158 protein-coding genes, 2 tRNA genes and 1 other RNA gene (1 of these 161 cut by a window edge) are annotated in these 166,077 nt (G+C 34.2%); 102 read left to right on the forward strand and 59 right to left on the reverse strand.

Features of this window, described 5'->3' with window-relative positions; translation table 11 throughout:
• The 14 genes from DRF65_RS07135 to DRF65_RS07200 all read left to right on the forward strand — a co-directional run.
• Positions 1-1,526, forward strand: the 3' portion of a protein-coding gene (locus tag DRF65_RS07135; protein WP_115970078.1) for an LTA synthase family protein. The gene continues 403 nt to the left of window position 1, outside the view; 1,526 of the gene's 1,929 nt are visible here — the last part of the coding sequence; its start codon lies off the left edge, out of view; it ends in the stop codon at positions 1,524-1,526.
• Positions 1,527-1,650: 124 nt separating this feature from the next.
• Positions 1,651-2,070 carry a DUF2147 domain-containing protein gene (locus DRF65_RS07140; RefSeq protein WP_115970079.1) on the forward strand — a complete coding sequence of 140 codons (420 nt, stop codon included), beginning with the start codon at positions 1,651-1,653 and terminating at the stop codon, positions 2,068-2,070.
• 294 nt (positions 2,071-2,364) lie between these two features.
• Positions 2,365-3,345 (forward strand): pyruvate dehydrogenase complex E1 component subunit beta, encoded by a 981-nt coding sequence (locus DRF65_RS07145; RefSeq protein WP_115970080.1) that lies wholly within the window; start codon positions 2,365-2,367, stop codon positions 3,343-3,345.
• A 124-nt stretch (positions 3,346-3,469) separates the two neighbouring features.
• Positions 3,470-5,461, forward strand: a complete 1,992-nt coding sequence (locus DRF65_RS07150) for a KUP/HAK/KT family potassium transporter (protein WP_115970081.1) — start codon at positions 3,470-3,472, stop codon at positions 5,459-5,461.
• Between the two features lie 67 nt (positions 5,462-5,528).
• Positions 5,529-6,002, forward strand: a complete 474-nt coding sequence (locus DRF65_RS07155; RefSeq protein ID WP_027374694.1) for a Fur family transcriptional regulator — start codon at positions 5,529-5,531, stop codon at positions 6,000-6,002.
• A 3-nt stretch (positions 6,003-6,005) separates the two neighbouring features.
• The gene (locus tag DRF65_RS07160; RefSeq protein WP_115970082.1) at positions 6,006-7,748 is read left to right on the forward strand and encodes an OstA-like protein; all 1,743 of its coding nucleotides are present in this window, start codon (positions 6,006-6,008) and stop codon (positions 7,746-7,748) included.
• Between the two features lie 722 nt (positions 7,749-8,470).
• Positions 8,471-9,271 carry a hypothetical protein gene (locus DRF65_RS07165; RefSeq protein ID WP_115970083.1) on the forward strand — a complete coding sequence of 267 codons (801 nt, stop codon included), beginning with the start codon at positions 8,471-8,473 and terminating at the stop codon, positions 9,269-9,271.
• A 1-nt stretch (position 9,272) separates the two neighbouring features.
• Positions 9,273-10,100 (forward strand): hypothetical protein, encoded by an 828-nt coding sequence (locus tag DRF65_RS07170; protein ID WP_115970084.1) that lies wholly within the window; start codon positions 9,273-9,275, stop codon positions 10,098-10,100.
• A 1-nt stretch (position 10,101) separates the two neighbouring features.
• Entirely contained in the window at positions 10,102-10,878 is a 777-nt protein-coding gene (locus tag DRF65_RS07175; RefSeq protein WP_115970085.1) for a hypothetical protein, read from the forward strand.
• A 134-nt stretch (positions 10,879-11,012) separates the two neighbouring features.
• Positions 11,013-12,188 carry an aspartate aminotransferase family protein gene (locus tag DRF65_RS07180; RefSeq protein WP_115970228.1) on the forward strand — a complete coding sequence of 392 codons (1,176 nt, stop codon included), beginning with the start codon at positions 11,013-11,015 and terminating at the stop codon, positions 12,186-12,188.
• 66 nt (positions 12,189-12,254) lie between these two features.
• Positions 12,255-13,328: a hypothetical protein gene (locus DRF65_RS07185; protein WP_115970086.1), complete on the forward strand. Its 1,074-nt coding sequence runs from the start codon at positions 12,255-12,257 to the stop codon at positions 13,326-13,328.
• 57 nt (positions 13,329-13,385) lie between these two features.
• The gene (locus DRF65_RS07190) at positions 13,386-13,952 is read left to right on the forward strand and encodes a hypothetical protein (RefSeq protein ID WP_115970087.1); all 567 of its coding nucleotides are present in this window, start codon (positions 13,386-13,388) and stop codon (positions 13,950-13,952) included.
• Positions 13,953-14,168: 216 nt separating this feature from the next.
• Positions 14,169-14,555, forward strand: coding sequence for an START-like domain-containing protein (locus DRF65_RS07195; RefSeq protein ID WP_034696870.1), 387 nt, complete (start codon positions 14,169-14,171; stop codon positions 14,553-14,555).
• Between the two features lie 78 nt (positions 14,556-14,633).
• A complete protein-coding gene (locus DRF65_RS07200) occupies positions 14,634-15,449 on the forward strand; it encodes an aminotransferase class IV (protein ID WP_115970088.1) in 816 nt (271 codons plus the stop codon).
• An 83-nt stretch (positions 15,450-15,532) separates the two neighbouring features.
• Here the strand turns inward: DRF65_RS07200 and DRF65_RS07205 are convergent, their stop codons facing one another.
• On the reverse strand, positions 15,533-16,114 hold the full coding sequence (locus tag DRF65_RS07205; protein ID WP_115970089.1) for an N-acetylmuramoyl-L-alanine amidase family protein: 582 nt from the start codon (positions 16,112-16,114) through the stop codon (positions 15,533-15,535).
• Between the two features lie 103 nt (positions 16,115-16,217).
• Positions 16,218-16,769, reverse strand: coding sequence for a YqgE/AlgH family protein (locus DRF65_RS07210; protein WP_115970090.1), 552 nt, complete (start codon positions 16,767-16,769; stop codon positions 16,218-16,220).
• Positions 16,770-16,793: 24 nt separating this feature from the next.
• On the opposite strand from DRF65_RS07210, the gene pdxH reads away from it, so the two are divergent.
• Positions 16,794-17,435: a pyridoxamine 5'-phosphate oxidase gene (gene pdxH / locus DRF65_RS07215; protein WP_115970091.1), complete on the forward strand. Its 642-nt coding sequence runs from the start codon at positions 16,794-16,796 to the stop codon at positions 17,433-17,435.
• A gap of 327 nt (positions 17,436-17,762) precedes the next feature.
• On the opposite strand, the gene DRF65_RS07220 is transcribed toward pdxH, so the two are convergent.
• Positions 17,763-18,053, reverse strand: a complete 291-nt coding sequence (locus DRF65_RS07220) for an HU family DNA-binding protein (protein ID WP_027379880.1) — start codon at positions 18,051-18,053, stop codon at positions 17,763-17,765.
• 399 nt (positions 18,054-18,452) lie between these two features.
• On the opposite strand from DRF65_RS07220, the gene panD reads away from it, so the two are divergent.
• From panD to DRF65_RS07260, 8 genes are all read left to right on the forward strand, one after another.
• Positions 18,453-18,803 carry an aspartate 1-decarboxylase gene (gene panD / locus DRF65_RS07225; protein WP_047386679.1) on the forward strand — a complete coding sequence of 117 codons (351 nt, stop codon included), beginning with the start codon at positions 18,453-18,455 and terminating at the stop codon, positions 18,801-18,803.
• Positions 18,804-18,806: 3 nt separating this feature from the next.
• Positions 18,807-19,829, forward strand: coding sequence for a lysylphosphatidylglycerol synthase transmembrane domain-containing protein (locus DRF65_RS07230; RefSeq protein ID WP_115970092.1), 1,023 nt, complete (start codon positions 18,807-18,809; stop codon positions 19,827-19,829).
• Between the two features lie 186 nt (positions 19,830-20,015).
• Complete coding sequence (locus DRF65_RS07235; protein WP_115970093.1) at positions 20,016-20,591, forward strand: TerD family protein; 576 nt, start codon at positions 20,016-20,018, stop codon at positions 20,589-20,591.
• Positions 20,592-20,616: 25 nt separating this feature from the next.
• Positions 20,617-21,291 (forward strand): TerD family protein, encoded by a 675-nt coding sequence (locus DRF65_RS07240; protein WP_115970094.1) that lies wholly within the window; start codon positions 20,617-20,619, stop codon positions 21,289-21,291.
• A gap of 81 nt (positions 21,292-21,372) precedes the next feature.
• Positions 21,373-22,011: a vWA domain-containing protein gene (locus DRF65_RS07245; RefSeq protein WP_115970095.1), complete on the forward strand. Its 639-nt coding sequence runs from the start codon at positions 21,373-21,375 to the stop codon at positions 22,009-22,011.
• A gap of 18 nt (positions 22,012-22,029) precedes the next feature.
• The gene (locus tag DRF65_RS07250; RefSeq protein WP_115970096.1) at positions 22,030-23,073 is read left to right on the forward strand and encodes a TerY-C metal binding domain-containing protein; all 1,044 of its coding nucleotides are present in this window, start codon (positions 22,030-22,032) and stop codon (positions 23,071-23,073) included.
• Positions 23,074-23,085: 12 nt separating this feature from the next.
• Positions 23,086-24,354, forward strand: coding sequence for a PP2C family serine/threonine-protein phosphatase (locus DRF65_RS07255; RefSeq protein ID WP_115970097.1), 1,269 nt, complete (start codon positions 23,086-23,088; stop codon positions 24,352-24,354).
• 7 nt (positions 24,355-24,361) lie between these two features.
• A complete protein-coding gene (locus tag DRF65_RS07260) occupies positions 24,362-25,873 on the forward strand; it encodes a helix-hairpin-helix domain-containing protein (protein WP_115970098.1) in 1,512 nt (503 codons plus the stop codon).
• A gap of 270 nt (positions 25,874-26,143) precedes the next feature.
• On the opposite strand, the gene DRF65_RS07265 is transcribed toward DRF65_RS07260, so the two are convergent.
• The 6 genes from DRF65_RS07265 to DRF65_RS07290 all read right to left on the reverse strand — a co-directional run bounded on the left by DRF65_RS07265 (position 26,144) and on the right by DRF65_RS07290 (position 31,288).
• Entirely contained in the window at positions 26,144-26,584 is a 441-nt protein-coding gene (locus DRF65_RS07265; RefSeq protein ID WP_115970099.1) for a GNAT family N-acetyltransferase, read from the reverse strand.
• A gap of 53 nt (positions 26,585-26,637) precedes the next feature.
• Positions 26,638-27,396, reverse strand: a complete 759-nt coding sequence (locus DRF65_RS07270; protein ID WP_115970100.1) for a hypothetical protein — start codon at positions 27,394-27,396, stop codon at positions 26,638-26,640.
• Between the two features lie 71 nt (positions 27,397-27,467).
• Positions 27,468-28,016 carry a hypothetical protein gene (locus DRF65_RS07275; RefSeq protein ID WP_115970101.1) on the reverse strand — a complete coding sequence of 183 codons (549 nt, stop codon included), beginning with the start codon at positions 28,014-28,016 and terminating at the stop codon, positions 27,468-27,470.
• 118 nt (positions 28,017-28,134) lie between these two features.
• Entirely contained in the window at positions 28,135-29,334 is a 1,200-nt protein-coding gene (gene tyrS, locus DRF65_RS07280) for a tyrosine--tRNA ligase (protein WP_115970102.1), read from the reverse strand.
• Between the two features lie 203 nt (positions 29,335-29,537).
• Positions 29,538-30,248: a LytR/AlgR family response regulator transcription factor gene (locus tag DRF65_RS07285; RefSeq protein WP_115970229.1), complete on the reverse strand. Its 711-nt coding sequence runs from the start codon at positions 30,246-30,248 to the stop codon at positions 29,538-29,540.
• Between the two features lie 5 nt (positions 30,249-30,253).
• Entirely contained in the window at positions 30,254-31,288 is a 1,035-nt protein-coding gene (locus DRF65_RS07290; protein WP_115970103.1) for a sensor histidine kinase, read from the reverse strand.
• Between the two features lie 146 nt (positions 31,289-31,434).
• Here DRF65_RS07290 and DRF65_RS07295 point away from each other — a divergent pair, with 146 nt between their 5' ends.
• The 3 genes from DRF65_RS07295 (at position 31,435) to DRF65_RS07305 (ending at position 36,179) form a co-directional block, all read left to right on the forward strand.
• Entirely contained in the window at positions 31,435-34,239 is a 2,805-nt protein-coding gene (locus DRF65_RS07295) for an outer membrane beta-barrel family protein (RefSeq protein ID WP_165852188.1), read from the forward strand.
• 11 nt (positions 34,240-34,250) lie between these two features.
• Positions 34,251-35,027 (forward strand): GLPGLI family protein, encoded by a 777-nt coding sequence (locus DRF65_RS07300; RefSeq protein ID WP_115970105.1) that lies wholly within the window; start codon positions 34,251-34,253, stop codon positions 35,025-35,027.
• Positions 35,028-35,144: 117 nt separating this feature from the next.
• Complete coding sequence (locus DRF65_RS07305; RefSeq protein ID WP_185148457.1) at positions 35,145-36,179, forward strand: serine hydrolase domain-containing protein; 1,035 nt, start codon at positions 35,145-35,147, stop codon at positions 36,177-36,179.
• A 262-nt stretch (positions 36,180-36,441) separates the two neighbouring features.
• Here DRF65_RS07305 and DRF65_RS07310 read toward each other — a convergent pair whose 3' ends face one another.
• A complete protein-coding gene (locus DRF65_RS07310; protein WP_115970107.1) occupies positions 36,442-36,933 on the reverse strand; it encodes a GNAT family N-acetyltransferase in 492 nt (163 codons plus the stop codon).
• A complete protein-coding gene (locus DRF65_RS07315) occupies positions 36,911-37,531 on the reverse strand; it encodes a TetR/AcrR family transcriptional regulator (RefSeq protein ID WP_115970108.1) in 621 nt (206 codons plus the stop codon). The genes DRF65_RS07310 and DRF65_RS07315 overlap by 23 nt, the downstream gene beginning before the upstream one ends.
• Positions 37,532-37,631: 100 nt before the next feature.
• On the opposite strand from DRF65_RS07315, the gene DRF65_RS29090 reads away from it, so the two are divergent.
• Together DRF65_RS29090 and DRF65_RS07320 are read left to right on the forward strand one after the other, a co-directional pair.
• A complete protein-coding gene (locus DRF65_RS29090) occupies positions 37,632-37,766 on the forward strand; it encodes a hypothetical protein (RefSeq protein WP_259080637.1) in 135 nt (44 codons plus the stop codon).
• A complete protein-coding gene (locus tag DRF65_RS07320) occupies positions 37,766-38,119 on the forward strand; it encodes a hypothetical protein (RefSeq protein ID WP_115970109.1) in 354 nt (117 codons plus the stop codon). Before DRF65_RS29090 ends, DRF65_RS07320 begins: the two co-directional genes overlap by 1 nt.
• 321 nt (positions 38,120-38,440) lie before the next feature.
• Here the strand turns inward: DRF65_RS07320 and DRF65_RS07325 are convergent, their stop codons facing one another.
• Complete coding sequence (locus DRF65_RS07325; protein ID WP_115970110.1) at positions 38,441-40,813, reverse strand: outer membrane beta-barrel family protein; 2,373 nt, start codon at positions 40,811-40,813, stop codon at positions 38,441-38,443.
• A gap of 128 nt (positions 40,814-40,941) precedes the next feature.
• Between DRF65_RS07325 and DRF65_RS07330 the strand changes: the two genes are divergently transcribed.
• Positions 40,942-41,517 carry a Crp/Fnr family transcriptional regulator gene (locus DRF65_RS07330; protein ID WP_115970111.1) on the forward strand — a complete coding sequence of 192 codons (576 nt, stop codon included), beginning with the start codon at positions 40,942-40,944 and terminating at the stop codon, positions 41,515-41,517.
• 59 nt (positions 41,518-41,576) lie between these two features.
• Complete coding sequence (locus tag DRF65_RS07335) at positions 41,577-42,596, forward strand: NAD-dependent epimerase/dehydratase family protein (protein WP_115970112.1); 1,020 nt, start codon at positions 41,577-41,579, stop codon at positions 42,594-42,596.
• A 19-nt stretch (positions 42,597-42,615) separates the two neighbouring features.
• On the opposite strand, the gene DRF65_RS07340 is transcribed toward DRF65_RS07335, so the two are convergent.
• The 3 genes from DRF65_RS07340 to DRF65_RS07350 all read right to left on the reverse strand — a co-directional run bounded on the left by DRF65_RS07340 (position 42,616) and on the right by DRF65_RS07350 (position 44,558).
• Positions 42,616-43,230: a hypothetical protein gene (locus tag DRF65_RS07340; RefSeq protein ID WP_115970113.1), complete on the reverse strand. Its 615-nt coding sequence runs from the start codon at positions 43,228-43,230 to the stop codon at positions 42,616-42,618.
• 267 nt (positions 43,231-43,497) lie between these two features.
• Positions 43,498-43,878 carry a VOC family protein gene (locus DRF65_RS07345; RefSeq protein ID WP_115970114.1) on the reverse strand — a complete coding sequence of 127 codons (381 nt, stop codon included), beginning with the start codon at positions 43,876-43,878 and terminating at the stop codon, positions 43,498-43,500.
• Between the two features lie 11 nt (positions 43,879-43,889).
• Positions 43,890-44,558, reverse strand: coding sequence for a hypothetical protein (locus DRF65_RS07350; protein WP_115970115.1), 669 nt, complete (start codon positions 44,556-44,558; stop codon positions 43,890-43,892).
• 149 nt (positions 44,559-44,707) lie between these two features.
• Between DRF65_RS07350 and DRF65_RS07355 the strand changes: the two genes are divergently transcribed.
• Complete coding sequence (locus tag DRF65_RS07355; RefSeq protein WP_115970116.1) at positions 44,708-45,271, forward strand: TetR/AcrR family transcriptional regulator; 564 nt, start codon at positions 44,708-44,710, stop codon at positions 45,269-45,271.
• Between the two features lie 39 nt (positions 45,272-45,310).
• The gene (locus tag DRF65_RS07360; RefSeq protein WP_115970117.1) at positions 45,311-46,717 is read left to right on the forward strand and encodes an MFS transporter; all 1,407 of its coding nucleotides are present in this window, start codon (positions 45,311-45,313) and stop codon (positions 46,715-46,717) included.
• A 56-nt stretch (positions 46,718-46,773) separates the two neighbouring features.
• On the opposite strand, the gene DRF65_RS07365 is transcribed toward DRF65_RS07360, so the two are convergent.
• The 12 genes from DRF65_RS07365 to DRF65_RS07420 form a co-directional block, all read right to left on the reverse strand.
• On the reverse strand, positions 46,774-47,874 hold the full coding sequence (locus DRF65_RS07365) for a serine hydrolase domain-containing protein (RefSeq protein ID WP_115970118.1): 1,101 nt from the start codon (positions 47,872-47,874) through the stop codon (positions 46,774-46,776).
• Between the two features lie 302 nt (positions 47,875-48,176).
• On the reverse strand, positions 48,177-48,908 hold the full coding sequence (locus DRF65_RS07370) for a class I SAM-dependent methyltransferase (RefSeq protein ID WP_115970230.1): 732 nt from the start codon (positions 48,906-48,908) through the stop codon (positions 48,177-48,179).
• 148 nt (positions 48,909-49,056) lie between these two features.
• A complete protein-coding gene (locus DRF65_RS07375) occupies positions 49,057-49,257 on the reverse strand; it encodes a YqaE/Pmp3 family membrane protein (protein ID WP_228438571.1) in 201 nt (66 codons plus the stop codon).
• Positions 49,258-49,336: 79 nt separating this feature from the next.
• Positions 49,337-50,032, reverse strand: coding sequence for a M949_RS01915 family surface polysaccharide biosynthesis protein (locus DRF65_RS07380; protein WP_115970120.1), 696 nt, complete (start codon positions 50,030-50,032; stop codon positions 49,337-49,339).
• 9 nt (positions 50,033-50,041) lie between these two features.
• Positions 50,042-50,117: transfer RNA gene (locus DRF65_RS07385), tRNA-Lys, on the reverse strand.
• 4 nt (positions 50,118-50,121) lie between these two features.
• Positions 50,122-50,196 (reverse strand) — tRNA-Lys (locus DRF65_RS07390).
• A 15-nt stretch (positions 50,197-50,211) separates the two neighbouring features.
• Positions 50,212-51,522, reverse strand: a complete 1,311-nt coding sequence (locus DRF65_RS07395; protein ID WP_115970121.1) for a hypothetical protein — start codon at positions 51,520-51,522, stop codon at positions 50,212-50,214.
• A 121-nt stretch (positions 51,523-51,643) separates the two neighbouring features.
• Positions 51,644-52,231 (reverse strand): hypothetical protein, encoded by a 588-nt coding sequence (locus tag DRF65_RS07400; protein ID WP_115970122.1) that lies wholly within the window; start codon positions 52,229-52,231, stop codon positions 51,644-51,646.
• 1 nt (position 52,232) lies between these two features.
• A complete protein-coding gene (locus tag DRF65_RS07405; RefSeq protein ID WP_115970123.1) occupies positions 52,233-53,492 on the reverse strand; it encodes an AAA family ATPase in 1,260 nt (419 codons plus the stop codon).
• Positions 53,493-53,619: 127 nt separating this feature from the next.
• Positions 53,620-54,033 carry a hypothetical protein gene (locus DRF65_RS07410; RefSeq protein ID WP_115970124.1) on the reverse strand — a complete coding sequence of 138 codons (414 nt, stop codon included), beginning with the start codon at positions 54,031-54,033 and terminating at the stop codon, positions 53,620-53,622.
• A 29-nt stretch (positions 54,034-54,062) separates the two neighbouring features.
• On the reverse strand, positions 54,063-54,446 hold the full coding sequence (locus tag DRF65_RS07415) for a tetratricopeptide repeat protein (RefSeq protein ID WP_115970125.1): 384 nt from the start codon (positions 54,444-54,446) through the stop codon (positions 54,063-54,065).
• Positions 54,447-54,476: 30 nt separating this feature from the next.
• Complete coding sequence (locus DRF65_RS07420) at positions 54,477-56,495, reverse strand: M3 family metallopeptidase (protein ID WP_115970126.1); 2,019 nt, start codon at positions 56,493-56,495, stop codon at positions 54,477-54,479.
• A 212-nt stretch (positions 56,496-56,707) separates the two neighbouring features.
• Here DRF65_RS07420 and DRF65_RS07425 point away from each other — a divergent pair, with 212 nt between their 5' ends.
• Positions 56,708-57,232: an SRPBCC family protein gene (locus DRF65_RS07425; protein ID WP_115970127.1), complete on the forward strand. Its 525-nt coding sequence runs from the start codon at positions 56,708-56,710 to the stop codon at positions 57,230-57,232.
• Positions 57,233-57,266: 34 nt separating this feature from the next.
• On the opposite strand, the gene DRF65_RS07430 is transcribed toward DRF65_RS07425, so the two are convergent.
• Complete coding sequence (locus DRF65_RS07430; RefSeq protein ID WP_115970128.1) at positions 57,267-57,575, reverse strand: DUF805 domain-containing protein; 309 nt, start codon at positions 57,573-57,575, stop codon at positions 57,267-57,269.
• An 80-nt stretch (positions 57,576-57,655) separates the two neighbouring features.
• On the opposite strand from DRF65_RS07430, the gene DRF65_RS07435 reads away from it, so the two are divergent.
• The 5 genes from DRF65_RS07435 to rimM all read left to right on the forward strand — a co-directional run bounded on the left by DRF65_RS07435 (position 57,656) and on the right by rimM (position 60,874).
• Complete coding sequence (locus DRF65_RS07435; RefSeq protein WP_115970129.1) at positions 57,656-58,105, forward strand: hypothetical protein; 450 nt, start codon at positions 57,656-57,658, stop codon at positions 58,103-58,105.
• Between the two features lie 219 nt (positions 58,106-58,324).
• Positions 58,325-58,837, forward strand: coding sequence for a nitroreductase family protein (locus DRF65_RS07440; RefSeq protein WP_115970130.1), 513 nt, complete (start codon positions 58,325-58,327; stop codon positions 58,835-58,837).
• Positions 58,838-58,848: 11 nt separating this feature from the next.
• The gene (locus DRF65_RS07445) at positions 58,849-59,655 is read left to right on the forward strand and encodes a WG repeat-containing protein (RefSeq protein WP_165852189.1); all 807 of its coding nucleotides are present in this window, start codon (positions 58,849-58,851) and stop codon (positions 59,653-59,655) included.
• 107 nt (positions 59,656-59,762) lie between these two features.
• Positions 59,763-60,317 carry a 30S ribosomal protein S16 gene (locus tag DRF65_RS07450; RefSeq protein WP_115970132.1) on the forward strand — a complete coding sequence of 185 codons (555 nt, stop codon included), beginning with the start codon at positions 59,763-59,765 and terminating at the stop codon, positions 60,315-60,317.
• 14 nt (positions 60,318-60,331) lie between these two features.
• A complete protein-coding gene (rimM, locus tag DRF65_RS07455) occupies positions 60,332-60,874 on the forward strand; it encodes a ribosome maturation factor RimM (RefSeq protein WP_115970133.1) in 543 nt (180 codons plus the stop codon).
• 69 nt (positions 60,875-60,943) lie between these two features.
• Here rimM and DRF65_RS07460 read toward each other — a convergent pair whose 3' ends face one another.
• The 7 genes from DRF65_RS07460 to DRF65_RS07490 all read right to left on the reverse strand — a co-directional run bounded on the left by DRF65_RS07460 (position 60,944) and on the right by DRF65_RS07490 (position 70,318).
• Positions 60,944-62,596 carry a serine hydrolase domain-containing protein gene (locus DRF65_RS07460; RefSeq protein ID WP_115970134.1) on the reverse strand — a complete coding sequence of 551 codons (1,653 nt, stop codon included), beginning with the start codon at positions 62,594-62,596 and terminating at the stop codon, positions 60,944-60,946.
• Positions 62,597-62,681: 85 nt separating this feature from the next.
• Positions 62,682-63,596, reverse strand: coding sequence for a helix-turn-helix domain-containing protein (locus DRF65_RS07465; RefSeq protein ID WP_115970231.1), 915 nt, complete (start codon positions 63,594-63,596; stop codon positions 62,682-62,684).
• A 100-nt stretch (positions 63,597-63,696) separates the two neighbouring features.
• Entirely contained in the window at positions 63,697-64,536 is an 840-nt protein-coding gene (locus DRF65_RS07470) for an SDR family NAD(P)-dependent oxidoreductase (RefSeq protein ID WP_115970135.1), read from the reverse strand.
• A 120-nt stretch (positions 64,537-64,656) separates the two neighbouring features.
• Positions 64,657-65,463 carry a helix-turn-helix domain-containing protein gene (locus DRF65_RS07475; protein WP_115970136.1) on the reverse strand — a complete coding sequence of 269 codons (807 nt, stop codon included), beginning with the start codon at positions 65,461-65,463 and terminating at the stop codon, positions 64,657-64,659.
• Positions 65,460-66,389: a helix-turn-helix domain-containing protein gene (locus DRF65_RS07480; protein ID WP_115970137.1), complete on the reverse strand. Its 930-nt coding sequence runs from the start codon at positions 66,387-66,389 to the stop codon at positions 65,460-65,462. Before DRF65_RS07480 ends, DRF65_RS07475 begins: the two co-directional genes overlap by 4 nt.
• 91 nt (positions 66,390-66,480) lie before the next feature.
• Positions 66,481-67,476 carry a hypothetical protein gene (locus tag DRF65_RS07485; protein ID WP_115970138.1) on the reverse strand — a complete coding sequence of 332 codons (996 nt, stop codon included), beginning with the start codon at positions 67,474-67,476 and terminating at the stop codon, positions 66,481-66,483.
• A gap of 7 nt (positions 67,477-67,483) precedes the next feature.
• Complete coding sequence (locus tag DRF65_RS07490) at positions 67,484-70,318, reverse strand: hypothetical protein (RefSeq protein WP_115970139.1); 2,835 nt, start codon at positions 70,316-70,318, stop codon at positions 67,484-67,486.
• Positions 70,319-70,683: 365 nt separating this feature from the next.
• On the opposite strand from DRF65_RS07490, the gene DRF65_RS07495 reads away from it, so the two are divergent.
• The 7 genes from DRF65_RS07495 to rpoN all read left to right on the forward strand — a co-directional run bounded on the left by DRF65_RS07495 (position 70,684) and on the right by rpoN (position 78,216).
• Positions 70,684-71,334 carry an LA_2272 family surface repeat-containing protein gene (locus DRF65_RS07495; protein ID WP_115970140.1) on the forward strand — a complete coding sequence of 217 codons (651 nt, stop codon included), beginning with the start codon at positions 70,684-70,686 and terminating at the stop codon, positions 71,332-71,334.
• Positions 71,331-71,993: an LA_2272 family surface repeat-containing protein gene (locus DRF65_RS07500; RefSeq protein WP_115970141.1), complete on the forward strand. Its 663-nt coding sequence runs from the start codon at positions 71,331-71,333 to the stop codon at positions 71,991-71,993. Before DRF65_RS07495 ends, DRF65_RS07500 begins: the two co-directional genes overlap by 4 nt.
• 11 nt (positions 71,994-72,004) lie before the next feature.
• Positions 72,005-72,604, forward strand: coding sequence for a CDP-alcohol phosphatidyltransferase family protein (locus DRF65_RS07505; RefSeq protein ID WP_115970142.1), 600 nt, complete (start codon positions 72,005-72,007; stop codon positions 72,602-72,604).
• 360 nt (positions 72,605-72,964) lie between these two features.
• Positions 72,965-73,954: a terpene synthase family protein gene (locus tag DRF65_RS07510; protein ID WP_115970143.1), complete on the forward strand. Its 990-nt coding sequence runs from the start codon at positions 72,965-72,967 to the stop codon at positions 73,952-73,954.
• A 58-nt stretch (positions 73,955-74,012) separates the two neighbouring features.
• Positions 74,013-75,008 (forward strand): terpene synthase family protein, encoded by a 996-nt coding sequence (locus tag DRF65_RS07515; protein ID WP_115970144.1) that lies wholly within the window; start codon positions 74,013-74,015, stop codon positions 75,006-75,008.
• 136 nt (positions 75,009-75,144) lie between these two features.
• Positions 75,145-76,593: an asparagine--tRNA ligase gene (gene asnS / locus DRF65_RS07520; RefSeq protein WP_115970145.1), complete on the forward strand. Its 1,449-nt coding sequence runs from the start codon at positions 75,145-75,147 to the stop codon at positions 76,591-76,593.
• Between the two features lie 159 nt (positions 76,594-76,752).
• Complete coding sequence (gene rpoN / locus DRF65_RS07525; RefSeq protein WP_115970146.1) at positions 76,753-78,216, forward strand: RNA polymerase factor sigma-54; 1,464 nt, start codon at positions 76,753-76,755, stop codon at positions 78,214-78,216.
• A gap of 83 nt (positions 78,217-78,299) precedes the next feature.
• Here rpoN and DRF65_RS07530 read toward each other — a convergent pair whose 3' ends face one another.
• The 10 genes from DRF65_RS07530 to DRF65_RS07575 form a co-directional block, all read right to left on the reverse strand.
• The gene (locus DRF65_RS07530) at positions 78,300-78,668 is read right to left on the reverse strand and encodes a cysteine peptidase family C39 domain-containing protein (protein WP_115970147.1); all 369 of its coding nucleotides are present in this window, start codon (positions 78,666-78,668) and stop codon (positions 78,300-78,302) included.
• Positions 78,669-78,683: 15 nt separating this feature from the next.
• Positions 78,684-79,919 carry a DUF6625 family protein gene (locus DRF65_RS07535; RefSeq protein ID WP_115970148.1) on the reverse strand — a complete coding sequence of 412 codons (1,236 nt, stop codon included), beginning with the start codon at positions 79,917-79,919 and terminating at the stop codon, positions 78,684-78,686.
• A 1-nt stretch (position 79,920) separates the two neighbouring features.
• A complete protein-coding gene (locus DRF65_RS07540; protein WP_115970149.1) occupies positions 79,921-82,971 on the reverse strand; it encodes a lantibiotic dehydratase in 3,051 nt (1,016 codons plus the stop codon).
• Positions 82,968-84,122 (reverse strand): lanthionine synthetase LanC family protein, encoded by a 1,155-nt coding sequence (locus tag DRF65_RS07545; protein ID WP_115970150.1) that lies wholly within the window; start codon positions 84,120-84,122, stop codon positions 82,968-82,970. Before DRF65_RS07545 ends, DRF65_RS07540 begins: the two co-directional genes overlap by 4 nt.
• Positions 84,115-85,032 (reverse strand): LLM class flavin-dependent oxidoreductase, encoded by a 918-nt coding sequence (locus DRF65_RS07550; protein WP_115970151.1) that lies wholly within the window; start codon positions 85,030-85,032, stop codon positions 84,115-84,117. Before DRF65_RS07550 ends, DRF65_RS07545 begins: the two co-directional genes overlap by 8 nt.
• A 61-nt stretch (positions 85,033-85,093) precedes the next feature.
• Positions 85,094-85,279, reverse strand: coding sequence for a class I lanthipeptide (locus tag DRF65_RS07555; RefSeq protein WP_115970152.1), 186 nt, complete (start codon positions 85,277-85,279; stop codon positions 85,094-85,096).
• Positions 85,280-85,451: 172 nt separating this feature from the next.
• Positions 85,452-86,291: a carboxypeptidase-like regulatory domain-containing protein gene (locus tag DRF65_RS07560; protein WP_115970153.1), complete on the reverse strand. Its 840-nt coding sequence runs from the start codon at positions 86,289-86,291 to the stop codon at positions 85,452-85,454.
• A 394-nt stretch (positions 86,292-86,685) separates the two neighbouring features.
• Positions 86,686-88,311 (reverse strand): AMP-binding protein, encoded by a 1,626-nt coding sequence (locus DRF65_RS07565; RefSeq protein ID WP_115970154.1) that lies wholly within the window; start codon positions 88,309-88,311, stop codon positions 86,686-86,688.
• A gap of 60 nt (positions 88,312-88,371) precedes the next feature.
• Entirely contained in the window at positions 88,372-89,046 is a 675-nt protein-coding gene (locus tag DRF65_RS07570) for an MFS transporter (protein ID WP_115970155.1), read from the reverse strand.
• Positions 89,039-89,530 (reverse strand): RNA polymerase sigma factor, encoded by a 492-nt coding sequence (locus tag DRF65_RS07575; protein ID WP_115970156.1) that lies wholly within the window; start codon positions 89,528-89,530, stop codon positions 89,039-89,041. Before DRF65_RS07575 ends, DRF65_RS07570 begins: the two co-directional genes overlap by 8 nt.
• Before the next feature lie 209 nt (positions 89,531-89,739).
• On the opposite strand from DRF65_RS07575, the gene rnpB reads away from it, so the two are divergent.
• The 3 genes from rnpB to DRF65_RS07590 all read left to right on the forward strand — a co-directional run bounded on the left by rnpB (position 89,740) and on the right by DRF65_RS07590 (position 91,402).
• An RNA gene (gene rnpB / locus DRF65_RS07580) (RNase P RNA component class A) lies at positions 89,740-90,063 on the forward strand.
• A gap of 176 nt (positions 90,064-90,239) precedes the next feature.
• Positions 90,240-90,770, forward strand: a complete 531-nt coding sequence (locus tag DRF65_RS07585) for a hypothetical protein (RefSeq protein WP_115970157.1) — start codon at positions 90,240-90,242, stop codon at positions 90,768-90,770.
• 47 nt (positions 90,771-90,817) lie between these two features.
• A complete protein-coding gene (locus DRF65_RS07590; RefSeq protein WP_115970158.1) occupies positions 90,818-91,402 on the forward strand; it encodes a glycine-rich domain-containing protein in 585 nt (194 codons plus the stop codon).
• 18 nt (positions 91,403-91,420) lie between these two features.
• Here DRF65_RS07590 and DRF65_RS07595 read toward each other — a convergent pair whose 3' ends face one another.
• Together DRF65_RS07595 and DRF65_RS07600 are read right to left on the reverse strand one after the other, a co-directional pair.
• Positions 91,421-92,290: a polyphosphate kinase 2 family protein gene (locus DRF65_RS07595; RefSeq protein WP_115970159.1), complete on the reverse strand. Its 870-nt coding sequence runs from the start codon at positions 92,288-92,290 to the stop codon at positions 91,421-91,423.
• A gap of 221 nt (positions 92,291-92,511) precedes the next feature.
• The gene (locus DRF65_RS07600) at positions 92,512-92,976 is read right to left on the reverse strand and encodes a DUF1573 domain-containing protein (RefSeq protein WP_115970160.1); all 465 of its coding nucleotides are present in this window, start codon (positions 92,974-92,976) and stop codon (positions 92,512-92,514) included.
• Between the two features lie 128 nt (positions 92,977-93,104).
• On the opposite strand from DRF65_RS07600, the gene DRF65_RS07605 reads away from it, so the two are divergent.
• From DRF65_RS07605 to DRF65_RS07630, 6 genes are all read left to right on the forward strand, one after another.
• Positions 93,105-95,720 (forward strand): valine--tRNA ligase, encoded by a 2,616-nt coding sequence (locus tag DRF65_RS07605; RefSeq protein ID WP_115970161.1) that lies wholly within the window; start codon positions 93,105-93,107, stop codon positions 95,718-95,720.
• A gap of 93 nt (positions 95,721-95,813) precedes the next feature.
• Positions 95,814-96,449 (forward strand): DUF4241 domain-containing protein, encoded by a 636-nt coding sequence (locus DRF65_RS07610; RefSeq protein ID WP_115970232.1) that lies wholly within the window; start codon positions 95,814-95,816, stop codon positions 96,447-96,449.
• 65 nt (positions 96,450-96,514) lie between these two features.
• On the forward strand, positions 96,515-97,405 hold the full coding sequence (locus DRF65_RS07615) for a ribokinase (protein WP_115970162.1): 891 nt from the start codon (positions 96,515-96,517) through the stop codon (positions 97,403-97,405).
• Between the two features lie 90 nt (positions 97,406-97,495).
• Entirely contained in the window at positions 97,496-98,338 is an 843-nt protein-coding gene (locus DRF65_RS07620; protein WP_115970163.1) for an alpha/beta hydrolase family protein, read from the forward strand.
• A complete protein-coding gene (locus tag DRF65_RS07625; protein ID WP_115970164.1) occupies positions 98,338-98,982 on the forward strand; it encodes an HD domain-containing protein in 645 nt (214 codons plus the stop codon). The genes DRF65_RS07620 and DRF65_RS07625 overlap by 1 nt, the downstream gene beginning before the upstream one ends.
• A 113-nt stretch (positions 98,983-99,095) precedes the next feature.
• On the forward strand, positions 99,096-99,614 hold the full coding sequence (locus DRF65_RS07630; RefSeq protein ID WP_165852190.1) for a hypothetical protein: 519 nt from the start codon (positions 99,096-99,098) through the stop codon (positions 99,612-99,614).
• A 63-nt stretch (positions 99,615-99,677) separates the two neighbouring features.
• On the opposite strand, the gene DRF65_RS07635 is transcribed toward DRF65_RS07630, so the two are convergent.
• Complete coding sequence (locus DRF65_RS07635) at positions 99,678-99,908, reverse strand: hypothetical protein (RefSeq protein WP_115970166.1); 231 nt, start codon at positions 99,906-99,908, stop codon at positions 99,678-99,680.
• A 132-nt stretch (positions 99,909-100,040) separates the two neighbouring features.
• The gene (locus DRF65_RS07640) at positions 100,041-100,931 is read right to left on the reverse strand and encodes a DUF72 domain-containing protein (RefSeq protein WP_115970167.1); all 891 of its coding nucleotides are present in this window, start codon (positions 100,929-100,931) and stop codon (positions 100,041-100,043) included.
• Between the two features lie 207 nt (positions 100,932-101,138).
• Here DRF65_RS07640 and DRF65_RS07645 point away from each other — a divergent pair, with 207 nt between their 5' ends.
• Positions 101,139-104,342: a TonB-dependent receptor gene (locus DRF65_RS07645; protein WP_115970233.1), complete on the forward strand. Its 3,204-nt coding sequence runs from the start codon at positions 101,139-101,141 to the stop codon at positions 104,340-104,342.
• Positions 104,343-104,574: 232 nt separating this feature from the next.
• On the opposite strand, the gene DRF65_RS07650 is transcribed toward DRF65_RS07645, so the two are convergent.
• The 3 genes from DRF65_RS07650 to DRF65_RS07660 all read right to left on the reverse strand — a co-directional run bounded on the left by DRF65_RS07650 (position 104,575) and on the right by DRF65_RS07660 (position 107,663).
• Positions 104,575-106,233: a ribonucleoside-diphosphate reductase subunit alpha gene (locus DRF65_RS07650; RefSeq protein ID WP_115970168.1), complete on the reverse strand. Its 1,659-nt coding sequence runs from the start codon at positions 106,231-106,233 to the stop codon at positions 104,575-104,577.
• A gap of 56 nt (positions 106,234-106,289) precedes the next feature.
• Positions 106,290-106,580, reverse strand: coding sequence for a DUF1398 family protein (locus DRF65_RS07655; RefSeq protein WP_115970169.1), 291 nt, complete (start codon positions 106,578-106,580; stop codon positions 106,290-106,292).
• A 108-nt stretch (positions 106,581-106,688) separates the two neighbouring features.
• Entirely contained in the window at positions 106,689-107,663 is a 975-nt protein-coding gene (locus DRF65_RS07660; RefSeq protein ID WP_115970234.1) for a ribonucleotide-diphosphate reductase subunit beta, read from the reverse strand.
• A gap of 423 nt (positions 107,664-108,086) precedes the next feature.
• Here DRF65_RS07660 and DRF65_RS07665 point away from each other — a divergent pair, with 423 nt between their 5' ends.
• From DRF65_RS07665 to DRF65_RS07855, 39 genes are all read left to right on the forward strand, one after another.
• Positions 108,087-108,776, forward strand: a complete 690-nt coding sequence (locus DRF65_RS07665; RefSeq protein ID WP_115970170.1) for an ABC transporter ATP-binding protein — start codon at positions 108,087-108,089, stop codon at positions 108,774-108,776.
• 85 nt (positions 108,777-108,861) lie between these two features.
• Entirely contained in the window at positions 108,862-110,094 is a 1,233-nt protein-coding gene (locus DRF65_RS07670; protein WP_115970171.1) for an ABC transporter permease, read from the forward strand.
• Positions 110,095-110,186: 92 nt separating this feature from the next.
• Positions 110,187-111,458, forward strand: a complete 1,272-nt coding sequence (locus DRF65_RS07675) for an ABC transporter permease (protein ID WP_115970172.1) — start codon at positions 110,187-110,189, stop codon at positions 111,456-111,458.
• A 99-nt stretch (positions 111,459-111,557) separates the two neighbouring features.
• Positions 111,558-112,769, forward strand: a complete 1,212-nt coding sequence (locus DRF65_RS07680) for an efflux RND transporter periplasmic adaptor subunit (RefSeq protein ID WP_185148458.1) — start codon at positions 111,558-111,560, stop codon at positions 112,767-112,769.
• Positions 112,770-112,944: 175 nt separating this feature from the next.
• Complete coding sequence (locus DRF65_RS07685) at positions 112,945-114,462, forward strand: glycosyltransferase family 39 protein (protein WP_115970174.1); 1,518 nt, start codon at positions 112,945-112,947, stop codon at positions 114,460-114,462.
• A 227-nt stretch (positions 114,463-114,689) separates the two neighbouring features.
• On the forward strand, positions 114,690-115,727 hold the full coding sequence (locus DRF65_RS07690) for a cytochrome-c peroxidase (protein WP_115970175.1): 1,038 nt from the start codon (positions 114,690-114,692) through the stop codon (positions 115,725-115,727).
• Between the two features lie 151 nt (positions 115,728-115,878).
• Positions 115,879-116,781, forward strand: a complete 903-nt coding sequence (locus DRF65_RS07695) for an NAD(P)/FAD-dependent oxidoreductase (RefSeq protein WP_115970176.1) — start codon at positions 115,879-115,881, stop codon at positions 116,779-116,781.
• 92 nt (positions 116,782-116,873) lie between these two features.
• A complete protein-coding gene (locus tag DRF65_RS07700) occupies positions 116,874-117,200 on the forward strand; it encodes an ArsR/SmtB family transcription factor (protein WP_115970177.1) in 327 nt (108 codons plus the stop codon).
• Positions 117,201-117,259: 59 nt separating this feature from the next.
• Complete coding sequence (locus tag DRF65_RS07705; RefSeq protein ID WP_115970178.1) at positions 117,260-117,733, forward strand: DUF6428 family protein; 474 nt, start codon at positions 117,260-117,262, stop codon at positions 117,731-117,733.
• 11 nt (positions 117,734-117,744) lie between these two features.
• Positions 117,745-118,161 (forward strand): arsenate reductase ArsC, encoded by a 417-nt coding sequence (locus DRF65_RS07710; protein ID WP_115970179.1) that lies wholly within the window; start codon positions 117,745-117,747, stop codon positions 118,159-118,161.
• 119 nt (positions 118,162-118,280) lie between these two features.
• Complete coding sequence (gene glyA / locus DRF65_RS07715) at positions 118,281-119,546, forward strand: serine hydroxymethyltransferase (protein ID WP_115970180.1); 1,266 nt, start codon at positions 118,281-118,283, stop codon at positions 119,544-119,546.
• A gap of 50 nt (positions 119,547-119,596) precedes the next feature.
• A complete protein-coding gene (locus tag DRF65_RS07720) occupies positions 119,597-120,061 on the forward strand; it encodes a regulatory protein RecX (protein WP_394337814.1) in 465 nt (154 codons plus the stop codon).
• A gap of 33 nt (positions 120,062-120,094) precedes the next feature.
• Positions 120,095-121,231, forward strand: coding sequence for an aminotransferase class I/II-fold pyridoxal phosphate-dependent enzyme (locus DRF65_RS07725; RefSeq protein WP_115970181.1), 1,137 nt, complete (start codon positions 120,095-120,097; stop codon positions 121,229-121,231).
• A 126-nt stretch (positions 121,232-121,357) separates the two neighbouring features.
• Positions 121,358-123,286: a polysaccharide biosynthesis protein gene (locus tag DRF65_RS07730; protein WP_115970182.1), complete on the forward strand. Its 1,929-nt coding sequence runs from the start codon at positions 121,358-121,360 to the stop codon at positions 123,284-123,286.
• 38 nt (positions 123,287-123,324) lie between these two features.
• Entirely contained in the window at positions 123,325-124,143 is an 819-nt protein-coding gene (locus tag DRF65_RS07735; RefSeq protein ID WP_115970183.1) for a polysaccharide biosynthesis/export family protein, read from the forward strand.
• Positions 124,144-124,150: 7 nt separating this feature from the next.
• Positions 124,151-126,544, forward strand: coding sequence for a GumC family protein (locus DRF65_RS07740; RefSeq protein WP_115970184.1), 2,394 nt, complete (start codon positions 124,151-124,153; stop codon positions 126,542-126,544).
• Positions 126,541-127,833: a nucleotide sugar dehydrogenase gene (locus DRF65_RS07745; RefSeq protein ID WP_115970185.1), complete on the forward strand. Its 1,293-nt coding sequence runs from the start codon at positions 126,541-126,543 to the stop codon at positions 127,831-127,833. The genes DRF65_RS07740 and DRF65_RS07745 overlap by 4 nt, the downstream gene beginning before the upstream one ends.
• Positions 127,834-127,875: 42 nt before the next feature.
• A complete protein-coding gene (locus DRF65_RS07750) occupies positions 127,876-129,240 on the forward strand; it encodes an oligosaccharide flippase family protein (protein WP_115970186.1) in 1,365 nt (454 codons plus the stop codon).
• Positions 129,241-129,245: 5 nt separating this feature from the next.
• Positions 129,246-130,475, forward strand: coding sequence for a hypothetical protein (locus DRF65_RS07755; protein ID WP_115970187.1), 1,230 nt, complete (start codon positions 129,246-129,248; stop codon positions 130,473-130,475).
• Positions 130,476-131,741 carry a glycosyltransferase family 4 protein gene (locus tag DRF65_RS07760; RefSeq protein WP_115970188.1) on the forward strand — a complete coding sequence of 422 codons (1,266 nt, stop codon included), beginning with the start codon at positions 130,476-130,478 and terminating at the stop codon, positions 131,739-131,741.
• Between the two features lie 19 nt (positions 131,742-131,760).
• Positions 131,761-133,050 (forward strand): glycosyltransferase family protein, encoded by a 1,290-nt coding sequence (locus DRF65_RS07765; protein ID WP_115970189.1) that lies wholly within the window; start codon positions 131,761-131,763, stop codon positions 133,048-133,050.
• Between the two features lie 5 nt (positions 133,051-133,055).
• Positions 133,056-134,309, forward strand: coding sequence for a glycosyltransferase family protein (locus tag DRF65_RS07770; RefSeq protein WP_115970190.1), 1,254 nt, complete (start codon positions 133,056-133,058; stop codon positions 134,307-134,309).
• A complete protein-coding gene (locus tag DRF65_RS07775) occupies positions 134,299-135,513 on the forward strand; it encodes a glycosyltransferase (protein ID WP_115970191.1) in 1,215 nt (404 codons plus the stop codon). The genes DRF65_RS07770 and DRF65_RS07775 overlap by 11 nt, the downstream gene beginning before the upstream one ends.
• Positions 135,510-136,397: a hypothetical protein gene (locus tag DRF65_RS07780; RefSeq protein WP_115970192.1), complete on the forward strand. Its 888-nt coding sequence runs from the start codon at positions 135,510-135,512 to the stop codon at positions 136,395-136,397. The genes DRF65_RS07775 and DRF65_RS07780 overlap by 4 nt, the downstream gene beginning before the upstream one ends.
• Positions 136,398-136,400: 3 nt before the next feature.
• The gene (locus DRF65_RS07785) at positions 136,401-137,438 is read left to right on the forward strand and encodes a polysaccharide biosynthesis protein (RefSeq protein ID WP_115970193.1); all 1,038 of its coding nucleotides are present in this window, start codon (positions 136,401-136,403) and stop codon (positions 137,436-137,438) included.
• Positions 137,439-137,481: 43 nt separating this feature from the next.
• Positions 137,482-137,895, forward strand: coding sequence for a WxcM-like domain-containing protein (locus tag DRF65_RS07790; RefSeq protein WP_115970194.1), 414 nt, complete (start codon positions 137,482-137,484; stop codon positions 137,893-137,895).
• The gene (locus tag DRF65_RS07795; protein ID WP_115970195.1) at positions 137,892-139,010 is read left to right on the forward strand and encodes a polysaccharide biosynthesis C-terminal domain-containing protein; all 1,119 of its coding nucleotides are present in this window, start codon (positions 137,892-137,894) and stop codon (positions 139,008-139,010) included. Before DRF65_RS07790 ends, DRF65_RS07795 begins: the two co-directional genes overlap by 4 nt.
• 22 nt (positions 139,011-139,032) lie before the next feature.
• Positions 139,033-140,166: a non-hydrolyzing UDP-N-acetylglucosamine 2-epimerase gene (gene wecB / locus DRF65_RS07800; protein ID WP_115970196.1), complete on the forward strand. Its 1,134-nt coding sequence runs from the start codon at positions 139,033-139,035 to the stop codon at positions 140,164-140,166.
• Positions 140,167-140,169: 3 nt separating this feature from the next.
• Complete coding sequence (locus tag DRF65_RS07805) at positions 140,170-141,417, forward strand: glycosyltransferase family 4 protein (protein WP_115970197.1); 1,248 nt, start codon at positions 140,170-140,172, stop codon at positions 141,415-141,417.
• An 11-nt stretch (positions 141,418-141,428) separates the two neighbouring features.
• A complete protein-coding gene (locus DRF65_RS07810) occupies positions 141,429-142,211 on the forward strand; it encodes a methionyl-tRNA formyltransferase (RefSeq protein ID WP_115970198.1) in 783 nt (260 codons plus the stop codon).
• Complete coding sequence (locus tag DRF65_RS07815; RefSeq protein ID WP_115970199.1) at positions 142,208-143,053, forward strand: polysaccharide deacetylase family protein; 846 nt, start codon at positions 142,208-142,210, stop codon at positions 143,051-143,053. Before DRF65_RS07810 ends, DRF65_RS07815 begins: the two co-directional genes overlap by 4 nt.
• Complete coding sequence (locus DRF65_RS07820) at positions 143,043-143,882, forward strand: NAD-dependent epimerase/dehydratase family protein (RefSeq protein WP_115970200.1); 840 nt, start codon at positions 143,043-143,045, stop codon at positions 143,880-143,882. The genes DRF65_RS07815 and DRF65_RS07820 overlap by 11 nt, the downstream gene beginning before the upstream one ends.
• Before the next feature lie 11 nt (positions 143,883-143,893).
• Positions 143,894-144,868 (forward strand): MraY family glycosyltransferase, encoded by a 975-nt coding sequence (locus tag DRF65_RS07825; protein ID WP_228438573.1) that lies wholly within the window; start codon positions 143,894-143,896, stop codon positions 144,866-144,868.
• Positions 144,869-144,870: 2 nt separating this feature from the next.
• Entirely contained in the window at positions 144,871-145,416 is a 546-nt protein-coding gene (gene rfbC / locus DRF65_RS07830; protein WP_115970201.1) for a dTDP-4-dehydrorhamnose 3,5-epimerase, read from the forward strand.
• 96 nt (positions 145,417-145,512) lie between these two features.
• Entirely contained in the window at positions 145,513-146,814 is a 1,302-nt protein-coding gene (rimO, locus tag DRF65_RS07835) for a 30S ribosomal protein S12 methylthiotransferase RimO (RefSeq protein ID WP_115970202.1), read from the forward strand.
• Positions 146,815-147,201: 387 nt separating this feature from the next.
• Positions 147,202-147,597, forward strand: a complete 396-nt coding sequence (locus DRF65_RS07840) for a hypothetical protein (RefSeq protein ID WP_115970203.1) — start codon at positions 147,202-147,204, stop codon at positions 147,595-147,597.
• On the forward strand, positions 147,546-147,875 hold the full coding sequence (locus DRF65_RS28260) for a hypothetical protein (protein ID WP_123947292.1): 330 nt from the start codon (positions 147,546-147,548) through the stop codon (positions 147,873-147,875). Before DRF65_RS07840 ends, DRF65_RS28260 begins: the two co-directional genes overlap by 52 nt.
• A gap of 19 nt (positions 147,876-147,894) precedes the next feature.
• A complete protein-coding gene (locus DRF65_RS07850) occupies positions 147,895-148,647 on the forward strand; it encodes a hypothetical protein (protein WP_115970205.1) in 753 nt (250 codons plus the stop codon).
• Between the two features lie 1,058 nt (positions 148,648-149,705).
• Entirely contained in the window at positions 149,706-150,077 is a 372-nt protein-coding gene (locus tag DRF65_RS07855) for a septal ring lytic transglycosylase RlpA family protein (RefSeq protein WP_115970206.1), read from the forward strand.
• Positions 150,078-150,147: 70 nt separating this feature from the next.
• Here DRF65_RS07855 and DRF65_RS07860 read toward each other — a convergent pair whose 3' ends face one another.
• From DRF65_RS07860 to DRF65_RS07885, 5 genes are all read right to left on the reverse strand, one after another.
• Positions 150,148-150,912 (reverse strand): exodeoxyribonuclease III, encoded by a 765-nt coding sequence (locus DRF65_RS07860; RefSeq protein WP_115970207.1) that lies wholly within the window; start codon positions 150,910-150,912, stop codon positions 150,148-150,150.
• Entirely contained in the window at positions 150,912-151,202 is a 291-nt protein-coding gene (locus DRF65_RS07865) for a YciI family protein (protein WP_115970208.1), read from the reverse strand. Before DRF65_RS07865 ends, DRF65_RS07860 begins: the two co-directional genes overlap by 1 nt.
• A 143-nt stretch (positions 151,203-151,345) precedes the next feature.
• On the reverse strand, positions 151,346-151,726 hold the full coding sequence (locus DRF65_RS07870; RefSeq protein ID WP_115970209.1) for an MliC family protein: 381 nt from the start codon (positions 151,724-151,726) through the stop codon (positions 151,346-151,348).
• A 234-nt stretch (positions 151,727-151,960) separates the two neighbouring features.
• A complete protein-coding gene (gene porX / locus DRF65_RS07880; protein WP_115970211.1) occupies positions 151,961-153,505 on the reverse strand; it encodes a T9SS response regulator signal transducer PorX in 1,545 nt (514 codons plus the stop codon).
• Positions 153,506-153,636: 131 nt separating this feature from the next.
• Complete coding sequence (locus DRF65_RS07885) at positions 153,637-155,277, reverse strand: S41 family peptidase (protein WP_115970212.1); 1,641 nt, start codon at positions 155,275-155,277, stop codon at positions 153,637-153,639.
• 296 nt (positions 155,278-155,573) lie between these two features.
• Here DRF65_RS07885 and DRF65_RS07890 point away from each other — a divergent pair, with 296 nt between their 5' ends.
• From DRF65_RS07890 to DRF65_RS07925, 8 genes are all read left to right on the forward strand, one after another.
• Positions 155,574-156,800, forward strand: a complete 1,227-nt coding sequence (locus DRF65_RS07890) for an HD domain-containing protein (protein WP_115970213.1) — start codon at positions 155,574-155,576, stop codon at positions 156,798-156,800.
• A gap of 71 nt (positions 156,801-156,871) precedes the next feature.
• On the forward strand, positions 156,872-157,903 hold the full coding sequence (gene lpxD, locus DRF65_RS07895) for a UDP-3-O-(3-hydroxymyristoyl)glucosamine N-acyltransferase (RefSeq protein WP_115970214.1): 1,032 nt from the start codon (positions 156,872-156,874) through the stop codon (positions 157,901-157,903).
• Positions 157,896-159,293 carry a bifunctional UDP-3-O-[3-hydroxymyristoyl] N-acetylglucosamine deacetylase/3-hydroxyacyl-ACP dehydratase gene (locus tag DRF65_RS07900; protein WP_115970215.1) on the forward strand — a complete coding sequence of 466 codons (1,398 nt, stop codon included), beginning with the start codon at positions 157,896-157,898 and terminating at the stop codon, positions 159,291-159,293. The genes lpxD and DRF65_RS07900 overlap by 8 nt, the downstream gene beginning before the upstream one ends.
• Positions 159,294-160,088 (forward strand): acyl-ACP--UDP-N-acetylglucosamine O-acyltransferase, encoded by a 795-nt coding sequence (gene lpxA / locus DRF65_RS07905; protein ID WP_115970216.1) that lies wholly within the window; start codon positions 159,294-159,296, stop codon positions 160,086-160,088.
• A 29-nt stretch (positions 160,089-160,117) separates the two neighbouring features.
• The gene (efp, locus tag DRF65_RS07910; protein WP_115970217.1) at positions 160,118-160,681 is read left to right on the forward strand and encodes an elongation factor P; all 564 of its coding nucleotides are present in this window, start codon (positions 160,118-160,120) and stop codon (positions 160,679-160,681) included.
• A gap of 70 nt (positions 160,682-160,751) precedes the next feature.
• Positions 160,752-161,654 (forward strand): UDP-3-O-(3-hydroxymyristoyl)glucosamine N-acyltransferase, encoded by a 903-nt coding sequence (locus DRF65_RS07915; RefSeq protein ID WP_115970218.1) that lies wholly within the window; start codon positions 160,752-160,754, stop codon positions 161,652-161,654.
• Between the two features lie 90 nt (positions 161,655-161,744).
• Positions 161,745-162,617, forward strand: a complete 873-nt coding sequence (sucD, locus tag DRF65_RS07920; RefSeq protein ID WP_002977143.1) for a succinate--CoA ligase subunit alpha — start codon at positions 161,745-161,747, stop codon at positions 162,615-162,617.
• A gap of 16 nt (positions 162,618-162,633) precedes the next feature.
• Positions 162,634-163,305 (forward strand): porin family protein, encoded by a 672-nt coding sequence (locus DRF65_RS07925; RefSeq protein WP_115970219.1) that lies wholly within the window; start codon positions 162,634-162,636, stop codon positions 163,303-163,305.
• A gap of 355 nt (positions 163,306-163,660) precedes the next feature.
• Here DRF65_RS07925 and DRF65_RS07930 read toward each other — a convergent pair whose 3' ends face one another.
• Positions 163,661-164,971, reverse strand: coding sequence for an ABC transporter permease (locus DRF65_RS07930; RefSeq protein ID WP_115970220.1), 1,311 nt, complete (start codon positions 164,969-164,971; stop codon positions 163,661-163,663).
• Positions 164,972-164,975: 4 nt separating this feature from the next.
• Positions 164,976-165,887 carry an ABC transporter ATP-binding protein gene (locus tag DRF65_RS07935; protein ID WP_115970221.1) on the reverse strand — a complete coding sequence of 304 codons (912 nt, stop codon included), beginning with the start codon at positions 165,885-165,887 and terminating at the stop codon, positions 164,976-164,978.
• Positions 165,888-166,077: the final 190 nt, after the last annotated feature.

Genomic DNA, 166,077 nt, shown 5'->3' on the forward strand with positions numbered 1-166,077 from the left:
CTCAGACCCTGATGATTTCTGTTCAGCAACATCCTTTTGTACTGATCTGGTTTATTGTTTTAATGGGACTTTGGGTTTTCCTTTATAAAAAAGTAAAAGTTGATGAAGTAAAACCTGTTAAGTTACTACCTTATTTTTTATCCTCCATTGTTACTCTGTGTATTACTGCAGTTTTGGTGGTAGGCGGAATCAGAGGAGATTTCAAACACAGTACAAGACCGATCAATATGGTGGATGCTACCCGTTTTGTAACCAATCCATTGCAGGGAAATCTGGTTCTTAACAGTACATTCTCTTTCTTCAGGACTTTAAATACTAATAATTTCAAGGAAGTTCACTTTGTGGATGAGAAGTATATTGAAGAAAATGTTCAGCCTTATAAACAATACGACAGAAAAGTAGAGAACCGTCCCAATATTGTTATTTTCATTGTAGAATCTTTCGGTAGAGAGTACTCCGGAGCTTTTAATAAAGATAAAAATATTAAAGATTACGTTTCATATACTCCGTTTATGGACAGTCTGGCTACACAAAGCCTTATTTTCCCAAATACCTTTGCGAACGGAAGGCAATCCATCCATGGAATGAGCAGTGTGCTGGCCGGAATTCCGAGTCTTACGGATGCTTTTACAGGTTCTCCATATTCTAACCAGAAAATTCAGTCTATTGTTTCTGTCTGCAATGATCTGGGATACGATACTTCATTTTATCATGGGGCACCTAATGGTTCTATGGGATTCCTGGGATTTGGAAATATCTTAGGTTTTAAGCATTATTTTGGGAAAACAGAATATAATCATGATGAAGATTTTGATGGAATGTGGGCGATTTGGGATGAACCATTTCTTCAGTATTTTGCTAAAAATGTAGGAAAGAAACAACCTTTTATGACTACGGTATTTACGGCATCTTCTCACCATCCATTCAAAATTCCGGAGAAGTATCAGGGAAAATTCAAAAAAGGTAAAATAGAAATGCATGAACCTATACAGTATACGGATTATGCGATTAAAAAATATTTTGAAACGGCTAAAAAAGAACCTTGGTTCCACAATACAATCTTTGTATTCACGGGAGATCATACCAATCAGATTTATTATCCGGAATATGAAAAAGCGATGAACCGTTTTGCTGTTCCGCTGGTTTTATATTCTCCAAATCCGGAATATCAACTGAAAGGAGAAAATCCGGAAATGGCGCAGCAAATAGACATTTATCCGACACTTGCAGATTTAATAGGCTATAATAAACCCATCAGAAGCTGGGGAAGAAGTCTGGTAAGTGATAAAAAATATCCAGGTATTGTGGTGAATTCAGATGGAAATAATGAACAATTTATGATTGGAAATTATATCTATCGTTTTGATGGCAAGGATATTGTGGGAGTATATGATAAAACAGACCTTGCTCTTGAAAAGAATCTGATTGGCCAGCTAAAAACACCTGAAGTAGAACAAGGAAAACAAACAGCAAAAGCGTGGTATCAGGATTATATGGACAGAGTGATTAATAGAAAGCTGAATTAGATAAATTCATTTACCAGGTCTTTTATGCTTTGTATAATAAAAGTTTTTGTTCGTTAAGAATTAATTTATATTTTTATCAATACATAGAAAAGTATATTGTATTAAAATTAAAACTATAAGAAATATGAAAAAAATAATGTTAACATTCGCGCTTTCTTTATTTGGAGTGATGACATTCGCACAGATAGAAGGAAAGTGGAAGACGATAGACGATGAAACAAAACAGGCTAAATCTATTGTAGAGATTTTCAAGAAGTCAGACGGAAAGTATTACGGGAAAGTTTCTCAATTATTAATAAAACCTGCTGAGCCTAACTGTACCGCTTGTAAAGATGACAGAAAAGGAAAACCAATTGTAGGACTGGAAATCATCAGAGGATTGAAAAAAGAAGGTGATGAATTTACAGGAGGTAATATCACAGACCCTAAAACGGGAAAAACTTACAAATGTACCATTACAAAGAGCGGAGATAAGCTTAATGTAAGAGGGTATTTAGGATTATCATTATTAGGAAGAACCCAGGTTTGGGAGAAAGCTAATTAATATAAGTTTAAATAGAATTTTAAAATGGCATTTCAGAAATGGAATGTCATTTTTTAGTATACCCGGAAAAATCTCTTATCCCTGGAACGTTTTGAGATGAAGGTGTCGGGAATTATTAAAAATTAATTTCTAATTGTTCTCTCAGGCTTCAATAGCTTTCAGCGTCCTTCTTTTCAGAAATCTCTGAGTTTAAATTATTATTAATATTAAGAAACTTCCTTCAAATGAGATGCCTTTTTATTATGTGTATAATAAAAAAACACTATTTTTGTAGTCTAAATTTTTCGAATAAATATGGCAGAATATACTTTTCGTGAGGTAATTGCACAGGCAATGAGCGAGGAAATGCGTAAAGACGAATCCATCTTTTTAATGGGGGAGGAAGTTGCAGAATACAATGGTGCATATAAAGCTTCAAAAGGAATGCTGGATGAGTTTGGTCCTAAAAGAGTAATCGATACCCCAATTGCAGAACTTGGTTTTACAGGAATTGCTGTTGGTGCTGCGATGAATGGTAACAGACCAATTGTAGAGTATATGACATTCAATTTCTCATTGGTAGGAATTGATCAGATTATTAATAATGCTGCAAAAATCCGTCAGATGAGCGGTGGACAGTGGAACTGCCCAATTGTTTTCCGTGGACCTACAGCTTCTGCAGGGCAATTAGGAGCTACGCACTCTCAGGCTTTTGAAAACTGGTTTGCAAACATTCCTGGCCTTAAAGTAGTGGTTCCTTCAAATCCTTATGATGCGAAAGGATTGTTGAAAACTGCAATTCAGGATAATGATCCGGTTATTTTCATGGAATCTGAGCAGATGTATGGAGATAAAATGGAAATTCCTGAAGAAGAATACTACTTACCATTAGGAAAAGCAGATATAAAGAGAGAAGGTAAGGATGTTACTTTAGTTTCTTTCGGTAAGATCATGAAATTAGCGATGCAGGCAGCTGAAGATATGGAGAAAGAAGGAATCTCTGTTGAGGTTATCGATCTTAGAACTGTTCGTCCTCTTGATTTTGACACTATTTTAGAATCTGTAAAGAAAACAAACAGATTGGTGATTTTAGAAGAAGCCTGGCCATTTGCGTCTATATCTTCTGAAATTACTTATATGGTACAGCAAAAAGCATTTGATTATTTAGATGCTCCAATCAAGAGAATTACTACTCCTGATGCACCTGCGCCTTATTCTGCTGCATTATTTGCAGAATGGTTCCCTAAACTTGAAAAAGTAAAAGAGGAAATCAAAAAAGCGATGTACGTAAAATAATGATAGATTATAGAGAAAAACTTCCGAAAGGAAGTTTTTTCATTTATTATATTCATGAAGAAAAGTTCTTGGGGTCATAAAATTGATATAAATTTGCGCTTTTAAAAAAAATAAATTGGCTGATATGGCAGAAGTTACAGAAGGCGGTCATCACTTTGACTTAAAGAAGCTTTCATTTGTAGGCGTTATCGTTTCTCTCGGGATCGTTTTCGGAGATATAGGTACGTCACCGCTTTACGTAATGAAAGCGATTGTGAACGCAAGAAAAGACGGCGCTACCATGCCATTTGATGAATACATTGAAGGAGCATTATCCTGTATCATCTGGACATTGACGCTTCAGACTACCCTGAAATATGTGATTATTGCTTTAAGAGCAGATAACAAGGGTGAAGGTGGAATTCTTGCATTGTATTCACTAGTAAAAAAACTCAAGAAAAAATGGCTGTACGTAGTCGCCATTATTGGAGCATCCACGCTCGTCGCAGATAGTGTAATCACCCCTTCCTTAACGGTGATGTCTGCAATTGAGGGATTAAAAATCTACAATCCAGAAACTCCGGTAGTCCTCATTACTTTAGTCATCTTATTCATAATTTTTGTTGTACAGCAGTTTGGAACCGCATCTATTGGTAAATTCTTTGGACCCGTCATGGTGACGTGGTTCCTGGTATTAGGAATTTCAGGATCAATGCATATTTTTGACCACATTGAAATCTTAAGAGCTTTCAATCCGATCTATGCCTATAATCTGATTACACATTCATCCAGTGCCATTGTCATTATGGGAGCTGTATTCCTGTGTACAACAGGAGCGGAAGCTTTATATTCAGACTTAGGACACTGTGGGGCAAAGAATATCAGAATCAGTTGGATTTTCGTTAAGCTTATGCTTATCCTGAACTATTTAGGACAGGGGTCCTGGTTATTGGATAATTATCATCAGGTACACAACGGAGTAAATCCTTTCTTTGGAATCATGCCGGAATGGGCTGTTTTACCAAGTGTAATTCTGGCAACTGCAGCGGCAATTATTGCCAGTCAGGCGGTAATTACCGGTTCATTTACCATGTTCTCAGAAGCAATGTCTATTTCTTTCTGGCCTAATCAGCATATTGAATACCCTTCAGGGGTTAAAGGACAGATGTATATCCCAAGAATTAACTGGGGGTTGATGGCTTTCTGTTTTGTAGTGGTTATATTCTTCCAGAAATCAGAAAGTATGGAAGCAGCCTATGGGCTTACAATCACCATTACGATGCTGATGACAACAATCCTTCTTTTATTCTGGCTGAGCCGTACAAGGGTCAATAAAGTTTTTATTGCCGGTTTTGCAGTTGTATATCTTTTCCTGGAATCGGGATTCTTCTATGCCAATGTAATCAAGTTTGTAGACGGAGGTTGGCTAACAATGGTATTAGGTGGGTTTATCGCTGTATGTATGTACGCATGGTATAACGGAAGATTAATTAAAGCTAATTTTATCCAATATGTGAAAATAGAAAAATACGTTTCTATTCTTAAGGATATGAAACTGGATGAAACCATTCCGAAATATGCCACCAATTTAGCTTATCTGAGCCGCGCTAAAAGAAATGATGAAGTGGAATCCAAAATTATCTATTCCATCATCAAAAAACAGCCGAAAAGAGCAGATCATTACTTTATTTTAAGTATTGTTAACCAGGAAGATCCATATACATTCAAATACACAGTAGATGAAATTCTGCCTGGAACCGTTTATAAGATCAATTTCCTTTTAGGATTTAAAGTAGACCGAAGAATTAATGATTATTTCAATATGGTGCTTAAAGATTTAATGGCTGAAGGAACCATCCCTTCAAGAAGCAGTCATCCGTCTTTAAGAGCTCATAATATACCGCCGGATCTGAAGTATGTTATCATTGATAACACCTATATCAACGATATACTTTTAACTGTTAAACAGAAGATTACCCTTAATATTTACAACTTTGTGAAGTATATAGGAAGTGATGACTTTAAGGCCTGGGGAGTATCTTCACACAACGTAGAAGTGGAGTCTGCCCCTATTACAGAACTTACTGTTTATGATAATAAAATTGAACAGTCTGGGTACTTCCGTCACAACTCTTAATACCCGGAGTATTTAACCATACTATCTATTTAAATAAAATTCAATAAATTTGTAGATAATTTTTTTAATGGATACAGTACAAAAAGAAAAAAATATAGCTTTGATCAAGGATGTTTTAAGAAACTACTTATTAGAAAAAGGGTTCAGAAACACGCCTGAAAGATATACGATATTAGAAGAAATTTATAATATGGATCATCACTTTAATGTTGATGATCTGTATCTTCTGATGATGCAGAAGAAATACCATGTTTCTAAAGCTACCATCTACAATACTATTGAGATTTTCCTTGATGCAGGTTTAATCCGTAAGCATCAGTTTGGAGAAAAAACCCTTACCTCTTCATCTTATGAAAAGTCTTATTTTGACAAGCAGCATGACCATCTGGTAATCTACAAAAAAGACTCTGATAAAGAAATTGAAGAAATTATTGAGTTCTGTGACCCAAGAATTCAAGGAATCAAAGAAGCCATTGAAGAAGCATTTGGCGTAAAAATTGATTCTCATTCGCTATATTTCTATGGCACTAAGAATGACTAATTAATGAGAATAATCCTTTTTCTGTTTATCTTTATTTCTACGTTCAGTTTGGCGCAGGACAAGACGCCTGTGAAGCGAGATCCCTATTTACAGACTCCTTCACCTGCAAAGCCACAGCCCCTGAAACCTGAAGATAAAATAAAACTTATCAACGCAGATAAAATTATTAAAGATCCCACGAAATATGATGGTAATCAATATTTTGTAGGAAATGTTCAAATAGAACAAAAGGGGTCTATACTTACCGCAGATGAAGTTGTTCTTTATAGTGAAGAAAACTTTGCCAAAGCAATTGGAAATACAAAACTTCAGAATGCAGACGGCTCTGTGATTACAGCAGGAGAAATGGAATATGATGGGAATACCCAAAAAGGTGTTGCCCGGAAAAATGTTGTCTTAACAGATCCCAAGCAGACTATTAAAACTGATATTCTGTATTATGATAAACTTTCTAGTCAGGCTTATTTTAATACGGGAGGTACTATTTCTGATAGTCAGGGGAATATAATGTATACTAAGTCTGCAACCTATTTTCTCGATACCAAAATGATTGATTTTGTTGGAAACGTGAAAATAGACAATGCCCAATACATTATTGAAGGAGTTAATATCAAGCAGAATCAGAATACCAAAGTTGCCGAATTTTTCGGACCTACTACCATCACCAACAGAGCTAATCCTAAAAACAGGGTTTATACAGAAAGAGGAACCTATAGGATGGAAACCAAAGAAGCTTTCCTGAATAAGAATTCCAAGATCTTTTATAATGACAAAATCCTTACCGGTGATGATATGTATTTTAACCAGATCACAGGTTTTGGAAAAGCGACTGGAAATGTAAAGCTTGATGATCCGAAAGAAAGGAGATATATGAAAGGAGGATATGGTGAAATCTTTGAGAAAAAAGATTCTTCCATGATGACTAAAAATCCTTATGCTGTCAAAATCATGGAAAAAGACACCGCGTATTTTGCAGCAGAGAAGATTATATCTTACCAGAAACAGGATTCTTTAGATATCAGGATAAAGAAGAGCTTTTTAAGAGCTTACAAAAAGGCTAGAATATACAAATCCAATGCACAGGGAAGGGCTGATTCCATTGCGTTTAATGAGACGGATGGTATCTTGCACATGTATACAAAACCTATTTTATGGAGTGGGGAGAAACAGGTAACAGGAGATAAGGTTGAAGCCTATTTCAATACCCAGAATGAAAATATAGACTCTTTAAAAGTAACTGGAAATGCTTTAGCGATCAGCAAAGTAGATTCCTTAACCCTGAAAGATGAATTCAACCAGGTGAAAGGTAAATTTATGACGGTTTACTATCAGGGGAATGATATTAAAGAGGCAAGGGTAGTAGGAAATGCCCAGTCTATTGCTTATGTAGATGATGTAAACAAAGAAACTCAAAAGCCTGAAAGAATTGGAATCACACTTTCTGCCTGTGGTATTATTGGTGCTTTATTTGAGGAAAGAACTTTGCAGATTATTTCCTGCAGTATTGGGGCTACAGCAGATACCTATCCGATGAGTAAATTAGAACCTGTAAGAAGGAAGTTCCCCGATTTTAACTGGAATACAAAAGACAGGATCAGGAAATGGCAGGATATACTGGTAGACAGCCCGAATTATGAAGAAATCAAGTATTCTTCAGATAATGAGCTGTACGATCAGGCACAGGATGCTATAGAGAAAGAACGGGCCAAAGAAGAGGCTAAGAAACCGAAAAGAGTAAGAAAATAACATAAAATGAACCCGCTTTATTTGTAAAGCGGTTTTTTTATTTATAATGGTTAATTTGATATTTTTTTGAAGAAAAAAAATTATAAATAAAGGTTTTGAAATTTTGTTCAGCTAGGTTTTGGTTAAACAAAGATTCAATTTTTTGATGATTATGAATATTTAAATAAAATAAGTATAATTTTATATTTTATATCATTTAATGGTGAAAAAATAATATGTTAAATAAAATTTATTAATCAGATTGGCAACAATAGAGAATAAATTGTATAAACATCTTATTGTTATTAATAAATTTATTTAATTTTTATTTATGATATTGTAAATCAGTATTTTGCGGGGTATTTTTTATTGTTGGTAATTGGATTTTAATCTGGGTAAAAGCCATATTTAAATATTATTTTGTGATACAAAATGTTAAAAAATCATTCTTCATATCAATAAATGGTGAATTTTTAACGAGTAAAATCATAAAAAAGAGCCTGAAAAAGTTCGAATTTTACTCTTAAATTTCAGAATTTAAAAATATTTTTTTTCTGTCATAAACATAGAATTTTCTGTTGTGTACAGCTGTTTTTATGGGTTATGTTTATTCTAGTATATTGGAATTATTATTTTTTTTATAATGACATAATTATATAATTATAATATTTTATACATTTAATAGGTCAAGCCAATCTAAAAATTCCAAAACCGCGGGCTTCCAGCCAGACGTTCGAGCTCAATTGCACGTAAAGCAAGATGATTACGCCGCCAGATTACCAAGAGCCAATACCACTTCAGTATTGCCTGCTTCATTAGCTGGTACAACGGGAGATGGAACTCAAAGTTCTATCATCTTTAACCGTGAAACAGGAAGTGTTGTTCAGAATGACGGAACAAGTTGGAAGATTTCAGATCCTATTGTAACCACCATGAAGAATAACAAAATGGCCCGTTTTATAAGGAATGGTACTGTAACTACTACTTGTGATCCCTGTGTGCTGTTACCATTCCCCAATTGTATTATAGGATCTAATCAGCAATGCGCAGCAGTAGATGTACCATTTACTACAGGAATACCTGCTCTGAATGAAATATCAACTGATGTAGATTTACTAAGTACCACAAGTAATGTGATTAATTTTAAAACAAGAGGTTTATATAAAATATCATTTAAAAGTGGTACACTTAACGTGGGAACACCTACATGTATAGGTGCATCAACCAACCTGTATTCCAGATTGAACTTAGAAATCAGTTCTGATAATGGTACATCTTGGAAGCCTGTTAATAATACAGTAAGTAATACCACAGGCGGATTACTTTCATTGGGTTCAATACCTATTGGATCTATAGACGTAGGTCAGTCGCTTGCATTTACCTATGTAGGTGTTTTTAATGCTAATGACAGAGCTAGATTAAGATTTTATGGTAACCAGGCAATGCTGGTAGGTGGTTGTCTGGGAAGTAATATGTTTTTTTCGATGAACACTACAGGAAACTCTATATCGGATATTATTGTTGAAAAAATAAATATGCAATAAGATGAAAAAGGTTACACTTATTATAGCGCTTTTTAGCCAATACTTTCTACAGGCGCAGGTAGGTATTGGTGGTGATATTTATAGCACAAAAAATATAGTAAAAGTTCTGGACGGAACTAAAGGAGTAATACTTCCTTATTCTAATAGCTTTACTTCATTTCCACAATATAATGCTGGAGTGACAGATGTATTTAATGACTATCCTAACCTTATAGGAGGACTTATCTACAATAAGACAGATGATCAATATTACAAATATGACGGCTATGCCTGGAATCCTGCAAGACAGATCCAGGGGATATACCAGCCTAAAGGATCAAGACTGGGAATCTCTTCAGGGATTTCAATTCCTTGTATTGCTTTCGGTTTAGGAATATGTCTTTCAACAGGGTCTGCCGTTTATTTAGCTCCGGATAATAAAAGCGAAGTTCTTGTTGATAATCTTACATTAAAGAATGCAAGTAATGTAACAATAAAACAGGCTGGAGTCTATGATGTAGGAGCTGCTTTAGGGTTTACTGGTGGATCGCTTGGAGCCCAGATTGGAGTTACAGAGTTTAAACTGACATTACAGGTTAGGTATGTACCTACAGGAAATTGGGAAACTATCGTTACCAAGTCAAACTATTCACTCATATTTGTTATTGATACTAATGGAAATAAAACATGCAGTTTTGCCCAGACGCTTTCATTGCCGGTAGGTGCAGAATTAAGGGTTATTCCTACAATCAGAACTATTGGTGGATCAGGAGGGTCTCTATCTGCTTATGGTACAGATGCCAGCTCAATCAACTCTTACCTTGCAGCACGTTTAATTAAAGCTTATTAAGATGAAAAAATATTTATTCGGACTGTCTTTATTGGCGATCAATATTTACAGTGCACAGGTGAATTTCACCAATATCTCTAATCCCGATTCTAACGCGAATGGGAACGACAGGGTAATGATGTATGTTACCAATACCAGTGAAGCAACTGGTGTAAAAGGTCTTGGACTTCCAGCTGTAAATGCAGAAACAGATCTTCCATATACAGGAGCAAGTGCTCCGGCAACCAGGATAGAGGAATTAAGAGGAATGCTCTTGTTTGTTAAAGCTACAGGACAGGTAATGGTTTTTGACGGTCTCGTATGGAGCAAGGCTTTTGAAATAGAATCTGATAATATCTCAAGATTCCGGTTAAATTCTGTATCAACGACCAATGGTACAGCTTTACTACCAATAAATAATACCATCGATAAACCCAATTTTCTTGCTGATCCTTTAAAGCTTAAAACAAACGTTCCTACAACAGGAGCAAACCTGAATAGACTGTACATTAGGCAAACAGGATTATATCGAGTTAATCTCAATCTTAATTTTACAGGTCCTGCCGGATCATTTAGTAACAGATTAGGAGCCAGTTTATACCTGAATGATGTCAAAAGATTTCAATTGCTTGAAGATACAGTTAATTTTGATGGTACCAACCGGAAGATTAGTTTGGATATTTCAGTGTATGCGGTTCAGGGACAGTATATTACACTAGAGTCCATTACGGAAGTAAGTGGTGCAACCAATTATACAGTTACCAATGACAGTTATGTAACAGTAGAGAAGGTGTTATAAGATAAAACAAATCTTAATATTTCAATGAAAAGTCACATTTACATTAGTAAGTGTGGCTTTTTTATTCCCTATCAATAATTTCGGCGTTTGCTGAATCTTTTATAGCTTTGCTGAAATTTTTTGAGACAATGGAAATGCACAAAGATTTTTTTATATATCAGGCGCAAACCACAAAATTTGCAGCAGGTTTTGAAGTTGAAAAAGCGGTAGGAAACTATATTTATGGTACAGATGGGAAAAAATATCTTGATTTTGTAGCGGGAGTATCGGCCAATACACTGGGACATTCGCATCCGAAAGTTGTGAATGCCATCAAAGAACAGGCAGATAAATACCTTCACGTAATGGTATACGGAGAATATGCGCAGGAAAAACCAATTGCATTATGTAAGTTACTGGCGGAGGCTACTCCTGAGCCTTTGGAGGTGACATATCTTGTAAATAGTGGTGCTGAAGCCATTGATGGAAGTTTGAAGCTTGCTAAAAGATATACCGGGAGAGAAGAAATTGTTTCCTTTAAAAATTCTTACCATGGAAATACTCATGGAGCACTAAGTGTTTCAGGAAATGAAAATCATAAAAGGGAATTCCGCCCATTGTTGCCAATGGTGTCTTTTATCGAATTCAATAATGAAAGCGAATTTGAAAAGATCACAGAAAAAACGGCTTGTGTTATTCTGGAAACCATTCAAGGAGCTGCCGGATTCCTGGTTCCTGATAATAACTATCTGATCAGACTGAAAAAAAGATGTGAAGAAGTAGGTGCACTTTTGATTCTGGATGAAATTCAACCTGGATTTGGAAGAACAGGAAAACTGTTTTCATTTGAGCATTTCGGAATCGTTCCTGATATTTTGGTCATGGGGAAAGGAATGGGGGGCGGAGTTCCTGTAGGAGCTTTTATGAGTTCCAGAAAAATTATGGAAACCCTGTCTCATTCTCCAAAACTGGGACACGTGACGACTTTTGGAGGAAATCCACTGATTGCAGCAGCCAGCTATGCCACCTTGAAAGAAGTTCTGGAAAGTGGTCTGATGGAAGAAGTAGAAGAAAAAGAAAATCTCTTCAGGGAGCTTTTGGTACATCCGAAGATTAAAAATATTAATGGTAAAGGATTGATGCTTGCCGTTAACCTTGGGGAACCTGAATATACTTTAAATGTTGCTAAAAAATGTATGGAAAACGGGCTTATTGTTTTCTGGCAGTTGTACAGAAATGAATATTTGAGAATATCTCCACCGTTAACCATTTCAAAAGAAGAGATCAGAAAAGGCTGTGAAATTATTTTACAGATTCTGGATGAAGAATAAGACTCTTTTTATAAAACTTTGAATACATAAAAAAAATCTTTACTTTCGCAGCGTAAAAAAATAACCATGAAAAAAATTATTTTATTCACTGGGATAGGACTTGCTACTATCTTGGGAATTCAGGCCTGCGGGAGCTCAGACGATTCTATTACTGAAAATCGTACCACAACAGTAGCACAGGACAAAGAAAATATCAAGAAAACAATTAATGGTTTTTATGATAAGCTGAATGTATTGGATGATGGTGATCTGTCCAAATATATATTGTACACCATGTTCAATAATACTGCACAAGAGTACGATGATAGCCACTTAAATAATGTTATCGAAAGTTTCGAAAACCAATATGGAGAAGTTCTGATCAATAACAAGCTGCAGTTTGCTACAAAACTGGGTGAATATACTTTTAATAATGCTACAGGGCAATGGGCTAAGACAGGAAATTCTACAGGAGTTGTTCTTAAATTTCCATCAGTTAAGAATCAGGCAGCTGTTGACGGTGAATTAACACTTACTTCTTATACTGATGTTCAGACAAGCTACAATTCTGAAACAATCTGGCTTCCGAAAACTTTTGATCTTACATTAAAGAAAAGTAATAATACAGTTTTTAGCATGAACTTATCAAATGTAACTTTTGATAACAGTACTAACTTCAGTATGCCGATCAGTGCCAATATCAAGATCTTTGCTTCCCCTTGGACACAGACGATTACATGGCAGAGAAATTCAAGTAAAGAATTCCAGTTCAAATATAATGCTACTACACCTCAGGGAGCAAACAGTGAAGTTATTGCCAATGTTACGTTAAAACATGCGGACTATGCTAATATATCTTCTAAAGATGATTTTAAAGCAATCACAGCATCTGTAACAGAAGGGAATCTTAAAATTAACTGCAGCATGAATGTAGAAGCATTAGCGGCAATTAATGATCCGACAGATAGCCAGATTAATGCAAACTCTAAAGCTGTAGTATCCTATTCCGGACAAAAGGTTGGGGAGATCATTTATAAAACAGTAAATGGAAAAGGAGAATTCTTTATTGTATATGCTGATGGAACTACCGAAAATACAGATGTGTATATTGGTGATTTTGAGCAGAAGATCAAAGCTATATTCGCAAATTATATAAAATAACATAACTAAAAAAGATACACATCTCAAAGGCTTATAAGTCTTTGAGATGTTTTTATTATGAAACGTATTATTACAGCATTTTTCTTTCTTTTCTTTTCATGCCTGTGCCTGGCCCAGACTCAGAAAGATACTTTATTTACGATCCCGAAACATCAGATAGGTATTGGGATTAATAAGTTTATTAAATCCATTTTTGCATCCGATGATAATGCAATGGTGATCAATTACCGGTATTCTCCGAAAGGGAAATGGTCTTATAGAACAGGATTTGATTATAAGAAGGATGATAGTGAAGGAGGGTTTACACAGTTTGCCATGAAGCTTGGGGTTGACAGAAACCTTAAAAGATACCGTAACTGGAACTTTTATTATGGGGCAGATGCTTTTATGAGATATTCTAATTACAAGAATATTAATAAACCCCAGTATGATAACGGAATAGGGGCCTTTATAGGCGTTCAGTACTTCATTTCTCCGCATTTTTCCATTTCTACAGAACCTATGTTTTATTATAAATACATTTATATTGTAGACCGCGATACTTTCCAAAAGGATAAGAAGACCGGGTGGAGTGAAACAGGATTCGGAAAAGTAGGCTTTGTAGAATTAAATTTTCACTTTTAAACAAACTAAAAATAACTCGAAACAGTTGATATAAATCTCTCAGAATTGAGAGATTTTTTTTATGCTTAACATGGTAATTTTAACGGTTTATATGCAATAGAATAGGTATTTATAATCTCTGATAAATATCATGCAGATTCTTTAAAAAAGTAACTGCAATTTTGTGTAATAAAAAAATTAATTTATATATTGCGGGACGATAAAAACAAAGATTATATGGCGAAACATAAAGTCCATTACGAATTTCCAATGCACTGTTTATCAGAGATTTTATACGAGTATCTGGCTACTGCGGAGGGATTGTCTGAATGGTTTGCGGATGAGGTAACAGAGAAAGGCGATGATTTCTTTTTTAGCTGGGGTGGAGGACCTGCAGAGAAGGCCACTTTGATCAGATATAAGCCTGAAGGTTTCGTACGTTTCAGATGGGAAGAAGATGAGGGAACTAAAAACTTCTTTGAAATGACTATCACAATAGATGATATTACAGAAGATCTTGCACTGAATATTACAGATTTTTGTGAAGAAGGTGACGAAGAGGAAAACGCAATGTATTGGGAAAATCTTATTGAGAATCTCAGAATAAAATTAGGTGCTGCGTAATGCAGAGCTTTATTAAATGATAAAACTGATGAACGATTTATCGTTCATTATTTTTTTGTAAATAAATCACATCAAAAATTGGAAAATCAATATTTTACATCAGACGCATTAAATGTAAAGAACAGAGCCTTTCTTTGGGGCGACGCAGTGAAGGTTTCTTTCTTTGTAAGAAACGGCGGATTGATCATGGATGAAGAATGTTACTTCTTCCTGATGGCTTCCATGAGAAAGATGAGAATGAATATTCCCTTAACCTATACACTGGAGTTTTTCCAGTTACTATTCCAAAAGGATATCATAGACGGTAAAGGAATAAAAAACGGAATTATCAATTTTCAGGTATTCAGAAATCAGGATGCTGTGACATTGGCAAAATCTTCAATTTCTTACTTTTATGAAGTTGAAGAAATGGATGATGTACTGGCTGTTCACCAAAGACCTTTGGACCTGGATCTGATCAAGGAAATTAATGTAAATAATAATCTCTTAAGTAACATTAGAGTACATTGTCCGGAAAATATCTATGGTGAAATTTATGCTCAGGAAAATGACCTTGATGACGTAATCCTTTTGAACCCTAATAAAAGAATTGCCCGTACCACGTCCGGAAACCTTTTATTCATGGAAGGTAATATTATTAAAGTTCCAAAGCAGACAGAAGGTGCTTACATTTCTCCTTTGATGGAAAATTTTGTTACTTTCTTACATAAAAATAATCTGGCTGATATTCAGGAACACGAAATTATTGCTTTTGAATCTCAGAAAGCAGAAGAGATTTTGATGATTTCTGATGAGAAAGGCATATTTTCTGTAGGTAAAATAAGAAATAAGACCTTTGAAATTTCCCGATTCACAGAATTGGTAGAAAGCTGGAAAAAGAGTTTTAATTCATAAAAATTGACAAACCCGGTAAACAACAAGTTATAAAGTCCTTTACCGGGTTTTATTCTGAGTAAATCAGAAATTGTTTTTTTTATTTAGTTTCCGTTGATAATGTCAACGAATTTCTGTGCAATTTCCTTTTGTCCTTTTTCACTGGTGACATAATTCCTGTCTGTGGAATTATTGATGAATCCAAGTTCTACCAATACCGTGGGAGCTTTGGTTTCTCTCAAAATATGAAGATTACGTTCTTCAATTTTACGGACATCAAATTTTTTATAAATTTTTCCCGCCAGTTTCTTTGAGTCTTCAGCATTCTGAACATATATTTCAGTACCATGCTTTGAGGTTTCTTTCTGAGAAGAGGTATTGACATGGAGTGAAAATACCATTTCAGGATTCAGTTTATTGATCTGATCAGTTCTTTCGGAAAGGCTGGGGTAAGTGTCTTCGTTTCTCACTAAAATGACCTCGTATAGCTCTTGCTTTCCGCTAAGTTTTTGAATTTCTTTCGCAATACTTAGTGTGATGTCTTTTTCATTGAAGCTGCCATACACCGCGCCATAATCATCTCCGCCATGACCGGCATCTATGACAATGTATTTCTTGCTGAGAGGAGTGAATGATAAAAAGACAGTCGAAAAGATTGATAAAGCAAGTAATGGAATACCTTTCATTTCAGTAATTTTGGTTTTTCAAAGAACGGGAAAACTTTCTTTAAAATTGGTTAACAAAATCCTAAAATTTGTTAATTATTTTATTGATCTGAAAAGGATATAGTTAATTTAATGAGATATCTTCAGGAGAGTTGGCCCAAAGTAAAAATTCACCCCCAAGATTCTGCATGATTGATTTCCATAATGTCTGGTCATTTGGAAGGGTATAGTCAAGGTTATAAACATCTACCACAGTCCACATCTTTCTCTGAACTTCACTATCCAGCTGGTTAGGAGCCCATCCGGAATATCCGGAAAAGATTTTTATATTGTGAATATCCAGTTCATTGGCTAATACAGCATTGATGATGCGCTCGATATCTTCGGTAAGGTAGTATTCATCGTTGATATCAGTATAGATTTCAGTTACTTTTTCATCACTCTTTACAATAAAGAATACCTTGTCATTTTCCACAGGGCCACCATCGTATACCTCGATCTTAAAATCAAAGAAATCTTTGAATTTACTGCTCATCTGACTATTCTTTTTATTCAGTATCAAACCAAAAGCTCCGCTTTCGTTATGTTCAATAACCAATACTACCGATCTGGAAAAAATATCGCCGGAAATGTCAGGTGTCGAGATTAATATTTTACCTTTGTATGAGTGATTCATACTCAAATTTAATAAAAAATATTTATGGAAAACCTGCACGACAAAAGAAAAGTGTATGACAAATCCCAACTTATTGAAAGTGAGATAAAACAAAATCCAATTGAGCAGTTTAGAGACTGGTTTTTGGAGGCAACTGAAAGTCCTGAGATCTCAGAAGTCAATGCTATGGCGGTTTCTACGGTAGAGGAAGACGGTTGTCCAAGAACAAGAATGGTATTGCTGAAGGCTTATACTCACGAAGGATTTGTTTTCTATACCAATTATAACAGTAAAAAAGGGAAAGCAATAGAGCATAATCATAAAGCCTGTCTGCATTTTTTCTGGCCTAATCTGGAGAGACAGATCATCATCAAAGCCAATCTTGAGAAAGTGGCAGAAAATCTAAGTGAGGGTTATTTTCATTCAAGGCCCAAAGGAAGCCAGTTGGGTGCTGTGGTTTCTCCTCAAAGTCAGGAAATTCCGAACAGAGAGTTTTTAGAAGAAAAATTAAAGGATCTGGAAAAAGAATACGAAAACACTGAAGTTCCAAGACCCGCTCATTGGGGGGGGTATCTTGCAAAGCCTTACGAAATTGAATTCTGGCAGGGAAGACCTAATCGCCTTCACGATAGAATTGTATATCAGCTGGACGGGCTGGACTGGAAGGTTTCTCGATTGGCTCCATAGGTAAGTATGAAAAGCGAAAAAGAGTAGGTAGAGGGTTTGTTACACCTATTTTCAGTAAATTATAAAAAGGATTTAAAACCATCCATAGAAGCGGGCTTTAGTCCGCTTATTTATTATATATATTCTAAAGGCTTTGGCCAAGACTAAATAATCTTAATACCTTCATTCTTCTTTATGGTTCCTTCTATCTTAATCACTCAATTTTTGAATATAATTCTCAGTTTAGGAATTCGAAGCCATAATTAATAATCCATCCAATGTCAGTAATATTGAGTATAAAAAAGACCGCTTCGGAGAAGCGGTCTTGAATTTTCGTAATCTGAATGATTATTTTTTCTTAGCACCAGAAACTGCATTTGATAAATCAGCTCCAGCCTTGAACTTAGCAACTTTTTTAGCAGCAATTTTGATTGGTTTTTTAGTTGCAGGGTTGATCCCTTGTCTAGCTGCTCTCTCAGCTACTGAGAAAGTACCGAAACCTACTAAAGAAACTTTTCCGTCTTTTTTCTTTAAAGTAGAAGTTACGTTACCAATGAAAGATTCTAAAGCAGCCTTTGCTGCAACTTTAGTGATACCTGCATCTTTTGCGATTGCGTCGATTAATTCAGACTTGTTCATAATTTTTAATATTAAAGTTAGTTCGTAATTATAGCAAATATAATACTATTTTCTAATTGTGCAATTTTTTTATAAAAACTTACATAATTTTTTTACTTTTCAGTGAAAACAGTTAAAATATGATAATTCGTGTTTTAACGAAAAATCTACGTTACGGGTTACTAAAATCATGCCAAATGCTTATGTTTATTGACTTTAGCAAAAAGTTAATATTATTTCCTGTATTTATTAAATCCTAAATTGTGTATAAAGTATTGATGTTTTTAAGAATATAATTGACAATAATATAAGTAATGGTCTCTTTTTTTGTGTTTTATAAAATTAAACCCCGTTGTTTATGGGAGTTTTTTAATGGTAGTGTACGTCTGTTTTATTAATTTTTATTAATAAATTTGCAGCATGTTAATAGAAGTTTTTAAGTCCAAGATCCATAGGGTAAGAGTGACAGCCTCAGACCTTAATTATATAGGAAGTATAACGATAGACGAAGATCTTATAGAAGCTGCCGGCCTGGTAGTGGGAGAAAGGGTCTATATCGTTAATGTGAACAACGGTGAGCGTTTTGATACATATGTTATCAAAGGGAAAAGAAAATCCGGAGAAGTATGTCTGAATGGGCCTGCTGCAAGAAAAGTACAGAAGGATGATATCATCATCGTTATTGCTTATGCACAGATGACTCCTGAAGAAGCAAAAGATTTCCAGCCGAAGATCGTTTTCCCGGATGAAAAAACAAACCTTCTTACATAATTCATGGAGAAAACATCAAAAAATCCTTTAAAATCAGTACTTACAATAGTAATATCGCTTGCTTTTGCAGGCTTTTTTTTATGGCTTGCTTTAAAAGGTCTTGATTTTAAAGTGATTCAGCAATCATTAGCTAAGGCCAATTATCTTTGGGTATTGTTTGCCTCTGTATTTGGTCTTCTGGCTTATTGGTTCAGGGCAATCCGTTGGAATCTGATGCTGGAGCCGATGGGGCATAGTATTTCTAATTCCAATTCGCTTTGGTCTATTTCATTTGGATATTTAATGAACCTTACTATTCCCAGAAGTGGAGAACTGGCAAGAGCTACCGCACTATATGGAGTAGAAAAAGTTCCTGTGGACAAATCCTTTGGAACGATCATCCTGGAAAGGGTAGTGGATCTTATATGTATGCTTGGTTTTTTAGGGCTGACATTATTATTTAAATATGACGCAATTCTGTCATTTTATGAAAACTCAGGAGTACATATTAATCCAAATAAGATACTGCTTGTTCTTTCTGTATTAATCGGAGGTACAGTTGTGTTTTTTGCCTTTAAAAAGAGACTGGCGAATGTTCCGTTTCTGGGTAAGATCGTTAATTTTATTGACGGTATTTTTCAGGGACTGATGACCATTTTTAAATTAAAACAAAAAGGAAAGTTTGTTTTATATACTCTGGGAATCTGGATCTCCTATTATTTCGCCGCTTACCTGGTATGTTTTGCATTGCCCGAAACTTCAGCGTTTACCTTTGCAGACGGTTTCTTTATTATTGTTGTGGGAACAATGGGAATGATTATTCCTGCCAGTGGTGGGATCGGAGCCTATAATCTGGCTATGAAATATGGTTTTATGGCTCTTTTTATCTCAGTAGGGAAGAGTGCAGATCTTGGAGGTGAAATGGGACTTACCTATTCTTTTATTTCTTTGCCGCTTCAGATTGTGATTATGCTTGTAATGGGACTTATTTCTATTCCTATGCTGGCAAAAGCCAGAAATAAAGCAGCTTCAGAGAAGGAGTTTTAAAAAATAATTCAATAATTATACGATATAAAGGTTCAGTTTTTTAATTGAACCTTTTTTGTTGCCGTTAATTTAAACGGGAAAATTAGACTTAATTGCTTTATATCCATTATTTTTAGTAAATAAATTTGGTCAATTCGTAAATCAAATCTATCTTAATGGAAAAAATAATTCATAATATAAAATACTATGGCAATTAATCTACAGAAAGGACAAAAGATCGAGATCGGGCTGACAAAAATGACGATAGGACTTGGTTGGGATCCTAATGAAGGGACAGGCTATGACTTCGATCTTGATGCATCCGCAATCATGATTGATTCTGACAGAAAATTAGTAAGCGAGGAATATTTTGTTTTTTATAATAATCTGACTTCGCCGGATGGAGCTCTTACCCACACCGGAGATGATCCAAGCGGAAAAAACAGTGATGGGGATGATGATGAGGCTATTGTTATTGACCTTGATAAAGTAGATTCAAGAGTAGAAGAGATCCTCTTTGTTGTTACTATTGAAGATTTTGAAAGAAGAAAACAGAACTTCGGACAGGTAAGAAATTCATACATCAGAGTGGTAGACAACAGCTCCAATCAGGAGATTGCAAAATATGAGCTGGATGAAGACTTCTCTATTGAAACGGGTGTTGAATTCGGAAGACTGTATAAGAGAAACGGAAGCTGGAAATTCGAAGCTTCAGGAATAGGATACAGAGCAGATCTTGGATTCTTCCTTGAAAAATATTATAAGGGACAGATCATCAAATAAACATTAAATACACAAAACGATAGCTATGGCAATTAATTTACAGAAAGGTCAAACGATTGATTTAAGAAAAAACGACCGTGGAGAAAGTGTTTATGACCTTTCAAAGGTAACGATCGGTTTAGGATGGGATGTAAGGAAGCAAGGAGGATTCTTTGGAAAACTTTTTAATAAAGAAGCGGAATATGATCTTGATGCAGTAGCATTTCTTTTAGATGGTAACGGAAAGGTTGCTAATCTGGGGAGAACGGTTCAGACGAATGACGGAAGACAAATGGGAATGTATCAGGGAGACGTGATTTTCTTTAATTCTATGCAGCATCCAAGCGGAAATGTATGGTTGACAGGAGATAACAGAACCGGTGCCGGAGATGGGGATGATGAGCAGATCATTGTGAAATTGGACCAGCTGGATCAAAGTTACCAAAAAATTGTATTTCTGGTTACCATTTATCAGGGAAGAACCAATAACCAGCATTTCGGAATGATTGAAAATGCATTTATCCGTGCTGTGGATGCTACAGGTAAAGAAATTACGAAATACAGCCTTTCCGGAGATTCGAGTATGAACGGAATGTGTGCGATGGTTTTTGCTGAAGCATACCGTCATAATGGAGACTGGAAGTTCCGTGCCGTGGGAGAACCTCACAATACGGATAACTTTATTGATATTCTGAGACAGCAGTATTCGTATTCAAACTAGATTGTAAATTTCTATTCAACATAAAAGCCGGCTGGGAAGTCTTCGACTTCCTCCGCCGGCTTCAGAATTAATAACCGCCTTATGAACAGAAGATTATTAGCCTATTTTTTACTGGATACTTCCGGTTCCATGAATGGAGAGCCTATCCAGGCACTGAATAACGGTTTCAACGGCCTTATCAGTATGCTCCGCACAGATCCACAAGCGATGGACAGCCTTCATTTAAGCGTTATTACCTTTGATAGAGAGGTTAAAAATATCATTCCCTTAACTGCTTTATCCAATTTTTATCCCATGGAGATTACCTGTCCGGATAGTGGGCCAACGCATACAGGAGCGGCTTTAGAAATGGTTGCAGAACTTGTTCAGAAGGATCTGGTAAAAGGATCTGGTGATGAAAAAGGAGACTGGCAGCCGTTACTTTTTATATTTACGGATGGTAAACCTTCTGATATTCAGAAATACAGACAGATGATTCCTGTACTTAGAGGGCTGGAATTTGGAGCCATTGTAGGATGTGCAGCTGGTCCTAAAGCGGATGAACAGTATCTTAAGGAGCTCACAGATCATGTTGTAAAGCTGGATACTACAGATGCCATAACGCTCTCTTCCTTTTTCAGATGGGTGAGTTCTTCTATTACTCAGAGCGGACATTCGCAGAATACAACAGATCACATAACATTGCCTCCGCCACCATCGGAGCTTACTATTATTATTTAAAAAATTGTCTTTACAGGTATGAGAAGGCTACCCATTTATTTTTTGATCGATGTCTCCGAATCTATGGTAGGAGACCCGATTGAACAGGTGCAGGAAGGAATTTCCAATATCGTCAGGGAACTGAAGAAGGATCCGTATTCATTGGAAACGGTTTATATTTCAGTGGTAGGCTTTGCCGGAGAGGCTGAAGTGATTACACCGCTTCAGGATATAATCAGTTTTTATCCACCCAAAATTCCGATTGGAAGCGGAACTTCATTATCCCAGGGTTTAATAAAAATCATGGATTGTATTGATAAGGAGGTTATAAAAACGACGTATGACCGTAAAGGAGACTGGAAACCTATTGTTTTTCTGTTTACAGACGGTGTTCCTACGGATGATGCTACTAAGGCCATCGAAAGATGGAAGAGTAAGTATAACGGAAAGGCTAATACCATTGCGGTTTCCATAGGAGAGAATACCAATTATAAACTTCTGGGCTCGCTGGCAGATAATGTTTTACTGTTCAATAATACAGATGAAAATTCCTATAAAGAATTTTTCAAATGGGTAACTGATTCTATTAAAACTACAAGCCAAAGTGTTACTGAGGCAAAGAAAGAGGGAATTAACCTGTCTAAAATAGACTCTGTCATCCTTGAAAAGGTAGATCCACAGATGGAACAGCGTTTTCCGGATAATAATTTTGTGGTTCTGAATGGCAAATGTTCAGAGACGGATAAACTCTATCTGATGAAATTTAAAAAAACATTCGGTGAATCAAGTATTCCAGGGATGTCAACCAGATATTATAAACTGGAAGGAGCCTACAAAATTGATGAAAAATCTTATTACAGGCTGTCTTCTGCCCAAAGGAGTAATCTGAAAATTTCAATAGAAGAACTTCAGGGGGGAACTTCCTGTCCTCAATGTGCTAATCCTATTGCTCTGGCAACCTGCTCATGTGGTGGAATTCATTGCCTGCAGGGAGAAGGATATAATAAATGCCCTTGGTGCGGTACTTCCGATTATTACGGATATTCCGGAGGAGGATTTGATATCAACAGAACTTTAGGTTAAATTATTTAGGCCATGAAAATACCTTCATTTTATTTTGGGATTGGGGAAAAACCTATGGAAAAAGGAATTATCTATAAAGAAAAAGAAGAATTTAAAGAAATTCACTGGGTATTAAAAAATGCTAATGCAGGAAAGTTTTATGAATTCAGTTTTGAAATAGAAGATTTTCCGAATATAAAGATTAAAACCATCACGAATTTAGAAGTAACCGGGCTTATGTTTGAAAATAACAGAATTTCAGGAACTCCGATGTCCAATAATCTTTATCATCTGGATATTGAATTTTTCCATATTGAGGATAAGGAGAATACTGAGATTAAAAGAGTTCAGCTACTGGTTAATATTGATCCCAAAGACTTATGGAAAAATGTTCCTGCTGACAAGGAAGCTGATTTTTATAAAGAAGATGAGGCTTCATTTCAGGGAAGATTTTCAGATAAAAAAATTGTTGTGGTTTCTAAAAGAGGCCGTTCTCATGCCCATGAAGGAAAATTCAGAGAGGATGATTTTGCTGTGAATGAGCTTCCTTCAGACTGGAATATTGTTTCCGTTTCTGATGGTGCAGGCTCTGCTACCATGGCAAGAGAAGGTTCAAGGCTGGCAACAATTTCTGTCAATGAGTTTTTCAGTTCTCCGGAAGTTTTAAATGAAATTGAAAATAATATCGAGATCATTTATACCTCAGATAATTCAGAAAAAGAGCAGGATGGAGCCAAAGAACATGTAATAAGACGTCTTTATGAAGGTGTTTTATATGTACATCATGCTTTGGAGAAAACAGCTTCTGAAAATAATCTTTCCATGAATGATCTGCATACCACTCTTATTTTTGCTTTGGTTAAGAAGTTCAGTTTTGGATATGTTATTTTGAATTTTGGAGTAGGAGACTGTCCCATCAGTCTTGTCAATACTGATTTTTCAGAGATAAAGCTTTTAAATACCATGGATGTCGGTGAGTTCAGTGGGGGTACCCGTTTTATGACCATGAAGGAAATTTTCAACGATCATATTGTTTCCCGTTTCAGGATAAGCTGTGTGGAGGATTTTTCATATCTGGTACTTATGACAGATGGGATTTATGATCCTAAATTCCTTACCGAAAACAAGCTGGAAGATACAGAAAGCTGGAAAACATTTTTTAACGATCTTAATGGTGTTAACGACGATCTTGCTAAAGTAAACTTTATCAATGATACCGAAATTGCACAACAACTTCTCCACTGGACTGATTTCTGGAGCCGCGGAAACCATGACGACCGTACACTGGCCATAATTTATTAAATTCAATATGAAAAAGACCATCAGGGTTGTCTCCATTCTGGATGCAGCCAAATCCTATGAATATGTAGATGAAAAACCGATTCAGGGAGGAGTAAAAGATGTTTACTTTTCGCCGGACAGAGAATATGTAGTTGCATTTTACAGAAATCCACTGGATGAAGGGCAGAAAGAAAGAATTATGAGAATTGTTTCCACCTATCTGCAAAACATTCAGAACGGTAATTCTGCAGAATACTTTTTAAACGAAATATTCAGATGGCCATATGATATTGTGGAAAAAGACAGGCTGACAGGAATTATTGTTCCTGTTTATCATCAAAAATTCTTTTTTGCTAAAGGGTATGTAGGTTCTGATACTATTCAGAGTGAAGATAAAGTCGGAAAGTGGTTTACGGCTCCGATGTTCAGAAACCCACAGTATCCATTAAGGCTTGATCAGTCTGAATTAGGGGATTGGCTGAGTTATTTTCAGATTGCTATTAACATCAGTAGGGGAGTGAAAAAACTTCATCAGATGGGATTAGCACATTCAGACCTTTCCTATAATAATATCCTGGTAGATCCGGTGACGAAATCTGCATGTATTATTGATATTGATGGCCTTGTTGTTCCCAAATTATTTCCACCGGAAGTCATTGGAACAGCTGATTTTATAGCGCCTGAAGTTTTAAAAACCCAACATCTTAGCCTTAAGGATCCCAATAGGTACCTGCCCGATCAAAAAACTGATCTTCATGCTCTTGCAGTGCTGATCTATATGTACCTGTTGAGAAGACACCCTCTCCGTGGTGGGAAGATCTGGGATCTGGATTCTGAAAAGGATGAAATGATATCTATGGGTGAAAAAGCCCTGTTTGTGGAACATCCTAATGATCCTTCCAATCATGTAAGAACTGAACATCTTAGAAAATGGGATGCCTTTTGGGGTGATCCGCAAAAAATTCCCTATACTATAACAGGTCCGTACCTTGCGGATTTATTCAGAAAAACTTTTATTGAGGGATTACATGATCCAATCAGACGTCCCACTGCTAATGAATGGGAAACTGCTTTACTGAAAACTGTAGACCTGATACAGCCTTGCCGGAATTCCGACTGTACAGAGAAATGGTATGTCTTTGATAATACCAGCAATCCGAAATGCCCTTTCTGTGGAACTCCACACCAGGGAACGCTTCCGGTTCTGGATCTGTATTTTAAGTTTGATGATGAGGTTTGGAAACCTGAAAACCACAGATTGATGGTATATCATAACCAATATTTATTTAAATGGCATGTGTCCAGAAAGGTGATCAGAAATGAAAACCTCACCATGCAGGACAAAATGCCTGTAGGATATTTTACCTTTCATCAGGGAAAATGGGTATTGGTAAATCAAAGTTTACCAGGAATGAAGGATATTACAGAACAGAAAGAAATTCTGCCTGGATCTATGGTAGAACTCACTGATGGGAAAAAAATACTGTTGTCTGCAGAAGAGGGAGGAAGACTGATTTATGTGACAATGGCGAATCATTAGATAGAGATAGGCTGGAAGCTGGAAGAGTGAAGTTGGAAGTATAGCAGTAAAAAAAATAGAATGAAAGTATTTAAATTCAATAGAAATGTACTTTAGCCTGATTTTTTATATTCTATCCAAATCCAATGGCTTTGACCAAAACTTATATTTTTTATACTCTCGCAGATTTTTTGATCATCGTTCATGTGATCAAAAAAACTGCTCAATCTGCCTAATCAGTGAGAGGCTATTTTTGTGATTATTCGTGTAAAGTATTTGTGTTATTCGTGTTTAATCCGGTGTAAACTCCATGAAGAAAGAATATTCATCTTCACTTACTGTTTTGAATCCCATGCTTAAATAAAGGTTTTGAGCCTTATTGGTTTTTAAAACACTTAAAGAAGCTGTTTTTCCAGTTGCAGAAGCTTCCTCCAGAATATCATTCAGGATCATTCTTCCTAGTCCTTTGCCTTGTTGGCTGGGATCAATCTGAAGCTGTAGGATATCGATATTTGTATTTTTTCGGTCTATTTTTAAAAGCCCAATGGGTTGATGATCCAGAAAAATAATATTTGCTTTATCAAACTGATCAAGAATCCGGTTGAGAGTCGTTTCGCGGTCTGTAGGAAGATTGGATTCTGCATAATGCGGAACCATGGTTTTCGTCCTTAGATCAAGAAGATAATCAATATCGTTTTCTGTTGCTTTTTGGTAGGTAAGTGGAGTTTTCATAGGTTTTTTGAATTCGAATTTCAGGCCATATTTCCCCTGTTGAGAGAAAAGAATTAATAAATATCTACAATAATAACCCTTGGATTTTTTTGTAGATCAATCATTGATCTTATTCTGATGGCTTGTTTTAAGAAGGTGTAGGCATGATAAACGGCCTGGATGAAATCCTGTCTGTCATCAGGAAAAAATACATTTATAAGAAATTTCATCTGATCTTCAATTGCTTCAGATAAAAGTAAGTTTTGCTGGTTTTCTAATCGTATTGTTTCAATGATGCTTTCTTCCTCTTCTGTTAACACATCATCATAATCATATAATTTACTTTCAATAATTCTTTTGGTCATCAGAATCAGAAAATCATTGAAGTGTAAAAAATCTTCGGATTGTATATTGGCACTGAAATACTTTCCCCTTATTCTGGCAATAGGAAAATAATCAACATAATTTTCATAGAGATAAGCATAAGCTTTGCCCGCATTAAGTGTATCAAGCTCATAGAGTCGAGTGATTCCTAAATAATCGTACAGGGTTTTAAGATATGCTTCTCTTGTTTCTAAAGAATCATGGGCAAATAACGGATATATTTGACTTCTAAAGAAATGGATGATTTCATAAAAGTCATTGGGAGGCATCATATTAATATCATTTCTGATATATTCCAGAATCCTGTTGAAGGTTATGCTACCATTTTCTTTCTCTTCAATATAATTTTTAAATGTAATGGTGTGATAGATTCTATGCTGGAGGTCCTCATAAAGATTCCTTGCAGCTTTTATACCGTCAAACATATAGATCGAAATATTTCTTTTCATATACAAGTTTGTTGTACTATTAATTCCTGACTTTAATGATAAATAAACCTGTTTGCTGACAGTTGTTTTATTTAATCAAATGTAATCTTTCTTTGCTGAAGATAGGCTTCATTAATATTTTCTTTTTCAAGATGATCCGGATACATTGTGATTTTTATAAACTCTTCATCCTGGTAAAGACCTCCTAAAAATAACTCATTTCCTATTATTTTAACCTGAATGGTAAGGGCATTGATAAGAATTTCTTCATCCTTTAAGGTTCGGATGTTAAAAATAAAAAGCCTTTGGTAATGAGTGTCCTTATACTTAATGATCAGATAGTTTTCATAAAAATACAAAATACCATCCCGAAATGTTGGTTGTCCCAGAGTATTGATGGGTGGTTTCCAGGTAATGACTTTCTTTTCTCTTAGTCTGATATGAACCTTTTCTTTTCCTGCTTCATTACATTGCCACCATGCAATAATTCCTTCATTATTGATAGCTGTCTGATGTGGGGATACCGAATTTTCCGTACCTGAAGGATCTGTCCATACAATTTTGTGCTCACTGAGCTCCGTTTTAATGTTGTCAGTGAACAATTCTTCATCAATCAGGGTAAGGATTTCAGCCTGCGTCATTGCTTTTTGTTTCTAGGGACGAAGATATTGATTTAATTGGATTTGGAAATAAAAGTTGACCTTAAGCAGGAAAGGAATACCGGAAATTGTATAGTATTCCGGCTTCCAATCCATATTTTTAAGCCAGTTCAAAAAAACATCTTCTGCCGATCTTTATTTTAGTTTCTTTTACAAGTTCAATTTCTTCATCTGGTTCTATCATTTTAACTGTGTTGATCTGAACTCCGCCACTTTGTATCAGTCTTCGGACGGCAGATTTGCTGAGGTCATTTTTTAACTGATGACAAAGCTCAAGGACAGTCGTTTTATGCTGAATATGAGTTAACGTATTGATAGGAACAGGTTCAAAACTTTTCTCTTCAAAATTCTTATTCTGAAACTGGTTATTGAAGAACAATTCAGCGTTTTCAGCAGATTCATCATCATGGTATTGACTGATAATATTTTTGGCAACCCGTTTTTTGATGTTCATTGGGTTTTCCCCATTTTCCATTTTTAATTTCAAGTTGGTCTTCTCTTCCATTGAAAAATCGGTGGTAAGATCAAGAAATTCTTCAATGAGAGCATCCGGAATAGACATGGTTTTTCCAAACATTTCATTCGGTTCATCAGTCAGGCCGATGATGTTGTTTAAAGACTTGCTCATTTTTTCCTTTCCGTCAAGACCTTTCAATAAAGGCATGCACATTACGATTTGGGCTGGCATCTGATGAACTTCCTGCAGTTGTCTTCCCATTGTACAGTTGAAAAGCTGATCTGTTCCACCCATTTCAATGTCACATTCAATTTTTACAGAATCAAACCCCTGTAGAATGGGGTATACCAGTTCATGCATGGCAATGGGTGTATTTTCTGTAAACCTTTTGTTAAAGTCATTTCTGTGCATCAGCTGTGCAACTGTTACTTTTGATAACAGCTGAATAACCTCTGAAAAATTTAATGCATCAAGCCAGTCAGAATTGAAAACAATCTTTGTTTTTTCAACAGCAATAATTTTAGATAACTGGTTGATATAAGTTTGTGCATTATGCTGAACATCTTCAGCGCTTAAAGGTTTTCTTGCCTTATTTTTTCCGGTTGGATCACCAATTCTAGCTGTAAAACTACCAACCACAATAATAATCTGGTGACCCATGTCCTGGAACTGCTTCAGTTTTTTAAGAACAACGGCATGCCCGAGATGCAAATCAGGAGCAGTAGGATCAAAGCCCAGTTTAATGGAAAGTTTTCTGTTTTCTTCTTTTGCCTGTTTTAATTTCTCTTCCAATCCGTTTTCCGGGAGGATGATAGAGACATTTTCTTGTAATGTATTGATCATGTTGAAATATTTTAAATGAAAAAAGCCCGGACAGTACTGTCCGGGCTCTATATGTTAATTAGATTATTTAATTTAGATTACAGATATAGAAAGTCTTCCCGAACGATAGCTCGGAGTGTAATATTCACTGAAGAATGGAAGACGTAATATGCTGTTTAAGTGTTTCACTTTACAAATATAATATTTTTTACCGGAATAATTATTTAGTTTAGCCGTTCTAAAAGTTGTTTGCGATAAGTTGTGCCGATAGGAATAACAGTGTCATTCATTAAATAAAGCCTGTTCCCGGTAATTTTTTTTATTTGATCTAATGCTACTATATAAGATTTATGGATACGGATGAATTTTAAAATATCCAGCTTTTGCTCAATCTCATTGGTTGTTATTGGAGATAAAAGAAAATGTCCATCGGTAAATACTTTTACATAATTTCCCCAGCTTTGTATATATTCAATCTTATCAGTAGTAATCCGTATATAATCTCCATCAACTTTTAAAGTTAACCATTCAATGGGAGAAAGTGGTTGCTCTTGGGTAGGAAGGAAACCAATTGGTTTGAATCTGGAAATAGCTTTGTCTATCGCGGATAAAAAATTGGATAGAGAGATTGGTTTGATCAGATAGTCTACCACTTGATATTTATAGCTTTCAAGGGCAAATTCACTATATGCAGTTGTAAGGATTACTAATGGCGGATGATTCATGGCAGCCAGCATTTCCATCCCTGTAAGACCCGGCATATTGATATCCAAAAATATCAGATCTATAGGATTTTTGTATAAGTAATCCATGGCGTCTTTTGCATTAAAAAAACTACCACAAAGGTTCAGACTTTGTAATCCGTTCAGGTGATGTTCAATAACAAGATGGGCTCCGTCTTCATCATCTACAATAATACAGTTTAGAGGATTCATGAGATTCATAAGGCATTTAATTGAATAGTTAAAATGGTTCTGTATTCTGAATCTAGCTGATAGATTTCAAAAGTATAATGTTCAGAGTATAAAAGGTCCAGACGTTTACGGATATTGCTGAGCCCCATTCCCAGTGATTCTTTTTTTATAGGTGTTTCCGGGAGAGAATTTGAAATATCAACCTTGAACTCATTGGCGTTAACTTCAAAATGAAGTTTGACAAACCATTCGTTAAGGGAGCCTGCACTATGTTTAAAGGCATTTTCAACCAGTGTTATTAATAGCAAAGGTGCTATTTGATAATGGGAAATAGATTCTTTATCATTGGGGAGATTCAGTGTTATTTTACAGCGCTTACCACTTCTTTCTTTTTCTATATTAACGTAAGTTTTAATGTATTCCAGTTCTTCTTTTATGCTTACAGCAGCATTGTTTCCCTTTTCAAGAGGATAACGCATGAGATTGGAAAGTTGAAGAATTAATTCCGGAATTCTTTCTGGATGAGTTAAACTAACCCCATACAGATTGTTAAACATATTAAAAAAGAAATGGGGATTTAATTGATAGTGAAGAAGCTTAGTATTCATTTCATTAAGAAGTAGCTGATCTCGGGTTCTTTTTTCCAATGCTTGATAATATTGCCTGATCAAAGCCAGAAAAATGATGAAAATACTGCTGATAACACAGGTTGATACATAGTATATAATGAACTTGATTGTTTTCCGTTCGCCATGATGATAAGTTTGATTAGGCCAATATCTGTTCAGGCCTGAGAATACCAATACTACAAGCAATAGATAAGCAATAGTTATGGACCCAAACTGAACATATTTTTTATTGATAAGTGACGGTAACGCGATATATTGATATAGCTGGGCCTGCAAATAAACGACGATAAAAAATAGGACAGGACTAAAGAAATATCCGAAAGTATTTGAAGCAATCCATTGATGAAGAACTGTCAGGAATAATACTGTCACAAAGAAAACGACCTCGAAGGATATTTTTTCTATGGGCCAGTTTGCATTTTTTTTCATCATTTTTTATTTACAAAGCTCTTCATTTTACTCATGATTGTCAAAAATAGATGACAAACTAAGTTGATCATGGAAATAGAAATGTTGATCATTTATATTTTACCTGCAAAAGGTAAGCCGCTATGTTTGTGTTATTAAAATATAAACTGATGAATTACCAGCCAAAATATAATGCAGCTTTTCTGTTCATATTCACATTTATTTTTTCAGGGTATTGTATGGCGCAATCAAACTGGAGTGTTAAAGGAACTGTAACGGATGGTATTTCCGGTTCGGCACTATACCGTTCCACTATTACAGCTTTGAAAGCAAAAGATTCTACTTTAGTCAAATTTACCAGAGCTTCCGAAAACGGAAATTTTAATATGTCCGGAAATCAAAGTGAAAAAATATTTTTTTTGATCACCTATCATGATTATGCTGACCATGTGTTGTCATTTAGCCCGGATCAGACAAAAAATGATATTGATTTTGGTGCAATAAAACTGTTCCGGAAAGAAAAGTTGCTTGAAGAGGTTATTTTAAAAGGAAAGACAGCAGCAGTAAGGATAAAAAAAGATACCACAGAATTTAATGCATCATCCTATATCATTAAACCTAATGCTAAGGTAGAAGATTTACTGAAGCAGCTGCCGGGAATACAGGTTGACCAGGAGGGTAAGATTACGGCACAGGGGAAAAGAGTAAATAAAGTACTGGTGGATGGTGAAGAATTCTTTGGAGATGATCCTACGCTGGTTACTAAAAATATTAGGGGAGATATGGTCTCTAAAGTTCAGCTATACGACAAAAAAAGTGATCAGGCTGCCTTTACGGGAATTGATGATGGAGTGAAAGAGAAAACCATTAATATAAAATTGAAGGAAGATGCTAAAAACGGATATTTCGGGCAAGCCGATGTGGGTGGAGGTACAAGAAACTTTTACAATATTAAAGGAATGATCAATTATTTTAAAAGAAAGCAAAAACTTTCTGCCTATGGAATTTTTGGGAATACCGGAAAAATAAGTCTCGGATGGGAAGATAATCAAAAGTATGGATCAGCAGATGATATTCAATTCGATGAAGCAGGACGGGGATCTATGACTACAGATGATGAAAACGGACTTGATGCACAATCCGGACAATATAATGGGGAAGGGATTCCTATAGTGAAATCGGGAGGAATACATTATGATACCAAGTGGAATAATAATAAAGAAGCAGTTAATGTTAATTATAAGAATGGATCTATTTCAGTTGACGGTTCTAAAAATACATTAAATCAAAATAACCTGTTAGCAGGAATTATTTCCTCAAATTCGGACCAGTCTTTTTCCAACAGTACATCCAGACAAAAGTTGGATATCAGTTATCAGATAAAGCCGGATTCCACTTCTAGTGTAAAGGTATCTGTCGCCGGAAATCATAAAAGAATCAGTAATGAGCAATTCTTCAGCGGGAAAAGTTTTTCTCAGGAGCGATTGCTAAATACAAGTTTGAGGACAATAACAAACAAAGGCTATGATCAGTCTTTGAATGCAAATGTATTTCTGACAAAAAAACTAAAAAAAGCAGGAAGAACATTATCTGCCAATCTTAAACAAAATTTGGGAGATTCTAAAACAGACGGATATTTACGAACTCATAACGAATTTTTAGGAATTAATGGTAGTCCAGATAACGTACAGGTCATTGATCAATTTAAAACCAATTCAATTAAAAGTTCTGAATTTATAGGTAACCTAGCCTATACGGAACCTTTAACGGGTTCATTAAGTCTTGTATTGAGCTATGCTTATGGAATAAATAAGAACAGGGCAGACAGAAAGACGTTTAATCTTTCTGCCGATGGTAATTATACTATTCCCGATGAGAAGTATAGCAATAATTATACGCTGACTCAGCGTATGAACGTTGGAGGTGCAATTTTTAATCTAAAGAAAGATAAAGCAACGATTAATTTCGGAACAAAAATAATCAGTATGGATCTTGACCAGTCTGACTGGGTTCAGCAATCTTCCTTTAAAAGAAATTTTACCAACTGGAATCCACAAGCTAATCTGTCATATGAGGTTGGACCTCAGAAACAGCTTGAAGTGGGTTACTCAGGAAACACTATAAGACCAACTTTTGATCAGCTTCAACCTGTAAGGGTTAATAATGATCCGTTGAATATTATAACCGGCAACCCATTATTGAAACCTTCTTTCAATCAAGAAATAAAAGCAAGCTATAATGCTTACCGAACATTGAACGAACAAAGCATTTATCTGGGAGCAAATTTTGGGATAACTTCAAGTCCTGTCATCAACAGTATTGAAATAGATGATGTAGGGAAAAGTATCTACAGGTGGGTAAATCTGGAGGACAATAAAACACATAGTTATAGTTTGAGAGCCAGTTATCAGCAAAAATTAAAATTTATTGGAATGACAGGAGGACTGTATTTTAATTCCAGCGGAAATACTTATTACAGTTACGTCAATAATGTACTTAATAAAATGCAGTCTAATACCTATTTAGGAAACTTTATGCTATCAAGCTATGATCATACCTCTTATCAGGGTTCTATAAGTTTCGGACCTACTTATACAACGAATGAATCTTCTCTGCAGAAAGAGGCGAATAATAATGGTTGGGGGTTAAACGGAAATACTAATATAGTTGTGCAGCTACCTGGGAAAATTGAGCTGAGTTCAGATGCCCGTTATGAGTATAAAGCAAAAACAGCATCATTTAATACCAGTTTCAGCATGTTGATCTTAAATGCTCAGATCAGTAGAAAATTTCTGAAGTCAGAGAGTTTAAAACTTAGCTTATCAGCGAATGATCTTTTGAATCAAAATACCGGTTTTACCAGAAATATCAATGGGAATATGTTAAGCCAAACCAGCTTTACCACAATAAAAAGGTACTTTATGCTTTCGCTTATCTGGGATTTTAATAAAATGGGTGGAGATCAAAACCTTTAAAAACTGTTTTTATGAAAAAAAATAATATTACAAAGATTTGTATTCTGTTAATAATCAGTATACAATCATATTATGCACAGGAAACAAAATTTATAACCGAAGGAATAATAGAATATGAACGGAGCAATAATATGTACGCATTAATTCAAAGAGGAATCACGAATGATGATGTTGTTTCAAACATGCGTTTTGAAGAGTATAAAAAGACTTTTCCTCAATTTAAACGCACGAAAAGTACATTGCAGTTTTCAGAAAAAAAGAGTCTGTTCACTCCGATAAAAAATGATTCGGCTTCAGATATTTTTTTTGAAAATAATCCAGCTGTTAATCAAATAAATACAACCTACACAGATTATGATAATCACAAGCAAATTACAGAAAAACAAGTGTTTGAAGACAGATTTCTTGTACAGGACTCTATTCAGCCTGTAAAATGGAAAATAACAGATGAATTCAGAGAAATTGCGGGATTCAACTGCCGGAGAGCTAACGGATTGATCATGGATTCTATCTATGTAGTCGCTTTTTATACAGATCAGATACCGGTATCTGGTGGCCCCGAATCTTTCAACGGTTTACCGGGAATGATTCTCGGAGTAGCTTTGCCGCACGAAAACGTTACATGGTTTGCAAAGAAGATTAATGATATTAGAATTGAACCCCGGAAGCTCACGCCTCCAAATAAAGGGAAAATTATAAACAGGAAAGAGCTGAAGCAAACTGTTACTGATATTTTTAAAAGTTTTGGAAGCAGTTTTCAATCATCTTCCTGGCCATTCGAATTATGATGATAGGGTTTGATCAATTACGTTCGTCATTAAAATCCATAAGTTGATCATTCATATTTTTATTGCAAAATCCGGGTATCTATGTTTGTATCATAAATTATGATCAAAAAAACACAAATGAAAAATAATATAAAAATACAATTAGGGTTCCTATTCTTATTTCTTATTGCTCTGTTTTCTTTTTCTGGTAAAAGCAAGACCGGAAAACTGACACAACAGCTGGATGCAGTTTGTGAAAGAAATAATTTTAACGGTAGTGTTGCTGTTTTTGATGGCACTGTTCAAGTGTATAGAAAAAATAAAGGTTTTTCTGATTTCAGTAATAAAACCAAAATTAATAAAAACACCATGTTTGCGATTGGTTCCATAAGCAAGCAGTTTACAGCTGTTCTTATTTTACTTCAGATGGAGCAGAACAGGTTGAATTTAGATGATAAAGTTTCAGAATATGTAAAGGAATTTCAAACAAAAGAATATGAAAGTATTACAATCCGGCAGCTTTTAAATCATACTTCAGGGCTTAACACTTTGGGAGGGAAACTTATGTTTAAAAGTGGTACAGGGTTTTATTATTCTAATGATGGGTATAACACTTTAGGGAGGATTATCGAAAAAACTTCAGGAAAATCATATAATGAAAATCTGTTGAAGGTATTCAAAAAAGCAGGTATGACTAATTCTTCAACCGGAAGCTCATTCAATGGAGGGGATTTTGGATTAGTATATGTAGGCAGCTTGAATCGTTATGAAAAAGTACGGAATATGCCTGAGAGACTGAATAGCTCTAAAGTTGGGATTCCTGCCGGAGGAATCCTCTCAACTGTTGATGATTTATTGAATTGGAACCAGGCTCTTTATGGAGGGAGAATTATAAAGCCTAAGACTCTTGAACTTCTCACTACACAAAGTTCTGTAAGAGAACATTCTGTTTTTGGTAAAACAGGATATGGCCTTGGAATCATGCGGAATACGCAGGCTCCTGTTGCTTATTTCCATAGTGGTTATGTAAAGGGGGCTCCATCTTTGCTTGTTTATTATCCCAAAACAAAAATATCAGTTATCATCTTATCTAATATTGCAGACGAATCAAAACAACAGGAAGTTATTTTCAGGCCACATATTGAAATAAAGGAAATTACTGATGGAGGATAAGTAAGGTATTTATCTTTAAAAGATTTCTCTTATCGGGATCTTGTTATTTAAGTAATGTAAAGAATTGTTGCAGTTGTCCAATATTTAAACCATTAAGATGTAGTGTAAGTGATTATAACAAGATTTGTTTTTTTAGAAAAAACTTAACCATTTACGTATCTTAATGGTCTAAAATAATGGTTCAAAACAATTTTACTTGCAATTTCTTAAGCTAATTCTGTGCCAGAAACTGTTAAAATGAATTTATATGTTTTTTATCATGCTATAAGCTCTTTTCCATCTTATAATTGACGAGATCAACTCCTTTTACACTCACAATTTGTTCCTGAATAATCTTAAAATTCATCCTTTCAAAAAAAGGTTTTGCTGTTTTGCTGACATCGGCAGTCAGGAACTTTTGATTTTGCTGTAAGGCTTCTTTTTCAATCAGTCTGTAAAGCTTCGAAGCAATTCCCTGATGTTGATAATCTTTATGAACAAACAGAAGGTCAATATAATTTCCCTGGTCAAGAGTACAAAAGCCTGCCATTTTATTTTCAGACTCCGCAATTAAAATATATTGCTTACTGATCACCTTTTCCCATCTTTCCTGATTGTCAGCACCGGATTTCCAGGCCTCAAGCTGATCTGTATTGTAATCTTTATTACATACTGTTGTAATGGTGTCTTTAAAAAGCTGAAGCATTTCCGGAAGATCATACTGATTTCCTTCCCTGAGGATGATCTTCAGGTTATCGGATGTATTGTTGTTCATAGAGTGTTTGCTGTTCCTTATTGAGTAAAGGGTAGAAGAGATTCATCAGTAAGAGTGTGTACGACTGAATAGCTGCTTTTTTATTAAGCTTTGAAATCAGTCTGTTGTGGGTAAGCCAGTTATCTGCAATAATGAAGATCTGCTCTGTAAGACTGTTCATGATAAAGTCCGGAATATCTTTTTTAAAAATATTATTCTTTTGAAGATCAGAAAAAATCAATTGAAATTCTTCTCTTCTGCTGAAATTGATCCCTTCATATTTTGCCTCAACCTCCGGTATTTTTTTTAATACATCTACAAGGTTGATAAAGATAAACCGGTAATGATAAAATATTTCGCAGGTAGAAAAAGTCAGTAGGTAAAGATCTTCCAGAGTTTTGTTCTCTTTTTTCTTTATTTTATTCAGTAATTCATCCATTTTAAGGATAAGTTCTGTAAAAAGGATCTTAATAATATCTTCCGAATGTTTGAAATGATAATGCAAATTTCCAGGGCTTATGGAAAGATCAGCCGCAATATGCCTTGTGGTAATATTGTTGTAACCCTTTTCATTAAAGAGTTCCAGTGCTTTGGCCAAAATTTTTTCCTTGGTACTCATCTTTCAAATATAAGAATAATCAGAATGTGAAAAATCATATTTTCAAAATTAGAACATTTGTTCTAATTTGAATATATTTGCAATATCAAATCTTATTACAATGGAAGGAAAACAAAAGTTTGATTATGAGACTGCCGGAAACCGTGAAAAGAAAAATGAAACCGATATTCAGGATATTATGGCAAAAGTCCTGCAGGTGATCATTGGATTCATTATGGCAGTGCTTCACATGTAATGAAAACACAGATTTCATATTGGTTTTTGTTGGGACTGGCAGCCTGGGCAGTCATGATCCTGCTAAGAAAGAATGGTATTTTTATTCCTGTTATCAATAATCATTTCACTGATTTTATTACCGTTCCTATGTACTGCTATCTGATAGAATATATCATGAATTCTCTGTTGGGTTTTCACTGGAAACCGGATTTTAAGTTTATTCTCACTTCAATTCTATACCTGTCTTTTTTATTTGAACTCCTTTGTCCGAAAATATCACCTTTATTTACCGGAGATATTTTGGATGTGCTGGCTTATTTTCTTGGAGGAATGGTGTATTACTTTTTCAAGATCAGATCATTTTCTGCTTAAAAAAAGAGGCCGACTAAATTGGATCAATAAATTTGACGCAAAGTTTATTTAAAATACGCCTTATTTTTAAGTGAGCTAAGATGGAATCGATTTACAATCGATTTGGATGAAGCGGATGGATACACTTCCTTTATCTTAAAAGTATGAAGGAAGAAAATAAAAACATTTGCGTTAAGGAAAATCAGAATATATTTCAAAAAAGAATAATGGGAAAATGATTTTTAATCATCATAAAAAGACCGGCAGAACCTTATTGAAAAGGGGCTGCCGGTCGGGGTTATTGTTTTTATCCTGTTTTTGTGCTAAAGTGAGGGCGGGTTTTTAATTGTTACCGCTGTTTGCCCTGTTGGAGTCTTCAAATTTTACCTGTTTTGTAGCTCCTTTTACATTATTATTCCCGAATTTATAAGTAAGGGAAAGGTGAACATTTCTTGTGATTCCCTTGTATTGATAATCAATATTATAGTCCGGATAATATTCTATTCCTTTTTCACGGTTGGTATTCAAAACATCATTCAAATACAGGTTAACTAGAAGTTTTTTATCCATGAATGCTAATTTTAGCCCTGTATATAATGAGGCATTGGTATAGTAATAGGTATTTCCATCCCTGTTCGGAAGACTTCCCCATAATCCCAGTAAGAAAGTCACTGTTTTATCTTTATTGAGGAAGAAACTATTGTCTATGTTTACATTGGCACTGTATCCCGGAGGAACAGGAAGAATGGAAGGATCATAAGATTTTGCTTTGGTATAATATCCATTCAGAAAAATAGTAGATTCCAGCCATTTCAGTTTGTTGTAGTTATAACTGATATTGACTCCGGTCTGATTTTCATTATAGAAATTCTTGGCGATGGTATATCTGTAATTTTCATCAATCATCTGAATTCTGTCCCAGCTGTCTTTGTTGTAACTGTGATATAATGTAATGTTGAGATTGTTATTCAAAACATACCCGAATTCAAAATTATCTGAAAATGATGGCAATAAATAAGGGTTTCCGGTAGTGTATTCAAAGTTGGAAGTGAAATATTTAAACGGATTCAGGTTTCCAAAATAGGGACGTGAAATTCTTCTGGAATAGCTTAATGAAAATGAATTATTCTCATTAGGCTTGTAGCTTAAATATGCGGTTGGGAAGAATTTACCATATTTTATTTGTGTTGAAATATTATCATTCATAGAAACACCTTCCAATGTTGTGTATTCATAGCGAAGACCAGCTTTTGCATCCCATTGATCATTGATCTTAAAGTTGGTGGACACATAAGCTGCATAGTTTTCTTCGTTATAAAGGAATGTATTGGTTCTACCTGCGTTAAGCTGATTTTGTCCGTTGATAATATCAAAAAAATTAAACTCAGAATCATTTTTGATCTTCGTATACTTAAGCCCGGATTCTGTTTTTATTTTCCCAAATGTTTTTTCCAGATCAGCCTGTCCTGAGTAAATTCTGTATTTACTGATAGGATTAGCCATGGTATAGATCTCTTGTGGAGTATAGGTATTGGAGAAATTTCTTGCGTTGGAATTATTAAGCATTAAATTGGCTGTGATATTCAGTTTCCCTCCAGCACTGTCTATTTTTGTCTCATAAAATGCTGTTGCATTATGAACATCTCTGTTATTTCTGTTTCTAAAGTCGGAAGAAATATTGATCAGATCTTTTCCATTGAACCTTACAGATTCACTTTTACCTATTTCCAAAGGGTTGCTGTGTGAATAGTTATAATTGATTCCGATAAGATTTTTATCATTGATCTTATATTCTGCTTTTATATTTCCACTTTTGTATTTGTAATTATTAAGATTGTCACCATCCTTGTTCCAGAAATTGTTATTGCTGATGGCTGACATATTATTGTAAGTATTATACTGCCAGTAATTATCACCAGCAGATAAATTGGTACTTAGTGAAAGTTTTTCACCCTGATAATTAAAAGTAGCACCCCCTCTTGAAGAAACAGTTGGTTTGCCCCAAAAATAATTTCCCGAAGTCTGAATAGATCCGTTCCAGCCCAGATTGGTATTTTTCTTAAGAATAATATTAATCAATCCACTTTTTCCTTCTGCATCATATTTTGCCGGAGGTGTGGTAATCACTTCTATTTTAAGAATATCATCAGAACGGATTGTCTTCAGATAATTGATAAGTTCCTGCCCGTTCAGGTTCAGCAGTCGGTCATTAATCATCACCGCTACATTACTTTTTCCGGCAATACTTATTGCTTCATCACTGGTTTTTACCATCGGTGTTTTAGCCAGAGCTTCTATAGCATCAATACCCTGGGAAGCTACAGAATTCTCCACATTGAAGACCAGTCGGTCTACTTTTCTCTCGAATAATTTTTTCTTTGCGGTAATGGTTACGCCTTCTACTTTCTGTACCACAGGTTCCTCCTTGATCTGAATATCCCTTTTGGTATTTCCTTTTACCGCAATTTTCTCATTGTTGGTTTTTACCCCGTCTTTTATAATCTCAAGTATATAATTTCCATCCTCTTTTAAAGGAATTCTGAACAATCCTTTGTCATCTGTAATAGCAGAAAATTTAGCCTCATTTTTTGTGATAAGCACTTCAGTTTCTGCTACTGGTTTATTTTCTTTATCTGTAACAACCCCTTCTACACTTTGTGCCCATGCGAAAGAAGATGAAATAAGACTTAAAAGAAGAATAATTTTCCGGTTCATATTTAGCTTTTAGTATAAGACAATTATTTTAATGAGAATATTACATCGGTTTGTGAAAAATGTTTTTTATTTAAAAAATATTCGCTATTCTTTTGGTTATTTTTGTACCGGACATAAATTTGACTTTGATGCACGACAAGCTTTTACAATACCTCCGTTCCAATCATGATTTTTCTCAAAAAGAGATTGAAAGAGTTCAGCAGTATTTTGAGCCTGTATCTTTTTCAAAAAATACTGTGATAGAAGAAGTTGGTAAGATCCCCAATTATCTTTATTATATTGTTTCAGGATACCTCAGATTGTTTTATGTGGATGAAAACGGAAATGAAGTGACGACACATATCAACTGCCCACCAGGTTTTTTTACTTCTTATTCTCATTTTATCAGCGGAACAGTCTCGGATCATAATGTGGAATGTATTACCGCATGTGAACTTCTAAGGATTACAAAGGCAAATCTTGATTATTTGGTCAATGAAAGTCAGACGATGAAAGACTTCAGTATTTCCGTATTTCAACACTCCATTGCTTATAATGAAAATCGTTCCAGAGAATTGTCTGCACTCAATGCGGAACAACGATATCTTAAACTTCTGAAGGACTACCCTGAAATTATTAAGCATGTGCCTGTTCAATATATCGCTTCATTTTTGGGAATGAAACCGGAGAGTTTGAGCAGAATCAGAAGAAAAATAATTAACTAACAAAAGTCAAGCAGTTCCGGAAGCAAGAGACTGAACTTTGCTGCATTAAAATTAATGTAATGACAAAGAACAATCTAAGCCTCGTTTCAGGAGCTAATGGACATCTGGGAAATAATTTAGTCAGATTTTTATTAAAACAAGGCATTCCGGTGCGCGCAACAGTGCGGAATATCCATAATACAAAACCTTTTGAAGGACTGAACTGTGAATTGGTACAAGCCGATATTACTGATAAGGCATCTTTTGTAAAAGCACTTCAGGGAGTAGAAACGTTTTATGCAGTAGGAGCATCCTTTAAGTTATGGGCTAAAGATCCAAAGAAAGAAATCTACGATGTCAATATCCAAGGAACTCAAAATACCATTGAAGCAGCGGCTGAAGCCGGAGTGAAAAGAATCGTTTACGTAAGCTCTATCGCAGCTCTTGATTATACCCAATTGCCAACAAAGGAAAGCAACGGGTACAATCCGGATCGGAGAGATATGTATTATAACTCCAAGAATGATGGTGAAAAGCTTGCTTTTGAATGGGCTGCAAAATTGGGGATAGAGCTTGTTTCTGTCATGCCATCAGCAATGATTGGCAGTGAAGCCTTTTTGCCTTTAAATGTTTCCTATGGTATTCTGAAGCTTATTCTGAACAAAAAAATTCCTGTAGATACAAAAATTACCCTGAATTGGATCGATGTAAAAGATGTTGCAGAAGGATGCTATCTGGCAGCCCAAAAAGGACGGCCAGGCGAGCGTTATATTCTGGCGAATGAAAAATGTATGTCCATTACAGATACAACGATTCTGGCCAATACTTTTTACCCTGATTTAAAATTGAAAGTTCCAAATTCTGTTCCAAGAAGCATTCTTTTTACCATTGCAGCAATGATGGAGTTCTCTGCAAAGCTGAGCAGAAAAGCTCCGGTACTGACGAGAAAAGATATTTCAATGTTTTCCGGATTGCAGCAGGATTTTGATATTTCAAAAGCCAGAAATGAACTGGGCTTTAATCCCAAAAGCCCTGAAAAAGCTGTACAGGAAGCTCTTGATTATTTAATACAACACCCTGAACTTTTGAAAGAGACATAAAAATCTCTTTTTTATTGGATTACAACTGAATAATAGATCCTTTATAAAATTTAGTAAGGTCATAAAGGTCATTAAAGTAACGTTGAAGATGTATACTGCTTTTTTCATCAATATTGTTAAGCCCTGAATGACTTTCTGCCAAAGCATATAAAGATTTGTAATCCGGTTTCAGATAATCCGAAAGAATATTTTCTTTGCCCTGTTCCCGGTTGATCATTTCAGTAAGGAATATTCCATAGATCATGAATTGGTTGAAATTCTGAGCATTGACGATATAATTCAGATTTTCCTGAGAAAGTTTTTCATAATCAGAAAGTAGTTGCAGATAGCTTTCAGTATGTACAGGTGACTGAATTTCATAAAAAAGATCAATCCCATGAATGAACAGCTGAGTTCTTATTTCTTCATGATCTGAAGGATAAGCTTTACTGAACCATAAGAATATATTTAAAAGTTCTTCCCGGGTAAGTTCTTCCACAGAATCTTTTACCTTATCCTTGATGATCTCAAGACTTGCTTTTCCATCAGGCTGCAGGAAGCTCAGAAAATTTTCTTCTTCACGGCAAAGTTTATTGTACAAATTGATTTTGGCAATATTTGGATTGGTTTTGATGAAATAAAGTTCTTCTGTCATAACGAATTACCAAATATTTTTAGAGAAATGGTAATTAAAGATACAAAATAAGCAGAAACATACTCTAAAAAATGTTATGCGATGAATGGAATGCGCTTTGAGGCTGGAAGTTTTAAACCACATAGAAATCTATATGGTTCATATTTAAGACAGAAGCAATAATTATTTGGGGAAATACTTAGAAAATAATTCGTTTAGTATAACTCAATAGTGGAAAGTTTTGCTTTTACATACTTAGTAACTTCCATCTCCCAGTCTCCATCTTCCTTACTTAATTGTTTCATGCAGCGCAATCCTGTTTCCCTCTGAATCTTCAAACTCAGCCACTGCAAAACCATATTTTTCATCTGTTCTTTTGGGATAAAGAATTTTTCCTGCATGTTGAAGAACTTTTTCCAATGTAGCCTCTATATTTTCTGTTTTGAAATAAATGATAACCCCGTCTTTTGTGGGTTTATAAACATTACCTTTAGCCAGCGCACCGGTAATACCACTATTCTTTTCTTCAAAAGGGAAAAGAGCCATTTCGTACTGATCAATGATTTCCTTTTCAAAGCTGAAATTGAAGACCGCAGAATAGAATCTTTCTGCACGTTCAAGATCATGAACAGGAATTTCAAAATAAACAACAGGGTTGGATGAATTCATGGGAATTGGTTTTATTTTTTAAATGAAGGAAGCTGTTTTATTTCAGACTTAAAAATGAGGGTTGCAATTATTGATCTGAGCAGCGATCTGGCAATGGAAAGCGGGTGTTCCGGGAATTCATGGTCATACTTTTCCAGTTCAGACTTATTCATTAAAGTTCCCTGTCTGAAATCAGGATCATAAGGATCTTCAAACCAGTTTTTCATGCTTTCTTCATCAATCTCTACCTCTCCGGATTGGTGTAATCTGTCAAGAATAAGCGCATCTCTCATCCCGGTAATGCCAATTTCATCAGTCTGAATTTTTATTACATAGCTGCAGTCTTCAAAAGGAATAGTGATGGAGGCAATATAAGCCATTCCGGTTTCCTGCTGAGGAGTCTTAATAATTGTTTTTACGCAAGGGATATTGTGAATATGAATAATATCTGTTTCAATGCTGCCACCATTGGAAGAAGCTGCAATATTTCTGTAAAATCTTTTCAGATAATCAAGATCTTTTGCTGTAGGGAGGTCAGGTTCTCTATCAAAATAGTGAAGGACAATCAGGGCAGACTGTTGGGGATTTACCCATCTGATAGCATCATGGTCCTCAGATACTTTTTCCCATCCCTGGTCGGGAATGGTTACAGAATGGAGATTGACCTTAATTTTTTTCTTCTTTCTGAAAAACTTGAACATGGCTGATCTTTTAATTTAAAGATCGTATTATTTTGACAATTAAAAGAATTTCAGGAACAGAATTTTAATGAAATAGATAGAATTTCTCTATAATAAAAAAAATAGAGTGACTTCTCTATTTTTTATGTAGCTTTGTTAAAATTTTCAGGTTGAAAAAAGAAAAAGTACGTGACAGAATTATCAGAGTGGCTTCAGATCTATTCTATAAACAAGGGTATAATTCTACCGGGATTAATCAGATTATTGCTGAAGCCGATATTGCCATTGGATCATTGTATAATCATTTTGCATCCAAAAATGACCTTCTTCAGGCTTATTTAATCAAAGAAGAACAGAATTGGTTTGAAGGGTTGGAAAAGAGCATAACGTCTATTTCAGATCCGAAAGAAAAAATAGAAGCAATCATTGATTACCGTAAAAAGCTGCAACAATCTTCAAAATTTTCAGGCTGTCATTTCATCAAAATAGTTTCAGAAACAGGAGATGGGAATGCTGCAGTATCCGGTTTTGCAAAAAATCATAAAGAAAAACAGAAAATAGTAATCAATGATATTGTGAAGGAATATAATGAATTGTATCAGTTGTCAGACCCCGATTTAATCACTGAGAATATATTTTTACTGATAGAAGGAGCAGTAGTAACCTCCACAATCACCAGAAAAAATGATTCGTTTGATCAGATCAAAAAAATCATTCAGGGTTTATTACCCTAATTTTTTTATGAATTTAAAAATAGATATATCTATATAAAAATGAAAAGTAAGTATTTGAAATTGTTTGTTATATTGTTTGGTCAATTGCTGACTATTATGGATATTTTTATCATAAATGTGTCCATACCATCCATTCAGCGCGATATCAATGCTTCCAACGGAGAAATGCAGTTGATGATCGCAGCCTACCTTATCGGTTTTGCCTCTTTTCTCATTACAGGTGGCCGGTTAGGTGATGTATACGGAAGAAAAAAGATTTTCATTATAGGATTAACCTTTTTCATGATCAGTTCCATAACCTGTGGAATTTCACAAGGTGTGATCCAGCTGATGATTTCAAGACTTGTTCAGGGAGTAAGTGCCGCATTGATGGCTCCGCAGGTCCTTTCCATGATCCAGATTTTATTTCCAGCTCATGAAGAACGTACAAAGGCAATGGGCATGTATGGAATTACCATTGGCATCGGGACAATTCTCGGCCAGTTTCTGGGCGGCTATTTTTCATCATTAATGGCTTTTGATGAACCATGGCGGCTTATTTTTCTGATTAATATTCCTATATGTATTGTCGCTATTTTCTTCAGTGTAAGACATTTGGACGAGTCCAGAACCAGTATAAAAGAATCCTTTGATTATTGGGGAGTGTTTCTATTGTCGATAGGGCTTTTCAGTATGACATACACACTTACCGTTTCTGAAAAGGAAATTTTTAGTGTTCAGAATGTATTGCTCATGACTACTGCTGTGGGAATTTTAATCTACTTTATCAAAAATCAGAAAGATAAGCTGAAAAACAAGAAACCTTACCTGATTGATTTTGAACTGTTGCGTTACAAAAATTTCAAGCTGGGTATTATAGCTGTTTCTTTCTTTTTTATTATGCTGGATTCTTATTTCTATATCTTGTCCTTATTCTTTCAGGATGGATTAATGATTAGTCCGATGAGAGCAGGAGAAGTTATCGTTTTTCAGGGGCTGGGGTTTATCCTGGCTGCAGCTTTTTCAGTGAAACTGATCCTTAAATATGGGAAAAAAGCCTTGATGACAGGACTTGGTTTTATCATTCTGATTTTGATTTTTCAGATTGTTTTTTTCAAAGGTTCTACTGGATTTTATCAACTATACCTGTTATTATTTCTGCATGGAGTAGGAGTGGGCTCTGTAATTCCCTCTCTGGCAAATATCGCTCTTTCTGGAATGCCTGAAAAACTGACAGGAAACGCGTCCGGAGTTTACAATACCTTTCAGCAGATTGCAGCCATCATAGGAATTGTGGCAGTAGGAAGCGTTTTCTATTATTTTTTAGGAGAAAAACCTTTAATAGAACACTATCATAAAGCTTTTACAATAGCCATTTTGATTAATATCCTTTGCCTGATTATTGTATTGGTCAGTATTTTTAAAGTTCCTGATGATGTTTTACCCAAAAGCAAAAATAACTATTGAACTGTTCATCCAACAAAATGGTGAATCACTTTTTCTTAATGTGGTTTGATTTAAGTTTAATGTTTCTTTGCTGAGGCCTTTATTTCAGCTAATGTTATTTTGGCAATATCCCGGGTAATCTCGGTTGGAGAATGGCAGTCACAATTGCTGAGTCCTATTATATACATATCTTCTTCAGGAATATAAACACCCATGCTTTTGAACCCAAATACACTTCCACCGTGCTCACGGTCCGGAGTTCCGTTGATTTCCTTCAAATGCCATCCATATCCGTATGTAAATTCTTCTCCATTGTTAAGCTTATATTTTTGAAAAGCTTTTTGAGTTTCCTGAGAATTTAATAGGGTATTTTGGTTTAAAGCCTGCTGCCATTTCAATAGATCATCAGCCGTAGACATGAGCGAACCTGAAGAAAAAGGAACACTGAAACTGATAATGGTTTTATTTACAAACCCATGTTCTTTTTTATGATAGCCATAGGCTCTTTGAGGAATTATTTTCCGGTCCGACGCATAATAGGAATGAGTCATCCCTATTTTGTCGAAGATATTTTTCCTGATGAAATTTTCATAGGTATCACCTGAAACGAGTTCTATGATATAGCCAAGAACAACATATCCTGAATTATTATAATCAAATTTTTCGCCGGGTGCAAAATCAACAGGTTCATTTTTGAAAAAATCAACCATGGCTTTAGGTTCCATTTCTTTTTGGGCAATGGAAGATAAAGATTTCATTTTTGTAAAATCTTTGATTCCTGAAGTATGGGTAAGAAGATGGTGAACCGTAATTTTATCACCGTTCGGATAGTCTTTGATATATTTTGATATGGGATCATCTACTTTAAGTTTCCCCTGTTGCTCAAGTATTAAAATGGATACTGAAGTAAACTGTTTGGTCATAGAACCGATTTGGAAAACATTTTCAGGAGTCATATTGACATCAAGTTCCAGATTGGCTTTTCCGAAGGATTTGCGGTAAAGAGTCTTCCCTTTCTGAGTGACCGTAAATACACCGCCAGGTTCATTTTGATTTCCAAATCCGGTAAGAATGAGACTGTCTATTTTCTTTTCGTATTTTTTTGTAGGCAATTGTGCACTTATAGTACCACAGATCAGCAGAGAGATCAAAAAGGTTATTGTTTTTTGAGTAATCATATTATGTAATTTGTTATACAAAGATATAAAATATTTTAATTACTATGTTATACAATATACTTAATGGTGTTTAATATAATCTGAGTTCGGGGTAAGAAGATTAAGATGGAAAAGGCTGGAAGCTGGAAGAGAGAGGCAGGAAGTTAACAGATGGACTGAATATTTCTTCGGATTACCGTAAAACCTGACAGATTCGTCCCAGAAAATAAATAAAATCCTGTTATAGTTGTTTTCCTAGGCATCAATAGCTTCCTTTATTCAGGTTAAATGATGTTTTTATTTTATAACCAGATAACGATATTTTATTTCTCTACAGAGATCAGTAACATCATAGGTCTTCGGAGCTCATCTTTCATTTCCGGAATTTCTTTCAGCATTTCCGGACTTGGTCCCGGTTCAATAATTTCTCTTATTTTGAAACCGTGTTTCAGTAAAGTATTCAGATAAGAAGTTAAAGTTCTGTGATATTTGGTAACGTTTTCTCCTAAGAATGTAGTATTTCTTTTTCCTTCCATAAAATATCTGTCAACCGGCCAGCAGGTTTTTTCTCCGTCTTTATCGTAAACCCAGTCCTGTCCTCCTTCAGCAGTAAAAACAGGATGTTCCACGGAGAATACAAAATGTCCACCTAAAGTCAGCCATTGATAAATATTTTGAGCGATGATGTCAAAAGATTTTACATAATGCAGTGTTAATGAGCTTAGGATAATATCAAACTGTTCTGCAGGATAATCAATATCTTCCAGGGCTTTTCTTTCATATAGAATTCCTTCCAGATTATTGATTTCCTGTGCTCTGGCCAGCATTTTTTCAGAAAGATCAATACCAATTACAGATTTTGCTCCATTTTCTATGGCATACCGGCAATGCCATCCGAATCCACAGCCAAGATCAAGTATGTTTTTTCCTTTAAAATCAGGTAACATATTTTTCAGGGCATGCCATTCTCCGGCTCCTTCCAGTCCCAATTGGGAACGGAGCATTTTTTCATACTGGTCAAAAAAAGACGGGTTGTCGTATTTATTTTCTTTCATGACAGGAACATTTAAAGTTTTAAAACCGGAATTAATGAACAATAAATTTACGAATATTAGCTGGAAAAGTTTAAAGCGCTGATTCAAAATTTGTCAAAGAAAAATCCTTTACAAAATAAAGGATTGAATGTTATAGATGTAAATGATTTTATCTTCTGCCCTCACGAACTGCTCGGATTAAATCTTCATTTCGTTGATTAGCTCTTTCATTATTTAAAGACATCACTGCCCAAATAGCTGCAGGAAGCCATCCAATTAAGGTAATCTGTAAAATAAAACAGATAATTCCGGTAATAACTTTTCCTCTAACAATAAAAGATAGAAAGGGAAGCACGATAGCTAAGAACATAATTGAAATTTTAAGGTTATTATATAGTTTTATTTGTCAAATGTATTGAATTTGAGTTTAATGGAGAAAATAGAGTCCGTTAATCTTCCATATGCTCATTCCATAATTTTTCAGCGTAGTCCCTGAAAACTTTTGGTCCCTGTTGAAAAGCTTTATCAAAAGTATAAGATCCCCCTTCATATACAGGTTTCCCATGATCTTCCATTCCTGTTCGAATTTTTGTTTCTCCGCGCATGGCAAACTTTTGTTTTCCTTCATACATGATGACCTTTAAATCTGAAGGACTTACATCTCCTTTACAGGCAATTTCATACATCATCCAGATTTCAGCAATACCGTTTTTATCAAGATCTGTTACACTTAAAGAATTTTTCTTAAATGCTGCATCAATATCTACCATACAGTCTTTGATAAAATCATTAACCTTCCAGATTTGTTGGTTATTTTCCAAAGAATAGCACTGGGCGAATACTTCAGCATCACCACCATCATTTTCATGTTGAAAATTTTCATTGATGTAAACTCCTGTTTCAGACGTAACAACAATATATTCTCCAGTTGTATCCTTCCAACGGAACCCTTCTTTGAAATTTCCTTTATATTGTAATGATTGAGGTACCTGAGCAGAATCAATTTTTGTAGTGATCAAAGAATCTGTTTTTTCTATCTGATTAACTTCCGGTGATTGAGCTTCTGATAGAGTGTCTTTCTTTTCTTCTTTACAGTTTAAAAAGAATAGAAACGGAAGGCAATAGAGCAGATGCGTTTTTTTCATAGATTATTTTGGATCTGATAACAGGGCTCGAACCTGTGTCCTCCCGGATGAAGAGCCGGGTGTTCTGCCACTGAACTATATCAGAAATCAGGATAGGTGCAGGGCTCGAACCTGCGTCAACCCGGTTAAAGAGCCAGGTGTTCTGCCACTGAACTAACCTATCCTTTTTATTTTTGTTTTCAGAGTTTTCCTGAAAAATACTTGTTCTGTCTTAAGACTTTAGCCAGGAAAGGATTGGAAACGGTTACTCCATGTACCAGTTCCGGGGTGGGCTTAAATTCGCTTACCCCATGAATTCTAGGAGCCATCCAACCTGATTTTTCAGGATCAATACCTGCTTCCTGACAGGCCTTGATGATCATTTCCTTGTTACAGAAAGCTCTTTCCTGAAAAACTTCCCAAGGCAAAGGTACTACATTCCAAACTTCTGTATTGGGATCTATTTTTCCTCCGCTGGATAAATGCCATGCAATAACATCTGCAGCCATCAGACGCATCACCTTCCCAAAACAGATATCTTCAAGAATAGATTCTAATCCCAGTGCATAGATGAGGTTCATCCAGTTATCTCTGGCTTTATTCCAGGCTCCTGCAGTATTGTTCCAGGTAGTGGAATCATTGCCTTTCTTTACTGCCATTGTTTTCCTGTAAATATCGTTTTCATTCCAGAGTTCTTCAAGAAAATCTGAAATTTCTTCAAGAATCTTTGTCCATTTGCCTAAGAGGTTCCCCTTTTGTTCATCATTTAGATGTTCTAAAACTTTAGCATCAGAATAAATATAGGAAATCGCTTCCCAATGGGTATTGTCTGACGCTTCCAAACATCTGTTGAACAGCATTTCACATATTTCATCAAATGGTCTTTCCTGACTTTGATTGGTAAAAGTACTTCTTAGGTTACTTCTGGCATTGAAGTAAGCGATAAAGCAGGCTGTATTCAGATTTTTACTGAAATGATCAAAACTGATGGTGTGGGAAAGTCCGTGCTTGGCTATTTTCTGAAGTTCAATTTTCTTTGATTCATGAATGAATTTCTGAAGTCTTATTTCAATTCGCTTTAAAAGCCTCCACTTCTTATTGTAATTCCTTTTGGAAATATCCAGTCCGGCCAGTTTTCTCAAATCCTTATTAAGCCTGTCGCTTTTGAAATTATTTTGTCCAAAATCTTTGTGGATCAATGGGGAAACCTCATTTAGAAAAGTTTCAATCCCGGTTACACTGTGATAACCTGTGTTTTCTTTTTCATTAATCTTAAAGATTTCGATGGCCTTTTTGATCTGTTTTTCTGCACCAATGGCTGTACCAAAAGTTTCAAGCATTGAAGTATATCCATAGATGCTGTTTTTCAGAGAACGGTTGGCTGCTTTACTCAAAGTAGCAAGCTCATGAATCTTCAGATGATTTCTCATTAGCTCAACGATCATTTCCGCTACATCTTCGGGACGGCGGCGCTGATCTAATGATAGATAAAGTTGTTCAATGGTACTCACAATTATTAAGGGGAAAAAATATTTATTATCAAATTATTTTTACACTACGAATCATATTGGTTGATCGTTTATTTCCTTTCTATATTTCTTTTAAGTAGTTAATTATTGGTTGACTTTAGAATTAAATAATTATTATTGATTCATCAATAACTTCAATAGAATTTTTTTGTCTTAAAATAATATTATGTTTATTTTTTAAATTTAAAACATAAGTAGGGGATAAACTAAAATTTGCAAAAGGTTCTCTTTGCTCAGGAAGAGAAGCTAATAAATAAGAAGTGTTTTCTTTTTTGTTAAAAACTCCAGATTGAATATAGTGATATCTAGTTCTAAATAGTTGTTTAATTGCTTTTTCTAAATTCTTTTGATTATTAAGGGGGTTAGAGCTATATTTTAATTCTGTAAATAAAATCCAACTTTTGCGATTACTAATATTAGGAAAGCTTGATGATTCACATTGAGATTTAGAATTACCATTAGTATGGGTGAAACTATTGTTATCAAAGACTATTGTACTTATCATAAGATTGCTATTATTTAAAATAGTAAAATATGAAATATCAGTTGGTGGAGTAGGAGAAAATATTTCAACCGATCTTTTTATTGGAAGGTGGTTTGTCTGGTTAGTGTAATCCGCAACATAAATGTTTTTATCATTATCAATTATGGTGTGGTGAGTATATTTAGTTAGGATATTAGTTTTTATCATATTAGTCTAAAAAATTTAACAAAAAGTAGAAATCATCCATTACTTCTTTCATTTGTGAATCAAAATAATTTTCACCAATCAATCCATTTTCTTGTTGAATGTTATTAATCGTTCCATTTTTGATCTCAAAAATATTTATATTGTCAGGTGATATTGCTGAATTATAACAATTTATTCTGTCAATTAAATTGGAAGGAATTTTATTCTTAACTAAATATGTTAACATACAGTTATTTATTGCGTATAATATATAAGGACTGTGTGTCGTTAGAGTTAAAGAGTGGTCATACTCATTATTTAAATAGTTTAATAATTTATAACAAAGCTGTTTTTGTGTAGAAGGAAATAAATTTTGCTCAGGCTCTTCAATAATTAGATTTGTTTTATGTGTATTAAATAAATTTTTACTTACTTCTCTATACTTTTCTATAAGTGGTAAGACACTATTATCATTGTCCATTGTCAATTTATTTAATTTTGCCCACTTCTCTTCTCTATTTTCATTATTATCATGATCCTTAAAATAGGGATCAACAATGAATTTTTTTACAATTAGTTGAGTCACTTTAATTTTTGCTTCATCTAATTCGTATGAAGAAGAACTTTCTCCTTTATAGAGATTTATAATTAAATTATCAACCATGGTTAATAATGGAATTACAGATTGTAAACCACTAGATGCTTGTGAAAGAAGTATGTCATAGTCATCGCTAACTATATGACTTTCTTTATTATCTTCAGAATAATAATAATTAGCACCAATATCTAATACTGAGAATTTTTTTTCAGAATTATAATTTTTTCTTGTATCAAACCAATCGTAAAGATAACTTTTTAAATAATTATTGGGTAATTCTATTTTTTCCATTTCAGGTAGAATTACCATACTTCTTTCTGAAGGTATGTAGGAAATTTTTGTTCTCTTATAATCAAATCTAGTGTGTAACCAATTTATTTCTAGTTCATAATTAGAGTATTTAATTTCAATGGCCTCGCCTTTATAAATTATTTCACTATTTGGATAAAAATAACCTTTCATTTTGTGAAAAGTTTCTAATTTCTCAATAAAATATTGAGTAGTAAATTTATCAAGAGATTGATGAAATGAAATTTCTTTTTCAACCCAGCTACAAAAACTGAGAATTTTAGCAATAGTACTTTTACCACTACTTTGTCTCCCCATAAAAATATTTATTTTTTTTATAGTTATAGAAACTTCTTTAATGGGACCAATATTTTTAATAGTCAGTTTTTTTGACATAATTTTATCGTTTTTTATAATGCAAAACTAATGAAATTTGATATATAATATTATCTTATTTCTAGAGCTGTGATTGCATCGTTTTTATCAGTTTTAATTTAATTATTATTACTTGTACTTGTTCTGTTTATGAGATTAAATTTTTCATGACCTTATCCGTTGTCAACAACTCACCCTGAGGAATCTGATGATTAAGATAAGTAAACAGCAAATGGGTTACCCAGCTGTTTTCAATATCATGAATATAATAAGAAGAAATTAGTCCAAAATCATCGGAAATATAAGCAGGCAGTTCAGATGAACCGGTAGCTTTGAAAACAGAGATAAACATTTCCTTTCGGATATGGGTAATGGCATCTTCGGTTTCTTCATCAGTTACTTTTTCTTCTACAGCATGATAAGCCTTCATCCATGCATCTGAAAATTTCGGAAGATCTCTGTTGTCCAGTATTTCATCAATGTTTTCAGGATCAATATTTTGGAGAGCAGCTTTTAATGATTTATTAAAAGCTGCTTCCAGTTTATGTATTTTTTTTGTCATTATTTAAAAAAGATATTATCCAAAAGCTCTTAATGAGATTGTGGGTCAAAATAGGCTTTAAAAGTAAGAGGGTTCTCCACTTTATCTTCAGCTTCTTCCAGATATTCTAAATATTCTGACTGATGTTTTTCCATATAAACCATAACAATAGCAAGGTTTACAAAAAGATTTTTATCCTCAGAGCCTAAGTTTAAAGCCATTTTTAAATAATCTAAAGCCTTCTCATTTTCTCCCATATCAGAATAAATTGCACCAATGTTGATGAGCGCAGAAGTGTTCTCAGGTTCAATAAGCAGAATTTCATCTAATTCTTTGACTAAAAGATCGTTTAAAGTATCCCAATGATCTTCATTTTCCCATCTTTTTGCCTGGAGTTTTTTAACGTTTTCGAGTCTTTGTGGTATACTATTCATTTGTTTTTGAGATATATCTGAATGTTTTTCCTATCCAAAAGCTCTTTTCAACAAACTCTCCACTTTTGGCTCGCTTCCTCTGAATGCTTTATACAGTTCCATAGGATCTTTTGTTCCCCCGGAAGAAAGAAGTACTTTGTATTTTGCTGCAATCTCCGGGTTGAAGATTCCATTTTCTTTAAAATACTGGAACGCATCAGCATCCAATACTTCAGCCCATTTGTAAGAGTAATATCCTGCGGAATATCCACCCTGGAAAATATGGGAAAAACTTGGACTCATCGCGGTTTCGGGATTGGTAGGATAAAGCGCTGTCGCTTTTGTATATTGATCTTCAAACTCTTTTACACTTTCATTCTCAAGCTCTGCAACTTTTGTATGATAGTTCATATCCAGTAAACCAAAACCTAATTGTCTTAAGGTCTGGTAGCCTTCCATAAAGTTTTTAGACTGTTCAATTTTTTCAATTTTTTCGTCAGGAAGAACTTCTCCGGTTTTATAATGCTTTGCAAAGGTTTTCAGGAACTCAGGCTCATAACAGAAGTTTTCTAAAAACTGAGACGGAAGTTCCACAAAGTCCCATTTTACTGAAGTTCCTGATAGAGTTGGATATTGAGTATCTGCCATTATTCCGTGAAGAGCGTGACCAAATTCGTGGAATAAAGTCGTTACTTCCTGGAAGGTTAATAAGCTAGGAGTATCTTTCGTTGGTTTGCTGAAATTACAAACAACAGAGATATGTGGACGTGAGTTTTCTCCGTTCTGCTTGTACTGATTTTTATAGCTGGTCATCCATGCTCCGGCTCTTTTCCCTTTTCTTGGGAAATAATCTACATATAATAAAGATTTATATGTTCCGTTTTCCTTTACTTCATATACTTTTACATCTTCATGGTATTTCGGAATATCATTTCTTTCTTCGAAAGTTAACCCGAACAGTTTTCCAGCTAGCCCGAAAACAGCATCCTGAACCTGGTTTAACGGGAAATAAGGCTTCAGTTCTTCATCATTAAGATCATATTTTGCTTTACGAAGTTTTTCAGCATAAAAAGCGTGATCGTAGCTTTGCATATCTTCAATTCCATCATTCTTTGCCAGAGATTTTAATTCTTCAATTTCTTTATCAGCATAGGGTTTAGCCTTCGTTAAAAGTTCATTTAAAAAGTCAATAACTTTTACCGGAGATTTTGCCATTCTTTCTTCCAATACAAAATCTGCATAATCTTTATAGCCTAAAAGCTCAGCTTTCTGTTGTTTTAGCTGAAGAAGTTCTTTGATAAGGTTTTGGTTGTCATATTCTCCGCCATCAAAAGATTTTTTACCATTAGCCAATGCCAGTTCTTTTCTAAGTTCGCGGTTTTCTGCGTAGGTCATGAACGGGATATAGCTTGGATATTGTAGGGTAACCACCCATCCTTCAAGATTTCTTTCTTTAGCTTCCTCTGCAAATTGCTCAACAATCGCTTCAGGAATTCCTGCTAATTGTTCTTTATCTGTAATATGTTTGAAATAAGCATTCGTAGAAGCGAGTACATTTTGTCCGAATTGCAGGGATTTTATAGATAGATCCATGCTGATCTTCTTTAATTTTTCTTTGTCTTCCTCATTCAGTAGGGCGCCACTTCTTACAAAACCTTTGTAGGTTTCATTCAGAAGCATTTTCTGCTCCTCATTTAGGTTATATTTTTCCTTTTCATCATAAACCTTTCTGATTTTGTTGAAAAGGGCTTCATTTTGAGATATTTTGGAAGAATATTCCGTTAAAATCGGAGAAACTTCCTGAGCGATCTGTTGGATCTCATCACTGGTTTCAGCAGAATTTAAATTGAAAAAGATATTAGAAACCACATCCAGTTGCTCACCGGAATAAGCCAGTGCCTCAATGACATTTTCGAAAGTAGGTACTTCAGGATTGTCAACAATAGCATTGATCTCTTCTTCAGATTTTTGAATTAATTCCTTAAAAGCAGGAAGATAATTTTCATTTTTAATGTCACCAAACGGTGCTGAGTGATATGGTGTGTTAAATTTTTCTGTTAAAATATTCATTTTTCGATTTTTAGTTAAACGTAAATGTAAGGATTCATCGGAGAATCCCGGTTGAAAGGCTCAAAAATAATGCCTGAAAGCCAAGGTATGACAAAAATGCCTTATCTTTAAATAATCTTGTCCTATGCAAAGAGGGGATGGTGTCAGAATATTTAATTTTGAAAACAGATGAGAGATTCATTTTGAAATAAATAACCTTAAATATATAGACTATGAAAACACTCTTAAAATTGATCGGAATTATCATTTTGCTTGTTATTGTATATGCTGTCGTTGCCATGTTGGCTTTCAGTAAAGATTATCATTATGAAAAATCTATTGTCATTAATGCTCCCAAAGAGAAAGTTTGGCAATATGCAGGTTCTTTAAAAGGATATAACATGTGGGATCCTTTCTCGAAAGAAATAAAAAATGTAAAGATCACTTATTCCGGAGAGGGTAATAAAATGGGAGATTCTTATCACTGGAAAGGAGATGACAGTGAAGGGGAACAATCTATTATAGAAACAGTACCCAATGAAAAATTGGCGACTCAGCTTCATTTCATAAAACCTTTTGAAGGAAATGCTAAAAGTAATATTGTATTGGCTCCTGAAGGGAATGGGACAAAAGTAACCTGGATGATAGATAATGAACTGAATGCGATGATGAAAATCATGAAACCTATGATGGATGGCAATATGGATAAAATGTTCGGACAGGGCCTGGATGACCTGAAGAAATTATCAGAAAAATAAATAAGAAGCCTTGTAAATATTTTACAGGGCTTTTTTATTGAACAGGAGCTTCTCCATATTTGTTTTTTCCCGTATCTCCTTCGTTGATAAGCATCAGAAAACCATAAAAAGGAATTAACTGATACCAGCCGCTTTCACCCATATCGTGACATCTTTTGGTTCCCTGAGCCAACAGAAAAAGCAGTCCTGGAATAAGTACAAAGATTGAAACAGTTAATAATAAAGGAGGAACGATTCCCTTACAAAATTTAAGTGTTGTGGTAATTCCAAAATCAATCAATAAAGTGAGTGCATATTCTTTATTTGAAATTCTTCCTTCAAAAGCGAAAGGATTTTTAAACATGATTCTATTTTAGTTTTTATACTTTCAAAAGTATAAATTATTTTTAAAAAATATTATCTTTATATAAAGAAACGATTTCTATGGAGAAGATTGTATTTGAAAAAAGCGATATCAGAGATTTTGTCAAAAACACGATAACAGAAAAAATTGAAAAGCTTAAAAAATTCATCGAATTTACTCTGGAGGCCAGCCGTGACATCAAAAAAACACCGAAGTATGACAGTATGCGGGAAGAAATGCAGGAGGAGATCTACCAGATGCAGCGACAGCTAGGTGCTTTAAATGATCTCAGACTAAACATGGGAAAGGTTTTAAACAGTGCAACGGAACGTGTTCAGTTGGGCTCTTTAGTAATCACGAATAAAGCCCGTTTTTATATTTCAGTTTCATTAGGCGAGTTTTTCTTTGAAGGCGACAGGTTTTATGCCATTTCTCCTGAAAGTCCCATGGCCAAAAAAATAATGGGAATGAAAGCCGGAGATGAGTTTACATTAAACAAAATTCACCAGAAGATAGTGGAAGTGTTGTAGGCTTTTATGGTCCATAGTGAATTTTGCTTCGCGAGTGAATAGTAAATCACGGCTGTACATAAAAATTGACAGGCGCTGTGAATTGACTATTCAGCATTGACTTTTACAATTTCCCAGCCAACAATAAAACTCTCTCTCAAAACCTCATACCCTGAATCCCAAATCAAAAACTCATTCTATTCTCCCGGAAATTAACTTACATGTTGTATTTTTGCTTCTATGAACAAAGCAGAAGTTTTAAAAGAAATCATAGAGCAAAGAAGAAGTATTTTTCCGAAAGATTATACTGATGCAGAAATTTCTCAGGAGGTTATTGATGAAATTTTACATTCAGCAACTTTGGCTCCCAATCATAAGCGTACTAAGCCTTGGCGTTTCAAAATATTCAAAGGAGAGGAAAAGGCAAAACTGGCTTCAGAGATGCAGGCTATCTATAAAACCACTCAACCTGAGCAGCTATTCCTTGAGAAAAAATATAATGATATAGGGTTTAAAATCAATAAAGCCAATGTAGTTGTTTCTATTGTAGTGAACTTTAGCGGAATGGTTCCCGAATGGGAAGAAATTGCTGCTACCTCTATGGCAGTACAAAATATGTATCTGAGTTGTACGGCTAATAACATCGGCTGTTACTGGAGTTCTCCTAAAATTGTTGACCATTTGAAAGAATCTTTGACGATAGAGGAAAATCAGAAATGTCTGGGACTTTTCTATATGGGAAGATTAGATTAACTGAATTTTTTATGGTTAAAAAATTATTTCTTGTCTTGTTTGGAGCAATGATATGTAAACCTGTTTCTGCCCAGATTCCTATATCTGTGCCTAATTTCAATACCTACCAATTTTCAGAAGGAAGCAAGCTAGGAATCAGGAATAGGGAAGGGGTATTGTTGAAAGCTGAATATGACCAGGTTTGGGAACAAGGTAAAGACCGTTACAGCCTTACAATATCTGGAAAGACTAACGTTTTTTATTTGGATAAAGTTATTTTGCCAACTGCGGTGGATGAAGTGAACTTTATATCAGATGATACCTTCGTATCGGTTGATAAGGGAGAAAAATCCATTTACGTTCTTGATACTGATAACCAATATAAACTTGCCTTAAAAACAAAAAACAATCTTGTTGTGAACAATGGTTTTACGCTTGTTTTAAGTGACAGCTCAGGAAAGAAGACTTTTTATTTTAAGAATGGAGCATCTTTAACAGATAAATATTCTTATCCCAATATTTATAATAATGTGATAATGGCATCCATAGACCGTAAATGGGGATTGATAAAGGATGGAAGAGAAATAACACCGTTTATGTATGATTCTATAGACACTATCGGACGCTTTTATAAACAGAGAAGTGGTCAAGGATATCTGTTGCGTTATAAAACAGCAAAATATTTTATTGTAGGACTCAATCAAAAGTTTGGAATCATAAATGTTGAAGGTAAGACTGTACTTCCTATTCAGTATGATGAGATTGTTCTGGATGAGGAAACCAATATCTATACCCTTCGTTTGAACAACAGGGAAGAGACCTTTGACGGAAACAAATAAGAAAAGGTAGAAAAACTTACATTTTTAGATTGTTAGATTAGAATTTTTATTTATCTTTGCACTCTTAAATATTTAACTGGGACGAGTTCCCATAAAATTCAAACATTATGTCAGTAAAAATCAGATTACAAAGACACGGTAAAAAAGGAAAACCTTTTTTCCACATCGTGGTTGCAGATTCTAGAGCTAGAAGAGATGGTAGATTCATCGAAAAACTAGGAACTTATAACCCAATTACTAACCCAGCAACTATCGAGTTGAACGTTGATTCTGCTGTACAGTGGTTAAACAACGGTGCTCAGCCTACTGATACTGCTAGAGCTATTTTATCTTACAAAGGTGCTCTTTACAAAAAACACTTACAAGGTGGTGTTGCTAAAGGAGCTTTTGATCAAGCTGAAGCTGAAAAAAGATTTAATACTTGGTTAGAAACTAAAGAATCTAAAGTGCAAGGTAAAGTTGACGGTTTAGCAACTGCTAAATCTGATGCTAAAAAAGCTGCTTTAGAAGCTGAAGTAAAAGTAAATGAAGCTAGAATCGCTGCTGCTGCACAAGCTGATGCTGATGCTAAAGCTGCTTTAGAAGCTGCAAATGCACCTGCTGAAGAAGTTGCTACAGAAGGAGAAGCTGCTGCTGAAACTGAAGAAAACACTGAAGCTTAAGAACATTTCCGGTTATGCGTAAAGAAGATTGCTATTTGTTGGGGAAAATAACACGCAGACATGGACTTGCGGGCAACGTTATTCTTAAATTGGATACCGACCAGCCTGAGCTTTACAATAAATTGGAATCAATATTCGTTGAAATCAACGGATTATTGGTTCCATTTTTTATTGAAAAATCATCATGGAGCAAATTAGATGCTCTGAATCTTGCATTCAAAAACTCTTCTGAAGCAATGGTAGACCAGGTTTTAGGCAAAAGTGTTTATCTTCCTCTGGCTTCATTACCTAAACTTTCAGGAAAACAATTCTATTACCACGAAATCATCGGATTTGAAATTTTTGATGAAAATGATAACAACTGTGGGGTGATCAGATCTGTAAATGATCAGACGGCTCAGGTGTATTTCGTTACCAATCTGGACGGAAAAGAAGTGGTAATTCCTATGATCAAAGACTGGATTCTTGAAGTTGACAGAGACGAAAGAACAATCAAAATGGAACTTCCTGAAGGTCTTATTGATGTTTTTCTGGTTCCTTCTAAGAAAGACGAATAACTCTGTTTGTTGCTGTAGCAGTCATTCCGTCTCATTTATTATTTTCTTTCTATCATTATTTTTTTGAAATTATTCATTACCCATCATTAAGGCAGGTAAAAGATATTCTTCTACTATTTTGTCAGCCTGTGAATGAGCGTAAGGCTTATTATATGCTGTAGCTGTAATAACCATCACAACTGGTATATCTACAAATACAATAATCTTGTTTCCGCCATTCCCGCTACACTGGTAAGCTTCCAGATTTTTGTTTCCTATTTTATAAATTTTCCTCCAGAACAAATATCCATAACCTTCAAAATCTTTGTTATCTGTGAAGTAATTCGTGAAAGATTTCTTTATCCAATTCATATTTAAGATCGTTTTTCCATTCCAGATCCCATTATTTTTATATAATTGTCCGAATTTTGCAAAATCTAGGGCTCTCATCCGCAGACCACCTGCTAAAGAAGGCTTTTGCTGAGGAGTAAACTGCCATTTGTAGTTTTTGATTCCAAGAGGCTGAAATAATTTTTGATCAGCATACTCTTTCAGTCCTTTGGGAAGTGACTTATCTAAAATATCACCTGTTACTACAACTCCAGAGGTAAAATAATTCCAGTTTTTCCCGATTTTATTTTCAGTCATAGGTAAGTTCAGGGTAAATTTTACCCAATTATCGGTAGGGTACATATTTTCTTCGTTTCCTGGAGATTCAGAGTCCTGATCATTCCCCTCAAAACCGGAGCTCATCGTTAACAGGCTTTTGATGGTAACACTATCTTTTCGGGATGAGTAATTTTCAAATGATTTTAAATCATAGAATTCCTTCAGATTTTGATATTCGTTTTTAATAAATCCTTCTTGGATAGCGATTCCCATCAATGCAGAAGCAAATGTTTTTCCAACCGAACGTGTATCCTGCAAAGAGTCTCTTCCGGACCCATTGAAATATTCTTCCAGAAGAAGCTTTCCGTTTTTAATAACAACAATGCTGGTGATATTTTTGAATCTTTCTTCTGCAATTTTTTTATTCAGATTTCTGATCGTTTCAGTATTCAATTTTTCCTTAGAGATTTTCCATTCGTGGTTAGGTTGAATAAGTTGAACAGCTGTCTGTTGCTCTGAAATATTTTTTTGAGGAACATTAAGATTGATTTGCCCTTCTGCAATAATAGGTCCTGTAATTATATTTCCTGTATGCAGATAAGGACGAATTTCAATTTTTAAAGCGTGATTTCCGTCTGTCAGTGCATCAATTCCATCGTGACCTCTATAAAAACGCATCCATAAATATCTGCCCCACGAATCTTCATTCTTGCTGCTGAGAAGAGGAATTCTTAATGTGGTTTTCATCTTTTTATTTTCTGGAGTTCCGGCACCTGCATTGAGATTTTCTGTGTAGATCGGTTTTCCATCAACATAGAATGAAAATTGAAAATTTCCTTTTTTAAGAAGTTCTTCTACGGTCCAATTGGGTTCAAGCTGATGAAGATAGTTGATCAGTGAATTGTCAAAAAAAGCATGAATCCCAAGGTCACCATTTTCCTGAAACGTTGAAGAAGTAATAAAATCTGAATCTTTCAGATTTTCAAGGGCAACAGTTTTATTAAGGAAAACAATTTTTCCGGAATATTTTTTCAGAATCGGATTCTCAATTTTTTCAGGATTGACTATATTTTTATTTTGTCCCTGGTAAAGATAGAAGATGAAAATAAAGATCAATAATAGAGCTGGTCTCATAGCAAGAAGTATTTGAACAAAAATAATAAACTTCTTTACAGTAAAATAGAATGAAATTAACATTGCTATTTTATCATCATGTATTCTAATTGAACAGCTTTCTAAATTCTCCCGGTGACTGATTTGTTTTTTGTTTAAACAGCTTACTGAAAGACTGTGGATGCTCAAAACCGAGTTCATATGCAATTTCACTCACGGATAAACTTGTGGTGCTTAAACGTTCTTTGGCAGAATCAATTAATTTATTCTGAATGTGCTGCTGTGTATTTTGCTGCGTATGAAGACGAAGTAAGGTTCCCAGGTAATTGGGTGAAATATTCATCTGCTCAGCTATACATTTTACAGAGGGAATTCCATTTTCTATAAGGTTTCCGCTTTCAAAATATCCGGAGAGAATTTCTTCAAATTTATGGAGCAATTCATGGCTTGATTTTTTTCGGGTAAAAAACTGACGCTCATAAAAACGGTCAGAATAAATCAGCAGTAATTCAAGCTGTGCAATAATCAGTTCCTGTGTAAATTTATCAATGTTCGACTGATATTCACGTTCAATATTTTTAAAAATTTCAACAATTATTTTTTCTTCTTTATCTGAAAGAAAAAGGGCTTCTTTTACCTGGTAGCTGAAGAAATCGTAAGATTTTATTTTTTTTGTTAATGATGTATTCCAAAGAAAATCAGGGTGAATAAGCAATAAAAATCCAGTGGGTTCTACCTGGATATCCTGCCTGATTTCCAGACTTAAAAACTGCTGTGGCGAAACAAAACACAATACTCCCGAATCAAAATCATATTGTTGCTGCCCATAATTGAATTTAGGATTGACATTTTTCTTCAACCCAATTGAATAAAAATTCTGAATCCATTTCAATTCTTCATCTTCCACAATATAATGTACTTTACTGTAATCTATCAGACTGATCAGAGGATGCTCAGGACTGGGGAGACTACAGAAAGCATGAAAATCTGTAATAGAATTAAAACGGACAGGTTGTTTCATCATAGCTAATTTAATTGTTTTTGTAAAAGTATAACGTATTGTTTCAGAAAGATATCAACCCCGCTCAGAACGAACGGAGTTTATCGATATCCTGATGTTACTAAATTGCTGTTGAAACAGTCAGGTTTTCCCATTTTTCAGCATCTTTCTTTAAGATATCAATTTTGTTATTGAGAAGTTCCATCGTTCCTACACCCAATAATAAATGAACAGGGGGATTTTTCTCTTTACTGATCTGGATGAGCACATCAGCTGCTTTTCTGGGGTCATTGGGCTGGTTTCCATTAATTTCATTAAGATGAGCCTGCTCGGAAAGCCTTGCAGCTTCATAAGCCTGAATAGGATTAGCCGGAGTTTTCACAGAGTCTTTCGTTAAAAAATCTGTACGGAAATAACCAGGATAAACAACTGTAGCATGAATTCCAAAATCTTTTACTTCTTCAGCCAGAGCCTCTGTAAATCCCGCAACAGCAAATTTTGTTGAGCAGTAAATTCCCCATCCTGGAAAATTAGCAGAATATCCACCAACAGAAGAAATATTGAAGATGTTTCCTGATCTTTGCTCACGGAGATAGGGCATGGCATTTCTGATCACATTTAAGGTTCCGAAAACATTCACAGCATAATTTTTTCTTGCTTCTTCATCAGTAAGTTCCTCCAAAGTTCCGATTTGTCCGTAGCCGGCATTGTTGACAACTACATCAATTCTGCCGAAATGTTCCACGGTTTTGGCAATCGCGGATTTTATATCATCGTTATCTGTAATGTTGACGCTGAGCGGAAGAAAGTTTTCTGAAGTTTCTCCAATGGTAGAAATGAGGGATTCAACGGTACGGCTGGTAGCAGCAACCTGAAATCCTTCGGATAATAATTTTTTTACCAATTCGAATCCTAAGCCTTTTGAAGCCCCTGTCACGAACCATACTTTTTTTGTTTCCATTTTTAAATAATTTTTTGTTTAAATGATGGTACAAAGATGAAAACTTACCCAAATGAAAATGTAGCCGAATCGGAGAATGATGTATCCAAATCGTGAATGGTAATTTTATTTGGAAAGATTTCAGCGGATTTTCAGGAGATTCCTGTATTTCAATGGTGTGATCCCCATATTTTCTTTGAAACACCGGATGAAATGACTTTGATCTGCAAAACCGCAGTTTAGAGCAATATCCGTCAAAGAAGATGGCGAATTGAGAAGTTTTATCGATTTTTCAATCTTTAGTTTCCGGAGGTATTCTCCCAGATTACAATGGAAATATTTATGAAAATCTCTGCTTAAATGAACAGGATGGATGTTCAACGTTTTAGAAAGCTCAGCCAGATTTAGGGTTTCCGCAACGTTTTCATGTAAGATCTCATTAATCTGACCTACCCACAATGGTTTTCTGTCTTTGATTTCCCTCTCATGGGTTAATTGACTGAAAAGATGCAGCAGTAACTGATTTACAGCCAGTTCGAAAGATGTAGTATTGGTTTTTGTTTCTTTAAAGATCTGATGTATCAATAATTTGAAGGCAGGATTTTTTATATTGAAACTTCCTTCAACTTTGTTTTTCTGAATGTCAAACCGTTCCAACCAATTTTGAGTGATTTCGATGTGGAAGCCTCTGGTAAAAATATCCGGTTTAATATTATAGTGTGGATCTTCCCAGTGATGATACAATAATGTTCCGGCTGAGCATCCGTATGTTTCTTTTTTGTTTCCCTCTGTCATACTGCCCTGAAGGAGAAAAGTAAAGTAAGCATTTTCATGATAATGCCAGTCTACATAAGGATGGGTATATTCCGTATCAGTGATAATTAATCCTTCTAAATTGATCATTTGATTGGTTTCCCCAAAATATTCGCCGTTACAAAGACTGTTCATGATAGATTTTGTTTTAACCGGTCAATTTGTTCATACATTTTATTAAAGAACATTTTCCTTTCTCTGTTTCCGGATTCATTCAAAGATTTTGAGTTTTTAATCTGATGCTCAAAATAGCTCAGTGAATCTTCACAGGTTATTTTATCATTGGTCATCATATATCCAAACATACTGAATGGGATAAAAAAGGAACATTGCTGTTCATTCTTAAATAAAATACTATTATTCAAAATTACTAAATCATTGACATATATCTGGAAATTAGTTTTTTCCAAAGTTTTATTTTCCAATCGTTCGAGTAATCTTCTTAAATCATCAAGGATCAGGTCAGCATCATTTTTTTTCAACAATCCCATTTCATAATAAAACGAAATTTGCCTCAAAGCGCTCATAATCGTAGTGTCATTCCATATTTCAGTTACATTTTGTTTGCCGTAAAGGTCTTTCAGCATTTCATTTTTTACAGAATGATATTCCATATTAAACTCGTGAAAAGGACTTAAAAACTTATCCTGATTCAGTAAATTCATCCATACATAAAACTTAAAACGGGACAAAACAGAATCTGAAATGGTATAGAAAAACGGAATATCCTTAGCTGAATAATAGACTTTGGAGTTGGTAATATCCTGAAAAACGTTTAGAATTTTAAGAGAGTTTTCAAAGTAATTCAAAAGATCATCAGTAGTTCTTACCGGCTGTGTTCTCTGAACGACCAATTGATTTTCCGTTCCCAGAAACTGATCCAATGATATTTGATAATATCTGGCAAGCTCAAGCGCTTCCTCAAAGCTGAATTTGGCCTTCAGTGAAGTCCTTCTATGGGCTGCATCATAGCTTATATTAAGAATATTGGCAATCTCATCATTCAAAGATTTATTACCAATTTTTCTCCGGATTTCTTTTAGTAAAGCTTCCTGATGCATGGCCTTGTGATTTTCACAAATGTAATATTTTTTATTTTCTTATACCTACTATTGAGGGGAATGTGTAGATAATTTCAAATAAACTAAACTTTCATAAACCTTTGGTTAATCCCGGATGCCTGGAAAGGCACTTTGAGTACCATGGAGTATTTAATAATGCCGTAGCTGTTTTTTCTTCAGTAATTTTATACAAAACATTTTTGCTGTAATGGTAATCGGCATATTCGTTAACCGGTTTACCATTTACTTTTGCTGGGATACCTGCTATTTTCGCCATTATGCCTGTTGTATTTTTTAAAACGTTGAAATAGTTGTTGATTTGGTTAACCCACAGATCTATTATCATTTGTCTGAGATTTCCGTATTTATCGAGCAAATTAAATTCGCACGCCGAGCTTCTTTCAAATGCAGCAGTTTCAATATACCACAAGTTTACCGAATGGTCAAACCCGATAGCCCATGACCTTCTTCCTGCTAAAAAATGACGTTGGTTAACATCAATGATATTGTTTATGATCTCAAAGGCCTTTGCCTTATCTATTATACCCAGAGAAGATGCTATTTTGGTTAAATTTGAAAACAAATCAAATTCCTGTTTTTCAATCCATTCCCGTTTTAAAGTAGTAGCGAAAAGACTCAGGGAATCTGATGCTTTTTCTATGGCCACCCAGTCTGTATGGATTACTGCTGTTAAAAAATCCAATTGGGGAAGATCAGGGAATACCTTAATGGTTCCCCCCATTTGAAATGCAATGGTTTCTTTTGAGTTAAATTTATATTTTCCTGTGGTTGCTTTTGCAACATTTGATACCGAAAATATGGCACAAAAATTTTCCAACAAATGCTTATTCATCTTTATAATCTGATCCTGGGAAGGATTGGAAATATAGCTGAAGTATCCCCTGAAATGATTCCCGTGAAATTTGCCCACTCCTTCATACACGTTTTTTTCCGTAAATTCTCCTAGCTTCCCTTTTGGTGGAGGAACCATAGAAAGTGGTTTGGGAGTGGTCTGGTACGTGGGAGCTGCATTGGTAGCAGCTCCTGAATACCCTCCTTTCGGATTTGCGAATGTATTGTAGCCCATAATCTGTTTATTCTGAACAATTTTTTAATGGATAACTTGGCAAGCATTTAGACTTATCCCGTAAGAAAGTTAAAGTGGTTGGCGTAATAAATTCCCAGGGAGCACCTATAAAAACAGCTCCCGTAGACCACTTAAGGCCAGATGCTGTAGTTCTTTCGTAGTTTCGATCGATCGTGATCAACCAGGAAGTGTGTGCAGATACCGATGTATCTTCTGTAATGCTTACGATTCTGTACACTTTGCAGTCTATTACTATCTCCCTGTCAATATCGGCATTGATTCTTAATGCACTTACTCCCGGACCGTAATAATCCCAATAATGATCAGTATTGCTCAGCACTACAATATTTGAGGCATTGGTTACACTCAGCGCTCCCTCTCTGTCTGAATAAAAGTTTTCTTTTTGTTCCTTTATTTCCTGGGCAATGGAAACATAATGTGGATCATTAGGTAATGGAAGAATACCTGTACCACCCCAAATTTCCCCGTAAGCTATAAAATGAGAAACATAATCGAAATATCCGTCTCTTATAGGAACCATAACCCTACAGCTTCCGGCTTCTAAAAACTTTTTAAAGATCAGATCATTGGATTCTTCTTTCAGTTTTTCGGACCAGCTGCATTTCTTTCCCCAAAAGTAAGGGTAGAAAATATAAGTAATCAGATTCCAATTAAAAGCTTGCTCAAAAAACTGGATAAATCTCCCTTGCTGTTCTGCTTCCTTAATATTCATTTCGGGATATCCACATGGCTCAACTCTGTTTTTCATGGCATCAAACCTGTCAAAAAACTGGCATGAAATATAACTGATGACCATTCTTTTCAATTCAGCCTTTTCCGTTTCTCTGTTAATGAATGGATTTTTGTTGTAGCGCTCTTTTTTCAGTTCTTCTTCTTTCAGTTCAAATTCTTCTTTGGCTTTTTGATAGTCAGCAAATTCTTTATTGTACTTTTCCATTGCTTTATTATAAACTTCGGTAATTTTGGAGAAAACTGCCGTTTGCCATTGTTCCTTGACATCGTCTTTTAATTTGCATCTTACGATCAGATCCCATTTAAAATTTGTGACGTCCCAGGCATGCACATTTACCATTTGCGTACCTTCTATGGACGGTAATGGTACCGTATTTCCGAGATTATTCAGTCCTCTGTCCTGATGCCACATGCTGTCGCCGTTAGGTCCTAAGCTCGCGTTAATAGAAACCCCGCCGCCTTCATTATAATTCAGGCGAATATTAACCACACGCATGCTGATTCCTGCATAACCGGAAGGAATGTTGCAGGGAAATGCTGAGGTCCATGACCCGGATTTATTGTTTTTGCCTTTCGGATCACCCGGTTCGCCTTCCAGGGGGACTATAGTTTCTATGAAAAAATCCGGAGGAGCAGGTACATCTTTAAGTCCGTACTTGGAAATCAGGGATTTGTAATTTTCCGGGGTAATCATTTCCTGCTTAATATCGGGAGCGACAGGCTTTACAGGTATTGTTCCCTGGAATTTAGTTTCGAAAAGCCTTTTGTATAAAGAAGCAGGTTCAGGTAAAACCAGATCAATCACGGCCTTTCTTCCATAGTTATAAACCTGTGCTCTTGATAATTTATTTACATAGAGATACTGTCCTGAAATATTGCCTCCGCTGACATTATTGAAAGAGTGCTCATTGATTTCCTCTGTCTCGAAAAGTCTTTTAGTGGAAATCAGTTTTCTTACTTTTTCTTCAACCTGTTTGGTAGCACGGTCAATAACCTCTTTGGAAGAGTTGACGATCTCTTTATTCGTTAATGATTTGGCTTGGTTATTACTGTACTTGGAATCTGCCTGTAATTTATAGGTTCCCCAGTCTGCATTGGCAGTAACTCCCGCCTCAAAAGCTGAATCTTGTTTTACGATATTTTCGGTCTCTTTCTGTAGAGAGGCTTTATCTTCGGTTTGCAGATATTTTTCTTCAAACTGTCTTATTTCTTCTTCGGTTTCCACAAGTTCTTCCGTTCTTTCCAGGCGTCTGTGTTTAGTGGTTAGCTCTTCTCCTTCCAACACATTTTTTATATAAGATAAATCTCCTGCCTGATAAGATTTTGTATAGTCTTTAACAATCATCAAATCAATAATGTCAATTCTGGGTTTGGCACAGCATTTACTTTGTGGTACACAGTCATCATTTACTTTACATGTGCATTTTTCATTGATGCAGCCCGGAATCTTGGTTTCAGCGAGAGAGTCCTTCACATTCAAAAAAGGAAATTCGGCAGAGCGTATTTCGGTATTGCACGGATCAAGTTTTAAAAAACAGGAAGGAAGCAAAACCCGTTTGTCAAAATACTTCAAAATATTATAATCCGGCAGCTTCATGTTGAAATCATAGCATCTTTCTACAAAGGTCATCAGGGTAAAAACTGAAAGATAATCCATATTGGAAGGATGGCTTAAATTTTTAAGCTGTGACAAGCACAAAATTGTATCGGAAATTGCCGTTCTTTGTGTAAAATAGAGACTTTTATCTTTTTTATCTTTTGCAAAAACCGTGTCTAACCCGGCTTCCTTAATAGTGCTGTAGATCTTACTTTTATCAGGTGTATTTCGTACCGAACTAAGGCCTTCAATTGCCTTCTTCCATTCTTTACCGAGATCATCTGCTTTTTTTATGGAATCTTTGCTTTGTAAAAACTGTTTCATTTCCATATTGAGTGTGCTTACATTATTTTCCCTGCATAACATCTGCCAGTTTTTAAATCTGTCTGACTGATAGTTTTCGGGATGAGACTGGATGCCAAAGGATTGAGTGTTATTAGGACTTAGCATCTCAACAGCTCTTGTTGTAAAAATTCGTAATAATTCTGACATAATATTTATTTTTTAATATGAAATTAAAATTGGCAAAATGCCTTTTTACTAATTCTATCTGATTGCGCTCACAAAATTTAATTGACAATTGTTTGAATTAAAAATGATATTTGCGACATCTATTGATAGCTATATCAAATATCACAATACCCAAGGGAAGACAAAAGAGAAAAACCCCATAAATTGATTAGGGATTTCCCTGTTTTTTAATGGGGGTTTCCCTGTATGCTTTTACACTGTTGAGCTTTTAAAAGGATTTTTGTTTTGTGATTTTCACAAATTACCTGTTTTTTTTAATTTTTTTTCACATTGAGATTCGCATTTTCTGCTGATAATTTTGAAACATAATTTTAAAATCATGAGCTATGAAAGCACAATTTTTTTTAATACCGATCCTTTTATTCAGTAGTCTTTTCTATGCATCAGATACCATAAAAGTAGATTCTTTAAAACCCAGAGTTTTTGGATTTTCACCTTCAAAAAAGGTGAAAAATATTAATGGAGTTTTATTTAAATATTTTGAAGAAGATGGAAATTTTGCTCCTAAAAAAGTAAACGGATTGGGGATGGGCTTTAATATGATTGGCATTTTTTATCCCTTTTTATTGTTTTTTAATTTGCCCGACGCTTTGAGTAAAGGAAGCCTGAACAATGACTATGAAATTGCCCCTGAAAATAAAATGAATAAGATTAATGGGGTTCAGTTATCATTGGTTAATATGGAACCAACAGTTACGAATGGATTGGAAATTAATGTTTCGAGTAATATGAATACATATGCCGTAACGAATGGACTGGCTGTTTCACCGCTGTATAATCTGCATCATGAAATAATAGGTGTTTCTGTGGCGCCGTTTGCTAATGTTGGGCAAAAATGTAGGGGTCTTCAGATCGGGCTTTACAACAGCTGCAAAGACTTCCGCGGGATTCAGATCGGGGTATGGAACGAAAATGGAAAGCGGAAACTAGCTTTTATCAACTGGAATTTTAAGAAACAAGAAAATAAAGACTTATGAAAACAAAGATTTTAGTTATCTGCTTCTTTTTATTACAGGAAGCAATATACGCACAGGATTCACTTACAGCAGTAAAAAGTAAAATAGTTTCACTGACCCCTTTGAGTACAAAAGTAAAAGAAGTAAATGGAGTTGCCATAGGATTAGGGGGAAGTTTAATAGAAAATCATGCGGGACAAACTCAGAAAATTAATGGGTTAAATCTAGAACCTAACCCTTTAGGATTTCTCATGTGGATGTTTGCTGATCCAGCCAAACAAAGAGAGGATGGGACTTTTCTCATTGTAAACGGACTTACAGTTTCTACTTCAGGATATGGGAAAAAAGTAATTCATCACGGGGTATCCGTTTCTCTTTATAATTATGGGAAAAAAGTAAGCGGTATTTCGGCAGCTGGATGGGCGAACTCTTCAGATCGAGGGAATGGCGTTTTAATTTCCGTAATGGGAAATGACATAGCTGGAATGGAAGGTTTAAGCGTCTCAGCTTTTAATACTTCAGAGAAAATGCAGGGAATGCAGATAGGGATTTATAATTATTCAAATGAAATGAATGGAGTTCAGATAGGTATTATTAACAGATCTAAAAAAATGAAAGGGCTTCAGATTGGAATATGGAACAGAAATGATAAAAGAAGTTTACCCTTAATTAATTTTTAAAAATAATAATCATGAAAAATATACCTTATTTATTGATCTTGTCCCGTTTTATGACAGCATTGGTGATTCTGTATCTGGGATATTTTGTAGGAGAATCAGTTCGCCATTATATTCTGATTCTCATGTATTTTGGTTTGCTGACTGATATTTTTGATGGGATTATTGCCCGTAAAGCTGGTATTTCCTCAGAAAAACTGCGAAGGATGGATAGCCAGACCGATCTTGTTTTCTGGCTCTCATTAGGATTTGCTTCTTATTTTCTGAATCCGGATCTGATTATCAATGAATGGAAAAGCATTCTGCTGATCTTCGTCATGGAAGCATTATGTTATATCGTAAGCATCTGGAAGTTTGGAAAAGAAACCTGTACTCATGCTTTTGTAGCCAAAATGTGGGGATTGAGTCTGTTGCTGACATTTACTTACCTCATAGGTTTTCAGGAAGCAGGCTGGACATTTGATCTTGCTGTCATCTTAGGATTGATTTCGCATATTGATGTCATCCTGATTATTGTATTTCTTCGAAAATGGCAGTATGATGTTCCGAGTTGTTATCATGCTTTGAAAATCAGGAATGGAAAACAGAGAGCAAAGACTGTTTTTTTTAATTAGTAAACTTAGTTTATTATAAAAAAGTAATAGACTTTCTAAGTTCAGGATAAAGCTTTTAAAATTAAAAATGATTACTGATGATCATTTTGGGTAATTGGTTTGGAAGAATTAGTTACAATAAACAATAATGTAAATGGTTAATTCCTCAAATTTTAAGTCTGTGTTGTTGTTTAAAATATGCTATTTTACTGTGTTTTTAAATAGTTTTTTTAATCTATAACATATTGTGTGTTAAAATATTGCATGTATTACAGGAAATAGTATATCTTTTCACTATTATTTGAATTAATATATATGCCTATTGAAAAATAAAAAACTCAATAAAAATAAAAGAACCCAAAACATTAAAAATTTATTACCATGAACACACAGATGCTTTCAAGATTTCAGTATCCGTTTCCCATGCTCAAGAATCCCTATGCTGAGCAATTGCAGGATATTACCGACAACCAATGGATAGATGATGAATACCTTTATTTATATAAGGATGATCCTGATACCAGATATAAGTACAAAAAAACAAAAACAGCACATATTGCCTCACAATGGTTTCCTACTGCAAGCCTGGAACGACTTCGGCCTGTTTGTCGATTTATGCTTTGGACACTTTATAATGATGATATGTATGAAGAAGGAACTCCTCTGGAAATAAAACATGTACACAGACAATCGATTGCAGTATTGAAGGGTGAACTGATTGCAGAAAAAGCAGACATTCCTTTAGCCCCATTGCTTGCTTCATTACGTGAGGAATTGCTTCAGTTTATACCTGATGAATCATTACAACGCTTTATCTCTGCTCTTGATAAATATTTTAAAGGCCTGGAGCAAGAACTTGCCTATAAAGAGAAAAAAGCATTTCCCACTGTTGAGGAATGTATTGCGATCCGAGAAGATTCACTTTGTCTTTTCCCTTTTCTGGAGCTTATGGATCTGGAAACAAAATTACCGCTTCCTGCAGATATTTATAATCATCCTGTAATACAGCGGCTGAAAGCTTTAGCTAGCCGAATGATGGTTTATTATAATGAAGTACAGTCGGTAAGGAAAGATGAAGCAACGGGAAGTATTTATTATAATGTAGTAAAAACAATTCAGCATAACCGCAATATCTCATTGGAAGAAGCTTGCCTGGAAGATTTACGCATTCATGACGAAGACTTGAAGGAATTTATTCATTTGCAAAGGTCTCTTCCTGATTTTGGTGAATGGCATGATGCTGTTGTGAACAGGATACACTATATCAGCATGACATTAAGCGGCTGGAAAAATATTTCCGCCAGAATGGAAAGATACAATACTTTGGAAGGGTTTCCTTCTGTAGAAACAGTAAAAAAGGCAGGTCATTAATTTGCTTAAAATATGTGTGTGAGAAAAATAATAAAATGCTAACCAAAATAGTACAATAATGAATCCATTAGATTATAAATCAAAAGACTATCTTCCTCTCAATTATTATCCATGGCCCAACCTTATGAATCCTCATGTAGAACAAATGGGAAAAGATATGGATGCTTGGATTGATAATGATTATACATTTTTAACCGAATTGCAAAAAATAAGGTATAAGAAAATGAGGCTGCATGCCTGTACAGCTTGTATGTGGCCACATTTAACCTATGAACAAGCTGTTCCCTGTAACAGGTTTATGCTCCAGTACGTTGTGCTTGATGACCAGGTTGAAGACTCACTTCCGGAAGAAGTTGAGTACTTGCGGACTCGATGTACAGCAATACTTAGAGGAGATCAGCCAACTTCTGAAGAAAATGCACTGTATCAGCATATGGCATTAATTAGAGATGAGTTTAAGGCTTTCATGCCTGAAGTCTGGGTGGAACGCTTCATTGAATCCTTCTATATTACTATCAGATATGGTATAGAGCTTGAACACCCTTACAAAACAGCTAATCGACCTCCTTCACTTGCTCTTTTCCAGGTTCTTCGTGAGTATTCGGTTTTAATGTTTCCTTATTTAACATTCGGGGAGATAGAATCCGGCCTTATCTTACCTCCACACATTCTAGAGCATCCTGTAGTAAAGAGAATGATTACCTTGCTGGTTAGAATTATTGCATGGCAAAATGATATTCACTCTTTACCAAAAGAACTGGCAAAAGGAACTGAGATTTTTAATTTAATCTTTGTCCTGCAGCAGGAAAATCAACTTTCATTGCAAGAAGCCAGTGCAGAAGCTCTTCGTATTCACAATAAAGATTTGGAAGAATTACTTGCTTTACAGAATGAATATCGTGAATTTGGTGAATATCAGGAGCACGTGGATCAATTTATATATTATTCTGGAATTGGAATTCAAGGAGTAAATACTTTTTACTTACAAGAAACTGAACGATATAGACATGGTGGAGCAGGGTTTGCCTGGCCAGAAGCAGCAAATGAAAAGTAGGTCTATTAAGTATTAGTTGTTACTTAGTAATTCATAGTTGATAAATGATATTTAAGAATGGTGCAATCATTAAGTTGCGCCATTTTTTTGTAACTTTGCAACCATTAATTTTTATACGAAAATTTATTATCAACAAATGAAAAAGCAAACGATCAAAGAAATCCTGAAGGATTACAAGAAAGTATTACATCATGACATTACAGTTTACGGATGGGTAAGATCATTCCGTGCAAATCGCTTTATAGCTCTTAATGATGGTTCTACGATTAATAATTTGCAGATAGTTGTTGATTTCGAAAATTTTGATGAAGAGATCATCAAAAATATTAGCACAGCTTCTTCTCTTAAAGTAGTTGGTGAAGTAGTGGAAAGTCAGGGAGCAGGACAATCTGTAGAAATTGTTGCTAAAAAGATTATTGTTTTAGGAGATAACTTCACAGAAGAACTTCAGAGTACGATCCTTCAGCCTAAAAAACATAGCCTGGAGAAGCTTCGTGAGCAGGCACATTTGAGATTCAGAACAAACTTATTTGGGGCTGTTTTCAGAGTACGTCATGCAGTAAGTTTTGCAGTTCACTCATTCTTCAACCAAAACCAGTTCTTCTATATCAATACACCGGTAATTACTGGAGCTGATGCAGAAGGTGCAGGAGAGATGTTCGGAGTAACGAATTTTGATCTGAACAATATGCCAAGAACTGAAGAGGGGGAAATTGATTTTGCACAGGATTTCTTTGGTAAGAAAACCAACCTTACGGTTTCCGGACAGCTTGAAGGAGAAACTGCAGCTATGGGATTAGGAAGAATCTATACTTTCGGACCTACTTTCCGTGCAGAGAATTCAAACACAACAAGACACCTTGCAGAATTCTGGATGATTGAACCGGAAGTTGCTTTCAACAACCTTGAAGATAACATTGATCTTGCAGAAGATTTCTTAAAATATGTAATCCAGTATGTATTGGATCACTGTAAAGATGATCTGGAGTTCTTAGACAACCGTTTTGCTGAAGAACAAAAGACAAAACCGGAAAAAGAAAGAGCAAAAGAAGGACTTATCGAGAAACTTGAAAATGTAATTGCTAAACGTTTTAAGCGTGTGAGCTATACAGAGGCTATCGAGATTTTAATGAACTCAAAGGAGAACAAAAAAGGAAAATTTGCTTATCCTGTTGAAAGCTGGGGGACAGATCTTCAGTCTGAGCATGAAAGATTTTTGGTTGAAAAACATTTTGAATGCCCGGTTGTATTGTTTGATTATCCGAAAGAAATCAAAGCTTTCTATATGAAGCTGAATGAAGACAATAAAACGGTTGCTGCAATGGATGTTCTTTTCCCGGGTATCGGTGAAATCATCGGTGGATCTGAAAGAGAAGCAAGATTAGACGTTTTAAAACAGAAAATGGCAGATATGCATGTAGATGAGCACGAACTTTGGTGGTATTTAGACACTAGAAAATTCGGTTCTGTACCGCATGCAGGTTTCGGTTTAGGATTAGAAAGACTAGTTCTTTTTGTAACAGGAATGACAAACATCAGAGATGTAATTCCTTTCCCTAGAACCCCGAAAAGCGCTGAATTCTAGAATTATAAAAAAAAGCCTTAACAATTGTTTAAGGCTTTTTTATTTTTCAATAGTTTATATATGTAAAAAGTATAAAGCAAAAATCATGCTAAATGTATTTTTTGTCAAATAAATTTATTAAATTCGTAGAATATGTTATGTTAAAACGCCAATATTAATATGCTTAAACAACACTTACAACTCAAATTAGGACAGAAGCTGGCCCCTCAGCAGATCCAGTTGATGAAGCTTATTCAGCTTCATACTCTTGAATTTGAAGAGGAGTTGGAGAGAGAGTTAGAAGAAAACCCTGCTTTGGAAATTGTAAAGGAGGATTCTAAGGAAGATGAGTATTCTTCCCTGGAAGATGCTTATCAGGATGAGGGTACAGAAAGCATTGAAACAGATTTCGACGTTAACGAATATCTTTACGACGACGAACCAAGCTATAAAACTGCATCCAGTAACTACTCTCCGGATGATGAAGAATTTGACAATGAAAGCCTTCTGACTGAAGGACAGTCATTATATGATTATCTGACTGAACAGATTCACCTTGTCAATATCAGTGAAGAAGACCTTAAAATTGCGGAATACCTGATCGGTAACCTGGATACAGACGGATATCTGAGAAGAGAGATCAAATCTATTGTGGATGATCTTGCTTTCTCACAGGGAATCTATACCACAAAAGAAAAGGTAGATGATATCCTGGAAAATTATGTTCAGAAATTAGATCCTTCAGGAGTAGGAGCAAGAGGCCTTCAGGAATGTCTATTATTACAGATCGAGAAGAAAGTAAGTTCAGATAAAGCTGTTTCTTTAGCTGCCAATATTCTGAGATATCAGTTTGATGCCTTAACCAATAAGCATTATAACAAAATTATCCAGAAATATGATATTGAAGAAGAAGATCTGAAAGATGCTTTGGACGAAATCTCAAAACTCTCCCCGAAGGTTGGAGGAAATTTTGATACCCAAACCATTACCATCAATCAGGAAATTATCCCGGATTTTGTCATTCAGGTGAAAGATGGGCTGGTCATTCCTATGCTTAACAGTAAAAATGCACCTACATTAAGGGTTTCTGAAGAATACAAAGATATTCTTACTACCTACTCACACGATAAAAATTCTTCTGAGCATAAACAGGCAGCTTTGTTTATTAAACAGAAACTGGATGCTGCCAAATGGTATATTGATGCGATTAATCAGCGTCAGAATACTTTATTACAGACGATTACAGCTATTGTGAAGTTCCAGAAAGATTATTTTATCACAGGTGATGAAAAATCTTTGAAACCGATGATTTTAAAAGATGTGGCAGATATTACCGGATTTGATATCTCTACAATTTCAAGGGTAGTAAAAAGTAAATATGCAGATACTCCCAATGGTATTGTTTATCTTAAGGATCTGTTCTCAGACAGCTTAACGAATGATGATGGGGAAGAGGTTTCCACTAAGGAGATTAAAACCCACCTTCAGGAAGTAATCAGCAAAGAGAATAAGAGAAAACCATTGACAGATGATGCTTTGGTTGTCATTTTAAAAGAACAGGGATATAATATTGCCAGAAGAACGATTGCAAAATATCGTGAACAGCTCAATATTCCGGTTGCAAGGTTAAGAAAAGAATTATAATAACTTGTAATATATCCAACAATATAAAAAGGTGAACATTATTTGTTCACCTTTTGTTTTATACGATTTGATAAGTATACCTATTAAGAAATAAGAAATACAGTATCACTTATTCTTTTGAAGAGGCTGAATGTATTGATCTGTTTTCCAAATTCTTTATTTTCCCAATACACTTTTCCGTCTTTATAATCATTAACCAGAGCAAAACTGCCACCATTGATTTTTAGGAATGCGATAGCAGGAAAGGGCAGTTCCTCCAGCTCTTCATGCTCCAGTTTTACTACCATAGCTTCGATGTCAAAATCATCTTTTAATATATTATAAAAACTGAAAAAGTTGTAATCTTCTACTGGAATATGGTAGTCTTTTATTTTCCTGATTTTTATATTTTGTTGTATAAACTTTTTCAGCAAAAAATTAAAAGAGATTAAGTGGTTATTTTTTTCAATCATAAATGCGGATAGTTTTTAATAGATATAGTATGCATTTTCGCTGATACGGTTTCTGGTATTATTTATACTTATTTTATAAGGAATACTTTCTTCATTTTTAAAATGAAAATCAATCGTACTAATTACCTTTTTACTTTTTCCTATCCACTGATTATCTTTAAGCTTATAAAGAGAAAATTGATTGTAATGAAGAGTTTTTTCTAGTACATTGATAATGATAAGTTTGTTCTGATCTTGCGGATAAAATGTAATATGGGATTTTCCAATTTTATATGATTGTTCTTCAAGAAAATTAATGTGTTGCTTCTGTGGGTAAGAAACAAGCTTCGATTTGAACAATAAAAAACTGTAGTAGATCTGTCTCTTGTTTTCCTTTATTTTTTCTTTTATTTTCTTTAAAGAATAAGTAAACTTATTGAATGAATAATGAATGCCCTGTGGAGAAATTGAAAAATTGCCTTTAAATTTAATCTGATCAATAAAGAAATACGGATTGTCTTTAACATTGATAAGATGAATCAATAGGTATTGCTTTTCAGTTATACTATTAATAATATTTCCTTCTATCCAATGATGAACTACTTCTGAATAGGTGAATTCCTGTACTATATCTTTATGGTAATACTTAATTTCCTTTTGAAGTTCAAGCCTTCTTAAAACAAGAGTAAAGCTTTCAATTTCAGTAGCAATATCTGTAATGTCTTTGGTATGAATAAGGATAAATTCAAAGTTACATTCATCAAAACAAAAATGTCGTCTATTTTCTAAAATATGAGCGTAATCTTTACTCTGTTTAAAAAGATTAATGCATTGCTCATTGTTTCTGAATAAAGTAAAGAATCCCGCAGGATAATTTTTAAGAGGCGATATCACATCATATTTTTTCAGCATTTTCTCGGTAATAAAATATCGGATATTACCAAAAACAATATCAATATCACAATATCCCCAAAAGTCATAATTTTTCAAATACTCCTGAAAAATAAGACCATAAGTAGGTTTAAAATCACATAATTTATAGCCATCTAAAATATTGATGGAAAGGTTCAGTTTTTCACTGGCAATTTTACTGAATTCACTTAGATCTTTGATTTTTATAAAATGAACATTGGCTATATGAAAAGGGGCTTCCAGATTGGTAAATATTAAAAAGTCTACATCCGAATTGTATTGGCAACTGAACAAGAAATGGTCGAAATAGGAGGGCCATCTTTTCCCGAAATAACAGTTTATTAAAGCAATTCTAGTCATTCTATGTCAGTTTTTTCATATTTAATAATGAATCATAACTTTTGTGTAAAAAATAATACAAAATAGACTCATAGAGATTAGGTTTTGAGGCAAACATTCTGTTGATAAACATATGAATGTAGCTTATTACTAACGATTTAACCATTTGTTCAGACTGTAGCTTTCTAATGTCAACAATATAGCTGGCAGTTTTTTTTGTCCTGATGTTTACTATTTTATTAAAGTCATTATTTTCCGTCAAAAGATTGAGTAGATCGCTTCTGTTGTTTCTATATTTATCTTTTAGGGCTGTTTTAGAATCTTCATCCACCATATTGCTGTATCCATGGGCTAGCTGGTTCATGATATCTCTCTTTTCAGTTGGGTTATAGCCAAAATCATCCAGGATTCTATCAACTCCTACAATGGCGAATTTCCAGGTAACTGTTTCTGTTAATTCTGCTTCTTTTAATAAACTGCAAACACATTCACTGTCAAAATGGAAAATACTTTCCATGTGATCAATAGTAGATTCTCCATATCGTTCGATCTCTCTGTTGTAGGTATCCATAACGATTTTATGGATGATCATTTCCTGAGTCAAATATTTATCAAGCAGCTGATAAACCTGATTTGAAATGTTATGATTCTCAGATGAAGTTAAAAAACGAAGTCTGATATGGTGATCCGGATCGCTATATCGCATGAAAAACCATTTTTTGATAATCCCTTTTTTAATAAGGTTATTGGCAAATTTACAAATGACATTTTTGATAATCTGATCGGTAGCCTTTGGGCTGCAATAGATCTTATAGAAAAGCCATTCGCTTCCTGGAACGAAATTTCTAATTACCATATTTTTAACAGTAGGAAGTGGCAGTATTTTATTTTTTTTACTGCTTATATTATTCCATGGAATGAGAAATTCATTACTGTGTTTATTTCCATCAATATCTTTTACAATGCTTTCATACTGATGAGATAGGCTTTCAAAAACACGTATGTTTTTTTCCTTGTTAAGATGATCAAGTAATATTTCCAGAGACACATCCTCATTCATAAATACAGGAAGCTCCATATCTCTTTCTGCAAATGTAAAGATCTCAGGAATTTTCCTTTCCTTTAAATAATCTCTGAAAATATTTATAGATGCTTGTTTTCCATTAAAAATTTTGTCATAAGACAGTTGCCATGATGTTCTTGATAAAATAACATTATTGACCATGACCCTTGGAAGATAGTCATAATTGGTAAACATGCCCCAATTCCAGGAGTAAGAAGGACTAACATTTTGATACTGGAGATCACAAAGAAAATGATAAAGAGGTACTTTATGTAAATTATAATTGTGAGCAGACGAAAGACTTGGAATAACTTCTTTATTGTATTTTTTAGAACGAAGGATAATTCTATCATTTTTGATAGAAATCATCAGATCATTCAGATAAATTGGTTCACTACCAGTGCTATGAGGAGTAAGAATTGGGATTTCGTATTTTCTTAAACAAGGTCTAAGAAGAATATTTCCAACTCTTGGTTGTGGAGTATGAGCAATTTCGGCAATGATTTGATTTTCAAAGAAATTTTCTTCCTGCAATAAAGCTGCTTTTACAGATTCTTCCAACTGGTCGTCCAGATGACAAAAACGTCCGATAAACGTTGATGATGACGGTCCATCTGTGAATTTATTGAAAATGATAGGTTGTTTTTCCTGATCCTCATAAATTTGTACGAGCGAAGACATTGAAAACGGAACATTTTTATTTTCATGTAAAAATGGTGCCAAATCATCCTGTGTAAGCTGTATTGAATGATGATTGTTTTGGACAGCATCAATTAATTTTTTACCTAAAAATTCATTCCATTTTAGAGATCCTCGAACTACATTGGAAGTGTTTTCAGATTTAAACTGAATTCCCTCAATCAAATCAGGAGTGTCGTGATCCGAATGTAATGGATAATTGATACCTGATAAGGGGTCAAGTGCTAATAATAAAGGAATTTCCTGCTGATCGTATCTTGCTGTAAATGCTTTTTTGAAATTTTCCAGGTCCTCAATAGTGTCTTCTGTTCCAATTTGAAAAGCTAAGAAAATTACCTTTTTAAAATCTTTAAAGATATTTTTATGAAGTGAATTAGAAGTATTGCCTTTTAATAAATCAGTTTGAAGAATGTTTTTCTTGTTGCTTATAATTCCTATAGTATTTAAGATTTGATAAATCTTATCAATAGCATTACCTATTTCGTGGGTTTTATTTACTTCCTGTACAATTTCAAATATGGAAATGAGCTTAGTTATAAGCTGTACATCATCATTATTATTTTTTGAAGCAGGGATCTTTATTTCTTTTAAAAACTGATAGATGGAATCCTGAAAATGTTTGTCAGTCACTTTTGGAGAAAGTTCACTGACAAGAATTTTTGAATCGATAAGTTCATTGATGTAGTCAAAGCTGTCTTCATAAGAAATATCCTGATTAACCAATATCTCTATGATGGATGAAAGTTTTAGTCCACTTTGACAGGCTTTTATAATTGAGTTTAGGTATTTATTTTTTTCTGTAGAAATAACTTCATAATTCAGCATTGCAACCTTTGATGAAGGCTCAATATAGCGATATTTGTTTTTAGTGCTGTATATCGTATTGTTGGTATAGAATTTACAGAATTGTCTTATAAATATTTTTTGCTCTAATCGTTCAACAATATCATGAATAACCTGCATGTCTAATCTGGCATGCACTTTATCCTGTTTTTTATCCAATGTTACTTGAGTATGATCACCCCATTGTCCCATGCTTACTCCGGCATTGGTTCCAAATGGAATCGTTCTGAAATGTATTCTTAGCCAATACTTAAGTAATGATTTTTTCATTTTATCAACTTTCTCCTTTGGAAGTTTTTTTTCATCCCAAAGAATAAGCTGGTCATATAAGTCTGGTGAAGATAGATAAATGGCTTTTCGGAAACTCTCTGTATTGATATCTTTTTCCCACTCTTCAATATTTGTTTGTGGAAACGAAGGAGTTCTCAGTACATAAAAGTTTAATCTTTCTATATCGTTGTATTTCATCCTATGTTCATTAAATAAATTTTATCCCAATCCTTAGCTTTGTCAGGATATTGATAATCCAATAATACCATTCCTACTCCGGAAATACCTTCCAGAAGCCCGGTATGTTCCACCCATACATCATTTTTAGGATCATAGGGGAACTTTATTCCTTTTTCCAGTTGTTGTAATGTAATAGACATCCAGTAATCGTGAGCTTCTTTGAGTTCCTCTCGTTGAAAAATTTTGAAAAATTTATTGAAAATATGTGATATTCCCGATGTACCATGACAGATTCCTGTGTCGATACAATCATGTGTTGTACTAGAAAATACGCCTGATTTATCCAACCTGATTTTTGCAGAATTTAAAACCATATAAAGGCAGACGTCTTTAAGATTTTCATCTTGCAAAACGATATAAGCCTTCCATATACTGAGTGCTACACCTAAATCGCCATAGCACCATGCCAGCCTGTTTGCTAGTTGTTTTTCACCGGTAACCACATTTATCTTGGAAGGAAATATATGGGTTGCATTTTTATTTTCTTCATAGAGGTTTATAAGAAAATTAACAGTTCCTCTGATTAATTTCTCACAGGTTTCTTTCTCACAGTTTTTATGATAACATTCTGCTAAAAAAGAAATGATGGATGGCAAACCATGTGCCAGGCCAAGATCGCAGATATTATCCTCTTTTACTATATGATCAATCCAAAAAAATGAATTGTTTTGTTCATGTCTTAAATGGTCAACATATGACACTATTTTTGCTACTGTGTCAAATCTTTGAATTTCAATGAAATAAAGACCTAATCCAATAAGACCTGTGAATAAATCATATTCTTTTTTGTCTACACAGGTAGCTAGTAATTCTAAGAAAAATTCGATAGAATCTTCTTCTATTGCATCAATATCTTCATCAGTAATAATGTTGGCAGTATGTAAAAGCCTCATAAAATAGGTTACCGCCAGACTGCCACTGGCAAATGAATAATGAGGAGCTTCAGAAGCCAGGTCGATGAGATTTTCAACTCTTTCAATCTCTACATCCTCATGGTAAAATAATGAATAATAACTACTGCCCAGGCTGAAGGTAATGTTTTCAGCTTTGTCCTCATTGCATTTTTTTGAAATTTCGTTTAGAAAAAAATCAATTTTATCTTTATACATATTGGCTTAATATTTCGATAGCGGTTAAAGAATCTTTGTGTGTTCTGGAGATATTATTAAAGATAAATTCATTGTATCCATAAAGTTCTTTGAACTCCAGAAGTTTTTCATGAAAAAAGTTTCCGTCTCCGATAAGATTTATACTATTTAAATCATTATTGGTACTGCTTTTGGCAACTTTTATTGCTTTTTGTTTTGTTTTATGACAGCAGCCAGAAAAGGTCAATACCATTGAAGGTTCTTTTCCATGTTTTGCTTTGTATTCTGCTTTAAAGTTTTGTAACTCTTCTTTTAAATAGTCTTTGTTGGATCCTACATGAAATATAGATCTTGCAAAGTTAAGATCATGCTGTAAAGACACATTCAATCCGGAATGTGAAGAGCCCATATACCATACATCAGGAATATTACCTTTATAAGGCGGAATAATTAAATCTTTTTTAAGAAATTCACTTTCTTCCCTTAAGAAACTTAAGGTAGATTCCAGTTTTGGAAGGAAAGATGAATAGTAGGTATCCTTATCAACACCTGCATTAAAGTATTGAAAATCATATTCACCAACCAAACCTTTTACAAATCCAAGATCTATTCTTTTTGGGTATAAGCTGGACAACAGTTTGTAATTATGAGCTACTCTGAATGGACTTTGCAGAGGCAGAATAATTCCTGCAATTCCTATTTTTATTTTATCTGTTAATCCTAATAAGATGGGAAGTAGCATTTCAGGAGTAGACCAGGCCATATCATGTGCTTTTGAAAAATAATTTTCAGTAACCCAGAATCTTGAGAAACCAATTTCGTCTGCTCTTGTAGCATAATCGATGATGTCGTATAATGACTTTTTAGAATTGTTGAGTGAATTTTCTCTGATTCCAAACTCTAAAAGACCTATTTTTAATTTTTTTGCCATGATAAGCTTTTAAAAGCAGCTACTCCCTGGGGAGTAGCTTTCTTTTGTAAAATGTTCTGATTTAGAATGATCCGCAGATACATGCATTAGAAGATCTAGTACTTCCAGCTGTACATGTCCAGTGTGTACAGTCAGCAATAGATGTGAATGCTAATTTTCCTGCCTTTACAGACTTCATTTCGTCAGAGTTCAATTGTGATAACTTCTCTTTTTTAAGAGTTAACTTTTTTGTAAGCTTTTTGCTCATGGTTAAAAAATTTAAAATTTACCTACTCGTTAGCTTTTCGGTTTCCGCTTTATATGTATTAATTGTAATACCTTATTGATTGTTAATGCTATTTGTAATACCTTGTTTTGGAGAATAATTGGAGGTGTTAAAAATCTTCAAAACAAAATTTATTCTTGTTTTATCCAACGAATTACTTGCGTTTATCTTTATTGTAATTAACATCTATATTGGAGATAAAACTTCCCATGCTGGTCTCCCAATCTCCCTGACTCTGATAATGATATAACAGATCATTTGACAATGTCTTCTTGGCTGATATTCCAAATATGAAAGCTGTATCCTCCTGAGGAATACTTTCTACGAGTTGTAAGGTAATAGCCAGTTTATCCAGATGAGTATAGATGAGTTTATATTCTTGAAGATCAATTGTTTGCCAGCCTGTTGTGGTGGTTTTGAATATTATATTTTCATTAAGAAGAGATTCATAAGGCAATCCATCCTTAACGCTATATATATTTAGCTTTAAAGTAATTTCTTTAAATCTTGAACTGGGAATAATATGAAAGCTATAGCTGTTAAGCTTAGTCCAGTTGTAAATATTGAATATTTGACCTTGTTCAATGGTAGGAACGTTTTGATCAAACATTTTAGAGAAGGTAAACATAGGTCTTTTTTTTGCCCCTATTATTTCTCTTTTAGTTTTTTGTCCTGTCAGATTAATTTCCTGAATGGCATTCACCTTTTTGCCTAATTTGATATCAGCATTCTTGATGATTTCATTTACTGTAAGCTTTTTACTTTCATATCCGTTAGCTTCAATAATGACATAATCATTTTTATTCGTGTTATTAGGAATCTCCAAAGAATAGTTACCATTGATATCGGTAATCGTACTTACTTTTTCTTTCCCTATACTTATTGAACTATATGAAACAGCTTCTCTATCTTCATTCGTGACAGTACCTGAAATTTTTTGTGAAAAAACAGGCATAGTAAGTAATAAGGCACAGATGGCCATTACAATCCTCATCGTAGTTATTAGATTTTAATTATTAATTTTTTCTTGAGCCAATATAGGAATTAATTTGTATTAATCACCATCGTAGGAATAAAATGGTGGTGTTTTTTTTATTGTATATGTATTATTTGATCATAATATGTGTGTTATTTTTATAATATATCAAAAAATAATATTGAATTTGTAAACGGGTGAAATCTGTTTGTTGTTATTTATTGAAGGGGTGATTAGCCTGTATATATTCATAATAATTCTAATTTTAATGATATATATAAATTGCAATTTCATTTTTTATTAAAAAAATAAAATTCACCTTGAATTAGGTGAATTTTTTGTCTTTTTTATCTTATTTTTTCAGTGGAAATATGATTTTTTTACACTGCTAATGTTTAACCGGTGTTTTTAGTTATAGATTTTTTACATTTTCCAGTCCCATTTCTTTCATAGAAATCTCCCGCATTTCCACTTTTCTGATCTTTCCTGAAATGGTCATTGGAAATTCATCCACGAATTTCCAGTATTTCGGAACTTTATAATGGGCAATTTTTCCTTTACAATATTCTAAAAGTTCTTCTTCAGTGATTGTAAATCCTTGTCTTACTTTTACCCATGCCATTACTTCTTCGCCGAATTTTTCACTCGGAATGCCAATGATCTGAACATCCAGAATATGGGTATAGGTATATAAAAAGTCCTCAATTTCTTTAGGTGAAATATTTTCTCCACCACGGATGATAAGGTCTTTAATTCTTCCGGAAATGGTAATATAACCGTCTTTATCCATTACTGCCATATCTCCGGTGTGCATCCATCGGGAGTCATCCAGCACTTTTTTTGTATTTTCCGGATCATTCCAGTATTTCAGCATAACAGAGTAGCCTCTTGTACAAAGTTCTCCATGTTCACCACGTTTCAGGATTCTTCCGTTTTCATCAATAATCTTGATCTCAAGGTGATCCTGAACGGTTCCTACTGTACTGACCTGTTTCTCCAATGGAGTGCCAATTAAAGTTTGAGTAGATACCGGAGATGTTTCAGTCATTCCGTAGCAGATGCTCATTTCTTTAATATTCATAAGGCTTTCCACTTTCTTCATTATTTCCGGAGGACATACTGACCCAGCCATTACACCGGTTCTTAAGCTTGAAAAATCATACGTGTCAAAATCTTTTACCGCAAGTTCAGCAATAAACATAGTAGGGACTCCATATAATGATGTACATTTCTCATCCGAAACAGCTTTTAATGTAATGTCCGGATCAAAACTATCATTTGGTATGACCATGCAGGCTCCATGGGTTGTACAACAGATATTTCCGATAACCATTCCGAAGCAGTGATAAAAGGGAACAGGAATGCATACCCGGTCTTTTTCTGTATACTTTAAGCGGATGCCGATAAAATATCCGTTGTTTAAGATGTTGTGATGGGAGAGGGTAACTCCTTTTGGAAATCCTGTGGTTCCTGATGTATATTGAATATTGACAGGATCATCGAACTGTACATGTTCCTCGAAACTATGAAGAACCTCATCAGAAATCTCCTGTCCGTTATTCACAAATGCTTCCCAGGTATCATCAAAGAAAATTTCGTGCTCCAAAGTAGGACAAACCTCCTTGGCGTATTCCACCATTTCTTTATAATTGCTGGTCTTAAAGCTTAAAGAAGAAAAAATAAAACGGATTTCAGACTGATTGAGTACATACGTAAGCTCATGGGTTCTGTAAGCCGGATTGATATTCACTAAAATGGTACCGATTCTGGCAGTAGCATACTGTAAAAGAACCCATTCATAACGGTTGGAAGACCATATTCCTATTCTGTCTCCTGCTTTGGCTCCTAAAAATATCAGGGCCTTAGCAATGGCAGTTGTTTGATTATAAAACTCCTGATAAGTTGCTCTGTAATCCTGATGAACACTGATAAGTGCTTCTTGGTTGGGGAATTTTTCTACAGTACTTTTAAGATTTCCTCCAATAGTCTGTCCTAATAATGGAATTTCAGATGCTCCATAAACATATGATAAAGGCATAGTAAAAAGATTTGGTGAAATAAAATTAACAATAATATCTTGAACTATAGCCTATGAATGCTAATTTTCCTGTGAATCGATCTCCTTTAGCTGTTTCAGGTTTTTATCCAGTTTTTTGATGATACTTCCATATACCAGTTTGTAGTAAAACCAGATCATAGATACAGCAAGAAGCGTACTGACTGTAATTCCAACAATAATGATGGTGAGATTAGAGTTGGTAGGCTGTATATTTTGAGTGTTTAAAGTATAAAAGATAAAGGCAATTAATACAAATGTAAACATAAGCAGCAATACAATGCTGATAAGAATAAATGCATTGACGGTCTTCTTGAATTTAATAATCCGGGTAATAAGCCCTTTAAGATTTTCTTCAATTTTGATTTTTCGGTAGTTCTGATAAAATTTCAGTACAAAATACGCCGTAATCAGTAAGCTTAGAATTTTAATAGCAAGATAAAAATGTCCGAAGTTGTTTTCTACTTCTGTGGCTTCCTGGGCTCCCAACCTTTCAAGCACATTACGGAAGCTATCCGATTCTTCCTCCTGAAAGAAGTAAAATAACCCCAAAACTGAAAAAAACATAAACTCTACAACACTGATCCAGAAAATATACTTTACATAATTGCGTGATTTTCTGTTCAACATCCGAAGAATCTCACTGTTGTCATATTTTGGCTCTACAGGTTGTTCCTGCCAAGTCTTCTTAAAGCTATCTAAATCAAATTCAGGCATATTTTTCCATCTGTTCTTTAAGGGTTTTCTTTAATCTGTTCATTTTCACACGTGCATTGACTTCAGTGATTCCGAGGTTTTCTGCAATATCCTTGTAAGGCAGATCGTCAAGATACATCATGACAATGGCTCTTTCTATATTAGGAAGAGTCTTGATGACAGTGTACAAAAGCGAAATCTGTTGTTGTTTTTCATCATCATCTTCCACAAAATCTCTGTGGTTGATATCCAGTTCATTGGTAGGAAGGCTTTTGCTTTTTTTTCTAAAGAGGGTAATGGCTGTATTAAGCGCTACACGGTACATCCATGTTGAAATCTTGGAGTTTCCTTTGAAAGAGTCATAACTTCTCCAGAGTTGCAATACAATTTCCTGGAAAAGATCCTCTTCATCTTCCAGCGAATTGGTATATAAGCGCGATACTTTAATAATCAGGCCCTGATTATCTTTGATGAGCTGCGCAAATTCTTTTTCTCTGGAATTCATAGATGTATAATGGCACGAAGATAATAATAATGTGGTAATTGGAGAAGAATAATTATTGTGAACGGGAAGAAAGGTAAAAAGCAAAGAAAAAGAAATGGCAAAAAAACTTGAAAAAAGGATAAAGAAATAACCTGATTTGTAAAATTACCTTCTTAGCTTTCTTCGTGCGTGCGCTCATTTCCTGTGAAATTTACGTATCTTTGCGCCCACGAGAAAATCGGCTTGTTGATTTCCCGTTTACGGGAGGTAGGAAAGTCCGGACACCACAGAGCAGCAAAACGGATAACATCCGTCACCCGTGAGGGTAGGACAAGTGCAACAGAAAGCAAGTACAGTTCGGCTGTAGTGAAACCAGGTAAACTCTTTGCGGTGCAATGGTAAGTATATCGGTTCTTTTCAGTAATGGAAATAGGGGCGGCTCGTCCTGAAAACCGAGGGGTAATCAGCTCAAGTTTTGCAGCAATGTAAGACGTAGATAAATAACAGGCACTTCTTCGGAAGTACAAAATCCGGCTTATAGATTTTCTCGTTTTTTTACAATACAATTTTCTAAAGTACTTTTTCCTGAAATTATCATTGCTGTATGTATTTGTAATATAGTATTTTATGTTTTTATAATTCCAATATAAGACCTTTAGCAGGCTAAATAAGACCTATCAACGACTTTTATATTTTTCTGTTATCTCAAATTTGTCTTAAAGAGACCGAGATGAAAACAGAAATAACTTTACAATCAGTTCCGGAAGAAAAACCTGGCTTTATTGCTATCATACTCTATCTGGCTTTTATATACGGATTATTTTGGGTAATTAATCAAGGCCTGATCTATCTTTTCCGTGATATAACAAACGAACTATTAGTAAAAATATTCAATAATATTATATGGATAGGATATATGTTTTTACATTATAAAGTTGTAAAATATTTTCTTTATCTGATACAGAAACAAAGAAGAAGTCCTGTTATTCTTCCTGTTTTGAGTATTTCAGAAATGGGAATAAATTATTATACAGAAAGCAAGAAAACAGAATGGAAAGATATTTCAGAAATACAGATTATAGATGCGGTACTTTCTGTAACTGTGGATCTTAATTCAGAAAAAGATTTTAAACTGAACCTATTCAAGACAGATCTTCAAAAACAAATGACGCAGGACAATTTTGAAAAATTACTGGAATATCATTATAAAAAAGACGTATATATTTACAATACTCCATCATCCTGCGGATGTGGATGCTGATTGAATACTTGTTTTAAAAAAGCATTAATCAATTAAGATTTTAACCTATGAAACCTGAATTTACCTCCGTTTTATTAGACAATACCCAGCTTGATTATCTCCAAAACCCTTTATGGAAAAGGATTTCAGATTATCAGATTGACCAGGCAGAAGTAGTTATTCCTTTTTCCAGAAAATTGGCTCAAACTGAAGGTTGGGCAAGAAGATTTTGTATGCTAGCCATTGAAGAATATAAAAAATTTGTTTATTTATGCTGTATCTCCAAAAATGGAGCATCTCCTTCTATAACAGTAGATAAAGTATGGCATCTGCATCTACTGTATACCACCGAATACTGGAAAGAATTCTGCCCGAAAATCCTCGAAAAAGAATTGCATCATTTCCCGAATGTAGGCGGAATTAATGATTATCATAAGCATCAGGACTGGTATCTGGAAACCTTAAAACTTTACATCCATATTTTTAGACAGAACCCACCCGAAATTTTTTGGAGGATTCCCAATGAAATTATACCTTTCCTGTTACCGGAAAATGAAAGTAAAATAAAAACTACCAAACAGTTTACATGGAAAAAGACCTTTGAAAATTTGCATTCAAAAGTCTTTAAATATATTCACGGTACATCGGTCTAAAAACAAATTAATTCCAAATTACTCTTCCAGTAACTGTTTTTTAGACTGTTGAAGAGCTTCTTTTTCTTTTTCCGAAAGTTGAGGATACTTAAGGTCTATTTTTTCCAGAGTATCTATAATGATCTGAATTGCTGCCGTTCTGGCAAACCACTTATTGTCCGCAGGAAGCACGTACCATGGAGCATGATCCTTTGATGTTTCGTTGATTGCTGTTTCATAAGCTACCATATATTGATCAAATAATGCTCTTTCCGGAAGATCTCCTGTAGAAAATTTCCAGTTTTTTTCCGGTTCATTAATTCTGTCCAATAGTCTTTTCTTTTGTTCATCCTTAGAAACATTCAGGAAAATTTTGATAATGGTAGTACCGTTTTGGGCAAGATGCTTCTCAAAATTACGGATGCTTTCATAGCGGTTTTCCCAAAATTTATTGTCAAAATCCTTTACAGAAGACCATGTTTTTTCACTTAAATTATATTCAGGATGAACCTTACAGACCAGAACACTTTCGTAATGTGAACGGTTAAAAATGCCGATCATTCCTTTCTGAGGTAAGGCCAGATAATGTCTCCACAAAAAATCGTGTGAATATTCCCTTGAGCTTGGCGTTTTAAAGCTGGTTACATTACAGCCCTGAGGATTCACCCCTCCAAAAACATGTTCTATCAGGCTGTCTTTTCCAGCAGCATCCATGGCCTGAAGAACGACCAGAAGAGACTGGCTTCCGTCAGCATAAAGCCTTTCCTGTAATTCACGAAGTTTCTCTTTTTCCTGAATTAATAATTGTGTTCCTTCTTCTTTGGTAAGCTTTCCTTTGTAAGAAGTAGAAGCTTTTTTAATTGAGAATTTTCCATTTACCCTAAAGTCATCTGAGAAATTGGTGTTCATATAATATTTTTTTATTTAAAGATAAAAGATAAAAGATAAAAGATAAAAGATAAAAGATAAAAGATAAAAGATAAAAGATCTTGTCGTTAAACAACAATTCCCATATGTATATCCACACTGATATCAACATCAATAGAGGCGGGCTTTAGCCAAAACTTAAATATAAATATAATAAAAAAACCGCCTCAATAGAGACGGTTTTTTTATTTTTTAGTAGAGAACTATTTCGCAGCAGCCTTTTTAGCAACTTTTGCAGCTTTTTTCTCAGCTTTAGCAGCTTCTTTCTGCTCAGCAGGAGTTAACACTTTTGCTTCAGGAGCATTAGCATCTACGTTTCCTTTGATGTAGATTACACTTCTGCTGTTGGCAGGGTCATTAGAGAAAACCTCAATCATTTTGTTGAAGCCTCCTGTAAGAGCCGTGTTATATCCTACTTTGATCTTAGCAGTTTTTCCTGGCATGATCGGATCCTGGCTGAATTCAGGAGTAGTACACCCACAAGATGGTTTTACATTTGAAATGATCAAAGGCTTATCACCAGTATTTGTTACTGTAAAGAATCTTGTACCATCTGAACTAGGCTTAATATTACCGTAGTCAAAAGTAGTTTTATCAAAGGTAATAGTTTGTGCAGATGCAAGGGCAAATGTTCCGAATAATGCAATTCCTGCGATTAATTTCTTCATATTCTTGAATGTTAATATGTTTGTTAGATAAATTTTGTGAAACAAAGTTAAAAATTATTTTAATTCATGCTTAAAAATTTTTTTCTTTAGACTATTTTTGCAAATTGCAAGCCAAAGAAATAGAATTTATGCAGATTTCAGAAAAGTACAATCCACAGGAAACAGAACAGAAATGGTACAATTACTGGCTGGAAAACAAGTATTTCCACTCAGAGCCTAATGACAAACCACCATATACCGTGGTCATTCCTCCGCCAAACGTGACGGGAATCTTACACATGGGACATATGTTGAACAATACCATTCAGGATGTTCTGGTCCGTCGTGCAAGAATGCGTGGGTTTAATGCTTGTTGGATTCCGGGAACAGATCACGCTTCCATTGCTACCGAAGCTAAAGTTGTTGCTAAACTGAAGTCTGAAGGAATCAATAAGTCGGATATTACCCGTGAACAATTCCTTGAACATGCCTGGGAATGGACGAATAAGTACGGAGGAACAATCCTTGAACAGCTTAAAAAACTAGGATGTTCATGTGATTGGGACAGAACCCGTTTTACATTGGAGGATAAGCTTTCTCAGCAAGTTATCAAAAGTTTTGTAGACCTATATAACAAAGGTTTGATCTACAGAGGATACAGAATGGTAAACTGGGATCCGGAAGCGAAAACCAATATTTCAGATGAAGAGGTAATCTTTAAAGAGCAGAACGGAAAATTATATTTCCTTAAATATAAAATTGAAGGTTCAGAAGAATTCCTTTCAGTTGCCACTACACGTCCTGAAACTATTTTCGGGGATACTGCGGTATGTATCAATCCGAATGATGAGAGATATGCTCATTTAAAAGGTAAAAATGTAATCGTACCTATCGTTAACAGAGTAATCCCTATTATTGAGGATGAATATGTTGACATCGAGTTCGGAACGGGAGCTTTAAAAATTACCCCTGCACACGATACCAATGACTATGAGATCGGGCAGAAACATCAGCTGAAAATGATTGATGCGCTGGATGATGACGGTAACCTTAACGAACATGGTTTACATTATGCAGGACAAAACAGATTTGAGGTAAGAAAGCAGATCGCAAAAGAATTAGAAGAAAAAGATCTTTTACTAAAAGCAGAAGATTATGTAAATAAAGTAGGAACATCTGAAAGAACTGGGGCAGTGATTGAACCTAAAATTTCAGTACAGTGGTTCCTTAAAATGTCTGAAATTGCTAAACCTGCACTGGATGTCGTAATGGATGACGAAGTGAAATTCTATCCTGAGAAGTTTAAAAATACGTACAAATACTGGATGGAAAACATCCGTGACTGGAATATTTCCCGTCAGCTTTGGTGGGGTCAACAAATCCCTGCGTATTATTATGGGGCAGGAGATGAAGATTTTGTAGTAGCTGAAACCAAAGAAGAAGCTTTAGAATTGGCAAAACAAAAAACAGGAAATCAGGAGTTCACTGTAGAAGATCTTAGACAGGACGATGATGCATTGGATACCTGGTTCTCTTCATGGCTATGGCCAATGTCTGTATTTGACGGATTACTTGATCCTGAAAATAAAGATATCAACTATTACTATCCAACTTCTGACCTGGTAACAGGACCGGATATTATCTTCTTCTGGGTAGCAAGAATGATCATGGCAGGATTGGAGTACAGAAAAGAAGTGCCATTTAAGAATGTTTACTTTACAGGAATTGTGAGAGACAAGCAGAGAAGAAAGATGTCTAAATCTTTAGGGAACTCTCCGGATCCGCTTGAGCTAATGGATAAATATGGAGCTGATGGAGTTCGTGTAGGAATTTTATTAAGTTCTGCAGCAGGAAATGACCTTCTTTTTGATGAGGACCTGATGCTTCAGGGAAGAAACTTCATGACGAAGATCTGGAATGCTTTCCGTCTGATCAACATGTGGAATCATGAAGATAAGCCAGCAATCGCTACAGATAACCAGGCAATCGAATGGTTCGAAAATAAATTAAATAAAACCATTGTTGAAATCAACGATCAGTTTGAAAAATTCAGAATTTCTGATGCCCTTCATTTGATTTATAAACTAATCTGGGATGATTTTTGTGGTTGGTACCTTGAAGCTATCAAGCCTAACTATGGAGAAGGTATTTCTAAGGAAGTGTATAACAAAACAATATATTTCTTTGAAGAACTGATGAAGCTACTTCATCCGTTCATGCCTTTCTTAACAGAAGAATTATGGCAGACGATTTCAGGCAGAAATATTGAGGAAGCTTTAGTCGTTGCCCAGCAGAAAGAGGCTGGTGTATTTGATGAAGCTGTTATTAAAAACTTTGAAACCGCAGCAGAATTGATCTCAGGAGTTAGAAATTACCGTCAGACCAAAGGAATTTCACCAAGGGAAGCCGCTGAAATTTATACCAATGCTGCTGAATTCGCTAACGAAGCAGTAGTAAGAAAATTGGCCAATGTTTCTGAAATCCATTTCGGACAGAAAACAGATAAGCCAAGCTTTACATTCCTTGTTGGAGCAACAGAAGTTTCTATTCCTTTAAGTGAAAACTTAGATTTAGGAGAAGAAAAGGCTAAAACTGAAGAAGAATTAAAGTATCTGAAAGGATTTTTAATCTCAGTAGATAAAAAGCTTTCCAACGAAAAGTTTGTGGCTAATGCTAAACCTGAAATTGTAGAGGTAGAGCGTAAGAAACAAAAAGATGCTCTTGACAAGATTGCGATCCTGGAAGAGAAGCTGAAGACTTTGTAAATTTAAAATATAGGCAATGCGTTGCTTAATAATCAGGCTGGGTACAGATGGATAACTTGTATCCAGCCTGATGGTTTAAAGAAAAGAAATAAAATGACACATATAGAAAACATAAAAAAACTATTTTCGAAGGACTTTGTAGAAAGTCCCTTGTTAGAAAGTTTTGAAGTAGGGAAGATCTATCTTTCCAGTGGGAAACTGGTGGCTTGCGATCCTTTGATCACAAATGATATGCTTCCTTTTTCTATAGAATTTCCAAAAGGAGAATTCTCTGTAATGTTGCATAAAGAAAGAGAAAGCAATTGTGTAGCCTATGCCGAAATTGTTTTCAATACTGCCGAAATTACAGATTGGAAGTTGGCTACCACTGCGGGGCAGAACATAAAAGAACTGGCAGAAGAAGAGGTTTTTGGATATCCGGTAGAAAGTGGTATGGGCTGTTTGATGGATGTGGATACCCAGAGCAGTCTTAATGAGCTGGAACAGAAACTTTATCATAACAAAGGTGCCGATTTCATGGGAATCTACGAAGAGTTTTTCCATGAGTATTTCTTCGATGAAAACGGAGCAATAGATCAATATGCATTTTTAAAACCTTCGGAAGATCATCCCGGAACTATATTCGCATTTGAGACCGGATATGGGGAAGGTTTTTATGCCAGCTACATTGCTTATGATAAAAATCAAACACCAGTGAAAATTATTACAGAATTTATTGAAATAAGTTAGGTAAAATTAATTATTTTTGGCACGGAATTTAGTCTGTTATAATTTTTAAACTAATATCAAACACAATGAATTTCTCATCAGAACAACCAAAAATTATCGTTGTAGGAAGCTCTTCAATAGATCTTGTTTTGGAAACCGATAAACTTCCTTTACCTAATGAAACAGTACTGGCTGTAAACTCAGAGAGTTATTTCGGAGGAAAAGGAGCCAATCAGGCAGTAGGAACCGCAAGATTGGGGGCAAGCGTTTATTTTATAGGTTGTGTAGGAATGGATCCTCTTGGGCAGCAAATCATGAGAAATCTGGTGGGCGAAAATGTGAATGTAGGCTTTGTACATGAAACCGATAAAGAATCAACGGGAACAGCTTATGTAACAACCTCTGAGGGAAATGCTGCTATTGTAGTAGTCCCTGCAGCCAATAAATATCTTAATAAATCTCATATTGATGAGGCTGACCGTTATTTCCATACTTCGGACCTTGTCCTTGTACAGCTTGAGGTTTCGATGGATGTTGTGGAATATACAGTGAAAAAAGCCAAAAAATATGGCAAAAAAGTAGGCTTGTACGCTTCTCCCGCTATGAGAGTAAGTGATGAAGTTCTGGAAGATGTAGATTTTATTGTAGCTAAAAGCAATGAACTGTTCATTATTTTTGGAGAAGAAAAAAGAGAAGAAGTTCTAAAAAAATACTTTAATAAGGTGTTTGTAAGGGATGATACCAATTCTACCATTTATTTTGACGGGACAGAAATGAAGTATTACAGGAAGAATAAAGAAAAGACTGTTTATAAGATGGGGATGGGAGATGCATTTACTTCAGGATTTGCAATTGCACTTTGCCATGGGAACTCTGTGGAAGATTGTGTGAAGTTTGGAAATGAGGTTTCATCGCGCGTTTCTGGAGGTAAAGGTTCACAGACAGGCTTGCCGAGAATGTCAGATTTCTTTTCTTAACGTTATTTACGGCATATCGAAAGTTTAAAACTAAGCATTAAAATATATCGAAAATGTCCACTTTTATAGTGGATTTTTTCTTTTTATCCTATGGAAAAACTAATATTTACCACAGAGGACCAAGCTTCCGTGACCGCTCATCTTTTTCAGCCTGAGAAGAATAATGGAAAGTTATTGCTGATCAACTCGGCAACCGGTGTGAAGCAGCAGGTATATTTTTCATTTGCCCAATATTTTTCAGATCAGGGGTTTACTGTAATTACTTATGATTACAGAGGAATAGGGTTGTCTAAACCTGATAATATGAAAGGGTTCCATGGATCTATGAGAATTTGGGGCTCAAAGGATTATAAAAGATTAACGACATATATTAATGATCAGTTTCCGGAATATAGGAAATTTTGCCTGGGACATTCTGTAGGGGCTTTAATTCTGGGTATGAATAAAGATTCTGAAATGTTTGAAGAATTTGTATTTGTAGGAACCCAAAACGCTTTTGTAGGAAATTTAAAGCTGAAAACGAAGATTGAGGCCTATTTGGGATTCGGTATTGTACAACCATTAACTACTTCATTATTAGGGTATTTTCCTGCAAATTGGTTCGGGCTTGGAGAAAGTCTTCCGAAAAATTGTGCATATGACTGGAGAACCTTAATTTTAAACAAAAAATCAACCAACAGGCTGTTGGAGAAAATTGATGATTATTCTAAAAATTTAACGCAGAAAGTATTTGTAATTCGTGCTGAGGATGATGTCTGGTTGACAGAGAAGGGGGTTATGAGTCTTTTAAACAATACCTATCCTAATCTTAAACCTACATACAGGCTGGTAAAAACTGCAGAGTCTGAGAAAAAAGAAATCGGACACATTAATTTTTTTAGAAGCTATAATCACAAGCTCTGGAATATTATTTTAAATGAACTGATAGATTAATGAAAAGTACAATTGACAACACGGTAGAATTTGTAAAGGAAAAACTAGAGGGAGCCGAAGCAGGACATGATTGGTTCCATATTGAAAGAGTATGGAAGCTTTCCAGAAAAATAGCCGAAACAGAAGACTGTGATCCTGATGTGGTAGAACTGTCTGCATTATTACATGATATTGCAGATCCTAAATTTCATAACGGAGATGAAACGATAGCTCCTAAAATATCCAGAGAATTTTTAGAAAAACAAAATGTTCCTGATGAAACAATTGAAAAGGTTTTATTTGTAATAGAAAATATTTCTTTTAAAAACAGAAGTCAGGCACCGGAAAATCCACCTATCGAACTGAAAATTGTACAGGATGCTGACCGTATTGATGCCATTGGAGCCATTGGTATTGCCAGAACATTCAATTTTGGAGGCTTTAAAAATAATCCGATGTATGATCCCAATGTTCAGCCCGATTTAAATATGTCTAAGGAACAGTATAAAAAATCGAATGGAACAACCATTAATCATTTTTATGAAAAATTGTTGCTGCTAAAGGATCTGATGAATACTGAACATGGTAAAAAAATGGCTCAGGAAAGGCATGATTATATGCTGAATTTCCTTGATGAGTTCTATAAAGAGTGGAATGTAGATTAACATTCTCTCAAAAATTCTGAAATGAGTATCTTTGCATTATGGTATTTTTCATTCTTGTTATCTTTTGGGCGTGTATCTTTTCTTTGATTTTGTATAAAGTAAAATCAGGAAGAATGGCAAAATGGGCAAGACTGTTCCGTATTGTGACAGTAGTTTCTTCAATCTCTATTTTTACGTACTGGTTTATTAAGAAGAGTGCTGTGGCATTTGTTGATAATTCTGTAGGATTACAGGTCATCAACAAACTTCCGCAAGCTCTGGATTTCTATCTGATCAACGTCAATAAAATTGACAAGAATACTAAGCTTGAGCCGAAGCATATCGGAAAAATACGTCCGGAATATTACAGGGTAGAATACCTGAAGATGGATAAGTCTGATGAATACTGGATTGTAGGTTATCTTGGAAAGAAGAATCTGGTTTATTTTTCACAACATTCGGTTCCTAATAAAAATATTGACCAGATTGTAGAAGTACAGAATTATATCAACCAAAGCATGAAGCTGTCCGAAGCTGCCAAAAAGCAGGTGGATTCCTATAATTATGAAAATACAAAGCTTGGAATCTGGATTGCATTGGATTTTCTGCTTTTATTTCTCAACCTTGTTCTCCTTCTGAAAAAGAATAAATAAATTATATATTCTCTCACAGATTTTGCTGATCCGTTATTTGCAAAATCTGTGAGAGTTTTATTTTTAAGGATAATCCAGAATGTGCATAATTTCTTCTTTACATTCCTCAGGACATGCTTTTATTAATTTATCCATATTTTGTTTACTGATCTGGTGAGGTTCTAACCATTCCGTTTTATTGGAGTTCAGACTGTGATTGTCATATACTCTTTTTATAGTATGGTCTTCATAAAAGATATATTCATCTCCAAGCCAGTTGCTGGAGACACTGATTTTACAGATTTCCTTTTTCATGTCATTTATTTTTTAAGTATACCTTATCCATACTGAATAGGGTATTACTCTAATGTATAAATTTTTCTGTTATGAAAAGGTATTTACTGTAATTTGAGCAGTAAATTAAAATTAGTCTATTTAAAATTTTGACTAAAACAGGGTTCCTGTGCTTTCAGTAGCCATTTGCGGAATATGAATGTCTGTTTTCCATTCTTCATTCATTTGTTTGATGAAGTAAGCGGAAAGGAGGGGAGATGCTTTTTCAATATTCTGGTGAACAAAGAAATATAGATTTTGAAGACCTTCTTTCTTCCATTGGGAAAGATGTTTTAACCAATCATTCAGTCTTTCATAGTCACTTTCTGCATTGGCACCCACATAACGGATGAAGGCATTGGGGGTTGTAAGGCGCATATGAAGCATATCTCTTCTTCCTGCAGTATCTACAATGATATTTGTAATGTTATGGGCTTCAAAGAGCTCGCAGGTTGTATTCAGAATCTCCTCATCAGTAAACCATTCCGTATTTCTGAGTTCTATGGCAAGTGGAACTTCTTTAGGCCATTCCTTTACAAATTTTTCCAGTCTGTCATAATCTTTAGGTTTAAAGTTATCATGAAGCTGAAGGAAAGCCATTCCCAGTTTTTCATCAAAATTAATTATAGCTGATGCAAAATGAGTAACGGGATCTGTAACATCAATGAGTCTTCTGAAGTGAGAAACGGTATTGATGATTTTTGGAAAGAATTTGAAATTTTCAGGTGTTTTTTCTTTCCAGGTTTTCACCTGATCCGGAGTAGGCATTCCGTAAAAGGTTGCATTTAATTCAATGGAATTAAATTGAGTGGCATAATAGGTCAGTTCATCCTTGGTTCCTTTAGGATAGAATCCTTTAAGATCTGTTTTGTTCCATTTGGCACATCCGATAGAAATATTTTCCAGACCTTTTTTATTAAGGCTTAAAATTTCTTTGGTTCTGGAGTGATCTTTGGGAAGGGTGAAGTCTATTTTTGACGGGTCTTCTACTTGTCCGAATTTCATATTAAGCGATTTTAAACTTTAAAATTAAGCATTTTTTTGCTGTAATCTTCATGGAAAGACCGAAAAAAGATATCATAAATCCCTTGTGTGTATTAAGTTTTTTTTAAGGAAATGTTAAACTTTGTGTCACGCTATGTTAATTGTATGTTACCATACTTCATGTTTTATCAATCTAATTTTACGACAAGTTTTGTAGCATTAAAAATTATGAAGAAAAAATTGATTTGTGCTTTTGCTTTATTATCTTTTGGATTTGCATTTTCACAGGAAACCAGCTCTAGAATTTTTGGAAGATTAAAAGGAATTTCTTCTGAAGTTACGATAAAGGTAGTGCATGTCCCTACCAATAGTACCTTTGAAACTAAAAGTAATAGTAAAGGACAGTTTAGTTTAGATAATCTTCAACCGGGAGGGCCTTATAGAATTGAGATATATGATGGTTCACAGGTTATATATGAAAATCCTAATTTACAACTTTCTTTAGGAAGCAATGACTTGCCAATAGTAGAGATTGGCAGTAAAGAGAAGTCTATTGATGAGGTAAAGATTACTTCAAAAAAAGCTAACGTAAAATATGGAGTTGGGATCAGCCAGACGCAAATTTCAGGACTTCCAAATATTAACAGAGGAATTCAGGATGTTACCAAATTGGTTCCTCAAAGTGCCAATAACTCTTTTAATGGAACCAATTTTCGTTATAATAATGTGACAATTGATGGTTCTATCAATAATGATGCAATTGGTTTCAGTCCCTCATTAGGAGGTCAGACCAGTACTTCAGGGATGCCTGGAAGCAGTACTCGTTCTAATTCTATTAGCTTGGATGCTATTCAGGATGTGCAAGTGTATATTGCTCCTTATGATGTAAAGCTGGGAAATTTTCTTGGAGGAAGTATCAATGCGGTGACCCGAAGCGGAAGTAATGACGTAACAGGTTCCCTGTATGTGTATGGTAGAAATGCAGCAATCACAGGTAGAAACAGAGTAGGTGATAACTCCAAAATGCCAAGTGGTTTTTCCGATTTTATATATGGTGGTAGAGTGGGCCTGCCTATAGTAAAAGATAAGGTTTTCTTATTTACTAACCTGGAATATACCAAAAGGGTAGATCCGATATTTTATAATGCCAATGATCCTAATACACTGATAGATGAATCCGTTGCCCGGAAACTTTCAGATTTTGTACAGCAGAAATATGGATTCAATGTAGGAGGTTTTAATGGATATAATAATTTTTCTGAAAGTGCTAAGCTTTTTAATAAGTTAGATTGGAAAATCAATGATAAACATACTTTATCCATCAAAAATAATACAGTCTTTTCCCAGGCATCCAATCTTGAAAGGGATGGTGCTAATTTCAGATTTTCCAGTATGGATTTTGTGCAGAAAAATACAGCATCTACAACTACTCTTGAATTGAAAAGCCGTTTTAATGATCAATGGAACAACAATTTGGTGGTTGGGTATTCTTCTATTCATGATTATAGAGATCCCACTTCTGGTAATGCAATGTTTCCACAGGTTGAAATTACCCATAACGGTGGAACTATTTTGTTAGGAAATGACAGGGAGGCAACTGTCTTCAATATGAAACAGAAGACCTTCGAAATTACGAATAACCTAACTTATAAAACAGGGAATCATACCTTCTTGCTGGGAACTCACAATGAGTTATACAATATCAATTATGGTTTTGTAAATGCTTTAAATGGAAGGATATCTTATAAATCACTAAATGATTTTTATAATGGCACTCCTGCAAGAGTAAGAGGGACATATCCTTTTGGCGGAAACAGCAGACAGGATCTTTTTGACAATCCTTATGCTCAATATAAAGTAAACCTGCTTTCATTATATCTGCAGGATGAAATTAATTGGGGAAGAGTGAGACTTTCACCAGGGGTAAGAGTAGATTATACAGATTTACCTAACAAACCACAGCTTAGTCCGCTTGTAAACCAATCTCCTCAGGATTCTTATTTCGGAAATACTTACAACTATACTCCGTTGAGCCAGCTAACCAATAGTTATCTTAACAAGCCGACACTATCCCCAAGACTTGGATTTACCATTGATGTTACAGAAGACAGATCTATGGTATTAAGAGGAGGTTCCGGTATTTTTGTAGGAAGAATTCCGTTTGCATGGTTAGGATATGCTTATTATAATGATGGAGTTGGTTTTGGAAGTTACGATATCAATGGACCAACAACAGCACAGATTGCTCAGTACGGAGATCCATTGGTAGGAACTAATCTTCCGAATTGGCAGAATCCAAACAAAGATCCAAAATCCTCTAAAGTACAGGTTGACCTTATTGATAATAATTTTAAAATGCCAAGAGTCTGGAGAAGTTCCCTGGCATTCGATTATACTCTTGCAGGATATAAGTTGACATTGGAAGGTATTTATACGAAAGTATTGTATGATCTGAAATTTCAGCAGGTGAATAAAACAGATAATGTAACGTATTACAGCTATGATGTGAATCATGAAATGCCAATTTACACAACCAATATCAATAGCAAGTTTTCTAACGCCTACCTTTTATCCAATACAAAAGAGGGATATCGTTACAACCTGACGGCTCAGATTTCAAAATCATATAATTTTGGATTTAATTTCTTTGCAGCCTATACGTATGGTGATGCGAAAGATATTACGAATGGTATCAGAAACTCAATGGAAAGTAACTGGCAGATGAATCAATCGTTGACACCAAATGACCCTAAGTTGACAACTTCCAATTTTGCAATCAAGAACAGAATTGTAGCTAACCTTGGATATGCGTTTAATATTTCCAAATCCAACAGATTATCTACCAACGTATATTTTAATGCACAGTCAGGAAACCCTTTCTCATGGGGATTTATAAACAGTACAATTGCCAATACGGGACAGGCTGCGGGTCTTGCTTATATCTTTAAGGATGCTGCCGAAGCTGCAAAATATATTGTTCCTATAAAAGATGGATCAGGAAACGTAGTGGTAAGTACCCAGCAGCAGGTTGCTGATTATGAGAACTTCGTTAATAATAATGACTATCTGAAATCAAGAAGAGGGAAATTTACGGAAAGAAATGGAGATACAACGCCTTGGAATATTCAGGCAGATATCAGAATTATGGATGAGATCAGATTGAGCGAGAAATCTAAAAATAATATCCAGATCTCTCTAAGTATCATCAACTTTACTAACCTCTTGAATAAAGATTGGGGGAAAGTATACTTTGTACCTAATACGTTTAATTCTACAGCAAGTGTAGGACTTACTAAAACTGGAAATATAGCGGCAGGCCAACCTTCAGCCGGAGATCCTACTTATAACTTCAAAACGCCGGGATCAGCTTATACCATTGATCAGTTTGCATCAAGATTTCAGGCACAGGTGGGGGTGAGATATAATTTCTAAATGCTATTTTATTTTACTTCAATATAATTCTTTTTTATAGGCTCGGAATTTTTTCCGGGCCTTTTGTTTAAAAAATAGATACATTGCTTTGATTGGGAATGTAATCAATTTAAAATGACCCGAAACTTTCGGAGTGAATGTCTCTCAAGAGTTTTTTATATTTTGAGTTGCAAATAAAAAAGCACGCCTTACGACGTGCCTTTGCTAATATAGCGTGTTTATTATTTGTAGTCTATGCTTCGCAAGCTGAACATGTTACAAAGTTCACCATCATTTCTTTTGAAACGGAAGAACTTCTTTGGTAGTAAAGAGTTTTTACTCCTTTTTTCCAAGCTTCGATATAGAGATAGTTTACATCTTTTACAGGCATTGTAGAAGGAATCTGAAGGTTCAGAGACTGTGCCTGGTCAATATATTGCTGTCTTTGTGCAGCCTGGGAGATAACCTCCATCGGAGAGATTTCCTTGAACGTTTTGAATACAGCTTTTTCTTCTTCAGTTAATTCAGTTAGGTGTTGTACAGAACCATGATTTAACATGATCGTTCTCCAGGTTTCCTCATTATCCAATCCTTTTTCTTCTAATAATTTAGCCAGATATTTATTCTTACGCATAAAGTTTCCTTTTGCTAAACCTGCTTTATAATAATTAGATGCGAAAGGCTCAATTCCTGGAGAGGTCTGTCCTAAAATTGCAGAACTTGAAGTGGTAGGAGCAATGGCCATTGTAGTGGTATTTCTCAATCCATAACCTTTCAGTAATTCAGGTTCGCCATAAATATTGGCTAGCTCTCTTGAAGCCTGTTCTGCCTGTTCTTTAATATGTTTAAAAGCTCTTGCGTTAAACTGAGTTGCCTCAAAGCTTTCAAAAGGAATCATATTTTTCTGTAAATAGGAGTGGTATCCTAAAACACCTAACCCAAGAGCTCTGTGGCGCATAGCGAAGTTTCTAGCTCCTTGTAAATAATAATTCCCTTCAGTTTTTTCGATAAATTCTGATAAAACAGCATCTAAGAAATAAATAGCCAGTTTTACTGCATCCGTATCTTTCCACTCATCATATAATTCTAGGTTCATTGATGATAAACAGCAGATGAAAGATTCTTCTCTTGTAGATGGAAGCATAATTTCAGAACAAAGGTTACTTGCGTTAACAGGTAATCCTAAGTCTTTGTAAACCTGTGGTTTATTTCTATTTACGTTATCTGTAAAGAAAATATAAGGAAGACCTTTTTGCTGACGGCTTTCTAAAACTCTTGCCCAGATCTTACGTTTATCCATATCCCCATCAATCATATCCTGCATCCAGTAATCCGGAACACAAATTCCTGTGAATAGGTTTTGGATAGGGCTTCCAATATCTTTAATGGATAAAAATTCTTCAATATCACCATGGTCGATGTCCAGATAAGCAGCAAAAGCACCTCTTCTCACTCCTCCCTGAGAAACCACATCCATTGCTGTATCAAACAATTTCATGAAAGAAACCGCTCCTGAAGACTTACCATTATCTGTCACAGCAGTACCTCTGTTACGAAGTTCTCCGAAATATCCTGAAGTTCCGCCTCCGATCTTAGTCTGCATGATTACTTCACCCATTTTGTGAGTAATTCCTTCAATACTATCGGGAATGTGAACATTGAAACATGAGATAGGAAGACCTCTCTGTGTTCCCATATTAGCCCATACCGGTGAAGAGAAACTGATCCATCCTTTGGTGATCATTTCCTTGAATGCAGCTTGTAATTCAGGCTTATATAATTTTTTTGCGGCAGCGGTGGTGATTCTGTCAATGGCTCCGTCTACTGTTTCTCCTTTCAACAGATATCCTCTGTTTAGCATCTGTTCAGACTCTTCATTGAGCCACCATATATTTGAATTTTGCTCTTCCATAGATGTTATATTTTCGAATTCCAAAATGAGATAATCACTCAGGAATTTTGTATTTTTTATATTATTGATTGTAAAAATTCTACTTTGCGGGAACCGTTTAGTCCACTTTCATCTCTTAATTTTTGAAACTCTTTAAAAGATGGTATATTCAAAACCTCATGCTGAATTTCTTCATTGATGTAGTTAGAATAATGCACAAAGGTAACACCATCTTCCTTTACATACACCTTATATTCAAATATTGATTGATCCAGATTTTTAAAATCCTCTAAAAACTTTTGAATATTGGCTTTATTTGTAGGAACAAATTCAGGGTTTACGGTGTAGCTTACAATTACATTAATCATCTTTTATATTTGTGCTTATTAAGTCAACTGTGATTCTGTTTTTAATTGTATTATGGATGACATGATAATACAGTCTGTTTTGACGCTCGCTTCGCTCGCGCCCTTAAACTAAAACAAATCGTTTGCTGTAATACTCTTATCGTGTTTTGTATAATCTACTGGTCTTTTTGCGAAGAAATCATCCATAGAGTTGGCAAAAACCTCTTCTTCAAACCATTTCATAGGGCGGTATTCCTCAGGAGAAACATTATAGCGGGTTTCCATATTGATCTTCTTTAAACTGTCATCAACACGGTATTTCATAAAGTTCAATAGATCTTCTCTTGAGAAAACATTTAATTCTCCAAGCTCAAAGATCCAGTCTAAGATTTCTCCTTCCAATTCTATAGATTGGTCTACCAATGTGTAGATGTCTTCAATATCTGAATCTGTCAATAGGTCGGGTTGCTCCTCACGGATTTTATTGATTAGATAAATTCCTGCATTAGCGTGGATCTGCTCATCAATAGAAGTCCATGCAATAATATTGGAAACATTCTTCATATATCCTTTGAATCTTGTGAAAGAAAGGATGATGGCAAATTGTGAGAAAAGCGATACATTTTCAATAAGGATACTGAATAATAAAAGAGAAGAAACGTATTCTTTTGGTGTTGTAGAATTGGCGTGTTTAAGAACATTTGATAAGAAATCAATTCTCTTTTTTACGGCAGGAATTTCTATTACATTTGAAAATTCTTCATTATATCCCAACACTTCCAATAAACGGGAATAAGCTTCAGAATGTCGGAATTCACATTCTGCAAAAGTAGCTCCCAGTCCATTCAATTCAGGTTTTGGCATGTGGTTGTATAGGTTTCCCCAGAATGTCTTTACAGACACCTCGATCTGTGCAATGGCTAAAAGCGCATTTTTCACAGCATGCTTTTCATGTGGTTCCAACTGCGAATGAAAATCTTGTACATCTGCAGTAAAGTCCACTTCTGAATGTACCCAGAATGATTTGTTGATAGCTTCTACAAATTGCAGAACTTCCGGGTATTCAAATGGCTTATAGCTTACTCTCTTATCAAAAATTCCCATATTAAATATCTTTATAATTAAATAATTCAGATCTCTGTGGATAATGTTCAGAATAAGTGTAACTTTTTGTTTTTGTGATGGTTGTGAATTTAAGTTATTCACACTGTAAGTTTTCTTTTCTGAGCAAAATCTAATGACAAAGTTCGAAAAAAAGAACTGATTTTGAAAGAGGTAAATACTAATAGGCTGACTTTTAGCTGTAAAAGTTTTCCACATTTACATGAAACTGGCACAGATAATAGGCTAGAAGGCAATATAGGGGATAAATACATGGAAAACTTAAGTTACAGTTAAACAAAATTTATTAACCTGCTTTAAATAAAGGATTAAAGGGTTAAACAAAAAAATATTTGAATAAATTTTCAATCTTGTAACAATTTGAAATTATCATCTACTTATTGGGTATAAAACATACATCACTTAATGTTAGTAATTCAGGATTTACATAAGTCATACGATACAGGGAAAAGTAAACTTCATGTTTTGAAGGGGATCAATCTGAATATTTCAGAAGGAGAGTTTGTTTCCATTATGGGAAGTTCGGGTTCCGGAAAGTCTACCCTTCTTAATATCATTGGGATTCTTGATGAAAAAGATTCAGGAACCTATGAATTGGATGGTGTTCCTATTGAGCATTTATCAGAAGTGAAAGCGGCAGAATACAGAAGTAAGTTTTTAGGGTTTATTTTTCAATCCTTTAATCTTATCAGCTATAAGACAGCTCTGGAAAATGTAGCACTTCCTCTATACTATCAGAACGTACCGAGAAAAGAAAGAAATCAGAAAGCCATGGAATATCTGGAGAAAGTAGGTCTTGCACAATGGGCCAATCACCTTCCCAATGAACTTTCAGGAGGACAGAAACAAAGGGTAGCCATTGCAAGGGCTCTTATCACAGATCCGAAAGTGGTATTGGCAGATGAACCTACCGGAGCATTGGATTCCAAAACGACCCATGATATTATGAAGCTTCTTCAGGATATTAACAATGAAGGAAAAACTATCATTGTGGTAACCCACGAACCGGATGTAGCCGCACAGACAAAAAGAAACGTAGTCCTGAAGGACGGTATCATTGAAAGTGATGAGTTTATTAAGCAGATTGTACTTTAGACAATTTGAAAATTTGGAAATGAGATAATTTGAAAATTGAATGACTTTATTCTTTTAATTTTTCAATCTTTTAATATTAATAAAAATGTTTGACCTAGATCGTTGGCAGGAAATATTCAGTTCTATCCGTAGTAATGTACTTCGGACGGTACTTTCGGGATTTACGGTAGCCTTGGGACTGTTTATTTTTATTGTTCTTTTTGGAATAGGAAAAGGGCTTCAGAATGCTTTCTCGGAAGGATTTGCAGGAGATGCCAAAAACCTGATTACCATTTATACAGGAAAAACTACCTTAGCTTATAAAGGATTACAATCCGATAGAAATGTTAGTATGAACAATGATGACTACGATTTTCTTGTCAATGCAGATAAAGAAAATGTAGGAGCATCCAGTCCAAGATATGCGACCAATTTAATGGTCAAATATGGCAAAGAAAGTGGACTTTATCAGGTACATGGTGCAGAGCCGGGAGAACAGGTTATTGAAAACAGAAAGCTAGTTGATGGACGTTACATTAATTCTTTCGACTTAGCCAGAAAACAGAATGTAGCGGTTATCGGAAGAATGGTTCAGAGAGACCTTATTAAAAATGGAGGTTCTATCGGGAAAGAGCTGGATATTAACGGAACAATGTTTAAAGTTGTTGGGGTATTTTCAGATGATGGCGGGGACAGAGATGAAAGACACATTACCGTACCCATTACCACTTTACAGCAGATGAAAAAAGGGTCTGATACCGTGAATACGGTTTATATAGCCTATAATGATAAACTGCTCAACCCTCAGGATGCAATCAAGTATGGAGACGAGCTGAGAGATAAACTGAAAGCAAGGAAAAATGTTTCTCCTGATGACGAAAATGGAGTTCGTGTATGGAATAATGCCAAGAATATGAATGATACATTCACCTTTATGGCGGTTCTTACTGCAATCGTAGGGTTTATTGGACTGGGAACATTATTAGCGGGAATTATCGGGATCAGTAATATCATGGTTTATATTGTAAAAGAAAGAACCAAGGAAATCGGAGTACGAAAAGCTATTGGAGCGAAACCGGCAGGAATTGTTGCCCTGATTGTTCAAGAAAGTGTCGTGATTACTGTAGTCTCCGGATTTGTGGGGATAGGAGTGGGTGTTTTAACATTAAGCCTGATTGGTGACAGCCTTGAAGAATTCTTCATTAAAAGTCCGAGTGTAGGTTGGGGATCCATCTTTATGGCATTTATAGCATTAGTTTTCTCCGGATTGATCGCAGGGTTTGTTCCGGCATACAGAGCTTCAAGAATTAAACCGATTGAAGCATTGAGAACAGAATAGTAATTGAAAATAAGATAATCTGTAAATGTAGTAATGACAGCTATTTGCTTATTTACTCTTTTACAACTATTAATAATTTATAATTCAGAAAGGTGAATATCATATTTAAAAAAGATACTTGGCAGGAGATCTATTATTCATTGAGAAATAATAAGCTCCGAACATTTCTTACCATGATTGGGGTAGGATGGGGCATGTTTTTATATGTGAGCCTTCTTGGGGCAGCAAAAGGGATGGAGAATGGTTTTGATAAGTTGTTTTCCGGGTTTGCTACCAATTCCATTTTCCTGTGGGCACAGAAAACATCTATTCCGTATGAAGGGTTTCCGAAGGGAAGAGATGTTCATTTGAACTTACCGGATATGGAAATGCTGAAAAGAAAAGTAATCGATATTGATTATATATCACCTCAGAATGCAAGAGGAAGTTTTACAGGAACACCTGGGGAATCTATGTCAAGAAACGGGAAAAGTGCTACTTATTCTTTGACGGGAGATTATTCTGTAGGAAACAAGATTTCAGAAAAGAAGCTGATTTTCGGACGTTATATCAACGATGCAGATGTTTCCGGTAACAAAAATGTGGTAGTGATCGGAGAAGAGATTTATAAAAACTTTTTTGATTCCAAGAAAAAAGAAGATCCTATAGGGCAGTCTATCAATATAAAAGGAATATTCTTCAATGTAATTGGTGTTTTCAGAGTAAAAAAAGGAGGTGGTTTTGAAAATGATCAAACAGCATTTATTCCACTATCCACTTATACTAAGATGTACAATGCGGGAGAGCAGATTGATATGTTTGCTATTGTCAGTAAACCTAATGCCAACGTTAATGGAGTAGAAGAAGAAGTAAAGCAGGTTTTGAAGGTGAAAAATAAAATTTCCCCTGAAGATACCAATGCTTTTGGAAGTTTCAACTTAGGAAAAGAGTTTAAAAAACTGACAGGTTTCCTTACAGGGATGCAGCTTTTAACCATTATTGTTGGAACATTAACGATCCTGGCAGGAGTTATTGCCATTTCAAACATTCTTTTGATTACTGTAAAAGAAAGGACAAAAGAAATAGGCATCAGAAGAGCATTGGGAGCCAAGCCTGCTGAGGTAAGAAATCAGATCCTGCTGGAAAGTGTTGTGATTACACTCTCTTCCGGGTTGCTGGGATTTATGTTTGGAATCTTTGTGCTGATGATCTTAAATATGGCCACGCAGGGGCAGGACTCGTTTCCTTTCTATAATCCAACGGTAAACTACGGAAATGTATTTGCTGCCATGGCTGTAATGGTTATATTAGGATTGATTATTGGGATGATCCCTGCGCAGAGAGCAGTGAAAATCAGGCCGATTGAAGCATTAAGAACAGAATAATAATTTGAAAATCAAATAATTTGAGTATTTAAAAATATAAAAGTATCATCTTGTAATTTTTAAATCATTCAATCTTTTAATAAAAAATAAACTATACATATGAAAAAGAAATTCACTTGGAAAAAAGCCATTTATATTGTATTGGGGCTTTTATTTGCAGTGGCATTGTTCTCAGGGATCGGTTATCTGGTAAAATCGAATTCCCAAGAAGGCGAGGCTTTCCTTACCCGTAAACCCAGTATTCAGAATATGGATGATAAGGTAATGGCCACCGGAAAAATTGTTCCAAAGGAAGAAATTGAAATTAAGCCCAATATTACAGGGATTATCGATAAAATTTTAGTAAAAGAAGGAGATAAAGTAGAAGTAGGCCAACTCATTGCTACTGTGAAAATTGTACCAAGTATTTCCGAAGTAAACGCTGCTCAGCAGGAAGTTCAGAATGCACAGATTCAGATCAGCAATGCGCAGATGAATGTAGGCAATATGCAGAAGCAGTTTGAAATGCAGGATAAACTGTATAAGCAGGGAGTAGCTTCTAAACAGGAGTTTCTTAATGCCCAGCAGCAGCTTTTCTCTCAGCAGCAAACTCTTAAAAATTCTCAGCAACAGCTGAATACAGCCCAGAAAAGATTACAGATTGCGAAAACCGGTGCTACTCCTGAACTTCAGGGTCAAGGTCTGGCTACCACGCAAATCCGTTCCAAAGCTTCAGGAACAGTTCTTGAGGTTCCTGTAAAATTAGGAAGCCAGGTAATTGAAGCGAATAACTTTAATGCCGGAACAACAATCTGTTCCGTAGCAGATCTGAATTCTCTGATCTTTAAAGGAGAGATTGATGAAGCTCAGGCTGGAAAATTAAAGCAGGGTATGGATATGAACATTGTAATTGGTGCTTTACAAAACAAAACTTTCCCTGGAAAACTGACCATGATTGCTCCAAAAGGAAAAGATAATGTAGGAACAATCAAGTTCCCAGTTGAAGGTAACGTAGAAAACCCTAACAATGAATATATCAGAGCAGGATTCTCTGCTAACGGAGAAATTGTATTAAGCTCTCAGAAAAATGCATTATTACTGGACGAATCTTTAGTTCAGTATGAAAAAAAGCAAGGGAAAGATGTTCCTTTTGTAGAAGTAAAGCAGAAAGACGGAAAGTTTAAAAAAGTATATTTAAAACTTGGAGCTAGTGACGGAATTAATGTTCAGGTTCTTCCGGGATCTAATATTACCAAAGATTCTGAAATAAAAGTTTGGAACCCGTCAGATAAAGACAAAGAAGAATTGAAAGAAAAATCAAAAGCAAAATAATAAACTACACTATACATTTTAAACTGTTAGATCCCGGAGATATATTCTTCGGGATTTTTTATAGAATAGTAAAGGTATCATATCTCCCAGCATATAGTTTCTAATATTTTTTCATCTTCAAAATGTAATAGATCAGAAGTTTAAAATGTCTTATTTTTAGTTTTAAAATATAGCCATGAAGAAAAGCAGCCTTATTCTTATTATTTTTATCATCGTCAAATTTATTCTTCAATATTCGCTGATAAGTCCTGAATACGACCTGCAACGAGATGAATATTTACATTTGGACCAGGGGAATCATCTTGCCTGGGGCTATATTTCCGTTCCTCCTGTAAGTTCATGGATATCATGGCTGATAAAGGCATTCGGTGATTCTGTATTTTGGATTAAATTTTTTCCGGCTTTATTCGGAGCATTGACAATGGTTGTTGTCTGGAAAGCTATTGAAGAATTAAAAGGTGGCCTTTTTGCTTGTCTTCTTGCATCATTGGGAATGTTGTTTTCCTCATTACTTCGTTTGAACATGTTGTATCAACCCAATTCATTAGATGTTCTTTTGTGGACTTCCTTTTTCTATATTCTGATAAAATATGTCAATACTGAAAAAATAAGTTGGCTCTATTGGGGTGGTTTCATTTTCGCGATTGGAATTTTGAATAAATACAATATCGTTTTTCTTGCATTAGGATTTATTCCAGCTCTTTTAATGACTAAGCAAAGAAAGATTTTTGCAAATCCTCATACATATGGTGCTTCACTTTTAGCCCTAGTGATTATTTTTCCCAATCTCATCTGGCAGTATAATAATAATTTTCCGGTAGTTCATCACATGAAAGAGCTTTCCGAATATCAGTTAGTAAATGTCAATAGGTTTGACTTTTTGAAATCTCAGTTTTTATTCTTTATCGGGGTAACTTTTGTTATTCTGTTTGGTTTTTATGCTTTGTTGTTTTATAAATCTTTCGAAAAAATTAGGTTTTTCTTTTGGGGATATATGATCACCATATCTGTATTTATGTTTTTTAGAGCAAAAGACTATTATGCTGTAGGTATTTACCCTATTTATATAGGTTTCGGGGCTGTTTACCTTGAGGAAATTTTAAAAAGCGGATGGAAGAGGTTTCTCAAACCTATTTGTATTTTACATCCTATCCTTTTGTTTTTGCCAATATACAATCTAGCATTTCCTAATAAACCTCCGGAATCTATAGTTCAGAATCCAGATTCTTATAAGAAATTTGGACTCTTGCGTTGGGAAGATGGTAAAGATCATTCTTTACCTCAGGATTTTGCAGACATGCTGGGCTGGAAAGAATTAGCTCAAAAAGTAGATAAAGAATATTCTAGACTGTCAAAATCCGGAAATACCTTAGTGCTTTGTGATAATTATGGGCAGGCAGGAGCTATTAATTTTTATTCAAAAAAAGGAGTGAAGGCCGTTTCATTCAACGCAGATTATATCAATTGGATGGATTTAAGTAAGAAGTATAAAAATCTGATTAGAGTTAAAGATACTCCAGAAAATGAACTCCAAAAAACCGGAGCTTTTTTCAATTATTCGATACTGGCGGATTCTGTCACTAATCCATATGCAAGAGAAAAAGGAACTGTTATTTTTAGTTTTGAAGATGCAAAAATTGACATACGCAGAAGACTTCAGAATGAAATAGATGAAGTGAAAAGTAGAAATTAACGAACATATAGCTGTAGTTGAGTCTAATAGGTTTAAGAGATTTGAAAAAAAAATGCTCAAGTCAGGTTAATTTTTAGAATAGTTTATTCTTGAGGTTTATGATTAATGAATGTTGTTGAGAATAGTATGTTTTATATATTATTTATTTCTGATTTGTTATATCCTTTAGTTTTGATTTAATATTGTGAATAGGTTTTATTATTTTTAATTTCCCCTAAAAACATAATATGAAAAATTTAATTTTAATATTGGGCCTTCTGATATTATTTTCATGCCAGGGAAATAAAGAGAAGACAGAAACCGATATTCCTTTAATTCCAATGTTTACCGAGTTGCAAAATAAAGCAAAAGCTATATTTGGTGCTTTACCTGGCTTCGTAGATAATCCAATCAGTCCTATAAGTGACGAAAAAGTACTATTGGGAAAAGCATTGTATTTTGATCCTATCCTTTCGAAGAATGGAACCCAAAGTTGTAATACATGCCATAATCTAAACACCTATGGAGTGGATAATAAAGCTTTTTCTCCTGGAGACGCTAAAGGATCTGTAGGAGTAAGGAATTCACCTTCTACTTTGAATGCAGCGCTTCATACAGCACAATTTTGGGACGGAAGAGCAAAGTCTCTTGAGGAACAAGCTGGCAAGCCTATCCTAAATCCTATAGAAATGGGAATTCCTGATGAAAATTTTGTAATTGAAAGACTTAAGAAAAACGAAAAGTACCAAAAAATGTTTGCTACTGCTTTTCCAAAGGATAAGAGTCCTATCAATTGGGATAATCTTACCAACGCAATTGGAGCATTTGAAAGAAAGTTAATAACTCCTTCCCGTTTTGATAAATACATTGAGGGAGATAATAATGCTTTAACAGATAAAGAAAAACTTGGACTTCAAAACTTTATTGATGTTGGATGTATTACTTGTCATACTGGTCCGGCTTTAGGAGGTAATTCTTTTCAGAAATTCGGAGTATATAAAGAATATTGGAAGGAAACTAAAAGTACTAAAATTGATGAAGGTAAGTCGGCTATTAGTAAAAATGAAGCCGAAAAATATATGTTTAAAGTTCCTTCTTTGAGAAATGTTACTAAAACCTCACCTTATTTTCATGATGGAAGCGTGACAGATTTGAAGGAAGTCATCAGAATAATGGGAAAAATACAATTAGATAAAGAATTAACATCAGAGCAAGTCGATAATATATATGCTTTTTTTGAATCATTAACAGGTGAAGTTAATCCTGAATTAGCAAAAGCACCCTAATCTTTTGAATAGATATTTTGTTAAAAAATGATTCCTGAATTCAGATGTTCAGGAATCATTTTTATTTATTAATTATTTAATGCAATAAAGTTGCGTTAAGTAATTTTTATTGTAATTTTGTATATCAATAAATTATATCTCAACAGAAAGTATGCAAAATAAAAAAATGGATGTTATTATCATAGGAGGAAGCTACTCCGGATTATCTGCAGCAATGGCATTGGGTAGATCTTTGAGAAACGTGTTGATTATAGATCACGGAAAGCCATGTAACAGACAGACTCCGCATTCCCATAATTTTATTACCCATGATGGAAAAACTCCAAAAGAAATCAGAGAACTAGCGAAAAAGGATGTAGAACAATATAAGACGGTACAGGTTTATGAAGGTGAAGCTAAGAAAATAGAAAAAAATGGAGATGTCTTTTGTGTTGAGTTGTTTTCCGGTGATGAGTTTTATGCTAAAAAGATTATTCTGGCTTCCGGAGTAAAAGATATGATGCCGGATATTCCAGGATTTTCAGAATGTTGGGGGATTTCAGTAATCCATTGTCCCTACTGTCATGGTTATGAAGTAAGAAATGAGATAACAGGCATTTTAGCAGACGGTGACTTAGCTTTTGAATTTTCAAAGTTGGTCTTTAATTTGACAAAAGAGCTCACCTTATTCACTAATGGGAAAACAAAGCTTACTCATGAGCAGGTTGAAAAGTTAAAACAGAATAAGATCAATCTTAATGAAGAAGAAATAGAGAAGATTGAACATGAAAATGGGTATATTCAAAAAATAATTTTCAAGGATGGTAGCGTTGCACCTTTAAAAGCCTTGTATGCAAAAATCCCTTTTGAGCAGAATGTTGATGTGTCAGAATTAGGCTGTGAGCTAACAGAATATGGGTTTATCAAAGCCGATTTTATGCAGAAAACGTCTGTTCCCGGAGTTTTCGCTTGTGGAGATAATGTAATGATGATGAGGTCTGTAGCCAATGCCGTTGCACAGGGTAATTTAACAGGAGCTGTTATGAATAAAGAGCTTTCTGAAGAAGAATTCTAAATAGATAAAAATCACTTATTTCTCTTTGTAAAATATGATAAAAAATTTGGTAATAAAATTTATTATTGTAATATTGCGATATGGTTTGAATTATGGGAGCTACAAAAACAGATTTTTTTACAGAAGAACAAAATAGAATAGCCCTGATAGCAAAAGCACTGGGACATCCTGCAAGAATTGCTATTATAGAGTATTTGCTTAAAGTAAACGAATGCATCTGCGGAGATATTGTTAATGAACTGCCTCTTGCTCAGCCTACTGTTTCCCAGCACCTGAAAGAATTAAAAAATGCTGGTCTTATCAAAGGGAATATTGAAGGCAATTCAATATGTTATTGTATTGACGAAAAAGTTTTTGAAGATCTGAATGACTATTTCTCAAATATTATTTCAACCGTAAAAAAAAGAAAATGTTGTTAGACATTTTTTTATATAAGTATATCGCAATATTGCATTATAACAATTTAAAATATTTAATTATGAAACTGTCTAAAATCAAAAGCATCTTGCCAAATCTGGAAAATGTAGCATTTCAATTAGAAAACGGAACATGGGTTCCCGAACATTTTCACGTAACAGAAGTAGGAGTGGTTACCAAGAATTTCATCGATTGTGGCGGAGTCGTCAGAAAAGAAGAAAAAGTAAATTTTCAGCTTTGGAATGCCGATGATTATGAGCATCGCCTGAAGTCCGGAAAACTTTTACACATCATTCACCTTTCCGAAGAAAAGTTAGGCATTGGCGATTTTGAAATTGAAGTGGAGTATCAGGATAATACCATAGGAAAATATAATCTGGAATTCAATGGAGAAAATTTTGTGTTGAAAAATAAATTAACAGCCTGTTTAGCTACAGATGCATGCGGAATTCCGCCTCAGAAACAAAAATTAAGCTTAAGTGAATTAACAATGAATCAAAATTCAGGTTGTACACCAGGTTCAGGTTGTTGTTAATATTGGAAGTAATGAAAACTAAAATATTAGTTCTTTGCACCGGAAATAGCTGTAGAAGCCAGATAGCAGAAGGATATCTGAAATACTTTGCTAAAAATAAAGCAGAAATCTATAGTGCAGGTATTGAAACACATGGATTAAATCCAGGAGCCGTTAAAACCATGTCAGAGGATGGTATTGATATTTCCGGACACACTTCAAACGCGATTGATGAGTATCAGGATATCAACTTTGATTATGTAATCACGGTCTGTGATCATGCTAAAGAAAATTGTCCTTACTTTCCTTCAAAAGCACAGCCATTTCATCATAATTTTCAGGACCCAGCTAAAGCATCAGGAACACCAGAAGAAATCAGTCAGGAATTCAGAAGAGTACGTGATCAGATAAAAAATTACTGTAGACAGTTTATTGAAGAAAATTTATAAATAGGCAATCCTTTACCGCTTTTATGAACAATCAGGTCTAAAATCATATTTTTTGATGCCAAAATCTCAACGAAAAATCCGTACATTTGGGGTGAAAAATTTCAAAAACTAAAAGTAAAATGGATATTATTTTTGACCTGATTGAAAAGGAAAGACAAAGACAAGCCCATGGATTAGAGCTTATCGCATCGGAAAATTTTGTTTCTGAAAATGTGATGAAAGCAATGGGAAGTGTACTTACAAATAAATATGCTGAAGGGTATCCCGGAAAAAGATATTACGGAGGATGTGAAGTTGTGGATGAGGTTGAAACTTTAGCCATCAATAGAGCAAAAGAACTTTTTGGAGTAGATTATGTAAACGTTCAGCCGCATTCCGGATCTCAGGCAAATGCAGCCATATATCTTGCCGTTTTGAAACCAGGAGATAAAATCATGGGAATGGATCTTTCAATGGGAGGACACCTTACCCACGGTTCTGCAGTAAACTTCTCAGGAATTCAGTATGAAGTAGTTTCTTACGGAGTAGAAAGAGAAACGGGGCTTATCGACTACAACCAAATGAGAGAAGTTGCTCTAAGAGAAAGACCAAAAATGTTGATCGCTGGATTCTCTGCTTATTCAAGAGATCTTGATTATGCTAAATACAGAGAGATTGCAGATGAAATCGGAGCAACGCTTTGGGCTGATATTGCTCACCCTGCAGGATTGGTTGCAAAAGGATTATTAAATTCACCATTTGAACACTGTCACGTAGTAACCACGACTACTCATAAGACTTTAAGAGGTCCAAGAGGAGGAATGATCATGATGGGTAAAGACTTTGAAAATACCTATGGTCATAAAACTCCAAAAGGAGAAACAAAAATGATGAGCCAGGTATTGGATGGAGCTGTATTCCCTGGAATTCAGGGAGGTCCGCTAGAGCATGTAATTGCCGGTAAGGCTGTAGCTTTCGGAGAAGCTTTGGATGGCCAGTTTGAAACTTATGCAAAACAGGTTAGAGCTAATGCTCAGGCATTATCAAAAGCAATGATCGACAAAGGATTTGATATCGTGAGCGGAGGTACAGATAACCACTTAATGTTGGTAGACCTTAGAAATAAAGGCGTAAACGGTAAGGAAACAGAAAAAGCATTAGTACTTGCTGATATTACATGTAACAAAAACATGGTTCCTTTTGATGATAAGTCTCCATTTACAACATCTGGTATCAGATTAGGAACAGCTGCTATTACAACAAGAGGGCTTAAAGAAAATGATATGGAAACTATTGCAGGATTAATCTCTGAAGTAGTAGATAATATCAAAAATGAAGAAGTTCTTGCATCGGTAAGAAAGAAAGTAAATGAATTAATGGAAGGAAAAGCATTGTTCAACTACTAATATAAAATATAATATAGTATAAAGAATGGGCGGAAGCTCATTCTTTTTTTATTCATATGGAAAAGAAATCTTTTACTTTTGTTGAAATCAAGCAGAAACTGGTCAGCTATTGTGTGTATCAGGATCGTTGTCATGCTGAAGTGGAACAGAAAATGAGGGAATTTCTGCTGATTGAAGAGGCTAAAGAAGAAATTATTCTCTATCTGATGAAAGAAAATTATCTCAATGAGGAAAGGTTTACCAGAAGCTATATCCGAGGTAAATTTTATATCAAACATTGGGGAAGAAATAAGATCAGAATGAATCTGAAGCAAAAGCAAATCTCTGAAAAACTGATCAATATGTGTTTTGATGAAATCTATGAAGATGACTATACCAAAACGATCACAAGAATCTACGATGATTACTCTTCTAAACAAAAAGGACTGCAGGAATATCAGAAAAAAGCGAAGACCATAAAATATTTGATGAGCAGAGGTTTTGAATATGAGAAAATAAATGATATTTTTGACTGAAAAATTTGACCAAAACACCAAAACGCAAAAAGCTTGGAAGAAAAGAAGATTTGGCTGTCACCTCCCCACTTAGGAGGAAATGAATTGAAATATATACAAGATGCCTTTGATACCAATTGGGTATCTCAATATGGTTCAAATATAGATAGTTTTGAGAGAACACTTGAAAACTATCTTGGAAATAATTCATTTGTAACGGCTTTGTCTTCAGGAACAGCTGCAATACATTTAGCCTTGCGATTATTGAATGTTCAGGAAGGTGATTTTGTTTTGTGCCAGTCATTTACATTTGTTGCTTCTGCTAATCCCATTCTTTATCAAAAAGCCATTCCTGTTTTTGTAGATAGTGAATCCACTACCTGGAATATTTGTCCAAACGCATTGGAGGATGCCATTAAATATTGCTTGAAGCAAGGAAAAAAGCCCAAAGCAATTATTACTGTTTCTCTATATGGGATGCCATTTATGGTAGATGAAATTTTAGAAATATCACAAAAATATGAGATTCCGATTATTGAGGATAGTGCCGAAGCATTAGGAAGTAAATACAAAAATAAACCTTGCGGAAATTTCGGAGACTTATCAATTATTAGTTTTAACGGAAATAAGATTATTACAACCTCTGGTGGCGGAATTCTTATATCAAGAGATCAGGAATCTAAAAACCAAATACTTTACTTTGCTACGCAGGCAAAAGAAAACCAAGATTATTATAGTCATTCAGAAGTTGGATACAATTATAGAATGAGTAATATTTCTGCAGGAATAGGAAGGGGGCAGCTGGAAGTTTTAGAAGACAGGATAATAAAAAGAAGAGAGAACCATCGATTCTATCGTGATATTTTTGAAAAATATGAAGAAATTAATCTCTTCGAAGAACCTAATGAAGATTTCTTTTCAAATTATTGGCTGAATACGATCACTTTTGAAAAAAAGGATTCGAAAATTACAAAAGAAAAGTTGAAACAAGTATTTTCTGAAAGTAATATAGAGACCAGATACTTGTGGAAGCCGATGCATCTTCAGGTATTATTTGAAAAGTATAAATTTTTTGGCAGTAATGTTTGTGGTATACTTTTTGACAAGGGTTTATGTCTACCATCCGGGACTAATCTGACTGATGGGGATAAAGATAAAATAAAGAATATCCTGATTAATCTCAAGGATTAGATTTATTTTTTTCAGATTTAGGGAATTGATGAGATTTTATTTTAATTTTGCATGATCCCTAGAAATTGATATTAATTTAATAAAGGGGTTTTGTACCGAATAATAATATGAACACAAATAAAGACAATGTATAATTCTTTCAGAAAAAAAATATTTGGAGGAGATAATGTTGTCAATCTCTCAGATGTAAGATATCTTCCCAGATGGATAATACTCATAATAGATATTATTATTCTGGTTATATCCTTATTTCTTTCAACGTATATTATAGAAAAAATCACTCAAAAAGAGTTTATTTACCATGAAGATAAAAGTGTAGTTTTTGCTTTTATTATACTGGTGAATACAATCTTTATGTATCTTTTTAAGACTTATGCAGGGATTATTAGGCATTCTACTTTTATAGATTTATTTAAGCTCCTTATTTCATGCTTTTGTACCATGTTTGTTGTAGCTACAATCAATATGACGTATTTCTGGGTGACGGGAGGTAAATTTATTCTAACTCCCTATCTGGTTTTATATTTTGTAATCTCTTTTATGGGATTATTTCTCTTTAGGCTTTATGTCAAAGAGTTTTTTCACATTGTAAGAGAATATAGAAGAAGTGCTTTGAAAAAAAGGATTTTAGTACTGGGTATTGATGAACAGTCTATTGCTATTGCCCGAGCTATTTTGGATAATCCAAATCTACCTTACCAAGTTGTGGGTTTTTTGACTCAGAGGACAGATTCAAAGAGAGCTTCACTTCTTGGAAAACCAATCTATGCAAAAGAAAAGATTGAAACCAGTACAAAAGATGATCTCGTTATAGATGGGATTATTATTGTCAAAGAAATGATGGCAAAGGATGAAATGAATTCCTGGGTCAATTTATTTCTGGAAAAAGATCTGAATGTATTTAAGGCTCCTTCTGTTCAAAAATTAAGAGATAGTGATTTAGGAGGATCAATAAGAAACCTTCAGATTGAAGATTTACTTAACAGAAAACCTATAAAAATAGAAAACGAAGAAGTTAAGAGCAGACATTATGGCAAAACTGTTTTAGTTACAGGTGGAGCTGGGTCTATTGGGAGTGAAATTGTCCGACAGGTAGCCCAATTTACTCCCTCATTAATTGTTGTACTTGATCAGGCCGAAACACCATTGTATGATATTGAACTTGAAATGAAGGAGAAATTTCCTCATATCAGATTTAAATTTGTTCTGGCTGATGTTTCTAATATGAATAGGGTGGAAACATTATTTCAAACCTATAATTTTTCGATGGTATACCATGCAGCGGCATATAAGCATGTACCTTTGGTTGAAGAAAATCCACATGAAGCAATTTCTGTGAATATTCTGGGTTCAAAGAATATTGCAATGCTATCCAGTAAATACCATGTAAATAGATTTGTTATGGTGTCTACTGATAAGGCTGTAAATCCGACAAATGTAATGGGGGCTTCGAAAAGAGCAGCAGAATTGTTTGTACAGTCATTACAAAATGTAGAAGGTAACAGAACAAAATTTATTACTACAAGGTTTGGTAATGTTTTAGGATCTAATGGATCTGTAATTCCTCATTTCAAAAAACAAATTGAAGCCGGTGGTCCTGTAACAATTACACATCCGGATATTGTAAGATATTTTATGACTATTCCAGAAGCTTGTGAACTTGTGTTACAGGCTGGAACTATGGGACATGGAGGAGAGATATTTGTTTTTGATATGGGAGAACCTGTCAAAATATTAGATCTTGCAAGAAGGATGATTAAATTATCGGGTTTTGAACCGGAAATAGATATTAAAATTATTTATACTGGATTAAGACCAGGAGAAAAACTTTATGAAGAGCTTTTAAGTGATAATGCTAAGACTCTCCCTACTCATAATGATAAGATTATGATATCTAAGGATCCAATAATGGAATTTAATGAAATTGATGGGTTGATTAATCTAATTGGGGAAGCTTCTGTTGTCAGAGATAAAGTTGATGTTGTTAAAATTCTGAAAAATATTGTGCCTGAATTTAGGAGTAATAATTCTATCTACGAGGCGTTAGATAAATAGAAAAATATAAATGTATATTTGTACAATTTTAAAATAAGATGAAAGGTAAAATATTGACCATATTATCAGTATTTATATTGGTTTCCTGTAAGGTTAAAGATAAAGCAAATAATGAATTGAATTACATGCAGAATATAGAGAACGTTGCTATTGAAGCTTCTGCAAAAAATTCGAATTCAACAATACAGTCTGGTGATCAACTTGTTATTCTGATCACAGCAAAAGATATGGATGTTGTTAAACCATTTAATCAAAATTATTCGTCATCTGAATTAATTCAATCTAATAGTTTTGCAGGAGGAAATACGCCTAATCAAGGAGGTGTGACGATTGCTGGCCCAACATATCAGGTAGACACGAATGGAAATATAGACTTTCCTATTCTGGGTAAATTAAACACATCTGGGAAGTCTTTGATTGATTTTAAGAATGAAGTAAGAGATAGAATGACAAAATATGTTATTGACCCAACAGTAAATGTCAGACTTGCAAATTTCAAAGTTACAGTATTAGGAGAAGTAAACAGACAAGGGGATTATACAATCTCTAATGGACAAGGAACAGTTTTAACAGCTTTAGGTTTGGCAGGAGACTTAACAATGTATGGAAAAAGAGATGATTTGTTGGTAATACGCAATGAAGATGGAAAAGTTATTCATGGGAAAATAAATCTTCATGATGCTAACCTCATTAATTCTCCTTTCTATTACTTAAAGCAAGGTGATGCAATAATAGTTTCTTCTAATGGTACAAAAGAATTGACATCCAGACAAAATCCAAATACTGCACTTTATTTAACAGCTGCTTCTATTGCAGTTACAGCCATAGCGGTAGTAGTAGGTTTATTTAAGAAATAATAAATTAATGAGTAATCAGCAATCTATACACTTTTCTGAAGTGGAAACTAGCCAAACTAATATTGATATTAATGAAATCGTAAAACCATACATAAGAAAATGGCCATGGTTTATCTCTTCAGCTCTTTTATTCTTATTTCTAAGCTATTTCTTAATGAAATTGATAACACCAGTTTATGAGATTAGGAGTAGTATTCTTATTAAAGATTCTAAAAATGCAGCCTCTAATAGTGAATTCGGTGTTCTTGAAGACCTATCCGGATTTGGAGGAATGAAGACCAATAGTATTGATAATGAAATAGAGATTCTGAAATCTAAAAAACTAATGAGGGATGTTGTTACATCATTAGATTTGCAGACAAGTGTCTATGTTGAAAATAGATTTAATAGTTTGGAACTTTATAAAAGTTCATCTCCAATATTAGTAAAAGTAATTAATGAAAAACCATTGAGCGTTTTTCCAAGTAAACCTTTACACCTTACTATTAATGGTAATAGCCTGACATTATCATCAAAAGAACTTAGTAAAAAAATTGTTTCCGGCTTTGGTCAAACCATAAGCTTACCATACGCTAATATTATTATTGTTAAAAATCCTAATTTTAATCCGTTGACAATTAACGGGATAAGTGTTAATGAACTTGATTTGGTTATTTCATCACTGGAGTCTAAAGTAACAAGTCTTCAAGGTATTTCAAGTGTGGGAGTGGATAGTAAAAAATCAACAGTAGTGGGATTAGGATTACTTTACCCACAGGTTGAAAAAGCTAAAGATATAATAAATTCGCTTGTTATTGCTTACAATAATGATGCGATCACTGATAAGAATCTCGAGTCTAAAAAAACATTAGATTTTATAGAAGATCGAATTAAAAAGCTTTCTGTTGAACTGGGGGAAGTCGAAGATCAAAAAGAAAACTTTAAAACAAAGAATAATCTTACTGATCTAGAAACCGAGGCCAGAATAGGCCTGGAAAGTTCAGCCTCAGCTAGAACGAAACAGCTAGAATTTGATTCTCAATTAGAACTAACAAATACATTAATAGGGTTTGTTAATAAACAAGGACTTTATCAGGTCTTACCATCTAATGTAGGTTTAAGTAATGCTGATGCAACATCTGGGATTTCTCTTTATAATCAGTTAATATTACAGAGAGCCAGGTTGTTAGAGTCAGCTACACCTGAAAACCCTGCAGTAATAGATGTGACCAAACAAATAAATTCAATGCGCACGTCTATTGTACAAAGTTTACAAAAGAATAGGGATGGATTGGAATTAGCAAGAAATGAATATCTGGGAGAACAAAATAAAGTTGCAGGTAAGATCTCGAAACTGCCGTCTATTGAAAAGATTTTCAGAAGTATTGAGAGACAGCAGCAGATCAAAGAAAACTTGTATTTGTTACTCCTTAAGAAAAGAGAAGAAACGGCAATAGCACAATCTATTACAGCACCAAAGGCAAGGGTAATAGATGTAGCTTACGCATCAAGTGGTCCTGTATCTCCTAAAAGGATGGTCATTTATGTTGGAGCATTATTTATTGGATTATTAATTCCGTTCTTATTAATATACCTGATCGAGCTATTTAACAATAAGATTATTACTAAACATGATTTAGATAAACTAGTACACGCTCCTGTAATTGCAGAATTACCTAGTCTTGAAAAAGGAGATTCAGATGTTGTACAGGTAAATGATATAACACCTATGGCAGAGGCATTCAGAATTCTTATTACCAATATGAATTTTATGCTTCCTAAAGATAAAAAAGGTAAAGTTGTGTTTGTAACTTCTACTGTAAAAGGAGAAGGAAAGACATTTACTTCGGTTAATTTAGCTTTAACATTAGCAAATCCTAAGAAAAAAGCAATTATCATTGGATCAGACATCAGAAATCCTCAATTACAAAGATATAACCCTTCTAGAAGGGGACTGGCAGGCCTTACAGAATATCTGTACTCAGATCAAATCCAATTGAAAGATATTGTACATGTATCATCTTTTAACCCTGATTTGGATGTAATTTATTCAGGTATGATCCCTCCTAACCCTACGGAATTACTATCGAATGGTAGATACGAAAACTTATTAGAGGAATTAAAAAGTAAGTATGATTATATTATTCTAGATACGGCACCGTTACTGTTAGTAACAGATACATTCTTAATTGCTGAGTTGGCTGATGTGACTATCTACGTTTCTAGATCAAGATATACAGAGAAAGCATTGACAGAGTTTGCTAATACTAATATTGATCTTGGTAAAATTAAGAATGTTGGTTTTGTCTTAAATGATGTTAGTAGAGAAAGTTTAGGATATAGTAATAAATATGGATACGGATATAATAATGTAGAACATACGACTTGGTTTAGCAAGATTACAAAAATATTCAAACGATGAAAACTTATAAAATAGCCGTCATAGGACAAGGTTATGTGGGACTACCTCTAGCATTAGAATTTTCGATGCACTATAGTGTCTTTGGATTTGATATTAATGTACAGAGAGTAGAACAGCTTAATAATGGAGAGGATATAACACTTGAAGCCGAGATAACCAAGCTTACTGATGGATTAGAAAGGTACAAAAATTCAAACGGAGAAATTGGTTATAAAGGAACAAGCGAATTATCAGATATTAAAGAAGCTAACATCTATATCGTAACGGTTCCTACTCCAATTGATAAGTTTAATGCACCTGATTTAGCTCCTTTAATTTCAGCTTCTAAAATGCTGGGTGAAATAATAAAAAAAGGAGATATAATAATCTATGAATCTACTGTTTTTCCAGGATGTACAGAAGAAGAATGTGTACCTGTACTTGAAAAGTTTTCAGGACTAGTTTATAATGAAGACTTTTATGTAGGTTATTCTCCAGAGAGAATTAATCCCGGAGATAAAGTACATACCCTTACGAGTGTTATGAAGGTAACTTCAGGATCTACAGAAGATATTGCAATAGAAGTAGATAATCTTTATAAACAAATTATCACTGCGGGTACTCATAAAGCATCTAGTATTAAAGTAGCTGAAGCATCAAAGGCCATTGAAAATGCACAAAGAGATGTTAATATCTCTTTTGTAAATGAATTAGCTTTAATTTTTGATAGAATTGGAATTGATACCAATGATGTTTTAGAAGCAGCCGGTACTAAATATAATTTTTTAAAATATAAACCAGGATTAGTAGGAGGTCACTGTATTTCTGTTGATCCTTACTATTTAGCCCATAAAGCAGAACAACTGGGATATCATCCGGATGTTATACTTTCCGGAAGACGGGTAAATGATTCTATTGCCAAATTTATAGCTTCTAAAGTTGTTAAATTACTTATTACTAAAGGTGGTATCATTAAAGGGTCAAAAGCACTTATACTTGGAGTTACATTCAAGGAAAACTGTCCAGATGTAAGGAATACAAAAGTTGTAGATATATACAGAGAGCTTGAAGACTATGGTATTAATGTAGATATTTATGATCCTTGGGCCAGCAAAGAAGAGGTTAAACATGAATATGGTATTGATATGTTAGATGTACTTGATGAAAACATCAAGTATGATTCCTTAATTATTGCTGTTTCTCATAACGAATTCCTTGCAATGGATTTAAATAAATTAAAGAAAGACAATGCCATAATATTTGATACCAAGGCTTGTCTGGATAGAAAACTAGTTGACGCAAGATTGTAATTTCATTATTTTAAATAATGGATTTAATCTTTAATTATTCGAATGTTTACGCAATTAAAAAATACAGCACTAGGATATATCACCACTTTTTTTAAAAGTGGTGATAATAGGTCTATTAAAGCAAAGAAAAATATATTTTTTCTATTTATTACCAGAATTTTATCTCTACCTATCTCTTTTCTGATTCTACCGCTTACTATTAAATACGTAGATGCTGAATCATATGGAGTATGGTTAACTCTAAGTTCTATCGTTGGCTGGATGAGTTTTTTTGATATAGGTTTAAATAATGGACTGAGAAATAAACTAGCAGAAAGTTTAGCTACTGGTGATATTGCTAGAGCAAAACAATATGTAAGTACAACCTATGCTATTTTAACATTAATTTCTATAGGTCTGTTTTCTGTATTTTTTTTTGCAAACCTATTTATCAACTGGTCAGACTTACTTAAGGTCTCGGCTGGGCTATCTGGAGAACTAACTAAAGTGGCTATAATATCAGTAGGATATTTCTGTGCAAGATTTGTACTGTCTACTATTCATATTATTTTATTAGCATATCAGTCCCCTGCTAAAGCTTCTTTACAAACATTAGTAGAGCAGGCTGTTTCTTTAATTGTTATCTTTCTTCTTACAAAATATACTACAGGGTCACTTACAAATCTTGCTTATGGTCTTTGTATTGCTCCGGTATTAATTTTATTATTCTTTAACTTATCTAGTTTTTATACAAAACTTAAAGAGATAAGACCTTCTTTATCCTCTGTGAAATTTTCTTTGACAAGAGATTTAATGGGTGTGGGATTTAAGTTCTTTATTATTCAAATAGCAGGTATCATACAATATCAGACTGCTAATTTTATAATCATAAGAAATTATGGAGCAGACGATGTTACAGTTTACAATATTGTTTTTAAATATTTTAGTATTTTAACAATGTTAATGGCAATTTTCATGACTCCACTTTGGTCAGCGGTAACAGATGCTTATGCTAAAAAAGACTATCAATGGATAAAAGATGCAGAAAAGAAGTATCGTAATATTGCATTAGGGCTTGCCGTCTTGGGATTAATAATGCTGATGGGAGCAAGTTTAGTTTATGATCTTTGGTTAGGAAAAGATCATATAACAATTCCATTTTCAATATCATTATGTATGTTCTTGTTTACAGCTCTATCATTTTTTGGAAGTGTTTATTGTATTATATTGAATGGTATCAGTGCATTGGATGTACAATTTAAAGCATCATTAGTATCTCCTTTCTTATTCGTTGGGCTTACAATGTTGTTCATAAAGGTATTTAATTGGGGAGTGGAGTCAGTCATTATTGCTGCAACAATTTCTAATTTTAATGCAATAATTTTAGCTCCAATACAGTATGTGAAAATTTTTAAAAGTAAAAGCTAAAGTAGATGATAGTTATAAAGAAGATTTCACTAATAAAACAGCAGTTCTTTTTCTTAACATTATTGTCTGTACTTAATGTTTTAGCTCTTTTGTACGATAATGCTAAGATAATGCTTTACTATGGTTCATTATTATCATCAATCTTATTAATAGGAGTTAGTGCTTTTGAAATGTTTCGATATAGAAATAATAATTCCGCACTTAGAAAGAATATTTTATATATTTTTTTAGCAATCTGGACTTTATATATGAGCTTAAAAGGATTTGAGTTTAGCTATGATTATATAAGAAGCATAACCTTGTCTCCTTATGTATTATTCCCATACCTTTTAATGTTTTTTACTCGTTTTTTTCGAATTGAAGATTTTCAGGATGTATTAAAATGTATTCATGTTGTAAATATATTCTATTTGGCAACAATGATATTAACGCTTATTGTAGATAGCCATATGCTAGTTATGACGGGGTATATTGAAGATAGTATAAAATATTTATGCTTTCCTAACTTCTTTTTGTTTCTGAGTTTTAGTAAATTAACAAAAAAGCAAAAAATTGTTTCTGTTATAGTTTTTGTTGTTGGCTTCTTAATTGCAGTGATGGCAGCAAGAAGAAGTTTAGTTTGGATATTTAGCTGGACATTCATGCTGTTTATATTTATAAACTATCTTAATAAAAGTGCTAGTAAACTTAAGAAGCTTATGCTTATAATAATGACCTTAGTAATGGGGTTTGGTGCTATTATTGTTTATAATCTTTTCTTTGAAACGCTATTTGGTGAATTAGCAGAAAGACTAGATGCTGATAGTAGGGGAGCTGTTTTGAGAGATTTTAATAAAGATATGGACACTATGAGCTGGATTATAGGAAGGGGAATTAGTGGTGAATATAATTTATATGAAACAGATTATATTTTTGGAATTGATGATGAATTGTCAGATACCAGAAATATTGTTGAAGCAGGTTATCTTAATTTAATCCTTAAAGGAGGTTACGTATATATTATCCCTTTTGGACTCATTATTTTAATCGCTTTAAGAAATGGGATTTTTAAATCTAAAAATTATTATTTGAAGGTCTGCAGTGGTTTTTTAATCTTGTATGTGGTTGAAACAATACCTGCCGGGGTATTGATGTTTAATATAAGATTTTTTTTGGTATGGTATTGTATTGCTATGTGCTGGAATAAAAAAATTGTAAACGCTACAGATCAGGAAATTGAAAGACACTTAGTATAGATGAATGATAAAATTAAAGTTCTTTGGATTACAAATATTCTGTTGCCAGATATTTGTGAAAAAATAAGTTTGCCCAAACCTTTTGTTGGTGGTTGGATGTTTGCCCTTTCGAAGTACCTTGCATCTCAGCAGGATGTTGCATTAGCTGTGGCATCAGTATATGAAGGAACAGAACTTCAGGAAATAATAGTGAATAATATTACTTATTTTCTAATACCAACAAAGGATATACTGGAAGATAGTCAAACATCAAAAAAAGTATGGAAAACAATTAATGATTCTTTTAGTCCGGATATTGTTCATATACATGGAACAGAATTTCCTTACGGACTATCTTATATAAAAGCTTATGGCGCTGAAAAATGTGTAGTTTCTATACAAGGCCTTACCGATGTTTACACAAGGTATTTTCTAGGGAGTTTAAGTAAGGATGAAATAAGCAGCAATACTTCATTATATGATAAAATAAGAAAAAATACGCTTTACCATCAGCAGAAACAAATGCAGATGAGAGGTCAGACTGAAATACAATATATCAAAACAGTTAAGAATATTATTGGAAGAACAGACTGGGACAAAGACCATACTTGGGCAATAAACCCCAATGCTAAATATCATTTTTGTAATGAAACTCTTAGAGAAGGTTTTTATAAACAATCTTGGAATTATGAAGACTGTGATAAATATTCTATATTCTTAAGTCAGGGAATGGTACCTTTGAAAGGAATTCATCAGGTAATAAAGGCTCTGCCTTTAATTCTGAAAACCTATCCAGACACAAAAATATATATTGGAGGTAAAAATATTATCCAAAGCAATTCTTTTAGAGAAAAATTAACAATGGGACCTTATGCCCGCTATATTTCAAACCTTATAAAGAAATATAATCTTGAGGCTAAAGTGATATTCCTTGGAGGATTGAACGAGGAACAAATGATACAAAGATATCTAAAATCAAATGTTTTTGTATGCCCCTCGTCAATTGAAAATAGCCCAAATTCTGTAGGTGAAGCTCAAATTTTGGGTGTTCCGGTTGTTTCTTCATATTGTGGAGGTGTTCCTAATATGATAGAAGATCAAAAGACTGGGTATTTATATCGGTATGAAGAAGTAGAATCACTTGCACGTATCATTTGTGATTTGTTTTATAACACCTCTAATATAGAAATCTCTGAAAATGAGAAAGAGGTAGGGCATAAAAGACATAGTATACATAATAACGGAGAAACTCTTAAAGATATTTATTATTCTATAAAAAATAACTAATATCCTAAATATTAAATTTATGTCTGAAACCACATATCCTAATGTTTTGATTATAAGTGACTGTGATTTTCATCATGGTACAGATGCTACTGCTATCACAGTTAGAAATATATTTAGTGGTTGGCCTGTTGATAATTTGTCATTTATACAATTAAAATCTTACCATGCAGGTGAAATTATTGAAAATAATAAATTTGTTTTAGACAGTAGAAACTTACAGTTCGGACAATTTTTAACAAAAGTAAGAAGACAATCGGGAAATCTTACAGATGCTCCACCTGTATTGATTACCGAAACAAATGTAAATAAAATAACAAAATTCAAGCAGAATCTTAGATTAAGTATATCCTCATCAGCTGATATGCTCAACTATCAGCTGAATAATCAGCTTAGTGAATTTATTAAAAAGCATAATCCGGATATCATTTATTTACTTCCCTATGGAAGAAGAATTATAAATTTAGCTTTGAATATTCAACGTCAGTTTGGAATTCCTGTTTTACCTCATTTTATGGATGATTGGCCTTCAACCATTTATAATAATTCATTTCTCAGTTCAGTACAAAGAAAACTTACATTGAAAACCTTGAAAACATTGTTTGATCATTGTGAAAAAGCTTTGGTTATATCAGATGCTATGAAAAATGAATTTGAGAGGAGATATAAAAAATGTGAATTTTTTTCTTTAATGAATGACGTTGAGGAATATATAGGTTCTGATATAGATGAAGATAGATATGAGGAGAAAATATCACTATGCTATGCTGGTGGTTTACATCTCAATCGTTGGGCTTCATTATTGGAGTTATGTAAAATTGTTAGTAATAATAAAAATATTAAAGAAATAGCAGTATATACAAATCCGAATGACTGGAAGAGTACGGAGCATTACTTTAAGGAATATCCATTTGTTGCCTATAAAGGATTTATTAAACAAAAAGATGTATTGAAAAGTCTTAGTCATTATGATGCTCTCATTTTTATAGAGTCATTCGATGATAATATTAAAGAATATACTCGTTTTTCAATATCTACAAAGATTCCAGAATATCTGTCATTAGGAAAATCAATTATAGCAGTAGGCCCGTCAGATATAGCATCCATCATCTATCTTAAAGAAAATAATATTGCCATTGTCTGTGATGATACAAACAGATCAGAATGGAATAATATACTGGAAAATAGCTTTAAGAATAAAGAACTTTTGAAAAAAAATATAGAGAATGGTAAGATCATATTTTTTAAGAATCATTATAGAAAAAACCAACGTCAAAAACTCTTAGAAGTTTTATATTCTTTAAAAAAATAGATAAAATGAAAGTCCTGATTATTAGCCATAACCCTTTTTCAAAAATTTCTAACAATGGAAAGACATTGGAATCTATTTTTAGAAATTTTAAAAGAGAAGAATTAGCTCAGCTCTATTTTGTTGAGGATAAGGATATTGATAATGATTATGCCGCCTCATACTTTAAAATTACTGATAAAGATCTTCTTGTAAAAAGTAAAGAAGAGAAAATAAAATCCACAGATTCAAAGACTCAGATACCTAACACAGAAGCAGGCCTACGTAAATATAAGCATAATCTGGCTATTTTCAGAGATTATCTTTGGAAGTTTAAAAATGTAAAAAATAATGAGAAACTACATCAGTGGATTCAACAACAACATCCAGATTTTGTTTTTTTTGTGGGGGCAAATCAGGTGTTTTCTCACGATATAATGCTTGAAATAGTAGAAAAATATCGTTTGAAATCAGCAGTTTATTTTACGGATGATTATATTTTTTCTACACAAAAGAAAAATTTTTTACAAAAATTACAATATAAAAAACTCTACAGAGCATATGAGAAGACAATCTCTAAGGCTGAATTATGCTTTGGAATAAGCGACCTAATGTGTGAGATTTATTCTAAAAACTATGGTAAAAAATTCTACCCCATTATGAACAGTATAAATCTTGAACTTTATAAAGGAATAGAAAAAGATAAAAATAAACCGAAAGATAAAATTGTAATATCATATTTTGGAGGTCTACACCTTAATCGAGACAAAATGATTATTCGTTTGGCTAAAATATTATCTAAAATTGAGAATAATAAAATAACAATTAATGTATTTACACCTACAGAAATGAGTAGCACATTAATGAATGCTTTTTCTGAAAATAATATTTCTCTGAAAAATAAAGTACAGGGTAATGAACTTTCTCAGGAAATTATAAATACAGATATTCTGCTTCATACTGAAAGCGATGACCTTTTTGACAGGTCTTTAACCAGGCTTTCAGTTTCAACCAAAATTCCTGAATATTTATTATCTAAAAACCTAATCTTAGCTTATGGTCCCACAGATGTTGCGTCTATAAAACTATTAGAGAATAATAATTTGGCTCTGATTCTAAATAGTGAAGAATCTGATGAGATTAATATACAAAAAATTATAAAAACTTTAAACAGTGAAGATCAAACTCAATTAATTCAAAATGCATATTTATACGGAAAAAAAGAGTTTGACGAAGAAAGAATAAGTATTAATTTTCGTAAAAGTATTGAAAATGAAATTTGATATGAACATTACTTTTATTGGTGGATTGTTTCCTGAAAAAAATATAGATTTCTTTAGAGTACATTCTAAAGGAATCTTTCAATATGCAGCTGATGTAATGCAAAAAAATATTATTGAGGGGCTGGAGAATAATAATCAGAAAATTAATATCATTACTGTACCTTTTTTAGGAGACTTCCCAAAATCTTATGACCTTCAATATGTTAATGAAGAAAGGTTTCTTGAGAATAAGAAACCAATTCATCAATTAGGATTTAAAAATATAAAGTTTTTCAATGAAATTTCTAAATATAAAGCACTTAAACAGGCTATAAAAAAGCAATTTATAGTTGAGCAAAATCCTGTAGATGCAATAGTTATATATGGCGTTTTTTCTTATTTCCTGAAAATTACTACTTTTATTAAACAAGTATTACCCAATGTAAAAATATGTTTAATTATTCCTGACCTTCCACATTTGATGGGTGGTAATAATAATAGTTTACATATTAAACTCTATAATGCCTACGCAAAAAAGATTGTTGATCATAATATAAAAAATGTCGATTCATATATTTATTTGTCAAAATATATGGACGAATATTTTAAAATTAAAAAGCCATTTGATATTATTGAAGGGATTTACAATGCCAGTGAGGAAATTATTACAGAGATAAAAGAATCTTTACCAACAGTTTTTTATTCAGGAACTTTAGCATTAAGATACGGAATCGTAAGCTTATTGGAAGCATTCTCATCGATAGAGAATGAAAATATAAGATTATGGATTTGTGGTGCAGGAGATGGAGAAGAAAAAGTTAGAGAATATGCTAAAAAGGATTCCAGGATTATTTTCAAGGGGCAACTAGATAGGTCAGAAATTCTTAAATTGCAAAGAAGAGCAACGCTGTTAATAAACCCAAGAGATGGTAAAGATGAATTTACAAAATACTCTTTTCCATCCAAGACTATAGAATATTTAAGTTCGGGAACTCCCACCGTTTTATATAAGCTTAAAGGTATTCCGGATGAGTATTATCATTATTGTTATGTATGTGATGAAGAAGGAATAATGGGATTGAAAAATACAATAGTTAAAATACTGAATATTTCAAAAGAAGAGAGAGAAAGAATGGGGATACGTGCAAAAGATTTTATTATAAACAATAAAAATGAAACTGTTCAAAGCCTAAAAATTATAAACCTAATAAGTAGATTATTATGAATTTAAAGTTTATTATATCCCTATTGTTGTTTTTTGGCATATTTATAGATGCTCAGAAAAAGCAACAGATTTTTTTCTGCTCAGAAATACATAATCCTACACAACAGGAATTTGTAAGGAAAAATAAAGTTAAAAATTTTTATATCTTTTATCAGGATTATATTATTGATAGAGATTTAAATTTAGATAAAGATAAATTAAAAAAAGAAATTGACAGGCAAATTCCTAGTACAAAAGCATCAGGATATGCTGCATTGGATGTAGAAGCAGAGTCGTTACTTATTATTTTAAAGGAAAAAAAAGTAAGTATCAACGAATATAATAGAATTATTAATAATCATATCAATATGATTAGATATGCAAAGTCACTAAGACCTAATATCAAATGGTCGTTCTATGGTTATAATTTAACAAGCTATCCTTATGTTACTGATGGGCATGAAAATGATATAACGGTAGGAACATATCCTTTGCTTAGAGAACTGGATTTTCTTGCTCCAAGTATGTATCTGCAGGATAAGAAAACATCAGAAAACTTAGATATAATTAAAACGTTTGTATCCTCAAATCTTACTTTATCTCTAAAACTAGGAAAAAAATTCAATAAGCCTGTCTATCCATTTGTTTGGAACAGATATCATAATGTATCATCTGAAAACACTTTAATAGATCCTTCTGATTTTCAATGGTATGTAAGCCAGATACTAAACTTTACTTATAATAAAAGAAAGGTAGATGGTGTAATATTCTGGAATTCAGAAACATATATCTATGAAACAAATAAAAACATGAATGTGAGAAATGAATATAGAAATGTAAAAGATATTAAAGAATACCAAACAGGAGTATTACAAGAATATTGGAACACAATAAAAAATAAATAATATATGTCTGAATTAAAAAATAAAGTTCTATTGATAACAGGAGGAACTGGTTCTTTCGGTACAGCAGTACTTAATAGGTTTTTAGAAACTGACCATTTTAAGGAAATCCGTATTTTTTCGCGTGATGAAAAAAAACAGGATGATATGAGAAACCTTTATAAAAATGGGAAAATAAAATATTATATCGGTGACGTAAGAGATTATACGAGTGTTGAGCCAGCTACGAGGGGGGTAGATTATATCTTCCATGCAGCAGCATTAAAGCAGGTTCCTTCTTGTGAATTCTTTCCAATGCAGGCTGTAAAAACAAATGTAGAAGGAACTCAAAACGTGATTCGTGCAGCAGCGGCAAATGGTGTAAAGAAAGTAATTTGTCTTTCAACAGATAAAGCTGCATATCCAATTAATGCAATGGGGATTTCTAAGGCAATGATGGAAAAAGTTGCTGTAGCTGAAGCAAGAAATCTTACAGATACTGTTGTATGTCTTACCCGTTATGGAAATGTAATGGCATCTAGAGGGTCAGTTATTCCATTGTTTTTAAACCAAATTCAAAAAGGAGAACCTATTACAATCACAGATCCTAACATGTCCCGTTTCTTTATGTCTTTGGAAGATGCTGTAGATTTGGTATTATTTGCATTCGAACACGGAAATCCGGGTGACCTATTTGTGAATAAAGCTCCTGCAGGAAGTATTGGCGATCTAGCCAAAGCTTTAATTGAATTAACAGGTAAAGAAGTCCCTGTTAAAGTGATAGGAACGCGCCATGGTGAGAAACTTTATGAGACTCTTTGTACTCGTGAAGAAATGTTGAAAGCTGAAGATATGGGAGATTTCTACCGTGTACCAGCTGATAATCGTGATCTTAATTACGCTAAGTATTTCTCAGAAGGAGAAGAAGATATATCTAAAGTGGAAGATTATCATTCACACAATACAGATCAACAAGGAGTAGAAGGCCTTAAAAACCTTGTTTCAAAATTGCCTTTAATACGTAAAGAGGTGTTCGGAGAAGATGTAATGCAATATCCCTATTAGGATTCTATTTCCTGTTTTCTGGAAAAACAATAAAAAAGAAAGTATGCTTATAAATGGAAATAAATTCGAGGACGAAAGAGGGATTATCAAGTTTAATAATGATTTTGAAGCTTCTGCTGTTAAAAGGATTTATACAATAGAAAATTCAAGCACTGACTTTATAAGAGGATGGCAGGGGCATGCTATTGAACAACGTTGGTTTTCCTGTATTAAAGGTCGCTTCAGAATTGCTGTAATCCATATTGATAATTTCAATAATCCTTCATCAGATTTAGATGTGAAATATTACGATTTAAATGATGATACCTTAGACTTTCTACATGTAGAAGCTGGATGTATTACCGCTATTAAAGCATCAGAAGACAATAGTAAATTATTAGTGCTTGCCGATTATAGATTGGGAGAAATCAAGGATGAGTACCGTTTCCCTTTGGATTATTTTAATATTAAACTATGAAAAAAATAGGAATTACCGGCCAAAATGGTTTTGTTGGCCGTCATCTATATAATACTTTAGGTCTATTTCCTGAAGAATTTGAACGTATTGATTTTCAAAAAGAATATTTTGAAAATGATTCTGATTTAGATGTTTTTGTATCAAAATGTGATGTTATTGTACATTTAGCAGCAATGAACCGCCATGAAAGCCAGGATGTTATTTACCAGACTAATGTGGCTTTAGCCCAAAAATTAGTAGATGCTTTAAAGAGAACTGCTTCTAAAGCTCATGTTCTTATTTCATCGTCTACACAAGAAGAACGTGATAATCTATATGGTAAATCGAAGCGTGAAGGAAGAGAAGCCATTGTAAATTGGGCAAATGAAAATGGAGGGATTGTGACAGGATTGATTATTCCTAATGTATTTGGTGCTTTTGGAAAGCCTTTTTACAATTCTTTTATTGCAACTTTCTGTCATCTGTTAACGCATGGTGAAACACCACAAATTGATAATGATGGTGAAGTGAAGCTAATTTACGTTCAAGAACTTGTGATGAAAATTATTTCTGAAATTCGTTCAGAAAAAAATCAACCGGAACTACAAGTTGAAGAAACCGCAGTAAAAAAGGTTTCAGAAGTGTTAGCTCTATTAAATGATTTTAAAACGAAATATCTGGATGGAGGTGAAATTCCTGTTTTAAAAGATAATTTTGAACATAATCTATTTAATACCTATCGTTCTTATATCAATCATAAAGAACGTTATCCAATGAAATTTACTCAACATACTGATCCAAGAGGGGCGTTTGTAGAAGTTATCAGATTAGGAATAGGTGGTCAGTGTTCATTTTCAACAACAGTTCCGGGAATTACAAGAGGGAATCATTATCATACCCGAAAAATAGAACGATTTGCAGTAATAAAGGGTAAAGCTTTAATCCAATTAAGAAAAATTGATACTGATGAAGTGATGGATTTCTATTTGGATGGAACTGAACCTGCTTATGTAGATATGCCAATTTGGTATACTCACAATATTAAAAATATTGGAGAAGAGGAATTATATACTATTTTCTGGATTGATGAACCATTTAATCCAGAAGATGCAGATACCTATTTTTTAGAAGTATAAATATTATAAATTAACTAATTAGATGAAAAAATTAAAAGTAATGACGGTCGTAGGGACAAGACCGGAGATTATACGATTATCAAGAGTATTATCAGCATTGGATAATTCTGAGGCTGTAGAACATATTATTGTCCATACAGGACAGAATTATGATTATGAACTTAATCAAATCTTTTTTGAGGATTTAGGCCTTCGTAAACCTGACTATTTCCTTGAAGCTGCTGGTAAAACAGCTACAGAAACTGTAGGAAATATCCTTATTAAAATTGATCCGCTTTTGGAAGAATTACAACCAGAAGCTTTCTTAGTTTTAGGAGATACTAATTCTTGCTTGTGTGCTATTCCTGCAAAAAAACGTCAAATTCCAATTTTCCATATGGAAGCAGGAAACAGATGTTTTGATCAGCGCGTACCTGAGGAAACCAATCGTAAGATTGTAGATCATACAGCTGATCTCAACTTAACATATTCAGATATTGCTCGTGAATATCTTTTAAGAGAAGGCCTTTCTGCTGACAGAATTATTAAGACGGGTTCGCCAATGTTTGAAGTCCTGAATCATTATTTACCTCAAATAGAAAATTCTGATGTATTATCCAGACTGAATCTGGAAGAAGGTAAATATTTTGTTGTTTCTTCACATAGAGAAGAAAATATTAATTCTGAGAAAAATTTCAGAGGATTAATGGAGTCTTTAAATGCTATCGCTGAAAAATATCAATATCCAATTATTGTATCAACTCACCCGCGTACAAAAAATATGATTGATAAGATGCAGATTGAAATGCGTCCGGAAATTCAGTTCCTTAAACCTCTTGGTTTTCATGATTATAATGCTCTTCAGATGAGATCATTTGCTGTACTTTCAGATTCCGGAACCATTTCTGAAGAATCTTCAATTTTAAACTTCAGAGCTCTTAATATCAGAGAAGCGCATGAAAGACCAGAAGCTATGGAAGAGACATCTGTGATGATGGTAGGGCTTTCACCAGAAAGAATTTTACAGGGTATGATTCAGCTTCAACAGCAAAAAATAGGTAAAGAAAGAAACTATAGATTGGTATCGGATTATTCTATGCCGAATGTTTCTGAAAAAATGGTGAGAATTATTCTAAGCTATACTGATTATATCAATAGAGTAGTCTGGAGAAAATAAGAAATGGTAAGTAGAAAAGTATTAATACATAGTATTGTTTTTGCTCCTGATGCTGTGTCTACAGCATATTTATATAATGATATTGCATATAATTTAAAAAAGAATGGATTTGAAGTAGAAGTCCTTTCTACAATGCCTCATTATAATAAAGTAGATCAGAGTAAAACAAAATTTCAAAAAAAGTTCCTTGGACTTTATTATACAAGTAATTATAAAGGAATTAAAGTGTATCATGTACCGCAAAAGAAATATGAAAGTGTTCTTTTGCGTGGTTTTATTATGATATACTGGCATCTGTTGTCTTTTTTTCTCGGAATGAGAATTAAAAATGTAGATGTTATTATCAGTCCTTCTCCACCACTTACCATCGCTTTGGTATCTATTGCTTTGGCAAAACTTAAAAAAGCGAAATTCATTTACAATGTTCAGGAAATTTATCCGGATTTTTTTGTGAATCAGGGGAAAATGAAATCTCAGTTTGTACTTAGAATTTTGAAAAAACTTGAGAGATTCGTATATAAGCATTCTGATTCTTTAGTTACTATAGACCAGAATTTTAAAAACACTCTGATACCAAGGATGGATCATCCGGAGAAAATTGAAATTATAGCAAACTTTGTAGATACTGAACTTTACTATCCCATAGAATATCCAGAAGTAAATAAACAAATATTTCCGGCCAACGAAAATCTTAAAGTAATGTATGCCGGAAATATTGGGTTTGCTCAGGATTGGGTTCCTCTTATTGAAGTGGCAAAAAAAACTATAGGAATGCCTATAACTTATTTTGTAATTGGAGATGGGGCTTGTAGATCATGGCTTAAAAGTGAAATCGAAAAATATAAACTGGATAATATAAATCTGATTGATTACCAGGAAAGAAAAAGTATTCCTCATATTATTAACTATGCGGATCTACATTTCATTTTTATGAATAAAAAATTAGAGAAAGATGGTTTGCCTTCCAAAGTTTATACAATCATGGCTTGCAAAAAACCTTTATTGGTAATTAGCAATAAAAATACCCCTCTTTATGATCTGTTAGAAAATACAGGAGCTGCTTATTTAATAGAGAATTTGTCCAATAATGTAAATGAAGAATTATTCCTAATTTTACAACAAGCACTCCATAATAAAGATGAACTCAGGGAGATGGGAGAGAAAGGATTTGATTTAGTACAAAAAGAATATACTAAAGAAAAAGTTACTGAAAAATATTTTAAACATATAAGCAATTTAATTAATAGCTAATCGAAATTTAGATGAAAATAATTATTATCACTCAGGAAGATGCATTTGTTGTACCTAAAAATATAGAAAAAATAACACGTCTTAAAGGAGTTGAAATACTTAAAGTAGTTGATATTGATTCCGATTATAGTTTAGTTAATAAAAAATCATATTTTATTAAAGGATTTGGAATTTTTCAGACTGTAAAAATGGGAATTAAAGTAGCTTCTGCAAAAGCCCTTAATATTCTGGATTCATTAACACAGTATAAACTTGACATAGTACCCAAAAGTTTAAAGGCAGTATCCAATAGATATAATATAAGTTTTGAACAAATAAAGAATCCTAATGATCCTAAATTTTTAGAGCAAATTAAATCTTTGGAACCCGATCTTATTGTGTCTTATTCTGCCCCTGTTGTATTCAAAAAAGCTTTATTGGAAATACCCAAACACGGTTGTATAAATCTACATTGTTCCTTACTTCCACACTATGCCGGAGTAATGCCTAGTTTCTGGACTCTCTACAAAAAAGAAAAATATACAGGTGCTACCGTACACTATATGGATTCAAAAATTGATAACGGAAAAATTTTGAACCAGAAAAAAATAGATATAGCGAACGATGAAACAATGTTCTCATTAATTCTTAAAAGCAAAGAAATTGGTGGTAACCTAATGTGTGAAACAATTCAGGGAATTCAAAATTCAAATCTTAATATAAAAGAAAACTTGGTTGAAAACGGTAGTTACTTTACGTGGCCAACAGTAGAACAATTCCAAGAATTTACAAAAAACGGAGGTAGATTAATATGAAAAAATATGCAGTTTTAAGTATGGATGTTGAAGATTGGTATCATCTTGATTATTTTAATAAGGATGAATGCAATCAAAGCCAATCCACTTTAGACGGGTTGGATATTTATTTAGATCTTTTAGATCAATATAATATCAAAACAACCTTTTTTATTGTAGGGGAATTAGTTGAAATATTAAAAGATAAAATAAAGATAATAGAAGAAAGAGGACATGAAATATGTCTTCATTCTTATGCTCATGTTAGACCTCTCCAACTCAACCTTGAAGAATTCAAACAAGATACAATCGCCGGTATTGAAGCTTTTAAAGAATTTACCAATATGGATGTGAAAGGATATAGAGCACCTTGTTTTAGCCTGGATAGAGATCGTTTAGATATTTTAAGAGAATTAGGCTTTGGTTTCGACTCAAGTAAAATTAAATTTGACGCCCATGACCTTTATGGAAGAATAGATCTTGAAGGCTTCAAATCTTCTAATCCAAATATTTATAAACAGGGAAACTTTTATGAGTTTGAAGCTTCTACTGTTGAAATTATGGGGAAAAACCTTCCAGTATCAGGTGGCGGATATCTCAGAATTTTTCCATGGATGCTTACAAAGGCCCTTTTGAAGAAGTATTTTAAAACCAATAAGCATTATTTCTTTTACATTCATCCATTTGAGTTTTCAAAAAATTATAATATAGAAGTTCCGGAAAATACTGATTTCAAAACGAAAGTACGATTCAGTAGAGGAAGAAAGTCGGTAGAAGAAAAAATGCATAAACTTATTAAATTATTAAAAGAAAATAATTACGAGTTTGTTACCTTTAACCAAATTATCAAGAATGAAGGCTAAACTTCTACTCACAGGTGCTAGTGGTTTTATTGGCTCTCGAATTTTTGAAGAGTTAAAAACAGATTTTGAAATTACTGCATTATCATCTTCGCCCAAAAAAATAGAATTTATATCACTGAATTTATTGGATACTGAAGCTTGTAAAGATTTTTTCAGAAACAAAAAATTTGATGTTATTATTCATGCAGCAGCAATTGCTCATGGAAAGAATAACGTAAATGATATGTCTATAGAAGATGCTAATATTCTTATGACTAAAAATATATTTAATTATTTAGATATAAGTGAGAGTAAAGTGATTTATCTGAGCTCAGTGTCAGTCTATAGTTATAAAAATAATAAAGAATATATATCAGTCAAAGATGAACCTATTCCGGTAACTCAATATGGTGAAAGTAAATTAATCTGTGAAAAATTTTTGCAGAATCAAGGTATTCGAAATTTACACATTCTTAGATTGGCACCCGTATTTACTGAGAATAATTTGAAAGACTTAGGGAAAAGAGTTTTTTTACCTGTCTTTAAAATACCATTTTTTACAAAGCAGGATAGATGGTATTCGTTATGCCATTTGAATCAGGTAGTTTTTAAAGTAAAAGAATCAATATCCGAAACAGAAAGCTCTATTATGATTGTAAAAGATGCTAATGATTATGGTCAGCAAGACTTATTAGCCTTTTTTAATATAAATAAACCTAAAATTGTTATCAATAGAGTATTGATTAAACCGATACTTAGTCTGCTAGGGTTATTACCCACTAAAAAAGGTGATAATATTAAGGAAATGCTGCATAAACTTTTCTTTTCGGTTAGATATACCAATAATTAATATTTTGTTTGATGGATAGTATGATAATTTTCTTTATTGTTTTTTTACTACTTTTTATTGCAGAAATCTTTTATTTCAAAATAGCAGATAAATACAATATCATTGATAAACCCAACCATCGAAGTGCACACACACAGATCACTTTAAGAGGTGGAGGAATTATTTTTCCTATTGCATTTATTATTTTCTGCTTATTTAATCTTGATGAAGCTATACAAAACTATTGGTCTTTTGGATTAGGTTTACTGGCAATTTGTACGATTAGTTTTATAGATGATGTCCGAACTTTATCCAACAAGATCAGACTTTCTGTTCACTTGATTTCAGTCATATTGCTGCTTTATTTTACCGGAGCTTTTACTTTAATGCCCGTTTGGAGCTGGCCTGTATTATTTGTGATAATCATCGGTACTTTAAATGCTTATAACTTTATGGATGGGATTAATGGGATGACTGGCCTTTACAGCTTGGTTACTTTAAGTTCATTAGCCTATATCAATAGAGAAGTTGTTCAATTTACAGATCATAATTTTATATATTATCCAATATTGGCCTGTATTGTATTTCTATTTTTTAATTTCAGAAAAAAAGCGAAATGTTTTGCTGGAGATGTAGGCAGCATGGGGATTGGTTTTTGGGTGATAGGCCTTATTACTCTTTTAATCATGAGAACAGGAGAATATAAATTTATTTTGTTACTGTCTATTTATGGGATGGAAGTGGTACTCACTATTATTGAACGTTTGTTATTGAAAGAGAATATTTTTGAAGCCCATAGAAGACACTTATATCAGCTCTTTGCCAATGAGAAGAAAGTTTCCCATTTAATAGTAAGCTTTGTGTATGCATTATGTCAATTAATCATTAATATATTTTTAATTCATTCACAACTTCCAATTTGGGCTGTTGTTTTAATTATATTTATTCCGACAGGTGGAGTATATTTGGGATTAAAATGGAGTCTGAAAAAAAAATATAACCTATAAACATGAAAATCAAAGAAACCCCACTTAAAGATTGTTATATTATAGAACCTACCGTTTTCGAAGACGAAAGAGGCTATTTTTTTGAAAAGTTCAACGAAAAAAAATTTGAAGAACTTACGGGAATGAACGGGCATTTTGTTCAGGATAATATTTCCAAGTCTTCCTATGGTGTATTGAGAGGACTGCATCTTCAGAAAGGAGAGCATGCACAGGCAAAATTAGTCTCATGTCTCGAAGGAAGTGTGTGGGATGTTGCTGTGGACCTTAGAGAAGATTCTCCAACTTTTGGAAAATGGTTTGGAATTGAACTTACTGCTGAAAATAAATTACAGTTGTATGTACCCAGAGGTTTTGGGCACGGGTTTTCTGTTTTGAGCACGCATGCTGTATTTTCATACAAATGTGATAATTTTTATAATAAAGAATCAGAGGGAAGCGTAAAATTTAATGATCCTGATCTTGGGATCGATTGGAAAATTGAAGATAAAGACGCTGTTCTTTCGGAAAAGGACCAGAACGCACCTGGATTTAAAGAAAAAAACTTTTAAAGTATATTATTGAGAACCACTTTTTTAAAGTGGTTTTTATTTTTGTAATCTTTACTCTTTAATATTTTGTATCTTTGCAGACTCAAAATCAAAAAGATGCGTACAAAATCTGTAGGGAAGAAGAAAATCAATGTAGTTACACTTGGGTGTTCCAAAAATGTATATGATTCCGAAGTATTAATGAGTCAGCTGAAAGCCAACGGCAAAGAAGTGGTTCATGAAGACCGTGGAGATATTGTTGTTATTAATACCTGCGGATTTATTGATAATGCTAAAGAAGAATCCATCAATACCATTCTGGATTATGTAGAAGCCAAAAACAGAGGTGAGGTTGAAAAAGTCTTCGTTACAGGTTGCCTTTCCGAAAGATATAAGCCGGACTTGGTGAGAGAAATTCCGGATGTAGATCAGTATTTTGGTACAAGAGATCTTCCGGTATTGTTAAAGCATTTGGGAGCAGATTACAAGCATGAATTAGTAGGGGAAAGATTAACCACAACTCCCAAACATTACGCATACCTTAAAATTTCTGAAGGTTGTGACAGACCATGCTCTTTCTGTGCAATCCCTTTGATGAGAGGAGGCCACGTTTCCACTCCTATTGAGAAGTTGGTTTCTGAAGCTCAGAAATTGGCCAAAAAAGGAACTAAAGAATTAATTCTTATCGCTCAGGATCTTACTTATTACGGTCTGGATATTTATAAAAAACGTGCATTAGGAGATTTATTAAAAGAATTGGTGAAAGTAGAAGGTGTAGAATGGATTCGTCTTCATTATGCTTTCCCAAGCGGTTTCCCGGAAGATGTTTTGGATATTATCCGTGAAGAACCCAAAGTTTGCAACTATATAGATATTCCTCTTCAGCATATCAATTCTGACCTGTTGAAATCAATGAAAAGAGGAACTACCCACGAGAAAACGGATGCTCTTTTAGGTAAATTCAGAGAAAAAGTTCCCGATATGGCTATCAGAACAACCCTTATTGTTGGATACCCGGGAGAAACTGAAGAAAGATTCCAGGAGCTTAAAGATTGGGTGAAAGAACAGAAATTTGACAGATTAGGATGTTTTACCTATTCTCATGAGGAAAATACAGGAGCTTATGTATTGGAGGATGATATTCCCCAAGAAATAAAAGAAGCCAGAGTAGAAGAGATTATGGAATTGCAGTCTCAGATCTCTTGGGAAAAAAACCAGGAAAAAGTAGGAAAAGTGTTCAGATGTATCTTCGACCGTAAAGAAGGAAACTACTTTATCGGAAGAACAGAATATGATTCCCCGGACGTAGATAATACGGTTCTGGTTTCAGCAGAAGATACCTATATTTCTATTGGGGAGTTTGCAGATGTGAAGATTACTTCAGCAGAAGAATTTGACTTGTATGGTGAACTAATATAAAAATATAAAACGCTATTAATCAGAGAGAAAAATCTAGTTCCTGAAATATGAAAAAATGAAATATTAATACAATTTAATATAAATACTTTTATGTTGAGTTTTTTAATTATTTGATTTTCAGTATTTTGGTTGTTCTGGTGTTAAGATTTTTTAATTTTCTACTATAAAGTACGCAAATTAAAAAATTTAATCTTAAATTATGCGGCATAAGCAATGTTTTTTAAATCATATGCTATCAATAAGTTATTTATTAAAATTGGGCTAAAACTTAAAAAATATGTTTTTTTTATTTATCTTAGCCTTAAGATAATAATCGCAAGTTGAGATACATTTTCCTTTAGGGAAATTTTTGATGAAAAATAATGTAATTAAAATCTTTAAAAACTTATGAAAAAATTTTTATTAACAGCAACTATGCTCGTTGCCTTTACGGCCCTTTCCAAGGCTCAGCAAGGTAGAGTGGGGATTAACACGTCCACACCTGCCGCAACTCTAGATGTAGTAGCTAACGCTGATGCTACTAGACCTGATGCCTTATTAGTCCCTCGTTTGTCAAGAGCTGATTTAGAAGCTAAAACTAATGCATATGCCAATGGTACATCTACTGTGGCCAGTGCTCAAAATGGCGCACTTGTATTTGTTAATGCATTAGGTGGTAATGGAACTGGTAAAACAGTTAACGTTACAGCTACTGGGTTTTATTACTATGATGGTACAAACGGTAATAACGTTTGGAAACCTGTAGGAGGAGGTCAGTTACTCAAAGGTATGAAGGTATTGTAGGGTCTGCTACTACAGTTAATGCTGCTTACACGGTTACCGGGAATGATTACTTTATTGTAACAAATGCTGCAGCTGGACTTACAATTACTTTGCCTGCTGCTGATCCTACCAATGCTGGTAGAGTAGTAGTAGTCTCTAATCAGAATACAGCCAGTTCTACTGTTACAGTAGTAGCTGCAAACGGTGTTGCTGTTGCTGGTACTAATACTGTTCTACAGTTTAGAGGAAAACAGTATGTTTCTGATGGTACAAGATGGGTTACAATATCCTATAATTAATACTTTAAAATCCAATACAATGAAAAAAATAGTTTTATTCAGCATATTTTGTTTCCTTTCTTCTAATTTATCTCATGCTCAAATAGCAACTAACCAACAGACTGTTGCTACCATTACGGATGAGAACGCATTTATGGATGCAAGTTCAAATTTTGATATAAGTGCTAACTCATCTAATACATTAGGAAAAGGTTTAGTATATCCAAGAACAAACCTTACTACTTGGGTTTTTAAAACAGATAACGTTGACGGTATTAATTTCCCTACTGGTTTTGACGGTATGATTGTTTATAATACAGGAACTGGAAATACTCTAACAGGAGCTAATAACCCAAGTACAGTATCTACTGTTGCGCCAGGTTTTTATTATTTTTCCAATCCTATAGCTGCAGGTAGTACTACAGGTAGTGCTGCAGTTGCAACAGGTAAATGGTTACCATTGGGAGCAAACCCAAAAGTGAATATTGCTACTGCTGAAACAACTACAAATACAGCAGTCAACGGAAATCAGGTATATGCAAAGAGAGGAACTTTCACTACAAGTGGAACTTCTACAGCTCCTACAGCATATTCAAATCAGGCTGCAATCGCAAGTCCGGGAAGCCTTTATAGAATAACAATTTATCAGTCCGGAACAAATAATGTATACTCAAACAGTGTATATTCATATGCCGCTGATGGTTCTTTTGTAACTGGTTCACCAAGTATGTCTGTAGTTTATCCTGCAGGAACATATAACTATACTGTAGAGTATACAAAAACAAACAATTAATTTTTGATTAATTATAAATTTATAGAAGCCGATGATTTAATTTTCATCGGCTTTTTTTATTTCATCCCGGCCAAATATTACCCGATTTATAGTGGAAGACCATAAAAGCATTTTATTAAAAAATTAAAACGAATAGCTATTTTGTTTTACCCTTATTTTTATCCTGTTATAAGATTTACCTTCAAGCTATTTATGATTTCTAATGATAATTAATATTAATTGATAAGAATGGGAAGAATGTATCTTTAAAGCGGATCTGGTAAAATTAAACGAGTAAGCAAATTGGATTGAATTTCTTTGTATCTAGTATGCTGTGAATTGATTACTTAGATATAATATATAGGATATTTAAATCATTTACGTTTTTAAGAAGTAAAATTCGTAATAGAGAAGATTTGATAACTGTTGCTTTAAAACGAATTAAAAAGTAAATTACTAAGAAGTGTTGAAATATAAATTGATGCTTTTTAAGGTAAGTTGTCATATGAAATGGATGCATATTATAACATATATTCAACTTGGCTCGCTTACTTTTCTAGTAATAAGCTTTTTAATCTGATTCTTAAAACTTATTTTTGAAGAATATTTGATAAGCGAATATGATCTTTTACACAAACGGTGCATCAAAAACGTGGCAGGATTTCATCAATTCTGAATGTTGCAGTTAATATTGTTGTTAAAAAAAAGTTTTATAATGCGGTTTTATTGCCCTGAGCCTATTCTAATAGCGATTTACCCTATATTATGTCTTAACGTTTTCTGCTTTTTAAAAATGAATTTAGATTCATAATCAATATTTTACTGTTTTACAACTGATTGACTTGCAGTATTTTAAAATTCAGTGTATTCTAAATTATGCATAAATTAGTTAATTAAATTAACATTTCGCTTGTTTTTTTAACACTTTTTAACAGGTGCTTTTAAAATCCCTATCCATAGTAAGTTACAGAGGTTGTTAACATATATTTTTAATTTCGTTAACAGTTTTTAACAATTGGAGTAGGGAGTTAATAGGATTCCTGATACTTTTGCCCTGTCAAAACCAATAAAAGTTCAACATGATGAAAAGATTCATTCTCGTAATCATAATGATGATTTCAACCTTAGGTGTTTACTCGTTTACAGGTAATGCCTTAGATGCGAAAAAAACAAGTTATGCATCGTACTACCACGATAAATTTAACGGTAGAAAAACTGCTAGCGGAGAAATCTTTGATAATTCAAAGTTTACTGCAGCAAACAGAACGCTTCCATTTGGAACAAACGTTAAGGTTACTAACCTTAAGAATGGGAAAGAGGTAATAGTGAGGATAAATGACAGAGGGCCTTTCCATTCATCAAGATCTTTAGACATGTCTAAAGCAGCGTTCGATGAGATCGGAGATATCAATCATGGTACAATTCCGGTCGAATATGAAATTGTCGATTAATTTTATGATTTAAATTAAAAAAAGCCAGCTGATTTCAGCTGGCTTTTGTGTTGATAGATATAAAGGAATACTATACATCCAATTCCAATAGGGCAGGACAATGATCCGAATGTACTGCTTCTTTCAAAATAACAGCTCGGGTAAGTTTATCCTTTAAACTATAAGAGGTGAAGTTATAATCCAATCTCCATCCTTTGTTTCTTTCCCTTGAATTTTGTCTGTAGCTCCACCATGTGTAATTGTCCGGTTCATTGTTGAAAAATCTGAAGCTGTCAATCAGTTCACATTCATTGATGAAATTGGTCATCCATTCTCTTTCCATAGGAAGAAATCCTGAAACATTTTTTAAGCCAACAGGATTGTGAATATCAATAGCCTCATGACAGATATTAAAATCACCGGAAATAACCAGGTTGGGAATTTCTTTCTTTAGATTCCTGATGTATTCAAGGAAATCATGACAAAACTGCATCTTGAAATCAAGTCTTTCAATATTTGATGCAGAAGGTACGTAGACTGAAATAGCAGAGAATCCATCAAAATCAGCACGGATAATTCTTCCTTCATTATCATAGCTTTCAATACCACAACCGTACTCTACATGATTAGGTTTTACTTTTGATGCAATTCCAACTCCACTATAGCCTTTTTTTACTGCTGAATGCCAATAACTGTGGTATCCTAATTTTTCAAGGCTTTCGATGTCTATCTGATCGTTTCCTGCTTTGCTTTCCTGGATGCAGATTACATCCGGATCAGCAGTTTTTAACCAACCCAGAAAATCTTTGGTAAATGCGGCCCTGATTCCGTTGACATTGTATGTAATTAATCTCATTAGTCTTCTATAAATATTTTAAAGTTTTCGTTGTATTTAGATGGGATAAATTCGGTGATGTCATAATCCGCTATCTGATGGATGTAAAAAGGGTCTTCTCTGATGATTTGTTCCACTTTATTTCTAGATGGAGCGTTACAGATAATAATCCCTCCGGTTCTTGGCTCTTTTCTTCCGGACGCAATAAATACTCCCAAGTTATAATGTTTTTGAAGGAAGGAATTGTGTTCCGGGATATGATGCTCTACATTTTCAATAGCCATCTTATACGTTAGCGAAATAATAAACATGTTTATTTTTTTACGAAGATAGGAACTCTTGCAGAGTATAAAAAAGAAGTGAAAAAATATTATGGATGAATTTCTATTTTAGAATAAAAAACGGCTTTACATGTTGTAAAGCCGAATTAATATTAAGAAAATTAAAATTAATCTTATTTAATGTTTGCAAAAACTACTTTGCCATCTTTGGAAAGCTGAACATCATCTCCTTTTCCCCGAAGTTCATAATGGTCATTTTTATACCAGATTCCAGAAGCTGGTCTTTGTCCTTTTAATTCCAGGCTTTCACCGTTAAAAATTAAAGTAGCGATGTCTTTGGTATTGTCAAAAGTTACTTCCAGTGTTTTTCCTGAATTATCTTTTAAAGTACTTTTTACTATATCACTTGCGGGTGCTGCCGCAATTATTGAATCATTATTAACAGATTCTGCGCTTTGTGTTTCGGAGCTTGCCTCCGGAGTCGCTTTTTCCTGTTTGCAGGATGTTAATGTCAATGCAGTCAATACTGCCATTCCAAAAATGTTTTTTTTCATTTGATATTTTTATGTATGGTAAATGTACGAACTACTAATCCAGTAAAGCAATAGCTTGATGTAACCTGGATTTTGTTTTACCAATATTTAAAGTAATAGAGTTTAAAATATAAATTGGATTGTTTCTATAGTAGGAAATAATTAAGTTTATATCTGGGGTATTCTGGAGGTGTTCCAAAAAGAAGCGGGAAAAAATCAACTGATTTTTCCCGCTTAAACCCAAAATTAAATAAACTACTTAGGTTCTAAAACGCTGATAGGAATGATACATTCTTCCAGTGAAATTCCACCGTGTTGATAGGTTTCTTTATAGTAATTTACAAAATGATTGTAGTTCTTAGGATAAGCAAGGAATATATTGTTTTTGGCAAAAATATATTTCGAACTTAAGTTTCCTTTTGGAAGGAAAAGTTTTTCAGGATTGGTAATTGCCCAAACATCACTGTCATCATAGGTTAAGCTTTTACCTGTTTTGTACCGGATATTGGTAGAGGTTTCTCTGTCACCCACTACTTTGCTTGGTTTTTTAACGTATACTGTTCCATGGTCTGTTGTAATCACTAATTTATATCCGTTTTCAGCAGCAGTTTTGATAATCTTCAGCAATGAAGAGTTTTCAAACCAGTTGAAGGTAAGAGAACGGAATGTTTTATCATCACGGATAAGCTGGTCTACAATATGGTTGTCTGTCTTTGCATGTGAAAGAATATCAATGAAGTTGTAGACAATTACAAGGAGATCATTATTTTTATGCTGATTGAAATCATCATAGATCTTTTTTTCAAAATCTGCGTTCAATACTTTCAGGTATTTCATAGATTTAGATCCAAGACCGATTCTCTTCATCTGATCTTCCAGAAAGTCACGCTCAAATTCATTTTTGTTTCCTTCTTCATTATCATTAAACCATTTATCAGGGAAACGTTTTTCAATCTCAGAAGGCATTAAACCTGCAAAGAAAGAATTTCTCGCATATTGTGTAGCGGTTGGAAGAATACTGTAATAATAATCTTCCGAAATTTTATTGTAATATTTTGTAAATAATGGTTCGATAACTTTCCATTGGTCATAACGAAGGTTGTCAACCATTAATAAAAGAACCTTTTCTTTTTCAACTTCAGGTTTTACCTTTTCCTTGAAAAGCGTGTGGCTCATCAGCGGTTTATCAGAGTCTATAAGCCAGTCTGCATAATTTTTTTCAATAAACTTGGCAAACTGAATATTAGCCTCTTCTTTCTGGGACTGCAAAAGGTCGGCAAATTCATTATCTGCCACTTTATCGAATTTAATTTCCCAGCTTAGAATTTTCTTATAATATTCCGCCCATTCCTGATACGTTCTTAAATAAGAAAGTTCCATAGAAAGGTTTCTGAATTCCTGTTGATATTGTAAAATGGTTTTTTGTTCTACAAGATTATCCTCCTGAAGATTCTTTTTTAACGAAAGTAGTATCTGATTAGGGTTTACAGGTTTTAAAATATAATCTGCAATCTGGGAACCAATAGCTTCTTCCATGATGTGCTCCTCTTCACTTTTGGTGACCATTACTATTTTTAAGGAATTATCTTTTTCCTTGATCATAGGAATGGCTTCCAACCCGGAGATGCCAGGCATATTCTCATCAATGAGTGTTAAGGCAAATTTCTCTGAATCCATAAGTTCCAAAGCCTCATTCACGTTATTAACAGGGGTTACCTGATAACCTTTCTTTTCTAAAAATACGATATGAGGTTTAAGTAAATCTATTTCATCATCTATCCATAATATCTTTTCTGACATAATTTATTTTTTACATGGTTATTGTATCAAAATGTTGACCAAATCCTTTTAAAATCTCACAAAATCGAGAGTTTAAAAGTTAAATATTAGTTAAATGAAAATACTCTGCAGTATTTCCTGTTTTGTATGCTTCAATTCTTATTTTTTATATATAACAGAGCTCTTTCCAAAACTTCATCTTTTCCGCTTTTGAGCCCTTCTACACTTGGCTTTATAATAATATCCGGAATGATTCCGATTCTTTGGGTCTCTCTGCCATCAGGGTAATACGCGCCAAGACCGGTAAAGCAAGTATCCAAGTCTGCAATTTTAAACCTGATGATATCGCCGTTAGCCCCTGAAGTATTGCTTCCTATCACTTTGGTCTTTGGATGCTGCTTAAACATCATAGTGGTAGTCTCTGCCTGACTTTGTGTATTTTCGTCCACCAAAACGATTACGTTTCCTTTATAATAATCGGGATTCTTTCTGCCAATATTGTTCTTTCTGCTATAAAATTTTCCAGGATAACCGGTTTCTGGGAAGTTAAACTGATAATAAGTGGTTGATTGGGGAAGTAATAATTCACTTAGAGGGATGATGGTAAGCTTAGGATAATTTCTGAGGTCAAAAATGATAGACTCTGCAGATTTTAGATTCGTGTACATTTCATTCACTTCATCTTTAGCAAGGATTCCCATGTTAACATAACCGACTTTCTTTTCCTCATCCAGAAATTTCCATTTTTGGGGAGACGAAACTTTTTTGATGATGATATCCTTAGTAAAGTAAGTTTTGGCAATCACCTCCATATTTTGGCCGTTTCTTTCAAGTTTAACAGAAAGAGAATCATTATTACTGAAAAGAAGTTTGCTTTTCACCTTATTCACTTTTCCCCATGAATTGGAAGCAGGAATATATTTTCCAAGACTGTTTACCATTTGAGGAATTGTTTTTCCATTCACATCATAAATGACATCCCCTATTTCGAATAGTGTTTTTTCATGAAAACGGTTATCATTGATCTTTGTAATAACCAATTTTCCTTCTGCATAAGAATATTCTATGGGAAGCTTTCTGTTTCCGTATTGATGGAGACTTATCAGAGTTGAAAAAAGAAAAGCATGTGAATCATCTGTTTTGGCTACCAATTCAGCCAAAGTGAGTTGATAGTCCGTATCATTGGTGACAGAAATAAATTTTGGAATCATTTCTGTCAGAACCTCATTCCATTGCTGGTCGGTTTTATATTTATAAGGAAAGAAATATTCCACATAGTTCCAGTACCTGAACAGTTCCAATAAACTGGTTTGTTGGGATGAAAACTTTGATCCATAAGAATTTTCATTTCTGAAATATATTTTTCGTCCTCCTTTTCCTATATAATGATTGTTGCCAATGTTCCGGTTATCTTCAATATAATGAAGCTTTTGGGAAGTACTTTCTGTAAATAGATCTGAATTGTCTATCCAGCTCAGATCAAAGTTTTTCAGAAAATAGGTTTTATCGGTTTCCTGCAGACATTCTGTGCACTCATTCACCTTTCCTAGACTTTCAATCCAACGGGAATATAAATTGTTCAATGCTGCTTTGTCATTGATCCTTTCAAATTCATTCATTTTTTTGAAAAGCTGCTGGTCCCAATTCAAATTACCTTTTGCTACCTGAGGGTGATAATACTTTAAAAATCCCCAAACTCTGCAGAGGGATTCCAGTTTTTGATTTTCAGATACAATCTGTGCGGAAAAATGTAGGCTTAAAAAGAATAAAATGAAAAGAAAAGCTTTTCTCATCAAGGATGTTGAGTTTTCTCAAAGATAAGTGATTAATGGGACAGTAGCAAAGGTTTTTTGATGAATAATTGGAAAAAGATAAGGAAGCTAGAAGCTGGAAAAGAGAAGTTAATAGAGGTGCGTTATTACAAAAAGTAAATACATATTAATTATTCTCAAAATGAATTTGACATTCATTGCTTATTGTTTTTCAATGACTTCCTGCCTCCCTCTTCCTGCTTCCAGTCTCCTTAATACTAATTTAATGAACCTTCAAATTAAAAATCCCTAACTTTGTTTACTCATATAGACTTCCAATGCAGAATAAGCTTAAAATTATCAACGATCCTGTTCATGGATTTATCAAGATTCCTCACGAAATTTTATTTGATATTATTGAACATCCCTATTTTCAGAGATTAAGAAGGATCGGGCAGACAGGCCTTTTGAATCTGATTTTTCCGGGAGCTACTCACACAAGATTTCATCATGCGCTAGGAGCAATGCACCTGATGTTTACAGCTTTGGAAACATTAAAGCAGAAAGGAGTTAAAATTTCGGAAGAAGAAGAAAAAGGAGCGATGCTGGCGATTCTAATGCATGATATTGGTCATGGGCCGTTTTCCCATGCCTTGGAAAGTATGCTGATGGATGACTGGCACCATGAAAAGCTTTCTTTATTATTGATGAATAAGCTGAACGAAGAGTTTAACGGTGAGCTATCCATGGCTATTGAAATGTTTCAGGGGCAATATCACAGAAAATTTTTTAACCAATTGATTTCATCTCAACTTGATGTAGACAGATTGGATTACCTGAAAAGAGACAGCTTTTTTACAGGGGTGTCAGAAGGAAATATTAATACCCAGAGAATTATTTCCATGATGAATGTATGTGAAGAAGGGGAATTGGTGGTTGATGCAAAAGGAATCTATTCCATTGAAAATTTTTTAACAGCCAGAATGTTCATGTACTGGCAGGTATATTATCATAAAACATCTGCCTTGGCTGAATTTCTGTTGGTAAAGATCCTTGAAAGAGCAAAATATCTGATCTCTCAAGGGACTGAACTTCCGGCAACAGAGAATCTGAAATATTTTTTATACCGTGGAAAGAGTACAGCGACAGATGAAGATATAGAAAGATTTACCAGGCTGGACGATAATGACGTGATTCAGGCTATGAAAGAATGGCAGAATTCTGAAGATTTTGTTCTGTCCTATTGGTGTAAGAGCGTTATTCAGAGAAACCTTCCGAAGACGATTATTTCAACACATCCTTTTGATAAGAATATTATTGAAGAAAAAATAAAAATTACCAATGAATTTTTTGGTATTGATAATGGAAAAGAATTGGTTCATGAGATAAAAAGGAAACTTTTACCTTATGATACAGAAAGGCAACCAATTTATTTATTGCAGAAAAATGGTAAAAGAATGAAGCTTCATGAGTCGGAAGATCAGCTTTTATCAGGGTTGATGGTAAATAAAACCACACGTTATATTCTTATGTTTCCAAGAGATATCTCTCATTTGGATTCTTAAATAATATTAAAATTGAATATCTGAAATCAAAAAATGTTTGCAAATTATAGAATTTCTTATCTTTGCAGAATATGGAATTCACAGCTTCGCAAATTGCAAGTTTTATAGACGGAAAAATAATAGGTGATGAGAATGCACTTATTACAGGGGTTTCTCCAATTGAAAATGGAGAAATAGGACATCTTTCTTTTATAGCACAGGATAGATTTTCTCATTTTTTAGATACCTCAAAATGCTCTGTAATCATCGTTTCAGAAAAACTTCTGAATAAAAATACTTATAACTCTACCTTAATTGTAGTAAAAGATGCCTATTTATCTTTTCAGGTTCTGATGAATTTATATCAGGAGATGAGAGGAAGAAAAGAAGGCATTGAAGATGGCTCATCCATCCATGATTCGGCTGTGATAGGTGATCAGGTTTATATAGGAGCATTTACATATGTTTCTGAAAAAGCCAGGATCGGTGATGGTTCACAGATTTATCCGCATGTATATATTGGTAAAGGAGTAAAAATTGGTAAAAACTGTAAAATAGACAGTGGTGCCAGAATTTACGATTACTGTATTATTGGGGACAACTGTGTTATTCATTCCAATACAGTAGTAGGAGGAGATGGTTTTGGGTTTCAGCCCACTGCTGAAGGATTCAAAAAGATCCCACAGCTTGGAAACGTTATTATTGAAGATGACGTTGAAATTGGTTCAAACTGTAGTATAGACAGAGCAACAATAGGCTCTACCATCATTGGAAAAGGTACGAAAATTGATAATCTGATTCAGATTGCCCATAACGTGAAAATAGGACAGAATAATGTAATTGCAGCACAAGCCGGAATTGCAGGTTCTACGATCATCGGAGACTGGAATCAAATTGGAGGTCAGGTAGGAATTGTCGGACATATCAAAATCGGAAACCAGGTGAAAATTCAGGCTCAGAGTGGCGTGAACTCCAGTGTTAATGATAGAGAAACTTTATATGGTTCACCAGCGATCAGCTATAATGACTATTTAAGAAGCTATGTTCATTTCAGAAATTTCCCTGAAATTGTCAACAGAATAAATAATCTTGAGAATAACTCAAAAGATAATACTAATGAGTGATATGCAAAAAACGCTTCAGGAAGAGGTAACACTTTCTGGAATAGGCCTTCATACTGGTAAAGAAGTAAAACTTACCATCAAACCCGCAAAAGAAAATACGGGATTTGTATTTGTAAGAACCGATTTAGAGGGTCATCCTCAGGTTGAAGCTGATGTTAATTATGTAGTAGCAACAGAGAGAGGTACAACATTAGAAAAGCTTGGCGTAAAAATTACTACCTGTGAGCACCTTTTGGCTGCTTTAGTGGGTTGTGATATAGACAATGCAGTGTTGGAAATGGATGCATCTGAGCCTCCTATCTTGGATGGGTCTTCAAAATATTTTGTGGAAGCTATCGAAAGTGTAGGGGTTGTAGATCAGAATATTGCCAGAGAATATCTGGTTGTAAAAGAAGTTCTTACCTACAGCGATCCGGCTACAGGTTCAGAAATTACCATTATTCCTTCAGATACTTACGAAGTAACTACAATGGTAGACTTTGGGACTAAAGTATTGGGAACTCAAAATGCTACCCTTAAAAATATTTCCGAATTTAAAGACGAAATCTCTTCAGCAAGAACTTTCAGTTTCTTACACGAATTGGAAATGCTTTTAGATCACGGATTGATCAAAGGAGGGGACATCTCTAATGCGATCGTTTACGTAGACAAGGATTTAACTCCGGAGACTACAGAAAAATTAAAAAAAGCCTTTGGTAAGGATAATGTATCCATCAGACCAAACGGTATTCTCGATAATCTTAACTTAAACTATCCTAACGAAGCTGCAAGACACAAATTACTGGATGTAATTGGTGATTTAGCTTTAGCAGGTGTGAAAATTAAAGGTAAGGTTATTGCTAACAAACCAGGACATTTTGTAAACACTCAGTTTGCAAAAAAACTAAATCGTCAGTGGAAATTGCAGAAAAAGAAAAACGTTCCGGATTTTGATTTAACAAAAGAACCGGTATTCGATATCAACGGAATCATGAAGCTTATGCCTCACAGACCTCCGTTCTTATTAATTGATAAAGTTCTAGAACTTTCAGACTCTCATGTAGTAGGATTGAAAAATGTAACAATGAATGAACCTTTCTTCGTTGGTCATTTTCCTAAAGAACCTGTAATGCCTGGAGTTCTTCAGGTAGAAGCTTTGGCTCAAACTGGAGGTATTCTGGTCTTGGCAAGTGTTCCTGATCCTGAAAACTATTCTACTTATTTTATCAAGATTGATAAAGTAAAATTCAAGAGAAAAGTAATTCCGGGAGATACGCTTATATTCAAAATTGAATTAATAGAGCCTATCAGAAGAGGTATTGTACACATGCAGGGGTACGGATATGTAGGAGACACAGTGGCAGTAGAAGCAGAGCTTATGGCTCAAGTTGCAAAAAATAAAGTTGATTAAATGATTCATCAGTTAGCAGCCGTAGATAAACGTGCGAAAATCAGCAAAAATGTAATTGTAGAACCATTTACTACAATTGCAGGGGACGTAGAAATCGGAGAAGGATCATGGATTGGTCCAAATGTTACCATCATGGATGGAGCAAGAATAGGGAAGGATTGTAAAATTTTTCCAGGCACTGTAATTTCTGCAATTCCTCAGGACTTAAAGTTCGACGGTGAAGATACACGAACCATTATTGGAGATAATACTACTTTAAGAGAATGTGTAACAATAAACAGAGGAACAAAAGCTTTAGGGTATACCAAAGTAGGAAGCAACTGCCTTATTATGGCGACTTCCCACGTTGCCCATGACTGCATTATAGGAGATAATGTAATTATTGCCAATGGTTGTGGTATTGCAGGGCATGTTGAAATCGGAGACTTTACCGTAATGGGAGGATTATCTGCAGTTCAACAGTTTGGTAAAATCGGAAAACATACGATGATTTCAGGAGGATCTTTGATTAGAAAAGATGTTCCGCCTTATGTAAAAGTAGCAAGAGATCCTATTTCCTATGCTGGTATCAACTCAGTAGGTCTTAGAAGAAGAGGTTTTTCCAATGAGAAGATCTTTGAAATTCAAAAGATTTACAGAGCTATTTTCCAAATGAAAATGAACGTTTCCCAAGCGTTGGCATATATCGAAAAAGAAATGCTTCCCACTGCTGAAAGAGATGAAATTCTTCAGTTTATCCAAAACTCTCCAAGAGGTATTGTAAAAGGATACGGAACAGGAAAAGACAGCAATTAAAAATTAAGTAAAAAAGATAAAATATATTAATGGCAACAAGTAACGATATTAGAAAAGGTCTTTGCATCGAATTTAGCAATGATATTTTTAAAGTGATTGAGTTTCTTCATGTAAAACCAGGAAAAGGACCTGCTTTCGTAAGAACAAAATTAAAATCTGTGACAAATGGAAAAGTATTGGATAATACATTCTCTGCAGGCCACAAAATTGAAGAGGTAAAAGTAATCACAAGAAAGTTCCAGTATCTTTATGATGATGAGAACGGATTCCACTTCATGAATAACGATGATTTTTCTCAGCTATATTTAAATAAAGAAATGATTGAAAACTCAAACTTGATGAAAGCAGGTGAAGAAGTAACAATCATTTTGAAAGAAGCTGATGAAACACCACTTTCTGCTGAACTTCCTCAATCTGTATACTTAGATGTTATTGAAGCTGATCCGGGTGTAAAAGGAAATACTGCAACCAATGCTCTTAAAAACGCAATCGTTGAGACAGGAGCAAGAGTAATGGTTCCTTTGTTTATTGAACCGGGAGACAAAATTAAAGTAAGCACTGAAGACGGTAGCTACTTGGAAAGAGTGAAATAATAAATAAAATTTACATAAATTCGGTTTGCATTAGCAGTCCGAATTTTGTTTTATAAGAAAATCTATTATTATGAGATTCCATTCTCCGCAAAAGCTTAAAACGATTGCAGATTTAATTGGCTCAAAATTTATTGGCCCTGAAGACTTCGAAGTTCTGGGGGCCAATGAAATTCACATGGTAAAACCGGGAGAAATTGTATTCGTTAATCATCCCAAATACTATGATAAGGCACTAAATTCTGCTGCAACTATTATCTTGATTGATAAAGAAGTAGAATGTCCCGAAGGAAAGGCTCTTCTGGTTTCTGATGACCCGTTCAGGGACTTTAATAAGATCAATACTCATTTTACAAGAATCTATAATTTCACAGAAGAAATTCATGATGTGGAAATTGGAGAAGGAACAAAAATTCACTCTTCAGCAGTCATTGGAAACAATGTGAAAATTGGAAAAAATACCTTAATTTTTCCGAATGTTGTGATCGGCGACAGATCCGTAATTGGTGATAACGTGATCATCCAGTCCAATACCGTATTGGGAGGTGATGCTTTCTATTACAGAAAACTAAATGGAAATTTTGACCGTTTAATTTCTGTAGGAAACGTGGTGATCGAAAATAACGTGGAAATAGGTAATGGCTGTACTATTGACAGAGGGGTTACAGATTCTACGATTATTGGTGAAGGTTCAGTGTTGGATAATCAGATTCAGATAGGACATGACACTGTGATTGGAAAAAAATGTCTGATCGCTTCTCAGGTTGGAATTGCCGGATGTTGTGTAATAGGAGATGAAGTGACTTTATGGGGACAGGTGGGTATTGCTTCCGGAAATAAAATTGAGAGCGGATCTGTACTTTTAGGGAAAACCGGAGTGAACAGAGACCTTGAAAAAGGAACCTACATCGGAATGTTTGCTGAAGATTTCAAAACATATCTGAAAAAAGAAGTAAAACTGAGAAATCTCAAATAAACAATTCCAAAGGTTTTATCCAAAATCAAAGAAATTTGAGTAAATTTGTGAGCATTAATAAAATAATAAATAAATTAAAACAACAATAAAATGTCAATTTTAGTAAACAAAGATTCTAAAGTAATTGTACAAGGATTTACAGGGAACGAAGGAACTTTCCACGCTGGTCAGATGATTGAATACGGAACAAATGTAGTAGGTGGTGTTACTCCAGGAAAAGGAGGAAGCGAGCACTTAGGAAAACCGGTATTCAACACAGTAGCTGATGCTGTTGAAAAAGCAGGAGCAAACGTAAGTATCATTTTCGTACCACCGGCATTTGCAGCAGACGCTATCATGGAAGCTGCTGAAGCAGGAATTAAAGTAATTGTATGTATTACTGAAGGTATTCCTGTAGCTGATATGGTAAAAGTAAAATCTTATATTGCTGACAGAGACTGCAGATTAATCGGACCAAACTGCCCTGGAATCATTACTTCTGAAGAAGCTAAAATTGGTATTATGCCAGGTTTCGTTTTCAAAAAAGGTAAAGTAGGTATCGTTTCAAAATCAGGTACCCTTACTTACGAAGCTGCTGATCAGGTAGTAAGAGCAGGTTACGGTATTTCTACGGCGATTGGTATCGGTGGTGACCCAATTATCGGAACTACTACAAGAGAAGCTCTTGAATTATTTATCAATGATCCTGAAACTGAAGCTGTTGTAATGATCGGTGAAATCGGTGGTGGACTTGAAGCAGAAGCTGCTAGATGGTACAAAGCTAGTGGATCTACTAAGCCGGTTGTAGGATTTATCGCTGGACAGACAGCTCCAAAAGGAAGAACAATGGGACACGCTGGTGCTATCGTAGGTGGTGCAGAAGATACAGCTCAGGCTAAGATGGAAATCATGAGAGAGAACGGTATCAATGTTGTTGATTCTCCTGCTGATATCGGTGCTACTGTAGCTAAAATTCTAGGATAATACAAAACCAAATAATATGAAAAAACTTTTATTGGCCTCAGCTTTAACCCTCTCAGCTTTATCCTTTGCACAAGTGCAGTGGAAAAATACAAGATTTGGGGTTACGGCAGGTTTAAACTATTCCAGAGTATCTAATGCCCACAATCCCTCCGGGCCAAGATATACTTTCCAGGGTGGAGCTTTGGCTTTAATTCCTGTAGGAAAGACAAACCAGTTTTATATCCAGCCTGAAGTTTTATACTATGGGGCGGGAGAAACCGGTAAAGACAGTGATGCTAAGAATATTGATGGTTATAACGCATTATATGCCAATAACTATCTGAGTGTGCCACTTTATTTCAAAGGGTATTTTTCAGAAGCAGAATCTGAATTCTTTGGATTATTAGGGCCTAGATTTAACTTTTTGCTGAGCCAAAATGTTAAAGATGTCCCTGCAAAAAGACCTTATTATGATCCAGATGTTACTGACCCTTCACAACCTGCGGGTGTAAATGGTAAAGCTAATAGCTTTAACTGGGGAATAGGACTGGGAGTAGGATATAGCTATAAAAGACAACTTGAAATAGCTTTAAAATATGACTTAGGTCTTTCAGATACTTATCCAAATCTTGTCAAAGAAAGAGGCGGATCTGATAAGAAAAAATCTGAACAGGTGATAGCTCTTACCTTAAGCTATATATTCAAATAAAACATTTTATTCAGAATATAAATAAGAAATCCCGGAAATACTTTTCCGGGATTTTTTTTGAATTAAATGCAGAAAATAAATCAAGTATAATATAATAGTTTGGCTGCTCACTTAGAAAGAATCAATTTCATTGATTCCGCCTTTGCCTCCTAAAATAATACATCAGAATCCTGGAACTTTGCATCAAATCTAAACTTCCCAATACAGATATAATAGCTTGTCACCCAAGCTGAATTTGGGCGAAACCCTTTTGCCAACAAAATTCTTTTGATGCTTAAAAATAAAAAGAGCAAATTCGCATACTTGCAAATTTGCTCTTTTAAGTTTTTATTTGTATCAGCTTCCTGTGTGAAGATTAACCTTTAATCCATTTCCAAAGCTCCTTCAGGGTAGCCTTATTACCATACATTAAAATTCCTACACGATAAATCTTTCCTGCAAGGAATATCATAAATACAGTTGTGACCAATAGCAATACAATAGATAAAGCAATCTGCCATGCGGGAACTCCGAAAGGTATCCTTGCAATCATGGCAACCGGTGAAGTAAAAGGGATGATAGATAACCAGAAGCCTAACGGACCGTCAGGATTGTTCATCAATGAGAAGCTGCCGTACATTCCTAAAGTTAGGGGTAAGATCGCAAATAAAGTGAACTGCTGGGTTTCTGTTTCATTATCCACCGCAGAACCAATAGCTGCATAAATTGAGCTGTAGAAAATATATCCTAAAAGGAAGAAAACAATGAATACAAAAATAATCAAAGGAAAATTCAGTTCCAGTAGGCTGTGGGAAATCTGAGTGGCAAGCTGTGTCATATCGAGCTTACTTGTAATTTGTTCACTTCCACCAGGAACAGCCTGTTGAAGAGGTGAAAACCCCGTATTTAAAACCAAGGCTCCGATAACAGACATGGTGATCCAGATCAGAAACTGAGTAAGAGCAACCATTGTTACCCCAAGGATTTTTCCCATCATCAGCTCAAAGGGCTTTACAGAAGAAATGATGATCTCCACAACACGGTTGTTCTTTTCTTCCAGAACACTTCGCATTACTCTTACTCCATAGATAATGATGAACATGAAGGTGACGTACATCAAAACCATACTAAGGCCTGATTTAACACCAAAGGTAAGGTCAGAATCTTCCTTGTTATTATCAGCAACATTAATGGTCTTTAAGCTGAAACTTTTATCAAGGTCATTAAGTTGGGTTTCCTGAATTCCAAGTTGCTTGATTTTTTCCTTTTTAACTACATTAGCAATATCGGAAACAATTTTCTGCTTCGTATCAAAACCCATTTTACTGTTGATAACCAGTCTTGTGCCTGTTTCAAGCTCTTCATAGTTCTGCTCTTTTAATTCAGGTAAAATAAGGATTCCATCCAGAGATTCATTTCCCTTTAAGTTATTGATCTTAGACTTTTCATCCGCAGCAGAAACGAATACATAGTTCAGTTTATCATTAGACTTCAGCTGATTGATGAATAAACCGCTTTTGTCAACAACTTCAATAACACTGTGGGATTCATTGGCTTTAAACATCAATCCGATTACTGCTCCAAAAGCAATGATCATAACAGGTGCCAATAAGGTCAATATGATAAAGGATTTTTTCTTAACCTGCGTAAGAAACTCTCTTTTTGTAATTAAAAAAATATTATTCATAAAATTAAGAATGGTTACTTACAGCATTAATAAACACTTCATTCATACTAGGTATTCTCTCGTCAAAAGATCTTACTTTTCCTACATGCACAAGATCAAGAAGGATATTGTTTTGCTCACTTTCGTTTTTCAGATCAAAAGAAACCAGGCTGTTTTCATTAGAAAAATTGAAGATCTCATATTTATTTCTAAAGCTTTCCAATTGTTCATTGTTGACTTCAGAAAGCGTAATTCCGAAAATATTTTTCTTGAATTTTTCTCTTACGTCAAAAACTCTTCCGTCAATAATCTTCTTGGAATTATTAATTAATGCTACATAGTCACACATTTCCTCCACACTTTCCATTCTGTGAGTAGAAAGAATGATAGTGGTTCCATTATTTTTAAGATCAATGATCTGGTCTTTGATTAAGTTGGCATTTACAGGATCGAAGCCTGAGAAAGGCTCATCAAGGATTAAAAGATGGGGCCTGTGAAGTACCGTTACCACAAACTGAATCTTTTGTGCCATTCCTTTAGACAGTTCAGAAAGCTTTTTCTTCCACCATTGATCGATGTTCAGCTTTTCAAACCATTTTTTAGCTTCATTCAGGGCATCATTTTTACTCATCCCTTTCAGTTCTCCGAAATAGAGGATCTGATCGCCCACGCTCATGTTTTTGTAAAGCCCTCTTTCTTCAGGCATATAACCAATATCTTTGATGTGACTTGGGTTCAGTTTTTCTCCGTTGATTAAGATCTCTCCGGAGTCGGCTTGGGTAATTTGGTTAATGATACGGATGAATGAAGTTTTTCCGGCGCCATTGGGACCTAAAAGTCCATAAATACTGCCTTTGGGAACATGGATGCTGAAATCATCCAGTGCGACCTTTTTTCCGGCATTATAGGTCTTTTTAATATGTTCAGCTCTTAGCATTAAGTTGTTTTTTACAATTAGTATAAAAAAGTCTTTAAAGTTACGGAAATATTAAAAGAGATTGTTATAAAAGAAAAAATCCTGATGATTATAGACTGCACCCAAAAGTTTAGACAAAATTAAATAATATTATTATATGAAAGAGTTCGGTACTGTACTGGACTCTTTCCTTTTAGATTAAGCCTTATCC

It is taken from the genome of Chryseobacterium pennae, from assembly GCF_003385515.1.
Lineage (GTDB): Bacteria > Bacteroidota > Bacteroidia > Flavobacteriales > Weeksellaceae > Chryseobacterium > Chryseobacterium pennae.

Bases quoted from the DNA above. Each gene is read 5' to 3' on its own strand.
- DRF65_RS07140 (WP_115970079.1), top strand. From the start codon at position 1,651: ATGAAAAAAATAATGTTAACATTCGCGCTTTCTTTATTTGGAGTGATG.
- DRF65_RS07145 (WP_115970080.1), top strand. From the start codon at position 2,365: ATGGCAGAATATACTTTTCGTGAGGTAATTGCACAGGCAATGAGCGAG.
- DRF65_RS07150 (WP_115970081.1), top strand. From the start codon at position 3,470: ATGGCAGAAGTTACAGAAGGCGGTCATCACTTTGACTTAAAGAAGCTT.
- DRF65_RS07155 (WP_027374694.1), top strand. From the start codon at position 5,529: ATGGATACAGTACAAAAAGAAAAAAATATAGCTTTGATCAAGGATGTT.
- DRF65_RS07160 (WP_115970082.1), top strand. From the start codon at position 6,006: ATGAGAATAATCCTTTTTCTGTTTATCTTTATTTCTACGTTCAGTTTG.
- DRF65_RS07170 (WP_115970084.1), top strand. From the start codon at position 9,273: ATGAAAAAGGTTACACTTATTATAGCGCTTTTTAGCCAATACTTTCTA.
- DRF65_RS07175 (WP_115970085.1), top strand. From the start codon at position 10,102: ATGAAAAAATATTTATTCGGACTGTCTTTATTGGCGATCAATATTTAC.
- DRF65_RS07180 (WP_115970228.1), top strand. From the start codon at position 11,013: ATGCACAAAGATTTTTTTATATATCAGGCGCAAACCACAAAATTTGCA.
- DRF65_RS07185 (WP_115970086.1), top strand. From the start codon at position 12,255: ATGAAAAAAATTATTTTATTCACTGGGATAGGACTTGCTACTATCTTG.
- DRF65_RS07190 (WP_115970087.1), top strand. From the start codon at position 13,386: ATGAAACGTATTATTACAGCATTTTTCTTTCTTTTCTTTTCATGCCTG.
- DRF65_RS07195 (WP_034696870.1), top strand. From the start codon at position 14,169: ATGGCGAAACATAAAGTCCATTACGAATTTCCAATGCACTGTTTATCA.
- DRF65_RS07205 (WP_115970089.1), bottom strand. From the start codon at position 16,114: ATGAAAGGTATTCCATTACTTGCTTTATCAATCTTTTCGACTGTCTTT.
- DRF65_RS07210 (WP_115970090.1), bottom strand. From the start codon at position 16,769: ATGAATCACTCATACAAAGGTAAAATATTAATCTCGACACCTGACATT.
- pdxH (WP_115970091.1), top strand. From the start codon at position 16,794: ATGGAAAACCTGCACGACAAAAGAAAAGTGTATGACAAATCCCAACTT.
- DRF65_RS07220 (WP_027379880.1), bottom strand. From the start codon at position 18,053: ATGAACAAGTCTGAATTAATCGACGCAATCGCAAAAGATGCAGGTATC.
- panD (WP_047386679.1), top strand. From the start codon at position 18,453: ATGTTAATAGAAGTTTTTAAGTCCAAGATCCATAGGGTAAGAGTGACA.
- DRF65_RS07230 (WP_115970092.1), top strand. From the start codon at position 18,807: ATGGAGAAAACATCAAAAAATCCTTTAAAATCAGTACTTACAATAGTA.
- DRF65_RS07235 (WP_115970093.1), top strand. From the start codon at position 20,016: ATGGCAATTAATCTACAGAAAGGACAAAAGATCGAGATCGGGCTGACA.
- DRF65_RS07240 (WP_115970094.1), top strand. From the start codon at position 20,617: ATGGCAATTAATTTACAGAAAGGTCAAACGATTGATTTAAGAAAAAAC.
- DRF65_RS07245 (WP_115970095.1), top strand. From the start codon at position 21,373: ATGAACAGAAGATTATTAGCCTATTTTTTACTGGATACTTCCGGTTCC.
- DRF65_RS07250 (WP_115970096.1), top strand. From the start codon at position 22,030: ATGAGAAGGCTACCCATTTATTTTTTGATCGATGTCTCCGAATCTATG.
- DRF65_RS07255 (WP_115970097.1), top strand. From the start codon at position 23,086: ATGAAAATACCTTCATTTTATTTTGGGATTGGGGAAAAACCTATGGAA.
- DRF65_RS07260 (WP_115970098.1), top strand. From the start codon at position 24,362: ATGAAAAAGACCATCAGGGTTGTCTCCATTCTGGATGCAGCCAAATCC.
- DRF65_RS07265 (WP_115970099.1), bottom strand. From the start codon at position 26,584: ATGAAAACTCCACTTACCTACCAAAAAGCAACAGAAAACGATATTGAT.
- DRF65_RS07270 (WP_115970100.1), bottom strand. From the start codon at position 27,396: ATGAAAAGAAATATTTCGATCTATATGTTTGACGGTATAAAAGCTGCA.
- DRF65_RS07275 (WP_115970101.1), bottom strand. From the start codon at position 28,016: ATGACGCAGGCTGAAATCCTTACCCTGATTGATGAAGAATTGTTCACT.
- tyrS (WP_115970102.1), bottom strand. From the start codon at position 29,334: ATGATCAATACATTACAAGAAAATGTCTCTATCATCCTCCCGGAAAAC.
- DRF65_RS07285 (WP_115970229.1), bottom strand. From the start codon at position 30,248: ATGAATCCTCTAAACTGTATTATTGTAGATGATGAAGACGGAGCCCAT.
- DRF65_RS07290 (WP_115970103.1), bottom strand. From the start codon at position 31,288: ATGATGAAAAAAAATGCAAACTGGCCCATAGAAAAAATATCCTTCGAG.
- DRF65_RS07295 (WP_165852188.1), top strand. From the start codon at position 31,435: ATGAATTACCAGCCAAAATATAATGCAGCTTTTCTGTTCATATTCACA.
- DRF65_RS07300 (WP_115970105.1), top strand. From the start codon at position 34,251: ATGAAAAAAAATAATATTACAAAGATTTGTATTCTGTTAATAATCAGT.
- DRF65_RS07305 (WP_185148457.1), top strand. From the start codon at position 35,145: ATGAAAAATAATATAAAAATACAATTAGGGTTCCTATTCTTATTTCTT.
- DRF65_RS07310 (WP_115970107.1), bottom strand. From the start codon at position 36,933: ATGAACAACAATACATCCGATAACCTGAAGATCATCCTCAGGGAAGGA.
- DRF65_RS07315 (WP_115970108.1), bottom strand. From the start codon at position 37,531: ATGAGTACCAAGGAAAAAATTTTGGCCAAAGCACTGGAACTCTTTAAT.
- DRF65_RS29090 (WP_259080637.1), top strand. From the start codon at position 37,632: ATGGAAGGAAAACAAAAGTTTGATTATGAGACTGCCGGAAACCGTGAA.
- DRF65_RS07320 (WP_115970109.1), top strand. From the start codon at position 37,766: ATGAAAACACAGATTTCATATTGGTTTTTGTTGGGACTGGCAGCCTGG.
- DRF65_RS07325 (WP_115970110.1), bottom strand. From the start codon at position 40,813: ATGAACCGGAAAATTATTCTTCTTTTAAGTCTTATTTCATCTTCTTTC.
- DRF65_RS07330 (WP_115970111.1), top strand. From the start codon at position 40,942: ATGCACGACAAGCTTTTACAATACCTCCGTTCCAATCATGATTTTTCT.
- DRF65_RS07335 (WP_115970112.1), top strand. From the start codon at position 41,577: ATGACAAAGAACAATCTAAGCCTCGTTTCAGGAGCTAATGGACATCTG.
- DRF65_RS07340 (WP_115970113.1), bottom strand. From the start codon at position 43,230: ATGACAGAAGAACTTTATTTCATCAAAACCAATCCAAATATTGCCAAA.
- DRF65_RS07345 (WP_115970114.1), bottom strand. From the start codon at position 43,878: ATGAATTCATCCAACCCTGTTGTTTATTTTGAAATTCCTGTTCATGAT.
- DRF65_RS07350 (WP_115970115.1), bottom strand. From the start codon at position 44,558: ATGTTCAAGTTTTTCAGAAAGAAGAAAAAAATTAAGGTCAATCTCCAT.
- DRF65_RS07360 (WP_115970117.1), top strand. From the start codon at position 45,311: ATGAAAAGTAAGTATTTGAAATTGTTTGTTATATTGTTTGGTCAATTG.
- DRF65_RS07365 (WP_115970118.1), bottom strand. From the start codon at position 47,874: ATGATTACTCAAAAAACAATAACCTTTTTGATCTCTCTGCTGATCTGT.
- DRF65_RS07370 (WP_115970230.1), bottom strand. From the start codon at position 48,908: ATGAAAGAAAATAAATACGACAACCCGTCTTTTTTTGACCAGTATGAA.
- DRF65_RS07375 (WP_228438571.1), bottom strand. From the start codon at position 49,257: ATGTTCTTAGCTATCGTGCTTCCCTTTCTATCTTTTATTGTTAGAGGA.
- DRF65_RS07380 (WP_115970120.1), bottom strand. From the start codon at position 50,032: ATGAAAAAAACGCATCTGCTCTATTGCCTTCCGTTTCTATTCTTTTTA.
- DRF65_RS07400 (WP_115970122.1), bottom strand. From the start codon at position 52,231: ATGATAAAAACTAATATCCTAACTAAATATACTCACCACACCATAATT.
- DRF65_RS07405 (WP_115970123.1), bottom strand. From the start codon at position 53,492: ATGTCAAAAAAACTGACTATTAAAAATATTGGTCCCATTAAAGAAGTT.
- DRF65_RS07410 (WP_115970124.1), bottom strand. From the start codon at position 54,033: ATGACAAAAAAAATACATAAACTGGAAGCAGCTTTTAATAAATCATTA.
- DRF65_RS07415 (WP_115970125.1), bottom strand. From the start codon at position 54,446: ATGAATAGTATACCACAAAGACTCGAAAACGTTAAAAAACTCCAGGCA.
- DRF65_RS07420 (WP_115970126.1), bottom strand. From the start codon at position 56,495: ATGAATATTTTAACAGAAAAATTTAACACACCATATCACTCAGCACCG.
- DRF65_RS07425 (WP_115970127.1), top strand. From the start codon at position 56,708: ATGAAAACACTCTTAAAATTGATCGGAATTATCATTTTGCTTGTTATT.
- DRF65_RS07430 (WP_115970128.1), bottom strand. From the start codon at position 57,575: ATGTTTAAAAATCCTTTCGCTTTTGAAGGAAGAATTTCAAATAAAGAA.
- DRF65_RS07435 (WP_115970129.1), top strand. From the start codon at position 57,656: ATGGAGAAGATTGTATTTGAAAAAAGCGATATCAGAGATTTTGTCAAA.
- DRF65_RS07440 (WP_115970130.1), top strand. From the start codon at position 58,325: ATGAACAAAGCAGAAGTTTTAAAAGAAATCATAGAGCAAAGAAGAAGT.
- DRF65_RS07445 (WP_165852189.1), top strand. From the start codon at position 58,849: ATGGTTAAAAAATTATTTCTTGTCTTGTTTGGAGCAATGATATGTAAA.
- DRF65_RS07450 (WP_115970132.1), top strand. From the start codon at position 59,763: ATGTCAGTAAAAATCAGATTACAAAGACACGGTAAAAAAGGAAAACCT.
- rimM (WP_115970133.1), top strand. From the start codon at position 60,332: ATGCGTAAAGAAGATTGCTATTTGTTGGGGAAAATAACACGCAGACAT.
- DRF65_RS07460 (WP_115970134.1), bottom strand. From the start codon at position 62,596: ATGAGACCAGCTCTATTATTGATCTTTATTTTCATCTTCTATCTTTAC.
- DRF65_RS07465 (WP_115970231.1), bottom strand. From the start codon at position 63,596: ATGAAACAACCTGTCCGTTTTAATTCTATTACAGATTTTCATGCTTTC.
- DRF65_RS07470 (WP_115970135.1), bottom strand. From the start codon at position 64,536: ATGGAAACAAAAAAAGTATGGTTCGTGACAGGGGCTTCAAAAGGCTTA.
- DRF65_RS07475 (WP_115970136.1), bottom strand. From the start codon at position 65,463: ATGAACAGTCTTTGTAACGGCGAATATTTTGGGGAAACCAATCAAATG.
- DRF65_RS07480 (WP_115970137.1), bottom strand. From the start codon at position 66,389: ATGCATCAGGAAGCTTTACTAAAAGAAATCCGGAGAAAAATTGGTAAT.
- DRF65_RS07485 (WP_115970138.1), bottom strand. From the start codon at position 67,476: ATGGGCTACAATACATTCGCAAATCCGAAAGGAGGGTATTCAGGAGCT.
- DRF65_RS07490 (WP_115970139.1), bottom strand. From the start codon at position 70,318: ATGTCAGAATTATTACGAATTTTTACAACAAGAGCTGTTGAGATGCTA.
- DRF65_RS07495 (WP_115970140.1), top strand. From the start codon at position 70,684: ATGAAAGCACAATTTTTTTTAATACCGATCCTTTTATTCAGTAGTCTT.
- DRF65_RS07500 (WP_115970141.1), top strand. From the start codon at position 71,331: ATGAAAACAAAGATTTTAGTTATCTGCTTCTTTTTATTACAGGAAGCA.
- DRF65_RS07505 (WP_115970142.1), top strand. From the start codon at position 72,005: ATGAAAAATATACCTTATTTATTGATCTTGTCCCGTTTTATGACAGCA.
- DRF65_RS07510 (WP_115970143.1), top strand. From the start codon at position 72,965: ATGAACACACAGATGCTTTCAAGATTTCAGTATCCGTTTCCCATGCTC.
- DRF65_RS07515 (WP_115970144.1), top strand. From the start codon at position 74,013: ATGAATCCATTAGATTATAAATCAAAAGACTATCTTCCTCTCAATTAT.
- asnS (WP_115970145.1), top strand. From the start codon at position 75,145: ATGAAAAAGCAAACGATCAAAGAAATCCTGAAGGATTACAAGAAAGTA.
- rpoN (WP_115970146.1), top strand. From the start codon at position 76,753: ATGCTTAAACAACACTTACAACTCAAATTAGGACAGAAGCTGGCCCCT.
- DRF65_RS07530 (WP_115970147.1), bottom strand. From the start codon at position 78,668: ATGATTGAAAAAAATAACCACTTAATCTCTTTTAATTTTTTGCTGAAA.
- DRF65_RS07535 (WP_115970148.1), bottom strand. From the start codon at position 79,919: ATGACTAGAATTGCTTTAATAAACTGTTATTTCGGGAAAAGATGGCCC.
- DRF65_RS07540 (WP_115970149.1), bottom strand. From the start codon at position 82,971: ATGAAATACAACGATATAGAAAGATTAAACTTTTATGTACTGAGAACT.
- DRF65_RS07545 (WP_115970150.1), bottom strand. From the start codon at position 84,122: ATGTATAAAGATAAAATTGATTTTTTTCTAAACGAAATTTCAAAAAAA.
- DRF65_RS07550 (WP_115970151.1), bottom strand. From the start codon at position 85,032: ATGGCAAAAAAATTAAAAATAGGTCTTTTAGAGTTTGGAATCAGAGAA.
- DRF65_RS07555 (WP_115970152.1), bottom strand. From the start codon at position 85,279: ATGAGCAAAAAGCTTACAAAAAAGTTAACTCTTAAAAAAGAGAAGTTA.
- DRF65_RS07560 (WP_115970153.1), bottom strand. From the start codon at position 86,291: ATGAGGATTGTAATGGCCATCTGTGCCTTATTACTTACTATGCCTGTT.
- DRF65_RS07565 (WP_115970154.1), bottom strand. From the start codon at position 88,311: ATGCCTTTATCATATGTTTATGGAGCATCTGAAATTCCATTATTAGGA.
- DRF65_RS07570 (WP_115970155.1), bottom strand. From the start codon at position 89,046: ATGCCTGAATTTGATTTAGATAGCTTTAAGAAGACTTGGCAGGAACAA.
- DRF65_RS07575 (WP_115970156.1), bottom strand. From the start codon at position 89,530: ATGAATTCCAGAGAAAAAGAATTTGCGCAGCTCATCAAAGATAATCAG.
- DRF65_RS07585 (WP_115970157.1), top strand. From the start codon at position 90,240: ATGAAAACAGAAATAACTTTACAATCAGTTCCGGAAGAAAAACCTGGC.
- DRF65_RS07590 (WP_115970158.1), top strand. From the start codon at position 90,818: ATGAAACCTGAATTTACCTCCGTTTTATTAGACAATACCCAGCTTGAT.
- DRF65_RS07595 (WP_115970159.1), bottom strand. From the start codon at position 92,290: ATGAACACCAATTTCTCAGATGACTTTAGGGTAAATGGAAAATTCTCA.
- DRF65_RS07600 (WP_115970160.1), bottom strand. From the start codon at position 92,976: ATGAAGAAATTAATCGCAGGAATTGCATTATTCGGAACATTTGCCCTT.
- DRF65_RS07605 (WP_115970161.1), top strand. From the start codon at position 93,105: ATGCAGATTTCAGAAAAGTACAATCCACAGGAAACAGAACAGAAATGG.
- DRF65_RS07610 (WP_115970232.1), top strand. From the start codon at position 95,814: ATGACACATATAGAAAACATAAAAAAACTATTTTCGAAGGACTTTGTA.
- DRF65_RS07615 (WP_115970162.1), top strand. From the start codon at position 96,515: ATGAATTTCTCATCAGAACAACCAAAAATTATCGTTGTAGGAAGCTCT.
- DRF65_RS07620 (WP_115970163.1), top strand. From the start codon at position 97,496: ATGGAAAAACTAATATTTACCACAGAGGACCAAGCTTCCGTGACCGCT.
- DRF65_RS07625 (WP_115970164.1), top strand. From the start codon at position 98,338: ATGAAAAGTACAATTGACAACACGGTAGAATTTGTAAAGGAAAAACTA.
- DRF65_RS07630 (WP_165852190.1), top strand. From the start codon at position 99,096: ATGGCAAAATGGGCAAGACTGTTCCGTATTGTGACAGTAGTTTCTTCA.
- DRF65_RS07635 (WP_115970166.1), bottom strand. From the start codon at position 99,908: ATGAAAAAGGAAATCTGTAAAATCAGTGTCTCCAGCAACTGGCTTGGA.
- DRF65_RS07640 (WP_115970167.1), bottom strand. From the start codon at position 100,931: ATGAAATTCGGACAAGTAGAAGACCCGTCAAAAATAGACTTCACCCTT.
- DRF65_RS07645 (WP_115970233.1), top strand. From the start codon at position 101,139: ATGAAGAAAAAATTGATTTGTGCTTTTGCTTTATTATCTTTTGGATTT.
- DRF65_RS07650 (WP_115970168.1), bottom strand. From the start codon at position 106,233: ATGGAAGAGCAAAATTCAAATATATGGTGGCTCAATGAAGAGTCTGAA.
- DRF65_RS07655 (WP_115970169.1), bottom strand. From the start codon at position 106,580: ATGATTAATGTAATTGTAAGCTACACCGTAAACCCTGAATTTGTTCCT.
- DRF65_RS07660 (WP_115970234.1), bottom strand. From the start codon at position 107,663: ATGGGAATTTTTGATAAGAGAGTAAGCTATAAGCCATTTGAATACCCG.
- DRF65_RS07665 (WP_115970170.1), top strand. From the start codon at position 108,087: ATGTTAGTAATTCAGGATTTACATAAGTCATACGATACAGGGAAAAGT.
- DRF65_RS07670 (WP_115970171.1), top strand. From the start codon at position 108,862: ATGTTTGACCTAGATCGTTGGCAGGAAATATTCAGTTCTATCCGTAGT.
- DRF65_RS07680 (WP_185148458.1), top strand. From the start codon at position 111,558: ATGAAAAAGAAATTCACTTGGAAAAAAGCCATTTATATTGTATTGGGG.
- DRF65_RS07685 (WP_115970174.1), top strand. From the start codon at position 112,945: ATGAAGAAAAGCAGCCTTATTCTTATTATTTTTATCATCGTCAAATTT.
- DRF65_RS07690 (WP_115970175.1), top strand. From the start codon at position 114,690: ATGAAAAATTTAATTTTAATATTGGGCCTTCTGATATTATTTTCATGC.
- DRF65_RS07695 (WP_115970176.1), top strand. From the start codon at position 115,879: ATGCAAAATAAAAAAATGGATGTTATTATCATAGGAGGAAGCTACTCC.
- DRF65_RS07700 (WP_115970177.1), top strand. From the start codon at position 116,874: ATGGGAGCTACAAAAACAGATTTTTTTACAGAAGAACAAAATAGAATA.
- DRF65_RS07705 (WP_115970178.1), top strand. From the start codon at position 117,260: ATGAAACTGTCTAAAATCAAAAGCATCTTGCCAAATCTGGAAAATGTA.
- DRF65_RS07710 (WP_115970179.1), top strand. From the start codon at position 117,745: ATGAAAACTAAAATATTAGTTCTTTGCACCGGAAATAGCTGTAGAAGC.
- glyA (WP_115970180.1), top strand. From the start codon at position 118,281: ATGGATATTATTTTTGACCTGATTGAAAAGGAAAGACAAAGACAAGCC.
- DRF65_RS07730 (WP_115970182.1), top strand. From the start codon at position 121,358: ATGTATAATTCTTTCAGAAAAAAAATATTTGGAGGAGATAATGTTGTC.
- DRF65_RS07735 (WP_115970183.1), top strand. From the start codon at position 123,325: ATGAAAGGTAAAATATTGACCATATTATCAGTATTTATATTGGTTTCC.
- DRF65_RS07740 (WP_115970184.1), top strand. From the start codon at position 124,151: ATGAGTAATCAGCAATCTATACACTTTTCTGAAGTGGAAACTAGCCAA.
- DRF65_RS07745 (WP_115970185.1), top strand. From the start codon at position 126,541: ATGAAAACTTATAAAATAGCCGTCATAGGACAAGGTTATGTGGGACTA.
- DRF65_RS07750 (WP_115970186.1), top strand. From the start codon at position 127,876: ATGTTTACGCAATTAAAAAATACAGCACTAGGATATATCACCACTTTT.
- DRF65_RS07755 (WP_115970187.1), top strand. From the start codon at position 129,246: ATGATAGTTATAAAGAAGATTTCACTAATAAAACAGCAGTTCTTTTTC.
- DRF65_RS07760 (WP_115970188.1), top strand. From the start codon at position 130,476: ATGAATGATAAAATTAAAGTTCTTTGGATTACAAATATTCTGTTGCCA.
- DRF65_RS07765 (WP_115970189.1), top strand. From the start codon at position 131,761: ATGTCTGAAACCACATATCCTAATGTTTTGATTATAAGTGACTGTGAT.
- DRF65_RS07770 (WP_115970190.1), top strand. From the start codon at position 133,056: ATGAAAGTCCTGATTATTAGCCATAACCCTTTTTCAAAAATTTCTAAC.
- DRF65_RS07775 (WP_115970191.1), top strand. From the start codon at position 134,299: ATGAAATTTGATATGAACATTACTTTTATTGGTGGATTGTTTCCTGAA.
- DRF65_RS07780 (WP_115970192.1), top strand. From the start codon at position 135,510: ATGAATTTAAAGTTTATTATATCCCTATTGTTGTTTTTTGGCATATTT.
- DRF65_RS07785 (WP_115970193.1), top strand. From the start codon at position 136,401: ATGTCTGAATTAAAAAATAAAGTTCTATTGATAACAGGAGGAACTGGT.
- DRF65_RS07790 (WP_115970194.1), top strand. From the start codon at position 137,482: ATGCTTATAAATGGAAATAAATTCGAGGACGAAAGAGGGATTATCAAG.
- DRF65_RS07795 (WP_115970195.1), top strand. From the start codon at position 137,892: ATGAAAAAAATAGGAATTACCGGCCAAAATGGTTTTGTTGGCCGTCAT.
- wecB (WP_115970196.1), top strand. From the start codon at position 139,033: ATGAAAAAATTAAAAGTAATGACGGTCGTAGGGACAAGACCGGAGATT.
- DRF65_RS07805 (WP_115970197.1), top strand. From the start codon at position 140,170: ATGGTAAGTAGAAAAGTATTAATACATAGTATTGTTTTTGCTCCTGAT.
- DRF65_RS07810 (WP_115970198.1), top strand. From the start codon at position 141,429: ATGAAAATAATTATTATCACTCAGGAAGATGCATTTGTTGTACCTAAA.
- DRF65_RS07815 (WP_115970199.1), top strand. From the start codon at position 142,208: ATGAAAAAATATGCAGTTTTAAGTATGGATGTTGAAGATTGGTATCAT.
- DRF65_RS07820 (WP_115970200.1), top strand. From the start codon at position 143,043: ATGAAGGCTAAACTTCTACTCACAGGTGCTAGTGGTTTTATTGGCTCT.
- DRF65_RS07825 (WP_228438573.1), top strand. From the start codon at position 143,894: ATGGATAGTATGATAATTTTCTTTATTGTTTTTTTACTACTTTTTATT.
- rfbC (WP_115970201.1), top strand. From the start codon at position 144,871: ATGAAAATCAAAGAAACCCCACTTAAAGATTGTTATATTATAGAACCT.
- rimO (WP_115970202.1), top strand. From the start codon at position 145,513: ATGCGTACAAAATCTGTAGGGAAGAAGAAAATCAATGTAGTTACACTT.
- DRF65_RS07840 (WP_115970203.1), top strand. From the start codon at position 147,202: ATGAAAAAATTTTTATTAACAGCAACTATGCTCGTTGCCTTTACGGCC.
- DRF65_RS07850 (WP_115970205.1), top strand. From the start codon at position 147,895: ATGAAAAAAATAGTTTTATTCAGCATATTTTGTTTCCTTTCTTCTAAT.
- DRF65_RS07855 (WP_115970206.1), top strand. From the start codon at position 149,706: ATGATGAAAAGATTCATTCTCGTAATCATAATGATGATTTCAACCTTA.
- DRF65_RS07860 (WP_115970207.1), bottom strand. From the start codon at position 150,912: ATGAGATTAATTACATACAATGTCAACGGAATCAGGGCCGCATTTACC.
- DRF65_RS07865 (WP_115970208.1), bottom strand. From the start codon at position 151,202: ATGTTTATTATTTCGCTAACGTATAAGATGGCTATTGAAAATGTAGAG.
- DRF65_RS07870 (WP_115970209.1), bottom strand. From the start codon at position 151,726: ATGAAAAAAAACATTTTTGGAATGGCAGTATTGACTGCATTGACATTA.
- porX (WP_115970211.1), bottom strand. From the start codon at position 153,505: ATGTCAGAAAAGATATTATGGATAGATGATGAAATAGATTTACTTAAA.
- DRF65_RS07885 (WP_115970212.1), bottom strand. From the start codon at position 155,277: ATGAGAAAAGCTTTTCTTTTCATTTTATTCTTTTTAAGCCTACATTTT.
- DRF65_RS07890 (WP_115970213.1), top strand. From the start codon at position 155,574: ATGCAGAATAAGCTTAAAATTATCAACGATCCTGTTCATGGATTTATC.
- lpxD (WP_115970214.1), top strand. From the start codon at position 156,872: ATGGAATTCACAGCTTCGCAAATTGCAAGTTTTATAGACGGAAAAATA.
- DRF65_RS07900 (WP_115970215.1), top strand. From the start codon at position 157,896: ATGAGTGATATGCAAAAAACGCTTCAGGAAGAGGTAACACTTTCTGGA.
- lpxA (WP_115970216.1), top strand. From the start codon at position 159,294: ATGATTCATCAGTTAGCAGCCGTAGATAAACGTGCGAAAATCAGCAAA.
- efp (WP_115970217.1), top strand. From the start codon at position 160,118: ATGGCAACAAGTAACGATATTAGAAAAGGTCTTTGCATCGAATTTAGC.
- DRF65_RS07915 (WP_115970218.1), top strand. From the start codon at position 160,752: ATGAGATTCCATTCTCCGCAAAAGCTTAAAACGATTGCAGATTTAATT.
- sucD (WP_002977143.1), top strand. From the start codon at position 161,745: ATGTCAATTTTAGTAAACAAAGATTCTAAAGTAATTGTACAAGGATTT.
- DRF65_RS07925 (WP_115970219.1), top strand. From the start codon at position 162,634: ATGAAAAAACTTTTATTGGCCTCAGCTTTAACCCTCTCAGCTTTATCC.
- DRF65_RS07930 (WP_115970220.1), bottom strand. From the start codon at position 164,971: ATGAATAATATTTTTTTAATTACAAAAAGAGAGTTTCTTACGCAGGTT.
- DRF65_RS07935 (WP_115970221.1), bottom strand. From the start codon at position 165,887: ATGCTAAGAGCTGAACATATTAAAAAGACCTATAATGCCGGAAAAAAG.